The 209,766-nt window shown below is 66.1% G+C and carries 186 protein-coding genes, 1 tRNA gene and 2 pseudogenes; 99 read left to right on the forward strand and 90 right to left on the reverse strand.

Features of this window, described 5'->3' with window-relative positions:
- From AC3FKG_RS16030 to AC3FKG_RS16040, 3 genes are all read right to left on the reverse strand, one after another.
- The coding region (locus tag AC3FKG_RS16030; RefSeq protein WP_488743530.1) for a transposase at nucleotides 1-389 on the reverse strand (389 nt) is incomplete at its 3' end.
- 115 nt (nucleotides 390-504) lie between these two features.
- Nucleotides 505-3,291, reverse strand: a complete 2,787-nt coding sequence (locus AC3FKG_RS16035; RefSeq protein WP_488743531.1) for a UvrD-helicase domain-containing protein — start codon at nucleotides 3,289-3,291, stop codon at nucleotides 505-507.
- A gap of 336 nt (nucleotides 3,292-3,627) precedes the next feature.
- On the reverse strand, nucleotides 3,628-8,076 hold the full coding sequence (locus AC3FKG_RS16040) for an H-NS family nucleoid-associated regulatory protein (RefSeq protein WP_488743532.1): 4,449 nt from the start codon (nucleotides 8,074-8,076) through the stop codon (nucleotides 3,628-3,630).
- A 443-nt stretch (nucleotides 8,077-8,519) separates the two neighbouring features.
- Between AC3FKG_RS16040 and AC3FKG_RS16045 the strand changes: the two genes are divergently transcribed.
- The gene (locus AC3FKG_RS16045) at nucleotides 8,520-9,014 is read left to right on the forward strand and encodes a hypothetical protein (RefSeq protein WP_488743533.1); all 495 of its coding nucleotides are present in this window, start codon (nucleotides 8,520-8,522) and stop codon (nucleotides 9,012-9,014) included.
- Nucleotides 9,015-9,061: 47 nt separating this feature from the next.
- Here the strand turns inward: AC3FKG_RS16045 and AC3FKG_RS16050 are convergent, their stop codons facing one another.
- The 3 genes from AC3FKG_RS16050 to AC3FKG_RS16060 form a co-directional block, all read right to left on the reverse strand.
- Complete coding sequence (locus tag AC3FKG_RS16050) at nucleotides 9,062-9,556, reverse strand: hypothetical protein (protein WP_488743534.1); 495 nt, start codon at nucleotides 9,554-9,556, stop codon at nucleotides 9,062-9,064.
- Nucleotides 9,557-9,668: 112 nt separating this feature from the next.
- Nucleotides 9,669-10,100 (reverse strand): hypothetical protein, encoded by a 432-nt coding sequence (locus AC3FKG_RS16055; protein WP_488743535.1) that lies wholly within the window; start codon nucleotides 10,098-10,100, stop codon nucleotides 9,669-9,671.
- A gap of 463 nt (nucleotides 10,101-10,563) precedes the next feature.
- Nucleotides 10,564-10,776, reverse strand: coding sequence for a hypothetical protein (locus AC3FKG_RS16060; RefSeq protein WP_488743536.1), 213 nt, complete (start codon nucleotides 10,774-10,776; stop codon nucleotides 10,564-10,566).
- Between the two features lie 853 nt (nucleotides 10,777-11,629).
- Between AC3FKG_RS16060 and AC3FKG_RS16065 the strand changes: the two genes are divergently transcribed.
- Nucleotides 11,630-12,031 carry a hypothetical protein gene (locus AC3FKG_RS16065; protein ID WP_483710722.1) on the forward strand — a complete coding sequence of 134 codons (402 nt, stop codon included), beginning with the start codon at nucleotides 11,630-11,632 and terminating at the stop codon, nucleotides 12,029-12,031.
- 32 nt (nucleotides 12,032-12,063) lie between these two features.
- Here AC3FKG_RS16065 and AC3FKG_RS16070 read toward each other — a convergent pair whose 3' ends face one another.
- The gene (locus AC3FKG_RS16070; RefSeq protein ID WP_488743537.1) at nucleotides 12,064-12,579 is read right to left on the reverse strand and encodes a cyanophycin metabolism-associated DUF1854 family protein; all 516 of its coding nucleotides are present in this window, start codon (nucleotides 12,577-12,579) and stop codon (nucleotides 12,064-12,066) included.
- Nucleotides 12,572-14,866, reverse strand: coding sequence for a cyanophycin metabolism-associated ABC transporter (locus tag AC3FKG_RS16075; RefSeq protein WP_488743538.1), 2,295 nt, complete (start codon nucleotides 14,864-14,866; stop codon nucleotides 12,572-12,574). Before AC3FKG_RS16075 ends, AC3FKG_RS16070 begins: the two co-directional genes overlap by 8 nt.
- A 241-nt stretch (nucleotides 14,867-15,107) precedes the next feature.
- Here AC3FKG_RS16075 and cphA (AC3FKG_RS16080) point away from each other — a divergent pair, with 241 nt between their 5' ends.
- Together cphA (AC3FKG_RS16080) and cphA (AC3FKG_RS16085) are read left to right on the forward strand one after the other, a co-directional pair.
- The gene (gene cphA, locus AC3FKG_RS16080) at nucleotides 15,108-17,744 is read left to right on the forward strand and encodes a cyanophycin synthetase (RefSeq protein ID WP_483710719.1); all 2,637 of its coding nucleotides are present in this window, start codon (nucleotides 15,108-15,110) and stop codon (nucleotides 17,742-17,744) included.
- 30 nt (nucleotides 17,745-17,774) lie between these two features.
- Complete coding sequence (gene cphA / locus AC3FKG_RS16085) at nucleotides 17,775-20,345, forward strand: cyanophycin synthetase (RefSeq protein WP_483710718.1); 2,571 nt, start codon at nucleotides 17,775-17,777, stop codon at nucleotides 20,343-20,345.
- Between the two features lie 66 nt (nucleotides 20,346-20,411).
- Here cphA (AC3FKG_RS16085) and AC3FKG_RS16090 read toward each other — a convergent pair whose 3' ends face one another.
- The 4 genes from AC3FKG_RS16090 to AC3FKG_RS16105 form a co-directional block, all read right to left on the reverse strand.
- The gene (locus AC3FKG_RS16090; RefSeq protein WP_483710717.1) at nucleotides 20,412-21,071 is read right to left on the reverse strand and encodes an amino acid ABC transporter permease; all 660 of its coding nucleotides are present in this window, start codon (nucleotides 21,069-21,071) and stop codon (nucleotides 20,412-20,414) included.
- 106 nt (nucleotides 21,072-21,177) lie between these two features.
- Nucleotides 21,178-21,990, reverse strand: a complete 813-nt coding sequence (locus AC3FKG_RS16095) for a transporter substrate-binding domain-containing protein (protein WP_483710716.1) — start codon at nucleotides 21,988-21,990, stop codon at nucleotides 21,178-21,180.
- Between the two features lie 172 nt (nucleotides 21,991-22,162).
- Nucleotides 22,163-23,089 (reverse strand): glutamate/aspartate ABC transporter substrate-binding protein, encoded by a 927-nt coding sequence (locus tag AC3FKG_RS16100; protein WP_483710715.1) that lies wholly within the window; start codon nucleotides 23,087-23,089, stop codon nucleotides 22,163-22,165.
- A gap of 88 nt (nucleotides 23,090-23,177) precedes the next feature.
- Nucleotides 23,178-24,461, reverse strand: a complete 1,284-nt coding sequence (locus tag AC3FKG_RS16105; protein ID WP_483710714.1) for a D-amino acid dehydrogenase — start codon at nucleotides 24,459-24,461, stop codon at nucleotides 23,178-23,180.
- 142 nt (nucleotides 24,462-24,603) lie between these two features.
- Here AC3FKG_RS16105 and AC3FKG_RS16110 point away from each other — a divergent pair, with 142 nt between their 5' ends.
- Together AC3FKG_RS16110 and paeA are read left to right on the forward strand one after the other, a co-directional pair.
- Nucleotides 24,604-25,578 (forward strand): LysR family transcriptional regulator, encoded by a 975-nt coding sequence (locus tag AC3FKG_RS16110; protein ID WP_488743539.1) that lies wholly within the window; start codon nucleotides 24,604-24,606, stop codon nucleotides 25,576-25,578.
- A gap of 61 nt (nucleotides 25,579-25,639) precedes the next feature.
- Entirely contained in the window at nucleotides 25,640-26,977 is a 1,338-nt protein-coding gene (gene paeA, locus AC3FKG_RS16115) for a polyamine export protein PaeA (protein ID WP_483710712.1), read from the forward strand.
- Between the two features lie 163 nt (nucleotides 26,978-27,140).
- On the opposite strand, the pseudogene AC3FKG_RS16120 reads toward paeA, so the two are convergent.
- The 6 genes and pseudogenes from AC3FKG_RS16120 to AC3FKG_RS16145 form a co-directional block, all read right to left on the reverse strand.
- Nucleotides 27,141-27,980: pseudogene (locus tag AC3FKG_RS16120) on the reverse strand (phosphatase PAP2 family protein); the annotation flags it as partial.
- 27 nt (nucleotides 27,981-28,007) lie between these two features.
- A complete protein-coding gene (locus tag AC3FKG_RS16125; protein WP_488743540.1) occupies nucleotides 28,008-28,880 on the reverse strand; it encodes a DUF1653 domain-containing protein in 873 nt (290 codons plus the stop codon).
- A gap of 207 nt (nucleotides 28,881-29,087) precedes the next feature.
- Nucleotides 29,088-29,177 (reverse strand) — tRNA-Ser (locus AC3FKG_RS16130).
- An 81-nt stretch (nucleotides 29,178-29,258) separates the two neighbouring features.
- Nucleotides 29,259-30,563, reverse strand: coding sequence for a serine--tRNA ligase (gene serS / locus AC3FKG_RS16135; protein ID WP_488743541.1), 1,305 nt, complete (start codon nucleotides 30,561-30,563; stop codon nucleotides 29,259-29,261).
- Between the two features lie 99 nt (nucleotides 30,564-30,662).
- A complete protein-coding gene (locus tag AC3FKG_RS16140; protein ID WP_483710709.1) occupies nucleotides 30,663-32,003 on the reverse strand; it encodes a replication-associated recombination protein A in 1,341 nt (446 codons plus the stop codon).
- Nucleotides 32,004-32,108: 105 nt separating this feature from the next.
- Nucleotides 32,109-33,209: an ABC transporter ATP-binding protein gene (locus AC3FKG_RS16145; protein ID WP_488743542.1), complete on the reverse strand. Its 1,101-nt coding sequence runs from the start codon at nucleotides 33,207-33,209 to the stop codon at nucleotides 32,109-32,111.
- A gap of 92 nt (nucleotides 33,210-33,301) precedes the next feature.
- On the opposite strand from AC3FKG_RS16145, the gene AC3FKG_RS16150 reads away from it, so the two are divergent.
- Both AC3FKG_RS16150 and AC3FKG_RS16155 read left to right on the forward strand, forming a co-directional pair.
- Complete coding sequence (locus AC3FKG_RS16150; protein WP_488743543.1) at nucleotides 33,302-34,945, forward strand: ABC transporter permease; 1,644 nt, start codon at nucleotides 33,302-33,304, stop codon at nucleotides 34,943-34,945.
- Nucleotides 34,946-35,131: 186 nt separating this feature from the next.
- On the forward strand, nucleotides 35,132-35,806 hold the full coding sequence (locus AC3FKG_RS16155) for a hypothetical protein (protein WP_488743544.1): 675 nt from the start codon (nucleotides 35,132-35,134) through the stop codon (nucleotides 35,804-35,806).
- 16 nt (nucleotides 35,807-35,822) lie between these two features.
- Here AC3FKG_RS16155 and AC3FKG_RS16160 read toward each other — a convergent pair whose 3' ends face one another.
- Both AC3FKG_RS16160 and AC3FKG_RS16165 read right to left on the reverse strand, forming a co-directional pair.
- A complete protein-coding gene (locus AC3FKG_RS16160) occupies nucleotides 35,823-36,866 on the reverse strand; it encodes a Fe(3+) ABC transporter substrate-binding protein (RefSeq protein ID WP_483710705.1) in 1,044 nt (347 codons plus the stop codon).
- A gap of 142 nt (nucleotides 36,867-37,008) precedes the next feature.
- The gene (locus AC3FKG_RS16165; protein ID WP_483710704.1) at nucleotides 37,009-37,422 is read right to left on the reverse strand and encodes a hypothetical protein; all 414 of its coding nucleotides are present in this window, start codon (nucleotides 37,420-37,422) and stop codon (nucleotides 37,009-37,011) included.
- Nucleotides 37,423-37,645: 223 nt separating this feature from the next.
- Here AC3FKG_RS16165 and AC3FKG_RS16170 point away from each other — a divergent pair, with 223 nt between their 5' ends.
- A complete protein-coding gene (locus tag AC3FKG_RS16170) occupies nucleotides 37,646-37,819 on the forward strand; it encodes a hypothetical protein (RefSeq protein WP_483710703.1) in 174 nt (57 codons plus the stop codon).
- On the opposite strand, the gene AC3FKG_RS16175 is transcribed toward AC3FKG_RS16170, so the two are convergent.
- From AC3FKG_RS16175 to AC3FKG_RS16185, 3 genes are all read right to left on the reverse strand, one after another.
- Entirely contained in the window at nucleotides 37,820-38,209 is a 390-nt protein-coding gene (locus AC3FKG_RS16175) for a hypothetical protein (RefSeq protein ID WP_488743545.1), read from the reverse strand.
- A gap of 8 nt (nucleotides 38,210-38,217) precedes the next feature.
- Nucleotides 38,218-38,856: an outer membrane lipoprotein chaperone LolA gene (lolA, locus tag AC3FKG_RS16180; protein ID WP_483710701.1), complete on the reverse strand. Its 639-nt coding sequence runs from the start codon at nucleotides 38,854-38,856 to the stop codon at nucleotides 38,218-38,220.
- A gap of 145 nt (nucleotides 38,857-39,001) precedes the next feature.
- Nucleotides 39,002-41,326, reverse strand: a complete 2,325-nt coding sequence (locus tag AC3FKG_RS16185) for a DNA translocase FtsK (RefSeq protein ID WP_483710700.1) — start codon at nucleotides 41,324-41,326, stop codon at nucleotides 39,002-39,004.
- 166 nt (nucleotides 41,327-41,492) lie between these two features.
- Between AC3FKG_RS16185 and trxB the strand changes: the two genes are divergently transcribed.
- From trxB to AC3FKG_RS16200, 3 genes are all read left to right on the forward strand, one after another.
- Complete coding sequence (gene trxB / locus AC3FKG_RS16190) at nucleotides 41,493-42,458, forward strand: thioredoxin-disulfide reductase (RefSeq protein ID WP_483710699.1); 966 nt, start codon at nucleotides 41,493-41,495, stop codon at nucleotides 42,456-42,458.
- A 74-nt stretch (nucleotides 42,459-42,532) separates the two neighbouring features.
- Nucleotides 42,533-43,207 carry a Smr/MutS family protein gene (locus AC3FKG_RS16195; protein WP_488743546.1) on the forward strand — a complete coding sequence of 225 codons (675 nt, stop codon included), beginning with the start codon at nucleotides 42,533-42,535 and terminating at the stop codon, nucleotides 43,205-43,207.
- Nucleotides 43,207-43,848 (forward strand): trimeric intracellular cation channel family protein, encoded by a 642-nt coding sequence (locus AC3FKG_RS16200; RefSeq protein ID WP_483710697.1) that lies wholly within the window; start codon nucleotides 43,207-43,209, stop codon nucleotides 43,846-43,848. The genes AC3FKG_RS16195 and AC3FKG_RS16200 overlap by 1 nt, the downstream gene beginning before the upstream one ends.
- Nucleotides 43,849-43,876: 28 nt before the next feature.
- Here the strand turns inward: AC3FKG_RS16200 and glnK are convergent, their stop codons facing one another.
- The 3 genes from glnK to AC3FKG_RS16215 all read right to left on the reverse strand — a co-directional run bounded on the left by glnK (nucleotide 43,877) and on the right by AC3FKG_RS16215 (nucleotide 45,938).
- A complete protein-coding gene (gene glnK / locus AC3FKG_RS16205; protein ID WP_039011353.1) occupies nucleotides 43,877-44,215 on the reverse strand; it encodes a P-II family nitrogen regulator in 339 nt (112 codons plus the stop codon).
- Nucleotides 44,216-44,493: 278 nt separating this feature from the next.
- A complete protein-coding gene (locus AC3FKG_RS16210) occupies nucleotides 44,494-45,453 on the reverse strand; it encodes a GlxA family transcriptional regulator (RefSeq protein ID WP_488743547.1) in 960 nt (319 codons plus the stop codon).
- Nucleotides 45,454-45,458: 5 nt separating this feature from the next.
- Entirely contained in the window at nucleotides 45,459-45,938 is a 480-nt protein-coding gene (locus AC3FKG_RS16215; protein ID WP_488743548.1) for a hypothetical protein, read from the reverse strand.
- 246 nt (nucleotides 45,939-46,184) lie between these two features.
- On the opposite strand from AC3FKG_RS16215, the gene AC3FKG_RS16220 reads away from it, so the two are divergent.
- The 3 genes from AC3FKG_RS16220 to AC3FKG_RS16230 are packed head-to-tail and all read left to right on the forward strand — an operon-like array spanning nucleotide 46,185 to nucleotide 47,806.
- On the forward strand, nucleotides 46,185-47,174 hold the full coding sequence (locus AC3FKG_RS16220; RefSeq protein WP_488743549.1) for an SLAC1 anion channel family protein: 990 nt from the start codon (nucleotides 46,185-46,187) through the stop codon (nucleotides 47,172-47,174).
- A 40-nt stretch (nucleotides 47,175-47,214) separates the two neighbouring features.
- Complete coding sequence (locus AC3FKG_RS16225) at nucleotides 47,215-47,529, forward strand: DMT family transporter (protein WP_488743618.1); 315 nt, start codon at nucleotides 47,215-47,217, stop codon at nucleotides 47,527-47,529.
- Between the two features lie 19 nt (nucleotides 47,530-47,548).
- A complete protein-coding gene (locus tag AC3FKG_RS16230; protein ID WP_488743550.1) occupies nucleotides 47,549-47,806 on the forward strand; it encodes a hypothetical protein in 258 nt (85 codons plus the stop codon).
- Nucleotides 47,807-47,818: 12 nt separating this feature from the next.
- Here the strand turns inward: AC3FKG_RS16230 and AC3FKG_RS16235 are convergent, their stop codons facing one another.
- The gene (locus AC3FKG_RS16235) at nucleotides 47,819-49,867 is read right to left on the reverse strand and encodes an NAD(+) synthase (RefSeq protein ID WP_488743551.1); all 2,049 of its coding nucleotides are present in this window, start codon (nucleotides 49,865-49,867) and stop codon (nucleotides 47,819-47,821) included.
- A 205-nt stretch (nucleotides 49,868-50,072) separates the two neighbouring features.
- On the opposite strand from AC3FKG_RS16235, the gene AC3FKG_RS16240 reads away from it, so the two are divergent.
- The gene (locus AC3FKG_RS16240; protein ID WP_488743552.1) at nucleotides 50,073-51,320 is read left to right on the forward strand and encodes a GNAT family N-acetyltransferase; all 1,248 of its coding nucleotides are present in this window, start codon (nucleotides 50,073-50,075) and stop codon (nucleotides 51,318-51,320) included.
- 4 nt (nucleotides 51,321-51,324) lie between these two features.
- Here the strand turns inward: AC3FKG_RS16240 and AC3FKG_RS16245 are convergent, their stop codons facing one another.
- The gene (locus AC3FKG_RS16245; protein ID WP_483710689.1) at nucleotides 51,325-51,900 is read right to left on the reverse strand and encodes a cytochrome b; all 576 of its coding nucleotides are present in this window, start codon (nucleotides 51,898-51,900) and stop codon (nucleotides 51,325-51,327) included.
- Nucleotides 51,901-52,073: 173 nt separating this feature from the next.
- Nucleotides 52,074-52,601: an inorganic diphosphatase gene (gene ppa / locus AC3FKG_RS16250; RefSeq protein ID WP_483710688.1), complete on the reverse strand. Its 528-nt coding sequence runs from the start codon at nucleotides 52,599-52,601 to the stop codon at nucleotides 52,074-52,076.
- Between the two features lie 227 nt (nucleotides 52,602-52,828).
- Between ppa and AC3FKG_RS16255 the strand changes: the two genes are divergently transcribed.
- From AC3FKG_RS16255 to AC3FKG_RS16275, 5 genes are all read left to right on the forward strand, one after another.
- On the forward strand, nucleotides 52,829-54,265 hold the full coding sequence (locus AC3FKG_RS16255) for an aldehyde dehydrogenase family protein (protein WP_483710687.1): 1,437 nt from the start codon (nucleotides 52,829-52,831) through the stop codon (nucleotides 54,263-54,265).
- Nucleotides 54,258-54,500, forward strand: a complete 243-nt coding sequence (locus tag AC3FKG_RS16260) for a hypothetical protein (RefSeq protein WP_276099722.1) — start codon at nucleotides 54,258-54,260, stop codon at nucleotides 54,498-54,500. The genes AC3FKG_RS16255 and AC3FKG_RS16260 overlap by 8 nt, the downstream gene beginning before the upstream one ends.
- A gap of 46 nt (nucleotides 54,501-54,546) precedes the next feature.
- A complete protein-coding gene (locus AC3FKG_RS16265) occupies nucleotides 54,547-55,305 on the forward strand; it encodes an SDR family oxidoreductase (RefSeq protein WP_483710686.1) in 759 nt (252 codons plus the stop codon).
- 90 nt (nucleotides 55,306-55,395) lie between these two features.
- On the forward strand, nucleotides 55,396-56,706 hold the full coding sequence (locus AC3FKG_RS16270; RefSeq protein ID WP_483710685.1) for an MFS transporter: 1,311 nt from the start codon (nucleotides 55,396-55,398) through the stop codon (nucleotides 56,704-56,706).
- Nucleotides 56,707-57,121: 415 nt separating this feature from the next.
- Nucleotides 57,122-57,637, forward strand: coding sequence for a hypothetical protein (locus AC3FKG_RS16275; RefSeq protein WP_483710684.1), 516 nt, complete (start codon nucleotides 57,122-57,124; stop codon nucleotides 57,635-57,637).
- A 139-nt stretch (nucleotides 57,638-57,776) separates the two neighbouring features.
- Here the strand turns inward: AC3FKG_RS16275 and AC3FKG_RS16280 are convergent, their stop codons facing one another.
- From AC3FKG_RS16280 to AC3FKG_RS16305, 6 genes are all read right to left on the reverse strand, one after another.
- Entirely contained in the window at nucleotides 57,777-63,686 is a 5,910-nt protein-coding gene (locus AC3FKG_RS16280) for an Hpt domain-containing protein (protein ID WP_488743553.1), read from the reverse strand.
- A gap of 69 nt (nucleotides 63,687-63,755) precedes the next feature.
- Complete coding sequence (locus tag AC3FKG_RS16285) at nucleotides 63,756-65,948, reverse strand: methyl-accepting chemotaxis protein (protein WP_488743554.1); 2,193 nt, start codon at nucleotides 65,946-65,948, stop codon at nucleotides 63,756-63,758.
- Nucleotides 65,949-66,068: 120 nt separating this feature from the next.
- Complete coding sequence (locus AC3FKG_RS16290) at nucleotides 66,069-66,617, reverse strand: chemotaxis protein CheW (protein WP_483710681.1); 549 nt, start codon at nucleotides 66,615-66,617, stop codon at nucleotides 66,069-66,071.
- Nucleotides 66,618-66,653: 36 nt separating this feature from the next.
- On the reverse strand, nucleotides 66,654-67,025 hold the full coding sequence (locus AC3FKG_RS16295) for a response regulator (RefSeq protein ID WP_483710680.1): 372 nt from the start codon (nucleotides 67,023-67,025) through the stop codon (nucleotides 66,654-66,656).
- Nucleotides 67,026-67,047: 22 nt separating this feature from the next.
- A complete protein-coding gene (locus AC3FKG_RS16300; RefSeq protein ID WP_483710679.1) occupies nucleotides 67,048-67,530 on the reverse strand; it encodes a response regulator in 483 nt (160 codons plus the stop codon).
- 340 nt (nucleotides 67,531-67,870) lie between these two features.
- Complete coding sequence (locus tag AC3FKG_RS16305) at nucleotides 67,871-68,041, reverse strand: rubredoxin (RefSeq protein WP_008644874.1); 171 nt, start codon at nucleotides 68,039-68,041, stop codon at nucleotides 67,871-67,873.
- Between the two features lie 233 nt (nucleotides 68,042-68,274).
- On the opposite strand from AC3FKG_RS16305, the gene hemL reads away from it, so the two are divergent.
- The 5 genes from hemL to AC3FKG_RS16330 all read left to right on the forward strand — a co-directional run bounded on the left by hemL (nucleotide 68,275) and on the right by AC3FKG_RS16330 (nucleotide 72,580).
- A complete protein-coding gene (gene hemL / locus AC3FKG_RS16310) occupies nucleotides 68,275-69,564 on the forward strand; it encodes a glutamate-1-semialdehyde 2,1-aminomutase (RefSeq protein WP_488743555.1) in 1,290 nt (429 codons plus the stop codon).
- Nucleotides 69,565-69,646: 82 nt separating this feature from the next.
- A complete protein-coding gene (locus AC3FKG_RS16315; RefSeq protein WP_488743556.1) occupies nucleotides 69,647-70,273 on the forward strand; it encodes a LemA family protein in 627 nt (208 codons plus the stop codon).
- Between the two features lie 13 nt (nucleotides 70,274-70,286).
- Nucleotides 70,287-71,156, forward strand: coding sequence for a TPM domain-containing protein (locus AC3FKG_RS16320; protein ID WP_483710676.1), 870 nt, complete (start codon nucleotides 70,287-70,289; stop codon nucleotides 71,154-71,156).
- A 12-nt stretch (nucleotides 71,157-71,168) separates the two neighbouring features.
- Entirely contained in the window at nucleotides 71,169-71,672 is a 504-nt protein-coding gene (locus AC3FKG_RS16325; protein WP_483710675.1) for a TPM domain-containing protein, read from the forward strand.
- A 233-nt stretch (nucleotides 71,673-71,905) separates the two neighbouring features.
- Nucleotides 71,906-72,580 (forward strand): methyltransferase family protein, encoded by a 675-nt coding sequence (locus AC3FKG_RS16330; protein ID WP_488743557.1) that lies wholly within the window; start codon nucleotides 71,906-71,908, stop codon nucleotides 72,578-72,580.
- A 6-nt stretch (nucleotides 72,581-72,586) separates the two neighbouring features.
- Here the strand turns inward: AC3FKG_RS16330 and AC3FKG_RS16335 are convergent, their stop codons facing one another.
- On the reverse strand, nucleotides 72,587-73,840 hold the full coding sequence (locus tag AC3FKG_RS16335; protein WP_488743558.1) for an MFS transporter: 1,254 nt from the start codon (nucleotides 73,838-73,840) through the stop codon (nucleotides 72,587-72,589).
- A 1,278-nt stretch (nucleotides 73,841-75,118) separates the two neighbouring features.
- Between AC3FKG_RS16335 and AC3FKG_RS16340 the strand changes: the two genes are divergently transcribed.
- Together AC3FKG_RS16340 and AC3FKG_RS16345 are read left to right on the forward strand one after the other, a co-directional pair.
- Nucleotides 75,119-76,495 carry a sigma-54 dependent transcriptional regulator gene (locus AC3FKG_RS16340; protein WP_483710672.1) on the forward strand — a complete coding sequence of 459 codons (1,377 nt, stop codon included), beginning with the start codon at nucleotides 75,119-75,121 and terminating at the stop codon, nucleotides 76,493-76,495.
- Between the two features lie 28 nt (nucleotides 76,496-76,523).
- Nucleotides 76,524-76,925, forward strand: coding sequence for a GtrA family protein (locus AC3FKG_RS16345; RefSeq protein WP_488743559.1), 402 nt, complete (start codon nucleotides 76,524-76,526; stop codon nucleotides 76,923-76,925).
- A 176-nt stretch (nucleotides 76,926-77,101) separates the two neighbouring features.
- Here AC3FKG_RS16345 and AC3FKG_RS16350 read toward each other — a convergent pair whose 3' ends face one another.
- On the reverse strand, nucleotides 77,102-78,115 hold the full coding sequence (locus tag AC3FKG_RS16350) for a glycosyltransferase family 2 protein (RefSeq protein WP_488743560.1): 1,014 nt from the start codon (nucleotides 78,113-78,115) through the stop codon (nucleotides 77,102-77,104).
- Between the two features lie 207 nt (nucleotides 78,116-78,322).
- Entirely contained in the window at nucleotides 78,323-79,558 is a 1,236-nt protein-coding gene (locus AC3FKG_RS16355) for a glycosyltransferase family 87 protein (protein WP_483710669.1), read from the reverse strand.
- A 1,175-nt stretch (nucleotides 79,559-80,733) separates the two neighbouring features.
- Between AC3FKG_RS16355 and AC3FKG_RS16360 the strand changes: the two genes are divergently transcribed.
- From AC3FKG_RS16360 to AC3FKG_RS16415, 12 genes are all read left to right on the forward strand, one after another.
- A complete protein-coding gene (locus AC3FKG_RS16360; RefSeq protein ID WP_483710668.1) occupies nucleotides 80,734-80,919 on the forward strand; it encodes a Flp family type IVb pilin in 186 nt (61 codons plus the stop codon).
- 91 nt (nucleotides 80,920-81,010) lie between these two features.
- Complete coding sequence (locus tag AC3FKG_RS16365) at nucleotides 81,011-81,184, forward strand: Flp family type IVb pilin (protein ID WP_483710667.1); 174 nt, start codon at nucleotides 81,011-81,013, stop codon at nucleotides 81,182-81,184.
- Nucleotides 81,185-81,236: 52 nt separating this feature from the next.
- Entirely contained in the window at nucleotides 81,237-81,770 is a 534-nt protein-coding gene (locus AC3FKG_RS16370) for an A24 family peptidase (RefSeq protein WP_483710666.1), read from the forward strand.
- A gap of 75 nt (nucleotides 81,771-81,845) precedes the next feature.
- On the forward strand, nucleotides 81,846-83,264 hold the full coding sequence (locus AC3FKG_RS16375; protein WP_483710665.1) for a DUF8689 domain-containing protein: 1,419 nt from the start codon (nucleotides 81,846-81,848) through the stop codon (nucleotides 83,262-83,264).
- Nucleotides 83,265-83,303: 39 nt separating this feature from the next.
- Nucleotides 83,304-84,146, forward strand: coding sequence for a Flp pilus assembly protein CpaB (gene cpaB, locus AC3FKG_RS16380; RefSeq protein ID WP_483710664.1), 843 nt, complete (start codon nucleotides 83,304-83,306; stop codon nucleotides 84,144-84,146).
- A 65-nt stretch (nucleotides 84,147-84,211) separates the two neighbouring features.
- On the forward strand, nucleotides 84,212-86,107 hold the full coding sequence (locus tag AC3FKG_RS16385; protein WP_488743561.1) for a type II and III secretion system protein family protein: 1,896 nt from the start codon (nucleotides 84,212-84,214) through the stop codon (nucleotides 86,105-86,107).
- A gap of 32 nt (nucleotides 86,108-86,139) precedes the next feature.
- The gene (locus tag AC3FKG_RS16390; RefSeq protein WP_483710662.1) at nucleotides 86,140-86,487 is read left to right on the forward strand and encodes a hypothetical protein; all 348 of its coding nucleotides are present in this window, start codon (nucleotides 86,140-86,142) and stop codon (nucleotides 86,485-86,487) included.
- Nucleotides 86,488-86,550: 63 nt separating this feature from the next.
- Nucleotides 86,551-87,744 carry a CpaE/TadZ family protein gene (locus AC3FKG_RS16395; RefSeq protein WP_483710661.1) on the forward strand — a complete coding sequence of 398 codons (1,194 nt, stop codon included), beginning with the start codon at nucleotides 86,551-86,553 and terminating at the stop codon, nucleotides 87,742-87,744.
- A gap of 49 nt (nucleotides 87,745-87,793) precedes the next feature.
- Nucleotides 87,794-89,173, forward strand: coding sequence for a TadA family conjugal transfer-associated ATPase (locus AC3FKG_RS16400; RefSeq protein ID WP_483710660.1), 1,380 nt, complete (start codon nucleotides 87,794-87,796; stop codon nucleotides 89,171-89,173).
- Between the two features lie 45 nt (nucleotides 89,174-89,218).
- On the forward strand, nucleotides 89,219-90,196 hold the full coding sequence (locus AC3FKG_RS16405) for a type II secretion system F family protein (RefSeq protein WP_488743562.1): 978 nt from the start codon (nucleotides 89,219-89,221) through the stop codon (nucleotides 90,194-90,196).
- An 83-nt stretch (nucleotides 90,197-90,279) separates the two neighbouring features.
- A complete protein-coding gene (locus tag AC3FKG_RS16410; protein WP_488743563.1) occupies nucleotides 90,280-91,251 on the forward strand; it encodes a type II secretion system F family protein in 972 nt (323 codons plus the stop codon).
- Nucleotides 91,252-91,470: 219 nt separating this feature from the next.
- Nucleotides 91,471-92,256, forward strand: coding sequence for a metallophosphoesterase family protein (locus tag AC3FKG_RS16415; protein WP_483710657.1), 786 nt, complete (start codon nucleotides 91,471-91,473; stop codon nucleotides 92,254-92,256).
- A gap of 101 nt (nucleotides 92,257-92,357) precedes the next feature.
- Here the strand turns inward: AC3FKG_RS16415 and AC3FKG_RS16420 are convergent, their stop codons facing one another.
- The 7 genes from AC3FKG_RS16420 to groES form a co-directional block, all read right to left on the reverse strand.
- Nucleotides 92,358-94,658: a spermine/spermidine synthase domain-containing protein gene (locus tag AC3FKG_RS16420; RefSeq protein ID WP_483710656.1), complete on the reverse strand. Its 2,301-nt coding sequence runs from the start codon at nucleotides 94,656-94,658 to the stop codon at nucleotides 92,358-92,360.
- 102 nt (nucleotides 94,659-94,760) lie between these two features.
- Nucleotides 94,761-95,720, reverse strand: coding sequence for a phosphatase PAP2 family protein (locus AC3FKG_RS16425; protein ID WP_488743564.1), 960 nt, complete (start codon nucleotides 95,718-95,720; stop codon nucleotides 94,761-94,763).
- A 129-nt stretch (nucleotides 95,721-95,849) separates the two neighbouring features.
- The gene (locus AC3FKG_RS16430) at nucleotides 95,850-96,296 is read right to left on the reverse strand and encodes a TadE/TadG family type IV pilus assembly protein (protein ID WP_483710654.1); all 447 of its coding nucleotides are present in this window, start codon (nucleotides 96,294-96,296) and stop codon (nucleotides 95,850-95,852) included.
- On the reverse strand, nucleotides 96,289-96,780 hold the full coding sequence (locus AC3FKG_RS16435) for a TadE/TadG family type IV pilus assembly protein (protein ID WP_483710653.1): 492 nt from the start codon (nucleotides 96,778-96,780) through the stop codon (nucleotides 96,289-96,291). The genes AC3FKG_RS16430 and AC3FKG_RS16435 overlap by 8 nt, the downstream gene beginning before the upstream one ends.
- 9 nt (nucleotides 96,781-96,789) lie before the next feature.
- Nucleotides 96,790-98,025: a TadE/TadG family type IV pilus assembly protein gene (locus AC3FKG_RS16440; protein ID WP_483710652.1), complete on the reverse strand. Its 1,236-nt coding sequence runs from the start codon at nucleotides 98,023-98,025 to the stop codon at nucleotides 96,790-96,792.
- Nucleotides 98,026-98,539: 514 nt separating this feature from the next.
- Nucleotides 98,540-100,183: a chaperonin GroEL gene (groL, locus tag AC3FKG_RS16445; RefSeq protein WP_483710651.1), complete on the reverse strand. Its 1,644-nt coding sequence runs from the start codon at nucleotides 100,181-100,183 to the stop codon at nucleotides 98,540-98,542.
- Between the two features lie 46 nt (nucleotides 100,184-100,229).
- On the reverse strand, nucleotides 100,230-100,520 hold the full coding sequence (gene groES, locus AC3FKG_RS16450) for a co-chaperone GroES (protein ID WP_008644494.1): 291 nt from the start codon (nucleotides 100,518-100,520) through the stop codon (nucleotides 100,230-100,232).
- A gap of 405 nt (nucleotides 100,521-100,925) precedes the next feature.
- Between groES and AC3FKG_RS16455 the strand changes: the two genes are divergently transcribed.
- The 6 genes from AC3FKG_RS16455 to AC3FKG_RS16480 all read left to right on the forward strand — a co-directional run bounded on the left by AC3FKG_RS16455 (nucleotide 100,926) and on the right by AC3FKG_RS16480 (nucleotide 107,377).
- Nucleotides 100,926-101,903, forward strand: a complete 978-nt coding sequence (locus AC3FKG_RS16455) for an NAD-dependent epimerase/dehydratase family protein (RefSeq protein WP_488743565.1) — start codon at nucleotides 100,926-100,928, stop codon at nucleotides 101,901-101,903.
- 239 nt (nucleotides 101,904-102,142) lie between these two features.
- On the forward strand, nucleotides 102,143-103,120 hold the full coding sequence (locus tag AC3FKG_RS16460) for a Bug family tripartite tricarboxylate transporter substrate binding protein (protein WP_483710649.1): 978 nt from the start codon (nucleotides 102,143-102,145) through the stop codon (nucleotides 103,118-103,120).
- A 313-nt stretch (nucleotides 103,121-103,433) separates the two neighbouring features.
- Entirely contained in the window at nucleotides 103,434-104,684 is a 1,251-nt protein-coding gene (locus tag AC3FKG_RS16465; protein ID WP_488743566.1) for a serine hydrolase domain-containing protein, read from the forward strand.
- A 75-nt stretch (nucleotides 104,685-104,759) separates the two neighbouring features.
- Nucleotides 104,760-105,779, forward strand: a complete 1,020-nt coding sequence (locus AC3FKG_RS16470; protein ID WP_483710647.1) for an NADP-dependent oxidoreductase — start codon at nucleotides 104,760-104,762, stop codon at nucleotides 105,777-105,779.
- A gap of 36 nt (nucleotides 105,780-105,815) precedes the next feature.
- On the forward strand, nucleotides 105,816-106,676 hold the full coding sequence (locus AC3FKG_RS16475) for an SDR family NAD(P)-dependent oxidoreductase (protein WP_488743567.1): 861 nt from the start codon (nucleotides 105,816-105,818) through the stop codon (nucleotides 106,674-106,676).
- A complete protein-coding gene (locus AC3FKG_RS16480) occupies nucleotides 106,673-107,377 on the forward strand; it encodes an EthD family reductase (protein ID WP_488743568.1) in 705 nt (234 codons plus the stop codon). The genes AC3FKG_RS16475 and AC3FKG_RS16480 overlap by 4 nt, the downstream gene beginning before the upstream one ends.
- Nucleotides 107,378-107,388: 11 nt before the next feature.
- Here AC3FKG_RS16480 and AC3FKG_RS16485 read toward each other — a convergent pair whose 3' ends face one another.
- From AC3FKG_RS16485 to AC3FKG_RS16495, 3 genes are all read right to left on the reverse strand, one after another.
- A complete protein-coding gene (locus tag AC3FKG_RS16485; protein WP_483710644.1) occupies nucleotides 107,389-108,447 on the reverse strand; it encodes an AraC family transcriptional regulator in 1,059 nt (352 codons plus the stop codon).
- Nucleotides 108,448-108,539: 92 nt separating this feature from the next.
- Complete coding sequence (locus tag AC3FKG_RS16490; RefSeq protein ID WP_483710643.1) at nucleotides 108,540-109,268, reverse strand: SDR family NAD(P)-dependent oxidoreductase; 729 nt, start codon at nucleotides 109,266-109,268, stop codon at nucleotides 108,540-108,542.
- Nucleotides 109,269-109,317: 49 nt separating this feature from the next.
- On the reverse strand, nucleotides 109,318-110,166 hold the full coding sequence (locus tag AC3FKG_RS16495; protein ID WP_488743569.1) for a TauD/TfdA dioxygenase family protein: 849 nt from the start codon (nucleotides 110,164-110,166) through the stop codon (nucleotides 109,318-109,320).
- Between the two features lie 130 nt (nucleotides 110,167-110,296).
- Here AC3FKG_RS16495 and AC3FKG_RS16500 point away from each other — a divergent pair, with 130 nt between their 5' ends.
- The gene (locus tag AC3FKG_RS16500; RefSeq protein ID WP_488743570.1) at nucleotides 110,297-111,376 is read left to right on the forward strand and encodes an AraC family transcriptional regulator; all 1,080 of its coding nucleotides are present in this window, start codon (nucleotides 110,297-110,299) and stop codon (nucleotides 111,374-111,376) included.
- A 6-nt stretch (nucleotides 111,377-111,382) separates the two neighbouring features.
- Here AC3FKG_RS16500 and AC3FKG_RS16505 read toward each other — a convergent pair whose 3' ends face one another.
- Entirely contained in the window at nucleotides 111,383-114,082 is a 2,700-nt protein-coding gene (locus tag AC3FKG_RS16505; RefSeq protein WP_488743571.1) for a helix-turn-helix transcriptional regulator, read from the reverse strand.
- A gap of 307 nt (nucleotides 114,083-114,389) precedes the next feature.
- Between AC3FKG_RS16505 and AC3FKG_RS16510 the strand changes: the two genes are divergently transcribed.
- From AC3FKG_RS16510 to AC3FKG_RS16525, 4 genes are all read left to right on the forward strand, one after another.
- The gene (locus tag AC3FKG_RS16510; protein ID WP_488743572.1) at nucleotides 114,390-115,436 is read left to right on the forward strand and encodes a universal stress protein; all 1,047 of its coding nucleotides are present in this window, start codon (nucleotides 114,390-114,392) and stop codon (nucleotides 115,434-115,436) included.
- 90 nt (nucleotides 115,437-115,526) lie between these two features.
- Complete coding sequence (locus AC3FKG_RS16515) at nucleotides 115,527-116,582, forward strand: beta-keto acid cleavage family enzyme (protein ID WP_483710638.1); 1,056 nt, start codon at nucleotides 115,527-115,529, stop codon at nucleotides 116,580-116,582.
- A 46-nt stretch (nucleotides 116,583-116,628) separates the two neighbouring features.
- Nucleotides 116,629-117,600, forward strand: coding sequence for a quinone oxidoreductase family protein (locus AC3FKG_RS16520; protein ID WP_488743573.1), 972 nt, complete (start codon nucleotides 116,629-116,631; stop codon nucleotides 117,598-117,600).
- Nucleotides 117,601-117,726: 126 nt separating this feature from the next.
- Nucleotides 117,727-118,485 (forward strand): SDR family NAD(P)-dependent oxidoreductase, encoded by a 759-nt coding sequence (locus AC3FKG_RS16525; RefSeq protein ID WP_483710636.1) that lies wholly within the window; start codon nucleotides 117,727-117,729, stop codon nucleotides 118,483-118,485.
- Between the two features lie 86 nt (nucleotides 118,486-118,571).
- On the opposite strand, the gene AC3FKG_RS16530 is transcribed toward AC3FKG_RS16525, so the two are convergent.
- Entirely contained in the window at nucleotides 118,572-119,384 is an 813-nt protein-coding gene (locus AC3FKG_RS16530) for an SDR family NAD(P)-dependent oxidoreductase (protein WP_483710635.1), read from the reverse strand.
- 643 nt (nucleotides 119,385-120,027) lie between these two features.
- On the opposite strand from AC3FKG_RS16530, the gene AC3FKG_RS16535 reads away from it, so the two are divergent.
- A complete protein-coding gene (locus AC3FKG_RS16535) occupies nucleotides 120,028-120,231 on the forward strand; it encodes a hypothetical protein (RefSeq protein ID WP_483710634.1) in 204 nt (67 codons plus the stop codon).
- Nucleotides 120,232-120,380: 149 nt separating this feature from the next.
- The gene (locus tag AC3FKG_RS16540; protein ID WP_483710633.1) at nucleotides 120,381-121,910 is read left to right on the forward strand and encodes an MltF family protein; all 1,530 of its coding nucleotides are present in this window, start codon (nucleotides 120,381-120,383) and stop codon (nucleotides 121,908-121,910) included.
- A gap of 53 nt (nucleotides 121,911-121,963) precedes the next feature.
- Here AC3FKG_RS16540 and AC3FKG_RS16545 read toward each other — a convergent pair whose 3' ends face one another.
- The 4 genes from AC3FKG_RS16545 to AC3FKG_RS16560 all read right to left on the reverse strand — a co-directional run bounded on the left by AC3FKG_RS16545 (nucleotide 121,964) and on the right by AC3FKG_RS16560 (nucleotide 125,856).
- Nucleotides 121,964-122,251 carry an ArsR family transcriptional regulator gene (locus tag AC3FKG_RS16545; protein ID WP_483710632.1) on the reverse strand — a complete coding sequence of 96 codons (288 nt, stop codon included), beginning with the start codon at nucleotides 122,249-122,251 and terminating at the stop codon, nucleotides 121,964-121,966.
- 104 nt (nucleotides 122,252-122,355) lie between these two features.
- Entirely contained in the window at nucleotides 122,356-123,069 is a 714-nt protein-coding gene (locus AC3FKG_RS16550; RefSeq protein ID WP_488743574.1) for a DsbA family protein, read from the reverse strand.
- 52 nt (nucleotides 123,070-123,121) lie between these two features.
- Nucleotides 123,122-125,383: a xanthine dehydrogenase family protein molybdopterin-binding subunit gene (locus AC3FKG_RS16555; RefSeq protein ID WP_488743575.1), complete on the reverse strand. Its 2,262-nt coding sequence runs from the start codon at nucleotides 125,381-125,383 to the stop codon at nucleotides 123,122-123,124.
- A 14-nt stretch (nucleotides 125,384-125,397) separates the two neighbouring features.
- A complete protein-coding gene (locus AC3FKG_RS16560) occupies nucleotides 125,398-125,856 on the reverse strand; it encodes a (2Fe-2S)-binding protein (RefSeq protein ID WP_483710629.1) in 459 nt (152 codons plus the stop codon).
- Nucleotides 125,857-126,078: 222 nt separating this feature from the next.
- Between AC3FKG_RS16560 and AC3FKG_RS16565 the strand changes: the two genes are divergently transcribed.
- Entirely contained in the window at nucleotides 126,079-127,185 is a 1,107-nt protein-coding gene (locus tag AC3FKG_RS16565; RefSeq protein WP_488743576.1) for an acyltransferase family protein, read from the forward strand.
- Between the two features lie 4 nt (nucleotides 127,186-127,189).
- On the opposite strand, the gene AC3FKG_RS16570 is transcribed toward AC3FKG_RS16565, so the two are convergent.
- Nucleotides 127,190-128,074 (reverse strand): c-type cytochrome, encoded by an 885-nt coding sequence (locus AC3FKG_RS16570; RefSeq protein WP_483710627.1) that lies wholly within the window; start codon nucleotides 128,072-128,074, stop codon nucleotides 127,190-127,192.
- 281 nt (nucleotides 128,075-128,355) lie between these two features.
- On the opposite strand from AC3FKG_RS16570, the gene AC3FKG_RS16575 reads away from it, so the two are divergent.
- Nucleotides 128,356-131,739 (forward strand): diguanylate cyclase, encoded by a 3,384-nt coding sequence (locus AC3FKG_RS16575; protein WP_488743577.1) that lies wholly within the window; start codon nucleotides 128,356-128,358, stop codon nucleotides 131,737-131,739.
- A gap of 460 nt (nucleotides 131,740-132,199) precedes the next feature.
- Nucleotides 132,200-133,510 (forward strand): dicarboxylate/amino acid:cation symporter, encoded by a 1,311-nt coding sequence (locus AC3FKG_RS16580; protein WP_483710625.1) that lies wholly within the window; start codon nucleotides 132,200-132,202, stop codon nucleotides 133,508-133,510.
- A 71-nt stretch (nucleotides 133,511-133,581) separates the two neighbouring features.
- Here AC3FKG_RS16580 and AC3FKG_RS16585 read toward each other — a convergent pair whose 3' ends face one another.
- The 4 genes from AC3FKG_RS16585 to AC3FKG_RS16600 form a co-directional block, all read right to left on the reverse strand.
- Complete coding sequence (locus AC3FKG_RS16585) at nucleotides 133,582-134,565, reverse strand: Bug family tripartite tricarboxylate transporter substrate binding protein (RefSeq protein ID WP_483710624.1); 984 nt, start codon at nucleotides 134,563-134,565, stop codon at nucleotides 133,582-133,584.
- Between the two features lie 75 nt (nucleotides 134,566-134,640).
- On the reverse strand, nucleotides 134,641-135,807 hold the full coding sequence (locus tag AC3FKG_RS16590; protein ID WP_488743578.1) for an acyl-CoA dehydrogenase family protein: 1,167 nt from the start codon (nucleotides 135,805-135,807) through the stop codon (nucleotides 134,641-134,643).
- A 32-nt stretch (nucleotides 135,808-135,839) separates the two neighbouring features.
- Entirely contained in the window at nucleotides 135,840-137,048 is a 1,209-nt protein-coding gene (locus tag AC3FKG_RS16595) for a CaiB/BaiF CoA transferase family protein (protein ID WP_488743579.1), read from the reverse strand.
- 11 nt (nucleotides 137,049-137,059) lie between these two features.
- Entirely contained in the window at nucleotides 137,060-137,827 is a 768-nt protein-coding gene (locus AC3FKG_RS16600) for an enoyl-CoA hydratase/isomerase family protein (RefSeq protein ID WP_488743580.1), read from the reverse strand.
- Between the two features lie 135 nt (nucleotides 137,828-137,962).
- Here AC3FKG_RS16600 and AC3FKG_RS16605 point away from each other — a divergent pair, with 135 nt between their 5' ends.
- A complete protein-coding gene (locus AC3FKG_RS16605) occupies nucleotides 137,963-138,847 on the forward strand; it encodes an IclR family transcriptional regulator (protein ID WP_488743581.1) in 885 nt (294 codons plus the stop codon).
- Between the two features lie 17 nt (nucleotides 138,848-138,864).
- Here AC3FKG_RS16605 and AC3FKG_RS16610 read toward each other — a convergent pair whose 3' ends face one another.
- On the reverse strand, nucleotides 138,865-139,446 hold the full coding sequence (locus AC3FKG_RS16610) for a cupin domain-containing protein (protein ID WP_488743582.1): 582 nt from the start codon (nucleotides 139,444-139,446) through the stop codon (nucleotides 138,865-138,867).
- Between the two features lie 150 nt (nucleotides 139,447-139,596).
- Here AC3FKG_RS16610 and AC3FKG_RS16615 point away from each other — a divergent pair, with 150 nt between their 5' ends.
- The 3 genes from AC3FKG_RS16615 to AC3FKG_RS16625 all read left to right on the forward strand — a co-directional run bounded on the left by AC3FKG_RS16615 (nucleotide 139,597) and on the right by AC3FKG_RS16625 (nucleotide 143,768).
- Entirely contained in the window at nucleotides 139,597-141,474 is a 1,878-nt protein-coding gene (locus AC3FKG_RS16615; protein WP_488743583.1) for a sensor histidine kinase, read from the forward strand.
- The gene (locus tag AC3FKG_RS16620) at nucleotides 141,464-142,783 is read left to right on the forward strand and encodes a sigma-54-dependent transcriptional regulator (protein WP_483710617.1); all 1,320 of its coding nucleotides are present in this window, start codon (nucleotides 141,464-141,466) and stop codon (nucleotides 142,781-142,783) included. The genes AC3FKG_RS16615 and AC3FKG_RS16620 overlap by 11 nt, the downstream gene beginning before the upstream one ends.
- A 385-nt stretch (nucleotides 142,784-143,168) precedes the next feature.
- Nucleotides 143,169-143,768 carry a helix-turn-helix domain-containing protein gene (locus AC3FKG_RS16625; protein WP_483710616.1) on the forward strand — a complete coding sequence of 200 codons (600 nt, stop codon included), beginning with the start codon at nucleotides 143,169-143,171 and terminating at the stop codon, nucleotides 143,766-143,768.
- 34 nt (nucleotides 143,769-143,802) lie between these two features.
- On the opposite strand, the gene ocd is transcribed toward AC3FKG_RS16625, so the two are convergent.
- A complete protein-coding gene (gene ocd / locus AC3FKG_RS16630; protein ID WP_488743584.1) occupies nucleotides 143,803-144,891 on the reverse strand; it encodes an ornithine cyclodeaminase in 1,089 nt (362 codons plus the stop codon).
- A gap of 31 nt (nucleotides 144,892-144,922) precedes the next feature.
- Nucleotides 144,923-145,804, reverse strand: coding sequence for a dimethylarginine dimethylaminohydrolase family protein (locus tag AC3FKG_RS16635; protein ID WP_488743585.1), 882 nt, complete (start codon nucleotides 145,802-145,804; stop codon nucleotides 144,923-144,925).
- Nucleotides 145,805-145,961: 157 nt separating this feature from the next.
- On the opposite strand from AC3FKG_RS16635, the gene AC3FKG_RS16640 reads away from it, so the two are divergent.
- Nucleotides 145,962-146,384, forward strand: coding sequence for an Lrp/AsnC family transcriptional regulator (locus AC3FKG_RS16640; protein ID WP_483710613.1), 423 nt, complete (start codon nucleotides 145,962-145,964; stop codon nucleotides 146,382-146,384).
- Here AC3FKG_RS16640 and AC3FKG_RS16645 read toward each other — a convergent pair.
- Nucleotides 146,381-148,144, reverse strand: a complete 1,764-nt coding sequence (locus tag AC3FKG_RS16645) for a chloride channel protein (protein ID WP_488743586.1) — start codon at nucleotides 148,142-148,144, stop codon at nucleotides 146,381-146,383. The genes AC3FKG_RS16640 and AC3FKG_RS16645 overlap by 4 nt on opposite strands.
- A 136-nt stretch (nucleotides 148,145-148,280) precedes the next feature.
- Between AC3FKG_RS16645 and AC3FKG_RS16650 the strand changes: the two genes are divergently transcribed.
- The 6 genes from AC3FKG_RS16650 to AC3FKG_RS16675 all read left to right on the forward strand — a co-directional run bounded on the left by AC3FKG_RS16650 (nucleotide 148,281) and on the right by AC3FKG_RS16675 (nucleotide 154,479).
- The gene (locus AC3FKG_RS16650; protein ID WP_488743587.1) at nucleotides 148,281-149,420 is read left to right on the forward strand and encodes an HPP family protein; all 1,140 of its coding nucleotides are present in this window, start codon (nucleotides 148,281-148,283) and stop codon (nucleotides 149,418-149,420) included.
- 221 nt (nucleotides 149,421-149,641) lie between these two features.
- A complete protein-coding gene (locus AC3FKG_RS16655) occupies nucleotides 149,642-150,799 on the forward strand; it encodes an AI-2E family transporter (RefSeq protein WP_488743588.1) in 1,158 nt (385 codons plus the stop codon).
- Nucleotides 150,800-150,808: 9 nt separating this feature from the next.
- Nucleotides 150,809-151,486 carry a paraquat-inducible protein A gene (locus AC3FKG_RS16660; protein ID WP_488743589.1) on the forward strand — a complete coding sequence of 226 codons (678 nt, stop codon included), beginning with the start codon at nucleotides 150,809-150,811 and terminating at the stop codon, nucleotides 151,484-151,486.
- Nucleotides 151,483-152,235: a paraquat-inducible protein A gene (locus AC3FKG_RS16665; RefSeq protein ID WP_488743590.1), complete on the forward strand. Its 753-nt coding sequence runs from the start codon at nucleotides 151,483-151,485 to the stop codon at nucleotides 152,233-152,235. Before AC3FKG_RS16660 ends, AC3FKG_RS16665 begins: the two co-directional genes overlap by 4 nt.
- Nucleotides 152,228-153,859, forward strand: coding sequence for a PqiB family protein (locus AC3FKG_RS16670; protein ID WP_483710607.1), 1,632 nt, complete (start codon nucleotides 152,228-152,230; stop codon nucleotides 153,857-153,859). Before AC3FKG_RS16665 ends, AC3FKG_RS16670 begins: the two co-directional genes overlap by 8 nt.
- Nucleotides 153,856-154,479, forward strand: coding sequence for a PqiC family protein (locus AC3FKG_RS16675; protein WP_488743591.1), 624 nt, complete (start codon nucleotides 153,856-153,858; stop codon nucleotides 154,477-154,479). The genes AC3FKG_RS16670 and AC3FKG_RS16675 overlap by 4 nt, the downstream gene beginning before the upstream one ends.
- A 44-nt stretch (nucleotides 154,480-154,523) precedes the next feature.
- Here AC3FKG_RS16675 and AC3FKG_RS16680 read toward each other — a convergent pair.
- Together AC3FKG_RS16680 and AC3FKG_RS16685 are read right to left on the reverse strand one after the other, a co-directional pair.
- A pseudogene (locus AC3FKG_RS16680) lies at nucleotides 154,524-154,736 on the reverse strand (PIN domain-containing protein); the annotation flags it as partial.
- A gap of 74 nt (nucleotides 154,737-154,810) precedes the next feature.
- Nucleotides 154,811-155,362 carry a nucleoside 2-deoxyribosyltransferase gene (locus AC3FKG_RS16685; RefSeq protein WP_488743592.1) on the reverse strand — a complete coding sequence of 184 codons (552 nt, stop codon included), beginning with the start codon at nucleotides 155,360-155,362 and terminating at the stop codon, nucleotides 154,811-154,813.
- Between the two features lie 134 nt (nucleotides 155,363-155,496).
- On the opposite strand from AC3FKG_RS16685, the gene AC3FKG_RS16690 reads away from it, so the two are divergent.
- The 5 genes from AC3FKG_RS16690 (at nucleotide 155,497) to AC3FKG_RS16710 (ending at nucleotide 159,168) form a co-directional block, all read left to right on the forward strand.
- A complete protein-coding gene (locus AC3FKG_RS16690) occupies nucleotides 155,497-156,438 on the forward strand; it encodes a 2-hydroxyacid dehydrogenase (protein ID WP_488743593.1) in 942 nt (313 codons plus the stop codon).
- Between the two features lie 63 nt (nucleotides 156,439-156,501).
- Nucleotides 156,502-156,696: a DUF1059 domain-containing protein gene (locus AC3FKG_RS16695; RefSeq protein WP_483710603.1), complete on the forward strand. Its 195-nt coding sequence runs from the start codon at nucleotides 156,502-156,504 to the stop codon at nucleotides 156,694-156,696.
- A gap of 206 nt (nucleotides 156,697-156,902) precedes the next feature.
- Nucleotides 156,903-157,703, forward strand: a complete 801-nt coding sequence (modA, locus tag AC3FKG_RS16700; RefSeq protein WP_488743594.1) for a molybdate ABC transporter substrate-binding protein — start codon at nucleotides 156,903-156,905, stop codon at nucleotides 157,701-157,703.
- 18 nt (nucleotides 157,704-157,721) lie between these two features.
- Nucleotides 157,722-158,438: a molybdate ABC transporter permease subunit gene (gene modB / locus AC3FKG_RS16705; protein WP_483710601.1), complete on the forward strand. Its 717-nt coding sequence runs from the start codon at nucleotides 157,722-157,724 to the stop codon at nucleotides 158,436-158,438.
- A 7-nt stretch (nucleotides 158,439-158,445) separates the two neighbouring features.
- Nucleotides 158,446-159,168 carry an ATP-binding cassette domain-containing protein gene (locus tag AC3FKG_RS16710; protein WP_488743595.1) on the forward strand — a complete coding sequence of 241 codons (723 nt, stop codon included), beginning with the start codon at nucleotides 158,446-158,448 and terminating at the stop codon, nucleotides 159,166-159,168.
- On the opposite strand, the gene AC3FKG_RS16715 is transcribed toward AC3FKG_RS16710, so the two are convergent.
- From AC3FKG_RS16715 to AC3FKG_RS16735, 5 genes are all read right to left on the reverse strand, one after another.
- On the reverse strand, nucleotides 159,138-159,677 hold the full coding sequence (locus tag AC3FKG_RS16715; RefSeq protein WP_488743596.1) for a class IV adenylate cyclase: 540 nt from the start codon (nucleotides 159,675-159,677) through the stop codon (nucleotides 159,138-159,140). The two genes, AC3FKG_RS16710 and AC3FKG_RS16715, sit on opposite strands and share 31 nt — an antisense overlap.
- Before the next feature lie 26 nt (nucleotides 159,678-159,703).
- A complete protein-coding gene (locus AC3FKG_RS16720) occupies nucleotides 159,704-160,303 on the reverse strand; it encodes a LysE/ArgO family amino acid transporter (protein ID WP_488743597.1) in 600 nt (199 codons plus the stop codon).
- Nucleotides 160,304-160,378: 75 nt separating this feature from the next.
- Nucleotides 160,379-161,173, reverse strand: coding sequence for a TOBE domain-containing protein (locus tag AC3FKG_RS16725; protein ID WP_483710597.1), 795 nt, complete (start codon nucleotides 161,171-161,173; stop codon nucleotides 160,379-160,381).
- A gap of 50 nt (nucleotides 161,174-161,223) precedes the next feature.
- Nucleotides 161,224-161,502, reverse strand: a complete 279-nt coding sequence (locus AC3FKG_RS16730) for an RNA-binding protein (RefSeq protein WP_488743598.1) — start codon at nucleotides 161,500-161,502, stop codon at nucleotides 161,224-161,226.
- Between the two features lie 38 nt (nucleotides 161,503-161,540).
- Nucleotides 161,541-163,907 carry a DUF3141 domain-containing protein gene (locus tag AC3FKG_RS16735; RefSeq protein ID WP_488743599.1) on the reverse strand — a complete coding sequence of 789 codons (2,367 nt, stop codon included), beginning with the start codon at nucleotides 163,905-163,907 and terminating at the stop codon, nucleotides 161,541-161,543.
- Nucleotides 163,908-164,375: 468 nt separating this feature from the next.
- Between AC3FKG_RS16735 and AC3FKG_RS16740 the strand changes: the two genes are divergently transcribed.
- Nucleotides 164,376-165,596 (forward strand): acetate/propionate family kinase, encoded by a 1,221-nt coding sequence (locus AC3FKG_RS16740; protein ID WP_488743600.1) that lies wholly within the window; start codon nucleotides 164,376-164,378, stop codon nucleotides 165,594-165,596.
- A gap of 82 nt (nucleotides 165,597-165,678) precedes the next feature.
- On the opposite strand, the gene AC3FKG_RS16745 is transcribed toward AC3FKG_RS16740, so the two are convergent.
- Nucleotides 165,679-166,428: a tyrosine-protein phosphatase gene (locus tag AC3FKG_RS16745; RefSeq protein ID WP_488743601.1), complete on the reverse strand. Its 750-nt coding sequence runs from the start codon at nucleotides 166,426-166,428 to the stop codon at nucleotides 165,679-165,681.
- A 201-nt stretch (nucleotides 166,429-166,629) separates the two neighbouring features.
- Between AC3FKG_RS16745 and AC3FKG_RS16750 the strand changes: the two genes are divergently transcribed.
- Nucleotides 166,630-167,325 carry a transglycosylase domain-containing protein gene (locus AC3FKG_RS16750; RefSeq protein WP_483710592.1) on the forward strand — a complete coding sequence of 232 codons (696 nt, stop codon included), beginning with the start codon at nucleotides 166,630-166,632 and terminating at the stop codon, nucleotides 167,323-167,325.
- A gap of 73 nt (nucleotides 167,326-167,398) precedes the next feature.
- On the opposite strand, the gene AC3FKG_RS16755 is transcribed toward AC3FKG_RS16750, so the two are convergent.
- The 5 genes from AC3FKG_RS16755 to AC3FKG_RS16775 are packed head-to-tail and all read right to left on the reverse strand — an operon-like array spanning nucleotide 167,399 to nucleotide 173,500.
- Nucleotides 167,399-167,623, reverse strand: coding sequence for a formate dehydrogenase subunit delta (locus AC3FKG_RS16755; protein WP_483710591.1), 225 nt, complete (start codon nucleotides 167,621-167,623; stop codon nucleotides 167,399-167,401).
- Nucleotides 167,620-168,486, reverse strand: a complete 867-nt coding sequence (fdhD, locus tag AC3FKG_RS16760) for a formate dehydrogenase accessory sulfurtransferase FdhD (RefSeq protein WP_488743602.1) — start codon at nucleotides 168,484-168,486, stop codon at nucleotides 167,620-167,622. The genes AC3FKG_RS16755 and fdhD overlap by 4 nt, the downstream gene beginning before the upstream one ends.
- A gap of 15 nt (nucleotides 168,487-168,501) precedes the next feature.
- Complete coding sequence (fdhF, locus tag AC3FKG_RS16765; RefSeq protein WP_488743603.1) at nucleotides 168,502-171,366, reverse strand: formate dehydrogenase subunit alpha; 2,865 nt, start codon at nucleotides 171,364-171,366, stop codon at nucleotides 168,502-168,504.
- 44 nt (nucleotides 171,367-171,410) lie between these two features.
- A complete protein-coding gene (locus AC3FKG_RS16770) occupies nucleotides 171,411-172,976 on the reverse strand; it encodes a formate dehydrogenase beta subunit (RefSeq protein ID WP_483710588.1) in 1,566 nt (521 codons plus the stop codon).
- The gene (locus AC3FKG_RS16775) at nucleotides 172,973-173,500 is read right to left on the reverse strand and encodes a formate dehydrogenase subunit gamma (protein ID WP_488743604.1); all 528 of its coding nucleotides are present in this window, start codon (nucleotides 173,498-173,500) and stop codon (nucleotides 172,973-172,975) included. The genes AC3FKG_RS16770 and AC3FKG_RS16775 overlap by 4 nt, the downstream gene beginning before the upstream one ends.
- 147 nt (nucleotides 173,501-173,647) lie before the next feature.
- On the opposite strand from AC3FKG_RS16775, the gene AC3FKG_RS16780 reads away from it, so the two are divergent.
- Nucleotides 173,648-174,745, forward strand: coding sequence for a substrate-binding domain-containing protein (locus tag AC3FKG_RS16780; protein ID WP_483710586.1), 1,098 nt, complete (start codon nucleotides 173,648-173,650; stop codon nucleotides 174,743-174,745).
- A 17-nt stretch (nucleotides 174,746-174,762) separates the two neighbouring features.
- On the opposite strand, the gene fdxA is transcribed toward AC3FKG_RS16780, so the two are convergent.
- The 3 genes from fdxA to AC3FKG_RS16795 form a co-directional block, all read right to left on the reverse strand.
- Nucleotides 174,763-175,092, reverse strand: coding sequence for a ferredoxin FdxA (gene fdxA / locus AC3FKG_RS16785; protein ID WP_488743605.1), 330 nt, complete (start codon nucleotides 175,090-175,092; stop codon nucleotides 174,763-174,765).
- A 113-nt stretch (nucleotides 175,093-175,205) separates the two neighbouring features.
- Entirely contained in the window at nucleotides 175,206-176,129 is a 924-nt protein-coding gene (gene ppk2, locus AC3FKG_RS16790; protein WP_488743606.1) for a polyphosphate kinase 2, read from the reverse strand.
- Between the two features lie 254 nt (nucleotides 176,130-176,383).
- The gene (locus AC3FKG_RS16795; RefSeq protein ID WP_488743619.1) at nucleotides 176,384-177,700 is read right to left on the reverse strand and encodes a sigma-54 interaction domain-containing protein; all 1,317 of its coding nucleotides are present in this window, start codon (nucleotides 177,698-177,700) and stop codon (nucleotides 176,384-176,386) included.
- A gap of 273 nt (nucleotides 177,701-177,973) precedes the next feature.
- On the opposite strand from AC3FKG_RS16795, the gene AC3FKG_RS16800 reads away from it, so the two are divergent.
- The 11 genes from AC3FKG_RS16800 to AC3FKG_RS16850 all read left to right on the forward strand — a co-directional run bounded on the left by AC3FKG_RS16800 (nucleotide 177,974) and on the right by AC3FKG_RS16850 (nucleotide 186,697).
- Complete coding sequence (locus tag AC3FKG_RS16800) at nucleotides 177,974-178,867, forward strand: MBL fold metallo-hydrolase (protein ID WP_488743607.1); 894 nt, start codon at nucleotides 177,974-177,976, stop codon at nucleotides 178,865-178,867.
- On the forward strand, nucleotides 178,864-180,243 hold the full coding sequence (locus AC3FKG_RS16805) for an NAD(P)/FAD-dependent oxidoreductase (protein WP_488743608.1): 1,380 nt from the start codon (nucleotides 178,864-178,866) through the stop codon (nucleotides 180,241-180,243). The genes AC3FKG_RS16800 and AC3FKG_RS16805 overlap by 4 nt, the downstream gene beginning before the upstream one ends.
- Before the next feature lie 6 nt (nucleotides 180,244-180,249).
- On the forward strand, nucleotides 180,250-181,065 hold the full coding sequence (locus AC3FKG_RS16810; protein ID WP_488743609.1) for a sulfite exporter TauE/SafE family protein: 816 nt from the start codon (nucleotides 180,250-180,252) through the stop codon (nucleotides 181,063-181,065).
- 112 nt (nucleotides 181,066-181,177) lie between these two features.
- Entirely contained in the window at nucleotides 181,178-181,864 is a 687-nt protein-coding gene (locus tag AC3FKG_RS16815) for a DUF2076 domain-containing protein (protein ID WP_488743610.1), read from the forward strand.
- 156 nt (nucleotides 181,865-182,020) lie between these two features.
- Nucleotides 182,021-182,302 carry a hypothetical protein gene (locus tag AC3FKG_RS16820; protein ID WP_483710579.1) on the forward strand — a complete coding sequence of 94 codons (282 nt, stop codon included), beginning with the start codon at nucleotides 182,021-182,023 and terminating at the stop codon, nucleotides 182,300-182,302.
- A gap of 141 nt (nucleotides 182,303-182,443) precedes the next feature.
- Nucleotides 182,444-183,457 carry an FUSC family protein gene (locus AC3FKG_RS16825; RefSeq protein WP_483710578.1) on the forward strand — a complete coding sequence of 338 codons (1,014 nt, stop codon included), beginning with the start codon at nucleotides 182,444-182,446 and terminating at the stop codon, nucleotides 183,455-183,457.
- 161 nt (nucleotides 183,458-183,618) lie between these two features.
- On the forward strand, nucleotides 183,619-183,843 hold the full coding sequence (locus tag AC3FKG_RS16830) for a DUF2188 domain-containing protein (protein ID WP_483710577.1): 225 nt from the start codon (nucleotides 183,619-183,621) through the stop codon (nucleotides 183,841-183,843).
- A gap of 81 nt (nucleotides 183,844-183,924) precedes the next feature.
- Nucleotides 183,925-184,437 carry a CinA family protein gene (locus tag AC3FKG_RS16835; protein ID WP_488743611.1) on the forward strand — a complete coding sequence of 171 codons (513 nt, stop codon included), beginning with the start codon at nucleotides 183,925-183,927 and terminating at the stop codon, nucleotides 184,435-184,437.
- A gap of 36 nt (nucleotides 184,438-184,473) precedes the next feature.
- Entirely contained in the window at nucleotides 184,474-184,707 is a 234-nt protein-coding gene (locus tag AC3FKG_RS16840) for a hypothetical protein (protein ID WP_483710575.1), read from the forward strand.
- A 99-nt stretch (nucleotides 184,708-184,806) separates the two neighbouring features.
- Nucleotides 184,807-185,790, forward strand: coding sequence for a chemotaxis protein CheB (locus tag AC3FKG_RS16845; RefSeq protein WP_483710574.1), 984 nt, complete (start codon nucleotides 184,807-184,809; stop codon nucleotides 185,788-185,790).
- A gap of 31 nt (nucleotides 185,791-185,821) precedes the next feature.
- Nucleotides 185,822-186,697, forward strand: coding sequence for a DUF72 domain-containing protein (locus AC3FKG_RS16850; RefSeq protein WP_488743612.1), 876 nt, complete (start codon nucleotides 185,822-185,824; stop codon nucleotides 186,695-186,697).
- A 43-nt stretch (nucleotides 186,698-186,740) separates the two neighbouring features.
- Here AC3FKG_RS16850 and AC3FKG_RS16855 read toward each other — a convergent pair whose 3' ends face one another.
- The 3 genes from AC3FKG_RS16855 to AC3FKG_RS16865 all read right to left on the reverse strand — a co-directional run bounded on the left by AC3FKG_RS16855 (nucleotide 186,741) and on the right by AC3FKG_RS16865 (nucleotide 188,155).
- Complete coding sequence (locus AC3FKG_RS16855) at nucleotides 186,741-186,890, reverse strand: hypothetical protein (protein ID WP_488743613.1); 150 nt, start codon at nucleotides 186,888-186,890, stop codon at nucleotides 186,741-186,743.
- Nucleotides 186,891-186,915: 25 nt separating this feature from the next.
- Nucleotides 186,916-187,434, reverse strand: coding sequence for a hypothetical protein (locus AC3FKG_RS16860; protein ID WP_488743614.1), 519 nt, complete (start codon nucleotides 187,432-187,434; stop codon nucleotides 186,916-186,918).
- 256 nt (nucleotides 187,435-187,690) lie between these two features.
- Nucleotides 187,691-188,155 carry a hemerythrin domain-containing protein gene (locus AC3FKG_RS16865; RefSeq protein WP_483710570.1) on the reverse strand — a complete coding sequence of 155 codons (465 nt, stop codon included), beginning with the start codon at nucleotides 188,153-188,155 and terminating at the stop codon, nucleotides 187,691-187,693.
- A 194-nt stretch (nucleotides 188,156-188,349) separates the two neighbouring features.
- On the opposite strand from AC3FKG_RS16865, the gene AC3FKG_RS16870 reads away from it, so the two are divergent.
- Nucleotides 188,350-189,564, forward strand: coding sequence for a zinc-dependent alcohol dehydrogenase (locus tag AC3FKG_RS16870; RefSeq protein ID WP_488743615.1), 1,215 nt, complete (start codon nucleotides 188,350-188,352; stop codon nucleotides 189,562-189,564).
- A 136-nt stretch (nucleotides 189,565-189,700) separates the two neighbouring features.
- Here the strand turns inward: AC3FKG_RS16870 and sodB are convergent, their stop codons facing one another.
- Together sodB and xseA are read right to left on the reverse strand one after the other, a co-directional pair.
- Nucleotides 189,701-190,282: a superoxide dismutase [Fe] gene (gene sodB, locus AC3FKG_RS16875; RefSeq protein WP_483710568.1), complete on the reverse strand. Its 582-nt coding sequence runs from the start codon at nucleotides 190,280-190,282 to the stop codon at nucleotides 189,701-189,703.
- 143 nt (nucleotides 190,283-190,425) lie between these two features.
- On the reverse strand, nucleotides 190,426-191,811 hold the full coding sequence (gene xseA, locus AC3FKG_RS16880; protein ID WP_488743616.1) for an exodeoxyribonuclease VII large subunit: 1,386 nt from the start codon (nucleotides 191,809-191,811) through the stop codon (nucleotides 190,426-190,428).
- A 1,053-nt stretch (nucleotides 191,812-192,864) separates the two neighbouring features.
- Between xseA and AC3FKG_RS16885 the strand changes: the two genes are divergently transcribed.
- The 7 genes from AC3FKG_RS16885 to AC3FKG_RS16915 all read left to right on the forward strand — a co-directional run bounded on the left by AC3FKG_RS16885 (nucleotide 192,865) and on the right by AC3FKG_RS16915 (nucleotide 198,099).
- Nucleotides 192,865-193,485, forward strand: a complete 621-nt coding sequence (locus tag AC3FKG_RS16885; protein WP_483710566.1) for a MotA/TolQ/ExbB proton channel family protein — start codon at nucleotides 192,865-192,867, stop codon at nucleotides 193,483-193,485.
- A gap of 24 nt (nucleotides 193,486-193,509) precedes the next feature.
- Nucleotides 193,510-193,941 carry an ExbD/TolR family protein gene (locus tag AC3FKG_RS16890; protein ID WP_483710565.1) on the forward strand — a complete coding sequence of 144 codons (432 nt, stop codon included), beginning with the start codon at nucleotides 193,510-193,512 and terminating at the stop codon, nucleotides 193,939-193,941.
- Between the two features lie 125 nt (nucleotides 193,942-194,066).
- The gene (lpxK, locus tag AC3FKG_RS16895) at nucleotides 194,067-195,164 is read left to right on the forward strand and encodes a tetraacyldisaccharide 4'-kinase (RefSeq protein WP_483710564.1); all 1,098 of its coding nucleotides are present in this window, start codon (nucleotides 194,067-194,069) and stop codon (nucleotides 195,162-195,164) included.
- The gene (locus tag AC3FKG_RS16900; RefSeq protein ID WP_483710563.1) at nucleotides 195,145-195,348 is read left to right on the forward strand and encodes a Trm112 family protein; all 204 of its coding nucleotides are present in this window, start codon (nucleotides 195,145-195,147) and stop codon (nucleotides 195,346-195,348) included. The genes lpxK and AC3FKG_RS16900 overlap by 20 nt, the downstream gene beginning before the upstream one ends.
- Before the next feature lie 10 nt (nucleotides 195,349-195,358).
- The gene (kdsB, locus tag AC3FKG_RS16905) at nucleotides 195,359-196,168 is read left to right on the forward strand and encodes a 3-deoxy-manno-octulosonate cytidylyltransferase (protein WP_488743617.1); all 810 of its coding nucleotides are present in this window, start codon (nucleotides 195,359-195,361) and stop codon (nucleotides 196,166-196,168) included.
- A gap of 335 nt (nucleotides 196,169-196,503) precedes the next feature.
- On the forward strand, nucleotides 196,504-197,169 hold the full coding sequence (gene adk, locus AC3FKG_RS16910; protein WP_483710561.1) for an adenylate kinase: 666 nt from the start codon (nucleotides 196,504-196,506) through the stop codon (nucleotides 197,167-197,169).
- A gap of 171 nt (nucleotides 197,170-197,340) precedes the next feature.
- Complete coding sequence (locus AC3FKG_RS16915) at nucleotides 197,341-198,099, forward strand: 3-hydroxyacyl-CoA dehydrogenase (protein ID WP_483710560.1); 759 nt, start codon at nucleotides 197,341-197,343, stop codon at nucleotides 198,097-198,099.
- Between the two features lie 27 nt (nucleotides 198,100-198,126).
- Here AC3FKG_RS16915 and AC3FKG_RS16920 read toward each other — a convergent pair whose 3' ends face one another.
- Nucleotides 198,127-198,963, reverse strand: a complete 837-nt coding sequence (locus tag AC3FKG_RS16920) for a helix-turn-helix transcriptional regulator (protein WP_483710559.1) — start codon at nucleotides 198,961-198,963, stop codon at nucleotides 198,127-198,129.
- 138 nt (nucleotides 198,964-199,101) lie between these two features.
- On the opposite strand from AC3FKG_RS16920, the gene AC3FKG_RS16925 reads away from it, so the two are divergent.
- Nucleotides 199,102-199,887 carry a class I SAM-dependent methyltransferase gene (locus tag AC3FKG_RS16925; RefSeq protein ID WP_483710558.1) on the forward strand — a complete coding sequence of 262 codons (786 nt, stop codon included), beginning with the start codon at nucleotides 199,102-199,104 and terminating at the stop codon, nucleotides 199,885-199,887.
- A gap of 15 nt (nucleotides 199,888-199,902) precedes the next feature.
- On the opposite strand, the gene AC3FKG_RS16930 is transcribed toward AC3FKG_RS16925, so the two are convergent.
- Nucleotides 199,903-200,817 carry a LysR family transcriptional regulator gene (locus AC3FKG_RS16930; protein ID WP_483710557.1) on the reverse strand — a complete coding sequence of 305 codons (915 nt, stop codon included), beginning with the start codon at nucleotides 200,815-200,817 and terminating at the stop codon, nucleotides 199,903-199,905.
- Nucleotides 200,818-200,916: 99 nt separating this feature from the next.
- Between AC3FKG_RS16930 and AC3FKG_RS16935 the strand changes: the two genes are divergently transcribed.
- A complete protein-coding gene (locus AC3FKG_RS16935) occupies nucleotides 200,917-201,933 on the forward strand; it encodes a bile acid:sodium symporter family protein (RefSeq protein ID WP_483710556.1) in 1,017 nt (338 codons plus the stop codon).
- Between the two features lie 75 nt (nucleotides 201,934-202,008).
- Here the strand turns inward: AC3FKG_RS16935 and AC3FKG_RS16940 are convergent, their stop codons facing one another.
- Complete coding sequence (locus AC3FKG_RS16940; protein WP_483710555.1) at nucleotides 202,009-203,508, reverse strand: N-acetylmuramoyl-L-alanine amidase; 1,500 nt, start codon at nucleotides 203,506-203,508, stop codon at nucleotides 202,009-202,011.
- Nucleotides 203,502-204,023, reverse strand: a complete 522-nt coding sequence (gene tsaE / locus AC3FKG_RS16945) for a tRNA (adenosine(37)-N6)-threonylcarbamoyltransferase complex ATPase subunit type 1 TsaE (protein ID WP_483710554.1) — start codon at nucleotides 204,021-204,023, stop codon at nucleotides 203,502-203,504. Before tsaE ends, AC3FKG_RS16940 begins: the two co-directional genes overlap by 7 nt.
- A 16-nt stretch (nucleotides 204,024-204,039) precedes the next feature.
- Between tsaE and queG the strand changes: the two genes are divergently transcribed.
- Nucleotides 204,040-205,221, forward strand: a complete 1,182-nt coding sequence (gene queG, locus AC3FKG_RS16950) for a tRNA epoxyqueuosine(34) reductase QueG (protein WP_483710553.1) — start codon at nucleotides 204,040-204,042, stop codon at nucleotides 205,219-205,221.
- Here queG and AC3FKG_RS16955 read toward each other — a convergent pair.
- Nucleotides 205,214-206,107: an AEC family transporter gene (locus AC3FKG_RS16955; RefSeq protein ID WP_483710552.1), complete on the reverse strand. Its 894-nt coding sequence runs from the start codon at nucleotides 206,105-206,107 to the stop codon at nucleotides 205,214-205,216. The two genes, queG and AC3FKG_RS16955, sit on opposite strands and share 8 nt — an antisense overlap.
- 228 nt (nucleotides 206,108-206,335) lie before the next feature.
- On the opposite strand from AC3FKG_RS16955, the gene AC3FKG_RS16960 reads away from it, so the two are divergent.
- The gene (locus AC3FKG_RS16960; RefSeq protein WP_483710551.1) at nucleotides 206,336-206,905 is read left to right on the forward strand and encodes a chalcone isomerase family protein; all 570 of its coding nucleotides are present in this window, start codon (nucleotides 206,336-206,338) and stop codon (nucleotides 206,903-206,905) included.
- Nucleotides 206,906-207,017: 112 nt separating this feature from the next.
- Entirely contained in the window at nucleotides 207,018-207,986 is a 969-nt protein-coding gene (locus AC3FKG_RS16965) for a tripartite tricarboxylate transporter substrate binding protein BugE (protein WP_483710550.1), read from the forward strand.
- A 157-nt stretch (nucleotides 207,987-208,143) separates the two neighbouring features.
- On the opposite strand, the gene AC3FKG_RS16970 is transcribed toward AC3FKG_RS16965, so the two are convergent.
- A protein-coding gene (locus AC3FKG_RS16970; RefSeq protein ID WP_488742417.1) for an IS3 family transposase occupies nucleotides 208,144-209,693 on the reverse strand; the annotation gives its coding sequence in 2 pieces (ribosomal slippage) (nucleotides 208,144-209,207 and nucleotides 209,207-209,693; 1,551 coding nt in all).
- Nucleotides 209,694-209,766: the final 73 nt, after the last annotated feature.

A 209,766-nucleotide genomic window follows, 5' to 3' on the forward strand; every position in this document is an offset into this window, starting at 1 on the left:
CGGCACAACACAACGAAACGACGGCAGACATTGCGAATGCCTGTGCTGTTATCCCTGCGGAAGTCTGCAATCGTCTTGAAGTCCGGCGCCAGTCGACCGGTCAGCCACATCAGCTCTATATTGCGTTGGCATTCGCGCTCCAGACGGCGGCTGGACTGGACCCGGTTGAGGTAGCCATAGATGTATATCTTCAGCAGGACGGCAGGATGATATGAGGGGCGACCTGTAGTTGAGGGATTGGCACCTTCGAACCCGAGCGACTCGAGATCCAACTCTTCAACAAACGCGTCGATGATCCTGGCGGGGTTATCCTCGGCGATGAAATCATCGAGGCATTCTGGAAGCAGCGTAGCCTGCTTGCGGTCTTCTCCCTCTATGAATCGCTTCATCCGATCCCCCAGTCTGAATGCGTTGACTCAGTCTAGGCGATCGGGACGTTTTCACACAGCCTCGGTCGGCCATGGACAATCGGAGCTTCGTTACAATTCCGCCCAAGACTGTCGACTAGCTTTCGTTGCCTGAAGAGATCGGTGCGCTCCCTCGCCTCTTGGGCTTGTAACGGCAAGCGGGGAAATTAGAGCAGGAACGGAACTCACCGTAGTCACCAGTCCGCAAGACGAGAACCCCTTGCTTGCACGCGGGGCAGCTTTCCTCTTGGATGGATTCGCCTTCGGTGTCGGTGATTGACACCGTGCCGTCCTCAACTAGCTCTCGGAGGAAATCGGAGCATTGCCCACGGGCGGTAAACATTGCGACGCTGCGCCGTGCCCGGGTAAGAGCCACATAGAACAGGCGGCGTTCTTCCCCTTGGGGATAGTCGTCCCCCGCGGGCATGGCCAACGCCAGCACCGGGTCGTCGGCGCGGTCATTGGGGAAGCTGCGCCCCCTCAACACGCTTAGCATCTCCGGCAAGATAACGTAGTCGGCTTCGCTGCCCTTGGAGCGGTGGATGGTGAGGAACGATACGTCCACCCAACGTTCGAAGCGGGCTTTGCCTGCCGGCATGTATTGCCTATCGGCGTTGTAGCGGCCTAGAACGTAGACCGAGATTTTTCCGTTGCGCCCTGGCTGGATGGTGCCGTCCTTAACCCCTTCGGCGAGCCTCACCACGAACTGGTCGATGGCGTCGGCCAGCTTGTCCTTTTTGTCCACCTGGAAGGCCTGGAGCACCGGGCCCATCGCAGGAGTGACCGATCGCACTCGCTTGCTGATCTGGGCTGGGTTCTTGGACACGAATTGGCTGGACACATCGCACAGTGCCTGAGGGCAGCGAAATGTCTGTTCCAGCTTAAGGAGCTGCCCGTGGCCGAACCATTCCCTGAAACCGGTCATGACCGAGACGTCCGCGCCGGCGAATCGATTGATAGACTGCCAGTCGTCACCTACAGCGAACAGGTACCGCCCTGGCTTCTGAACCAAGGCGCGGCATAGGCGAGCCCGTGCCCGGGAGGCATCCTGAAATTCATCCGCCATGACCAGCTCGTAGGGCGCCTCGTACCGGCCGCTCTCCAGATGCTCGGCCGCTTGGTTAAGCATGTCCTCAAAATCGAGACCGCCCTCGGCCGCTAGGGCAGCATCCCACGCTTCCAGGACGGGCGCGGCGATGTCGAGGAACATCCGATGCCGGTACTTGAATGAGTTCTCCGGCATGGCATCCAGCCGCTGGCGAAGCGCCGCCATCGTCAAGCAGTTGCTCTTTGCATGGCTGATGAATGTCCGCATCAAGCCCGTCAGTTCCATCGGCTCCATGGGCTTCTGACCTCCGATGGGAATCTCGCGATCGGGATTGGGGTCGAGTTTGATGCCGCGGCTGGTTAGCTCGGCGGTCAAGTGGTCGAACACCTCGCCAGTGCGGCGGATCTGGTCTGAGGTCGTTTCGATCAGTGCCGTCCCGCGCTCCTTATGCAGTTGTCGCTTCCATTCGACCCCGGCGAGGTAGCCTTCAAAGTGAGGCGGCGCTTTGCCCTTGGCATCCAGCGCGAAGTGCTCGTGATAAAGATCTATGCCCGGATAATAGAAGTCCGGGCGGTATTGGCGGTGGTCTTCGTCGGCGGTCTTAAACTTGTAAGGCTCCTCGTAGAGGTAATCTACGCCGTTGTAGAAGAGCCAGTTACAAAGCGTCGCTTCTTCTAGGCTGCGCACGCGCTTCCCATCAATGGTGAGCGTGCGCCCATTGCCTTCTTTGTCCCAAACGTCTGGTGAACCATTCGACCCAAACGCCGGTAGATCCCGACTGACGACGAGCCGGAAGAGATCCCACTGGGTTCGAAAGGTGGGGGAGCGGTCCTTAAGCTGGTCGATAATCTCGGTGAGCTTGCGAACCCCGCCGGCAGCGTCGGTAGCCCAATCCGGGACGTCCGGCTTCTCCCCGGTGGCCTTGCCAATGATGCGAAGACCCAGCGCGTGGAAGGTGGAGGCTTCCACCGAAATGTCTTCCATACCCAACCGCTCAAGCGATTTGGCTGCGCGCTCCTTGAGTTCATCTGCTGCCTGCTTGTTAAAGGCCAGTAAAACAATGCGTTCCGGGGCTACGAAGCCGCGGTGGATGGCGTAGACAGCCTTTGCAACCATGGTGGACGTCTTGCCAGAGCCGGCCGAGGCCACGACCTGCACCCTGTTGTCGAAGCAAACCACCGCCCGTGCTTGCTCCTCGGTCAAAGGCTTGCTCTCCACCCGGTCGAACAGGTCCTTGCAGGCCTGTAACTCACGCCCGGTGTGAGCGGTGTTGAGGGAGGTCCAGAAGGAGCGATGGTCGGTTTCCCAATTGATGAGGGAACGCTCCACGGCGGCGGCCTCTTGTCCCAGCCTGGCTCGCACACCGGGCTTTCGCATGCGCGCGCGGACGGCCTTCATGTCTATCGACGGCCGGGCCGCTTCCAAGGCCGCCTGCATCTCATGCGTGAACCATCGCCGATCGGCCTCCGCTGCCTGCTCCTGCTTGGTCTTGAGTCCAAGCCAATGAAGGACGGATCGGTGAGCGCCTTGCACAAACGCCATGTCCTCGCGGATTCGCTTGTCGACTAGCGCGGCTTCCAGCGCTTGAATCAAAGCGGCCCCTTGGACGTTGGGCAGACCGTCGGCCCTCACTTCCCGGGCCAGGCCAGAATGGACTGTGACATCCGTCCAGAGGACACCCCGATTCACCCGATAAGTGACCTCTTCCTCGACGTTGACCCGGTGAGTCTGGCCATTCACCGTCAGCGACAGTTCTAAGCCATGCAGGCGCAGGCGCCAGTCTGGCGATCTCGTCAGAATTCGGCCCCAGGTGGACGGGGTCCATTCTTTTATCATCCCTTCCCCTACGAACCCCAAAAACCAAAAACCTAGAACCGTTCCCGGCTATGCCGAGAGCCGATCGCGTCATGATAGCGCGACGTAGCTGTGCAGGTAGGCCAGCAGCTCGGCGCCGGAAGTGACATGACGGATATGCAAGCGGTCGTGCTGCTATCGGTTCATCGCCGACTTCCCGGGAGGGCTGGTGGTCCGACGGTCGAGTTCGGCCAGGACTGGTCAGTCGCGACCAGCTCTTTTCCGGTGGGCTAGCCGGGTCGGCCCCAAGTGCTTTCGCCTTCTAAATCCTCACGCACGGGGAGCAGAAGCCTACCGCGCGCAGATTGCCGAATCGGTTCAAGCTGTAGGCTGGGCAATCTCAAAGTCGGCGAGTGTCTTTCCCGTATCGAGGGCATCCTTCAGCCACTTCGGTCGACGACCTTTTCCAGACCAGGTGTTGCCGCGCTCGTCTGCATACTTGGCTGGCCCATTGATGGCGGCCTTCGTTGCTGCCATCGACTCTCGGAAGTCGGCCTGAGGCGCGGCGTCGATACCTACGATACGCAAGAAGAGCGCTGGGTCCGCGGCTTGAAGCTCCAAGGCCTTCGCTTCGAGGAGGCCAATCAATCCTGCAAAGTCGACTTCCCCTCCCGCAGGGTTATCCCACTTCCGATGTCGCTGAAGCACAACGACGAAAAAGCCAATCTTCGAGTCCGAGGCCTGCATGTACTGTCCCTTCAACTGCTCCGCCAAGGACACGAGGTAGTCGGCCACAGTCCAACGCTCGGACATCTTGAGTTCAACTGTGGCTCGAATTTCACCGACCTGACACAGTACATCGCGCCGGGTTGCCGACGGAAGAATTGGCTCGAGCGTGACTCCATAGCGGCCGCCGCTGGCATGGTTCAGCTCGCTCCCGAGTAGCGCCTGGAAGTCTTCCTCGAGTGCCAAGCCTTCAGTATCGGTCTTGATGTGCTCCATGACCACCCGGTTGAAAAATCGCCGGAGACTGAACTCGCCATGCTCGATGTCGCGTTTCACCCCAAGCAAATCGTTGTACACGGCTTGAGCGAACTGCGTGAAGCCTGTCACCGGCGGCGCGAAGTCACGCTCGAACTTAGAGTAGTTCTGCTGTGCGACCGGAGCGACATACGCTTCCTCCTCGCGCATCTGGAATTGCAAGTGTCGGATGTACTTCGCACGCGCGCCTGTAGACTTCTTTCGAAGCTCATCCAGCACCTCGTAGGCTGCTTGAGACTTGGCACTCGAAATCGCTGGTATTAGCGAATCGCGGAGACGCTGAGCGTGGTCGCGGGCGCCAACGTGATACACCCGTCCATCTTCGTGAGCAATGTCTTCGGATTCGCGGACGACGGTCACTACCCACTCATAGAGGGCTGAGAGTGCTTTCAGGCCGCCCATGCCTCTCTCCGCTGCAGCTCTCAAACGGTTCTGTCGGTCCTCGCCGATGTACGCGGCCAGATCGAACATGAACTCCTCCGCGGCGCGCTCTTCGGATGTACGCCAGCGTTCCCAGCGCGCGCCGAAGGCTGACGGGTAGTACAACAGCCAGAACAGGCCCCAGACGACCGCATTTGACCTTAGGCGCCTCATCTGTTGGATGCGGGCCTCAAGCTCACTACGCGCCTTCTGCTCCTCGGCATTCTCCGGCGAGGCGAGGGCCCCCAGGATAGGCAGGGGGTCTCGGAACGCTGCTGACATGCGCGACCAAGCTTCGCCTTCGAAAGCGCCTTGGTCGACACTTCCCCCGTCGCCCACCGCACAGGTCAGAGCAGATTCAAGGGCATAGGAGTCAACGCTAGCTGAACCTGTCGCAAACGTCCATGCCGCGCCGCCCAGACCGCGCTGAACGGCTGGAGGCGCATCCGGAAGGTGTCGAACGAGCGCGTCGGCCTTGTCGGCCGACACCGCGCCGGCGCCTGCTGCAGCCAGGACTTCGCGGAATTCCTCAAGGGCCACCGCCTCATGCGCGCGCACGACCGACCAGAACCACTTCGGGTAGCCGTTGATCTCAAATCGACCGTAGGAGAGAGCTTGCTTAACTTCGGTGTCGGACAACGCCGGGAGCTTGGCTCCGTCCCCAAGATCAAGATGAAGCCCCTGGAGGCCTGCGACTGTCACGTAGTACGTGGTATTACGCTCGGCCTCAACAAATTCGGGGGCGCGGTTGCGCCAGATGGCGCTCAGCCCGGCGCGGGCAGCGATCGCAAGCGCAGGGCCCGCCGCCTTCTCGAACGCCGAGAAGTCGCACTCGCCGAAGCGTGAGTTGTGATTTGTTTGGCTTAACCACCCGGCAATCCAGGCAAGCGCTTTCGTGTTCGAGCCGTCTTTCACGCTATCAACTTCAGTCAACAGCGTGTCCTTGGAAGGTTCGTCTAGCTCCAGCTTGTCTCGCTTCGCTTTTTGGGATTGCGCAGCCGGCTTCTGCGCAGCAGCGTTGTTCTTGAGCGTGGTCACCAGTTCGGTAAATCCAGGCTCGGCAAGCGCCTCAACATCACCGTCTTGCCAGGGCGAGTACATCCCGTACGAGACAAATGTCTTCCAGATTCCGTCAGGCGTTCGGTCACTTTGAGCGATGACCGCTCGAAGTAGGTTCTGGCGAACGGCGTCGGATAGCTTCAGCGCTGTGCGGAGTTCAGACTGGTCGACGCTTCCGAAGTGAAGCTTACCGTTCGCCTTGTAGTACGTCAGGCACAGCTGGGTGATGCGTTCTACAGGGACGCTCTCGGCTCGAACAACGAGCGCAATCAACTCTTGAACAGCCTCCGCGAAATTGTCGTACCGCTCACTGTGCTCGTCACGCTTCGCCTCAAAGTGCTTCACCATGTGGGACAACAACTCCTCGGTCAGCGCCGCGAGTTGCTCAGGGCTTGCTGAGTCGGCGACATCGTGCGTGAGAGCCCAGCTGAGGTTGAAGCCGCCGCCCTTGCGCATGTACTGCTTGCTTGCCAGTTCGGCAATCGTCGTGGCATCGAATGTCCTCCACGCGAGCTCGCAAAGAAGTAGCCGAAGCGTCCGTTCTTCAAGGCGCGGGCTCGCCTTCGCTGCGTCGGCTAGTGCTTGAGCATCGTCATCTCGTTCGAGAGACATTAGATACACGAGCTCAGCTGAATTCCCTAGCAGCTTCGCGTAGTCGTTGCCATGCTCGGACAAAACCTTGTCGCGGAAGACGTCGAGACGAGCGTAGGTGGCGATATCGAGAAGCGCGATGCGTGCGTGCCAGTCAGAGCCAACGTTGTCGTAGGCCTCCAGAAGCGTCGGTTCAATTCCGAGCTTCGCAGCTTGCCAGTAGTTCTCCGCCGTCAGGGTGAACTGGTTTCGTCCGAGCGTGTCGCCGAAAGTGTCCAGCCGCCCCAAGCTACGCTTCAGCGCTGCGCTCGCGTCGGCCAACGAAACCTGTGTACTCCGCAGGTCCCCGAAGAATGCAACGGCCTGCGGCTCAACCTCCAGCAACTCCAACCTGCAGTGGACGTTGAATGTGGCCAGCCAGCCGGCGACAGTTAGGTAAGCCCGATGTACTCCACACTCACCTGTCGCCGCCCGCCACGACAGCGCAGCAATAAGCCTGCGCGCGTCTTCGGGAGATTGAACTAGGGACGAGAGGCGCTTTGCGGCAAGGTAGGGGAGCAGTTGCTCGGGATAAAGCTTGACCTGATGCTGCCCCGAATCGATGAACAGCGTCGAGCCAAGCAGATACGTCAATGACTTCTCAGAGAGCAAGGAGCCCACGAGCGGCCGGCACGACAACACCCCATCTCGCACCTTGAGAACATCCGCGGCCAACTCCATGTTTGGCAACTGACAAACCGCCGAAGCTGCCGCGAGCTTCGCCACGGCCTCATCCAAGCTCTCCGGGGAAGGGCGTCCCACCAGCGATTCGCGGTGGTCTGAGCGCTGATAAGCCTGGACACCTGAAACCATCCGCTCAAAGACGGAGGTTAGGTCGCTAGGCGGATTGGTCACCGGGTCGACGTAAGCCAGTACGTCGAGACTTCCAGGGCCATCGGCGAGGTCATTCAGCCCGAAACGCCGCGCTGCGTCCAGCAATGCCTTGCCGTCATCGACACCATGGCGACTCTCTAGGTACAGCCTGGCCGCTCTCCCTGACAGAGGAAGCAACCCGAAGACCTTCAGGTGCTCCTTCGGGACGGACTTTGCCTTAACCGTGCTGCCGGCGTCGATCGCGGAGAGTCCCACGCTCGGAGCATCAGTGGCATCCACTTCTTCTGACGTGTCGTCGGGCGACGCTTCCTTCGCGTCGCCCACATAGAGCGTTGTACAAAGCTCTGCTTGAACAACGTCAAGAACAGACGGCGTGAGAGTGGCGGGGCGCGAAGAGAGAATCCAACTGACCTCTGCACCCGAACGCCTAACTGCCCTGGACACCCTACGAAGTGCAGACTGGAGCCCCGATTCCCGACCCAGCACCGCCTCGTCCAGCGAATCAACGAACAGGTGCAATCGCTCGGTGGGCGCAGCCTCCCATGCTCCGAACGCTTCGGCCTCGGTCGCTTCAAGAGCGATTTGAAAATCGGGCTCTTCGAGAAGCCGGTGAAGGGCAACAAACACAGCATGCCGCCCTTCGTCTCGGAGGCGCTGCGCGCAAGCTCGCAGTTCCGTTGTTTTGCCGTAGTTCGCACGAGCGGTGATGAGCGAGAAGCGTCCGGCGAGGAGCTGCTCCCAGCCTAGGCGCTTGCGGCCCATGATGTCCGGGGCCAGAAGTTCCTTGACCGAGTACTCGGTCAAGAGTCCAAAACGTCGTTCTAGGTCGAGGTAGTCAGTCATCGTGAGGCGGAAAATACATAGTGAATCCTTTTTTGGCTTGCCTATGAACCTATTCTGGGATTAAGTGACGGTCCCCACAAGCCCCTTGCACAGCCGTGGCCGCGCAATTGCGATGGCATATTTTCTCCCTGCGGGGTGACACGACGGGACGCGCCCCGCCCCTACGGCGAAGGGTTGGAGCGCTTTCTTGGACCCGGCAAAACTGGACTATCGCGTCGGGATTCAATTGCGTCACCCGATTGAGGCTTGGTTTAAGGCAGTCTCTTTGAATACTCTCTCCATGAGAGGCGTCTCTTCCTTCGGTCCTTTCTGCCCAGTCACCCGTGCGGGCTACTTCATTCAGTCTTAAAAATCCTTCAATACGCGCCAGATGGTGCGGGGGCTACGCTTCTTGGGGAATCACAATGAGTCGCCCTGCTGCTTGGGTGCATAGGAGGTGAAGAATGAAATCACTACTGATACCTATCTTGGCGACCGTAGTTGTTGGCAGTGCCAACGCAGCACAGCCGATAGAGGGATTTCGCGGAATCAAATGGGGTGACCCGCCAAGTAGCCTTGGTACGGCCAATGAGGCAATGCGCCCGAAGCCTGATGTCGTCTGCTATAGGCGACCCGAAGAGCAGAAAACAATTGGGGATGCCACACTCAGCGACATCATATTTTGCTTCTACGGAGATCGGCTCTTTCATGTGATGATGCAATTCACCACTACCAAAGACGGTCCGGCATTGAAGGCTGTTCTCACGGAAGCGTATGGTGCTCCGCAACAGCGCAACAGATACGTAGACGACTATATCTGGCGTCAATCCACTGGCACGGCGATGCTTGACTATCGCGGCAGCAGCGGTGGATCGCTTTCGCTCATTGGCAACAAGCTTTTTGAAGAGGCGCGCGATGCCGAAAAGCAGAGGGCAAAAAAGGGGACTGGCGACCTATAACTAGGGGCAACGCTGGCGACGGGGCGCCAGCTGTCGTCGCGGTGGCATCAGCTAAATGACATGAAGAAGGATTTGTAGCCAACGTGCGGGGCAACGGCTAGATGTAGGCGAACGGTGAACGGTTTAACAATGCCCCAAGAGGGAAAGCGCTTGTAGCCGGTCTGTATGTACCGCAGCCCTTGCCCTTCGTTCAAGCTGATTAGCCCGTCAAGGGCTTCATCGTCTTCAGACTGCATCTCAAATATCTGACCTAGGCCTAGTTCCTTGGCTTTGCGAAGGCAGGCGCGCAGGTCGTGCCCAAACTCCCGTGGGCTTCGAAGGGACCGAACGCTAACGCCGCAATGTCGCAGGTACGCTTTCAGCGTAAGTTCAATCCCATGCATTGCAAGGAAGTAGGCAGGAATCGGGGATACAAATTCATAGCCCTTCTGTGCGCCAATTTCCTTGTCCACCAGCAAAGCCGCTTCGATGTATTCATACGCGTAGCGGGCAAGTCCGACCGCTGTAGTTCGTTCGTCGTCTGTCAGCTTGGGTGCATTCATGCGCGGTTTGGGTCTGAAGGACACGTCATGATACCTCTGCTCCATGACCTGCCTTGGGCACAGAAAGCCCGTACCCGCCGGCAATCGGGGCGGGTTTCAACTGCTCGATGCGTCACCCTTGCCGCTCAAAGCGAATGCAAAACGCTTCGCCATCGAACGCCGTCACGCGTCCGACCATGTCGGGACGGGGGTCGAAGACCTTTCGTGCCGCGCTGGCGTTCTGACCGGCATCGACCGTCGCCTGATCCTTCGTCGGGTTCAGCAGGCTCACAACGATGACCCGCACCGGCATCCGCCCTTCGAAGGCCCGCTGCAAGTGCCTGCGCACTTCCGCGATTGCGGGTGACTGACCCCACCCGCGCAGGTCGTCGCAATACTCCCGCACGTTCGGGGGCAGGTCGGCGCAGGGCTGTGTCCACTCTTTCCAATGCCCGAACAAAGCACAGACCAGTTCAGGCGGGTCCGTGTCGCTGATCGCGGTTACGTCGTATCGGATGTTCCGTGGCTTCGCCCGGAACTGGCGGAAGGCTTCGGTCAGGTTCATGGTCAGGCCCTGGCAAGAGGGGGCTTACTTTGCCGCCTTCCGCGCTTTGCGCTCCTTTGCCCTATGCGCCGCACTTGTATGCCTTGCCTGCTACCTGAGTGGATCCGTGCACGGGTGACACCACCAGCCAGACGATGCGATTGGCCCCAATGGCCTTGGCCTGCTGCAATGCCTCCCGGCGCGCGTTGTCCGTCCCCAGCCCAGCGTTGACGCCATACCAGCCAGAGCTGCCGGTTACTGTGTCCAGATACCTGCAACCGGCAACGCCAGCATCATCGGCAGGCTCAATGCCTTCCACAGTCACGGGTACCGATCCACCCGCACAGGCTGCGAGTAGTACGAGACTTGTCGCGGTAGCTAGCGACGCGAGCAAAGACGGACGTGTTTGAATGGGCATCCTTGTTCTTCCTTTTTAGGGCGTGCACGGAAAGGCCGGCATCGTGGGATGCCGGAATGACGAGCTTCATTCCGGTTGTGGCCCCATGCCGGGCCGCCACGGCGGATTCATTCCGTTCCATCCGGGATGCAAGGCCCACGGCTTTTCGGGCGGTGGCTCCCGGTACGCCTCCTGCACGAGCTGCAGCACCCTGTCTTCCGAGTAGCCACGCTGGCGCAGCGCCTTCACGCCACGGGCGAGTTGTTCCTTGGGGTCTGGATATTTGCGGGCTTTCGGCATGGTGCGGCGTACCCTCCTTTCTTTTGTCGCAGTCAGACCCGCCAAAGCGTTTCTGCCCGGCCGTGCCACGTCGATTCGCAGCACACTGGCCTATTACTCTCTGCTGGTGCCATCGCACGCTGCCGACAGACGCGCGCAGGCTAGCTGACGGCGAGAGATGAGCCCGGCCTACCGCGGCAGCAGTTCGCTGTCCGTCTCGCCAGATTTCGGCATCAGCGGGTTCCGGGGCTCCTTCGGCGCCTTCTGCGCTCGGCATCTGGGCGATCCGATACTACACCACTGGCCACGCACCAATTGGGCAAAGCGCTGCCCAAAAGGGCCCGGCGGCACTCTCGCGTGCTCACGAACGGCGTGTGCGGCTGGCTGGCCCCCCCCTAGGCACCGGAATTATTTTTGCGATCCGATAAAAAATCAGCGCGCCGCGTCGGGCCACCCCCGGGGGGCGGGAGTGCGGCGTAGGGGTGTGGACGGCGCTGGTGGGTGCTGGCTGGCCAACCATTGGCAGTGGTCGTGCTGGTAGGGTGGGCGTTCGGCCGACGCGCCAGTTGGATTCCCGTTGGGACGGCGGTTATGTTCCCGAGCGCGGGGCAGCGTTGTCGGCAGGCAACAAAACCGATCATGCGTATATCTGTGCGTATAAATTTTGTTTCGGCACGCGATATTCCATCATAAGCCTTATCTGACAAGGCCTCCAAGGAATCAGTGCGGTTGACGCCGGCTCCACCAGTATTTCCGAAACCCAGCCTTTGCCAGGCTGGGTTTTTTCTTGGCCGGATGGCCGCAAGACAAGCTGTCCGCCCACGCCGCATTGGCGTCTACAATACCGTCCTGCAGTCTGCCCTGTAGCGTTGCCATGTCCGACTATCCCCGCTTCACCATCAACCGCGCGCTGGTCGCGATCGTTCCGGAGCAGCCGTTCCTGGACTGGATCCGGGCTGTCGACCCGGAGCCCGTGCCCAACCTGACGCTCGAACACGTGCGGGAAGACCAGAGCGTTTTCCTCCTGCCGGAGGAACTCGCGGACACCGCCGACAGTGCCCGGCATTGGGTGGAAAAACGCTGGCGCAGTTTCTTCGAGTTCATGCTCGCCGAGTGGTTCGACGAGTCACTGTGGCCAGAAAAGTTGTCGCTGGCCATGTTCCGCGACTGGTTCAGCCTTCACTACCACTCGACGGTATTCGACATGGTCGCGGACACCCCGCTGATGCACGACGACCTGTACGACGACGAAGACGGCGAGGAACTGCTGCACTGATGCGGCACCCCGCGCCGCCATCAGCGCAAAGTTCAGAGGAAGCGGTCGAGTATCTTGCGGCTGTGGCGATCCAGCGCCATCAGGTCGCGGATCAGGTAATGGATGCCGTGGCTGTCCGAAATCAGCAGCGTGCTGCCGGCCAGGCGGCGGATGTCTTCCTCGCCGCGCAACACCAGCGTGGTCCGTCCCCGGTCGGTCTGCACGGTCCACTCGCTCGGCGTAGCGAACGTAGAGACGCTGACGATGTGCTGGATCTCGGGCATGAATTCGCGCGCGGCCAGTTCTTCTTCCACCAGCGCACGCTGCTGTCCCGAAAGCCCGTCGAGCCGCGGCACCCAGGCCAGCTCGCGGCCATCCGTGCTCATCATGCCGATGCCATCATCGGGCGCGCCGATCGGGAAGGCGCGCACCGGCACCACGCCCTCGTGCGCCGTGCCGTCGCCAAGCGACAGCACCAGCTTGCCGAGTGCGTTGCGGCTCAGCGTGAATTCGGTATCGGGAATTTCGTCGGCGTCGAGATTGGCGTCGAGATTGGCGTCATTAAGCATTGGCGGTCTCCGTGCCCAGCAGGGATTCCTCATCGGCCGGCTGGTCCTCGGTATCGACGTTGCGGGCTTGCGCCTGGTAGAGCTTGTAGTAGGCACCTTCGCGTGCGAGCAACTCATCGTGACCGCCCACTTCGACGATCTGGCCGCGGTCCATCACCACCAGGCGGTCGGCCTTGCGCAGCGTGGACAGACGATGCGCGATGGCGATCGTGGTCCGCCCCTGCACCAGGTTATCCAGTGCCTTCTGGATTTCCTTCTCGGTCTGCGTATCGACCGACGAAGTTGCCTCGTCCATGATCAGGATGCGCGGGTTGATCAGCAGCGCGCGCGCAATCGAAATGCGCTGGCGCTCGCCACCCGACAGCGCCTGGCCGCGTTCGCCGACCAGCGAATCGTAGCCGTGCGGCAGCCGCAGGATGAATTCATGCGCATGCGCGGCGCGTGCGGCCGCAACGATCTCCTCGCGCGTGGCGTCAGGCCTGCCGTAGGCGATATTCTCCGCGATCGTGCCGAAGAACAGGAACGGCTCCTGCAGGACCAGGCCGATATGGCGGCGGTACTCCGAAACCGGCAGCGAACGGATGTCGATGCCGTCGACGCGGATCGCACCTTCGGACACGTCATAGAAGCGGCAGATCAGGTTGACCAGCGTGCTCTTGCCCGAGCCGCTGTGCCCGACCAGTCCGATCATCTCTCCTGGCGCTATCGACAGGTCCAGGCCGCGGATCACCGCGCGGTTGCCGTAGCGGAAGCCGAGGTCGCGCATTTCGATGGCGCCCTCCACCTTCTCCAGCTTTGCCGGACGCACGGGCTCCGGCACGCTCGACACGTGGTCGAGAATGTCGAAGATGCGCTTGGCGCCGGCCGCCGCCTTCTGCGTGACCGAGACGATGCGGCTCATCGAATCGAGCCGCGTATAGAAGCGGCTGATATAGGTCAGGAAAGCCACCAGCACACCCACCGTGATGGCGCTGTGCGAAACCTGCCAGATACCGAACACCCACACCACCAGCAGCCCGATTTCAGTGAGCAGCGTCACGGTCGGCGTGAACAGCGACCACACCGCATTCACGCGGTCGTTGATGGCCAGGTTGTGCTTGTTGGCCTCGCGGAAGCGGGCCACTTCACGCTTCTCCTGCGCGAAGGCCTTGACCACGCGAATGCCCGGAATGGTGTCGGCCAGCACGTTGGTGATCTCCGACCAGATCCGGTCGATCTTCTCGAAGCCATGGCGCAGCCGGTCGCGCACCAGGTGGATCATCCACGCGATGAACGGCAGCGGCACCAGCGTCACCAGCGCGAGCCACGGATTGATCGAGATGAGGATGGCCGCTGTCATCACGATCATCAGCACGTCGGTCGCGAAGTCGAGCAGGTGCAGCGACAGGAAAACGCAGATGCGATCGCTTTCCGAGCCGATGCGCGCCATCAGGTCGCCCGTGCGCTTGCCGCCGAAGTATTCGAGCGACAGCTTCAGCAGGTGCTCGTAGGTGGTGGTGCGCAGGTCCGCGCCGATACGCTCGGACACGCGCGCCAGCAGGTAGGTGCGCGCCCAGCCCAGGCTCCAGGCCACCAGTGCCGCGCCCAGCAGGCCTGCCAGGTACAGGCGCACCAGGTCATAGTTGATCGGCACGCCGTTCTGGAACGGGATCAGCACCTTGTCCATCAGCGGCATGGTCAGGTACGGCGGCACCAGCGTGGCCGCCGTGGACAGCAGCGTCAGGAAGAAACCCGTCAGCAGCTCCCAGCGGTACGGGCGCGCAAAGCGCCACAGGCGCAGCAGCGCCCAGGTCGATGGCGGTGTTTCCTGTTCACGGCTGCACTGCGGGCATTGCTCCTCGCCGGGCGGCAGCGGGGCTTTGCAGGTGGGGCACAGCACTTCGCCGGCATCCTGCGGCACCGCGGCTACAGCGGCGTCGCGGCGCGCCTCGAACTGGTCGACCAGCCGCAGCGCGGCGGGATTGTAACCAAGCGTGTAGCGCCAGCAGGCGAAGCGAGCCGTGCCATTGCCCAGTTCGAGGGTGCCAACGCCCGCGTGGTCGGTATGCGAGAGGTGCAGGCCGGGCTCGATGGCCCATTCCCGCACACTTTTTTCACCTGGAGCACGCGCTATAAGGCGCCGGTCCGTCACAACCAGCCACCCTTGGGTAAAATGCAGCCTCGCGTCGAGGTCGAGTTCCAGCCCGGCCAGGACGGTCTCGCCGGGGCGAAGCGCGGCGCCGGCTTCGGGCCGCCAGGGCTCGTCCGGGGCGTTGCTTTGTGAGACAGGCAGGGAGGATTGGGTCATTGTCGGCGCGCCTTGCAGCGTCCAGCTGAAACGGACATAACTTGAAACAATTTAGAATGGCCGCACACTGGCGGCCCGCGATTTTGCCCGCAAGTATACATAACGCAAACCAGCGGGGCTCCTGATGCATTGCACAATCGGATGTCAGCTAAAGAAGTCAACCTGACGTATGCTGTAACGTTACTGAAAGGTTAGGCTTCCATTTCTCGGGTGTTTCCGCCCATTGCCTCAAGCTAAATCAATGAAAAAGAAGGACATTGAGATTTTCGATGTCATGTCGCTGCGCGGCCCGAATATGTGGACATATCGGCCCGTGCTGGAGGCGTGGGTCGATATCGGGGAGCTGGAGGATTTTCCCTCCAACACGATTCCGGGGTTCTACGAACGGCTGTCGACGTGGTTGCCGACGCTGGTCGAGCATCGCTGCAGCATTGGCGAGCGCGGCGGCTTCCTGCAGCGCCTCAAGGAAGGCACATGGCCGGGCCACATCCTGGAACACGTGACGCTTGAGCTGCAGAACCTGGCCGGCATGCCCGGCGGGTTCGGCAAGGCCCGCGAGACCCCGGTCCGCGGCGTCTACAAGGTGATCGTGCGCGCCTGGCACGAGGAAGTCACGCGCGCCGCGTTGTTCGCGGCACGCGACCTGGTGATGGCCGCGATCGAGGACCGCCCGTTCGACGTCCCCGCCGTCGTCGACAACCTGCGCCGCCTGGTCGATGAGCACTGCCTCGGCCCGAGCACGGCCTGCATCGCCGATGCCGCCGATGACCGCGACATCCCGTCCATCCGCCTGTCCGACGGCAACCTGGTGCAACTCGGCTACGGCGCGCGCCAGCGCCGCATCTGGACGGCCGAGACCGACCGCACCAGCGCCATCGCCGAGAGCATTTCGCGCGACAAGGACCTCACCAAGAGCCTGCTCGAATCGTGCGGCGTGCCGGTGCCCGAAGGCCGCATGGTCGAGTCGCCCGAAGACGCCTGGGAAGCCGCCGAGGACATCGGCGTGCCCGTGGTGGTCAAGCCGTACGACGGCAACCATGGCCGCGGCGTCTTTACCAACCTGGTGACGCGCGAAGAAGTCGCGACTGCCTACGCGGTGGCAATCGAGGAAGGCAACGGCGTGATCGTCGAGCGCTTCATCCCCGGCAACGAGCACCGCCTGCTGGTCGTGGGCGGGCGCATGGTCGCCGCCGCGATGGGCGAGACCGCCAGCGTGGTGGGCGACGGCAAGTCGACCATCGAAGAACTGATCGAACTGCAGATCAATTCGGACCCGCGCCGCGGCAGCACCGAAGATCATCCGCTGAACCGCGTCCGGCTGGACTCGGCGGCGCGCCTGGAGCTCAAGCGCCAGGGCATGGATGGCACCTCGGTCCCGCCCGAAGGCAGGACGGTGCTGATCCAGCGCACCGGCAACGTGGCCTTCGACGTCACCGACCGCGTGCACCCGAGCGTGGCCGCGCATGCGGCGCTGGCCGCGCGCGTGGTCGGCCTGGATATCGCGGGCGTGGACCTGGTGGCCGAGGACATCTCGCGCCCGCTGGCCGAGCAACGCGGTGCCATCGTGGAAGTCAACGCCGGCCCGGGCCTGCTCATGCACCTCAAGCCGGCGGAAGGCACGCCGCGCCCCGTGGGCCGCGCCATCGTCGACCACCTCTTCCCCGAGGGCGACGACACCAACCCCGGCCGCATCCCGGTGGTCGGCATTACCGGCACCAACGGCAAGACCGTGGTGGCCAAGCTGGTCGCCCGCCTGCTGCAGCTGTCGGGCAAGCACACCGGCCTGGCGTGCAGCGACGGCCTGTTCCTGGACCGCCGCCTGGTGCAGGGCGGCGACCGCGCCAACTGGGACGCCGGCCACCGCATCCTGATGAACCGCGCGGTGGAAGCCGCCGTGTTCGAGAACGACAGCGGTGCCATCCTTTCCGAAGGCCTGGTCTATGACCGCTGCCAGGTCGGCGTGGTCACCAACTTCGATGCGCCCGACCACATGGGCGACTACTACGTCGAAGATGAAGACCGCATGTTCAACGTACTGCGCACGCAGGTTGACGTGGTGCTCAAGAACGGTGCCGCCGTGCTCAACGCGCGCGACGAACGCGTGGTGGAAATGGCCGAGCTGTCGGACGGCGACGTGATCTTCTTCGGCCTGTCCGCCGAACTGCCGGCCATCGTCGCGCATCGTGCGAACGGCAAGCGTGCCGTGTTCGTGCGCGACGGCAAGGTCGTGCTGGCCACCGGCCACAGCGAAACGCCGCTGACCGATGTCGCCGCCATTCCGGTGACCTACGCCGGCCGCGTCTCGTTCCAGGTGGAGAACGTGCTGGCGGCCGTCGCCACCGGCTGGGCGCTGGGTATCTCCAACGACCTGATCCGCGCGGGCATCGTGACCTTCGACGTGGGCCAGGTCGACGTGCCGGGCCGCTTCACGCTGTTCGAGCGCAACGGCGCCATCGTCGTGGTGGATGACGCGCACAACGCCCCTGCGCTGGAGGCCCTGGCCGCCGCGCTGGACCGTTTCCCGGCCGAACGCCGCATGATCGTCTACGGTGCCGGCGTGCAGCGCCGCGACGAAGACATGGTCCGCCAGGGCAAGGTCCTGGGCGCCAGCTTCGACCGCGTGTTCCTGTGCGAAGACCAGAGCGTCAAGCGCGCGCTGCCTGACACCGAGGCTCGCGCCCTGCTCAAGCAAGGTCTCTACGAGGGGCGCCGCGTCACCAAGATCATCGACGAAGGCACGCGCCGCGACGCCATCGAGACCGCGCTTGGCCAGTTGGTGGCCGGCGACCTGCTGGTCCTGCAGTGCGACGAAGGCGCCCCCGGCGCCACCGTCGACCGCGTGCACCAGTGGATGGGCCAGCCCCCGCGCCGCGCCTGACGGCCCGAAGAAGAACGGAACCCAGAATCTATGGAAGTCTCTCGCATCCGGGCCCTGCGCGGCCCGAACCTGTGGTGCCGCCACACCGCCATCGAGGCGATCGTGGCCTGTCCGGAACCCTCGGACATGGTTGCCGCCCTGCCCGGCTTTGAAGACCGCTTGCGCGCGCGCTTTCCCGACATCGGGCCGCTGCATCCGGATGAAGACGCCGGCGAGCTGTCGCTCGCGCACGTGCTGGAAGGCGCCACGCTGCGCCTGCAGGCCGCGGCCGGCTGTCCCGTGACGTTCAGCCGCACGGCGCAGACCGTCGAGCCCGGCACCTACCAGGTGATCGTGCAGTACAGCGAGGAAGAAGTCGGCCGCCTGGCGTTCGACCTGGCCCAGGCGCTGTGCCTGGCCGCGCGCGACGACGCGCCGTTCGACCTGGACGACGCGCTGCACCGCCTGCGCGAACTCGACGAGGACGTGCGCCTCGGGCCCAGCACGGGCTCCATCGTCTACGCCGCCGTGGCGCGCGGCATTCCGTATCGCCGCCTGACGCAGGGTTCGATGGTGCAGTTTGGCTGGGGCAGCAAGCAGCGCCGCATCCAGGCCGCCGAAACCAGCGCGACCAGCGCCGTGGCCGAATCCATCGCGCAGGACAAGGAGTTGACCAAGAGCCTGCTCCACGCGGCCGGCGTGCCGGTGCCGCTGGGCCGCTCGGTGCGCAGCGCGGAGCAAGCCTGGGAAGCCGCGCAGGAAATCGACGCGCCCGTGGTGGTGAAGCCGCGCGACGGCAACCAGGGCAAGGGCGTGGCCGTGCGCATCCGCACGCGCGAAGAAGTGATGACGGCCTATGAGGTCGCTTCGGACATCAGTTCCGACGTGATCGTCGAGCGCTACATCCCGGGCCATGATTTCCGCCTGCTGGTGGTCGGCAAGCACCTCGTCGCCGCCGCGCGCCGCGATCCGCCGCAGGTGATCGGCGATGGCTCGCATACCGTGCGCCAGCTGGTCGAGGAAGTGAACCGCGACCCGCGCCGCGGCGAGGGCCATGCGACTTCGCTCACCAAGATCCGCTTTGACGATATCGCCCTGGCGACGCTGGCCAAGCAGGGCCTGACTGCGGAATCCGTGCCGCCGAAGGGCACGCGCGTGGTGCTGCGCAACAACGCCAACCTGTCGACCGGCGGCAGCGCCACCGACGTGACCGACGACGTCCACCCGGACATCGCTGCGCGCGCCGTGGCAGCCGCGCAGATGGTCGGCCTCGACATCGCCGGCGTGGACGCCGTGTGCGAGACCATGCTCAAGCCGTTCGAGGAACAGGCCGGCGGCGTGGTCGAAGTCAACGCCGCGCCGGGCCTGCGCATGCACCTGCAGCCTTCATACGGCAAGGGCCGCGCGGTGGGCGAAGCCATCGTGTCGACCATGTTCGCCGACGGCGACGATGGCCGCATCCCGGTGGTGGCGGTATCGGGCACCAACGGCAAGACCACCACGGTCCGCCTGATCACTCATCTGATGGCCACCAGCGGCCTGCGCATGGGCATGACCGGCACCGACGGCGTCTATATCCGCGGCGAGCGCATCGACACCGGCGACTGCAGCGGCCCGCGCAGCGCGCGCAACGTGCTGCTGCATCCGGACGTCGATGCCGCCGTGTTCGAGACCGCGCGCGGCGGCCTGCTGCGCGAAGGCCTGGCCTTCGATCGCTGCGACGTGGCCGTGGTGACCAACGTCGGCGAAGGCGATCATCTGGGCCTGTCGTTCATCAGCACGGTGGAAGACCTGGCCGTGCTCAAGAGCGTGATCGTGCAGAACGTGGCGCCGCACGGCATGGCCGTGCTCAACGCCGCGGACCCGATGGTGGTGCGCATGGCCGATGCGTGCCCGGGATCGGTGACGTTCTTCGCGCATGACCCGGGCCAGCCGGCCATGGCCACGCACCGCGCGCAGGGCAAGCGCGTGGTGTTTGTCGACGGCGACCATATTGTGGCCTCCGAAGGCGACAACGAAGTGCGCTTTGCGCTGGCCGAGATCCCGCTCACGCGCAACGGCACGATCGGCTTCCAGGTGGAAAACGCCATGTCGTCGATCGCCGCGGCCTGGGCGCTCGGCATCGACTGGACCATCATCCGCCGCGGCCTGGCGACCTTCGTCAACGACGCGCAGACGGCCCCGGGCCGCTTCAACGTGTTCGACTACCGCGGCGCCACGCTGATTGCCGACTACGGCCACAACCCGGACGCCATCCAGGCGCTGTGCAATGCCGTGCAGACCATGCCCGCCAAGCGCCGCATGGTGGTGATCAGCGGTGCCGGCGACCGCCGCGACGAAGACATCCGCAAGCAGACCCAGATCCTGGGCGGCGTATTCGACGAGGTCATCCTGTACCAGGACCAGTGCCAGCGCGGCCGCGAGGACGGCGAAGTGCTCGCCCTGCTGCGCGAGGGCCTGCAGGGCGCCACGCGCGCCAGCACGATCGACGAGATCCGTGGCGAGTTTGTGGCCATCGACACGTCGCTGTCACGGGTGCAGGCCGGTGACCTGTGCCTGATCCTGGTGGACCAGGTCGATGAGGCGCTGGCGCACATCGCCAGCCGCGTCGCGCAGGGATAAGCCAGCAGCCTGGATGGACAAAGGGCCAGCCCCGACGGGCTGGCCCTCTTTATTTGCCTGGCGTTTTTAGTGCCTGCCCGGCAATGAAAGGCGGCGCTCCAGCACATGCTGCAGTCCCGAAAGCCCGGTGCTCAGCACCCAGTAGATGACCGCCACCGCAAGATAAAGCGGCAACGGCTGGTAGGTCGCCGCAATGACTTCCTGCGCCGTGCGCAGCAATTCCGTCACCGTGATCACCGATACCAGCGAGGTGTCCTTGATCAGGCTGATCAAGCTGTTGGAAAGGCTCGGCACCGCCAGGCGCAAAGCCTGCGGTCCGACCACATAGCGCAGCGTCTGCCCGGGCGTCAGGCCCAGGCTGTACGCGGCCAGCCACTGGCCGCGCGCGATGCCGAGGATCGCGCCCCGCATGCTCTCGGACAGGTAAGCACCCACATTGAGGCTCAGCGTCAGCACACCGGCCGGTGTCGGTTCCAGTGCGATGCCGATGCCCGGCAAGCCGTAGTAGACGACAAAGATCTGCACCAGCAAGGGCGTGCCGCGCATGATGCTGACGTACCCGCGCGCGATGCCCTTCAGGATGGCGTTGTGGCTGATGCCCATCAGCGCCACCACCGTGCCCAGCACCAGCCCGAAGGCCATCGACCAAAGTGCGAACTTGATGGTCAGCAGCGTGCCCTGCAGCAGCACGGGCATGGAATCGGAGACGATCTGGAGAGTGGACATGTGGAGGAGGCGGAAAGAGACGCGCCAATCGTAACGGCCTGCCGGAATGCGCGCAAACCCCGCGCGGCCTCCGGCCGGGCGGGGTACTGGTACTAGCAGGGATTACTTACTTGCCCGGCTTGGTCACGTCCGAACCGAACCACTTCACCGACAGCTTGGTCAGGGTGCCGTCCTTGCGCAGGTCATCCAGCGCATGGTCGATGGCCTGGGCGAACTTCGGGTTGTCCTTGCGGAACGGAATGGCCACCTCGGCACTGGCGCCCGGCACCACCGCGCCAGGGCGCAGCGGCAGGTTGGCGGTCTTGATCAGGTAGTTGACCATCAGCCGGTCGTTGAGCGCGGCATCCACGCGCTGCGCGGCCAGGTCGCGCAGGTATTCGGGCGCGCCGGGATAGGTCTTGACGTCGATGCCCGGCACCGACTTGGCCAGGTCGTTGTAGTTGCTGCCCAGGCTCACGCCAAGCTTGTGGCCCTTCAGTTCTTCCAGCGACTTGAATTCGCGCTTGTCATCCTTACGCTGGATGAGCTGCGCGGCGGAATAGACATAGGGGGTGGAGAAGTCCAGCACCTGCTTGCGCTGCGGCGTCACCGAAACCTGGTTGACGATGACGTCGAACTTGCCCGCCTGCAGGCCGGCAATGATGCCGCTCCACTCCGTGGTAACGAATTCCGGCTTCACGCCGAGCTTGGCGGCGACGGCACGTGCCACATCCACGTCGAAGCCGCCCAGCTCGTTGTTGGGAGCGCGGAACCCGAACGGCGGATAGGTACCTTCCAGGCCAATCTTCAGCACGCCGGCCTGCTTGACGGTATCGAGCAGGTCCGCGGCCCTGGCCGCGGTGGCGGTCAGGCCGGCGGCGCCGGCGATCAGCGAGGCAGCCAGCAGGGATTTAAGCCAGCCATGACGAGTCGATCGCATATGTTCTCCAGTGGGATGCGGAATGGCCGGCGGCCTCTTGTATAGGGCCGCCGGCCGGTTGTGCTGCTATGAGCCTATATCGGCGTCAACGCTACCGCAACCGCTATCGATACGGAAATAACGATTCATCATGGCTATATAACTGCCAGCCAGCCCTGCCGGTGTTACGTCCCTACTGGAACGCCTTGTCGTTCGGCGCGGCGAACAGCGCCTTCATGTCGGCGGACAGCGGATAGTTCATGTTGATGCCGCGCGGCGGGATCGGCGACATGAACCACTTGTTGTACAGCTTCTCGGCGCGGCCGCTGGTCATCAGGTCGGCCACCACGCCATCGGCCAGCTTCTTGAACGACGGGTCGTCCTTGCGGAACATGCAGGCGTAGTTCTCGGTCTGCAGCGGCGCGCCCACCACCACCCAGTCGCCCGCGTTCTTGGCCTTGGTGCGCTCACCGTACAGCAGCGGCTCGTCCATGACAAAGGCCGCGGCACGGCCGCTTTCCAGGATCAGGAACGACTGGCCATGATCCTTGGTGCTGATCAGGTTCATGTTCATGGCCTTCTCGCCGTTCATCTTGACCAGCAGGCGCTCGCCCGTGGTGCCGGCGGTGGTGACCACGTTGCGATCCTTCAGGTCGGTGAATTCCTTCACGCCCGAGTCCTTCTTGGTCAGCATCTTGATGCCGTACACGAACAGGCTGTTCGAGAACGCCACCTGCTTCTGCCGCTCGAGGTTGTTGGTGGTGCTGCCGCACTCGATGTCGATGGTGCCGTTCTGCACCAGCGGAATCCGGTTCTGCGAAGTGATCGGCGTGAGCCTGACCTGCAGGTTCGACAGCTTGAGGTCGCTCTTCACCTTGTCGACGATCTGCAGCAGGATCTCGTGCGAGTAGCCCATCACCTCCTTGCCGTCCGTGTACGAGAACGGAATCGACGACTCGCGGTAGCCGAGCGAGATCACCCCGCTCTCCTTGATCTTGCGCAGCGTGTCGCCATCCGCGGCGCTGGCCGCGGTGGCGGCGAATGTGCTGACCAGGCTGAGGGCGGTGGCTGCCAGCAGGCGCAGGGGGACCCGCTTGCGGCTAGTGTGCAGTTGCTTCATTTTGGCGCTCCTTCTGTTGAGGGTGCTTGTTGATCGAGGCATTCCATCGAAACCACGTACTGCAATACTGGAAACCGCTGCCGCGCGGCTAGGCGCGCGCGGCGGAAAACTCCTCTGCATTGACCGCGGGCTTGCGGCCGGCGAGCTGGTCGGCCAGCAGTCCCGCACTGCCCATGGCGAGCGTAAAGCCCAGCGCACCATGCCCGAGATTGAGCCACAGGCCGCGAAGCCGTGACGGCCCGACCATCGGCAGGCCGTCCGGCGTGGCAGGTCGCAGCCCGGCCCACGGCTGCAGCTGCGCCAGCGGGATATCGGGCACGATACCGTCAAACAGCGCGCGCGTCTGCGTCACCAGCGCGCCGACGCGCTCCGGATCGATGCGCGCGCCGCCGCGCACCAGGTCGGCCATGCCCGCCACGCGCAGTGTGTTGCCGATGCGCGCATAGACGATCTTGTTGGCGAAATCCGTGATGCTGATATGCGGCGCACGCGCGCCTTCCGCCAGCGGCACGGTGATGCTGTAGCCCTTGAGCGGCCACAACGGCGGCCGCACGCCGAGCGGACGCAGCAGCGGCACGCTGCCGATGCCGCCTGCAACCACCACGGCATCGGCCGGCACCACGCCGGACGCCGTCCGCACACCGCTGATGCGACCCCCTTCCTGTACCAGCCCCTGCACGATGGTGCCGAAGCGCATCGACACGCCGCCGGGCTGTTGTTGCAGCAAGCGTGCCAGCGACAGGCAGAAGCGGTGGCAGTCGCCGACTTCCTCGCTCGGCGTATAGATCGCGCCCGCGATCTCGTCGCGGATGCCCAGCAGCGCGGGTTCCAGCGCCACGCAGGCGTCGCGGTCCAGCGCCTGCTGTTCGCACCCCAGGCTGGCCTGGTAGTCAAGCAGGCGGCGCGCCGTCTCGAACGCGGCGCCATCGCGGTGCACAATCAGTTTGCCGCGCCGCGCAAAATCGAAATCCGTACCCGCCCCCGCCTTGCTGCCTTCGCTGGCCACGAACGCCTGCATCAGGTCGCGCGAGTAGAACGCCAGGCGCAGCAGCTTGCGCGTGGTGGCCTCGCTGGTGGCGGCGTTGCACGCGCGCATGAACGCGGCCAGCCAGCGCCACTGCGCGGGGTCCGCCACGGGCCGGAAGCGCATGGGCGAGTCGCGCCGCAACAGCCAGCCCGGCACCTTGCCCATCACGCCCGGGCCGGCCAGCGGCGCCACATAGCTGTAGCTAAGCTGGCCGCCGTTGGCGAAGCTGGTTTCCTCGCCGGGGCCGTCATGCCGTTCGAGCACGGTCACTTCGTGGCCGTCCTGTGCCAGCCGCCAGGCGCTGGTCATGCCGACCACGCCGGCGCCCACGATCACTACCCGCATTGCCATTCTTCTCGCGTTCGATCCGATGGCAGCAGCGTAGACGAGCGCACGCGGCTTGCCCAATGCCAATACGTGCCAGAATATGTCCTCAGGCTATGGGCCGCCAACGTACCCCCCGCACCACCGCACCAGCTTCTCCATCATGCGATTGCGACAGATCGAAGTCTTCCGCGCCATCATGCTGACCGGCACGGTCAGCGAGGCCGCGCGCCTGCTCCACGTCTCGCAGCCCGTGGTCACGCGCGTGCTGCAGCATGCCGAGGCATCGCTCGGCTTCCGCCTGTTCGAGCGCGTGCGCGGCCGCCTCCAGGCGACACCCGAAGCCACCGCGCTATATGGCGATGTCGAAAGGCTATATGGCGAGATCGAGCGCGTACGGCGCGTGTCGGAAAGCCTGCGCCACAAGGGTGTCGGCCGCCTGCGCGTGGCGGCCACGCCGAGCCTGGCGAGCCCGCTGCTGGTGCCGGCGGTGCGCGGTTTTTGCGCGCGCTACCCCGATACCCAGGTACAGGTGCTGACCCACCATACCGACGAGATCGTCGGCGCGCTGCTCGCCAACCAGATCGACCTGGGCTTCGCCTTCTCGCCGCCGCGCCATGAAGCCATCACCTGCGAGCCGGTGGCCGTCGGGCATATGCTGCTTGCGGTACCACGCGACCAGCCGCTGCCGGCCGGCGGCCGGCGCCATGTGGTGCCGATGCGCAAGCTGATGGAGCGTCCCTTTGTCGGCTACGACGACAACAGCTCGCTCGGGCTGCTGGTGCGGCAGACACTCGCACGGCATGCGCTGGAGCCGCGCTCCACGCTGGAAGTCCAGACGTATTCGCTGGCGCTGGCGCTGGTGGAAGCCGGCCTGGGCATGGCGCTGCTTGACCAGTACACCGCGCTGAGCGCCAACCCCGGCAAGGTTTCGCTTCATGCGGTGCAGCCCGCGCTGCCGTTTGAAATACAGATGCTGCGCGCGAGCCACCGCGCGGCATCAAGCCTGGTCGACGACATGCGAGCGCAGTTCGCGCAGGCCGCCTCGGCCCTGGCCGCCACCCTGCCCGAGCGGCTCGAAGCGCCCGCCGCCAGCTTCGACGCCACCACGGCTGCCGCATCGCGAGGGCGCGATTGATTGACAGCCGCGCGCGCCCTGCACCATCATCAAGGCGCCCGAACGGTGCCCGTATCCAGCCATGTTCGTACTGATTCTGCTCCTCCTCGTCCTGATCAGCGCCTTCTTCTCGATTTCCGAGATTGCGTTGACGGCCGCCCGCCGCACCAAGCTCCAGATCTTGTCCGAACGCGGCGATCGCCGCGCCACCAAGGTGCTGCTGCTCAAGGAAGAGCCCGGAAACTTCTTCACCATCGTCCAGATCGGCGTGAACAGCGTTGCGATCCTGGCCGGTATCCTCGGTGAAAAGCATGTGTCGGACCTGGTGCTCGCGGGACTGTCGCCCTATATGGAGGTCGGCATTGCGCAGCGCATCGCGAATATCGGCTCGTTCCTGATCGTGACGCTGCTGTTCATCCAGTTTGCCGACCTGATTCCCAAGCGCATCGCCATGAGCTTTCCCGAGGCGTGCGCGCTTGCGGTGATCGATCCCATGCTGATGCTGCTGCGCGTGCTCAAGCCGCTGGTGTTCGTATTCAACGCCGCGGCCGATGCCACGCTGCGGCTGTTCGGCCTCCCGACCAAGACCGTCGAGCAGATCACCACCGAGGACATCGCCGCCATGGTCGATGCCGGCGCCGAGGCCGGCGTGCTGCTCAAGCACGAGATTCGCCTGATCGAGAACGTGTTCGAGCTCGATTCCAAGAGCGTCACGGCGATCATGACGCCGCGCGACGACGTGGTCTACCTGAGCCTGGACGAGACCGCCGACAGCGTGCGGCGCAAGCTTGTCAGCCAGCCGCACGCGCAGTATCCGGTATGCGGGCACGATCTCGACAACGTGCAGGGCTACATCGACTCCAAGGACATCCTGCAATTGCTGCTGGCCGACGAAACCGCGACCGTGATAGGCAATATCGGCAGGCACCATGACAAGAACGTGCTGGTGATCCCCGACACGCTGACCTTGTCCGAAGCCCTGACCCGCTTTCGCGAGATGCACCAGAGCTTTGCCGTGGTGATGAACGAGTACGGCCTGGTGGTCGGCATCGTCACGCTCGACGACATCGTCGGCGCGCTGATGGGGGACATCCTTTATTCAAGCGAAGACGAGCAGATCGTGCGGCGCGACGACAGCTCGTGGCTGGTGGACGGCCTGACGCCGCTGATCGACCTGAAAAAAGCGCTTGAACTCGATTCGCTGCCCGGCGAGGACTACGTCGATACCGTGGCGGGACTGGTGATCTACGCGCTCAAGCGCATCCCGAAGAAATCCGAATCGATCACCGTGGCCGGCTTTCGCTTTGAAGTGCTGGACATCGACCATCACAAGATCGATCAGCTGCTGGTGTCGCGTCTGCCGGCCGGGACGACGACAGCCCAGGCGACGCCGCGGCCGCAGCCGGAACCTGGACACTGAGCGCACCCGCCTGGCGATACTGCGCGATCCGTCCGGGCAGGCGGAATGCCACCAGATAAGCGGCGGCCGTCATGACCGTGACCGCCGCGACAGTGCCAAGCTGCCATGCCGGCAAGCGCGCCGGCACATGCAGCGTGATGTAGGCGGTGCCGAGCAGTGCAATCCACGCAAGCCCGAGCACAAACCCGGCCGCTACATCCGACAGCCAGTGCATGCCCAGGTACAGCCGCGACAGGCCGATCGCCGTCACGGCCACGGTGGTCAGTGACAACACCGGGACGCGCACGCGCCACGGCTGGCGCAGGCAGATCAGGAACGCCAGGAAGCCATAGGTCACCATGCTGCTGGTGGCATGGCCGCTGGGGAACGAGTAGGACTCCAGCCCGCTGTAGATGCTGGCCGGACGATGGCGCTGCAGGCCGAACTTGAGCGCCACCACGCACGCGCGCGCACCAAGCAGGGCAACTGCCCAGTACGCCGCGGTGGCCCATGCTCGCCGCCACGCCAGCCACGCAAACACAGCGACGCCTACCGCCACCGAGACCCGTGCGCCGCCAAGCTCGGTGACGGCGATCATGGCGACGTCGAGCCAGCCTTGCCGCGACGCGCGCAGTTGCGCGAATACCGCTTGGTCCAGGACGAACAGCCCCCGCTCCTCGGCAATCCCGTCGACCAGCCAGAGCAGCGCGCCGCCGCATGCCAACAGGACCGCGCCCGCGGCCGCGACGAGCAGCAACTCGGCGGCGTCGCGCTCCAGCACCCGCAGCGTCACCACACGAAACCGCGAAGCGCGTCCGCCCTCGTCGGCAGTACGCCTGGCCAATGCCGACGCGCCCTCGGCGCGCCAGGCATCCAGCCGGCTCACCAGCGGCCGCAGGAGAATGAGCAACAGCGGGACCAGCCAGAACAGCAGCAAGACAGCCAGCGCGAACAGCGCCAGCACGCCGAGCACATTGGCGGGGATCAGCCAGTGTCCGTCACTTTGGAATCCCCGCGCGTCCATGATTGCTCTCGTGTCTCGTGCCGGTATTCAGCCGCCCGCAACGCGCGCAATGTTGGCGCGGGCCAGTGCCTCGCAATCGACGAAGGCGTCCGTCACGAACAACCGCGGACGCTGTGCCAGCGTGGACAGGAAAGCGGCCCGGCGCTCGCGAAAGGCCTGCATCAGCGCATCGCCCGACAGCCCCGTGCGCGCCGCCAGCAAGGCGCGGTTCTCTTCAAAGACGGCAAGGCTGTATCCGTCGAAATCTTCCGCGGACACGGCGAGTCGGTACAGATCGAGATCGAGCACCGCCGCCGACTCCGCGACGGTGGCCTCATGCGTGCGCGTATCCAGCACGATCTGCGCGGCAAGCGAGACCGTAGCCGCATCGACGCCGGGTGCCATGGTCGGGATCAGCGAGGCCGACGCAGCCTCGTTGTGTTCGCAGCCGGGGACATAGACGGCATCATGGAACAGCGCCGCCAGCGCCTGGGCCGGGTTCAGCATCACGCCGCGGACCCGGGCCTGTTCGAACATTTCCAGCACATGGCGCCGGTCGTGATAGCGACGATAGGGGGCGTCATACAAGGCCAGCACATCGAGTACTGCCCTGCGCGGCAGGAAATCGAGGCAGGCCAATGCAGCGGGCCAGTCCGGCGCAAAGCGCGGCACCGTGCCTTGCGGCGTCGCCACGGGCTCGCTGAAGACGTCCGCGGTACGCACCCACAGCAGCGAACGATCGCGCATCGCTTCATAGACCACCACGGGGGACAGGTCGGCCTCGAAGCGGCCCACGCCGATCACGGCATAGGCACCGCCCTTGTAGTGCCGGTACGGCATGCCGGGCACCAGGTCGGCATCGCGCGGCAGTTCATCGGGATCGCCCTGGAAACGCGGACGATCTGCGGGGGTGGATGTCATCGGCTGCCCTCGGAAATACGGCCCGCTCGGAGCCGGTGAACGCGTACGCATGGGTAGCACTATCGGCTCATATCGATGCCCGGCATAGGGCTTGCGAAAAACCGGCGCACAAAAAACAAAACCGACGCCTGCTTGCGCAAGAGTCGGTCTGAGTTTTACTACAGTTTTCTTGTCTGCCGGTGGTCGAACAATCGGCAGCTTTTTGTTTGGCGGAGAGGGTGGGATTCGAACCCACGGTACCGTCGCCGGTACGCCTGATTTCGAGTCAGGTACATTCGACCACTCTGCCACCTCTCCGGTAACTTGGTCGCCGTGCAGCGAAACCAAGATTATAGACAGATTGAGCCAGCCAGCGCAATAGGCTGGCGTGCAATTTTTTTACAGTTCCGGTTCCAGTCGCGTGGAGCCGCCCATGTAAGGCTGCAGCGCGGCCGGGACGGTGACGGACCCGTCGGCGTTCTGGTAGTTCTCGAGGATGGCGACCAGCGTCCGGCCAACGGCCAGGCCGGAGCCGTTCAGCGTATGGACCAGCTCCGGCTTGCCCTGCCCCACGCGGTAGCGGGCCTGCATCCGGCGCGCCTGGAAATCGCCCATGTTCGAGCACGAGCTGATTTCGCGGTACGTGTTCTGCGCCGGGATCCAGACTTCGAGGTCATAGGTCTTGGTGGCGCCGAAGCCCATGTCGCCCGTGCACAGCACGATGGTGCGGAACGGCAGGCCGAGCTTCTTCAGGATCGCCTCGGCATGGCCGGTCAGCTGCTCCAGCGCGTCGAACGACTGCTCGGCCGGCACCACCTGCACGAGTTCGACCTTGTCGAACTGATGCTGGCGGATCATGCCGCGCGTGTCCTTGCCGTACGAGCCCGCTTCCGAGCGGAAGCACGGCGTATGCGCGACGAAACGCAGCGGCAGCTTGTCGCCCGCGACGATGGCATCGCGCACGATGTTGGTCAGCGGCACCTCGGCGGTCGGGATCAGGTAGAAATTCTCGGTACGCTCGCCATCCTCGCCACCGACCTTGCGCGGCACCTTGAACAGGTCTTCCTCGAACTTGGGCAGCTGGCCGGTGCCACGCATCGACGCGGCGTTGACGATGTACGGCACGTACATCTCAGTGTAGCCATGCTCCTGCGTGTGCGTGTCCAGCATCAGCTGCACCAGCGCGCGATGCATGCGCGCCATGCCGCCGCGCAGCATGGAGAAGCGCGAGCCGGTCACCTTGGCGGCGGTATCGAAGTCGAGGCCGAGCTTGTCGCCCACGTCGACGTGGTCGCGCACCGCGAAATCGAACTGGCGCGGCTCGCCGGCGCGGCGCACTTCGACGTTCTGGGCTTCGTCCTTGCCAACCGGCACGCTTTCGTGCGGCAGGTTCGGGATCGACAGCATCAGTTCCGACAGATTGGCCTGGATTTCCTCCAGGCGCGCGGCGGAGGCCTTGAGCGTATCGCCGATGCCGCCGACTTCCGCCATCACGGCCGAGGCGTCTTCGCCCTTGCCCTTGAGCATGCCGATCTGCTTGGACAGGCTGTTGCGGCGCGACTGCAGTTCCTCGGTCTGGGTCTGCAGTTGCTTGCGCTCGCTTTCAAGCGCCTGGAAGGCCGCTACGTCGAGTTGGAAGCCGCGCGTGGCAAGGCGTTGCGCCACGGCGTCGATGTCTTTGCGGAACAGCTGGATGTCGAGCATGTTGCGGTGTGAAGTGCGGGGCCGGCGACATGCCGGCGGACCCGCCATTTTACTTCACCCGCGCGCCCTGACGCCTCGGAACTGTGCGGGCTTGCCGCCTTATTCGCCGGTTTTTCCCTTGCCGCGGTGCTCGCGGTGCCAGGCGTCGTCCAGTTCGCGCAGATGGCGGAGCTTCTCGGCGATCTTGCCCTCCAGGCCGCGCGGCACCGGCTGGTACCAGCCTTGTGCCTTCAGGTCGTCGGGGAAGTAGTGTTCGCCGGCGGCATAAGCCTCGGGCTCGTCGTGCGCGTAGCGGTAGGCGTGGCCATAGCCGAGTTCCTTCATCAGCCGCGTCGGCGCATTGCGCAGGTGCACGGGCACCTGGCGCGACTTGTCCTTGGACACGAACGCGCGTGCCGCGTTGTACGCGTTGTAGCCGGCGTTGGACTTGGGCGCAACGGCGAGGTAGATCAGCGCCTGGCCGAGCGCGAGTTCGCCTTCGGGCGAGCCCAGGCGCTCATAGGTCTCGGCAGCATCCAGGGTGATGCGCGCGGCGCGTGGATCGGCCAGGCCGATGTCCTCCCACGCCATGCGCACGATACGCCGCGCCAGGTAGCGCGGATCGGCGCCGCCGTCGATCATGCGGCAGAACCAGTACAGCGCGGCATCGGGATCGGAGCCGCGCACCGACTTGTGCAGCGCGCTGATCTGGTCATAGAACGCATCGCCCCCCTTGTCGAAGCGGCGCAGGTTCTCGGACAGCGCGCTGCCGAGCAGGGCGGTGTCGATCTCGCTCTTGCCGGCGTTGCGCGCGGCGCGCACCACGATCTCGATATTGTTCAGCAGCTTGCGGCCATCGCCGTCGGCGGAGGCCACGATGAGCTTCAATGCCTCGTCCTGCCAGGTGATGCCGCCCAGTTCCTGGCTGGCGCGCTGCGCGAGCTGCGTCTGCTCGGCATCGTCCAGGCTCTTGAGCACATACACCGCGGCGCGCGACAGCAACGCGCCGTTGACCTCGAACGACGGGTTCTCGGTGGTCGCGCCGATAAAGGTGAACAGTCCGCTCTCCACGTGCGGCAGGAACGCATCCTGCTGGCTCTTGTTGAAGCGGTGGACCTCGTCGACGAACACCAGCGTGCTGCGGCCGTGCGCGCGGAACTGCTCGGCGCGCTCCACGGCCTCGCGGATGTCCTTCACGCCCGACAGCACGGCCGACAGCGCAATGAATTCCGCGTCGAAGGCATCGGCCATCAGCCGCGCCAGGGTGGTCTTGCCCACGCCGGGCGGCCCCCACAGGATCATCGAATGCGGCTCGCCGGACTCGAACGCCACGCGCAGCGGCTTGCCCGCGCCGAGCAAGTGCTGCTGGCCGATCACCTCGTCGATATTGCGTGGACGCAGGCGCTCGGCGAGCGGTTGCCGGGAACGGTCGGAAGAATCGGAAAACAGCGTGTCCGCCACGGTATTCAGGCCTCGTAAATCGCAAGACCACGCGCCCGCTGCAAGGCATCGGCGTGGTGGGCGCCAGCGGCGCCGGGGAACGTGACAGTGTAGACCATTGTCCCGTCAGGCCTGCGCGGCGGCCGGAAACGCCACCACGTCCTCGATCTCCACGCGGATGCCGATCGGCTGGCCGATTACGTGGTCGTGGTGCGACGGCACCAGAGCGAGCACCTTTCCGCCGCCGGCCAGGCGCAGCGTATAGAGGATCTCGGCACCGCGAAACGCCTTGTGCACAACGTCGGCGCGCAGCGGGCTGGCATCGTCGTGCACGATGTCATCGGGGCGAACCAGCACATCGACCGGCGCGCCATCGGGCAAGCCAAGAGGCACCGCGGGGCGCAGCGTGCCCAGTTCCAGCCCGATCTCGCCATTGGCCAGCATGCGGCCCGGCATCAGCACGCCCTGCCCCACAAAGTCCGCCACGAAACGCGTGGCCGGGCGGTGATAGAGTGCATGCGCGCTCGCCCATTGCTCGATTGCGCCGCCATGCATCACGCCGATCTCGTCGGCCATGGCAAAGGCCTCGTACTGGTCGTGCGTGACCAGGATCGCGGTGGTGCCCTGCGCCTTCAGGATGTCGCGCACCTCCAGGCTCAGCCGCTCGCGCAGGTCGACGTCGAGATTCGAGAACGGCTCGTCCAGCAGCAGTAGTTCCGGCCTTGGCGCAAGTGCGCGCGCCAGCGCCACGCGCTGCTGCTGACCGCCCGACAGCTCATGCGGATACTTGGCGCCGGTGCCGGACAAGCCGACCAGTGCGAGCACTTCCGCCACGCGGGCCGCGCGTTCTGCACGCCCCACGCCTTTCAGCCCGAAGGCAACGTTGTCGGCCACGTTCAGGTGCGGGAACAGTGCGTAGTCCTGGAACACCATGCCAATGCGCCGCTGCTCGGGCGGGACGGCGTAGCCCGCGGAGGACACCAGCGTGCCGTCCAGCGCGATGCGCCCGTCCTGCAACGGTTCGAAGCCGGCAATGGCGCGCAGCACAGTGGTCTTGCCGCAGCCGCTCGGGCCCAGCAGGCAGGCAATGCTGCCACGGGCCAGCCGGAACGACAGGCCATCGACCACGACCTGCCGGCCGAAGGCATGCCGGATGTTGTCGACGTCAAGGACCGGAGCAATGACGGGCGCGCTGGCGCCCGATGGGGTGAAGGAATCGGCTCGCATCCGCGAATTATAGGGACTGGCGCGATGTGGCCCGCACGACGCCCACGTTGCTAGAATGGCCGGCTGTTCCAGTCGCCCAGCGCGCCGTCCGCATGCTACTGCTCCGTCATCGCCGCCTGCATCCGCTGACCCTTGCCGCGCTCGCCATGGCGTTGCTCGTGGCCGTGCCCATCGTGTTCGTGGCCGCCAGCGTGCTGGCTCCGGCCAGCGAGACCTGGCGCCACCTCGTCGACACGGTGCTGGCCGAGTATGTCGCCAACACGCTGTGGCTGCTGCTCGGCGTGGCCTGCGGCGTGCTGGGGCTTGGCGTGACATCGGCCTGGCTGGTGACGACCTACCGTTTTCCCGGACGCGGTCTGATGGAGTGGGCGCTGGTGCTGCCGCTGGCCATGCCGGCCTACGTGGTCGCCTACGCCTACACCGACGCGCTGCAGTTCGCCGGCCCGGTGCAAGCCTGGGTGCGCGCGCTCACGGGCTGGAAGGCGCGCGAGTACTGGTTCCCCGAGATCCGCTCGCTGGGCGGCGCCATCGCGCTGTTCTCGCTGGTGCTTTATCCCTATGTCTACCTGACCGCGCGCGCGGCTTTCCTCCAGCAGACGCAAAACACGCTCGAAGCCGCCCGGCTGCTCGGCCATGGCACGTGCAGCCGCCTGTGGCGCGTGATGCTGCCGCTGGCGCGGCCCGGCATCGTGGCCGGCACCGCGCCGGCGATGATGGAAACACTCGCGGATTTCGGCACGGTCGCCTACTTTGCCATCCCGACGTTCTCGACCGGAATCTACCGCGCGTGGTTCTCGCTCGGCGACAAGACCGCCGCCGCACAGTTGTCGGCCTGCATGCTGGCCTTTGTCATGGCGATCCTGCTGGCAGAGCGCGCCAGCCGTGGGCGCGCACAGGTCTACGGCAACCAGCGCAGGGCGCCGGCTGACCCGCTCCCCGGCGTGCGTGGCTGGCTGGCGTTGCTCGCCTGCGCGGCGCCGATGCTGCTGGGTTTCCTGATGCCGGCGCTGATGCTGTGCCGCATGGCGCTGACCGATGGCGATGCGCAGCTCGGCCCGCGCTTTTTCGGCCTGATCCGCAACAGCGTGCTGCTGGCCGGCACCACGGCGCTGGTCGCCGTCGTCATCGCGCTGGCGATCGGTTATGCGGGACGCGCCGCCAACGCCCGTCGCGGCTGGCTGGTGCGCGGACTGACGCGACTCTGCGGCATGGGCTATGCGCTGCCAGGCTCCGTGATCGCGGTCGGCGTGCTGGTGCCGGTGGCGTGGCTCGACAACGCCTTGTCGGGCTGGCTGCAGCAGCAGTTCGGCATTGCGGCCGGCCTGCTGCTGACCGGTGGCATTGCCGCGCTGGTCTATGCGCTGCTCGTGCGTTTCCTGGGCGTCGCGCTGCAGACCGTCAATGCGGGGCTGGGCAAGATCACGCCCAGCATGGACGCCGCGGCCCGCAGCCTTGGCCACGGCCCGGCCGCCACCTTGCGCCGCGTCCATTTGCCGATGCTGCGCGGCAGCCTGCTGACTGCTGCGCTGATCGTGTTTGTCGACGTAATGAAGGAGCTGCCGGCCACGTTCGTCATGCGCCCGTTCAATTTCGATACGCTCGCGGTCCAGGCCTACAACCTGGCCTCCGACGAACGCCTGAGCGAGGCCGCAACGGCGTCGCTGGTCATCGTCGCCGTGGGGCTGTTGCCGGTGGTGCTGCTGTCGCGAACGATTCGCCGGGGCGCGGATTCCTGATTTCCCTCAAGTCCGGAACGCAGGCTGCCGATATCCGGGCTTGGCCCGGATCCGGATTCCCTTGATGGCGAACGCGCCTTCTCGCCACGTGAAATTTCCATCGTCCGGGGACAACAGACAAGGCTAAGGGCTGGGCCGGCCAGACGTCGCCACCCACCACGCGGCCACAGATCGCCTTGGGGAATTATGCTGAAGTATCACTTTCTGGTCTTCAAGATGAACCGGCTGGTTGGCAAGGGCAGGCTCAGCAGCGTGGAGGAAGTTTCCCTGGCCGGCCAGCTGGCCGAAATGATCGACTCGCCAGGCACCGCACAGCGCGTGCTCGCCGACCTGGCCGATCATGCCAACCCGCAGATCCGGCGCATCACGATCAACGCCATCCGCCGCTCGCGCCAGTTGAGCGCACCCGGCCTGCCGGCCGTGCTGCTGCGCAGGATGGCCGATGCCGAACCGCTGCTCCGTCATGACGCGGTCGGGATTGTCATGGACAACAAGATGGATGGCGCCGAGCTGCGCGCGGCGCTGCGACGGCTGGCCGGCAAGGTGCAGTTGCCGCGGGATGCCGACCGCGCCCGCGCCAATCCATCCGATGCCGGACTGGCGGCGCAGGTGCGCGCGCGGCTGGCACTCGACAAGCTGCTGGAAAAGAGCGCGGCCGAGCGCAATGCCGCACTGGCCGCCGGGGCGCTGGAAATCGGCAGCGGCCAGCCCTACGCAGAGGGGACCGTGGGGCACAAGGGCCTGATCCAACGCGCGTTGCGGCGCAAACAGGCCGGCCGGCGCCTCGACAGCAGCGTGAAGCTCACCTTCCGCAAGGTCGAGCCGACCGAGGTGACCGGCAACAAGCGCTTCCTGCTCTGAGAGCCGATCCGAGCGATTACTTGAAGCCCGCGCGGTCCAGCAGTTTCTGGGCCTGCGGCTGGTACTTGCCGAGTTCGCCCACGTTGATGGCATCCGCCTTGAACGGGCCCATGGCCTCGAGCGCGGGATTGGCGGCCTTCAGGCCCGGCACCACCGGCCACTCATTGTTGCCGTCGGCAAAGTAGCGCTGCGCGTCGTCGCTGGCCAGGTATTCCAGGAATTTGACGGCCGCCTCCTTGTTGGGCGCGTGCTTGAGCATGCCGCCGCCGGAGATGTTCATATGCGCGCCCTGGCTGCCCTGGTTCGGCCAGACCACGCCAAGCTTGTCGGCCACGGCCTTGTCCTCGGGCCTGGTCGATTTCATGATGCGGGCGATGTAGTAAGTATTGGCGATGGCCACATCGCATTCGCCGGCGGCCACGGCCTTGAGCTGGTCGGTGTCGCCGCCCTTGGGCGCGCGCGCCAGGTTGCCCACGACGCCGCGGGCCCATTGCTCGGTCCTGGCCTCGCCATCGTGCGCGATCAGGCTCGAGACCAGCGACAGGTTATAGACATGCCCGCCGGAGCGCGTGCACACCTTGCCCTTCCACTTCGGGTCGGCCAGGTCCTCATAGCGGCCGATATCGCCAGGCTTCACGGCCGTCTTGTTGTAGGCAATCACGCGCGCCCGCGCGGAAAAGCCGAACCACTCGCCCGAAGGATCGCGGTAGTTCGCAGGAATGCGAGACGCCAGCACCGTTGACTTCACCGGCGCGAACACGCCCGCCTGCTGCGCGCGCCACAGGCGGCCGATGTCCACCGTGATGAACACGTCCGCCGGGCTGTTGGCGCCCTCGCTTCGGATGCGCTCCAGCAGCGGATCCTCCTGTCCTTCGATGCGGTTGATCTTGATGCCGGTCTGCCTGGTGAAATTGGCGTAAAGCGCCTCGTCGGTCTGATAGTGGCGCGCCGTGTAGAGGTTGAGGACCTTTTCCTGCGCGGTCGCGGCAAGCGGCTGCATCAGGACGGCAAGCGCTGCGGACCAGGGCAGCAGACGACAAATAGTGGCGGTGACACGCATGGCTCTTCCCCAGTGATGGCGGCGAACCAGCCCTGGCTCGCCTTGCTTATTCGGATAGAGCCGAAAAAATAATCATTCCCGTTTAGGCGGTCAAATTACATTTGTGTCATGTTTGACGCTGCTCAGGAGCAGCGGTGGGCAACTAGCCGCGACGGACCCACGCCACCTTGCCTGACGTGATGCCGAGCGTGCGGCGCTGCGGGTTGTAGTCCATGGTGCCGGGATACTGCTGGCCATCGCGCTCGCCCAGTCGCCATGCGCAGCCTTGCAGCATTGCGATGGCCTCGGCCTCGGTCTTGCCGACCAGGCTGTCGTCGCCAAGCTTGTCGGCCTGGCAGCCTTCCGGCGAACCCAGCGCGCCCTGCGGGCCTGTCGGGCTGCGCGTGGGGCCTTGGGAGGGTCCCTGGGCCGGGCTGGTAGCCCCTGCGGTCGTGACAGGGCTGGCGCTCCCCGAGGAGGATGCTGATGGCGCCGCCGCGCAACCGGCGCCCAGTGCGCCAAGCGCCGCTGCGAAGGCTAGCGTGTGTAGTGCACGCCGACGAAGGACGGAGAGCATATTCTTTTCCTTGGTCCGATAACTTCAGTCTGTCGCGACCCTTTGTTTCCGCGACCTCTATGGTGGGACAGGGTCGACCGGCATTCAGTTTCCTGGCAAGCCGATCTGAATCTTTTGGGCAGCGACCGCCCGCATGAATCGCCGGCAGTACCATGGCACGTACGGTCGTGCCGGCTGCCCCGGCCGTCCCACTGCTTTTCTCACCAGACGGAGACTGCCTGCCATGGCCATCACCACCAGGGTTCGAAAGAAGAAGCAATATCGCAAAGCCGTACTCAAGCTTCGCACCGCCATCAAGCGCGGCGACGCCGAAGCGATCCGCATCCGGCGCGAGCAACTCAAGGCGCTGCCGGTGCCGCGCCAGCGCTACGCGCACATGGGCAGCACGGCTAGCTGATCAGCCCTTGGCCCGGTCGACCAGGGCCTTCATTGCATCGGCGGGCAGCGGGCCGTGACAGGTCCGCTCGCCGCCGGCTTCACTGGTGACGAGCCAGACCTTGCCGGGCGCACCAGCGGGATGCAGCACCCAGGCCGGGCCGCTTGCACTGCTGCTGGGCGGCAGGTCTTCCAGCACGCCGGTGCTGGCCGATTGCAGCATGGTCGCGCACTCGTTCGCGGGCACGCGCGTCGCGGACAGGAAGGTCTGGTTGCCGAGCACTTCCGGCAGCGCCGTGTCGGAAGCCCGCAGGAAGGAATCGACATCGAACTTGCCGCCTCCCGTCGTCGCGCAGGCGGACAGCCCGGATACGACAACCAGGGCGGAAAACACCGGTTTCAGTGCAGACATGGCGCGCCTCATTGCTTCATCACGTCGGCGCCCTTGGGCACCGTGAACCGGAACGCATCCGCCGGCAATGGCGGGTTCTTCTGCATCGCAGAGAATGTGAGCAGCGTCGTGTTGCCGAAGGCGTCGCGCAACTCCATCGCCTCAAGGTTGCCGCCCTTGAAGCCGATGCCGATGCGTTCGAACTGCGTGTCCTTCGACTTGGGCGTCATTTCCAGCCACTCCACGCCGTCGCGCGTGGGGCCGTTCTTCACGGTGAAGTTCTTCTCGAAGTCGTTGCTGCCGAACAGGATGGCCGCCGGGCTGGAGCCCAGCGCGCCGTCAAGCTTGCGCTCGGTGACCTGGTTCAGGTCCTTGTCGTAGATGTAGAGCGTCTGGCCGTCAGCCTGCAGCAATTGCTCGTAGGGCTTGGCGTAATGCCAGGTGAACTTGCCCGGGCGCGAGAACACAAAGCTGCCGCTCGATGTGCCGGTAACTTTGAGCGTGTCGCCCTGTCCCTTGACCTGGCGCTGCGTGAATTCGCCCTTCGCGCTTTTGACGCCGGAAACGAAGCTGTGGAGCTGGTCGGTGGCGGCGGCCAGGGCCGTGGGCATGTGCAGGGCAAATACGGCCAGCGCTGCGCAGGCCGACACGAGAATGCGATTTCGCATGTATCAGATCCTTGCTGATGGAAGAGGCGCCGCACCGCCTGCGTATCTGCCGCGGCGGTGCAACCTGTCTGGTTAGAGCGCTGGAGCGGCGCTGGATTCCGCCCGGCGCCACTTGCCGGGTAACTGCATGTTACCGATGCGGCGCTCAGTCATCTTCCCTTGCGGCGCCCGGCGCTGCAAGGATGTCCCGGTTGCCGTTGCCCGACATGGCCGAAACCAGCCCGGCTTTCTCCATATCCTCCAGCAGGCGAGCCGCGCGGTTGTAGCCGATGCGCAGGTGGCGCTGCACCAGCGAGATCGACGCGCGGCGGTTCTTCAGCACGACTTCCACGGCCTGGTCGTAGAGCGGATCGGCTTCGCCACCGCCGCCACCGATGCCCGCGCCGCCGCCAAAGCCGTCCGTACCGCTGTCGCCTTCGGTGAGGCCGCCTTCCAGGATGCCTTCGATGTAATTGGCTTCGCCGCCTTCCTTGAGCTTTTCCACCACGCGGTGCACTTCGTCGTCAGAGACAAAGGCACCGTGGACGCGCACCGGCATGCCGGTGCCCGGGGCCAGGTAGAGCATGTCACCCATGCCAAGCAGCGCTTCCGCGCCCTGCTGGTCGAGGATGGTGCGCGAGTCGATCTTGCTGCTGACCTGGAACGCGATGCGCGTCGGCACGTTGGCCTTGATCAGGCCGGTAATCACGTCGACCGACGGGCGCTGCGTGGCCAGCACCAGGTGCAGTCCCGCGGCACGCGCCTTCTGCGCGATCCGTGCGATCAATTCCTCGACCTTCTTGCCCACGACCATCATCAGGTCGGCCAGTTCGTCGATGACGATGACGATGGTCGGCAGCTTGTCGAGCGGCTCTGGTGCGTCCGGCGTCAAGCTGAACGGGTTCGGAATCTTTTCTTCCTTGGCCGCAGCCTCGTCGATCTTCTTGTTGTAGCCGGCCAGGTTGCGCACGCCGAGCTTGCTCATCAGCTTGTAGCGCCGCTCCATTTCCCCGACGGCCCAGTTCAGCGCGTTGCCGGCCTGGCGCATATCGGTCACGACCGGGCACAGCAGATGCGGAATGCCTTCGTAGACGCTCATTTCCAGCATCTTCGGGTCGATCAGGATCAGGCGAACGCTTTCGGGCTTGGCCTTGTAGAGCAGGGACAGGATCATGGCGTTGATCCCGACCGACTTGCCCGAGCCCGTGGTGCCGGCCACCATGCAATGCGGCATCTTGGCCAGGTCGGCCACCATCGGCTTGCCGGCGATATCCTTGCCCAGCGCCATGGTCAGGCTCGAGGCGCTTTCGTTGTAGACCTGCGAGCCGAGAATTTCCGACAGGCGCACGGTCTGGCGCTTCGGATTTGGCAGCTCCAGCCCCATGTAGTTCTTGCCCGGAATGGTCTCGACCACGCGGATCGACACGAGCGACAGCGAACGCGCCAGGTCGCGCGCCAGGTTCACCACCTGGCTGCCCTTCACGCCGGTAGCGGGTTCGATTTCATAGCGCGTGATCACCGGGCCCGGATAGGCGGCCACCACCTTAACCTCGACGCCGAAGTCCTTGAGCTTCTTCTCGATCAGGCGCGAGGTGAATTCCAGCGTTTCGGCACTGACGGTTTCCTGGTGCGGCGGGATCGGGTCGAGCAGCGCCAGCGGCGGCAGGTCCGAATCCTGGATATCGGCGAACAGCGGCTGCTGCTTCTCGCGCTCGACGCGCTCGTGCTTGGGCACCGCCTGCGGGCGCACGATCTGTACCGGCTGCGCTTCCTCGATGCGCACGCGCTGCACCTCCACGGTCTCGGTGCGTTCCACCTTGGCGGCTTCGCCGATGATGCGGTCCTGCTTGCTTTCACGCCGGGCCTTGAAGCCCAGGAACAGGGACTCGACAAAGCCACCGATCTGTTCGGCCACCGTCAGCCAGGAGAAATGGAAGAACAGCGACAGGCCGATGGCCAGCATCAGCAGCAACAGCAGCGTGGCGCCGGTAAAGCCCAGCGCGGTCTGCAGCCAGCCGCCGAGCAGGTCGCCCAGCACGCCGCCAGGCGCGCGCGGCAGCGCGGCCCGCAGCGGATACATGCGGATGGCTTCCAGGCCCATGCTGGAAAACAGCGTCAGCGCGAAGCCGATCCAGCTCACCGTCACGCCCTGGCGATGCTCCTCGCGCTCGGGCAGTTCCGCGGTCAGCGTGCGCCAGCCGCGCCAGCAGCGGCGCACCAGCAACACGGCCAGCCAGTAGGCCGAGAAACCGAAGATGAAGAACAGCACATCCGATACCCAGGCGCCCACGCGGCCACCGAGGTTGTGGATATCTGCCACCTGGTTGGCGTGCGACCAGCCGGGGTCGGTCTTGCTGTAGCTGGCCAGCACGCAAAGGAAGCCCAGCGTGACGGCCAGCAGCAGGAACCAGCGCACTTCGCCAAGCAGTTTGCCGATGCGCGAAGGCAGCGCCGACGGGTCCGTCCGGGTGGTGGTGGTTGCTCTGGCCATGCCTTGGTCTGGTTCGCTTGCAGGTGATGGTGGCGGCCATTTTAACGTGGCGCGGCCCTATCGCCGCCATTGGAATTTGCAACAGTGGGCAAATGCGGCTCCTCTTATAATGACGGTTTCGAGCAATGCCGGTGCGCAGCATGGCGCACCGCCACAGGAACGCATCATGGCAAAACACGCAAAAGTGCTGATTCTCGGATCCGGTCCCGCCGGCTACACCGCCGCTGTCTACGCAGCCCGCGCCAACCTGGAGCCGGTGCTGATCACCGGTCTGGCGCAAGGCGGCCAGCTGATGACCACCACGGATGTCGAGAACTGGCCCGGCGACGCCAAGGGCGTGCAAGGCCCCGAACTGATGCAGCGCCTGCTGGCCCACGCGGAAGAATTCAAGACCGACATCATCTTCGATCACATCCACACGGCGAAGCTGACGGATGAAAGCGGCAACCCGGCCCGCCCGTTCCGCCTGATCGGCGACGCCGGCGAGTACACCTGCGACGCGCTGATCATCGCCACTGGCGCCTCGGCGCAGTACCTGGGCCTGCCGTCCGAGGAATCGTTCATGGGCCGCGGCGTGTCCGCCTGCGCCACCTGCGACGGCTTCTTCTACAAGAACCAGGAAGTGGCCGTGGTCGGCGGCGGCAATACCGCCGTGGAAGAAGCGTTGTATCTGTCCCACATCGCCAGCAAGGTCACCGTGGTTCACCGCCGCGACAGCTTCCGGGCCGAGCCGATCCTGGTTGACCGCCTGCTGCAGCGCGTGAAGGAAGGCCGCGTCGAGATCCGTTACGACAGCGTGCTGGACGAAGTGCTGGGCGACGAATCCGGCGTGACCGGCATGCGCATCCGCGGCGCAAAGTCGGGCGAGGCCGAAGAGATCAAGCTTGCCGGCGTGTTCATCGCCATCGGCCACAAGCCCAATACCGACCTCTTCGTCGGCCAGCTGGCGATGGAGAACGGCTACCTGATCACCAAGTCGGGCCTCACCGGCGATGCCACCGCCACCAGCGTGCCGGGCGTGTTCGCGGCCGGCGACGTGCAGGACCACGTCTACCGCCAGGCCATCACCAGCGCCGGCACGGGCTGCATGGCCGCGCTGGACGCCCAGCGCTTTATCGAAGCCCTCAAGTAAGCCCCTGCGGCCCGGCCGACCGGCCGGGCCCTCCCCCTGCCGATATAATTGGCGCCGAGCCCCCGGAGAATTCCATGACGCACGGCGCCAGCAAACCCGACCGTCCGACCAAGCGCTTTGGCCTGAATGACCTGGCCGGGCTGCGCAAAACCCTCAAGGCCGATACCGAGCGCCGCGAAGCCGAACGGCTCGCCGCCGAACAGGCCGCGGAACGCGCGCGCGCGGAAGCCGATGTCTTTCGCAGTAGCGTGGGCCACGTCAGCCAGTTGCGCGAGCGCAATCACGCCACTCTTCCGAGTCCCCGCCCCGCCCCGATTCCGGTGCAAACCCAGCGCAACGACAAGGCCGTGCTGGAAGCGTCCCTGTCCGATGAATACGATGTCGACATGCTGCTGGAAACCGACGAGTCCCTGTCTTTCCGCCGCCCCGGCATCGGCATGGATGTCGTGCGCAAGCTGCGCCGTGGCGAGTGGGTGCCGCAGGACAAGGTCGACCTGCACGGCCTGCGCAGCGACGAAGCGCGCGAAGCGCTGTCGGAATTCCTGCGCCGCTCGGTACGCAACGGCGTGCGCTGCGTGCGCGTGATCCACGGCAAGGGCATCGGCTCGCCCGACAAGCTGCCCGTCCTGAAAGGCAAGGTCCGCAGCTGGCTGGTGCAGAAAGAGGAAGTGATCGCTTTCGTGCAGGCTCGCGAGTCCCTGGGCGGCGCCGGCGCGCTGATGGTCCTGTTGCGCCAGCCGCGCGCCTGATGCACCTTCCGCTCGAATTGCTGATGGGGCGCCTGCCCCTGATCCTCCATGTGATGGAGGTGATCGGCATGCTTTCGTTTGCCGTATCGGGCGTGGTCGACGCGCGCAAGCAGCGCCTGGACGTGGTCGGCACCTTCGTCGTAGCGTTCGCCACCGCCTTTGGCGGCGGCACGGTGCGCGACGTCCTGCTTGATCGCCGCCCGTTCTACTGGGTCGAGCACGAAGGCTATGTACTGCTGATCTTCGCGATGTCGGTCGGCGCGTCGCTGGTGTTGCGCGTGGTCAGCCGCGTGGCGTCGGAGCGCGCCATGATCGTGGCGGATGCGATCGGCCTGGGCCTGTTCTCGGTGACGGGCGCCTCGCTGGCGCTGGTGGCGCAGATGACGCCGACCGTGGCGGTCATGATGGGCATCATCTCGGCCGTGTTCGGCGGGGTGGTGCGGGACGTGCTGTGCAATGAAGTCCCGATGATCCTGCGCGACCGCTCGCCCTACGCGACATGCTCGTTCGTGGGCTGCTGGGCCTATATGGGGCTGACCTGGCTGCAGGTGCAGCAGGAAGCCGCGCTGCTTACCGGCGCACTGAGCATCATCGCGATGCGGCTGGTGTCAGTGCGCTACGGCTGGAAACTGCCGAGCTGACGCCTGGCGGCGGCGCCCGGCGCATGCATCAGACCGCCGCTTCGTCCTGCTCGCCGGTACGGATACGGATGACGCGCTCGATCTCCGTCACGAAGATCTTGCCGTCGCCGATCTTGCCGGTATGCGCGGCCTTGACGATCGCGTCCAGCACGGTGTCGAGCTGGTTTTCGGCGACCACGACCTCGATCTTGATCTTCGGCAGGAAGTCGACCACATACTCGGCGCCGCGATACAGCTCGGTATGCCCCTTCTGGCGGCCAAATCCTTTCACTTCGGTCACCGTCAGCCCCGTCACGCCAACATCCGCGAGCGATTCGCGCACTTCGTCGAGTTTGAACGGTTTGATGATGGCGGTAATCTGCTTCATGACTGGCCCCTGGTTATAGTCGTTGGGTAACGCGCCGCCGGCGCGCAACGGGCGCGCACAGGGCGTGGTTCGCTTGGCATTTTACCAGCCATTGACGCGGCCTATCGATGGCGTGCGCCGTTCAATGCATGCGCAAGGTGCGCTGGCACGCGCGTGACTCGGCAGCCTCGCGCGCCACATGGCTGTGGATAACCTTGTGGGCAACCTTGTGATGAACCGGTGGCACAAGTTGTGGATCCCCTGTGGATCCCCTGTGGACGGTATGTGGATAGTTTCGGCTATGCCGTCGCGCGAAAGCGCCTGCGGTAGTCGGCTGGTGACACGCCCAGCCGCCGGATAAACGCGCGGCGCAGGCTGTTCGGGTCGTTGAAGCCTGTCAGAGCCGCGACGCGCTTGAGCGGATTGCGCGTTTCCTCGAGCAGGCGTCTGGCCGCGTCGATGCGCGCGCTCTCGACGAAATCCGCCGGCGTGACCTGGCATTCCTGCTTGAAGATCCGCGCGAAGTTGCGCGTGCTCATGCCGGCTCGCTCGGCCAGGCTCTCCACCGACAGCCGCTCCGCGAGGTTCTCGACCACCCAGTTCTGCACATCCCGGATCGCGCTCTTTTCCGCGCTCTGCGCGGCAAGGTGCGCACTGAACTGGGACTGGCCACCAGGCCGCTTCAGGAACATCACGAACTCGCGCGCGACCTTCAGCGCCACGGTGCGCCCGAAATCCTCCTCGACCATGGCCAGCGCCAGGTCCAGCCCGGCCGTGACGCCCGCGGAGGTGTACAGGTTGCCGTCCTTCACATAGATCCGGTCCGGCTGCACCCGGACCTGAGGAAACTGCCGGGACAGGCGTTCCGTGGAATTCCAGTGCGTGGTCGCGCTGCGCCCGTCCAGCAGGCCGGCGTGGGCCAGCAGCATGGCCCCGGAGCATACGGAGCCGAGCCTCCGCACCGTATGGGCATAGCGGTTCAGCCAGGCTCCGATTGCGCTGTCGTTCTCGAACAGGCTGACGTGCGGGCTGCCGGCGATCAGCAGGGTGTCGATATCCGGGCTGCTGGTTTCCAGCGTGGTGTCGGGCGTGATGGTCATGCCGTTCGACGCACGCAGCACGCCGGGCACCGGCGACACGATCTCGAATGCATAGGCCCCGGGCTCGCCCGCCTGGCGCGCCGCTTCGTGGAAGACATCGATGGGGCCGGCCAGGTCCAGCATCTGGACGCCGGGAAACGCAAGGACAGCGATCTTCATGACGGTCAGGCGGCGAATTCCGGTTTTGAAAGCTTAGTCAATTTCGGCCATCCCGCCCGTTCCGTGCCTTCGGCACGGGTCCGATAACGCACGATCGTAATCTCCACGACACGCCGCCCCTCCAGCAAAGTCCGGCCCCGATCCAGCGGCGTGCTGTCCACGCGGCCGCGCTCTGCGCCCAGGCCGGCGGCATCGCCGCCGGCCGCTCGCACGCGTTCCGCCACCCGTGAAAGCAGGATACGGCCCCCGATCCAGCCGTCGGGACTCTCCACCGTCGTGTAAGCCAGCACTTCGTACGGACCCGACGGTTCACCGCGCGTCCAGATATCAATGCCGCCCACGCTTTCCCGCGCTCCGCCCCGGCCTTCACGCAGCGCGTGGCTGCCTTCATAGCGCTGGATCGGTGCCTGGATACAAGCGGCAAGTCCCAGACAGCACAACACCACCCAGGTGAACCTGGCACCTCTCGACTTCCTGATTTTCATATCGCTTCCCGAGCCCTTTCAACGGAGACGAAGCGCAGTCTAGAGGGCCCGCCGGCAGCGAAAACGCGGTTGGCCGAGAGCATTCACGGATTGGCAGGAATTGCCGTAACTAGCCGCTTTAAGTCAGCTCATGCTTTTTCCATAATGCATTGCACCAGGGGCACCTCTCCATTCCGGAAATTTGCCCAGGGTCGTTCCACCGCCGATGCGACGCGCTCGGCAACCCAAAGAGGCAGACGAAGCACCATGACTATTGCAGCCAATCCCGCCGCCGCGGCGCCCCTCCAGCGCAGTTCGGTCCAGTATCTCCCGGTCAACCTGTTCGGCGCCGTCATGGGCCTGTCAGGCCTGTCGCTGGCATGGCGCGGCGCGAGCAAGGTATTTGGCACGAGCCCCGCCATTGCCGATGTCATCGGCGTGGTGGCCGTGATCACGTTCGTGGCGCTGGCGATCGGCTACCTGGCCAAGTGGCGCCTGTACCCGGCCGCCGTCAAGGCCGAGTTCAACCATCCGGTCGCCGGCAACTTCTTCGGCACCATCACCATTGCCATCCTGTTGCTGTCGTCGGTGGTCGGCGTCTACAGCGAGACGCTTGGCCAGGTCGTGTGGACCATCGGTTCGGTGCTTACCATCGCGCTGACCTATGTGATCGCGAGCCGCCTGTTCCGCGGCAAGGGCGACCCCGCGCATGTCGGGCCGGCCTGGCTCATTCCCGGGGTGGCGACGCTCGATATCGCGGTGGCCGGAGGCACCATGCCGATGGCCTGGGCGCCGGAGGTGAACCTGTTCGCGGTGTCGGTCGGTGCCGTGATGGCGCTGGTGTTCTTCGCGATGATCTTCTCGCGCCTGGTCCACCATGACCCCCTCCCCGCCGGCATGGTGCCTTCGCTGATCATCCTGATCGCGCCGTTCGAGGTCGGCTTCCTGGCCTACGTCAACGTCACGCAGCATGTCGACATGTTCGCCGCCCTGCTGTTCTACTTCGGCCTGTTCCTGTTCGTGGTGCTCGCGGCCAAGGTGTTCCGCCGCTCGGTGCCGTTTGCCGCGTCGTGGTGGGCCATCAGCTTCCCGATGGCCGCACTGTCCAACGCCGCGCTGAAGTACGCGCATCATGCGGATACCGGCATGCTGCATATCGTGGCCGCGGTCATCCTGGCGCTGCTGACCCTTGCTATCGCCGTGCTGTTTGTCCGCACGCTGCACCGCCTGTTCACGCACCGCCTGCTGGTCGGCTGATGTTCGATCCGTGTCAAACCCGAGCTTTTGCCAAGATGTCCTGGATCTTGCTGGCGGCGTGCTGGAAATCGCCTTCGCCTTTGGCATGAAATGGTCCGCCGGCTTCAGCCGGCCGTGGCCAAGCCTGTTTGCCGTGCTCACCGGACTCAGCAGCATCATGCTGCTAACGCTCGCCTTGCGGGCCTTGCCGGTGGGGACGGCCTACGCGGTCTGGACCGGCATCGGCGCAGCGGGCACGGCCGTACTGGGGATGGCATGGCTGGGCGAGCCGGTATCGCCGGCTCGCATCGGCTGCGTCGCGCTCATCCTCTGCGGCGTGATCGGGCTGAAGCTGCTCTCGGCCGACGTATCGTGACCCGACCGACAACAACCCCATGCCACTGATCGAAACCGCCGAACGGGTGCTGTTCCAGGCCCTGGTGCACAGCCATGAGGGGACCAACGCGGCGTTCCGCCTGACTGGCCGCGAACGGCAGCAGGCCGACCCGGCCGGCATCTACGGATATGCCGTGGTCAACTGCCTCGCCAGCGGCAGGCAGCAGGCCTACCCGCTCGATGAAACCGCCGACTGGCTCATGGCTTTCCGCCAGGACCTGCTGGCCGGCAGCTTCGAAACTCCGCCGGCCGCCTAACCGGCTAGCGCCTCAGTCGGGCACCTTCTCCAGGTCCTTGAGCCACACCACCGATTCCGAGTCGCTCGGGGCACGCCAGTCGCCCCGCGGAGAAAGCGAACCGCCCGAGCCCACCTTGGGCGCGTTCGGGATACACGAGCGCTTGAACTGGCTGGTGCGGAAGAAGCGGTCCAGGAAGATCGCCAGGTTGCGCTTGATATCGGGCAGGCCGTACTGGTTGCGCGCCACATGCGGGCCATTGGGCCAGATGCCGCGCTCGCGGTCGCCCCAGGCATGCAGCGACAGGAAGGCGATCTTCGACGGCGCAAAGCCGAAACGCAGCGTGTAGTAGAGATTGAAGTCCTGCAGCTCATACGGACCGATGGTGCTTTCGGTCTTCTGCTCCGGGCCGTGGTTCGAATCGCCGGGCACCAGTTCCGGGCTGATATCCGTATCCAGCACGTTGATCAGCACATCCGAACCGCCTTCCCCGACCTGCCCGGTTTCCGCCACCCAGCGCACCAGGTGCGAGATCAGCGTCTTGGGCACGCTGGCATTCACGTTGTAGTGCGACATATGGTCGCCCACGCCGTAGGTGCACCAGCCCAGCGCCAGTTCGCTGAGGTCGCCGGTGCCGATCACGATCGCGCCGTTGTGGTTGGCCAGCCGGAACAGGTGGTTGGTGCGCTCGCCGGCCTGCACGTTCTCGAAGGTCACGTCATAGACCTTCTCGCCGCGTGCGTAGGGATGGTCCAGGTCCTTCAGCATCGCCTGGCAGCTCGGGCGGATATCGATCTCGCGCGCCGTGCAGCCGACCAGTTCCATCAGCTGGCGCGCCTGGCTCAGCGTGCGCTCGCTGGTGGCAAAGCCCGGCATGGTGTAGGCCAGGATGTTCGAGCGCGGCAGCCCCAGGCGGTCCATCGCCTTGGCGCACACCAGCAGCGCGTGCGTGGAATCCAACCCGCCGGACACGCCGATCACCACCTTTGAAATCTTGCTCGCAGACAGCCGCTGCACCAGCGCCTGCACCTGGATGTTGTAGACCTCGTGGCAGCGCTCGTCGCGCTGGCGCGGGTCGGCCGGCACGTAAGGGAAGCGCGCGACCTTGCGGTCCAGCGGCAGCGCCTTGTCCAGCGACACATCCAGCGCAAAATGGACCACGCGGAACTTGTCCACCTCGGCCTTGTGCCGGCGCACCGAGTGCCCGAAGGTGACCTGGTGCATGCGCTCGCGCGACAGGCGTTCGACGTCCACGTCGGCGAACAGCAGGTGGGAGGTATCGGCAAAGCGCTCGGATTCGGCCAGCAGTTCGCCGTTCTCGCAGATCAGCGCCTGGCCGTCCCACGCCAGGTCGGTGGAAGACTCGCCCTTGCCGGCGGAGGTATAGAGGTAAGCCGCCAGGCAACGCGCCGATTGCTGCGACACGAGCTGGTGCCGGTAGCCCGCCTTGCCGATCACGATATTCGACGCCGACAGGTTGACCAGCACCGTGGCACCCGCCAGCGCGGCGAACGACGACGGCGGGACCGGCACCCACACGTCTTCGCAGATCTCGGCATGGAAGCGGAAGAACGGAATGTCTTCGATCTCGAACAGCAATCCGGCGCCGAATGGCACGTCCTGGCCGAGCAGGCGGACGGAATCGGTGGCCGCATTGTCGGCTTCGCTGAACTGGCGTGCCTCGTAGAATTCCCAGTAGTTCGGCAGGTAGGACTTCGGCACCACGCCCAGCACGCGGCCCCGCGCCACCACCACGGCGCAGTTGAACAACTGGTGTTCGACGCGCAGCGGCATGCCCACGATCAGCGCCGCCGACAGCTTGCGCGAGGCGTCGACGATCGTGCCGAGCGCCGCTTCGCAGGCATCCAGCAGCGCACGCTGGTGGAACAGGTCGTCGCAGGTATAGGCCGGGAGTCCGAGTTCCGGGAACGCGACCAGCACGGCGCCCTGCTTTGCCGCCTGCGTCGCCAGCGCGATGGTTTCGGCCGCATTGAAGGCCGGGTCGGCCACGCGGCAGACCGGCACGCCCACCGCCACGCGCGCAAAGCCGTGGGAATACAGGTTGAAAAACGGATTCTTCATATCGGGCCTTTGCCGGCGTCTGCAGCGCGCCGGCGTGGGCCGGCGTGGGCCGGCGGCATCGGGGAATCTGGGGGCCGCACTGTGACGGCCATGCGCCATTTTACGACGCAGCGCACGTCGACGCTGCGGCAGGAGCGGCGTGCGGCGGTATCGGGCGGTTTCCGGTAGACTCGGCCCGATCGTTGGAGACAGGGAATCAGGCGCAATGCAGTCGGAATCTTGCAACCAGGGCGACGCACTCGACACGCGGCAAGCCGCGGGACCGCCTGAGCCTGGCAGCATGCGGGACTACCGGACCGAGATCGTCTCGGATCTCGCCGAAATCGCTGCGGATACCTGGGATGCCCTGGTCGCCACCGATCCTGACGCCACCCCTTTCCTGCGCCACGCCTTCCTGCACGCGCTGCATGCCAGCGGCAGCGCCTGCGCAGACACGGGCTGGAATCCGCGCTATCTCACCCTGTGGGCACCCGCTGCCAACGGCCAGCCGGAAAGGCTCGCGGGCGCCATGCCGCTGTACGCGAAGGCGCATTCGTATGGCGAGTACGTGTTTGACTGGGCCTGGGCCGATGCCTACGCGCGCAATGGCCTGGAGTACTACCCGAAGTGGTTGTCGGCCATCCCGTTTTCGCCCGTGCGCGGCGCGCGGCTGCTCGCCGGGAACACCGACGCGCGACGGATGCTGCTGCAGCTCGCGCTGGCACTGGCGGCGGACAGCGGGATGTCATCGCTGCACGTCCTGTTCCCCAACGATGCCGAGGCCGACCTGATGGAACAGGCCGGCATGATGATGCGGCATGGAGTGCAGTTTCACTGGACCAATACGGGATATGCGAGCTTCGACGATTTCCTCGCCACGCTGTCGCAAAAGAAGCGCAAGAACATCCGCGCCGAGCGCCGCCATGTAGCCGAAGCCGGCATCACCTTCCGCCACCTGCGCGGCACGCAGATCGACGACGAGGCCTGGCGCTTCTTCAACCGCTGCTACCGCCAGACCTACCGCGAGCACCACTCGACGCCGTACCTGAACCTGGATTTCTTCCGGCGCATCGGTGCGGCCATGCCCCAGCACCTGCTGCTGGTGATCGCCGAGCGCGCGGGGCAGCCGATCGCCAGCTCACTGCTCGTCTATGACGATACGCCGGGCATCAGCACGCTGTACGGACGCTACTGGGGCGCGCTGGAGTATCACCCGTGCCTGCACTTCGAGACCGCTTACTACCAGCCGCTGGAGTTCTGCATCCGCCACGGCATCGGCACCTTTGAAGGCGGCGCGCAGGGCGAGCACAAGATGGCCCGGGGCTTCCTGCCCGTGCCCACGCGCTCGGCGCACTGGCTCGCGCATCCGGCCTTTGCCGACGCCGTGGAGCGCTTCCTGGTACGCGAACGCGAAGGCATCGATGCCTACCTGGACGAACTGAACGAGCGCACGCCGTTCGCCCAGCGGGACTGACGGCTCAGCGCCGCCACATGCGGCGCAGGGTGTTGTCCCCCAGCATGTAGTGGTGGAACAGCGCCGCCATGGCGTGCAAGCCGATCACGAGATAGAACGCCGTTCCCAGCGTTTCGTGAATCTCCTTGACCTGGTTCTTCAGCGCCTGGTCAGGTCCCACGAGCGCCGGAATCTCGATGCCGAGCGCGGGCAGCGCCAGCAGGTGGCCGCCGGCATTGAGGGCGAGCAGGCCAAGGATCGGCTGGGCCACGATATACAGGTACAGCACCCAGTGCATCGCCTCCCCTGCCCAGTGCATCCAGCGCGGCCCCGGTTCCGCCGTCGGCGCACCATGCACAAGACGCCACAGCAGGCGCGGCACGGCCAGCACAAGAACCAGCACGCCAGCCCACTCATGCGTTGCCATGGCCAGCGACCGGGCCGGCGTGCCCTTGCCGGCGAAGCCTTTCAGCTCGATTGCCGCATAGGCGACGGCGACCAGCAGGAACACCGTCCAGTGGAAGAAAATGGCCAGTCCATCGTAGCGGCGCGCGGTTCCGGAAAAATCGATGGCACCAGGCACGCTCTGCAGGCGGTTCATAGGGACTCCTGTGATTTTAGGGATACCGATAGCGTACTCCCACGTCCGGTTGCACGGCTTGCCGACGGTCAGCTTTCTCGCAATAAAAAACCCCGCCGTGGCGGGGTTCGTTCAGCAGCTGTTCAGGTTTGCGCGAGAACGACGCATAAATTGCCAGGCTGGCGGCAATTACATTACTTCTTGAAGTTCGCGACGCCGTCGGTAATTTCCTTGTGCGCTTCCTCGATGCCGGCCCAGCCTTCCACCTTGACCCACTTGCCGGCCTCCAGTGCCTTGTAGTTCTCGAAGAAGTGCTTGATCTGGTCGAGCAGGTTCTGCGGCACGTCCGACAGGCCCTTCATGAAGGCGGTGGCCGGCGACAGCTTGTCCAGGGGCACGGCGACCAGCTTGGCGTCCACGCCCGACTCGTCGGTCATCTTGAGCATGCCGAGTGCACGGCAGCGCACCACGGCGCCTGCCAGGATCGGGAACGGGCTCAGCACCAGCACATCCACCGGGTCGCCGTCGCCCGACAGCGTCTGCGGAATGAAGCCGTAGTTGGCCGGATAGCGCATGCCGGTGCCGATAAAGCGGTCCACGAACAGCAGGCCGGTTTCCTTGTCGGCCTCGTACTTCACCGGATCGCTCTGGGCGGAAATCTCGATGATGACGTTGAAATCGTTGGGGATGTCCTTGCCCGGGGAGACGAGATTGAAGCTCATGCGATTCTCCAGATGCCTGCGGTGTGTTTATGGATGGCGGGCATTATAGCGGCTCGCCCCTGACCCGAGGCTGACAAAGACCGTGCCTTGCGCGCCGCCCGGGCTGCGCGATAATGGCGAATTCTTCAGCCAGCGCTGAATTCCGAGCCACGCCGATTTGTCCCGATCGGTCCCGATTCGTCCATATTCGCACCGGAAACCCCGCGCAAGCCTCCCGGAGACCCCGCATGCATGCCCAGCATTTCGTTGCCAACCGCCTGATCGCGCCCGACAACGGCCTGCGCATCAAGGTGTTCGACCCGTCCAGCGGCGAACCCTTTGCCGAGATCGCCCGCGGCAACGCCACTGACATCAACGTCGCGGTGCACGCCGCGCGGCAAGCGGCCGATGGCGCCTGGGGCGCCATGGCGCCGGCCGAGCGCGTGCGCCTGCTCAACCGCGTGGCGCTGTCGCTGATCGCCCACGAAGAAGAGCTGACCGCGCTCGAAGCCCGCGACACCGGCAAGCCGTTACGACAGGCCCGCGCCGATGCGCGCGCCGTGGCCCGCTACTTCGAGTTCTACGCCGGTGCGGTCGACAAGCTGCACGGCCAGACCATTCCGTACAACCCGGGCTACACGGTGCTCACGCTGCGCGAGCCACATGGCGTGACGGGCCACATCATCCCGTGGAACTACCCGCTGCAAATCTTTGGCCGCAGCGTCGGCGCGGCGCTGGCCACCGGCAACGCCTGCGTGGTCAAACCGGCCGAGGACGCCTGCCTGTCGTTGCTGCGCGTGGCCGAAATTGCCGCCGAGGCCGGCCTGCCCGAAGGCGCGCTCAATATCGTCACCGGCTACGGCCATGAGGCTGGCGCCGCGCTGGCGCGCCACCCGGGCATCAACCACATCTCGTTCACCGGCTCGCCGCAGACCGGCAAGCAGGTGGCCCAGCTTGCCGCCGAGAACCATGTGCCGGTCACGCTGGAACTGGGCGGCAAGTCGCCGCAGATCATCTTTGCCGATGCCGATGTGGATGCGCTGGTGCCGGTGATCGTCAACGGCATCATCCAGAACGCCGGCCAGACCTGCTCGGCGGGCAGCCGCGTGCTGGTGGAGCGCCCGCTTTACAATGCGCTGCTGGACCGGCTCGCATCGGTGTTCGAATCGCTGCGGGTCGGCCCTTCGGAGCTGGACCTGGAATGCGGCCCGCTGATCAGCCGCAAGCAGCAGCAGCGCGTGTGGGACTTCGTCTCCGATGCGCAGCACGCCGGCATCGCCGTGATGGCGCAGGGCCAGATCGTCGGAGAAGCGCCGGAGTCCGGCTACTACCAGGTGCCGATGCTGTTCCGCGATGTCCCGCCCGCGCACCGGCTGGCGCAGGAGGAAGTGTTCGGCCCGCTGCTGGCTGCGATGCCGTTCGACTCAGAAGCCGAAGCCATCGCCCTGGCCAACGGTACGCCGTACGGCCTGGTGGCGGGATTGTGGACACGTGACGGCGGGCGGCAGCTTCGCCTGGCGCGCAAGCTGCGCGCGGGCCAGGTCTTTATCAACAACTACGGTGCCGGCGGCGGCGTGGAGTTGCCCTTCGGCGGCACCGGCCAGTCCGGCTACGGCCGCGAAAAGGGCTTCGAAGCCCTCTACGCCTTTACCACCCTGAAAACCATTGCCATTCAACATGGGTAACATCAATTTCCTGTCGATCGCCTTTGCCATCTTCTTTTTCTGGATGGCCTGGCATGTGAAGAACAAGCGCGCCACCAACCCATCCGGCATGCCGCGCCTGCAGGTCTTCAAGCGCAAGTGGGGCGATACCGTGGGCGATCGCGTGCACTGGTGCCTGTATGTGGCGCTTCCGTTCCTGCTGGCGGTGATGATGGTGGCGAATGCCTTGCGCGGGCGCGGGCCGTTCGCGCATTGAGCACCCTGAAGCGCCGCACGACATAACAAACCCAAGGAGACGAGCGATGAGACTGGCAGACAAGGTGGCCGTAGTAACCGGCGGCGGGTCCGGCTTTGGCGAAGGCATCGCGCACACATTCGCCCGCGAAGGCGCACGCGTCATGGTGGCCGACCTGCGCGAAGACGCCGCCGAGCGTGTCGCCGCAGCGATTCGCGAGGCCGGCGGCCAGGCCGGCGCGGTGCGCGCCGACGTCGCGCGCGAAGCCGACACCGAAGCCATGCGCGATGCCGCGCTGGCCGCCTTCGGCGACGTGCATATCGTCGTCAACAACGCCGGCACCACGCACCGCAACAAGCCGATCATGGAAGTGACCGAGGACGAGTTCGATCGCGTCTACGCGGTCAACGTCAAGAGCATCTTCTGGTCGGCGCGCGCTTTCATTCCGCATTTCCGCCAGCGTGGCGGCGGCGTGTTCGTCAATATCGCCTCGACCGCCGGCATCCGGCCGCGCCCGGGCCTGGTCTGGTACAACGGCAGCAAGGGCGCCGTCATCACCGCCAGCAAGGCCATGGCGGCCGAGCTTGGCAAGGACAACATCCGCGTCAACTGCGTCAATCCCGTGATCGGCGCGACCGGGCTGCTCGAAGAATTCATGGGCATGCCTGATACGCCGGAGAACCGCGCCAAATTCCTTGCCACCATCCCGATGGGACGCATGTCGACCCCGTCGGATGTCGCCAACGCCTGCCTGTACCTGGCCAGCGACGAAGCCGCGTTCATCACCGGCACCTGCATTGAAGTGGACGGCGGCCGCTGCGTATAGGTGTAGCGTCGTCCGTGCCATGGCTGTAGCTGTAGCTGCATCACCGATCGTAGAAGCGTCGTAGAAGCGCAATCATCCCGAGGAGACAGCATGACAACGACTGCAGTGAATCCCGGCGTCGGCGACGCCGCGTTTGAAGACGCCACGTACCGCAAGGTGAGCTGGCGGCTGGTGCCTTTCCTGCTGCTGTGCTACGTGGTGGCCTACCTGGACCGCGTCAACGTGGGCTTTGCCAAGCTGCAGATGCTCAGCGACCTGAAGTTCAGCGAGACCATCTACGGTCTCGGCGCGGGCATCTTCTTTATCGGCTACTTCCTGTTCGAAGTGCCGAGCAACGTGATCCTGCACAAGGTCGGCGCGCGCATCTGGATCGCGCGCATCATGATCACGTGGGGCGTGATTTCCGCGGCGATGATGTTCGTCACCACGCCGACCATGTTCTACGTGCTGCGCTTCCTGCTTGGCATCGCGGAAGCCGGCTTCTTCCCCGGCATCATCCTGTACCTGACCTACTGGTACCCGGCCAACCGGCGCGGGCGCACCACCACGTTCTTCATGACCGCCATCGCGCTGTCGGGCGTGATCGGCGGCCCGCTGTCGGGCTGGGCGATGCAGGCCTTCGACGGCCACAACGGCTGGGCCGGCTGGCAATGGATGTTCCTGCTCGAAGGCATCCCGTCGATCCTGGTCGGCCTGGTGGTGCTGGCCTACCTCGATGACCGCATCGCGCACGCCAGCTGGCTCAGCGCCGACGAGAAAGCGCTGCTCCAGCGCAATATCGCGAGCGAAGACGCGCACAAGGAAGACCCGCCCATCGGCACCGTGCTGTCGAGCCCGCGCGTGTGGCTGATGAGTGCGATCTACTTCTGCTTCGTGATGGGCCTGTATGGCGTGAGCTTCTGGCTGCCGACCATCATCAAGCAGACCGGCGTCAAGGGCGCGTTGGACATCGGCCTGCTGACCGCCATTCCCTATGGCTGCGCCGTGGTCGGCATGGTGGTGGTCGCGTTCAGCGCGGACCGTTCGGGCGAGCGCCGCTGGCACATTGCGATCCCGGCCGTGCTGGGCGCGCTGGGCCTGGTGCTCTCGGTGCAATGGCATGACAGCACCGCCCTGGCCATGGTGGCGCTCACGCTGGCCACCATCGGCATCCTGACCACGCTGCCACTGTTCTGGAGCCTGCCCACGGCGTTCCTGGCCGGGACCGGCGCTGCCGCCGGCATCGCCCTGATCAATTCGCTCGGCAACCTCGCCGGCTTCCTGAGCCCGTATGCGGTGGGCTGGCTCAAGGACCTGACCCACAGCACGGATTCCGGCATGTACCTGCTCGCCGCCTGCCTGGTGGTGGGTGCCGCACTGACGTTGTCGGTCCCGGCGAGGCTGGTCGGCCGCAAATCGTAATCCTTCCTCCGCCTCCCACACTGGCTGGATCGCCGCGGATTGCCGCGGCGTGCACATCGCGGGTGGCCTGCGCGCCGCCCGCCTCCCGCGAAACGCCCTCCGCCGACATGCATGTAGGAGCCTGACGGGCAGTGCGGGCCAGCATCTCTCCTTAGCATGGAATAGACAACTGCCTGCCCCCGCAAGGGGCGCTGGCGGCACTGTCCTTTCCTCTTTCGTCAAGGAGGCCAAGATGCGGCAACACTCGCTACAAATACCCCGCCCCAGCCACCTGCAAGGCACGCCGGAATGGCGCGCAAAGGCACGGCGGCTGGCGCTTCTCACGGGCGCCTGCGCATTGGCAATGTTTGCATTCGTGCCGGCTGCGGGACAAGCCCAGACTTACACGGCACCGGCGGATGCGGCGGCGTCGCCCATGACGCCCGCTCCGCCGGCACTGGACACGCCATCGATGCCGCCCACGACGGCAACACCGCCGGCAGCGGCACCTGCGCAGACTCCCGCGCCGATCAACACGGCTCCGGCAGCACCGTCGCCGCCGCTGGCAGCGCCCTCCCCGCCAGCGCCCTCCCCGCCATTGGCTACGCCTGCGCCGCCACCGCCGCGCGATGCGATGGTGCCGCGCAAGGCCGGCTCCGTGACCTACATCTGCGGCGGTGTGGCCACGGATGAACAGCGCGCGCTGGACGCGAAATCCGGCAACTACAATATGGGACTGCTCTTCACGCAGGGCCCGCGCGGCGAATACCTGTCGGACGTCACCGTGAGCCTGACACGCAACGGGCGCGAAGTCGCGAACTTCGTGGCGGACGGCCCGAAGTGCCTGCTGCGCGCACCGACGGGCAGCTACAACGTGCGGGCGACGTATGAGGGCCGGACCAAGACGCAAGTCGTGAGCACGGGCACGCACAATGCGCAGATGCGCTGGTGACTGACTGCGTAGCCGCGCGCATAGAGCGCCGGCTCGCTTGATCGAACTCGCTTGATCGAACTCGCTTAGCGAAGTCCGCAAGGCAAGCGGGCCGCCTCGGGGCGGCCCACTCTGTCATGCCTGCGCCCCGCAAGCCGCTTCAGGCTTCCGGCTGATCCCCAAGCATCTGCGCGACCGAACCTGCCATATTGGCGGCACGTGCGCCGATCAGCCGCTGCAGCGTGCCGAGCAACTCGTCCTCGTTGTAGGGCTTGCCGAGATACACGTCCACGCCGATTTCCTGCGCATAGCGCCGGTGCTTCTCGGCCGTGCGCGAGGTGATCATCACCAGCGGCATGTGGGCGGTGCGGCTGTCGGCGCGCACGTTGCGGGTCAGGTCGAAGCCGTCCATGTGCGGCATCTCGATGTCCACCAGCATGGCGTCCGGCATCACGTCCTGGAGCTGCTTGAGCGCATCGACGCCATCGCGGGCCAGCAGTACCTCGTAGCCGGCGCGCGACAGCAGGCGATGCGCCGCCTTGCGTACGGTCAGCGAATCGTCCACCACCATCACGGTAGGCTGCATCACCAGTCCAGGAACCGGTGTCGCGGCGCCATCGCCGTCCAGTTCGGCCACCGCGCCCAGCGACTGCGCAGCGGGCAACTGCATGGCCGCGGGCGCTGCTTCGCCGCGCACGCGCGCGAAGCGCTGGGCCAGCACCACCGGGTTGTAGATCAGCACGATTTCGCCGTCGCCCATGGTGGTGGCGCCAGCAATGCCTTCCAGGCGCGCCAGGTGCGGACCGATGTGCTTGACCACCACTTCGCGGTTGCCCACCACTTCATCCACATGGACCGCCACGCGCTCGGTGCCGCTGCGCACGACCACCACCGGCGAATACTTGCGGCCGGACGGCGTCGCCGCGCTTTCCTCGAGCAACGCGCCAAAGTAATGGAACGGCACGGCGTTGCCGGCCACGGTGATCTGGCGCTGGTTATAGGCATCAAGCAGGGCCTGCGTGCGCAGCTGCTGGACCTGGTCGATCATGCCGCTCGGCAGCGCATACATGCGCCCGCCCAGCCCCACCACCAGCACTTGCGTGATCGCCGTGGTCAGCGGCAGGTGCACCGTGAACGTGGTGCCGCGGCCGGCCGCGGTCGACAGCGTGATGCGTCCGCCCAGTGCCACGGTTTCCGCGCGCACGACATCCATGCCCACGCCGCGCCCGGCAAGCTCCGAGACCGAATCGGCCGTCGAGAACCCGGGCGCAAAGATCATCTCCGTCAGCCGCGCGTCGCTGGCGTCATCGTCAGGCGCCAGCAGGTCGCGCTCCACGGCGCGTGCGCGAATCCGCGCGAGGTCCAGCCCCGCGCCATCGTCGACGAAATGCAGCACGACCTCGTTGCCTTCCTGCTGCACTTCCAGCGTCAGCGAGCCGGCCGCCGATTTGCCAGCGGCGCGCCGGACTTCCGCTGTTTCGATGCCATGCGCCACGGCATTGCGGATCAGGTGCTCGATCGGGCCGGCCATGCGGTCCAGCACGGACCTGTCGACCTCCACCGTACCGCCTTTGATCAGCAGCCTGACTTCCTTGCCGGTCTCCGCGGCGGACTGGCGTGCAACGCGATAGAGGCGCTCGGCCAGCGCGTCGAACTGCACCATGCGGGCCTGCATCAGCCCGCGCTGCAGGCCGCGCGTGAGCCGCGCCTGTGCGGCCAGGTCGCCGGCGGTGCGATCGAAACCGCGGTGCAGGTTCTGCTCCACGGTAGCCACGTCGTTGACCGACTCGGCCATCATCCGCGTCAGTTCCTGGAAGCGCGTGAAGCGGTCGAATTCGAGCGGATCGAAGTCCTGCTTGTGCTGGGCGTCGGCAATGCGCGAGGCCATCTGCGATTCCGCCTGGATTTCGATCTCGCGCAACTGGCCGCGCAGGCGCGCCACGTTGTCGTTCAGTTCGCCCAGGTAGGCGCGCATGGAATCGAGTTCGCTTTCCAGCCGCGCACGCGTGGCGCCGACTTCGCCGGACTCGTTGATCAGCGTATCGAGCGCGCGGGCCTGCACGCGCACCAATGCGCGCTGGCGCTCGGACGCGTCCGGCACCGGTACCTGCGCCGGCGCGCCAGCCGTGGCCGTGCCGAGCGGCACCGGCAACGCCGCGCCCGCGCTTTCCGTGCTTTCCGCGCTTTCCGTCTTGGGGGCGGCGACGCTGGCCATCACCGGCGTAGCGGGCGGTTCCGGCGCGGCCAGCCCGTTGATGACGTCAGGATCGTCCGGCACGAGCAGGCGGCCAGCCTGCAGGGCCTCAACATGCATCAGGATCCGGTCGTACCACGCATACAGGCGACTGAACAGCTGCGGACCGACGCGCTGCGCGCGCAGGCTCGCGTCGAGCAGCGTTTCCATCTCGTGCGCGGCCTGCCCCAGCGCCATGGCGCCGGCCATGCGCGCACTGCCCTTGAGCGTATGCAGTGCGCGCAGCACCAGGCCACCTTGCCTGGCGTCTTCGGGCGCCGCTTCCCACGTGCGCACCAGCCGGCCGAGTTCGGGCAGGCTGCCGTGCGCTTCCTCCAGGAAGATCTCGACGAGGGTAGCGTCCAGTTCGGTGGTATCGGCCTGCACGACCGCCACCGGCAGCGGACGGGGGGGCGTCGGCAACGGAATCACCACCGCGTCATGCGTCACCGCCGCCGGTGCCTGCGGTGCCTGCGATGCCGGGGATGCCGGCTGGGCTGGCTTTTCCGCTGCGGGGGGTTCTGCGTTCGCTTCCGGCTCCGGAACGTGCGCGGGCAATTGACCGAACAGGCTGGCCACGGAGCCATCCGGCTCGGCCGGCGCCTGCGGAGCCGGCACCTGGACCCGCGGGCGCAGCAGTGCGCGCTCGCCGAACTCGGTCAGGCTGCGGTGCAGGCTGGCATCCGCCTCGGGCCAGATCCCCGCGGCGAACTGATGCAGCATGCCGCGCAACCGTTCGACCGCCTGCTCCAGCAGGCGGAAATCACCGGGGTGAATGGCGACCGGGTGCGCGCCGAGCTGCAGCAGCAATTGTTCGAGCGCCTCGGCAATCTCGCGCACGGGTTCCAGCCCCACCGTCGAGGCGCTGCCCTGCAGCGTGTGAGCGACGCGCAGCGCCAGCTCGCTCGGGCACGGGTGGTTCTCATGGCGCCACTCGGAAATGTCGGTGGCGAACTGGCGCAGGAGATCGTCGGCCTCCTGCAGGTAGACGTTGTAGAGCGGCAGGCCGATGCGGATCGGGCCGATGACCTTGAAGTTGTCGTCCTCGCCGGACAGCGCGCCAGACAGGCGGAACGGGATGACGTTGTCGTCGTCGGGAGCGGCGGCGGGCGCCTCGCTCCCGGCCTCGGGCGCAGCTTCGGATGCCTCCGCAACCATGGTGCCCGGTACCGGCGCGCCGTCGATGAAGACCTGTTCCGGCTCCGCCGTGTCGGAAACTGCGGGCGCTTCCGGCTGCGGATCGCGCACCGCCTCGGCCGCGGCGACAAGCGGCGCGATGTCATGGACCGCGCCGGCATCGCGATGCAGCAGCGCCACCCACGCGGACAACTCCGCGTGCGCGCGGCGCAGCAGGCTGAGCAGGGCCGCCACGGGCTCGCGTGCCTCGGCGATCCACAGGTTCATCACCTGCTCCACGGCCCAGGCCGCTTCGCCGTAGCGATGCAGGCCGACCATGCGGCTCGAGCCCTTGAGCGTATGGAAAGCGCGCCGGATGCGGCTAAGCGTATCGGCATCGCCGAGCGCGTCCAGGCCCGAACCCAGGTCGCCTGCAATGCCACCGAGAACTTCGTCGGCCTCGTGCAGGAAGATCCCGAACAGTTCGGCATCGAGCGCGGCGCCATCGTCGGGCGCCATCGTCGGTCCGGCCCCCTGCGGGACGACCGGCATCGGCTCGGCCAGTGCCGCCACCAGCCGTTCACCCGATGTGTCGCTGCCGGCCAGCCACGCATTGAGCTGCGTGCTGGCTTCGGTGGCCTGGCGGCGCAGCGCGGCATTGTCGTCGATGGCAGCCTGGTCCATCAGCGTCTGCAGCGCGGTGCGCAGTCGCTGGACCGGTGGCGTGTCGGCAGTGGCGCCGGTGCGGATGGCTTCGCTGGCCGCGGCACGTGCCACCGACAGCGGATCGTTGCCGACCGCGCCCGTCTGGCGCAGCGCCAGCGCTTCGTCGAGTTCCTCGTCCTCGGCTTCGTGGCGGCTGCGGCCCAGCTCCAGCGCATCGATAAACGCATGGACGGTGCCCAGCGTCTCGGCGATGGCGGACAGGGTCTCGCCGCGCAAGGTCTCGTCGACGCCGGCGCCGAGCCTGCCGGCTTGACGCACCGCCTCCTGCACGGCCTCACCGGCCTGTTGCGCGTCGTCGTTCAGCCCGTGCGGCAGGCCATCGGTGTCCAGCAACGCATCCAGCGTGGCGCGCAACGCCTCGAAGGCCTGCACGGCTTCCGCCAGGCTGGTCCCGGCATCGGGCCGGGCCGCGTTGCGGTCATAGGTATCGAGCCACGATTCGCCGCCGTCCAGCTGCGCGCGCAACTGCGCGACGGCCTGCACGCGCGCCGCCTGGGCGCGGGCTTCGTCGGCCATGCGCGCCAGCCACGCCGGCGCCACGGCGGCCGGGTCGGCCAGGCATTGCGCGAGTTCCTCGCAGCGCGCGGCGAAGACCGCTGCCGTGGGATTCGGGCTCATGCCATGCACGCGCCAGGGCAATGCCAGCGCCCGCGACAGGAACACGGCGATGCCGGTGGCGCCGAGCGCCTCGTGGCGGTCGGGTGCCGCGCCGGGCCGGAGCGCGGCCTGCGACAGGCACAGCTGCAGGGCCGGCTGCGCGAGCGGCTGCGCGGCCTCGGCCAGCGCCGCGAGCGCGATCTCCCAGCCCGCGGGATCGCCTTCGGCGGCACGCTCCAGCCCCGCAGCGGCCTGCTGCAGGTTGCGGGTGTCGATCGGATCGAGCCAGCCGTAGTAGCGCAAACGGTGGTCGGCGCCGGGCGTCGCGTGCGCGCGGTCGAGGCGGAACGCCTGCACGGTGCGCGCGATATCGGCGCGCACCGTCGTCAGGGCGATCTCGTCCACGCCGTGCAGAGGGGGGTCCTCCTGCGCGGACAAGGTGCAGACCAGCAGGAAGATGGCATCGTTGAGCAAGGCCTGCGGCACGCGCACCTGCCCCTGCTGGTATTGCCGCAGCAACAGGTGGGCACGGCCGGCAAAACGCTTCGATAGCAGGTCGGACGGCAGCAAGCCGTGGGCCAGGGCGCGGAACACCAGCGCCAGCACATGCCAGACGCCACGGTCCGGGTGGTCGGTGGCGCGGCGCGCCTCCTGCTCGCCGGCGCGGACGTCGTCCAGCGCTTCCTGCAACGGCAGGTACGCTTCGCGCAGCCGCTCTGACTCGGTGCACTGCAGGGGCAGCCGCAGCGCCTTGAGCAGCGCGGCTTCATAGCGCTGGCGCGCGCGCGTGACGGCCGTTGCGTTGCGCGTGGGCAGCAGGATGCCGGGCAGCATCTGCAGCTCGTCGAGCCACAGGTCGGCCGGATGCACGCGCTCGTCGCCGAGCAGCGACAGGATCTCGGCATACGGACGGAACAGCCGCAGCGGGTCCTGCTCGTCGCCTGCCATCAGGTCGTCGACGTATTCGGCAAGCGCCTGCACGCCGGTCCGGAACACGGCGAGCGTGCCGGCATTGGCCGCCACGCCGCCGCCGTCAAGGCCCTCGAGCAGGCGTCGCAACGCCTGGCAGTACGGGTCGACCCCGCGCAGGCCCACGATATGCACGGCGCCCGCTGCCTGGTGAAGTTGTTGACCGGCCAGGCGCAGCGACGTGGTATCGCGCGCGCCCAGCGCCTCGGGCGCCTGCTGGACTTCGTCGACGTAGTGGGACAGCTCGGTCGCGGCATCGTCCAGCGCGGCGCGCAGGCTCGGTGCCACCCACGCCAGCACGGACAGGTCGCGCGAGGCCGGCATGGCCGGCTCAGGCGCATCCGCCAGCGGCGCGTGGGTCAGGTCCGCTGACAGCATCTGCGGCAGCGGCTCGGCGGGGTCACGCGGTAAGGGAGAATTCAAGGACATCACGGCTTCCATTGCGGCCTTTGCGCGCGAGGCGGGGCAGTCCAGACGCGACAGCGGGCGTCATCAAGGTCAGGCAATCTTGAACCGCGATACGGAATTGCGGAGCTCTTCGGTCAGCTGCGTCAGCTCGCGCACCGAATTCGCGGTCTGGCGGGTACCGGCGGTGGTGTGCTCGGTCGCCTGCAGAATGCGTTCGATGTGACGGGCGACGCCGCCGGCCAGGTCCGCCTCGTGCGAGGTGGAGCGGGAAATCTGCTCGATCAGCTCGGCCAGCTGGCGCGACACGCGGCCAATTTCCTGCAGTGCGGCGCCGGCATTGTCCGACAGGCGCGCACCTTCCACCACGCCCTGCGTGCTGCGCTCCATGGCGTGCACCGCATCCTGGGTATCGGTCTGGATGGTGCGGATCAGCGCGCCGATCTGCTTGGTGGCCTCGCCGGAGCGTTCGGCCAGGCGCTGCACTTCTTCGGCCACCACCGTGAAGCCGCGGCCGGCTTCGCCGGCGGACGCCGCCTGGATGGCGGCGTTGAGTGCCAGCACGTTGGTCTGCTCGGTAATGTCCGAGATCAGCTCGACGATTTCACCGATCTCCTGCGACGACTCGCCCAGGCGCTTGATGCGCTTGGACGTTTCCTGGATCTGCTCGCGGATGTCGTTCATGCCCGCGATGGCGTTCTGCACGGCGTGCTGCCCCTGCTCCGCGGCAGTCAGCGAGGCGCGCGCCACATTGGCCGACTCGGCCGCGCCGCGCGACACCTGCGTGATGCGGTCGGCCATGTCCACCACCGATTCACCGGTCTGGCGGATCTGGCGCGACTGCTCTTCCGTCGTCGTGGCAAGCTGGTTGGAGGTCGCCTGCACCTGGCCCGAGGCCAGCGTCACTTCCCCGGCCGTCTGCTGCACGCGGCCCACCAGTTCGCGCAGTTCTTCCACCGTGTAGTTCACCGAGTCGGCGATGGCGCCGGTGATGTCCTCGGTCACGGTGGCCTGGCGCGTGAGGTCGCCGTCGGCGATGTCCTGCAGCTCGTTCATCAGCTGCAGAATGGCCTTCTGCGTGGTGTCGTTGTTACGCTTTTCCTCCAGGCGGCGCGTTTCGGCTTCACGCTCGCGCGCCTCGGCTTCCACGGCGCGCAGGCGCGAATCGCGCAGGTACAGCGCGGCCAGGCCGGCCAGGCACAACAGCGTCATCAGCGCCGAAATCAAGGTGGCGCCCAGCGTCACGGGACGGAAGCGCGCCGCCTCGGCGTAGGACTTCTGCAGCGCGGAAAGTTCGCCGCGCAGGGCTTCGTTGTCGTTGAAGATCTGCTGCTGCGCGCGCTTGGCGGCGATCAGGCCGGGCAGGTTCTGCAGGATCGTCTGGGTGGTCTTCTGCACCGCGTCGAAGCGTTGCGAAAGCTGCTGCAGGTAGCCGCGCGTCTCGGCATCGGTCGCAGCGTTGAGCCGCAGCGCCTCGCTGCCGTTGAGCAGGCCGTCGAGCGTCTCGCGGAAGGTGTTGGTGTCCTTGCCGAGCAGGAACGCCGTCTCGGGGTTCACGCCTTCGCCCGACAGGAACTCGTTCAGGTTCTTGCCCAGGCGCTGCGTCAGCATCACCAGCTGCGCCGAGGCGGCGACCTCGCGCGTGTTGGAGCCGGACTGCAGCTTGAGCGCGGCAACCTGTTCCGCGGCCTCGAGCAGTTCGGGGTTCGAGGCGTTGAAGACCTGCAGCGTCTGGCCGATCGTGGTCAGCACCGGCTGCTGCGCGAGCACGTCGGCGGCACTCTTCTCGCTGCGCTTCCACGAACTGATCGCGGTTTCCAGCAGGGCCTGCGCCGCACCCGTGGTGGCGCGCACCTGCTTCTCGACGCTGCCCGCGAGCAGGGCCTGCAAGTCTTCGGCCAGCGCTTCCTTGGACTGGCGCAGCTGCGTGAAGGCCTGCACGTTGCCCAGCAGCGCCACCGGCGCGGCCTTGCCCAGGCGCTGCGAGTGCATCAGCATGTCGCCGGAGATCTCGATCTGCGCGGCGGCGTTGTTGGCGATGCGGTTGTCCATGTACACCGAGCCGAGCAGCGCCACCAGCGACACCACCACGCCGATGGTGAGCCCACGCTGCTGCGACGAGAACGGCATGCGTTCCAGCCATGACGACGCGGCATCGACAGGGGAACGGCCCAGCCCGCCGGCACGCATGCCGGCCGATGCCGCGCCGGCGCGGTCCTCCACCAGGCCCGCAGCCGCGTCGGCGGCCGGCTTCCGGCTTCCCAGGCTGATTTTCTTGAACCCCATAGCACCCTCTGTCCGTTGAATCGTTGTCTGGGGCGGCCTCGACCCGCGCCGCCGCGTTATTTATTCTTAATTCTGCTGCCCCCGACACCGCGACCCACGGCGCCGGAACTCCGCACGCGGCTATGCAGCGACCCGGCCTGCCTGGAGGAACGCCGGCGCATCGAGCAGCGCGCGCACGTCCAGCACCTGCCAGGCCCGGCCATCGCCATCATGGAGATGCCGGCCTTCCCATGCGGCATCGGCCGCCGGGTCCTGCGCGGGCGCACGCAGGTCCGCAGCGTGGCGCAGGCCGACCACGCGCGTGGCCAGGATGCCGCAGGCCCGCTCGACCTGGCGCGACAGCACCACGATCTTGCTGCCCGGCTGCAGCGGGGTTGGTCCCTCGCCGCAGAACAGGCCGAAATCCACCACGCCCAGCAGGTTGCCGCGCGCATTGACCAGGCCGGCATACCACGGCTGCGTCAGCGGCACGCGGCTCGGCTGCCGCATGTCGAGCACCTCGCCGGTCTGCGCCAGCGGCAGCAGCCAGCCGCGCTGGCCCACCTGCAGCGCCAGGTAGCTGTCCGCCGCGGGCACGTTGCGGGCTTCGCGCAGGCGCCTGGCCAGCATGGCCTGGTAATCCTGCAGGCGGGTCTGGCGGGTGCGTAGGTCTTGGCGTGGCGCGTTCATGTGCGTCTCCAGCTTACTGGCTGATGACGGGTGCCGTCAGTGGGACAGCGCCGCGATCTTGGTGAGCAATTCCTTGCTGTCGACCGGCTTGACGATGTAGTCCGAAGCCCCCTGTCGCATGCCCCAGATGCGATCGGTGTCCAGGCCCTTGCTGGTGCACATGATCACGGGGATATCCTTGAAGCGGTCGTCGCGCTTGATGGCGCGCGTGGCCTGGTAGCCGTTCTGGCCGGGCATCACCACATCCATGAGGATCAGGTCGAAGGCCTCGGCCTCCAGGCGCGTGAATGCCTGTTCGCTGTTGCCGGCGACGGAGACCTTGAAGCCCTGCTTGCCGAGCAGGTCGGACATGAACAGGGCTTCGGTGGGCGAATCATCGACGATGAGGATCTTGTTGATGGTTGTCATGAGTCAGTTCCTTGAATCCGGGTCATGCCGGCAGCGCGTTGCCGGCCGCCTGGGCAGGCATGCACGCCTGGACGGCTTGCAAGAGCGTGTCACGCGTAAAGGGCTTGGCAAGGTGATCGCGCGCGCCGACCAGGCGCCCGCGCGAGCGGTCGAACACGCCGTCGCGCGAGGACAGCATGACCACGGGAATGGCGTGGAAACGCGGACTTTTCTTGATCAGCGAGCAGGTCTGGTAGCCGTCGAGACGCGGCATCAGGATGTCGCAGAAGATGAGATCGGGACGCATGTCGCCGACCTTGGCAAGCGCTTCGAAACCATCCTCGGCAAGCACGACCTGATAGCCCGCCTGCGACAGGAAGATCTCCGCCGTACGGCGGATGGTGCTGGAATCATCGATCACCAGCACTTTGCGCGACGATGCCGGCGCGGACGCCGGCTCCGGTTCCGGCTGCGCGCTGGCGCCGGCATTGACCCAATGGTTTTCTGTTGGTTGTGCGACCCGCATGTTGTTCCCGCGACCAGCGTCTCCCTGCGGAGCACCGGCAATCTCTTGAGAACACCCGCGCGGGACGGCCTGGCCTGGCCAGCCGCCCCGACGGAACCCCGAATAATCTTCCCTGCAAAAGGCCGGTCATAAGACCGGCCTGTGGCGGCACGTGGAACCCGCACCTGCCTTTCCGTCCTTTGCCACCCCCAAATGGCGGGATGGACGAAGGATCATTTTGCGACAGAGTGTGACAAGACGCCGGAGGGCCGTCAATCCGGAGCGACCGGCACGGTCCGGCGAATTGTCGCGTCGGCGCGACGCGGCGATGCCGCGCGCCCGACGCCCGCGAGCCGTGGCCTCAGATGGCCACCATCTCGAAATCTTCCTTGCGGGCCCCGCACTCCGGGCAGGTCCAGTTGATGGGCACATCTTCCCATTTGGTGCCCGGGGCAATACCGTCTTCCGGCGCGCCGGCAGCCTCATCGTAGATCCAGCCACAGATCAGGCACATCCAAGTCTTGTATTCCATAACAGGCTCTGGCCGCTCTCCATTAAAATTCAGCGCAGATGGTACCGAATCGGCGCCGACGGCGCCAGCCGCGTTAGCCAGAATCGTGCCAAATCCGCCGTGTTCGCGCACGTTAGCGTACAAATACGGGATAAAAGCCGCGCTATTCCCGCGCATTGCACCGCTTTGCCCATCCTTTGGCGCCAGTTCGCGTCCGCTTGAACGCGTTTCCCGAGTTTTAGACCAGGCAGACCATGTCCCGTAACCAGCAGCTCTTCGACCGTGCCCAGCAAACCATTCCCGGCGGCGTCAATTCGCCCGTGCGCGCCTTCCGCTCGGTGGGCGGCACGCCGCGCTTCATCACGCGCGCCGAAGGGGCCTATATGTGGGATGCCGAGGGCCAGCGCTACATTGACTACATCGGCTCCTGGGGCCCGATGATCGTGGGCCACGCCCACCCGGAGGTGGTGCGCGCCGTGCAGGAGACCGCCACGCACAGCTTCTCGTTCGGCGCGCCGACCGAAGGCGAGATCGAGATGGCCGAGGAAATCTGCAAGCTGGTGCCGTCCATCGAACAGGTGCGGCTGGTTTCCTCCGGCACCGAGGCGACCATGAGCGCGCTGCGCCTTGCGCGCGGCTTCACCGGCCGCGACCTGATCATCAAGTTCGAAGGCTGCTACCACGGCCATGCCGACAGCCTGCTGGTCAAGGCCGGCTCGGGCCTGCTGACCTTTGCCGACACCACGCAGAACGCGCCGTCCTCGGCAGGCGTGCCCGCCGACGTGACGCGCCACACCATGGTGCTCGAGTACAACAACGTCGAGCAGCTGGAGCAGGCGTTCGCCAAGCACGCGGGCGAGATCGCCGCCGTGATCGTCGAGCCGGTCGCCGGCAACATGAACCTGGTGCGTGCGAGCGACGCCTTCCTGAAGGCCATGCGCGAACTATGCACGCGCGACGGTGCCGTGCTGATCTTCGACGAAGTCATGACCGGCTTCCGCGTGGCGCTGGGCGGCGCCCAGGCGCACTACGGCATGACGCCGGACCTGACCTGCCTGGGCAAGGTCATCGGCGGCGGCATGCCCGCGGCGGCCTTTGGCGGCCGGCGCGACATCATGGCCAGGCTGGCGCCGCTGGGCGGCGTGTACCAGGCCGGCACGCTGTCTGGCAACCCGCTGGCGGTGGCCGCTGGCCTGACCACGCTGCGGCTGATCCAGGCGCCCGGCTTCTATGACAAGCTTGCCGCACAAACCCGCAAGCTGGCCGATGGCCTGGGCGAAGCCGCCCGCGCCGCCGGCGTGCCCTTTGCCGCCGACGCGATCGGCGGCATGTTCGGCCTCTACTTCCGCGAAGGCGTGCCGGGCAGCTTTGCGGAAGTCACGAAAAGCGATACCGCGCGCTTCAACCGCTTCTTCCACGCCATGCTCGATAACGGCGTGTACCTGGCACCGTCGGCCTTCGAGGCGGGCTTTGTCTCGGCCTGCCACGACGACGCCATCCTGCAGGCCACGCTGGACGCCGCGCGCAAGGCCTTCGCGGCCTGACGCGGACCGCTCCCCCGGGTCGCCGCCGGCGGTAACGCGCCGTGCGCTACACTTGAGATTCGCCTCAACCCGGGAGCCCCCGATGCGCGCCTCTCTGCCCCTGCCCTCCTCCTCGAACCGGGCTGCCGGCTGGTTCCGCTGGCTGCTGCTGGCCTGCCTGGCCAGCCTGCTGTCGGCCTGCGGCTATAACGACTTCCAGACCAAGGACGAGGCGGTCAAGGCGGCCTGGGGCGAGGTCGTCAACCAGTACCAGCGGCGCGCCGACCTGATCCCCAACCTGGTCAACACGGTCAAGGGCTACGCCACGCACGAGCGCGAAACGCTCGAGGCCGTAACCAAGGCACGCGCCGCCGCCACCAGAATCCAGGTATCGCCCGAGACCCTGAACGATCCTGAAGCGTTCAAGCGCTTCCAGCAGGCCCAGGGCGAGTTGTCCGGCGCCCTGTCGCGCCTGCTGGCGGTGTCCGAGAACTACCCGCAGCTGAAGGCCGATGCCTCGTTCCGCGACTTGCAATCGCAGCTCGAAGGCACCGAGAACCGCATCACCGTGGCCCGCCAGCGCTACATTGTTGCCGTGCGCGACTACAACGTGCTCGCGCGCAGTTTCCCCACCAATCTCACGGCCATGGTGTTCAAGTACGAGGTCAAGCCTTCGTTCGCGGTGGAAAACGAGAAGGCCATCTCCACACCGCCGGCCGTCAAGTTCTGACAGCAAGGCAATCATGGGCACCCTGATGGATTTGCCCGCCTTCCGATCCTGGCGCCACTGGCTGGCCGCGCTGCTCTGGCTGGCCAGCGCGCTGGCTATGCCGGCCCTGGCGGCCAATGACGGTTTCGTACCGGTGCCGCCACTGACGCAGCGCGTCACGGACCTGACCAACACCCTATCCGCCCCCCAGCGCACCGCGCTGGAAAACGTGCTGGCCGAGTACGAGCAGCAGCGCGGCAGCCAGATCTTCGTCCTGATGCTGCCGACCACCGAGCCCGAGACCATCGACGCCTACAGCATCCGCGTGGCCGACGCCTGGCGCGCCGGGCGCAAGGGCATCGATGACGGCGTGATCGTCCTGATTGCCAAGGACAACCCGCCGGGCTTGCGCAAGATGCGGCTGGAGGTTGGCCGCGGCGTGCAGGGCTCGCTCACGGACGCCATGTCCAAGCGCATCCTGCAGGACATCATGGCCCCGCACTTCCGCCAGAACGACTTCTATGGCGGGCTGTCGGCCGGCATTTCCGCGATCCAGGCCACCATCGACAAGGAAGGCCTGGCCGGCCCGCAGCCGCGCAAGCAGGAATCGTCATTCTGGTCGGACTGGCTGCCGGTGCTGTTTCCGCTGGCCATCATCGTGTTCTTCTTCCTGACGGCCGCCACGCGGCGGCGCGGTCCGCAGATCATCACCACGCCGCGCGGCCGCGACGTGATCGCGGGCGGACTCGGCGGACTGGGCGGCTACGGCATGGGCAGCGACTGGGGACGTCGCGGCGGCTTCGGCGGCGGCGGTGACTTCGGTGGCGGCTCGGGCGGCGGGGGTGGCTTCAGCGGCGGAGGCGGCGGCGGCTTCGACGGCGGCGGCGCCTCCGGCAACTGGTAAGGAGAGCGGACCATGGCATCGCTGCGACGCGCGCTGCGCCACCTCGGCACCACCGCCGGCACCGCCCGCCGTTATTTCCCGGCACCGGCGCAGCAGCAACTGCACGACGCCGTGCACGCCGGCGAAGCGCGCCACCGCGGAGAGATCCGCGTGGTCATCGAATCCAGCCTGCCACTGGGCCATGCCTGGGGCGGCACCACGGCGCGAGCGCGGGCGCGTGCCCTGTTCGGTGCGCTGGAGGTGTGGAATACGGAAGAGCACACGGGGGTGCTGCTCTACATCAACCTGGCGGATCATGCGGTGGAGTTGCTGGCCGACCGGGGCATCGATGCCAGCGTGGGTGCCGACACGTGGCGCGCGCTTTGCGATGAACTGGCGCAGGGGCTGGCCCGGGACCTGTCCGTGCGTCCGGTGCTGGCAGCCGTGGCGAGCATTCATGACCTGCTGGCGGCGCACTTCCCCTCCGATGGTGGCCGCAACCCGAACGAGCTGGACGACCGGCCGCTTGTTCTCTAGACCGGCCCGAACGCAGAGGCCGGCATCTCGCGCATGCCATTCCTGGCCGCGACGTTCCAAGACGGATTCGGCACGCCTGCGCTCGCGAGTCAATCGTGTAACGCGGCACCTGTTCACGCGCGAAACATCCCTATGCCCGATATGGCGCCAGGCGTGCGCCAACTAAGCTGATTGCACAACGGGATTGCAGTGAAAAAGGCGGAGCGCCTGACTTCCGCGCGAACGGGGGAAACATGTCGGAAAGCCTGGTACAAGCGGGTCAAGCGGGTCAAGCGTGCGTCGCGCCAAAGATCAACTTCCGCGAGCTGGTATTGGAGTGCGCGCTGAGGACCACTACGGCGCTGCTCCTTGGCGGCTTCGCGTATGGCGCCATTCGGCACTGGCTCACAGCGCCATCGCGCATCACCCTGCTTTTGCTCGTGCTGGCGAACTGCCTGACGCTCGGCCTGAGCCTGTTTGCGCGCGTTCCGAAGAAGCGCGACTGGAATCCGGTCACCGTGCTCTGCTCGCTGGGCGGCACCTACTATTTCCTTGCCATCGAACTGGCGCCCGGCGCGCACCTTGTGCCGGAAGCATTTGGCGCGGCCCTGCTGGCCGCGGGGATTGCCTGGCAGATCTACGCAAAGCTTTCGCTGCGTTTGTCGTTCGGCATCCTGCCAGCGAATCGGGGAATCGTGTCGAACGGCGCTTACCGCTTCATGCGCCATCCGATTTACCTGAGCTATTTCGTCGCCGACATGGGTTTTCTGTTCACCAACTTCGGGCTGCAGAACTTGCTGGTCTATGCGGGCCTGTACACGCTGCAGGTCATGCGGATCAGCCGCGAGGAAGCGCTGTTGTCGGACGACCCCGAATACCGCCTGTATCGCGAGAAAGTGCGGTTCCGGGTCATCCCGGGAATCTACTGAGCTGGATCAACGGGAACGCCGCGCCCCCATGGCGTACCACGCCGCCGCAAGTGCCTGCAGCACCACCAGCCCGCTCCACGCCACCCTATGCGCCTGCATGGGATAGCAGCCGCCGACCGCCGGCCACAGATCGAGCACGAAGCCCACGCCCACCTGGCAGGCAAAGGTGGCGAGGAACACCGTCAACGTGAGCGCCGTGGTGGCGCGGCCGATCAGCGCATCGGGAAAGCTGCGCGCCAGCACGGCGTAGGTCAGGATACCGCTCGAGCCGAACACCCCGTAAGCCGCCCACAGCAGCGCCGGTGGCAGTGGCACCTGCGCCAGCAGCAGCACCTGGACCACGATAAACGCCGTCATGCCCGCCCCGGCAAAGGCATACAGGCTGATGCCCGCCCGCTCGAGGTGTCGCGCGGCCCACCCCGAGCCGACGCAGCCCACCATCATGGCAATGCCGATCACCGACACCAGCCGCGCGCTGGCGGCCGGCCCGAAGCCCCCGACGTCCCGCAGGAAAGCGCCCACCCACAAGGTCTGTACCGCCAGGAATACGCCCTGGTTCAGCAACGTCAGCGGCACCACGCGCCAGAAACGCTCGCTGGCCAGGATCTGGCGCGTACCGCGCAACTGCTCGCGCAGGCTTTCCTTGCCGGCGCGCGGCGTGTCCGGAACGCCGAACCACAGCAGCCCCGCCATCGCGAGCGTCACGCCCGCCAGCCCGGCACTGACCATGCGCCAGTCCGCCACCGAAAGCAGCCACGCCAGCGGCGTGCCCACCAGCACGGCACCGAGGCCGCCGATGGCCATCACCACGCCATTGAGCAGCGGCATGCGCGACAAGGGAAACCACATCGACAGCGCCTGGATTGCCGCGCCCAGACAAACCGACACGCCGACGCCGATCAGCATCCGGCCGGCAGCGAGGCCCGCCATGCCAGGCGCCAGCGCGAACACCAGCGAGCCGGCAACCGCCACGAGCAACATCGCAGCCTCGGTGCGGCGCGGGCCATAACGGTCCAGCAGGATGCCCGCCGGCAGTTGCGCACAGGCGAAGCCAAGGAAATAGAAACTCGTCAGCAGTCCCAGGTCGCCGGCACTGAGGCCCAACTCGCGTGTCAGGTGCGGCGCAAACCCAAGGTTGACGCCACGGAACACATAGGACACCAGGAAGCCCAGCGAAAACACGGCCAGCACGCGCCAGCGGGGATCGGAAGCACGCTTTGCGTGCGGGGACGCAGAGGAGAGGTTGGGAGGAGCGGTCATCGTCATGGGCTGGATTGTGCAACAGGTGCGCCAGGAGTGGCGGCGGACTCCGCTACGCCTGCCAAAGCCACGACGTATCACTCTTGAAATTGTTTTGATGCCCAATGTTGGCAATACAAATCAATTTCGTTTGATGCAACGAACCACAGCGGATCAGCGTTCGGTCAAAAGGCACCATTACCGTGGCAAGCCCCGGCGCCGACACTCTTCGGCGGTCAGAGTTTCACGGATGCAACCGATTTGCGCGGTCATGCCAACTACCGTGCAATTTCTACCCATCCCATCCATAGAGATGAGATGTGGTGGATGGCAGTTGGTGGCCTCATCCGCCGACTCGTGCAAAGGCGTGTCATCGCGCCGCCACGCGCACGGCGACAAGATCAAAAGAAGCCACAACGCCGATTGCGCCTGGGGATAACCCGGTCAGTGAAGTGCGCTTACGTGTAATCGCCTCGGTTACCTGTTACACACGCGCAACCATTCGGAGGTCTCTTTCGCGTGCCGACTCAGTGTCGTGGCCCTCAGGCGTTTCCAACAGCGCTCCCCACGTCCGGAGGGACCGACCGACTGGAAATGCCCCTTCATCCACAAGTGGATGAGTATGAGTGTCGTTTGCACCGTTTGTGCGCCACGCCCAGCCGCACGCGACGACCCGAGCAGTAACAAAAATGGAACATTTTGACTTTCCCACGCCCGGGCAATTTTCGGAGAACCAGAATTTCCCCTTTGATTTCATGCGTTTAACCGGCTCTGGCACATTCGTCGCGAATATGTCCTCGCGAACATGAAGCCTGGAATTGGGGAAGTCTGAAACCGAAGCGCCAACACACTGGCAAACGTTCGACGGAGATCAGTTTCAGAACGACCCCGCTTCCCAGGGCGGGATTCGGGCTGGTGCTGTAAGCGCAGGGCCGCGCGGAAGGGAACGGCTCGCACCGACGCATACCGTTGTGGTCTGAGCCGGGAAGTACAGGTGAGGTCTTTCAGGAAACCACGGGTCGCGCCAGCGCGGGCGGCCCGTGCAACCTGGACAGTCAAAGCCAGTCATGGATGACCATGGCGGCGATGGGGACCGCGAACAGAGCGGGATGCCGGTGCGCCGGCATCACAAGGGGTGTAGCCAGGCCTGCATGGCAGGCCTGGCAAAAAACAGAATTCGGGAAAGACGCCTGGCCGACGCGGCATCGACGCGGCCGGAGCGGGCCTGAGGGCCACCGAATCCGGTGTCCGGCAATTGCTGGCAGCGGTTTCGTCAATAAAAAGATCCGGGGAAATCGTATGAGCGCTTACGCCAACCGTCCGCTGCTCTACTTGTCGCAGCATCACGACGCCACACTGTGCCGGGCTCTGTCGCAACGCGGCTGGAAGATCAGCTTTGCGTCGAGCCTGCATGATCTCGACGCGCTTTCGCACAATCCACAGGCCTGTGCCGCGCTGCTCGATCTCCACAGCGGGTTCAGCGACGCCGAGCTGGAGTCCTTCGAGCCCTGGCTATCGCATCCGCTGCTGAGCTGGATTGGCATCGTCGCGAGCCGCGACGCGCTGAGCGATGCGGCGCGCCGCCTGCTTGGGCTTTACTTTGTCGACTACTACACCGCCCCGTTCGAGCTGGCGCATCTGGCGCATTCGCTCGGCCACGCGCAAGGCATCGCGCAGATGCGCCCCGCCGCGCAGCGCGCGGGTGCAAGCAGCGCGCGGCCGGACGGCATGATCGGTAATTGCCAGGCCATGCAGGCACTGTTCCGCGGCATCGAGAAAGTGTCGCTCTGGGACACGCCAGTACTGATCTCGGGCGAATCGGGCACCGGCAAGGAACTCGCCGCGCAGGCGATCCACCGTGCCAGCGACCGCGCGCAAAAGCCCTTTGTCGCCGTCAACTGCGCCGCCATCCCGCCCACGCTGCTCATGTCGGAACTGTTCGGCTACGAGCGCGGCGCGTTCACGGGCGCGGCCAGGCGCAAGTTCGGCCGCATCGAGATGGCCCAGGGCGGCACGCTGTTCCTGGACGAAATCGGCGACATGCCCCTGGAAAGCCAGACCAGCCTGCTGCGCTTCCTGGAAACCGGCAAGATCGAGCGCCTGGGCGGCACCGAATCCATCGAGGTGGACGTACGCATCATCTCAGCGACACACGTCGACCTGGAAGCGGCGATCGCGGCCGAACGGTTCCGCGGCGACCTGTACCACCGCCTGTGCGTGCTGCGCGTACGCCAGCCACCGTTGCGCGAGCGTGGCAGCGACCTCATGCTGCTTGCCGAACATATGCTCGCCGGCGTGCGCAAGCAGTCGCCGAACCACATCAGGGGCTTCTCGCCGACGGCGCTTCGCGCGATCCAGCTGCACAACTGGCCTGGCAATGTGCGCGAGTTGATCAACCGGATTCGGCATGCGGCGGCGATGTGCGAGGACGGAGTGATACAGCCGGAAGACCTGGAGCTGGCGGCGCCCGCCGAAGAACGGCCGCTGACGCTGGCAGCGATCCGCGAGGCCGCCGAGCAGAGCGCGATCGTGGAGGCGCTGCAGCGCAACCATGAGCGGCTGATCGATGTCGCGGCAGAGCTGGGGATTTCGCGGGTGACGTTGTTCAGGCTGATGCGGGATTACAAGCTGCAGGTGAGGAAGGGGGATCTGGGGCTGGTTTGCGTGCAGGGGTAGGGTCCTGCCAACACTCCAGGGTACAGCCATGCTGCCTGCTATCCGAGAACGCCTGCCTGGCAGCCACACGCTTGTCAGGCTGTTCCGGTTTGGCGTGTCCGGCATCATCGCAACAGGCATCCACGTGGCCGTGGCCACGTTCCTGATCTATCTGTTCGATGCGTCGCAGGTCGGCGCCAACGGCATAGCGTTCATCATCGCCAATGTCGGCTCGTATCTGCTCAACACGCTATGGAGCTTTGGCAGTACACCAGGGCGCGACAGCTATCTGCGATTTCTCCTGGTATCTTTGCTCGGACTTCTGCTGACACTGGGCATCTCGAAGGCCGCCGACATCCTCGGTGTGGACTACTGGGTAGGCCTTGCCTGCATCCTGTCCGTCGTGCCACCGGTCACGTATGTGCTGCACCGGTCGTGGACGTATCGCTGAAACACGCCGCTCCAGTCCTTCCTTGCAGTGAAACTCCCGGGCGCTGGGCCAGCGGACGCCAGTGGTCCTTCTACTTCTGCTGGCAGCCAGCTGGTGTCGGCATCAGCCTGCAGCCGCATATGAGCGCTTCCAAGTCCTCCGCGGCCATCTCGCCCATCTCTTGAAACGCCAGGGCACTATCCCCCCTTCGCCGATGTCAGCCGAATTACGCGGCTATCGCCCTGCGCCCAGCGTTTCGGACGAGTCTCCTGATACCGACGCCTCACCAGGTAGATTGGCCGCCCCTTGGCTTCATCGTAGATGCGGCCGATATACTCGCCGACCACGCCAAGTCCGATCAGCTGGATGCCGCCGAGAAACAGCACCACGGAAAGCAGGGACGCATAGCCGGGAACAACGACCCCGAAGATCAGTGTCCGCGCCACGATGAAGGTGCCGTAGACAAAGGCGCTGAGGGCGATCAGCAGGCCGATATACGTCCAGCTGCGCAGCGGCAGCGTGCTGAAGCTGGTAATGCCCTCGAGCGCGAGGTTCCACAAGCGCCAGCCGGAGAACTTCGAGCGGCCCGCGCTGCGCGGCTCACGCTCGTAGCTCACGATCGCTGTCTTATAGCCCACCCACGCAAACAAGCCCTTCATAAAGCGATGCCGCTCCGGCAGCTGCTTGAGCGCGTTGATCACCACACGGTCCATTAAGCGGAAGTCCCCAACGTTCACGGGCAGCTTCAGGTCGGACAACCGGTTATGGATGCGGTAATAGCTGGCCGCCGTCACGCGCTTGAGCCAGGAATCACACTCGCGGCTGCTCCGCTGCGCCAGCACGACTTCCGCGCCCTCGCGCCAGCGCGCGACAAGCTCCGGGATCAGCGAGGGTGGATCCTGCAGGTCCACGTCCATGGGGATCACGGCATCGCCCAGGGCTTCATCGAGCCCCGCAGTCAATGCGGCTTCCTTACCGAAATTGCGCGTCAGGTCGACTACGCGCACCCGTTCGTCGCAATGCGCGTAGGCCAGCATCTGGTCCAGTGTGTCGTCCGAACTGCCATCGTTCACGAGTACGATCTCGAAGCGGATGCGGTCGATGGATTCGAGGATCGGGATGACGCAATCGAAGAACCCCGCGATGCTTGACGACTCGTTGTAGCAAGGGACAACGAGTGAAAGCAATCTGAAATCGTATGGACCCGACATGATTCTCTCCCCGAGGCGGCGTGAGTGTTACCACGCCGTAGCCAATTCATCTTATGCACTTCCGTATTAAGCAATTCAGGCCTGATAGCGAAGCCTATGAATGGTGACCATCACAAGGCCAGACAGCCTCCGTGCACCGATGGCACAGCCGCCGAATTCCCAGGGCCGCTGATCAATCTTCAGCGCACTGGCGCGCATCGCCCCACATCAGTCAGCCGATGTCCGGCCCATGCGCTCCAGCCGGATGCGCCAAACGCCCAGCGCCAGCGTTACGATCAGCCCGATCGGCATCAACTGGATGCCGATCCAATCGCCCACCAGCAGCCCGTACAAGGGCAGTAGCCACAGCACTACCAGCAGTTCACGTTGGCCAGTCAGCCATCCGCAACGATTGGCATGAATACCCGACCACGCCATGGCAATTCCCAGGAAAGCCAGGTCGTAGTCGTACAGGTAGGGGGGGACCAGCAGCATTGCAGTCGACAGCACCGCGGCGCGAAGCGCGAAGCTGCATGGACGCGACCATGCGTAGATCACGGCGGCCACGGCTGCGCAGGCGCATATCGCATGCACGACATAAGGCAACAGGATGCCTCCGAACAGCAACTTGGCGGCTGCAAACATCGTCGGCATCCGGATGAGCGGTGCGGTACCGTTCTCGACTGCCGCGCGCGCAACCCCTGTTGCGCTCAGGAATGCCAGGAACGGCTCGACACCGAAGCAGGCCAGCGACAGCACCGCCAGTGCCGTTGCGCTTGCTGCCATCCCCAGCAACGCGCGCCACTGACCGGCACAGAGCAATGCAAGCGGAAACATGATTGCAATGTGCGGCTTGACCGTAACAAGCCCGAGCAACACACCGGCCACCACCGGGCGTTGGCGCAGGAGTGTCAGCGCCAGGCCAGCGGTGCCGGCAAGCCAGAGCGCGTTCTGCCCTGTCGCAATGCCTACGGCAACCCCCGGGAAGCCAAGTGCCGCAATCCACGCGCCGCGCCACGGCAGTGTCCGGGACATTGCCCACCCATACCAGCTCGCACCACCCAACAGGAACAGAAAGGCAGCGGCCCCGTAAGGCAGCAAACCGAGTGGCAGGAGGGGCAGCAGGAATGTAGGCGGATACAGCCACGGCAGTGCGCCGCCGCCCGCCAGCACCTCAGGCACAGTTGCAATCTCTTTAGCCTGGAGCAGGTCAAGGCTGTACGGAGCGGCCGCACCATGCTCGAGCGCAACGCTCGCCGCACTCCAGAAGACGACGAAATCTGCGCCCGGCGGGAAAAGTCCAGCGATGTTCAGTATCCAGGCACGATACATCCAGATGCCAAAAAACACTGCGTAACAGATCAGCGCCGCGCACGAATACAACCGCATGCGCTCCGCATCGAGCCAGTGCTCGTCGGCCGCGGGGAACCATGGCTTGCTGCCTGCTAAGTGTTCAAAGGCCATTTCGTTGGCTCCCACGACTCTCATTCACGACCGACGCGACCGGCCAGCCCCAGCCTAACCCGCACCAGCCGCCGTGTGCCCTGCACCTGCCGACAAGCTTCGTCGACGCTTGGCTGACCTCATTCGACACCCCTGCCCTCGGCCCGCTCCTGATGGCTCAGTGTTGTCGCGCGTTCGCGGAAGTGCAAGCCAACCGATGCGTCTAGAAGGCGCGCGCGCTCATTGTTCGAAGCGCTTCCGCCAGCAACGTTTCTTTGTTGAATCATGCGGCCCCGGTTGCCGAAAGCCCCAGTACTCACAATAGGTTGACGACGACTCTGACTACGCGTTTGCCACAGCGCGGACGCTGCTGCGCGGGCATGTTGTTTCTATCGAGAAACGCGGGCCCTGGCGCACTGGCGCCTCATCCATTAGGCGGCCCCATGCGGCAGTGCCGCGTCGTGAAGGCAGATATTGTCCTCCCCCTGCCGGATGCGTTTTGCCCGGCTCACTGGCTTCCTCATGCTTTTGGCTGAATGCAACGCGCCGCCCCCCCCACGGTTGCGGGCAGCGACCCATGCCACGCCCTAATCCATCGGTTCCCTCATCCAAATTAGCCTGTGCGGCGCGCGTTTCCAGCCGGCAACGAAGTACGGCCCGGAATCCGTCCTCCACGCCGACGAGGCCGGTCGGATGACACCTGGGTCTCCGCAAACCCTTGTGGGACAACAGTTTCGTACCGCCTGGCCCGCCATTTGCCTATGCCAAGCCGTGCGGCACTTGCAGTCAGCAGGATTGCCGCAATGTCGGCGCAGCTGGCCGGCACCAAAAAACACACGGGGAATATCTGCCATGCCTGTCACCCGCCGACCCGGTTTGCGACATCGGAACGCCAGCCACGCTGACGGCTCCCTCAGCGGCGGCGGTGTGCCGTTCCGCTGCATGGCACTGGTCTGCCCGAGCCATGCGCAGCACTCGGCGCGTTGCATGCATGCCTCGGCACAACGCCGGCTGCAGGCGCGCACCCCGCAGGGTATGCAAAGCGGCGCCGGCCGCTGGCCATTTCATGCGTGCGCCATCTGCGCGCCGCCGTGCTACCACACCGCCAGGGATTGATCCACGTTGCGAGCGTTCCCTGACCTTAGTTCTGCGGTCCTGCAGTACCGAGTTCTTGTTCCTGAAAAAAGGAGATTGTCATGCAAACCCTGACCACCATGTTCAAGCAATTCATCCGCGACGAAGAGGGCGTGACTGCCATCGAATATGGCCTGATTGCTGCCCTGATTGCCGTCGTCATCATCGCGTCGGTCGCTATCGTCGGCACGCAGTTGAACAGCACGTTCTCCAAGATCGGCAGCAGTCTCACTAGCGCTAACGGCTAATACCTGGGGAGCCCGCATGGCTGGCCAACACCGATCAGCCATGCGGCCAGCACAACGCTCAGCACAACAGCTCCATCACCGGGAACGCGAAATGCAAAAGCTCCTCAACCTGACCGCGGATCTCTTGCACGATGACGCGGGTGTCACGTCCATTGAGTACGCGTTGCTCGGCATGCTTATCGCGGTCGCCATTGTCGCCTCCGTCTCCTCGGTCGGGGATGCCGTCAAGACTTTGTATGAATCCATCGCCGCCAAGATGCCGTGATGCATCCTGGTCAATGAATCTACTGCCGCCCAAACTACCAGTCCCTAGCGCCATGCCAACCGCCACCGTCGCCGCCTCCATTGGCCCCGCCACCATCGTCATCGTGTCGATCGCAGCGGCCATTGACCTGGACCGGCGTCGCATTCCGAACTGGCTGACCCTCGGGTCATGGATTGCGGCCTTGCCAATGCAGGTTGCCATCCACGGAATCACCGCGGGCTCGCTGGCGTGGCTGTGGGGGTGGATCGCTGGCCTGATCATCTTCCTGCCTTTTTACCTGCTGCGAGGCATGGCTGCTGGCGACGTCAAGCTGATGGCAGCCGTCGGTGCCTGGCTCGGTGCAAGCATGGTGCCGTCGATCGCCATTGCAACCTGGCTGATCGGCGGAGTCTGGGCACTGGCAGTGCTTCTCGTCACCGGACAAACGCGCGCGACGTTCTCGAACGTCGGCAACATGCTGCTGAATGCGGCCATTCAACGCCGCGTCGGGCTGGCTAACGCCGAGGGCAAATCATCCGCTGCTTCCATACCTTATGGTGTCGCCATCGCCGGTGGCACCCTGGCCATTCTTTTTTTCGGTACGTGAAACAGCCAACACAACCGCGCCTGCAGTGTCGGGTGCCTCGATGAGAACACGCAGATCCGCAAACAGGGGGCGGCAATGAACGAGCATCACGACGTGGGACACGCACCTCGACACCTGGAGCCCGTCCCGGCTGGAAAGAGCACCGGCGGCGACCACAGCTCGGTACCGCTGCCTCCCTGGCATGTGCTGCCGCGCACCATCGCGGATACCGGCCTTGAGATCGCCCAGCTGCTCGGCCTGTTAATGAAAGCGGCGTACCTGCACCGTACGGTTACCTTGGCAGTTTTGACGGATTCACTGAAGCTTCCTGCAGCGGTGGTCAACGAAATCGCCACTGTCGCGGTACGCGAGCGCTTGCTGGAAATTGCGCACCGCGGCGCCAGCGACCTCGACGTTCGCTTCCGCCTTACCGATGCCGGCTACACGCGCGCCGCCGAGGCGTCCGCGCGCTGCAGCTACAACGGTCCGGCACCGGTCAGCCTGGATGCTTACATCGAAGCCGTAAAGCACCACTCGGTCAGCCATGGCTCCGTCACCAAGGCCGACGTCACGGCGGCATTTCATGATCTCGTGATCCCGGTCCACTTGCTCGACGCGATCGGCATGGCGCTGAATACCTGCCGGGCGCTGATGATCTACGGCCCAGCTGGCAGCGGCAAGACCTACCTGGCGCAGCGCCTGGGCATGCTGCTGCCGGGAGCGGTGCCGGTGCCGCACGCGATCACCGTGGCCGGGGAAATCATTCAGGTGTTCGACCCCCTGGTGCATGTGCCATTCATTGACAGCGAGGCATCGATGGCACGCCGCTCGCTGGACCGCCGCTGGGTCCTGTGCCACCGCCCGGTAGTGTTGTCCGGCGGCGAACTCACGCTGGCCATGCTGGACCTGCGCTACGACCGCACCGCCGGCTTCTACCAGGCGCCGCCTCACATGAAGGCCAACAACGGTATCTACATTGTCGATGACCTGGGCCGGCAGCTGGTTGGAGTCGATGACCTGCTCAACCGCTGGATTGTGCCGCTGGACCGCTCGGTCGACATGTTCACGCTTCAGACCGGCGTGCGCTTCTCGGTGCCCTTCGACGTCTGGCCGGTGTTCTCGACCAACCTCGAGCCCTCGGCGCTCGGCGACGAGGCCTTCCTGCGCCGCCTCGGCAGCAAGCTCTACGTCGGGCCGCTGTCGCTCGATGACTACCGCGAGGTGTACCAGCGTACGGCCGCGGACTTCGGACTGACCAGCGCCGAAGCCGTCTTTGAATTCCTGGTCGACAGCCTGCACTACGAAAGCGACACGCCGCTGATGGCCTGCCTGCCGCGCGATCTGCTGCGGCTGGTGGCTTCGGGGGTGCGCTATCACGGCCATGCGCCACAGGTAACCCAGGAGGGACTGCTCGCCGCATGGCAAGCCTATTACGGATTGCGGAGCTCGGCCGAAGGCATGCCATCGGCCAGTACGCATCATCACTGGTCCATCGACCAGCGCGCGGCAAGCTGAACGTACCAGCTCACACGGAACTTCCAGGGGAGAGTCATCATGAAAAACACACGCGCAATCCTGATGCTGCTGATTGCCCTGCTCGCCGGCGTGGCGGCTGTGGTGTCGGCGTCGCGATGGCTGATGGAGCAATCGTCCAGTTCGGTCAAACAAGTGGTAGTGGCCGCCAATGACCTGAACCTGGGGCAGCCACTGAACGGCAGCCAGTTGCGCCTGGTCAGCTGGCCCACCGCCAGCGTGCCGCCAGGCGCGTTTGAAGACCTGAAGTTGCTCGAAGGCCGCGTGGTGCGGACCAGCCTGCAGCGCGGCGAACCTGTTCTCGATGCCAAGCTGGCACCCGTAGGCACCAAGGGCGGCCTGTCCGCCGTGATCAACGACGGCAAGCGTGCCATCACGGTGCGCGTCAACGACGTGGTCGGCGTGGCGGGCTTCGCGCTGCCAGGCAACTACGTCGACGTGATCGTCAATACCAACGAGGAAGCCAAGACCACGCAGAACAGCAGCATCTCGAAGATCGTGCTCGAGAAGATCCTGGTGCTGGCCGTGGCACAGCAGGTCAGCCGCGACGATACCCAGCCGAAGGTGGTCAATGCGGTGACGCTGGAAGTCACTCCCGACCAGGCCGAGAAGCTGGACGTGGCGCGCAGCGTGGGCACCCTGTCGCTGGTGCTGCGCAACCAGATGGACGTCGCCGACATCAATACCGGTGGCGCGACCAAGGGCACGCTGCTGGGCAAGGCGCCTGAAGCGCCGCAGGTCAAGGTGGTCACGCAGACGCAAACGCGCACCGTGGTCAAGACCCGCACGGTGGCGGCACAGCCGCACACAGGCAACTGTGTTGGCGTGCTCTCAGGCATCCAGGGCGGCGTCGAGTGCTTCTGAACTCGTACCGCACGGCATCGATGAATTTTGTGCTGTCACACAGCCTCTCCGGGGGGAGATTCAAAATGAACCAGAAACGATCCGAAGCCGCCGGCGGCACCCGCATCCTGGTGCTGGCTGCCATCCTCAGCACACCGCTGGCCGCGGCGGCGCAAACCGCCGTCGAGGCCGGCAACCTGACCCGTGCCACCGCGCCTTCGGCGTCGAAGGGGGTCCAGGCGCCGATGCAGATGACCATCAGCATGGCGCCTGCCGGCGCTGCGACCGCCGGCGCCGCTGCGCCGGTGCCGGCCGCGGACGCGCGTGGCCCGAATTGCACCGGCTCGGTCCGGGCTGAGTCGAGCGTGATCGTTCCGGTCGGCAAGTCGCAGCTGATCACGCTGCAGGAACCGGTAAAAAATCGCACGCTGGGCAACCCGAACGTAGTGCAGGCCACGATGGTATCGGCACAAACGCTCTATGTACTGGGGCGCGCGGTTGGAACCACCAACATGATCGTGCAGGGCCGTAGCGGCGGCTGCAGCATCATCAACGTCGTGGTCAACGCCGATGCCGGCGGTTTGCAGACATCGCTCGGCCAGCTCCTGCCCGGCGAACCCGGCATCAAGGTCATGACGGCTGCAGATAACCTGGTGCTGACCGGCAGCGTCACCAATTCGCAGGCCGCACTGCAGGCCATGGACATCGCACAGGCCTATGCCAACGCCGCGCAGGCTGGCGGTGGTGGCGACGCCAGCAAGAAGGGCGGCGTGCTGAACATGCTGTCCGTCGATACGCCGCAACAGGTGATGCTCGAAGTGAAGGTGGCGGAGGTCTCGAAGACGCTGCTGAACCAGCTCGGCTCATCGGTGAACCTGCAAGGCGGCTTCGGCTCCTGGACCGGCGGCCTGGTGACGTCGCTGCTGACCGGCGCCTCGGCGGCGATCTTCGGCAGCAAGGCCAACAACAAGCCTTTCCAGTTTGCCATTGACGCGCAGAAGAACGACAGCCTGGTGAAGATCTTGGCAGAGCCGAACCTGGTCACCATCAGCGGCCAGGAAGCCAGCTTCCTCGCCGGCGGGAAGATCTACATCCCGGTGGCGCAGGCCAACGTGCTGAACGGTGCCGGCACCGTCACGCTGCAGGAAGAAGAGTTCGGCGTGGGCCTGAAATTCACCCCCACGGTGCTCGCCAATGGCCGCATCCACCTGAAGGTGGCACCGGAAGTGTCCGAGCTGTCACCGACCGGCGCCACCGTCAGTGGCAGCAGCCTGGCGGGTCAGACTGTCTTGCCGCTCATCACGACCCGCCGTGCCTCCACCACCGTGCAGATGCGTGATGGCGAAAGCTTCGCCATCGGCGGCCTGCTGCAGGACAGCGCGCGCGGCTCGCTCAAGGCGCTGCCGGGTGCCGGCGAAGTGCCGGTGCTGGGCACGCTGTTCCGCAGCACGCAGTACCAGCAGGATCTGACCGAGCTGGTGTTCATCATCACGCCGCGCCTGGTCAAGCCGATGGCGACCAACAACTACCCGCTGCCGACCGACAGCTTCACCACGCCTGACCCGTTCTCGCTGTACTTCATGGGCAATATGGAAGGCCACCGCAATGCGCCGCCGGCGCCGGCCCCGTCGCAACCAGCCGCTCCGGCTCCGGCAGCAGCGCCCGCCACCGCGCCGTCGGCGCCGCGCAGCGAAGCCAATCCGGCCACGTCGATCTCGGCCACGCCGAATGGCCGGCCGCTGGAACAGCCCTCCACGGCGTCAGCTCCGTCCCCGGCGACGCCGCCCGCACCGGCCCCAACGGCCCCGCAGCCGGTGGCCGCCGCGCCCAAGGCGCCCGCTGCAACAGCGCGCAGCGTGGCGGCGATAGCGCCGCCGGAGGACTCGGCCTCGCGTATCGCCCGCATCGAAGCCACCGCCGCGCGCCTGGCGCAGGCCCGGACCACGGGCACGGCCAACGGCACCACGTCGGGCAGCAACTGAGCCGCCGCGCCACAGCAAACAGGAGAGCAAACATGAGCAAGATCTCGAAGCTTCCGCGCAGCGCCGCCCTGGTGGCGGGCGCCCTGTCCTGCCTCGGACTGTCGGCCTGCATGACAACCACGCCGGTGTGGGATGGCCAGCGGGGCGTGGCACTCGCCACGGTCAACCAGATGCAGATCATCAACCCCGACGCGCCGGCCGGCCTGCCGACTGTCACCGGCACCGACGGCAAAACCGCCGTGGCTGCGATGCGCAACTTTGACCGCTCGCTGATCCGCATGCAGCCGACCGGCGGCAGCACCGGAGGCTTCGGCATCGACTTCGGCTCCGGCGGCTACGGCGGCATAGGCATGGGCGGCGGCGGCAGCAGCTCGCGCTGAGCATGCCCAGGCACACCATCACGCCGGATCCGGGAAACCAAAAGAGAGACTTGCGAGGACACCATGCTGAAGATCCTGATCGCCTCCGAGAACGCCGAACGGCTGGCCGAGATCAGCCGGCTCTGTGCCGCCGTCGGGAACTTCCGGGCCATGTCGCTTCAGGAAGGCCTGGCCCGCTTCCCGCTCCATGCCAGTCGGCTGCGCATGGCGGACATGCTGATCGTCGAGGTGCCGGAGCTGGGCCCGGCGCAAATGCTGTCGATCGAAGCGCTGCGCCAGCAACACGCCGATCTGCCCTGCATCCTGGTAACGCAGGCGCCCAGCCCCGACGTATTGATCAAGGCGATGCGCGCCGGCATCCGCGATGTGCTGTCGTGGCCGTTGGACAAGGCGCAACTGGCCGAGGCCTTGAGGCGGGTTGAAGCTACCCATGTACCGCGCGCGCAGGAAGCCGCCCAGGTCATCTCGCTGATCGCCTGCAAGGGCGGCGTGGGCACAAGCTTCGTCACTACCAACCTTGGCGATACGATTGCCAGGCAACATGGCAAGCGCGTACTGGTGGTCGACCTCAACCGGCACTTCGGGGACCTGACCCACATCGTCACTGACAAGACACCGCCGTCTACGCTCCCGGACGTCTGCGACCAGGTCGACCGCCTGGATGCAGCCTTCCTCGACGCCTGCGTGGTGCACGTGGAAAGTGGCTTCGACCTGCTCGCGGGAGCCACGGACCCGGTCAAGGCCACGAAGATCCAGAAGGACAAGCTGGAGTGGATCCTGTCCGTCGCGCAGCCGAACTATGACTTCATCATCTTCGATATGGGCCAGAGCATCGATCCGTTGTCGATCAGCATGCTGGACCTGAGCGAACGCATCTACGTGGTGACGGAGCCGGCAGTCGCGTGCGGCCGGCCAAGCCGCCGACTGCTCGACATCCTGCACGCGCTGCACTACCCGGCGGGGAAGATCCAGGTTGTACTTAACCGCACGGGCCGCAAGAACGAGGTGCCGCGCACAACCATGGAAGAGATCCTGGGGATGAAGGTGACGGTGACCCTGCCCGATGATCCGTCAGCCGTGGATGAAGCCGTGAGCCACGGCGAACCGGTTGGCAAGCTGAGCCGGCGCAGTGCAATCGCCCGGGCGTTACAGGCCATGGCCGCACAACTTGCCGCCCCGCCCGAGAACGGCCGCCATAGCAAAGCCGAATCCATTTCGCCACTGCGTCGCCTGATGTTGCGCACCAAGAGTACCTGACGATTGCCGCCTGGCCGCGCCAAACCCAATTCCAATGAAGGAGCCCATCATGTCGATCCGCGAACAGCTTGCCGGTGCCGGCCCCGCATTCACGACCAATGGCCACGCCGCGATCCAGTTCGCGACGGCCACGCCTGCCGGCATGGCTACGTCTCCGGGATACCACGCCCTCAAGCGCGAAGTGCACGAAACCGTGCTGGACCGCATCGAACTCGAGCGCCTGGCGCGCTATCCGCAGGAACAGGTGAGACAGGAAGTCGCCACACTAGTGAACCTGATCATCGACGAGCAACGGGTCCTGCTCAATGACAACGAACGACGTCAACTGACGGTCGAGATCTACGACGAGATGTTTGGCTTCGGTCCGCTTGAGCCCCTGCTAAAGGATCCCACGGTGTCCGACATCCTGGTCAACACTGGACGCCAGACCTATGTGGAACGACGCGGCAAGCTCGAACTGACCGACGTCGTCTTCTATGACGATGCGCACCTGATGAAGGTCATCGAGAAGATCGTCTCGCGCGTGGGCCGCCGCATCGACGAAACCAGCCCGATGGTGGATGCACGCCTGCCGGACGGTTCGCGCGTCAACGCCATCATTCCGCCGTCCGCCATCGACGGCCCCCTGCTGTCGATTCGCCGCTTCTCCGTCAACCCGCTCCAGGTTTCGGACCTCGTGGAACTGCGCAGCCTGACGCCGCCGATGGCGCAGCTGCTGCAGGCGCTGTCCAAGGCCAAGATCAACGTGCTGGTATCGGGCGGCACCGGCAGCGGCAAGACCACGCTGCTGAATATCCTGTCCGGCTTTATCCCCGAGGACGAACGCGTGATCACCATCGAGGACGCGGCCGAACTGCAGCTGCGCCAGCCCCACGTCCTGCGGTTGGAAACGCGCCCGCCCAACATCGAGGGCAAGGGCGAGATCACGCAACGTGCGCTGGTGCGCAACGCGCTGCGGATGCGCCCGGACCGCATCATCCTGGGCGAAGTGCGCGGCGGCGAGGCACTGGACATGCTCAACGCCATGAACACCGGCCACGAGGGATCGCTGACCACCATCCACGCCAACACGCCGCGCGATGCCCTGACCCGCCTGGAGAACATGGTCAGCATGGCCGGCCTGACCATGCCGGCCAAGGCCATGCGGCAGCAGATCGCCTCGGCGATCACGGTCATCGTCCAGGCCGCGCGCATGACCGATGGCCGGCGCAAGATCATCAGCATCTCCGAAATCACCGGCATGGAAGGCGACATCATCAACATGCAGGAGATCTTCACATTCCAGCGTACCGGCGTCGACAAGGACGGCACCGTGCGCGGTCATTTCCGCGCGACGGGGGTGTACCCGAAGTTCGCCGAACGCCTGCGTGTGTTCGGCGTCGGATTGCCCGACGAAACCTACGATCCGGCCAAGCGCCATGAGGTCTGAGGCAGACACCGACTATCGCAACGATAACGCTACGCGGAGACACTCATGAGCATGATCTTCTATGCCTTTGGCATTTTGCTGTTCGTGGCCGTGGTGCTCTGCGTCGAGGGCGTCTTCATCTGGTGGAACAGCACGCATGGTGCGGCGGCCAAGCGCATCGAGGCACGGCTGCGGGCGCTGTCCGCCGGGGGCCAGGTCGGCTCCGAGCAGCTGTCGATCCTCAAGAAGCGGCTGCTCGCCGGGTCGCCGCGCATGCAGAAACTGTTGATGAGCATGCCCCGTGTTGGCGCGCTCGACCGCTGGCTCGAGCAGTCGGGCAGCTCCTGGTCAGTGGCCCAGTTGATGGGCTACTGCGCGACGGTGGCTCTGTGCACCGTCGCGCTGATTCCGGTATCGCCGGTGCCCACACCGCTGATGCTGGTCGCCGCCGCGATCGCCGCGGTCCTTCCGGTCCTCCACGTGTCGCGCCAGCGGGCCAAGCGGATCATCCAGATGGAAGCGCAGTTGCCCGATGCCGTCGACATGATCGCCCGTGCATTGCGCGCCGGGCACGCGTTCAGTGGCGCGCTCGGCATGGTCGGCCAGGAAATGAAGGCGCCAATCGGCCCGGAGTTCCGCACCACTTTCGAGGAAATCAACTACGGTGTTGCGCTTGACGAAGCCATGACCAACTTGGCAATACGGGTACCCGTAGCCGACTTGCGCTACTTCGTCATTGCGGTCCTGATCCAGCGCGAAAGCGGGGGCAACCTGGCCGAGATCCTCGACACCATCGGCAACATGGTGCGCGAACGCCTGAAGCTGTTCGCGAAGATCCGGGTGCTGTCTGCGGAAGGGCGCATGTCTGCCTGGGTGCTGGGTCTGCTGCCCTTTGCCACCGGTGGGATGGTCATGGTGGTCAACCCCGACTTCATGAAAGTGCTGTGGGAAGATCCGATTGGCCTGAAGATGGTCGGCGGCGCACTGGTAATGATGGTGCTCGGCGTCTTGTGGATGCGCAAGATCATCCGCATCCGGGTATGACATCACCAAGATCGCAACGCAGGCAGCGCTCGAACAACATAGTGCTCGCGATTACGGGCAGGTAGCCTGACGGGGAGTCCATCATGCAAGGCATCATTCAGGGGTTTCAGTCCGATCAGCTGGTCGTGCTTGGGTTGATCTTCGTGGCGGCATTTGGCACGGTGTTTGGCGTGCTCTATGCGTTCTCGCCCAACCGCATGCGCGGCCGCGCCGAGCAACTCGCGGGCCAGGCAGGGCAGGTATCCACTGGTGCCGGAAGGCAGCAGGCCCTGATCGACAAGCTCGTGCAATGGGCGCAGCCGGTCTCGCGACTGTCGCTGCCCAAGGAAGGATGGGAAGGTTCGCAATTGAGGGTGCGTTTCATGAACGCCGGGTGGCGTGGCGCAAGCGCCGCGCCGCTGTACTTCACCGCCAAGACAGTACTGGCAATCGCCCTGCCCATGGTCGGCCTGATCGCAGTCAGCAATCATCCGGCGCTACAGCAGCAACACACCATGCTCGCGTTGCTGACGCTGCTTGCCACCATCGGCTATTACCTGCCGAACACCGTGCTGTCGCACAAAGTGTCCGAACGCCAACGAGCGGTTTTCGAAGAATTCCCCGACGTCATCGACCTTCTGACGGTATGCGTGGAAGCGGGCCTCGGCCTCGACGCGGCGCTGATGCGCGTGGCCGATGAACTGGCCCTGCGCTGCCCGGTCCTTGCCGACGAACTGCAACTGATGCTGCTGGAGCTGCGCTCCGGCTTCTCCAAGGAGAAGGCGCTTTCCAACCTTTCGTTACGCACCGGTGTGGAAGATGTTGACAAGTTTGCATCCATGCTGATTCAGGCCGACCGCTTCGGTACCAGCCTGGGCGACTCGCTGCGCGTGCTGTCCGACATGTTGCGCACCAAGCGCCGCTTGCGGGCAGAAGAACAGGCAGCCAAGATTGCGCTGAAGCTGTTGTTCCCGCTGATTTTTACGATCTTCCCGTCACTGCTGCTGGTACTGCTGGGCCCGGCATTCATCCAGATCTATCGCGTCCTGTTGCCGACCATGGCCGGCCAGGGATAGCGTATCCGGATAGCCGGAAACGGTTCCCCCGGCTGTCTCCCGGTGCAACGCCGGCAAGACGGTCTTTGCCCGGGCCTGGCTCCGGGCTTTTTCGCCTTCTGCGAGAGCTCTCTGCGGCACCGCTCCGATCCACGGGACTTGACCGGATCGCCAGCCTTCTGAAGAATTCAACCGTCCGTTGCACGACGCACCATCCGAATGAATTCGCCCGGAGTTCCCATGAAACTACGTATCCTGAGCGACCTGCATATCGAGCACTCCATGCCGCAATCCGTGCCGGACTGCGAAGCAGATATCGTGATACTGGCCGGCGATATCGCCAATGGCCGCGAAGGCATCGATTGGGCAACTCGAACCTTCGGTCAGCCGGTGATCTACGTGCCGGGGAACCATGAGTATTACGAAGGCAACGTCGACGCGGTGGACCGGATCATGGCGGACGCGGCTGCCGCGCATCCCGGTGTGCACCTCCTCAACGGCGCGGTGGCGGAGTTCAGCAGCGCCAGTGGACGCGTACGCGTCCTGGGCACGACCTGGTGGACAGACTATTGCCTGTTCGGCGCCGACAGGCGCGAGGCATCGATGCAGGCCTGTTCTGCCGTGATGCTGGACCACCGTCTGATCGAGCTAAATGGTGACGACGGCCACCTTCGTCACTTCTCGCCGGAAGACGCGCTGGCGCGCCACGAGGTCGCCTCTGTGTGGCTCGCCAGGGAACTGGCGTTGCCCTTCGATGGCAAGACCGTGGTGGTCACACACCACGGCCCCGACCTCGGCAGCCTCGATCCGCGCTACTCGCACGACCTGGTATCCAGTGGCTTCCTGTCGCGACGGCCTGATCTGGTAGCGCAGGCCGATCTCTGGATCCACGGCCATACGCATACCAGCTTCGACTATTGGATCGACTCGTCGCGCGTGGTATGCAACCCTCGCGGCTATGTCAGCCGCCGCACTGGCGAGCTCGAAAACGCCCAGTTTGACTGGTGCTGCGTGGTCGAGATTTAATGCAAGCGCGGATTGCCTTGCGCCCGTACCAAGGGAAGCGGGGTCCGCCGCGCTTATCCTTCCTTTCGTCGGCCGATGACGCATCGCCGCCGATGCACCGCTCATTCGAGACGCATCAGGTGGCGCCATTCCGTACCCATATTGTCGTCGGTAACCTGGCTCATACCGACAGTGCGAGCCAGGATGCGCGGACAGGATTCCATGGCATCCTCGCGACGAGAGCTGGCACGGTGCAGCGAGGATTCCCACTCGGCCATCAAGGCATCTGCGACGAGGCGGTCCTGGGCCCTACCCGCATCGAGGACCGGCCGGCCATTGACGCGATAGGCTTCCAGAGTCCGGCGGAAGTGTTCGAAGTCCCAGGCCAGAGGTGCACGCGACACAACCATATGATTGCTGAAACGCGCCCCGTAGGGGAATGACAGGCAAGCCGTGCGCTGAACCCGCTCCGAATCGGTCGTGTTGTAGTAAAGGATCCCCCCTGGATTTAAATGGGCATCGGCCAGTTGAAGGAACTCGGCAGACAGAAGATTGGTGGCATTGGCCCGGAAATGCCAAGTTGTATTAGAGACGATGGCGTCAAAACGCCGGTCGCGGTTCATGCGCAACCAGCGGCGTCCGTCATCAGTAACGAGTGTCACCTTGGGATTGCTCAGTACAGACGCAACTTCCGCCGCCCCCGCCACCAATTCCACGTAGCCGGGGTTGATCTCCACGATCGTGAGCGATCGGACTTCCGGATTGTTGGCAATCACCTGTGCCCACGAACCCGATGACAGTCCGATCATCAGCACGTCGCGCGGGTGGCGATGGAACAGGTTCAGCGCATAGGGACGCAGAATGCCATTTGTGTCATGCCGCAGATCGACGTTGAAACGGCCGTCATACATACCGCCGCCATACACAGTACCCTCCCGATCAACCGTGATGATGCCACTGCGGTTTTCGATCACATGAGCGAAGGGCCCCTTGGCTTCGGGTGAACCTTTCCATAACAGCGATTCCAGTACGCCGATACTGAGCGCCGGGAGTGCCACTACGGTCAACACGCCCATGGCGCCGGCACAGCCGGCATGCCAGCGCTTCACCTGCGGTGGTAGTGGCAGCCACGCGTGCAACAACAACAAGCATGCGACACCAGCCCCAACCAACACCATGGAAATGCTGACTAGTCCGAGATGCTCCATCAGGACAAAGCCGGTAAGGACGCTGCCCGTGGCCGAGCCGGCGATGTTGGCAAGATAGAGTAGAGCAATGCGCATACCGGCATGGCCGTCGGGGGACACGCCCCAATGGGCCAGGCAAGGTAGCAGCGCCCCCCAATTGCGAGCCACCACGAACACCACCAGCAGCGAGACGCCAAGCTCCGCGCCACCGGGCAGGGGGAAATGCGCCAGCAATGGCAGAAACAGCAAGCCCACCAGATTGGCCTTTAGCAGCGAACCTGACAACTGCCGCATTCCGTGTTCCAGCGCCCCGGCGCACCACTCCCCCGCCTGGCGCGATCCCGAGGCGATGCCGATCAAGAATGCTGCCAAAGTAGCCGAGAAAGCCGAGGCCCCGCTCCCGGAAGCATAAGACACTGTGCGGAAGAAAAAGATCTCATACGAGAGCGAGATTGCCCCGCCAGCACAAGCCAGGGCCACCACCGCGCCAAAGCGCAGTGCTGGTGTCGTGGTCGACGAAAACACCTGCGATGGTGCCGCGCCTGTATCGCCCCTACCACGGTCGCGCCAATGCGCGACCAACGCCACCACTGCTACGGCTGCGTTGATCGCAACCGCCACGTACACCGCGGCCTGCATGCCGAGAAAGGGGAACAGCAACACGGTACAGATCAGGCAAGCAACACCAGCCCCCAATGTATTGACGTAGTACAGCAAACCAACGGAGCCGCCCACGTTCCCTGAGCGTCGAGCCAGGTGTCCAACCAGCACCGGCAGCGTTGCGCCCATGAGCAACGTCGGCGCCAGCACCAGCGCCAGCGCCACTGCCGCTGTCGCGCTTAAGGGCAGACCCAGCGCTAGTGTGCCAACCCGATCAAATACATCAAGCGAAACGAGGCCGAAGGTTCCGGTAAGAAGTTCGATCGCAGCCAGCAACGGAAGCAGGGCAAGGCCGCGTCGCTTCGACAGCAACCCTCCCGCGAGACTGCCCAGGCCAAGTCCCAGCATGAAGGCGGTGACGACGATGGTCACCGACTCGATATTGACGCCGAGAATCCGAAACAGCGCCCGTTGCCATATCAGCTGGTAAATGAGCGCCGGGAATCCGGAAAAGAAAAACAGAACGCAGATGGTGTGCTTCCAACGCAGCGCAGTGGCATCCGTCGGGATTCTTCCGTCATCTCGAACCCGTATTTCCGTCGGCAATGCGTTTGCGATCGGGTTTCTCGTTTCCATGGATTCCCCTCTGGCCCATCATTCCTCTTCTCTGTAGCGCGTTAGCGATTCGAATACAACGGGCCAGCCAAAGTGCGAAGCGGGCACGCGATGCGCCCCGGCTCAGACCGGCTGAGGCGCTGCAGCGGGCTCCGCCCTTGCCGGCGTGCTCCTGTGGGCAAGCAAGTGCAGCGCGCCAGCAGTCAGCGCCCACAATCCCACGCCAGCCACGACATCGACAAGATAGTGACCACCTTCGGTGGGGGTCGACATGATCATCAACAGGTTAAGCAGGCCGATGATCACCACGCCCACGCGCGTCCAGCGCATCGCTTGCACAAAGAACAGCGCCATGGCCGTGTGATACGACGGAAGCGATATCAGGCCTTGCATTTGCGCAAGGTCGAACACCCGCATCGATCCTTCTCGCAGCACGCTGAAGTGAGAAACGGTAGCCATCTCTGCAGGGCTCGCCACGCCGAAAAAAACAAAGGCTCCGGCCGCCGGCCATGGAGCCGCGATCAGCAGCAGCAGCACACATGAGAGCATCAGGTTGGAAAGAAACTCCCGCAAGTAGGCAGCCCGCCCAAGCAGACCGATCAGCATTGGCACCAGCACCAGTTGAGGCAAACCGCTGGCATAGGCCAGCTGCAGGACGAAGCTAAGTGTCCAATGCGACCGCACCCAGGCATAGGCCCGCGGCCAGTCAAAGCCCAGCATCGTATCCAATGCCGCCAGTTTGGTGTCCACCAATGGAGGAGCGAGCGTGACAAGCAAGTAGGACAAGACACTCATGACACTGGTGAAGGCAACCATCAACGCGCCACACTGCGCTACCAGCGCCAGCCGTCGGTAGTGAAGTCCGCGCGTTGTAGTCGTTACGCGTGGGAGGCCTGCAATCAAATTCAGCACGAAGGCGATGCCCCCCAGGATGGCCACGGCCACGCATTGCGCGACCAGACTGCCATGCGTGACCGAATGCCCGCTGACAATCAGCCAGACGAAATCCAGCGCAAGAATCACGAGCACAAACGCCCATCGGATAGCATCGCCCCGGGTAAACACCTGAGTATCAGTTGTCATTTTGCAGTCCCCCGGAACCGTTCGGACGGAAATCTAGGCCCTGCCGAGGAGGCATGGTGCATCCACTCGCAAACTTTCGGCTAGCCGACCCGCCCTTCTTGCCGCGTTGCGGTTTGGGACGCTGGGATCCTAGCTGCATACAGTGCCGCTTCCAGGATCCTGCCCCATGATTTCCCGTGGAAGATAGGTCACGAATCCGGGTACTGTCAGGCCGGAAGAGAACCCGATCCATGCCGCCGGTGATACCGGGGAAGCGCTCATCCCTGTCACGCTGACGGAAACCCCGGTACAGGATGTGCTGTCGCAACTTGCGCTGATGCCGTTCGCGTCGTACCAGGTAACAGCGACATTGCTGGACGAGAGACTCGGAACGATCTGTTGCATCCGGCTGAGCACTGATCCCGATCCTCGCCCGCACACCACGGCCTGCCTTGCGCCCCACCGCGTGGCTTCCGCCACGGAGTTCCAGGTGAACAGAACGCGCCCGAACTCCAGTATTCCAAGAAGCACCGCAAAGAAGAGCACTGCGACGAGCGCAAACTCCACGGCCGTCGCACCCCGCTGATGCCTATTCATATGCCTGCCTCATCGTGGCTGAGATGTCGCTGAAGGAAATCGACGTCAGGGAATTGCTGCCGCCGGTGTAGAACCGCGTGAAGCCAAACAGGTCCAGCAGCGGTGTAAACGTATAGCCGGAGATCCGTACCGTAACCGTGTTGATGGCAGGATTGCTGCCCTGACCCATATTGGAAGTACAGGTCGGATCCGCCGCGTCGCAAATGCTGACCATGCCGATGGTCAGGCCCGGCACCAGCGTCGCCTGGTTATTGGTCACCACCGGAGTACCGTAGACCACCAGCTGCTGTGCCATGGCATGTGCCGCCGCGTTGCCCGCTGCCTGCGTACTCAGATAGCGGGCTGCATCACGGACCGACTTGGCCAGCGTGTTGTACGTATAGATGGCGCGGCCAAACTCGGTGACTGCAAAGCAGATCGCCAGCAGCAGTGAGATGGTGATGGCGAACTCGACGAGCGCTACGCCTTTTTGTCGCTGTTTCATCGATTCCCCCTACTGTACGAGCGCCGGAATCATGGGGCCGAAATTGCCGCCGGCCAGGCCGTTGGTCGTGCAAGGACTGCTGATGCTCGCGGCGTTGCCGAGGTATTCGAACTGCACGGTATCTGTCGGACCGCTGATCGGCTGCAACATGAGCATGCAGGCAAAATCAGCCACTTTCGATGACGAAACCACCGGCACGATGACAAGGCGACGGCTCATCCCCAGCTTGGCGATGTCCCCCGTGCTGCCTGGTGAGGCCAGGTTCTTGTAGCCTCCCATCATGTTGAGGCCAGTAATGTTGTCGCCGGCTTTTACATCCGTGCCTGTATCGGCATAGCTGGCGAAGGTGAGCCGCTTGGCTTTGAAGTTGACCGCAGTCGGGTCGGCTCCGCCGGATGTGCCGGTATACGCGTTCCTGCCATTGGGCCAGTTCTTGATCGTGTAGGCATAGCCTGTGAAATCAGGCCGCAACGTCTGCATGTCTCCATTGTTCTTGTAGATGCCGAAGCGGCCGTTCCACTGATCGTCGACCGCGACTTTTGCGCCCGGGGTCCGCAGCGTATCGTTGACCTTGGAATTGCAATACCCGACCGACATCTCGTTCTTTGTCTCATTGGCATTGGTCGAGCCGTCCAGGTTGTACCACCCCATTTCCCCGGGACCAGCCGTCTTCGTCCCGTCGTAGAGTACCGGCACCCATTCGCCAACCGCGAAGCCATAGTCGGGCGAAGTCCCGCCGGATTTCGGGAGCAGGCCAACAGGGATCGGACAGGTGCTCTGAGCGTGGGTACGCGTGGCAACGCCTACGGCGGCCACGGCATTGCTGGTTGGCCCACCAACCATCTGGATCAGGAAAGCCACGATCCCGCTGGTCAGGTGGTTGCACTTGGCGTAGCGCGCATTGGCCACCGGCGTGAACGTCGAACTGAATGCGCCGGTGAGCGAGTCGCTGAACGTGACATCCGTGTCAATGAGCGATGCAGATGCCTTCTGGTATTGAACCTTGTTGGCGTTCCCGGCGGTCAGGCCGGCGCTGGTCGCCCGTGTCAGGGCATCCGCGGCGCCATCCAGTTCCTGCGCCGCCGCCAGCGCGCAGCTGTCGACGGCCGACTGCAGCTCGGTCTTGGCAACGAACATGGCCCCAAGGTCGATGACCAGCCCGGCCATGCCGAGCAGCACGGCGAGGGTCAGGCCCACAATCGGAAGAATGACCCCTCTTTCCTTCTTGTTGTCGTACCTGGACATATGGCTTCGCCCTTGGATATTCATGTGAGCACGATGGGGCGAATTGCGGGAACGGGTCCGAATAGCCATTACCCCGGCGAAACTTCCCAAGCCCTACCGACGTACATGCATTCTTGGCGATGCGTACGGCAATTGGTATCGATCCAATGGGGGAACGGGCCGCCCGGCTGTCAGCCGGGAAGCGATCAAGAAATGAAACGCGGGAACGAGAACACAGGACGCCGTGAGGGCTGGCGTAGGTTCTGCGACCAGACAGGGTCTGGCGTAGCCGGCTCAATAGTGCCAGTGGATGCACTTACTGCAACGCTTAGCCGTATTGAGGCACCTGTGCTGCCCCGGCTAAGTCCGCAGCGTGTTGCAGAGTTGATTCATACCTCTGGCGAAAAGGCGTCACCGCATCGAGGCAAACAGCGCGCGCCAACATGACTTCGACACAAGCAAAAACCCCCGCAAGCTTTCGCTTGCGGGGGTTTTTTCAGACAGCCTGCCCGTTAAGGCAGTCGGTCGGCACAAATTACATCATGCCTTCCATGCCGCCCATGCCGCCCATGCCGCCCGGCATTGCCGGAGCCGACTCTTCCTTCGGCGTTTCAGCAACGGCGCAATCCGTGGTCAGCATCAGCGAAGCCACCGAAGCAGCGTTCTGCAGTGCGGTGCGGGTGACCTTGGTCGGGTCCAGCACGCCCATTTCCACCAGGTCGCCGTACTCGCCCGAAGCCGCGTTGTAGCCGTAGTTGCCCTTGCCTTCGATAACCTTGGCAACGACGACCGAAGCTTCTTCACCAGCGTTCAGCACGATCTGGCGCAGCGGCTCTTCCATGGCGCGCAGCACGATCTTGATACCGGCGTTCTGGTCCGGGTTTTCACCGGTCAGTGCCGAGATCGCAGCGCGGGCACGCAGCAGGGCCACACCGCCGCCGGGGACGATGCCTTCTTCCACTGCAGCGCGGGTAGCGTGCAGGGCGTCTTCGACGCGGGCCTTCTTTTCCTTCATTTCGACTTCGGTGGCAGCGCCAACCTTGATCACGGCAACACCGCCGGCCAGCTTGGCCACGCGCTCTTGCAGCTTTTCACGGTCGTAATCCGAAGTCGCTTCTTCGATCTGGGCGCGGATCTGCTTGACACGGCCTTCGATCGCACCAGCGTCGCCGGCACCGTCGATGATGATGGTGTTTTCCTTGCCGATCTCGATGCGCTTGGCCTGGCCGAGGTCGTTCAGGGTCGCCTTTTCCAGCGTCAGGCCGATTTCTTCGGCGATGACGGTGCCGCCGGTCAGGATGGCGATGTCTTCCAGCATGGCCTTGCGGCGGTCGCCGAAGCCCGGAGCCTTGACGGCGGCGGTCTTCAGGATGCCACGGATGTTGTTGACCACCAGGGTCGCCAGGGCTTCGCCTTCGACGTCTTCAGCGATGATCAGCAGCGGGCGGCCGGCCTTGGCCACTTGCTCCAGCACCGGCAGCAGGTCGCGGATGTTCGACACCTTCTTGTCGAACAGCAGCACGAACGGGTTGTCCAGCTGGACAACCTGCTTTTCCGGGTTGTTGATGAAGTACGGCGACAGGTAGCCGCGGTCGAACTGCATGCCTTCCACGACTTCCAGCTCGTCGGCCAGCGACTTGCCGTCTTCGACGGTGATCACGCCTTCCTTGCCGACCTTGTCCATGGCTTCGGCAATGCGCTCGCCGATCGAGGCGTCGCTGTTGGCCGAGATCGCGCCAACCTGGGCGATTTCCTTGCTGGTGGTGGTGGGCTTGCTGATCTTCTTCAGCTCTTCCACGGCGGCGCCGACAGCCTTGTCGATACCGCGCTTCAGGTCCATCGGGTTCATGCCGGCGGCGACGAACTTCATGCCTTCGCGCACGATCGACTGGGCCAGAACGGTAGCGGTGGTGGTACCGTCACCGGCGTTGTCGCTGGTCTTGGAAGCCACTTCCTTGACCATCTGGGCGCCCATGTTCTGCAGCTTGTCCTTCAGCTCGATTTCCTTGGCCACGGACACGCCGTCCTTGGTCACGGTCGGGCCGCCGAAGCTGCGCTCCAGCACCACGTTGCGGCCCTTCGGACCCAGCGTAACCTTCACTGCGTTGGCGAGGATGTTCACGCCTTCGACCATCTTGGCACGGGCGGCGTCGCCAAATACTACGTCTTTTGCTGCCATGTTCTGATTCTCCTAATTCGGTACGGTGCTAGTCGTCAACAAGTAATTACTTGTTCACCACGGCCATGATGTCTTCTTCGCGCATGACCAGCAGTTCCTGGCCATCGACCTTCACGCCCTGGCCGGCATACTTGCCGAACAGCACACGGTCACCCACCTTGACGTCGAGGGCAATGTTGTTGCCCTTGTCATCCTTCTTGCCCGGGCCGATGGCCAGCACTTCGCCTTGATCCGGCTTCTCGGCGGCGTTGTCGGGAATCACGATACCGGACGCGGTCTTGGTTTCGTTGTCCAGACGCTTCACGATCACACGGTCGTGCAAAGGACGCAGATTCATACGGGACTCCTAGATACAAAAGTGAGTTTTGATTCACAAGCGAGCCGCGATCAGGGTCGGCGGCCGCGGAATTTCGGGTACCGCAGGGGGCTGTTAGCACTCACCCCCAGCGAGTGCTAATTATAGGGACGCGGTATGGCCATTTCAAGACAGCGACTTGATGGGGGTTTTCCCTTGGTGGGTGTCGGGGGCCTTTAGTGACGCGGAGGCGAAGGTGGCGAGGTGGCGAGATTCGTTCAACCCTGGCCTCTTACGGCTTCCCGCGCCAGCCTGAACTCCTCGCGCAATGTCCCCGGCTGTCACGCCGGCGCCCCGCCACGTCAATCCCGATGGCGATGGCCTTCCTAGAATGCTGACAGTTCATTCCGGGCACGTGGCGGTGCCCGCAACCGGTGACAGGCAACGATGGCGAACTCTGAGCGATTTCTGGTAACCGGGGCACTGGGATGTATCGGCGCATGGACGGTGCGCCGGCTCGTACAGGAAGGCGTGCCGGTCGTTGCCTTTGACGCGGACAACGATGTCCGGCGCCTGCGCCTGTTGATGGACGACGCACATCTGTCGCGCGTCGAGATGGTTCGCGGCGACATCACGGACCTGGGCCTGCTCGAGGCAACACTGGACAGGTATCGCATCACGCATGTCATTCACCTGGCGGCGCTGATTCACCCAAGGTTCAAGGCCGATCCCCTGCTGGGGGCCCGCGTCAACGTGCTGGGCGGCGTGAATCTGTTCGAGGCAGTGGCGCGGCGCGCCCAGCGGATCGCCGGCATCGTGTACGCGTCATCGATCGCGGTGTACGACAGTTGCGGCGCGGCGAGCGATGCAACCGTCCTGCACCACACCCGCGGGCATCCGACGACCCTCTATGGTGTGTTCAAGCAGGCAGAAGAGGGCATGGCGCGCGTGTATTACCAGGACAGAGGCGTCTCCAGCATCGGCCTTCGCCCGGCAACAGTATTCGGCGCCGGAAGAGACTATGGCCTGACCGCGGCGCCCACCCAGGCGGTCCTGGCGGCAGCGCTCGCGCGTCGTTTCCATATTCGATACAGCGGCCGCAGCCAGATTCACTATGCCGACGACCTTGCGCGCATGTTCATCGCGTGCGCACGTTCCGGCTATCGCGGCGCTGACGTCTTCAATATCCACGGCAGCGTCGCAGACATGGGCGAAGTCGTCGAGACGATCGAGTCGGTCATACCGGAAGCGCGCGGAACGATCACGTTCGCCGGGCCATCGCTCGGACTGCCCGAAGACTACGACGCGACCGCGCTGGAGAATGTGATTGGTCCCCTGCCCCGCACGCCGCTGCGCGAAGCAGTAAGCGAGACCTTCAGACTCTTCCGCAGCGGGATCGCCAGCGGCGCAATCCGCGACATCTGATTCCGTTTGCCGCGGCGGTGCCGTCGCGCCACGATCTGCGCATTCCCCGACGCATTTCCCCGTTTTCCCACATTGCCTCCGAGGGCATCCCCGGATTGGGCTTTCCCTAACTGTCCCGAAATGTCAAATATTTGCCCCTGAATGTTAAGACGCTTTGCGCCGCCCACCCATACTTCTCGCACGACTGCCGTCGTCCATGGCACCCATTTCGAGACCACACCCATAACGGGGAGACATCTATGCCAATCCGCCCTACCCTGAACTGCGTGCGCCGCGCCGCCGTCTGCGCTGTCCTGGCCCTGTCCATGCCCGTCGCCATGGCATGGACCAACAAGCCCGTCCGGGTGCTGGTCCCCGCGCCTGCCGGCGGCACCATGGATGTGCTGGCACGCGTGCTGTCCGAAGCGATCACAGCCGAACTGGGCCAGTCCGTGGTGGTCGACAACAAGCCGGGGGCCGGCGGCGGCATTGCGATGAACACGTTGCTGGCGGCGCCGGCCGATGGGCAGACCATCCTGGTGTCGACCACCAATGTGCTCACGGAGATCCCGCATGTGATGAAGGTCTCTTACGATCCGATGAAGGACGTGAAGCCGGTGGCCGCGGTGGCCAGGTCGACTCTCCTGCTGGTCGGCTCGACGACCTTGCCGCCCAAGGACCTGCCGAGCCTGATCAGCTATGTAAAGGCCCATTCGGGCCAGCTCAGTTTTGCTTCCTACAGCGCGGGCACCGTCGCCCACTATGCTGGCCTGATCATGAACCAGAAAGCTGGCATGGATCTGCAGCACGTGCCCTTCGCCGGCTCTCCGCCGGCGCTGACACAGGTCATGGGCGGACAGATCGCGGTGATGTACGACGGCATGGTGACCTCGCTGCCGATGATCAAGGCCGGCAAGCTGCAGGGCTATGCCCTGGCCGCGAAACAGCGTTCGCCGCTGCTGCCGCAAGTCCCGACCTTTGCCGAGCTGGGCTATCCGGACATTGACTTCAACAACTGGGCGGGCGTGTTCGTATCGTCCAAGGTGCCGGCGGACGTGGTCCAGAAAATCCAGGCTGCCGTCTACAGGGCGGCCTCGACGCCCAAGGTGCAGGAGCGGATTCTCGGGCTCGGCTTCGAGACCGTACCGGCGCAAACCCCGGCTCAGCTTGGCCAGGCCTTGCGCGCCGAATACGATCGCAATGCCGCCATCGTGAAGACCTATAACATCCAGCCCTGACGGACCGCGGCTCCGGCGGCGTTGGCTGCCGCCTTCCTGCCGGAGCTCGCGCTCAGTCACCGACGATCATCGCGGCGATCTGCCGCAATCATTCAAGCTTCGCCGGTTGCGCTCCGTCTTCCCCGGCGCCCGTCGCCCGCGTGTCCCCCGGATACGCAATGTCCCCAACGGTCACGTCGAAGACCCGCACCATCATCCGCCCGGCCGCCTGCTTCCCTAGACTCGGTACACATGCCTTACGGCGCAGCGCAGGGCGCTGATGCCGCGATACCTGCCACCCGGACGCGCGCCGGGAAACATGAAGGAGCCAGCATTGCCATTCGAGACCTGTGCCCTCGACCAGGCTGATACCCCTGAAGAGGTAGGGCTGTCCGCGCGGCGGCTGCAGTCGATTTCATCGGTGCTCAATGCCGATGTCGACCGTGGCAAGATCCCGGGCGCCGTCGTGCTGGTTGCGCGCAAGGGCCGGATCGCCTGGTTCGAGGCGTTCGGCTTCGAGCATGCGGATACACCGCGCCGTCCGATGCAGCGCCACTCCGTCTTTCGCCTTGCTGCGATGACCCGGCCCGTCACTGGCGTGGCGGCGCTGATACTGATGGAAGAAGGCCGACTGGCCCTGAACGATCCGGTCGAACGCTACCTCCCGGAATTCGCGCACCTCCAGGTAGGCGTCGAGACGGCCGACGGGAAACCCGGCGGGCGCCGCCTTGTGCTCGAACCGGTGCGCCGCGCCATGACCGTCCACGACCTGTTCCGGCACACGTCCGGCCTGACATACGGGCAGTTTGGCGATTCGCTGGTGCAGCGGCAGTATCGCGAAAGCGGCACGATGGACCCCGGGCAGACCAATGCCGAGATGGTCGCAAAGCTGGCGGCCATCCCGTTGCAATGCCAGCCAGGCGAGGTGTTCGAATATGGCATGTCCACCGACGTGCTCGGCCGCGTCATCGAGATTGTCTCGGGCATGGACCTGGCCCGCTTCGTCGCGGAGCGCGTGACCCAGCCGCTGCGCATGCATGCAACGGCCTTCGGGCTGAAGCGCCGGGACGGCGCCGGCCTGGCACTGCCATCCGGCGCATCCGGCAAATCGACCGCCCTGTTCGACTACGACGAGCACGACCCGCCTCGCTGGCATTCCGGTGGCGCCGGCCTGCTGTCCACGGCCGGCGACTACGCGCGCTTCTGCCAGATGCTCCTCAACGGCGGTGTGCTCGATGGCGTGCGCCTGCTCTCCAGGAAGACCGTCGCCTTGATGCTCGGCAACCATCTGCCCCCGACCACGCGCTATGGCAGCTCGACCACCGGGCTCGGCATCAACGCGCCATTGCCCGATCTCGGCCAGGGCCACGGCCTGGCAGTGGGCGTACGCACCGCGCAGGGCCTGAGCCCGGTGCCGGGATCCGACGGCGATTTCTACTGGGGCGGCGCCCTCGGGACCTATTTCTGGGCGGATCCGCACGAGCAACTGGTCGCCATCCTGATGCTTCAGGAAAACGACCTGGCGACGCGCGTCGGATACCGGTCCCTGTTGCGCAACATCGTATATGGCGCGTTGGAAGACTGAGCAGCGAGCGCGTTACGGCGACCGGCAGTGCGGCCCGCGCACACCGCACCAGGCACAAATTATGGAGGAGCAAGCATGAAGACAATGAACCGGCGCTGGATCCTCAGGCAGCGCCCCGTCGGCGATATCGGCGACAACGACCTGCAGCTCGTTGAAACACCGCTGCCACAACCGCGCGACGGCGAGATCCTGGTGCGCAACATCTATCTCATGGTAGCGCCGACCAACCGCGTCTGGATGAGCGAGATCGACCAGTACATGGCCCCGGTGGCGCTGGGCGAGGTGATGCGCGGCGTCACCATGGGCGTCGTCATCGAATCCCGCCACCCGGAGTTCAGGCCTGGCGACATCGTCGAAGGTGGCATGGCGTGGGAAGAGTACTCGGTAACGCGGACCGCGCGGCGCGTCCCGGTGGAGTACGGCCTGCCCCTGCCTGCGTATGCGAGCGTGCTTGGCAGCTCCGGCATGACCGCCTATTTCGGCATGCTCGACATTGCCAGACCCAAGGCTGGCGAGACCATCGTAGTGTCGGCCGCCGCGGGCGGCGTCGGCTCGATCGCCGGCCAGATCGGCAAGATACTCGGCTGCCGGGTGGTGGGCGTCGCCGGTGGCCGGGCCAAATGCCAACTCGTCAGGGATGAGTTCGGCCTCGATGCCTGTGTCGACTACAAGGGCGGCAACCTGCTTGCCGATCTTCGCGACGCCTGCCCGGACGGCATCGACGTCGATTTCGAGAACGTGGGCGGGGACACCATGGATGCCGTGCTGGCCCTGATCAATCCGGGCGCCCGCATCGCCCTGTGCGGGATGATCTCGACTTACAACGCAAGCGGCGACTGGTGGAGCCCGAAGCTGTTCCGCAACGTCATCATGAAACGCGCCCGCATCGAAGGCTTCCTTATTGCCGACTACCGTTCGCGGTTCCACGAAGCCGCGGAAGCCCTGGCGAAATGGGTCAGGGACGGCCGGCTCAAGTACCGCGTCGACATCGTTGACGGCATCGAGCAGGCGCCCGCCGCCCTGAACCGCCTGTTTACCGGCAAGAACACCGGCAAGCAGCTTGTCCGCCTCGCGCCAGAATCCGTAATCGGCTGAATACCGCGGCCGCGCAGCCCTTAACCACCAATATCCATGATTCATACAGACATCGGCGGCAACGAGTCCCGGCCGGACGCCCGCCCCCGCCTTCAGGACTTTCAGGGCAAGACGGCAATCATCACAGGCGCCGCGTCGGGCATCGGCCTGGCACTGGCCGAGGCACTGGCGGCGCGCGGCGCCGACCTTGCGCTGGCCGACATCGACGCGCACGGGCTTGACGCTGCACGCGAACGGCTCGCATCGACCGGCAGGCGCATCTGCACGCGCGTACTGGATGTTTCCTCCGATGCGGACGTGCGCGATGCGGCGGCGGAGTTCGCGGCGAAACTGGGGCGCATCCACCTGGTCTTCAACAACGCCGGCATCGATATGAGCGGCGAACTGGCTTCGCTATCGGAGCAGGACTGGACCCGCGCGTTCGGCATCAACGTGTTTGGCGTGATTCACGGTATCCGTCATTTCCTGCCGCTGCTGCGCCGGCACGGCGAGCCGGCGCATTTTGTCAACACGGCGTCAGGCGCGGGCTTCTGGGTAAATGGCGACTTTCCCATGGGCGCCTACGCGGCCACGAAATACAGCGTGGTGGCCCTCTCCGAGGCACTCGAGCAGGAACTCCGCGGCACCGGCATTGGCGTCTCGGTGCTTTGTCCTGGCCCGGTGAAGACCCCCATCGCCGAACGCTCAAGCCATACGAGCGAATCGTTCCGTGCCAGCGTTGCCGCTGGCACGGCGCCGGAACTGGTGGCCAGCCAGACACTGGAGGCGATTCGGGCAGGCGAGTTCTACATCTTCACGCCGACACGCATGAAGCCGCGCCTGGAAGCACGATTCGCGCGGATTCTCGGCGCGCTGGAGCGCGCGCCCGCCATCACCACCGGAGCGCCCACGACATGATTCATCTCATCTTCCTCTGCACGCGGCGCCCCGATGTGGACCGCCACGATTTCCTGCGCTACTGGCGAGAAGCGCATGCGCCGCTGGCGGCGGACTTGCCCGGTGTGCGGCGCTACGTCCAGAACACCGTCCGTGCGGTCCCCGGTCAGGCTGCGCACTACGATACCGTGGACGAGATCTGGGTCGACGATAGTGCGGCTCTCGATGCGCTCCTGCACAGCGCGGAGTATGCCGGGTCGGCGCTGGCGGGCGCTGGCAAACTGGTCGACCCCGGGCTCTGCGTGCGTCTGCACACAACGGATCACGTCGTACATGCCGGCGCATCGATCGCCAGGGACGAATCGTTGCCAAAGCGAATGACCTTCTTCAAGCGCAAGGCGAATCTTGGCCGCGCGGACATGCTGCGCTACTGGCGCGGCACGCATGGGCCATTGGCCGCGTCGGTGCCGGGTCTGCGCCGCTATGTCCAGAGTGCCACGCTGCCGGCCGCCTGTGCCGATGCCTGTGAGCAAGGCGAGCCGCGGTTCGACGGCGCGGCGCAGATCTGGTTCGAGGACGATGCCGCGCTGCAGGAAGCGGTGTGCTCCCCGCTCTTCCGGGAATCAGTCAAGCCGGACGAAGCGAACTTTATCGATACCAACGCCGCCGTGACGCTGTCGATTGAAGCTGAGCACCGCATTGTCTGGCCGCAAGCGGCCTGAACAAGACCGCACTACACCCGCTGCTCAGGGCTCGCCACCAGTAGCTGTTGCAGCGGAAGCGGTCCCACCGGCTGCATGCCATCGGTGCGCCATGCACTGGGGCTGCAGCCAAAATGGCCACGGAACCAACGCGAGAACGCGCTCTGCATTGAAAACCCGAGCAACACGGCCACGTAGCTGACCGCGCGGTCCGGATCCCGGAGATACTGCACCGCCTGCAAGGCACGGACCTCATCGAGAATGGTGCTAAAGGTCGAGCCTTCCTGCAGCAGCTTGCGGTGGACCGTGCGCCGGTCGACGCCGAGCTGGCTGGCGACGCGCTCCACACTGCAGTTGCCCGACGAGAGCAAGGACAGCACCATGCGCCGGACTTTTTCTGTCATGGACAGCGTCGCACGCGCACTCAGTGAGTCCAGATAGGCATGGGCGTACTGCGCCAGCTCCGGGCGCGCGGAGCGCGGCACTGCCTCCATGTCCTTCAGCTCGCAGACAATGCCGTTGAAGTCGCAACCGAAATCCACGGCCTGGCCGAACACGCGCGCGTGCGCCGCCGGATTTCTCGGGGCGCCATGCGCAAGGCAGATACGCCGCGCGCGCCACCGTTGACCGATCAGCTCCTGAAGCATCCGGTAAAGCGACACGACTACCATTTCGTCGGCCTGGCGTGTCGACCCGGAATGCTCGACCATCAGCGACACGCGGATGACAAGAGCGCCCTCCCGTTCTTCCACGCCGAGGAATAGAGCCTCGCTGTGCAACGTGATGTAGCGCACCATCGCGCCTAGCGCATCGCGCAGCGTCCGCGAATCTCGCACGGCCATGCCGAGCGGCCCCAGTACCGACAATTGACGGCCCTCTCCCATGCGCAGGCCGAAGTCTTCGGCATCGGACGCTGCCGCGGACATTTCGAGAAGGCGGCAGACTGCGCTCGCGGAAACCAGGTTGTCGCCGTCGTCCAGGCAGCTTGGCGGCAGTCCCACTTCTGCCAGGCTCCGCAGTGGATCCAGGCCAACCGAGCGCGCCACCTCGGTATAACGCGACAGCGTGGCAATGCGGACTAAACGGCTCATGGGCCTCCTTGCACGGGCGGCGGCTGCAACGCCATTGCAGCCTTCGATTGTCGCGGCGACCGTGTCCGCGTCCGTCGGTCGCCTGTCCGGCGTCAGGCGCGGCGCATCAGGCTGTAGCTCTGCGCGCTGGGGCCGAAATCGGGCATGCCGGCCAGGAACAGGGCAAGCGGGACAACATCGGCGGGATCCTTGAACCATTCGCCCGGCGGTATGGCAACGTCACGCGTCATGTCCGTCCTGACCGGCCCCGGTATCAGCTCATTGACGCTGATGTTGTCCTCCTGGAGTTCCATCGCCAGCGACTGGGTAAGCATCCACAGGCCGCTCTTGGAGCACGAGTAGGCCGACAAGCCCGCATTGGGCCGATTGCGCTGGCCGGAGCCGACCATGATGATCTTGCCCGCACCGCGGCGGCGCAGGTGGGGAATGGCGGCATGGGCGGTGTGGTAGGCGCCCGTCAGGTTGATATCGATGGTCTTGCGCCAGAGCACCGGATCGCTGTCGGCAATCCTGCGCTGCTCGAGCGCGACACCGGCATTGGCCATGACGATATCGACACCGCCAAAGGCGTCGCTGGCGCGCTGGAACAGGGTCGCGACGGTCTCGTAGTCCGCCACGTCAACGGTCTGCGCGATGGCCCGGCCACCCGCTTCGCGGATCAGCGCGGCGGTCTGCGCGATGTCGGCCTCGCTGCGGGCGCTGCATACCACCGCGGCACCGGCGCTGGCATAGGCCAGTGCAATGGTGCGTCCGATGCCGCGGCCCGCGCCGGTGATCACGGCAACCTTGTCCTTGAGCATGTTGGGGTCGATCTGGCTCATTGTCGGTCTCTCAGTCTCGCTTTGCGTTGCAATGGTGTGTCTGTCTCTTTCAGAACGGGCGATCCCCGATCACCGTGGCCCGGTCCATCCTGCGATGGCACGGCGGGTAGTCCATGACCGCGTAATGCTGGGTCGAGCGGTTGTCCCAGAGCGCCACGCTGTTCGGAGTCCAGCGCCAGCGCACCTGATACTCGGGAATGTAGGCTTGCGTGATCAGGTAGCGCAGCAAGTCGGCCGCGCCGGGGTTGAAGTCCTGCCCGAAGCGCACGCGTTCAGGCGTATGGAAGTTCGTAAAGTGGGTGGTAAAGCCGTTCACGAACAGCACCTTCTCGCCGGTCTCGGGATGCGTCCTGACAACAGGGTGCTCGGCGTCCGGATACTGGGCCTTCAGCGCGAGGCGCTTTTCGATCGGCATGGCCGCGCCGAAACTTGCCTCGATGCTGTGGCGCGCGCGCAGGTCGGCGATGTGGTCCTTGATATGTTGCGGCAGGTTCTCATAGGCCAGCACCATGTTGACCCACATGGTGTCGCCGCCGACAGGCGGGCATTCACGGCAGCGCAGGATGCTGGCAAGCGGCGGAGCTTCGCGCCAGGTCGCATCCGTGTGCCAGGAATTCTCATAGCGCGGCGTGGGCTCGTTGGGACTCTTGTAGATGCGGACCAGTCCGGGATGCTCGGGGTCGCTGCCCGCCACCGGATGGTCTTCGAGTTCGCCGAAGCGGCGGGCAAAGGCGACATGCTCGCCGGCCGTGATGTCCTGGTCGCGCAGGAACAGCACACGATGCCTGAGCAGCGCTTCCCGAATACCGGCAAACACGCCGTCATCGTGGATCGCGTCGGCGAGGCTGACGCCGGACAGTTCGGCGCCGATGGAACAGGTAAGTGGCTCGATTCGCATTGCGACTCCGAAAGGTTGAAGGCAGAGATCGATGCTGATGGGTCGAAGCAAAGTATTGAAGAACCCGCGCGCGATGCGTTGACATTCCGGGGCAGCCACTTTACATTTTGGGGCGCCTGGGGGAACACCTATGTCGACGCTGCTGCAACACGTGAACCTGACGGAGTTTGTCGACGTGGCCCGCCAACTCGGCCTGGATCCGTACCGCCAACTGCGGCAGGCGGGTATCAGCCCGACTGCCCTGGTGGACCCGGAAATGCGGGTGCCGGCGAAGTCGGTCATGCGCTTGCTGGAGGATTCGGCACAGCTTGCCGGCCTGGAAGACCTTGGGCTACGCGTGGCTGAGGCCCGTCAACTGACAACGCTGGGACCTCTGTGGACGGTGATGCGCGAGGGCGCCACCCTGCGCGACGCGCTGGACGCGATGGCGCGCTATCTGCATTTGCTCAACGAAAGTCTCGATTTGCGCATCGAGACCGTCGGGGACGCCGCGCTTGTCAGGCTTGAACTCCTTGTATCCGTGGAAGGTTCCATGCGGCAATCGACGGAGTTCGTCATCTGCCTCTGGTTCCGCTTGTTCAAGCTGCTTGCCGGCACGGCATGGAAGCCGCGCAGCGTCTGCTTCAGCCATTCCGCGCCGGCCAGCCTGGCCACGCATCGGCGCGTGTTCGGTGTACCGGTGCGCTTCCGCCAGGATTTCGACGGCATCCTGCTGGCCGCCTCCGATCTCGACGTGGCCAACGCAGCCCCGGATTCGGCACTGGGCCGTCATGCGCGCGAGTTCCTGGATACCAAGCTCGCGCAATCCGGCCCCACCATGCCGGACAAGGTTCGCAAGCTGGTATTCGCGCTGCTGCCAACTGGCCAGTGTGGGGCCGAACAGGTAGCCCTGCAACTTGGCATCGACCGCAAGACGATGCATCGCCACCTGGCTGCCTATGGGCAGAACTACCTGTCCGTCGTCGACGCAGTCAGGTTCGACCTCGTCACGAGATACCTGAAAAACAGCGAGCGACCGCTGTCGGACGTTGCGATCCTGATGGGTTTTTCCTCGCTCAGCGCCTTCTCCAGGTGGTTCTCCATGCGCTTCGGCTGCAGCGTGTCGGCTTGGCGCCGTCAACCACCGGCACCGGAAAGCAAGCGCCAGGCGCCGCGTATCGCGGCCAGCTGCGCCCCTGCGCGAAGGAGGGGCGAATCGGACACGAAATGACGGGAACTACTCGAGACCTTCCAGCAGCCCCAGCAGCTTGGCGCGCCGTACGGCGTGTTTGCGCGTGCCGGCGTTCAGCTTGCCGAACAGGTTCTTCACATGCCACTTGGCCGTGACCTCGCCCACGCCGATGGCCTGCGCGATTTCCTTGTTGGAGAGATTGCGCGCGAGCAGTTCGAGGACTTCGCGCTCCTTGGGGGTCAGCACCGTGCTGGCAACTGCGCGCGGCTCCGCCGCCGGGCGCCCGGTGCGGCGCGGCATGCGCGCCAACGGCAGCTGCTGGCCGGTGCCCGGTTCTGCGGCTCCCTCTTCTACCAGGCGACTGGCCCAGTCGGCCAGCGCCGGATGCGCGTCGGCGAAGGTGCGGGCCAGGCCATAGGTCTGCGCAAGGTTCATGGCTTCCTGCATCAGCGGGCGGCTGTCCTCGCCCCCGCGATGGCGCACGAACGCCTCCAGCGCCATGATCTCGATGCGCTTGCGCCCGAGCTTCATGGCCTCCGCGGCAGGCGCCGCACGGCGCAGCGCATCCAGCGCGGATGGCCAGTCCTGGGCGGCGATCGCCGCGTTGGCGTGTGCCATGGCCTGCATCAGCGCCACGTCGCGGCGCCACAGCGGGCCATGGTCCGCGTCAGCCCCCGCGGCCAGTTCGTCAAGGCGGACGATCAGGGCCCGGCAGGTCTCGGCACGGAAGCGCCCCGCGTGCATGCGCACCTGGTCCGCCAGGCTCGCAATGCAAAGCCGCGGCGTCCGGCGCGCGACGCCTGCCGCGTACAACGCTTCCAGCAGGTCGAGTGCGCGATGCTCGACGCCTTGCACAGCTGCCACGCGCGCAGCGCTCAGATATGCCAGCAACGACGTCTCGGCCGTGCCCGACCGCTCCAGCACGTCCAGCCGGTTGGCGAGCAGCGCAGCCGCTTCGTCGACCAGGCCGCACTCGTAGACCGCCGCGGCCAGCAGCGACGCGAGCATGCAGGCGAGCGGGTGGCGGCGGCCAAGATCGGCTTCCGCGCTTGCCAGCGCGGGCCGCAGGATCGCTTCGCTCAACATTACCTGCCCCTCGCGCAGGTAGCTCAGCCCGACCACGAATTCGCCCCAGCGCGCTGCGTAGCGATGTCCCTCGCCCAGGTCGCCGTGGGGCGCGAGCTGCAGATAGCGCCGCGCGTTCCCGGGCTGCCCGTGCAGGATCGCGGCCATTGCCAGGCGGTTGGCATGCATCTGGGCGAGGCGCGGGTCCTGCGCCGCAGGCTGCTGCTGCCATGGCTCCAGCAGCGCCAGGCAACGGTCCGGCTGGTCCGCGTAGTAGGCCGCGATGCTCAGAATCAGCGCGCATTCATAGCGCAGGGCGGTATCGTCGCCTGCGCCCTCCAGCATGCGTTCGACCAGCGCCTCGGCCTCCGCGTGGCGCTCGCCCAGCGCGAGCACCCAGGCAGCGGCAAGGCGCAGGCCCGGGTAGCGGTCCAGTTCCGCGTCAGGCAGGCGCTCCAGCCATTCGAGCACGGTACCCAGCCGCCCCTGCATCGCGGCGTCGTATAGCGAGCGCCCTGCCAGCTCGTAGGCAAGCGCATGCTGGCCCGCCGCGTGAGCGTGACGCGCGGCTTCCTCGGTGATGCCGCGCGTGGCGAGCCAGCGCAACGCCCGCGTATGCAGTTCGGCCTGCTCCATGGGGGGCAGCTCGGCCACGCGCGCCTGCAAGGCGCCGCGCGCGAGCGCGTGCAGCCGGCACCAGTCGCTGTTGTCGCTGGAGACAAAGATCGGTGTCTCGCGGACCAGCCTTGCCAGTTGCTCCGGCGCGTGCTCGACGCCCGTCAGCGCGCGGCACAGGTCCGGATGAACGTGGTCGACGACGGCGATGCGAGTCAGGAAAGCGACGTCGTCGGGCGAGAGCTTGGCAATCAGGCCACCAACCAGGTGCTCGCCTTCATCACCGGGGCGGGCCGCCATGGCATCCACGACGCTGCGCGGATCCGCGCCGCGCTCCATGGCGGCCAGCAGCAGTTGCAGGCCGAGCGGCCATCCGTCGGTCAATTCATGCAGCCGCGCGCAGTTATCGGGGTCGATCCGGTCGCCGAAGCGGCTGCGCACGAGGGTCATGGTTTCATCGAAGCGCAAACGCAGCGCTTGCGCGCCGATGCCGGTGCATTGGCCGTATGCCGTCAGGTCGCTGAGCGCGGTGTCGAACCCGCCGCGCGCGGCGACCACGATGCGCAGATTGGGAGGCGCGTTGTGCAGCAGGTAAAGCAGAGCCGCAATACCGTCCTGCGAGAGACGTTCGGCTTCGTCGACGATCAGTACAAGGTCCAGCGAGGTCTGGGCCACCTCGGCAAGCCAGGCCGTGAGCCCTTCCGTGCTGCCGAGCGCCGCGGCCGCGCCTTCGAGAAGGGTGAGGCCAAAGCCGGGCCGTGCGCAGCCTGTGCGGACGGCGAGCACAAGGCATTGCAGGAAATGGAGCGGATCGTCGTGAGTATCCGCGGAAACCCAGGCGACGGCCGCGCCGCGTGCCAGGTACTCGCGGCGCCATTGCGCCAGCAACAGCGTCTTGCCGAAGCCCGGCGGCGCCTGCACGATTACCGCGGGGCGGTCGCGCAGCGCTTCGCTGTCGAGACCAAGGCGCGCACGCGCAAGCAAATGCCGCGGCACGCGCGGCGGCATGGTCTTGAGCGCAAGCTCGGAAAACGCGGCGCCCGCGCCGCGGTTCACGGAGGTCATCTGGCAAGTACTGGTTGGCGTGGATGCGGCGCTCGCCGGGACGTGCATGCCGGGCTGCGCGCGCGGCAATGCAGCTTCGTGGCTTCGCCCTGCCGTTGGGCGCGGCGTGCCTGGCTCGAAATCTGGTGTCTCATTATAGGCACACCGCGGACCTGGCGGGCAATCGCCCCCTCCTTCGCGGAGGGGGCGTACAAGGTGTGCCGCGGCTAGCATGCGTGCAGGTCGAAACGGAACGCGAGGTGCGGTCGATGCAATTCTTGGACGTGTGTGCGCTGGAGCAAGTGCGCGTGCTGGTCGGGGTGCCGACATGAGCCGCCTTTGTGCCGATGCCGACGCCTTCACTTGCCGGCACCTGCTGGTCCCGCTCGATGAAACGGATGAAGGCATGGCCACCGTCGTCGGGGCCATCGAGCTGGCACGCATCGCGGCCGCACGGCTCACGTTCGTCCATGTGCCGCTCACGGCCACAGCGCCGCGCGGCCATATGAGCCGCGGCCGCGAACTGCTCGGCAAGGCCGAGTCGGTGGCGCGCGCGCAAGGGATGCCATGCGCGTCGGCTGGGTCAACCGGCGGCGACGCACAGGCGACCATCCCCGCCGTCGCGCGCGAGGCCGGCTGTGACCTGGTCTTCATCGGCGCCCACGGACACGGCGTGATGACGGGGCCGCTGGTCCAGGCTGTGCTCGCGGCGGGCCTGCCGGTGTTCGCCATGCCGAATCCCGCGCCGGCGACACCAGTGCCGGCGATCCGCTGCATCCTCGACGAACACCGGGCCCTCAGTGCCGTATTGCGCGCCTGGCTGGACATGCTCATGGCCGCGAAGGACCACGGCGCCAGCGTGGACGTGTCCGTGATGCGGGGCATGACGCGATTCATCGAGACCTTCGCGGTCGCCCGCGACCATCCCCGCAAGCGGGCCTGCCTCTACGGCAGGCTGCGCCGACGCACGGCCCGGGCCGACGCCGAACTCGACGAACTGGAGCGCCAGCATGAACGCGATGCGCAATGGGTCGGCGCACTCGCCGAAGCCGTGGAACGGTTTGCGGCGGGCGGCCCGCTGGCCGAGTTGCTGAGCCAGGTCGATCGCTACGCGCAGTTTGCCTGGGCGCTCATGGGGCGCGAGGAAGGCGTCATCCTGCCGGCGGCGCAGCGCTACCTGACCGATGCGGACTGGGACAGGGTGAACGCCGCCTATGGTTCGGCGAATCCGGGCACCGTGCCCGGCGCGCGTACCGGCGGGCATGAGCACCCCCTGTTCGGCACGCTGCTTGCCTACCTCGCCGACCTTGCGGATGCCGATTGCGTGGCCCGCATTTGCTCGCGACCCGAAAGCGTATCGATGCAGTGCAACTGAGCGCACGGCCACACGCGTCGAATCGTGGCCATTGGATCAAGACTGTCAAACCGGCGCCTGGACGCGCCACTCACCATCAGGATGGAGACCATGCAATTTCTCGACGATTCCCTGCACCCGGAAAACCAGGACAAGGTGGTCATCACCGTGGCCCCGTATGGCCCCGAGTGGATGCCGCAGGACTTCCCGGAAGACATCCCGGTGACCATGGAAGAGCAGGTGCAAAAGGCCGTGGATTGCTACAACGCTGGCGCCACCGTGCTGCACCTGCATGTGCGCGAACTCGACGGCAAGGGCTCCAAGCGCCTGTCCAAGTTCAACGAGCTGATCGCCGGCGTGCGCGCCGCGGTGCCGGACATGATCATCCAGGTCGGCGGCTCGATCTCGTTCGCGCCCGAAGATGAAGGCGAAGCCGCCAAATGGCTGTCGGACGACACCCGCCACATGCTGGCCGAACTCACTCCCAAGCCCGACCAGGTGACGGTGGCGATCAATACCACGCAGATGAATATCATGGAACTGCTCTATCCCGAGTACCTGAAGGGTACCTCGCTGGAGCAGCCCGCCTACCAGGCCGCCTACCGCGAAATGACGGTGCCGGCCGGCCCGGGCTGGGTGGAAGAACACCTGCGCCGCCTGAGCAACGCCGGCATCCAGCCGCACTTCCAGCTGACCGGCATCCATGCGATGGAAACGTTGGAACGCCTGGTGCGCGCCGGCCACTACAAGGGCCCGCTGAACCTGACGTGGATCGGCATCGGCGGCGGCTTTGACGGCCCCAACCCGTTCAACTTCTTCAACTTCGTGCATCGCGCGCCGGACGGCTGCACGCTGACTGCCGAGTCGCTGCTGAAGAACGTGCTGCCGTTCAATATGATGGCGATGTCCATGGGCCTGCACCCGCGCTGCGGCATCGAGGACACCATCATCGACCAGCACGGCAACCGCATGACCTCGGTGCAGCAGATCGAGCAGTGCGTGCGCGTGGCCAAGGAACTTGGCCGCGAGATCGCCTCGGGCAAGGAAGCGCGCGAAATCTACCGCATCGGCACGTGGTACGACAGCGCGGAAGAAACGCTGGCCGCCCACGGCATGGCGCCCAACCGCCAGGCCGGCATCAGGAACCTGCCGCTACGCGCCGCCTGATGCGCAAGGCCGCCCGGCCGGCATGAACTTTCCCCAGGAGACCTGAATGGCAAAAGCAATCCGCTTCTATGAAACCGGCAGCGCCGACGTCCTCAAGCTTGAGGCCGTGGAAGTCGGTGATCCCGGTCCGGGCCAGGCCCGCGTCCGCCATACCTATATTGCCGTCAACTTCATCGATATCTACTTCCGCACCGGCCACTATCCGCTTCAGCTGCCCAACGGCCTGGGCTCCGATGCCGTTGGCGTGGTCGAGGCCGTCGGCCCGGGCGTCACCGACATCCGCGTCGGCGACCGCGTCGGCTATCTGCTCGGGCCCCAGGGCGCTTACTCGGACGTGCGCGTGATGCCGGCGGAAGTCCTGATCCCGCTGCCCGATGGCGTCTCCGACCGGACCGCCTCGACGCTCATCATGAAGGGCATGACGGCCCAGTACCTGTTCCGCCAGGTCTACCCGCTCAAGGGTGGCGAGACCATCCTCTATCACGCCGCCGCGGGCGGCGTCGGCCTGATCGCGTGCCAGTGGGCACGCGCGCTTGGCGTGACCATGATCGGCACGGTCAGCTCCGACGAAAAGGCGGAGATCGCCAGGGCCAATGGCTGCACGCACACCATCGTCACGTCGCGAGAGGATATTGTCGAACGTGTGATGGAGATCACCGACGGCAAGAAGGTCCCGGTCGTCTTCGACTCGATCGGCAAGTCGACGCTGGATGCATCGCTGTCCTGCCTGCAGGTGCGCGGCACCCTCGTCAGCAACGGCACGACTTCCGGGCCGGTGGAAATCGACAGCCGCACGCTCGCCGCCAAGGGTTCGCTGTGGGTCACGCGTCCGGCCATGGTGCACTACGCTACGCCGCGTTCGCACATGCTCGACATGGCCCGGGAGGTGTTCGACATGGTGCTGGCCGGCAAGATCACGAGCGAGCCCAGGCAAAGCTTTGCGCTGGCAGACGCCGCCGAGGCCCATCGCGCGCTCGAATCGAGGAAGACCAGCGGGGCCACCGTACTGGTACCGTAACCGTTGCGTCCCGGCGCGCGGGCAACACCGCCCGTACGCCAGGACGCATGCGCATCACGGGGCGACGTGCTCACGGCACGATCGCCCCGAACCCGTTGCTGGAACATTGCAGAAATCGGAGGAATCATGGACTTGAGGCTGGAAGGCAAGCGCGCGATCGTGACAGGTGGCAGCCGCGGCATTGGCAAGACGATTGCCCTGCAGCTCGCGCAGGAAGGCGTTGATGTCGTGCTCGCTGCGCGCGGGAAAGAGGCGCTGGATGCAACAGCCGCCGAGCTTGCGGCGCTGACCGGCCGCCGCATTGTGCCGCTGACGGTCGATACCGCCGACAAGGCTTCCGTCGACGCCATGGTGGAGCAGGCGATCGAAGCCCTGGGGGGCATCGATATCCTGGTCAATGCCGCAGCCCTGCCAGGTGGCATCTCGCCGGCCACGCAGCTGGACCAGATCGTCGATGCGCAAGCACTCGAAGATATCGACATCAAGGTCATCGGCTATCTTCGCACCGCACGGGCGCTGGCGCCGCATCTGGCCGCAAATGGCTGGGGACGAATCATCAATATCGGCGGCCTGGCGATCTACCATACAGGCCGGCCCATCGCCACGCTTCGCAACGTCGGCGTGGCCGCAATCACCAAGAACCTCGCGGATGAACTTGGCCCGAAGGGCATCAATGTCACGGCGGTCCATCCCGGACCCACGCGCACCGAGAAGACCGATGCGGCAACCGAGGCGTGGGCGGCGACCAAGAGCAGCCTCGGCCGCATGATCGATGCCAGCGAGGTCGCCTGCGTGGTCACCTTCCTCGCTTCACCGCTGAGCGTGGCAATCAATGGCGAAGCCATCGCGGTCGGCGGCGGAACACCCGGCAGCATCCATTATTGAACTCACTCTGCGCTGCCGGCGGCAGCCTCGCCTTGCTGGCCCGCTTCGGCGTGGGCCAGCAAGGCGGGTTGCCAGTCACGAAGAAATCAATGGCCCTGCTCTTCCTGCAGCCGCTGGCGCAGCACCGCGCGCAGATCCTCGCCATATCCGGTAAGGGTGCCGCCATCCACGGCCAGCATCTGGCCCGTGATCATGTCGGCACGGTCGCTGGCAAGGAACGATACCGCTTCGCCGATCTCCTCGGGCTTGCAGAACCTGCCCAGCGGCACCGTCCGCCTGATCAGCGCATCGCGCTTTTCCGGACTTGCATAGGCTTCAATGGCGGGCGTCAGGATGCCGCCGGGGCACACGGCATTGACATTGATGCGCTGGTCCGCCAGCTCCCATGCGAGGTGTTGCGTCAGTCCCGTGACCGCATGCTTTGACGCGGTGTAATCCACACTGCTGAAGTAAGCCATGCGAATGCCGGCGATCGAGTCGATATTGACGATCTTGCCCTTGCCCTGCGCCTTCATGGCAGGGATGACCGCCTGGCAGCAGAACAGGATGCCCTTGGCGTTCACCCCCATCACGCGGTCCCAGTTTTCTTCCGTGACGTCGCACACCAATGCGGAGGCGCCGCCGACGCCGGCGTTGTTGACCAGGATGTCGATGGCGGCAAACGCCTCCAGCGTCTGGCGGGCCATGGCCTCCGTGTCTGCCTTCTTGCTGATGTCGGCGCGGATGGCGATTGCACGCTTGCCGTCCGGATCAATGCTGGAAGCGACGCGTCTGGCGGCGTCAAGGTTCAGGTCTACCACGGCAATCCTGGCGCCCTCACGCGCCAGCACGCGGGCTATGCCTTCGCCCCCGCCCTGCCCGCCGCCCGTAATGATTGCTACCTTGTCCTTAAGCTCCATGCTGATCTCCTTGCGATCTTGTCAGAGGTCGATACCGTGGGCCTTTTAGTATCCAGGAACAAGGCGAAGCATTTTGACAATCCGGGGCATCCACTTGACATTTCGGGGAAACTGGGGAAACCACGAAGGCGGCCTCATCCACATGAGCACCCAGGCCAGCGCCGCGCGCTATGCCCTATGCCGACACGAGCGCCCTGTACCCGCCTTCGCCCCACCCGGCGAAAGCGCCTTTTGCTGACTTTTGCCGCCCGCAAGTGACCCGTCGGCCAAGCCGCGAACTGCCGCGCCCGCCAGGCACGACACCGCTGTCAGACATCCTCCCCCCAACCATTCGGCCCAACCCCGACATCCCCAACCCGGCGCGCTCGCTAGAGTGAAGCTTGCGGCTGACGCCCCGCTGGATCACGGGTGGCGCTACCTGCTCCCGTGCAACAGCCTGCCGGCCGCATCCGACAACAACCTGATGAGGTTCCAAATGGATCTGAAAAAGCCCGTCCGTCCGACCCATCTGGCCGGCGCACTCGCCGCGGTCCTGACCGGTCTGAGTTGTGCCGCCGCTCTTGCCCAGACTCCCGCCCCGACAGCCCCGACAGCCCCGTCCGCCCCGACCGCCCCCGCCGGTGCGCAAGGCGTGCCGCCTGGCATGACGCAAATCGAACCACCTAAGGACCCGCTGGTGGAGCGCCGCGAGGCGCGCAAGAAGGCGGCCGATGACTACAAGGCCACCAAGAAGACTGCCAAGGGCGAGTACAAGCAGGACGTCAACGCCGCCAAGCAGGAACGCAAGGCAGAGAACCAGGCCGCGGATGCCGCCGCGCGCCAGGAACTCACCGCGCCGAAGCAGTAGCGATCTGCAGCCACCAGCGTTGGCTGTGGACTGGCAAGCCACTGCCAACGCTGCCGTCGCCCGCCGGTTCGGCTTGTACCCATCCGTTTCCGGCCTAGACTCTAGTAGCGCGCACCGCAGGCATTCGCGCAGCGGCGGCGCTGCCGAACATGCCCGCTTCCCGCTTGCTTCCATCGTTGGCTGGCCTTCTCTTGCAAGGCCTGGTCGGGGCGGCCTGCTGCTTCGGCCCGCTTGCCGCCGCGCAGCAAAAATCTCCGCCGGCCTCCGCGCCGGCAGCGGTGGCGCCCGCCGCCGCAACGGATGACGCCTCCGCCCGCCGCCTCAATCTCGCCAACAAACCCTGGACGGGCGACTTCGATGCGATGGTCGATCGCCACCTCATCCGCGTGCTGGTGCCCTACAGCCGCACGCTGTACTTCAGCGACAAGGGCCACGAAGCCGGCCTGACTGCCGGACTGGTGCGGGACTTCGAGCGCTATCTGAACAAGACCTACGCGAGCCGGCTCGGCAAGCGCCCGCTGACGGTCATCATCATCCCCACGACCCGTGACCGCCTGCTGCCCGACCTGGCCGCCGGGCTGGGCGACATTGCCGCCGGCAATTTGACCGTGACCGATGCGCGGCTCAAGCTGGTCGACTTCTCCGCGCCACGTGACCGCAAGCCGGTGCGCGAACTGGTCGTCACCGGGCCCAAGGCGCCGCTGCTGTCCAGCGTGGCCGATTTGTCCGGCAAGACCGTGCATGTGCGACGCGCCAGCAGCTACTTCGATAGCCTCACGGTCCTGAATGACAGCCTGCGCAAGAGCGGCAAGCCCGCGATCCGTCTGGTGATGCTGCCTGACGCGCTCGAAGACGAAGATGCCATGGAGATGGCCAATGCCGGCCTGTTGCAGATCCTCGTGGTGGATGACTGGAAAGCGGCAATGTGGGCGCAGATCCTGCCCAATATCAAGGTACGCGATGACCTCGTGGTCCGGGCCGAAGGCTATGTCGGCTGGGCCTACCGCAAGAACAGCCCGCAGTTGCGCGCGGCGGTCGATGAGTTCTATCTCAACTATGTGAAGAAGCAAGGTGTCGCGGAATACCGGCTCAAGCAGATGATGAAGAGCATCAAGCAAATCCGCAATAACACCAATGACGAGGAATACAAGCGCTTCGAGCAGACCGTCGCCTTCTTCGAGAAGTACGGCAAGGACTATAGCTTCGACCCGCTGATGCTGGCCGCGCAGGGCTTCCAGGAGTCGCAGCTGAACCAGAAGGCCCGCAGCCATGTGGGCGCGATCGGCGTCATGCAGGTCATGCCCGCCACCGGCAAGGAACTCAACGTGGGCGATATCAGGCAGACCGAGTCCAACATCCACGCGGGCACCAAGTACCTCGACAAGCTGATGACCCGGTATTTCCCCGATGCGCATTTCTCCGAAGCGAACCGTCCGCTCTTTGCCTTCGCCAGCTACAACGCCGGGCCCGGCAATATCGCCAAGATGCGCAAGGAGGCCGCGGCGCGGGGCCTGGACCCGGACAAGTGGTTCAACAATGTGGAGATCGTCGTGGCCGAGAAGATCGGCATTGAAACCACGACTTATGTGCGGAACATCTACAAGTACTACGCCGCCTACCGCCTGTTGCAGGACATGCAGGCCACGCGAGACCGCGCGCTGAAGGAAGTCGTCAAATAGGCCTTGCCCCGGATCGCGGTCGGCGCCGTGCGAGCCGTACCGTTGCGAAGCGTTCAGTCGGCCAGCCCGCTGGCGTCGATATAGCCGAGCGCTTCGGTCACGGCCAGCCGCGCCTTGAGGACGTAGCAGACGCGGCGGTCGCGGATGGCCAGCGTGACCACGTTGGCCTGCAGCATTTCCTCGAACAGGTGGCCGGCGCGCTTGATGGGCAGCCCGGCCAGTTGCGCGAGGTCGGCCGCGGGCAGCCCTTCCTCACCGGCCTGCAGCAGCGCCCGGCAGATCTTCACGCGCGCGGGTTCGGTCATCAGCGCCATGGTCAGCGCGCTTTCCTGGGTCTCCATCGACACACCTCGATCGTCCGGAGGGCGCCGCCGCCCTCGCTTTTTTTCACGTTCTACGCGGACCGGGCGGCAAAGGCAATAGGACCGCGCACGGGCTGCGTGGATTACAACACGCACCCGTCTGGCCCGCAGACGGGTGATGCGCCGCCGCCATCGTCGAGGCTGGCCTGCTGCGCGATCGCTGCCTGCCATTCGGCCGGCCTGCCGAGGTAGGGACCGAAGTCGAGCACGTGGAAGCCATCGTCCGTCTGGAGCGCAAAAGTCGGGAAGCCCCGGCCGCCAAGCGCGCCCAGCATGCGCCGGCTGGCGTCGATATGACGGGCGACCAGTGCGCCCGCCGCCGCGCCATAGGCCGCGTCGAATGCCTGAGGCGCCATGCCGACTTCCACTGCCAGCGCGGCCAGCACCTCGGGCCGGGCGATCTGCCGCCCTTCCACGTAGTGCGCGTGCTGGATGCGCTTGAGCATGGCGGGCGCCAGGCTCCGCGGCAGGCCGGCCGAGAGCGCCTCGGCAGCCAGGATGGCGGTGGTGGGCGGCTCGGAATCGAACACGGCCTGCGCGTCGCACAGCAGGCCGTTGAAATAGGCGTCGCCGAACGGCTGGCCCGTGAGCGCGTGGATGCGCCGGTCATGCGGCATCACATAGTTGCGCAGCGCGGGCGTCACCGGCTGGCGTTGCGCGCCGGCCATCATGCCGCCGGCATGCAGCGCCAGCGCCAGGCCGGGCACGGCCTGGGCGGCCTGCACCAGCGGCGCGGCGGCATAGCACCAGCCGCACAGGGGATCGTAAAGGTAATGGAGGGTGGCGGTCGTCGTCATGCCGCCATGATAGCGCCGGAGGCGGCGTGCGCCTCCGGCGCCGCGTGGCCGCTCAGGCCAGCACGAACGGCAACTGGCGCTGCCGCTTGCCCGTCAGCACGAACAGCGCGTTGGCGACGGCCGGGGCAATCGGCGGCACACCCGGTTCGCCAAGGCCCGTGGGCGGATCCTGCGACGGCACGAAGAACACGTCGACCACGGGCGCGTCGGTGATGCGCGGTGGCGGGTAGTCGGGGAAGTTGCCGTTCTTCACCACGCCGTTCTCCATCTCGATGGCAAACCCGGGCCGCGTCATCGCCAGCCCGAAGATGCAGGCGCCCTGGATCTGCGCCTCGGCCGACAGCGGGTTTACCACGCGGTTGGCATGCACGCCGGCGGTCACGCGGTGCACGCGCGGCTGGCCCTTGACCAGCGAGACCTCGGCCACATGGGCCACCACCGAGTTGAACGACTCATGCACCGCCACGCCCCAGGCATGCCCCTTGGGCAGCTTGCGCTTGCCGTAGCCGGACTTCTCCACCGCGAGCTGCAGCGCGGCGCGATGGCGCGCGTGCCTGCTCTCGTCGAGCCGCGCCAGCCGGTAGGCCACCGGGTCTTGCTTCGCCGCCGCGGCCATTTCGTCGACCAGCGTTTCCTTGACGTAGGCGGTGTGCGTGTTGCCGACCGAGCGCCACCACAGCACCGGCACGTCGACCTGCGGATGATGCACCGCGAGCTGCAACGGCAGGTTGTAGTCGTTCTCCAGCAGGCCCTCGGTCATGGTCGCGTCCACGCCGTTCTTGACCATGAACGGCTCGAACGGCGTGCCCTTCAGGATCGACTGGCCGACGATGGTGTGCTGCCAGCCCACCACCTTGCCCTGCGCATCCAGGCCGATGCGGGCGCGGTGCACATGCAGCGGGCGGTAGTAGCCGCCACGGATATCGTCCTCGCGGCTCCAGATCACCTTGACCGGTTCGGTGTGGCCGTTGGCGACCCAGGCACGCACCACATTGGCGGCTTCGACCAGGTAGTCCGACGTGGGCACCGCGCGGCGGCCAAAGCCGCCGCCCGCCATCATGGTGTTGAGCGCGACCTTGTCGGGACCCAGTTCGAACACGCGCGCCACGGCAGCCTGGTCGACGGTCTGGAACTGCGACCCGACCCACACCTTGACGGACCGCACCTTGCTGCCAACCACCTCGGGCTGCAGCGTGCAGTTCAGCGGCTCCATCGGCGCATGGGCCAGGTAGGGGAACCGGTATTCGGCGTCGATCTTGCGCGGGGCGCCGTTCACGGCCGCGGCGATATCGCCCTCGCCCGCGCGCGCCACGGTGCCGGGCTGCATGGCGAGCTTCGCGTACTCGTCGAACAGCGCCTGCGACGACACCTTGGAGCCGGTGTCCTCCCACTCGATCTGCAGCGCGTCGCGCGCCTGCTTCGCGGGCCAGTAGCCATCGGCCACCACGGCCACGCCGGTGCCGCCGCGATCCACGGGCACCAGCATCACGTCGCCCACGCCCTTGATCGCGCGGGCCTTGTCGGCATTGAACGACTTGACCTTGCCGCCAAAGCGCGGCGGGCGGGCCACCACGGCCACCATCATGTCCTTCACGTCGGTATCGATACCGAACACGGGCTGGCCTTCCAGCTTGCCGCGCGCATCGAGCCGCGGCGTGGGCTTGCCCACCAGCCGGAACTGCGACGGGTCCTTCAGGCGCACCTGCTGCGGCACCGGCAGCTTCATGGCCACGGGCGCCAGTTCGCCAAACGTGGCACGCCGGCTGCCCGAGCTCACCACGCCCTGATCGACCTTGCAGCTGGCGGGATCGACCTGCCATTGCTGCGCCGCCGCGGCGACCAGCATGGCGCGGGCGCGCGCACCGAGTTCGCGGTACTGCTGGAACGAATGATTGATGGCGGTGGAGCCGCCGGTCATCTGCATGCCGAAGCCGGGGTCCTTGTACGGGTCGCCGGCGGGGGCCAGCGCGGCGCGCACATTGCGCCAGTCCACGTCCAGTTCCTCGGCCAGCGCCATGGGGAGCGCGGTGTGCACGCCCTGGCCGAATTCCAGCCGGTTCACCGCGATCGTCACCGTGTTGTCCGGCGCGATCACCAGGAACGCCTGCGGCGCCGAGGGCTGGCCCTTCGATGCGCCCTCTTCCTGCGCCTGCGCCACGGGCACCATGCCCAGCGCCAGGCCGCCGCCGGCGAGGCCGGTCAGCTTGAGGAAGCTGCGGCGGTCCAGCGTCGCCACGCCGGTATCGCCAATGCTGTCGGTATTGCCACCCCGCGCCTTTGCGCCGGCCAGGGCTTCGAGTCCACGAATACGCATGTCAGTCGCTCCGCTCAGGCCAGCGCGCGGGCCGCATCCTTGATCGCGGCCCGGATGCGCTGGTAAGTGCCGCAGCGGCACAGGTTGCCGGCCATGGCCTGGTCGATGTCGGCATCGGTGGGCCGGGGCTTGGTGCGCAGCAGCCCCACCGCGCTCATCACCTGCCCGTTCTGGCAATAGCCGCACTGGGCCACGTCATGCTTGATCCACGCGTCGAGCACCGCGCGTCCGACCTTGTCGGCCTTCACGCCCTCGATGGTGGTGATGCGCGCACCGGCCGCCGCCGAAATCGGCGTCACGCAGCTGCGCGTGGCCGTGCCATTGATATGGACCGTGCAGGCGCCGCATGCGGCCATGCCGCAGCCGAACTTGGTCCCGGTCAGGTCGAGGTTGTCGCGCAAGGCCCACAGCAGCGGCGTGGACGGATCCACGTCGACTTCCTGCGCCTTGCCGTTGATGTTGAGGGTGGTCATGCGGGGACACTCCTTGGGTACGTTGCCCGTCATTCTTGTTCACACGCCGCAAGCCACCGCCATTGACCGGCCGCCGCGGACAAATGAGCATAGTGCAATTCCAGTCACCTTGCCGACGGGGTGTGCCGCGCCGGCGTGATGTGGGATTTTGTGCACGAACTTTGTGCAAGCTGGCGCAGTCAGTCAGAAGACCAGCACACATTCACGGCCACCGCCGCAACAGTGACACCGACTATTCCAGAATCCCGCGAACGCGCCATCGCGACACTCGACAGCATCCAGGCCCTGCGCGGGCTGGCGGCCGCGTATGTCGTGCTGTACCACTCCGGCCTGGCACTGGGCACGGCGCAGACGCCCGTGCTCGCGTGGATTACCGCCAACGTGATCAAGCGCGGCCATGTCGGCGTGGATGTGTTTTTTGTCATCAGCGGCTTCATCATCGCGTGGGTTGCGGTGCTGGCAAGGCCGCGGCCCGAAACGCCGCTGAGCTTCATGATCCGGCGCTGCTGCCGGCTGGCACCGCCGTACTGGACCATGTCGGCGATCCACGCGCTGCTGCTGAACCCGGTCACGCCAGCGGTGTTCGCGGCGTCGCTCGCCTTCGTGCCGACCAGCACGGACCACGCGCCCTACTACGGTTATCCCGCGTTGTACGTGGGCTGGTCGCTCAACTACGAGATGGCGTTCTACGGCGCCTTTGCGCTCGGGCTGTGGCTCGCGGGCCGGCGCGCGCTGTGGGTGGTGCTGGCGCTGTTCACCGTGTTCACGCTGGTGCTGCCGTGGTGGCGCTTTGGCGCGCCGGTCGTGGACCCCGCGCAGGGCTATCCGTTCGCTTCGCCGTGGATGGCGATGGCGAGCAATCCGCTGGTGCTGGAGTTCCTGCTCGGCTGCCTGCTGGCGTGGGCCTATGCGCGCTGGCGCCACGTGCTGACGCCCGGCGCGGCGTGGGCGATGCTGGCCCTCGGCACCGGCTGGTTCCTGGCATCGCTGCCGCTGGCCGGTCCCGATTTCAGCCTGGCGGGGCGCGGCCTGCCCGCCGCCGCGTTGCTGGCGGGCGCGGTCGCGGCCGAGCACACCGGCCTTTTGCGCGTGCCGCGCGCGCTGGTATGGCTGGGCGAGTTGTCGTACGCCCTCTACCTGGTCCACCCGACCGTGATCGAAGGCGTCAAGCGGCTGATGCCCGAACTGGCGCCGGACCAGTACGTCCTGCAACTGACGCGATTCGCCATCGATGCCGCGCTGGCCCTGTTGCTCGCCATGCTGCTGCACCGCTGGGTCGAACTGCCCGGCATCGCGGCCGGCCGGCGCCTGGCGCGACGGCCAGGCTGACGGCTCAGCTGCGCAGGCTGGCCAGGTACAGGTAGAGCGCGGTCAGGTCGGTGTCGTTCATGCGGCCGAAGGAGTCGAACGGCATCACGCTGCTGATGGCCGATCCGTCGGGGCGCTTGCCGCTGCGCATCATGGCGATAAAGGCGGCGGCCTTGTCGTAGCGCGCCATGGCGCCACCGGAAACGGGGCGCAGGTCCGCCGCGGGCGGCCAGTCCGGCGGGGCACCGGGGATCTTGCCGCCGCGCAGGTCCGCCCGGTGGCAACCCTGGCAGGCATTGGCCACGTATCCGCCATACTGCGCCGTCACCGACGGCACGATGGCCGGCGACGGCGGCAGCTTGTGGTCGATCTTCGAAGCCGCGTCGCGGATCAGGCCCGCGCCATACATGGCGCGCACGAACCACGGCATGCGGATGTCGGCGGGCGCGCCAAGCCCCGGCGGCAGGCTGCGCAGGTACGCCACCAGCGCGGCCAGGTCATCGTCGCTGAGCCGGTTGTAGTCTTCGCTGGGCATGACTAGCAGCGGCCGGCCCGATGGCCCGACGCCGTGGCGGATGCTGCGGACCCAGTCGATGGGCTGGTAGCGGGCGATCTCGGCATTGCCGCGCGTCAGGTCCGGCGCGCGCACCTGCAGGCCGGCCGGGTCATCGAATACCTGGCGCCCGCCCCCGGCGGCGCCATGGCATTCCATGCAGCCGCGCGATTCGAACAGGTACTTGCCAAGCGTAATGCTGGCGGCATCGTCGCGATACGCGACCGGCGCGACCTTGAGGTCGATGGTGCGCCCGGCCTTCTGGTCGCCGATCAGCATGGCGCCATAGACCACCGCGGCAGCGGTCACGGCCGCACCGGCCAGCGACCAGGCCGCCACACGCAGATAACGCGCCATGCTGCTTCCTCCCTGCGGAGATCGCGCCGCCCATGCGGCGCCGGCGTTTCAGATTGCGGGGGTGGCATCGCCGTGTCTGTGGGGAAAGACACACTTGCCGGGGGGCCGCGCGACCGCAGCGCCATACCAAAAAAAACCCGCCAGCACCAGTGGCAACAGGGGCGGGACCTGCCTGCTGTCTCCCGCCTGCCGGCGTACCCGAACCGATAGAGTGGCGCTACGCTGGGGCACGGTCCGCCCTGGCGACGTTGAACCCGAATTCCTGCCTGCCAGAACCGTCCATGACGTCCGACACGGTCGATACGGCCGCTCCTTCCATTGGCGCCCCGCTGCGCCGCTGGCTGCCCATGCTGATCTGCGGCATGGGCTACTTCGCCCTTGCCGCGCTGGGCATCTGGCTGGCGCGCCTGCCTGGCAGCGTGGCCACGCTGTGGCTGCCCAATGCCTTCTGCCTGGGCCTGCTGCGGCTGCGCCCGCGCGCCGAGGCACCGTGGCTCCTTGCGAGCATGGCCGGCGCCAACCTGGCAGCCAACTTCCTGTTCCTGGACGGCGCCGACACCGCCGTGCTGCTGGCCGGCGCGAACCTGTTCGAAGTCGCCTGGTCCGCACGGCTGCTGCGCTTTGTCTGCGCGCATGCCGGCGCGGAGCGCCTGGGCCCGCTCGGCAATTTCGCGCTCACGCTCGGCGTGGCCTGCGTGCTGGGCCCGGCGCTGGGCGCCACGGCCGGCGCTGCGGCCCTGACCTGGCTGGCCGGCAACCGCTTTGCCAGCATCTGGTGGCTCTGGTGGCAGGCAGGTGCGCTTGGCATGGTGGTGCTGCTGCCGCTGGCACTGACCATCAACGCGGCGCGCGAGCGCGCGACGTTCGCGCGCAAGATGCTGCTGCCGCAGGCGGGGCTGCTGGCGCTGTGCCTGGCCATCGGCGCCTTCGCGCTCTGGCAGGGCCATGACCCGTTCGTCGCCATGTCGCTGCCGCTGGTGCTCGCGGCCATGTTCGCCAACCCGTTCGGCACGGCGCTGCTGACGCTGCTGGCCACGCTGACCATGGAACTGGCCGCGGTGGCGGCGCAGGTGCAGCAGTCGGTGCCGCTGTCGGCGGCGCTGATCATGGTGTTCCCGGTCTGCATCGCCTACCTGGCCGAGCAGAACCGCCACGGCCGCGCCAGCCTGCACAGCAGCGACCAGCGCTTCCGCCTGGCCATGGAACACTCGGCCATCGGCATGGCGCTGACCGGGCTGGACGGCCGCTGGCAGACCGTCAACCGCGCGCTGACGGACCTGCTCGGCTACAGCCCCGCGGCGCTGCAGCAGCAGCGCTTCCAGGACATCACGCATCCCGACGACCTCGATGCCGACCTGCGCCAGGTGCAACGGCTGCTGGCCGGAGAGATCGAGTCGTACCGCATGGAAAAGCGCTTCCTCCACCAGGACGGCGTTTACCGCTGGGCCCTGCTGGCGGTGTCGCTGGTGCGCGACCAGCAAAGCCGCAGCCCGCTGCATTTCATCGCGCAGATCGAGGATATCCACACGCGCAAGCTTGCGCAGGAGCAGTTCGAACAGCTCTCGCGCCGCACCCAGCTCGCGGTCGAAGCCGGCGGCGTGGGCATCTGGGAATGGGATTTCACCAGCTCCGGCATCACCTGGGATGCGCGCATGCACGCGCTGCACGGCACCGAAGCGGCGCGCGGCGCGCCGGTGATCGCTCAATGGATTGCCATGCTCCACCCCGAGGACGTGGCGCGCGTGAACGGCGAGATGCGCAAGGCCATCCGCGGCGAAACGCCGTTCGACACCGAATACCGCGTGGTGCGGCCCGATGGCGACGTGCGCCACGTGCGCGCCATGGCCAATGTCACGCGCCGTGACGACGGCACCGCGCTGGCGCTAGTGGGCACCAACTGGGATATCACCGAGCAGCGCCGCCTGACCGAGGCGCTGTTCGAGGAAAAGGAGCGCCTGCACATCACGCTGCAGTCGATCGGCGACGCGGTGATCTGCACCGACGCCGCGGTCCGCGTGACCTTCATGAACCCGATCGCCGAACAGCTCACGGGCTGGACCATGGCCAGCGCCAGCGGCCTGCCGCTGGAGCGCGTGTTCCGCATCGTCGATGAAATCACCGGGCTGCCCATTCCCAGCCCCGTCGAAGCCTGCCTGCAGACGCTCACGCCCGCCTACCTGCAGGAGGGCGCGGTGCTGCAGAGCCTGACCGGCGAGCGCCACGACGTGCAGGACTCCGCCGCCCCGGTGCTCACCGCCTCGGGCAACGTGCTCGGCGCGGTGCTGGTGTTCCAGGACATCACCACGGCGCGGGCGATGCAGCGCGAGCTGGCCCATTCGGCCATGCACGACGCGCTCACCGGCCTGCCCAACCGCACCTGGTTCGAAAAGCGGCTGCGCGAGGCCTGCGACGCCGCGCGCACGCAGGGCCATCACGGCGCGCTGTGCTTTATCGACCTGGACCGCTTCAAGATCGTCAATGACACGGCCGGCCACGGCGCCGGCGACATCCTGCTGCGCGAACTGGGCTACCTGATCCGCAACCATGTGCGCGCCGACGACCTGCTGGCGCGGCTCGGCGGCGACGAGTTCGGGCTGCTGCTCAAGGACTGCACGGTCGACCAGGCCGAGGCCATCGCCCAGGGCGTGATCGACGCCATCCGCAGCCGGCGCTTCCCGTGGGACGGCCGCGTGTACGACGTGGGCGCCAGCATCGGCATTGCCGCCATCGACCAGGACGTGCCGCCGGTGGGCGAGCTGATGAGCCGCGCCGACGTGGCCTGCTACGCCGCCAAGGCGGCCGGGCGCAGCCGCCTGTCGGTCTATCGCCGCGACGAAAGCGACGCGCGGCGCCACCATCGCGAGCTGGAGGTGGCCGCGGGCATCCACTCGGCGCTGGAGGGCAACCGCTTCCGGCTGTTCGCGCAGGAAATCCGCGCGCTGCAGCAACAGCCCGCCGACGGCCGCGAGGAACGCCATATCGAGATCCTGGTCCGCATGGTCGACGAGGATGGCGAGATGATCATGCCCGGCGCCTTCATCCCGGCCGCCGAGCGCTATGACCTGATGGGACACGTCGACCGCTGGGTCATCCGCAACGTGCTGCGCGAATACGGGGCGCGCCTGTGCGCGGTGCCGGGCCTGTCGGTGTCGGTCAACCTGTCGGCCAATTCGCTGGACGAGCCTTTCCTGCTGCCGTTCCTGCATACCGAGCTGGAGCAGTCAGCCCTGCCCGCCAGCCGGATCCGGATGGAGATCACGGAAACCGCGCTGATCAACAACATGGCCGCCGCCAACCGTGTGGTGACCGAAATGCGGCGCGCCGGCTGCACGGTGGCGCTGGATGATTTCGGCTCCGGCCTGTCGTCGTTTTCGTATCTCAAGCAGTTCCCGGTGGACTATCTCAAGATCGACGGCAGCTTTATCCGCAACCTGGCCGACAATATGGTCGACCGCGAGATCGTCAGCTCGATCAACGATATCGGCCACCGGCTCGGCGTGCGGACCGTGGCCGAATGGGTGGAAGACGAGCGCACGCTGAACGTGCTGCGCGCGATCGGCGTGGACTACGCGCAGGGCTATGCCATAGGGCGCCCCGTGCCGCTCGATGCCTATCTCGCTGACTGCGAGAACGTTATCGCGCGGAAAGTGACCCAAGGCCCATAACACGGGCTTTCAGCTCTTCGAAGGCCAACGCAGTCATTCGGTAATCCGAACGACTGCCGCTCCCGGTATCCGGATAGCCGAACACGGGCGCCGGCATCACATTTTTTCTCCTTTATTTTCAGTGGCTTAGCCTGCCTTCGAGGGCATGCGGCCCTGGCACGCCTTGTGCAATGTATGGCGCCACCGACAGGGCCAACAGGCAGTCAGGCCGTCCCAGCGACGCGCCGACAAATGCCAACACCAAGGAGGAGACATATGACGGAACCCGACCATCAACCAGTCCGCGCCGCCCCGGCGCGATTGCGGCGCCTGTTGCCCCGCTGACGTCCCCGGCCTGCGCCGGCGCGACGCACCGCCCTTGCCGGCGGCACAGCGTTCCGGCCTTGCCGATCCCGCAATACAGCCGTCCGGCTCCTTTCCCGTCCGCGGGCGAGGCACCGGGCGCACGGCCTGACCCACGATGAAACTGAACCGACTGCCCACCCTGATCTTCATTGCGATGCTGCTTGGCGTGCTGGTCGGCACCGCCGCGCACAATCTGTCGCCGGACGCCGCCACCGCCAAATCGATTGCGGACCACCTGTCCATCCTCACCGACGTGTTCCTGCGGATGATCAAGATGATCATCGGCCCGCTGGTGTTCGCCACGCTGGTGGCCGGCATCGCCAGCATGGGCGACGGCCGCGCCGTCGGCCGCATCGGCATGAAGGCGATGGCGTGGTTTATCGGCGCGTCCATCACCTCGCTGCTGCTCGGCCTGCTGATGGCCAACCTGCTGACCCCTGGCCACGGCATGAACCTGCCGCTGCCGGCCGCCGACGCCGCCTCGACGCTCAAGACCGGTTCGCTGAACCTGCGTGACTTCGTCGCGCACATGTTCCCGAAGAGCTTCGTCGAAGCCATGGCCACCAACGAGATCCTGCAGATCGTCGTGTTCTCGCTGTTCTTCGGCTTTGCGCTGGGCACGGTCAAGGACGGCGTGGGCAAGCCGGTGCTGCAAGGCATCGAAGGCCTGGGCCACGTCATGCTGAAGGTGACCAACTACGTCATGGCGTTCGCGCCGGTGGGCGTGTTCGGTGCCATCTCGGCCGTCATTACCGCGCAGGGCCTGGGCGTGCTGGCGGTCTACGCCAAGCTGCTGGGCAGCATGTACCTGGCGCTGGCGCTGCTGTGGGTGGCGCTGATCGGCGGCGGCTACTTCTTCCTGGGCCGCGACGTGTTCCGCCTGCTCAAGGGCATGCGTACGCCGCTGATGATCGGCTTCGCCACGGCCAGCAGCGAATCGGCCTACCCGAAGGTGATCGACCAGCTGACCCACTTCGGCGTCAAGGAGCGCATCACCAACTTCGTGCTGCCGCTGGGCTACTCGTTCAACCTGGACGGCTCGATCATGTACACCTCGTTCGCCGCGCTGTTCGTGGCCCAGGTGTATGGCATCCAGCTGTCGCTGACCCAGCAGATCACCATGCTGCTGGTGCTGCTGGTCACCAGCAAGGGCATCGCCGGCGTGCCGCGCGCCTCGCTGGTGGTGGTGGCTGCCGTGCTGCCGATGTTCGGGTTACCGGAAGCCGGCATCCTGCTGGTGCTCGGCATCGACCACGTACTGGACATGGGTCGCACTGTGACCAATGTGCTTGGCAATGCCATTGCCACGGCTGTCGTCGCCAAAAGCGAAGGCGCCATCGGCGCGCCCGTGCCGTCCGACGAGGATGAACCCGTCGCGGACAGCGCCCCTGCCCTGGCACCCGGCCAGGTGATGGCGGGCAAGTAAGCCGTCCTGTTCCCGCAGGACACGCGCCGGAGCCCGGCTGCCGATCAGGCAGCCGGGCTTTTTTCTGCGCTCTACTGCAACTCGATCTTTGCAATCGCAGCCAGCCGCTTCCACCTGGCGATTTCTTCCTTCTGATAGCTGTGCAGTTCCGCAGGCGTGGAAACAATCAGCGTTGTGGACTGGCGCTGGTAGTAGTCCCTGACCTCGGCGGACGCCGCAGCCTGGTTGAACAGCTCGCCCAGGCGTTGCGCGACCGGCTCGGGCGTCCTGGCGGACACCGCCGCCGCCACCCAGTTGTAGGCCAGGAAGTCCGGCACGCCCGCCTCGCTTGCGCTCGGCACGTTGGGCAACAACGGCGAGCGCTGGGGGGCCGTGTAGGCCAGTGCGCGCAGTTTGCCCGACTTCACCAGCTCGATGGCGCCGCTGGCGTCCACCACCGCGAAATCGACATTGGCGGCCAGCACGCCGTTGATGGCATCGCCCGCGCCCTTGTAGGGCACGCCGGTCGTCTTCATGCGGCTCTGCTCGTTCAGCCACTCGCTGTACAAGGTGTACGAGACGGAGCCAGTGCCGTAGTTGAGTGCTCCGGGGCGCTTGCGCGCGTCCTCCACCAACTCGCCGAGGGTTCGATACGGTGAGTTCTGCGGCACGATGATCAGGCACGGTCCGCGCGACAGCAGCGTGATCGGCCTGAAATCGGTCAGCGGGTCGTAGGGCAGCTTGCGGAAGGTTGCGGCGTTGGTGGAGAGCGTGGAATTGCTGCCAATGAATACCGTGTAGCCATCGGCCGGCGCACCAAGCAGCGTCTGCACGCCGATGAAGCCGTTGCCACCGGGCTTGTTCTCGACCACCACGCCCTGCCCTGTCAGGTCGCCGATCTTCTTGGCAAAGACGCGCGCGGTCATGTCAGTGCCACTGCCCGACGGAAACGGCACGATGAAACGGATCGGCCGGTTGGGGAAGCCTTGCGCCCATGCGGGCGGCAGGCCGGCCGCGCACGCCACGCCTGCCATCAAGGTGAAACGTCGCCGCGAAGCGCTGAAAGTGGTGGTCATGTGGTCTCCTGTCATGCGTCCGGCGGCATCTCGCGCCGGTATCGGTACTTCAGTGAATGCCCGGCCCGGCGCACGCTAGCGCTTGAGCCCCAGCAGATCGCGGGCGATCACCCAGCGGTGCACTTCGGACGGGCCTTCGTAGATGCGCATCAGCCGGGTTTCGTTGGCCATCTGCTGCAGTGGCATTTCCTTGGTCATGCCCATGGCGCCGAATGCCTGCATCGCGTGGTCAATGACGTCCCATGCCATTTCCGTGGCGAATACCTTGATCATCGAGACCTGGGTGCGGGCCTCGTCGCCGTTGTCGATGCGGGCCGCGGCCTCGTAGGTCATCAGGCGGCACGCGTGGATGCGCGTGGCGGCGTCCGCAACCCACCACTGGATGGCTTGCCGGTCCGCCAGCGCGGCGCCGAAGGTACGGCGTTGCGGCGCGTACTCGCACAGCATGTCGAGCGCGCGCTGCGCCCGGCCGATGCACCAGGCCGCCATCTGCACGCGGCGGCTGGACAGCCGCGCCTGCATCGGCGCGAAGCCCTGCCCTTCCACGCCCAACAGTTGGGAATGGGGAATGCGGCAGTCTTCCAGCACCAACTCGTAGGTGCTGGCGCCGCCGATCATCGCGATGCGCCGCTCGACCTTGAAGCCGGCCGTGCCGCGATCAACGAGGAAGGCGGAGATCCCGCCGCGCGCGCCGCGCGTCTTGTCGGTGACGGCCATCACGATGGTCCAGTCGGCGCGCGCGGCGCGGCTGATCCAGATCTTGCGTCCGTTGAGCACCCAGTCATCCCCGTCGCGCTCGGCACGCGTGGTCATCATGGCGGGATCGCCGCCAGCGCCAGGCTCGGAAATGGCAATCGCGGAAATCGTCTCGCCCCGTGCGTACGGCTCCAGATAGCGCGCGCGTTGCGCCGCGTCGGCGGTCTTCAGCAGCATGCGCAGGTTTGGAGAATCGGGCGGCAGGTCGTATGGCGTGACGGTCTTGCCCAGCTCTTCGTTGACGCCGACCATCGCCACCACGGGCAAGTCCGCGCCGCCCATCTCGGCGGGGGCGTCCAGTCCCCACAGGCCCAGTTCGCGCGACATCCCGTCGAGCCGGTCCTGCTCCTGCGGGGTCAGCATGAATTGCCCGCCCTCGGCCTCGCGCGCCAGCGCGGCCGGCTCGAGCGGAATCAGCTGTTCGCGGACGAAGCGCGCCACCAGGTCCTTGAGCATCTGGTGTTCTTCATCGAGTTCGAAATGCATGCGTGGTCTCCTGAAAAAAAAATCTCGTGGCGTCAGGCCGCGACCGCGGTACCGGCGATCGCGTCGATATCGCACGGCGCCAGGCCGGCCTCGCGCAGCACTTCCGCGGTGTGCTCGCCCAGCAACGGCGCGTGGCGGCGCAGGGCCAGCGGCGTGGCCGAAAACCGGGCCGTCGGACGCATTTCGCGCAAGGGCCCTTCAGTGGGATGCACGGTGGGCTGGAACAATCCGACCGCTTCCAGATGTGGATGCGATGGCAGTTCGTCGGGCGCATAGATCGGCGTGGCGGGGATATCGAGCGCGTCGAACAGCGCCATCCACTGCGCCGTGGTGCGATCCGGCGTGATCTCGCCGAAATGCTGGTACAGCGCCCGGATGTGGGTATTGCGCTCGGCACGGCTGGCAATGTTGTACTTCGCGGCCAGGTCCTCGCGGTCCACGGCGCGGAAGAACGCCTTCCAATGCCGGTCCGTATAAGGCAGTGCACAGATCCAGCCATCGGCGGTCCGCGCCGGCCGTCTGCCGCCGCCCAGCAGCCGCACATAGCCGGCCCCTCCCGTGGCGGGATCGAAGGTCAGCCCGGCAAGATGCTCGGCCATCACGAAGCTCGCCATGGTCTCCAGCATCGGCACTTCAACGGCCTGCCCCTCGCCATGGCGCTCACGGTGCAGCAGCGCGGCCAGTACCGCGTTGGCCAGCGCAAGGCCCGTGGTCTTGTCGGCGATGAGGCTCGGCACGTACTCTGGACGGCTGCCGGCGGCGGCACCCAGCGATACGAGACCGCACGCGGCCTGGATGATGTCGTCGAAGGCAGGCTTGTCGCGGTGCGGGCCGTCCTGGCCGAAGCCGGTCGCCACACAGTAGACGATGCGCGGATTCATGGCGGCCACGGCGTCATAGCCGAAGCCCAGTCGCTCGATGGCGGCCACGCGCATGTTGTGGATGAAGACATCGGCGCCGGCGATCAATTGCCGCAGGGCCGCCGCCCCCGCTTCGGTCTTCAGGTCCAGCACCACCGAACGCTTGTTGCGGTTCAGCGCCAGATAGATCGAACTCATGCCCGGATGGCGCGAGACGCCGTTGGCACGCATCAGGTCCCCTTCGGGTCCCTCGATCTTGATGACGTCCGCGCCCAGGTCGGCCAGCGATTGCGTGGCGAGCGGCCCGAGTACGACCGATGTCAGGTCCAGCACGCGGATGCCGTCGAGCGGGCCGTCGCAAGCGGATTGCCTTGATTGCATCGTTTCTCTCCTCAGCTACGCTGAAACACGGGCGTGCGGCGTTCCGCCATGGCGGCAACCCCCTCCCGAAAATCCGCGGTGGCAAACTGCGCACGCTGAATGGACAGCTCGCGCTGGTTGGCCTCGTCAATGCGGTCCGCCAGGCCCAGCCGCAGGGTTTCGCGCGTGCTTTCCACGGCCAGCGGCGCAGAAGCTGCAATCTCATGCGCCAGTGCCATGGCATGAGCGCGCACGACTTCCTTCGCGACCAGTTCGTCGGCCAGGCCGATCCGTACGGCTTCCTCGCCGTCGATGCGCCGGCCCGTGTAGAACAGGCGTGCTGCCTGTTGTTCGCCCACCAGCCGCGGCAGCGTCACGCTCATGCCAAAGCCGGGATGAAAACCGAGCCGGTTGAAATTGGCGCTGAAACGCGCTTCGGGGCAGGTCACGCGGAAATCGGCAACCAGCGCCAGGCCCATCCCGGCGCCGATTGCCGGCCCCTCCACCGCCGCGACGATCGGCTTGCGGTTGCGATAGAGCTTCATCGCCTGCGCATAGAACGCCGCTGGATCGCGCGACACAGTACCCGCGCCACTGAAATCGGCCCCGGCGCAGAAGGTGCCGACGCCGGAGGCCAGCACCACGGCGCGGCAGCCGTCGTCTTCATCGAGCCCAAGCAATATCTCGGCGAGCTGCCGCATGACGTCGACGTCGACGAAGTTGTGAGGGGGCCGGGATATCTCGATCTGCGCGACGTGCGCGTCGCGGCTCAGCGTGATGACAGCAGAAGCGGAGGTCATGGCGAAGCATTCCAGGGGTGAAGAATGCAACCAGTATTCGCTGGCCAGCGCGGCTGCGCTACACTGCAATTTCGGATTCTGAAATTGCTGCGGGTGCCGCAGGACGTGTACGTCGCGGCGCCGCGCTTCCCTGCCATGCCCACTTCCCGATCCGCCTCACCGCCGCGCACGAGTTCGCGCACGTCCGCCCACGCGGCCGAGCCGTCGAGCCGAGAGCTGACGCACAGCACGGGCTGCTTCACGCGGCAGACCGAAGGCAGCCAGTCGCTGGAGCGCGGCCTGATGCTGCTGCGCGCGTTTCGCATCGGGTCTTCGAGCCTGACCAATGCGGAACTTGCCGCGCGCACCGGCCTGCCCCGGCCAACGGTGAGCCGGCTCACGCGCTCATTGGTGGACAGCGGGTTCCTGCGCTATGACACCACCGAACGCGCTTACCGCCTGGCCGCCGTGGTGGTCAGCCTGGCGGACGCCTTCTACCATGCAGTCGAAGTGCCGGAGATCGCCTTGCCGCTGATGCGCGCGATTGCCGAAACGGAAATGGTCAATGTCGGCCTTGCCGTGCCGGACCAGACCGCGATGGTCTACCTGGCCTCCGTGCGCTGCAGTAGCGACAGCGTGTCGCGTACGCGGCGCGTGGCGCGCGGCACAAGGATCCCGATGGAACAGGCCTCGATCGGCATGGCCTGGCTTGCCTGCGAAACGCCGGCGGTACGCGCCGAATTCCTGGCGCGGATCGAACGGAAGGCAGGTGACGACTGGCCGGCCGTGAGCAAGGCGCTATCGCGCGGCATCGGCCAGGCACAGAGACTGGGCTACTGCACTGCCAACTACCAGCCGGGGCACCTGACCGCAGTCGGCGCTGCGTTTCGCGGCCCGGACCATCAGTGGTACGGCCTCAATATCAGCTTCCCGCACAAGCCCAGCGAGAAGAGGCGGGACGTGGCCCGGTACGCGCCGCTGCTGCTCGACCTGGTCGGGAAGATCCGGGCGGCGTGCGGCATCGTCGACGATGCAACGTAGGACCACCTGTTTCACCATCAAGCCTTGGCGTAGGTGTCGGCCGACAACACCTCAAGCGCAACGAAGGGCTGGTCGCCTTCAACCCAGGCTTCGTGTCCTGGCGGGATCGTGTACGAATCGCCAGCGCTTATTGTCTTCTCGGTTCCGTCTTTCATTCGAACGGTAAGACGTCCGGATACTGCATAGCCCACATGGGAGGCCTGACAGTGGTCGGTCTTCGCGACCGGCTTGATGCACTCCGACCACCGCCATCCGGGTTCGAAATTGAAGCGCCCGATGGTGAAGCCTTCAAGCTGGACGACCTCGATCCGCGTCTTCGCCGGGGCGCGAACTTCGTCGGGCGACGCGTGGGATTTCACCTCAAATCTGGTTACGGCAACTGGGGCTCCCATGTCTTCACCTCCGTCTATCCAAAAAAGAACGGTTGCCACCGACCGGAACAACAACGCACCGGAAGACGGATTGGCGCTGCCCGGCGGGGACAATCCAAATCTAGTACAGACGGACGGAAAACAGGTGCGGTTCCAGCGTGTCGCTCGTGCCTGGACGGCTGCCGTTGCGAATGTCTGGCGCTTCATGACGACGAATCGGCTGGCCACGAACGTCGCCTTCCCCAAGGCTCGCTAATCCCCGAGCGCCCGCCAGGGAATCCGTCCCCTGCGCAAGATGCCACCCATCCCGGTGTGGTAAAAATAGGCCCCGCCGAAGCCCCCGGCCCTCGCCCCAAAACCAGCCTTACCCAGCACTTCATGACCGGTTCGCCAGACCCACACCACCCCGCCCCCCGCCCCGCCGCACTGCGTGGCGCCGCGCCGTTGCTAGCGCTGCTGGCGCTGGCCGTGCTGGTGGGCCTGGCCGGATGGCTTGCCTACCGCTTCAGTTACGACACCGCCCTGGCCCGGCAGGCCGAGCGCGGCCAGGTGCAACTGCGCCTGTATGCGCAGGCGCTGGAAAGCGAACTGGCGCATTACGACTACGTGCCCGGCCTGCTGACACTGGACGAGCGCATCGGCACGCTGCTGCGCCAGCCCAACGACGTCGCCGCGTCGGCGCGCGCCAGTGACTACCTGTCCGCCCTTAACACGCGCGCCGGCACCCGCGTGGTCTACGTGCTCGACGCGCGCGGCAAGGTGCTGGCGACGAGCAACTGGCAGCGGCCCGACAGCTACCTGGGCGAGGACCTGAGCTTTCGCCCATACTTCCGCGCCGCCATGGAAGGCCAGCTCGGCCGCTTCTACGGCGTCGGCACCACGCGCGGCGAGTCCGGCTATTACCTGTCCGCACCGCTGGGCGAGCGCGACAACCCCGACGGCGTGGCAGTGGTCAAGATCGGCCTGGAGCCGCTGGAAAACCGCTGGCAGGGCGCCGACAGCCAGATGCTGCTGGCGGACGAGAACGGCGTGGTGATCCTGGCGTCCGACCCGTCCTGGAAACTCGCGGCCCTGCGCCCGCTGTCGGCGGACGCACGCGCCCGCTTCGCTAGGAGCCTGCAATACAACCGCGCGCCGCTGCCGCAGCTGCCGCTGTCGGAAGTGCGCGTGCTCGGCAATGGCAGCGACCGCCTGGTGCGGTTGCGCCAGGGCCCACCGATGCTGGCGCAACAGTCCGCGCTGCCGGGCACCGACTGGCAGCTCACGCTGCTGTCCAATACGTCGCAGGCACGGCTGGCGGCGCTGAACAGCGCCGCGCTGGCCGGCGTGCTGACGGCCTTTATCCTGCTGCTGGGCGCGGCGTGGAACGTGCGCCGGCGCATCATCGGCGAGCGGCTGGCCGCGCGCGCCGCGCTCGAAGCCGCCAACAGCGAGCTGGAGCGCAAGGTGGCCGAACGAACCGCCGACCTGTCGTCGGCCAACCAGCGCCTGCAGGCCGAGGTGGCCGAACGCATCCGCACCGAAGCCGTGCTGCGCCAGGCCCAGGACGGCCTGCTGCAGGCCGGCAAGCTGGCCGCGGTCGGACAGATGTCGACCGGCATCGCGCATGAACTCAACCAGCCGCTCGCGGCGCTGCGCACCATTTCCGGCAATACCGGCAAGTTCCTGGAACGCGGCGACTACGACACGGCCCGCGCCAACCTGCGCACGATCATCGGCCTGGTGGAGCGCATGGGCCGCATTACGGGTGCGCTCAAGTCATTCGCGCGCAAATCCAACGGCGCGCGCCAGGCAGAACTGGCCCAGGCCGTGGACAACGCGCTGTTCCTGCTCGACACCCGCATCGCGGCCGTGCATCCGAGACTGCATCGCGAGGTGGAACCCGGGCTGCTGGTCGCGTGCGACCCGAACCGGCTCGAGCAGGTGCTGGTGAACCTGGTCGGCAATGCGCTGGACGCCGTGACGGGGCGCGAGCAACCCATGATCTCCCTGCATGCCCACGTCACCGGCGGCATGGCGCACCTGACCGTGCGCGACAACGGCCCGGGGCTGTCGGAAGAAGCCTTCTCGCGCCTGTTCGAGCCGTTCTTCACGACCAAGCCCGCCGGCGAAGGGCTGGGCCTGGGCCTGACGTTGTCGGCCGGCATCCTCAACGAAAACGGCGGCAGCCTGTCCGCCTCCAATCATCCGGACGGTGGCGCGTGCTTCACGCTGGTCCTGCCGCTGGTCCGCCAGGAAGCGTCCCATGCCGGCTGAACTGACCGTACTGATCGTCGAGGACGATGCCGACGTGCGCCTGGGCTGCGAGCAGGCACTGCGGCTCGAAGGCATCGCCACGCGCGGCGTGGCCAGCGCCGAGGCCGCGCTGCGCGAGACCGCGGCCGGCTGGCCCGGCATCGTGGTCAGCGACATCCGCCTGCCGGGCATCGACGGCATGGCCCTGCTCGCGCAACTGCGCGCGCGCGACGCGTCGCTGCCCGTGATCATGATCACCGGGCATGGCGACGTGGCGCTCGCCGTGCAGGCCATGAAGCAAGGCGCCTATGACTTCCTGGAAAAGCCGTTCTCGCCCGAGGCACTGGTGGAAGCCACGCGCCGCGCGCTGGAACAGCGCCGCCTGACGCTCGAAGTGGCGCAGCTGCGCGAACGCCTGGCCGGCCGCGACAAGCTCGAGGCCACGCTGATCGGCCGCTCGCCCGCCATCGAACGGCTGCGCGGCCTGATCGCCAACCTGGCCGACACCGCCGCCAATGTGCTGATCCACGGCGAGACCGGCACCGGCAAGGAACTGGTGGCGCGCTGCCTGCATGAAGCCAGCCGTCGCCATGCGCGCCACTTTGTCGCCATCAACTGTGGCGGCCTGCCCGAGCAGCTGTTCGAAAGCGAGATCTTCGGCCACGAGGCCGGCTCGTTCACGGGCGCGGCGCGCCGCCGCATCGGCAAGGTGGAGCATGCCGAAGGCGGCACGCTGTTCCTCGACGAGATCGAGAGCATGCCGATGCCGCTGCAGATCAAGCTGCTGCGCGTGCTGCAGGAACGCGTGGTGGAGCGCCTGGGCTCCAACGAGCAGGTGGCCGTGGACACGCGCGTGGTCGCGGCCACCAAGGCCGACCTGCGCGCGCTGGCCGACGCCGGCCAGTTTCGCTCCGACCTGTACTACCGCCTCAACGTGATCACGCTGGAGCTGCCCGCGCTGCGCGAACGGCGCGAAGACGTGCCGCTGCTGTTCGAGCATTTCGTGGCGCAGGCCGCGCTGCGCTTCGGGCGCGACCCCGTGCCGGCCACGCCCGCCGAACTGGCGACGCTGGTGGCGTACCCGTGGCCCGGCAACGTGCGCGAACTGCGCAACCTGGCCGAGCGCCACGTACTCGGGCTCGGCTGCGATCCGGGCCACGGCACTACCGCACCGGAGGCCCTGCCGCTCGCCCAGGCCGTCGAGCAATTCGAACGCGCGCTGATCGCCGATGCCCTGCGCCGGCACGACGGCAACCTCACGCGCACCAGCGAGGCGCTGGGGGTGGCGAAGACTACGTTGTTCGACAAGACCCGCAAATACGGCCTGTAGTCCACCAGCGGCAAGGCGTCGGGAACTGCAGCCCTTTGCAAGGGTCCCTTCTGGCAGGACGCCGCATTGCCGGTGGATTGCGGAATGTGTGGCAAAGAACAAAAATGTCAGTTGATTATTGATTCGAGCCAGTGATGTTCTGCTCTTTCCGGCATATTATTGGGTTCCGGCGCAGCGACGCGTGTGAACCCAAACGCATCGGCGTCGCGAACCGGCAAGCCAAGAACAACCGTCCAAGAACAACCATAGCAGCAAGACAGCTGCATGCCGGCCAGGGAGCGCGCCGGCGAACAGGGTCAGCTAACCAGGATGACGGCAGCAAGCCGTGCGGCGCAGGTGCCTGGCGCAGCGCGGGATCGTCATCGGGATTACTTCGGGTGATGGGATGAAACTGGATCCGGCACTTGCTGAAAAGCCTTACTACAGCACGCGTACAGCGGCGAAACTGCTCAATGTCTCATTGGGCACCGTGCAAAAGATGGTCGAGCGCGGCGAGCTCGGCGCCTGGAAGACCAATGGCGGCCACCGCCGCATCCACAAGGAAACCGTGCACCGCCTGCTTGCGACCCGCGTCGGGCATGACGCGCCGTCCGGCAGCAATGCGCTGGATCTCGTGGTGTTCCATCCCAATCACCAGGAAGCGCAGCGCATCCACGGCCAGCTCGGCAAATGGGGACTACCGCTGCGCACGGCGGTGGTGGACGACCTGCTCGACACCGTCATCGCCTCCGTCAGCGCGCATCCGCGCGTGGTGCTGTACTACGTGGACGAACTGAACGACGCCGAGTCCGCCACCATCGAAAAACTCCAGAATTTCTTCTCCAGCCTGCACGTGATCTTTGCGGTGATCACCAACCGCCAGGCCTACGACGGCGTGGCCGATGCGCTGCAGCACTGGGGCATCATGGTGTTCCTGAAAACGCCCTCGCTCGAAGAGGTCAAGGGCTTCCTGCGCGCGCAATTGATGATGGGCCGCGGGGGCTGAAGCCCCCGCCATGGTTGCCCGCGGCGCAGGCCGATCAGGCCGGAACCGTTTCTCGCGATGCCGCCGGGTGCGGCGCCTGCGCTTCCATCATCCAGCCAAACAGGTTGCGCGGGTCCCGCGGCATGGCCACCAGCTCGATGTGCCGTCCGGCATGGCGCGCACGCGCGGTGGCATACAGCCAGCGCAGGGCCGAATAGTCTTCCAGTGCAAACCCGACCGAATCGAAGATCGTCACTTCGTCCGCGGCATCGGGCCCCACCGCGCGCCCCGGTGCGCGCCCTGACAGCACCTGCCAGAGTTCGGTGACCGGCGCATCGGGCGCGAGTTGCTGGATCTCGCCTTCGAGCCGCGTCTGCGGTTCGTACTCCACCACGATGCGCGCCCGGCGCAGGATGTCCGCGTGCAGTTCCGTCTTGCCCGGGCAGTCGCCGCCGATGGCGTTCAGGTGCATGCCCGGGCGCACCATGTCGGGCGTCAGGATCGTCGCGCGCGTCTTGTCGGCGGTGACGGTGGTGACGATGTCCGCCCCGTCCAGCGCGTCCTGCACGTTATCAACAGGAACGATGGTCAGGCTCGGAACGCCGGCGAGATTGCGTGCCAGCCGCGCGGTGGCGTCGCGGTCGATGTCATAGGCACGGACTTCGCGCACGTTCAGCATGGCGTGGAAGGCCAGCGCCTGGAACTCGGCCTGCGCGCCGTTGCCGATCAGGGCCATCACCGTGCTGTCGGGCCGTGCCATGGCGCGCGCGGCCAGCGCCGCGGTGGCGGCCGTGCGCAGCGCCGTGGCCAGCGTCAGGTCGGCCAGCATCAGCGGGAAGCCGGTCTCGACCTCGGCCAGCATGCCGCAAGCCATCACGGTCGGCATGGCGAAGCGCGCGTTGCGCGGATGGCCGTTCACATACTTGAACGCATACTGCACGCCGTCGCTCACGGGCATCAGCTCGATCACGCCTAGCGGCGAATGGCTTGCCAGCCTTGCCGATTTCTCGAACTCTTCCCAGCGCAGGAAATCCTGGCGCACGTGCTCGGCCAGCTGCGCAAGGGCCGCCGGCACGCCGATGGCGCCAACCATTCTGGCGACGTCCGTGGCGTCCAGGAAGCGGGTCATGGCGGTGTCTTTCATGGTGGACTCCCAGATTCTCCGTAGTGCCCGTTCACGCTGCCGCGCGGGTGGTGCTGACCGCCCCGCTGCTGCGGTCCAGCCGCAAGGTCATGCAATAGGCGCCGCCGCCGGACAGCATGAACGGCGACAGGTCGACTTCGCGCAGGTGGTAGCCGCGCCCGCCAAGTTCGGCGCGCAGGTGCGGCGTGGTGCGGGTCATCACCACCTGGTCGTGCAGGTTGACGGCATTCACGCTGAAGTGGCGCAGGTCATCCTCGGCCGCCTCGATGCGCAGGCTGGCCGGCACGCGCGCGCGCAACTCGCGCAGCGACGCTTCGGTGAAGGCCGGCGGGTAGTACAGCACATCCCCGCCCGACAGCGGGCAGAAGCAGACGTCGAGGTGGTAGCTGTGCTGGGTGGCCAGTTCCAGCGCCACCACTTCGCGGGCGAAGCGGGCCGACATGGCATCGGCCGCCTCGCGCGAGGAACGCGGGCCGAAGCCGGCCCAGAAGTGGCCACGGCTCGCGTCCCAGATGCAGTCGCCCGCGCCCTCCTGGTAGCAGCCGGCCGGCAGTTGCATGACTTCATCGACCAACCCGCGCTGCCGCAGGCTTTCGAAGATGCTGGCGAACGGCGCTTCTTCGCCGCGCCGCTGCGGGTAGCGGAAGCGCGCCAGCACGGCGCGGCCATCGAGCACCACCGCGGCGTTGGCCGGGAAGACCATGTCCGGCACGCCCGGGAAGCCCGGCGCCAGTTCCACCGTGAAGCCGGACAGGCGCAGCGCATCGTGCAACGCGTCAAAGGCGCGGCTGGCGTTGCGGTGCATGCCGCGCGGATCGCGCGCCCAGGCTTGCGGATCCATCCACGGGTTGATGCTGTAGGACACATCGTAGAACGTGGGTTCGACAAGCAGGATGGTAGGGGTGGTGATCACGGCGGCTCCTTGGGGTCGTCGGTGGCGGGCTGCTGGGCAGTGGTTGTTCGATTGCATTCTGGTGCCGGCCGGTGTTAACTAATAGCCAGCAACTTGCGCAAATTGCCGCATCGAATGCGCAAAACGCTAACCCTCACCAGCGAAACGCCAAGCCCCCATGGATGCCATCGATCACCAATTGCTGTCCCTGCTGCGCGACAACGCGCGCATGCCTGTCACGGCGCTCGCGCAGGCGCTGCGCGTGTCGCGCGCGACCGTGCAGAACCGCATCGACAAACTGGAGAAGGAAGGCCTGATCGTCGGCTATACGGTGCGGCTGCGGCCGGACGCCGAGCCGCACCGCATCCGCGCGTGGATGACGGTGGCAGTGGAAGGCAACAAGGCCCGCAGCGTGCTGCAGGCCTTGCGCGGCGAGCCGAATGTGCAGGCGCTGCACACCACCAATGGCCGCTGGGACATCATCGCGGAATTGCGCGCCGATACGCTCGAAGCATTCGACCGCACGCTGGACCGCATCCGGCTGATCGATGGCATCGGCGCCACCGAGACCAGCATCCTGCTGTCGACCTACAAGCTTTAGCGCGTAGCGCTCAGCTTGGCCGTCGCGGCGCCGCGCAGGCGTTCGCGGCTGAATTCCTCATGGAACACCTGGCCGCTTGGCCGCAGCAGGTCGCGCAGCGAGACAATGCCGATCAGACGCATGGTGTCGGTGCTTTCCACCACGGGCAGCCGCGCCACGCTCGACGCGGCCATGCTGCCGGCCGCCGCGCGCGCGGTCTGGGACGGCACCAGCACCTGGGCCTGCGCGACCAGCAGGTCGCGGCAGCGCAGGTCTGACGGCGCCGATCCCGCGGAGGCGCCGCGCACTGTGGCGCGATCCAGCATGCCCAGCACGCGGCCATCCGACACCACCGGATAGGCGCGGTGCGCCGCATGTTCGCCGAAATAGCGCGCTGTCGCGTCGGCCACCGGCAGGTCTGCCTCGATAGCGATGACCTCGCGCGTCATCAGCTCGGCCACATGGGCGCGCTCGAGCGGGTCCACGCCGTACTCGCGATAGATATGCAGGCCGCGCCGCGCAATCTTCTCGGTCATGATCGAGCGCTTCATGGTCAGCACCGAAAAGCCGTACGCGACCGCGGTGGTCAGCAGCAGCGGCAGCAGCGCCTCGGTGTTGTGCGTCAGCCCGAACGCGAACACGATGGCGGTGAGCGGCGCGCCCAGCACGCTGCCCAGCACGCCGGCCATGCAGACCAGCGCCCACATCTGCGGCGAGCCGCCCGGCAGCCACGGCGCCAGCACCGTGCCCAGGCCCGCGCCGAGCATCAGCAACGGGGCAAGCACGCCGCCAGAGGTCCCCGAACCGAGTGCCGCGATCCAGATCAGCGCCTTCACCACCAGCAAACCCACTGCCACACTGAGGGCCAAGTGGTTGTTGAGCAGGTCGCCGATCACGTCGTAGCCGACGCCGAGCGCGCGCGGTTCGAAGTAGCCGCCGATGCCGACCAGCAGGCCGCCGATCGCGGGCCACCACATCCAGTGCACCGGCAGGCGCGAGAACGCGTCTTCAGTCCGGTACAGCGCCAGCGTGAGCGCCGCGCCGACGATCCCGCACAACAGCCCGGCCACCAGGCACGAAGCCAGCGCCACCGCGCCCACCGGCGCGGTCTGCAGCGGGAACAGCGGGCCGGCCTCGAACAAGAACGGCCGCATGAAGCCGGCCACCGCGCAGGCCAGTGCCACCGGCAGCAGGCTGCGCGGGCGCAGTTCGAACAACAGCAGTTCGATCGCCAGCAGCAACGCCGCCACCGGCGTGCCGAAGATCGCGGTCATGCCGGCACAGGCGCCCGCCACCAGCAGCGACTTGCGCTCGCCGGCGGTCAGGTGCAGGTATTGCGCCAGCAGCGACGCCAGCGAGCCGCCCGTCATGATGATCGGCCCTTCCGCGCCGAACGGGCCGCCGCTGCCGATCACGATGCCCGACGACAGCGGCTTGAGCACCGCCACGCGCGGCGACATCTTGCTCTTGCCGAACAGAACGGCCTCGATCGCTTCCGGAATGCCGTGGCCGCGGATCTTGTCGCTGCCGTAGCGCGCCATCAGGCCGACGATCAGCCCGCCTACCGCGGGCACGAGGATGACCCAAGCGCCCAGCGTATGGTGCGCGGGCGAACGTTCGGCCAGCGACAGCGTCTGGTAGAAGAACCGGTTGGTGAAGAAGCGGATCAGCTTCAGCAGGACATCGGCGGCCAGCGTGCTGACCACGCCGATCAGCAACGCGATGCCGCACAGCAGCAACAGGCGCTGGCTGACGGCATAGTCGCTCTTTTCGGTATGCATGGGGGCTCCTTGGATTCTTGTGCGATGCGGCAAGAATCAACGCGGACATCCGCCAGACATGGATCTTGCCAAAGGCCGCCAAATATATCACTCCGTGATATATTACGACGACCATTCCAACGCGCCCCCGTCCCGAATGCCTTCCGCCCCCGCCGTCGCTGCACTGGCACAAAGCGCCCGTGCCTGGCTCCGCACTTTTGTTCCCCTGCCGGTATCGGCCAATCGCATCGAGCGCATCAAGAGTTGCTTCGGTGCCTTGCTGGGCCTGTTCCTGACCGAGTGGATCAGCCACCAGACACTGGGCGGCTTCAACCCCTGGTTTGTCGCGCCGATGGGCGCTTCTGCGGTGCTGCTGTTCGCAGTGCCTTCGAGTCCGCTTGCGCAGCCGTGGTCGATCATCGGCGGCAATCTGTTTGCCGCGCTGGTCGGCGTGGCCTGCGCGCGCTGGATTCCCTACCAGGGCCTGGCTGCGGCCACCGCAGTGGCCGTCGCCATCGCCGTCATGTTCCAGTTCCGCTGCGTGCACCCGCCCAGCGGCGCGGTGGCGATCACCGCCGTCTTTGGCGGCCCCGCGGTCAGTGCGCTGGGCTTCGGCTTCGTGGTCGTGCCGGTGCTGTTCAATTCCATGCTGCTGTTGCTGATGGCGCTGGCCTTCAACAACCTATCGCGGCGGCGCTATCCGCACCGGCCGCCCGAGCCGCCGGTGCAGCACCTGACCAGCGACGTGCCGCCCGGACAGCGCGTGGGCTTTACGCGCGCCGACCTGCACGACGCCCTGCAGGCACGCGGCGAATTCCTCGACATTGAAGAAGACGACCTGGAAGCGATCCTGGTGGCAGCGCAATTGCGCGCCTACCGCCGCCGCTTCGGCAACGTGCTGATCTCGGACATCATGTCGCGCGACGTGGTGACGGTGCGCCCCGAGCAAGCGGCTACCGAGGCATCGCAACTGCTTTCGCGGCACCGCATCAAGGCGCTCCCGGTGGTCGACGATCATCGCAAGCTCCTGGGCATCATTACCCAGAGCGACTTCTTCGCGGCGCAGCGCGACACCGGTGCCCGCCGCCTGGCCGGCACCGTGCGCGACCTGATGACCCGCGCCGTGGTCACCGCGCGCGCGGACCAGCCCATGGTCGAGCTGGCGCAGGCCTTCAGCGACGGCGGCCTGCACCACGCGCCGGTCATCGACGATCACCACCACCTGGTCGGCATGGTGACGCAGTCGGACCTGGTTGCCGCGCTGCTCAAGGACGGCGTGATGAGCGCTACGGCCTGACCTGTCGCGCTTTCCTGAACCGCAAACGGGCGCTAAGGCGCCCGTTTGCGTTAGGAGGCCGTGCTGGCGCATGTCCTACAGCTGTGGCACTGTGGGCTGTACCCCGGCCATCTCCGTGCGAGTGCCTGCCCCCGCACCTGAAATGCCCCGCTCGCCGCCGTCGGGACTGACGTAAGCTATATTTACGCCGTTTCCGTCACTCCGGCGGAGTTGGAGAAGTCATGAATTCCGGCCAACTGATTGAAAAGATCGCCGCCGTGTTCGCGCTGGTCGTGCTGATCGGCGGCTCGTTGCTGGTGCTGGCACCGTTCACCACGGCGCTGCTGTGGGGTGCAATCCTGGCATTCAGCTCGTGGTACCCCTATACCGTGCTGTCGCGCTGGCTGGGCAACCGGCGCAGTCTGGCGGCGCTGATCTGCGTGGTGCTTGCCGCAGTGATCGTGCTTGGCCCGTTTGTCTATGCGGGCGCGAGCTTTTCCGCACATATCGATGAACTGACCGGCCTGGTGGACCGCTACACGGACCAGGGCATCCCGCAGCTTCCCGACTGGCTCAGCAGCCTGCCTTATGTGGGTGGCTACCTGCACACGACCTGGGAGTCGGTGATCCATGCCGACTCTGACATGGTCGCCAACCTGCGCAAGCTGATCGCGCCGGTGGGTCATGTGCTGCTTGGTGCCGGCCTGTCGATCGGCGCAGGGCTGGGCCAGCTGGCGCTGTCGATCATCCTGGCTTTCTTCTTCTACACCGGCGGCGAATACGCAGTCGCCTGGCTGCGCGCCGGCATGCGCCGCATTGCCGGCGAACGTGCCGACCACCTGCTCGAACTGGCCGGCAGCACGGTCAAGGGCGTGGTCTACGGCGTGCTCGGCACGGCGTTCATCCAGGCGGTACTGCAAGGCATCGGCCTGTGGATCGCGGGAGTGCCGGCGGCTGCCATCCTCGGCTTCGTGACGTTCTTCCTGTCGGTGATCCCGGTGGGGCCGCCGCTGATCTGGCTGCCGGCCGCGCTGTGGCTCTACCACGCCGGCGACACGGGCTGGGCCATCTTCCTGGTGGTGTGGGGCGTGGGCGTGGTCAGCATGGCCGACAACGTCGTCAAGCCGCTGCTGATCAGCAAGGGCACGGGCATGCCGCTCGTCTGGATCATGATGGGCGTGCTGGGCGGCGCGCTGGCGTTCGGCTTCCTCGGCGTCTTCATCGGCCCGACCTTGCTCGCCGTGGCCTACGCGCTGCTGCGCGACTGGACCGTCGGTTCGCAGATCGAAGCCGTGCGGCGCGCGGAAGCCGCTGGGGCAGCGCCGGCGGAGAGCCCGCCGCCAGCCCTGGTCGACAACCCCGACGCACCGGCGGTCGCGCCGGGCAAGCGTCCCGGCTGAGTGCGACGCATGGCACACGGCGACACCGGCACCCCGCTGGACGCAAGCACGCTGCACGGACTGGTCGCCTGCGAGTACTGCGACGCGGTGTACCAGCGCGCTCCGCTGGCGCGGGGCGAACGCGCGCTATGCCTGCGCTGCGGCGGCCAGCTGTACCGCGAAAGCGCGCGCACCTACCGGCACCTGCTGCCGCTGGTCATCACCGCGCTGATCCTGTTCCTGATCTCCAACGCTTTTCCGATTGTCGAGATGGACCTGAAAGGCGTGCGCACGCAGACCACGCTGCTGGGCGCCGTGCAGGCGCTCTATGCCGACCATATGTCGCTGGTGGCAGCGCTGGTGTTCGCCACCACCATCCTGTTCCCGCTTTCGGAAATGCTGATGATGGTCTACCTGCTGGTGCCCATGTCGGGCCACCGCATGCCCGCGGGCTTTGACCGCATCGTGCGCGGCATCCGGCAGACCCGGCCGTGGGGCATGATCGAAGTGTTCATGATTGGCGTGCTGGTCACGCTGGTGAAGCTGTCGAGCATGGCGCAGGTGCTGCCCGGCATCGCGCTGTGGTCGTTCGGCGCGCTGGTGGTGGTGCTGGCGGCCATGCTGTCGTTCGATCCGCGCGACCTGTGGCATTACCTGGAATCGCCGCAAGCGGCCGAGGACACGGACGCGGACGGAGCCGTCCGATGAGCGATACTCAGCCACCGCGCCGCAAGCTGCCGCGCCTGACCGGCGCGCGCGAGCATCTCCAACGCTCGCGCCAGTTCGCCAGCAGCGTGGTGCAGGAGATCACCGACGACGACGAGCGCACGCCGCTGCCGCAGGTGCCCACGGCCGCGCGACTGGGCCTGGTGTCGTGCCACGCCTGCGACCTGATCAGCCCGCGCGCGCTCGAAGGCCAGCCCTGCCCGCGCTGCGGCGCCACGCTGCACCACCGCAAGCCCGACAGCCTGGCCCGCACGTGGGCGTTCCTGCTGTCGGCCTACATGCTCTATATTCCCGCCAACCTGCTGCCGGTGATGGTGACCCAGTCCATCCTGGGCACGCAGCAGGACACCATCCTGTCCGGCGTGATCTACCTGTGGCTGTCGGGCTCGCACCTGCTCGCGGGGATCGTGCTGATCGCCAGCATCATCGTGCCGCTGCTGAAGATGGCGATCCTGACGCTGCTGCTGGTGTCCGTGCACATGCGCTCGACCTGGCGCCTGCGGCAGCGGACCAGGCTGTATGGACTGGTCGAAGTCATCGGCCGATGGTCCATGCTGGACATATTCGTGGTGGCGTTGCTGGCCTCGCTGGTGCGGGCCGGGGCGCTGGCCACCATCATCCCCGGCGGCGGCGCGCTGGCCTTTGCCTCGGTCGTGGTGCTCACCATGCTCGCGTCGCTGAGCTTCGACCCCCGCCTGCTGTGGGACTCGCTGGAACAACAAGATGCCTGACACTGACAACCTTCCGCCCGCGCCGCCGGGGCTGCCGCAACCCGAACGCCGCCGCCGGGCGCGCTGGCTGCCTTCGCTGGTCTGGCTGATCCCGATCATCGCCGCCGTGGTCGGCATTTCGCTGCTGGTCCACACGCTTTCCTCGCGCGGGCCCGAGATCACCGTGAGCTTCCGCTCGGCCGAAGGCCTGACGCCGGGCAAGACGGCCGTGCGCTACAAGGACGTGGATATCGGCCTGGTCAAGTCGGTGCGGCTCGCGCACGACCGCTCGCACGTGCTGGCCGTGATCGACCTGACCAAGGATGCGGAAAACTTCGCCGTGGCCGACACGCGCTTCTGGGTGGTGCGGCCACGCTTTGCCGCGAGCGGCGTATCGGGCCTGGAAACGCTGCTGTCCGGTGCATACATCGGCGTGGACGCGGGCAAGTCCACCGAGACCACGCGCGATTTCAAGGGACTCGAAGCGCCGCCCGTGGTGACATCGGACTCGTCGGGCAAGCAGTTCGTGCTGCGCGCCTCGGACCTGGGCTCGCTCGATATCGGCTCGCCGGTCTATTACCGGCGCGTGCAGGTGGGCCAGGTGGTGGCTTTCCAGCTCGATCCGAACGGGCGCGACATCACCCTGCGCGTATTCGTCAACAAGCCCTATGACAAGCTGGTGAACGCCGATACGCGCTTCTGGCACGCCAGCGGGGTCGACCTCAAGCTGGATGCGTCGGGCCTGAAGCTGTCCACGCAATCTCTGGTGACCGTGCTGCTCGGCGGCGTCGCCTTCCAGGCGCCCGAAGGCACCAGCGCGACGGACGGGGCTGCGGAGAACACGCAGTTCCTGCTGGCAAGCGACCAGACCGAAGCCATGAAGGAGCCCGAGGAGCTGGCGCCTACGCTGGCGGTGCTCAACTTTGACCAGTCTGTGCGCGGCCTCTCGCCGGGTGCACCGGTGGACTTCCGCGGTGTCATCGTGGGCCAGGTGCGTTCCATCGGCATCGAGTTCCAGCGCGACAAGAAAGCGTTCCGCATGCCGGTGGTGGTGGAACTGTATCCGTCGCGCATGGGCTTCCGCGAACGCGACGTGCAGGACCCGACCCGCCGCCACGAGATCATCGCGGGCCTGCTCAAGCGCGGCATGCGCGCGCAGTTGCGCACCGGCAACCTGCTGACCGGGCAGCTCTACGTGGCGCTGGATTTCTTCCCGAAGGCACCGCCGGCCAACGTCGACCTGAACGCGCCGATTCCTGAATTCGCCACCACGCCGGGTACGTTCGACCAGTTGCAGGCGCAGGTCGGCGATATCGTCAACCGGATCGACAAGGTGCCGTTCGACCAGATCGGACAGGACCTGCGCCAATCGGTGGTGGCGCTAAATGCCACGCTTGCGAGCGCCGACGCGCTGGTGAAGCAACTCAACGGCGATGTCGCGCCGCAGGTGCTGGCCGCGTTGCAGGACGCGCGCAAGACGCTGTCGACCGCCAACGGCACGCTGTCCTCCGACGCGCCGCTGCAGCAGGATGCGCGCCGCATGGTGCAGGAACTGACCCGCACCGCGACGTCGCTGCGCATACTGACCGACTATCTCGAACGGCATCCTGAAGCGCTGCTGCGCGGCAAGACGGAGAAAGAATGATCAATCGTACCGATGCCACGCGCGCATGTGCCCTGGCCGCCCTGCTCGTCGCCACGCTGGTGGCGGGCTGCGCCTCGCCGGAACCGCGCTATTACACGCTTGCGCAAGGGCCCGCCGCCGCTGCAAGCGCTGCAATGCCGGCTGTGACCAACATCGAACCGCTCTGGATCGAAGTCGCCCCGGTGCGCGTGCCCGAACGCCTGAACCGGCCGCAGCTCGTGGTGCGCGACACCCGCAATGGCAATGAGGCCGGGCTCAAGCTGCTGGACCTGTCGCGATGGTCATCGCCGCTGCCCGACGAGATGCGCGACGCGCTGTCGCAACGGCTGCAGGCGAGTTTGGGGGCGGTGGATACCTACCAGCAAGGGCTGTCTGATGTGACGCCGGTCTACCGGATCACCACCGATGTGGTGCGGCTCGATGCCGATATCGGCCAGCGCGCCGGGGCGACGATCAACTGGACCGTGCGGCGGTTGCCGGATGGGAAGGTGGTGAGCGGGCGGACGGAATCGGACCTGGCTGCGCCCGGAGAGGTCGAAGGCGTGGTGGCGGCTTATCGGGAGATCCTGGGGGCGGCGGCGGGGGATATTGCGCGCGGGGTGATGGGGTTGAGGCGGTGAGAGGCAAACAAAAGGGGCCGGTCCGGATACCACTGGCACCGGATCTATGGTTCCCACGTCCACGGGTTAAGCAGATCGACGCCTGACGCGACGAAATCAGAAACATTGCGTGTTGCGACGGTCATTCCGTGCACAAGGGCCGTCGCGGCAATAAGGCAATCTCTGAGCGGCTTCGGGTCAGGAACATGCGGTCTAGCGCCTCGATGCGCCACGGCGGTATCGACCGGCAAAATGCGCCCCGCAAAGGCGGGCAGGACGTGGTTAGGACTGGCTGCTCATTGGCTCCGGGAAAGTTGCTCCCCTGGCCACGCAAGAAGCCTGCCTGCCGGATTCAGTCTTCCGCGTCCCACTGGGTTGCGCTAATCTCCCGCCGCTGCGCCCGTCGACGCTCAGCCTCCGCCATCGCCTGCAGGCATTGCGCCGGACCGCCGCGCACAAGCCTGGCCGGGCAGGCCAGCATCAGATTCTTCGGCAATCCGAAGTCCTCGACCAGATACCCCCGCTCATCCCGCGCACGTCCGAGTTCATCGACCGAGGAAGTCACGCGTTCGCGCAGCGATCCATCCTCCCCGTAGTAGCCCCACACCGGCTTGTTCAGCGCCACGGCGAAACCGACCTCGAAGGCCGTGCCGGAGTCCGGTTCCCCGGGGCCACGAAAATCCCCCAGGTTGGCCATCACCATATCGGCGTGCCGGATCAGCGCGATATTGGCGTCATAGATCCAGCGCGCCGTGTCCGGCCCGGACATCCCCACAGGCGCCGCCTTGTCGAGCGGATACAGACCTTCAAACCCGTACTCCGCGCAGAGCGCCTTGAGCTGTTGGCCCCACTCGACAGCATCCACACGGAACACATCGAAACCGGCCAGATAGAGGGTCTTCATCGCATGGGCGCGTATGCGCAACGTTGATGGCAAGGTTGCCAGCATAGCTCAGCAGGTTCCCCCGCGGACGGCAAGGCTGGCAGCCCTGCGCTACCATTGCCAGTTCCGTTTTCCCGCGATTACCCTCCCCTCCCATGTCCGCATTCCACATCCTCCAGGTCGGCCCGCTCGCGCCGCGAACCAACCTCACCCTGCAGGAGCGCTTCAGCGCCGCTGCGCTGTGGCAGCAGGCCGATCCGCTTGACTGGGCGCGCGAGCATGGCGGTGCGGTACGTGTCGTGGTGACCTCGGCCCGGCACGGTTGCACTGCCGCGCTGATCGACGCGCTGCCCCGCCTTGAGGCCATCGTCAGCTTCGGCGTTGGCTACGACTCGATCGCGCTCGACGCCGCCCGCGCCCGTGGCATCCAGGTCAGCAACACGCCTGACGTGCTCAACGACTGCGTGGCCGACCTGGCTTTCGGCCTGCTCATCGATGCGGCGCGCGGCATTGCCCATGGCGACCGCTTCGTGCGCGCGCAGCGCTGGCCGCAGGGCGGCTTTCCGCTGACCACGCGGGTATCCGGCAAGAAGCTCGGCATCCTGGGCCTGGGCCGCATCGGCGAGATCGTCGCGCGCCGCGCGGGCGGCTTCGACATGGAGATCGCCTATCACAACCGCCGCCAGCGCGAAGGCGCACCGTGGCGCTTCGAACCGGACCTGAAAGCGCTCGCCGCATGGTCCGATTTCCTTGTGGTCGCCTGCGTGGGCGGCCCGGAAACCGAGGGCCTGGTCTCGCGCGAGATCATCGAGGCGCTGGGGCCCAAGGGAATCCTCGTCAATGTCTCGCGCGGCAGCGTGATCGACGAAGACGCCATGGTGGCGGCGTTGGCCGACGGCAGGCTCGGCGGCGCGGGCCTCGATGTGTTCCGCGACGAACCCAATGTCCCGCAGGCGCTGCTGGCACTGGACAACGTCGTGCTCGCCCCGCACATGGCCAGCGGCACGCATGAAACCCGCGCCGCCATGACCGCGCTGACGCTGGAAAACCTGGAAGCGTTCCTGGCCACCGGCAAGGTGCTCAATCCCATCCTGTAAAACCTGCCAACCCGCGCCCTATACTGGAAAACGCCGGCCACCAGGCCGGCGTCAGGAGGCAATATGGGACGAAAGTATGTCGATTGCCGCGAGTACCCGAGCGACATCGGCTGCACGGTTGCACTCAGCGCCGACAGCGAAGATGAACTGCTCGAAGCCGCGGTCCAGCATGCCGTGGCGGTGCACCAGCATCAGGACACTCCTGAGCTGCGCACGCAGCTGAAATCCATGTTCAAGGACGGCTCACCACCGGCCTGAACCCTGTTGGCGCGCCGGGCCCGGCGCGCCGTCTCCCGTCCGGCCGGTGCGGCCATCGCCGCGCCTGCTGTTGCCCTTGTGCCGCAAACAATACCCATGCGCGTAACCCTGCGGCAAGATTGACGTCTCGCTATATACAGACGTATATTGCGCCTGACAGTACACAGAAGCCATCCGCGCGTCCCAGCGCTTCCAGGAACCTTCCGATGCACACTTCCCGCTCCGTCCGCACGCCGGGCACGGCGTGGCGCCGCCGTGCCGTTCATTTCGCCAGCGCCACGCTGGCCGCCCTGGCGCTGGCCGCGCCGCCGGCATTCGGCGCCGATCTGGTGGTATCGGCGGCGGCGAGCCTGACCAATGCCTTCAAGACCCTGGCCGAATCTTTCGAGAAGGCTCACCCTGACACCAAGGTCGTGCTCAACTTTGGCGCGTCCGACGTGCTGATGCAGCAGATCATCAAGGGCGCGCCGGCCGACGTGTTCGCCTCCGCCGACCAGCAAGCGATGAACAAGGCCGAGGCCGAGAAAGTCGTGGCCCACGCCACGCGCCGCGACTTCGCCGCCAACCAGGTCGTGCTGATCGTGCCGAACGACAGCAAGCTTCAGATCCACGCGCTGCAGGACCTGAACAAACCGGAAGTGAAGCGCATCGCCTTCGGCAACCCGGCCTCGGTGCCGGTCGGCCGCTACACCAAGGGCGCGCTGGAAGCCGCGGGCCTGTGGGACGCCGTCTCTGCCAAGGGCGTGCTCGCGCAGAACGTGCGCCAGAGCCTGGACTATGTCGCGCGTGGCGAGGTCGAAGCGGGCTTTGTCTTCGCCACCGACGCGGCGCTCATGCCCGACAAGGTCAAGGTAGCCGTGCGCGTGCCCAGCCGCACGCCGGTGACCTACCCCATCGCCGTGACCAGCCTGACGAAGCAGAACACGCAGGCCACCGCCTTCGTGAACTACGTGCTGTCGGCCGAAGGCCAGGCGATCCTGGCGCGCTATGGCTTCCAGAAACCCTGATCGGGATCGATGCCTGCCATGGATGCTGTCTGGGTGCCGTTGCTGCTGTCGCTGAAGGTTGCGGGCTGGGCCACCGCGCTCAATGCCGTGCTCGGCGTGGCCGCCGCCTATGCGCTGGCGCGCTGGCGCTCCCCCGCGCGCGACGTGGTTGACGCGGTACTGACCCTGCCGCTGGTGCTGCCGCCGACGGTGCTCGGCTACTACCTGCTGGTGCTGGTGGGCCGGCGCGGCGTGTTTGGGGAATGGCTAGGCAAGCTCGGCATCGAACTGGTATTCACCTGGCAGGGCGCGGTGCTGGCGTCGACCATCGTCGCCTTTCCGCTGGTGCTGAAATCGGCGCGCGCGGCGTTTGAAGGCGTCGACCACCAGCTCGAAAACGCCGCACGCGTGCTCGGCGTGCCGGAAGCGGCCATCTTCTTCCGCGTGACGCTGCCACTTGCCGCGCGCGGCATCATTGCCGGCGTGCTGCTGGCGTTTGCGCGTGCGCTGGGCGAGTTCGGCGCCACGCTGATGGTCGCCGGCAACCTGCCGGGCCGCACGCAGACGCTCTCGGTCGCGATCTACGAAGCGGTACAGGCCGGGGATGACAACACCGCCAACCTGCTGGTGCTGGTTACCTCGGTCACCTGCATCCTGATCCTGGTCGTGGCGGGACGGCTGGTGCCGGCCGCGGCGCGCAATCCGGCCGAAATCTATGAACGCGGACGCGTGCGGCGCGCGCGTTCGGCACAGTGAGGCTGCCATGGGCATGCAAGTCAGTATCCGCAAGCGCATGGTGTCGGCCGACCGGCATTTCGCGCTCGACATCGCCTTCGATTCGGCCAGCCGCCGCATCGCGCTGTTCGGCCCGTCCGGCGCCGGAAAGAGCCTGACACTGCGCGCCATTGCCGGACTGCTGATGCCGGATTCCGGCCGCATCGTCCTGAATGGCCGCACGCTGTTCGACGCCGAGGCCGGCATCAACGTGCGCCCGCAAGAGCGCCGCGTCGCCTACCTGTTCCAGGAATATGCGCTGTTCCCGCACCTGACCGTGGGGCAGAACATCGCGTTCGGCCTGTCGAAGAGCTGGCGCAATCCGCGCCGCGGCGCCACGCATCCGGAGAGCGATCGCTGGATCGAGGCCTTCGGCCTGCGCGAGATCGTCGGCAACTATCCCGCCGAGATCTCCGGCGGGCAGAAGCAGCGCGTGGCACTGGCGCGCGCGCTGGTGGCCAAGCCCGATATCGTGCTGCTCGACGAACCGTTCTCGGCACTCGACCCCGCGCTGCGCCAGCGCATGCGCCAGGAACTGCGCGCCTTGCAGGCCAGTCTCGACGTGCCGATGGTGGTCATCTCGCACGACCCGGCCGACGTTGAAGCGCTCGGCGAACACGTGCTGGAGATCCGCGAAGGCCGCATCTACGGCAGCGGCACCGCGCGCCAGCATCCGCCCGTCTACGCCCCGCTGCGCGCCGGCGTGGTCTGAGCCGCGCGCAGCAGATCGACATAGGCGCCCTCCAGCAGGGCGCCTGCTCCCACTCCCAACTGGTCCAGCAAGCCGTGCGCCTCCGCTACGCCAGCGGCGACGCTCTCGTCATCGGCCAGCACCACCTCCAGCTCTAGGAACTCGCCGAGTCCTTCCACGCGGTCCAGGTGGACACGCGTGCGGCCCACCAGGTACAGCGTGCGCATCTTGCGCACGCGCCCCGCTTCGCCGTGTGCGGCAGCCAGTGCCGCACGCAGCGTATCGGGCGATGCCGTGGGCGACAGGATGTAGAAGCTTTCCTTGGGGCCGGGCTGGTCCGGGCGCGCATAGAAGATCAGCTCGCCGCGATCGGCACTGAACGCCCTGAGCTTGAGCCGGCCGTTGGGGCACGGGAAGAAGGTGTCGTCCTGCTCAATCTGCTCCGGGCCGCTGCTTGCCAGCGCCGCAACACGCGATTCGATGGCGCCGATGCTTTCCAGACGCGCCTTGATTTCGACATTCCTTGCCATGGGTACCTCTGCCTTGATGTGCGTGTTCAGCCCAGCAGCAGCTTCGCTGCGATGACCCACATGGTGACGCCGATCACCGCGTCCAGCACCTGCCAGGCGCGCGGCCGCGCAAATACCGGCCGCAGCAGCGCGGCGCCATAGCCCAGCGCGAAGAAGAACAGGAACGAGGCCGACATCGCGCCTGCGGCGAACTGCGTCTCGCGGCCATGGAACTGCGTGGAGACCGATCCGATCAGCATCACCGTGTCGAGGTACACATGCGGATTGAGCCAGGTGAACGCCAGGCAGACGCCGAGCGTTCCCAGCAGCGGCCGGGGCTCGGCATGGCTCGGATCGAGCACCGCCGACGAGCGCAGCGCGGCCAGGAAGCTGCGCGCGCCATACCAGATGAGGAACGCTGCGCCGCCATAGCGCATGGCCGCCGCAAGCCACGGAAGCTGGCGGATCATGACCGCAAAGCCCGACACGCCCGCCAGGATCAACAGCGCATCGGACAATGCGCAGACCAGGCAGACCCAGAACACATGCTCGCGGCGCAGTCCCTGCCGCAGCACGAAGGCATTCTGGGAACCGATCGCAAGGATCAGCGACAAGCTAAGGGAAAAACCGGCCAGCGTGGCGTCCATGTCCGGGGATGTCGGGGCTTGCGTCGAAGCCCGACATTATGGACGACGCGCCGCGCGCAGCGCACGCGTGCCTGTCTATCCAACCACGCCAAGGATCACGGCCGATGCCTTGAAGATCGCCAGTGCGCGAACGCCTTCGGCCAGGCCGAGCGCCTGCACGCTTTCATTGGTGACGATGGCCGCCACGCTGCCGCCGCCATCGAGATCCAGCACGATCTCCGCATTGACGGCGCCGGGCACGACCCGCGACACCACGCCCGGAAGCTGGTTGCGCGCGGACAGGCGCAGGCCCGGTTCCGCCAGGCCGACGATCACCGACGATGCCTTGATCAGCGCAAACGCCTCGACGCCTGGTTTCAGATCAAGCGTCTCGACGCTTTCATGCGTGATGGTCGACACGATGGTCTGGCCGCCCGGCAAGGCCAGCACCACCTCGTCGTTGACTGCGCCGCCACGGACGCTGTCGACCTTGCCAAAAAGCTTGTTGCGCGCACTGGTACGGATCATGAAACGCCTCATTACATTAAGGTCTTCGGCCGCGCTGTCGCCCAGGCGGCCCAGGTGGGCGACGAAGCGCCGGTGTTCTTCCTCAAGCGCCCGATAAGTGCGGATCAGCTGCTCGGCGCGTTCGGTGAGGCGCGTGCCGCCGCCGCCCTTGCCGCCCGCGGCGCGCACGACAAGCGGTTCGCCGGCGCTGTTGTTCATGGCGTCGATGGCGTCCCACGCAGCCTTGTAGCTGATGCCCACGGCACGGGCCGCTGCCGTGATCGATCCGTGCTCGCCGATGGCGGCCAGCAGCGCGATGCGGTCCTTGCCGCCCCAGTCGTGTGAGCCGGAGCGGAACCAGATGGCTCCCTGGAGTTCAAGCATGGCGGAGTTGCGCCACCGTGCAAAGGCGGCGCTTCAGAGTCGGAATGCGGCTATGGTAATCGCTTTGCAGCGTCAGCCGGCGCATCGTGTTCCTGATGCACGGGGATGTACCAGTGCATGCGCCCGCCGGCAAAGACGTGCCGGTCCAACTGCCGCAGCAGGCTCCACGCCGTGAACCGGTCGACCGCGAGATCGACCCAGGCCCACGGGCGCTCGGGATCGCCCTCGCGGATGATCTCCACGGAGTTGACCGCCACATGCTGCGCGAGCAGGTCGCGCAGCATCGCTTCGGTGGCGTTGCGGCGCAGGCCGCGAATCAGTATCTGCATGGCACAGGCATCGCCTTGATGCTCGGTGACGTGCCGCGCTACGCGCTGTGGCCACCGCCGCTGCGCTTGCCGCGTACCGGTTTGCTTGCCTGTGGACGCGCGGCCCGCGAGCGTTCGCTGCCAGTCTTGGCCGCCGGAGCCACCGGCAACACGGCAGGCTGCGCCCCGCCGTGCGCGTGGTCGGTGCCGAGCACGTCGGCCACCTCGCGGTAGTGCACCAGGCGCTCGCCCTCCAGCGGCGCGCTGACGGTCAGCACACGATGCGCGGCCATCATCAGCCTGCGGCGCTCTTCCTGTTCCGGCACCATCCGCGGCAGCGCATGCAGCGCGCGCTGGCGGTCAAGCTGCACGATGAAGGTCTGCTGCCGCACGAGCGACTTGAACTCGGCCAGTGTCAGGCCGCCACGCCCCTCGGGCTGCTCGCGCGCTATCTCGCGCAGCAGGTTGAACGGGCGTTCCTCGATCGCCGCATGGGCGTCAGCCACATAGGCCAGGACGCGCACGAAGGCTTCGCGCATGCCGCCCTGCGCGATGGCCGCCTCGGCATCGCGCAGGCGCAGCTGCGCCAGCTCCTTGCGCAGTTGCACCGTCACAGGCGACTCCAGATTGACCGGCGCCTGCGCCGTCAAGCCCACCAGCGCCGCCATCATCGGCGACTGGTACATCGCTTCGAATACCTGCTCGTACCAGGCATCGCGCATATCGCGGTACTGGTCCAGCGCAGCGGTGATCTGCGCCGAGACCGCACGCTCCATCATCAGCAACGGATTGTCCTGCGCGACGGGATGGCGGTGCTCGCGCACCATCGGCGCCAGCGCGCCGATCCACGCCATCCACGGATTGGCGTCGGTGGTCACCGAGCGCTCCAGCCGCGACGGATGGAGCGCGCGCGCGGCCTCCGCGGTGAATTCGTTCGATGTCGCGCGCACCATCGGCGACGCGAAGGCGTCATAGAGGTGCTGGTTGACTTCGGAGATGCGGCGCACCACCTCGAACGCGCGCTCGTCCTCGCGGCCATCGTCGAGCGCGAGGATGTCGGCGATCTTGCGGCGCTCGAAGCGCACCAGGTAGCGCCCTTCGATCAGGTTGCGGTGCGGCGTGCCGGGCGCGATGTCCTCGATCTTGGCCTCGTACAGTCCCGGCGGCAGCACGTCGATCAGGTCCAGCGCGCAGAACAGTTCGCTATGCTCGCGGTTGGCCACGCCCGCCGACACGAAGATGCCCAGGTGCCCCACGGTCGGATGCAGGCAGTAGACGATGACCTGGTCATTGGCGACCAGCTCTTCGTCCGTCGCGTACAAGTCCGGAATCCAGTTCAGTGCCTGTTGCGGCGGCGTGATGTTGTCCCCCCACGACGCGAACACGATCACCGGCGAGCGGATATTGCGCAGGTCCACCACGGTCTTGCCATCGGCGCTGCGCACCTGCCCGGCGGTCAGGCGGTTGCCGACGAACAGGTTCTGCACGATCCAGTCGATCTCTTCCCGGTTCATCAGGAAGTGGCCGCCCCACCAGCGCTCGAATTCCAGGAAGCGCGGACCTTCGGTATCGGCCTTGGCGTAGACGTTGTAGAGCTTGCTCCAGAGCGTGTTGGAAGGATTGAGCTGCTCGAAATTCTGCACGAGCCAGGCGCCGTCGAAGCGGCCATTGCCCATGTCCGCCGTCAGCGAGGCCAGCCACGACCCGCCCAGCAGGCCGCCGCTGTAGCGCATCGGGTTGGTCCCCCGCACGCCGGACCAGTACGCCAGCGGCGCCCCCGCCACCAGCAGCGGGCCGACCGCATCCGGCGCCACGGCCGCGAGGATCATCAGCGCCCAGCCAGCCTGGCAATTGCCGATGATGAAGGGCTTGCCCGGTGTATCGGGATGGTGTTCGTTGATGATCTGGAGGAAGCCCGCTTCGGCGCGGGCGACGGCCTCGATGGTCTGGCCCGGGCACGGATCGCGGAAGAACGTGATGAAGTAGCACGGATGCCCGGTGCGCAGCGCGATGCCGATTTCGCTGTCGGCCTTGAAGCCGCCGATGCCGGGGCCGTGTCCGGCGCGCGGGTCGATCACGACGAAGGGGCGCTTGGTCGGGTCGGTCGGCATGCTGGCCGGCGGGATGATGCGCAGCAGCGCGTAGTTGACCGGCTGGGGCAGCGTGCGCGCGTCGGCGAGCATCTCATGCTCGAACACGAGCACCGGCGGCATGCCTTCGCGTTCGTGCTCGCAAGACTCATTGCCGCGCTGGCGCAGGATGTCCATGAGCAGGACCGAGCGCTGCCAGGCATCCACGCCGTATTCGAGCGCGGCCCAGGGCCACGCGGCGAATGGAGCGAAGGCGCCGAACTGCGCCAGTGCGCCGGTGGTTTCAGGCTGGCCGGGCTTGTCGTTGGACAGGCTGACGGATTCGCTAGCTGACATTCCACTTCCCTCTGTTGGCATCGGGTCAGGCGCGTCATTGTGTGCCGAAGCCGCCCCTTGAACGAAGCGGAAGTGACGCGTTGTGCTTTGCAGCAAAAACAAGCGTACCAGTGGGCTGTTCCAATGGCAACCGCGCCATGTGGGCGAGCGCCTGGCATCTGCGGCGCACGCAAAGCGCAGTTTTCGCGTCATTGGGACGCGTGAATCGTGGTCTATACTGGGCCCGATGCGCCTTGCGCAGCGCAACATGTTGCGCCGAACGAGCCAAGCCAAACGGAACTGCTATGTCTCGCCACACAGTCATGCATCGGCCCGGCTCGCGGTCGGGGCCGTGCGCAACGGCGATGCCGAGCTACCGATGAAGGGCAGCCTGCACACCACCGACGAGGCTTGCGCATGCGCGCCGCAGCGCCGAGGCTGCCGTCAGCGTCTGAGCCGCCCCCGAACCCTTTGCGGAGTGCATCGAGCGTGAGTACCCATCATCCTGTCATCCTCGTCGTCAATGCCGGCTCGTCGAGCGTCAAGGTATCGGTCTATACCGTGCCCGAAGCCGCGCACGAAAATGCCGATATCAACCCTGTGCCGAGCGCGCACGGACAGATCGAGGGCATCGGCGTCGCGCCGCGTTTGCACGCCAGCATGGCCGATGGCCATGTCGTCGCCGACGAGTCCTTTCCGGTGTCGCAGGTTGCCGATCATGATGCTGCGTTCCGCCTGGTGCGGTTGGTGCTGAGCATCGGCCTGCGCGATAACCCGCCGGTGGCCGTCGGCCATCGCGTGGTGCACGGCGGCAGCGACTTCTCGCAGGCGGTGTGCATTGACGATGATGTGATTGCGCGGCTTGAAGCGTTGATCCCGCTGGCGCCGCTGCACCAGCCGCACAACCTCACCGCCGTCCGCGCCGTGCGCAAGGCCGCGCCGGACCTGCTGCAGGTAGCGTGCTTCGACACGGCCTTCCATGCCGGCCATGACATGCTTGCGCAGGTGATGGCGCTGCCTTACTCCTACTACGAACGCGGCATCCGGCGTTATGGTTTTCACGGCTTGTCCTATGAATACATCGCACGGCGCCTGACCCAGGTGGCGCCGGACCTGGCCGAGGCACGCGTGATCGTTGCGCACCTCGGCAATGGCGCGAGCCTGTGCGCCATGCGTCGCGGGCGCAGTGTGGACAGCACGATGGGACTGACCGCGCTGGATGGCATGCCGATGGGCACGCGCTGCGGCTCGATCGATCCGGGTGTGGTGCTGTGGCTTGCGCAGCAGGGCATGACCGCCGATGCGATCCAGTCGATGCTGTATGGGGAATCGGGGCTCAAAGGGTTGTCTGGCGTCAGCAGCGACATGCGCGTCCTGCTGACCAGCGACGAGCCGCGCGCGCGGATGGCGGTGGACTTTTACGCGCTGCGCGCCGCGCAGGAAATCGGCAAGCTCGCGGTTACGCTGGGAGGGATGGATGCGCTGGTGTTCACGGCTGGGATTGGCGCCAATTCTCCTGCGGTGCGGGCGCGCATCTGCGCGCATCTGGAAACGCTGTTCGGCGTAAGTCTAGATTCGACGGCCAATGAGGAGAACGGGCAGCGGATCAGCAGCAATGGCAGCCGGGTGCCGGTATTGGTGCTGCCGACCGATGAAGAAGGAATTGTCGCGTTGAGTACGGCGAGGATGATGAGGAAGTGTCAGCGGTGACTCGGCTGCGCTGCGCGCGGCTCAGTAGCAACCTATGAGGCGGGGTTGCGCGCACGGCGGTGCATGCAAGCCCGACTCCCGCTCACGCAAGGTAATACCGCCTGAGGCCTTCTACATCGACCTCCAGGCCGTCGGAGAGATATCTCGCCATGTTGCCGTAGGCGCCTTCAATCGCCTGCATGGAGGCATCCAGGTAACTGGCACGTACCTCCAGCAGCGGCATCATGACCTCCGGCCGGATGCCAAGACCCGTCATGCGTTCGAGCGCCTGCGTATTGAACGCGGCATTCCGCTGGTTGGATTCAAGGTAGTTGGCAAGAATGTCGTCCTGCCCAACGCCAAGCGCCGAAAGCAACAGCAGCGAAGCAAACCCCGTGCGGTCCTTGCCCGCGGTGCAGTGATACAGCAGCGTCTTGCCGGCCTGCGCGTTGCGCATGAATTCGCGGAAGACATCGCGGTACAGCACCGGGAAATCACGATAGACCCCCAGCATGAATGCATCCACGTCCTCCGGCGTGCTGTCACGCAGGCGCGGCATCAGCACATCCATCGCCATGCTGCCTTCAAGCACCGGCATCGCGATCCAGTTGAAGCGCTGGCCGAACGAGGCTTCGTCCGCCGACTTCTCGCCCGGCGAGCGGAAGTCCACCACCATGTCGAGTCCCAATCCCTGCAGCCGCTCGATATCGGCACCGCAGGCAAGCGCCGGGTTGCCGCTGCGGTACAAGCGGCCATGCCGTACACGGCGCCCGCCAGCGCCGGCAAGACCGCCCAGGTCGCGCGCATTGCTGACGGTCTCAAGTTGCAGTCCGCTTTCCCATTGGTTGATCATCCGTTGTCCTTATTCTGTCTTCCATGGCGCAACCTGTTCGCGCCGGGCGCCGGGCGCCGGGCGATACGATCACGTCAGGCCACCGCCGATAGGCCCAATTATTTCAGATCACTCCGGCGCATGCATCACCTGCCGCCTTCCCGCATTGCGCCGAACCGCTGGCCATGCCGCTTTCGGCGCCGGGCTGGCACAATACGCGCCATGAAAAGTCTCTGGTCCGCCTTTGTCAAACTGCTGGTGCTAGCCATCGTCGGCGGCGCGCTGCTCGCCACCGTTGCCGTGCTGGTGGCCAACCGGCAGCTACCGTCGCTCGATGCGCTGACCGCGTTCCGCAGCACGTCCGACTACGTTCCGCTGCGCGAATTTCCGCGCGACCTGACGGTCGCGGTCGTCGCCATCGAGGACGAGCGCTTCTACCTGCATGACGGCATCGACTACGTGGGCGTGATCCGCGCCGGCGTGGCCAATCTCTCTGACGAACTGTCGCAGGGCGCGTCGACCATCACCATGCAGGTGGCGCGCAACTTCTTCCTGTCGCGCCAGAAGACCTATACGCGCAAGCTCTACGAGGTGCTGCTGTCGTACCGGATCGAGCATGCGATGAGCAAGGACGAGATTCTTGAGCTGTACATGAACAAGATCTACCTCGGGCAGGGTGCGTATGGATTTGCCGATGCGGCGCGGACCTACTTCGGCAAGCCGATCGGAAAGCTGACGCTGGCGGAATGCGCGATGCTCGCCGGCCTGCCCAAAGCACCGTCTGCCAACAATCCGGTGGTCAATCCGCGGCGCGCACGGCAGCGGCAGGCGTATATCCTGCATCGGATGCTGGAGCTGGGGAAGATTTCGCGCGGCGAATATGACGGCGCGCTGCTGGAGCCGATGCGCTTGAAATAGCGCTTCGCCTCAGGGATGTCGTAGTGCAATGGCGGGCGTGGGCGCGCGATGCCGCGGCGCCCGCCAGAAGACCTTATTCGACCATCGCGCGATGCCGCCCCATCGCCTCCCGCACAATCTCAAGCAGGCCGGCGCCGGCATCGGCATCGACATGCCCCAGCAAAGCCCTGCGCATCCGCGGCTCCCAGAACCGCTTGATGTGACCGGCGATATCCGCAAGCGCCTCTTCACGATCGGGCATCGCTTCGAAAAAGCTGCCAATCTGGTTGGCCATCGTAATCAGGTTATCGATCTTCATGCCAGGCTCGCTTCGTGTTGCAGGCGTTGGGGATGGGTGTAGACCACGTGGCCGCTGGCGCGGACAAAGCCGGCCAGCGTGACGTTGGCCTGTTCGGCCAGCCGCACGGCCAGCGCGGTCGGCGCGGATACGGCGGCCAGTACGCCGGCGCCAAGTGACGCAGCCTTGAGCACCATTTCATAGCTCGCGCGACTGGTCACGAGCACCGCACCCGTGGCGATCTCTTCGCCACTGCGCGCCAGCGCGCCGGCGAGTTTATCCAGCGCGTTGTGGCGGCCCACGTCCTCCCGCACCATCGCGACATGGCCATCGGCGCGCAGCCACGCCGCCGCATGCGTCGCGCCGGTTTCGCGCTGCAGCGCCTGCCTCAACTGAAGCTGCACGAACGCGGCCTGGATCACCTCGGTATGGAAGCTCGCATCGCTCTTCACGGGAGCCGGCATGCGCATCACCTGCTCCAGCGATTCGGTTCCGCACAGGCCGCAGCCCGTGCGGCCCGCGAGCGAGCGGCGCCGTTCCTTCAAACCCATGAACGCTTCCGATGCAATCTCCAGCCGGACCGCAATGCCATGCTCGCGCGTTTCGACCTCGATGTCGTACACGTCGCGCGGACTGGAGACAATGCCTTCGCTCAGGCTGAAGCCGAGCGCAAAGTCTTCCAGGTCCGCCGGCGTGGCAAGCATCACCGCATGCGAGATGCCGTTGTACTCCAGCGCAACGGGCACCTCTTCGGCCAGCTCGTCCGGGCTCAGCGCGTGTTCACCGTTGCGCCAGCGGCTTACGGCAAAGGTGCTGTGCGTGGCCGGCTCACCGTCGGTTTGCTGCGCCGGTTCGAGTTCCGGCGCGTTCAGGCAGCGCATCATGGTGCGGTCCTCCTGTCAGCCTACCGCGGCCGGATCGGCACTGGCGGCTTCAAGCAGCTGCAATTGCTGCGCGTTGAACGCGTGGTACTCCTTCTGCCACGCGGACGGCTGCGCCACGGGCATTACCTGTACCGCCGTCACCTTGTACTCGGGGCAGTTGGTGGCCCAGTCGGAGTTGTCGGTGGTGATGACGTTGGCACCGGATTCCGGGAAGTGGAAGGTCGTGTAGACCACGCCCGGCTGCATGCGCTCGCTGACAATCGCGCGCAGCACGGTCTCCCCTGCCCGGCTTTGCACGCCGACCCAGTCGCCGTCCTTGACGCCGCGTTCCTCGGCATCGTGCGGATGGATCTCGAGGCGGTCCTCGTCATGCCAGTGGACGTTCTCGGTGCGCCGCGTCTGCGCGCCCACGTTGTACTGCGACAGGATGCGGCCCGTGGTCAGGATCAGCGGGAATGCGCGCGTGATCTTCTCCGTGGTCGGCACGTACTTGGTGATGATGAACTTGCCCTTGCCGCGCACGAACTGGTCGATGTGCATGGTCGGCGTGCCTTCCGGCGCGTCCGCGTTGCACGGCCACTGGATGCTGCCGAGCTCGTCCAGCCGCTTGTAGCTGACGCCGGAGAACGTCGGCGTCAGGCGCGCGATCTCGTCCATGATTTCCGACGGATTCTTGTAGTCCATCGGATAGCCGAGCGCGTTGGCCAGCAGGATGGTCGCTTCCCAGTCGGCATAGCCGGCCTTCGGCGGCATCACCTTGCGCACGCGCGAGATGCGGCGTTCCGCGTTGGTGAAGGTGCCATCCTTCTCCAGGAACGACGAGCCCGGCAGGAACACGTGCGCGTACTTGGCGGTCTCGTTCAGGAAGATGTCCTGCACCACGATGCATTCCATCGCCGACAGTGCTGCCGCGACGTGCTGCGTGTTCGGGTCGGACTGCACGATGTCCTCGCCCTGGCAGTACATGCCCATGAAGCTGCCGCCGAGCGCGGCTTCGAACATGTTCGGGATGCGCAGGCCCGGCTCGGGGCTGATCTGGACATTCCACGCCGATTCGAACAGGCCGCGCACGGTCGAGTCCGACACGTGGCGATAGCCCGGCAGTTCATGCGGGAACGAGCCCATGTCGCACGAGCCCTGCACGTTGTTCTGGCCGCGCAGCGGATTCACGCCCACGCCTTCGCGGCCGACGTTGCCGGTGGCCATGGCGAGGTTGGCGATGCCCATCACCGTGGTGGAGCCCTGCGCATGTTCGGTAACGCCCAGGCCGTAGAAGATGGCCGCATTGCCGCCCGTTGCATACAGACGCGCGGCGCCGCGCAGCATGTCGGCCGGGACGCCGGTCACGCCCTCCATGGCTTCGGGCGAGTTCTCGGGCAGCGAGACGAAATCGCGCCATTGCTGGAACGCACGGTCCTCGCAACGCTCGGCGATATAGGCGTCAGCCAGCAGGCCTTCGGTCACGATCACGTGCGCCAGCGACGTCACCAGCGCGACGTTCGTACCCGGACGCAGTTGCAGGTGGTAATCGGCGCGGATATGCGGCGAATCGACCAGGTCGATCTTGCGCGGATCGACCACGATCAGCTTGGCGCCGGCACGCAGGCGCTTCTTCATGCGCGACGCGAACACCGGGTGGCCATCGGTCGGGTTGGCGCCGATCACCATGATCACGTCGGACTTCTCGACCGACTTGAAGGTCTGCGTGCCGGCCGACTCGCCCAGCGTCTGCTTCAGGCCATAGCCGGTCGGCGAGTGGCAGACCCGGGCGCAGGTATCGACGTTGTTGTTGCCGAACGCGGCGCGCACCAGCTTCTGAACCAGATAGCCCTCTTCGTTGGTGCAGCGCGACGAGACGATGCCGCCGATCGAATCCTTGCCGTGCTTGGCCTGGATGCGCTTGAACTCGGAAGCCGCGTAGCCGATGGCCTCTTCCCACGACACTTCGCGCCACGGATCGGTGATCTTCGCGCGGATCATCGGCTTGAGGATGCGGTCCTGGTGCGTGGCGTAGCCCCAGGCAAAGCGGCCCTTGACACAGGCGTGGCCTTCATTGGCCTTGCCGTCCTTGTACGGCACCATGCGCACCACCTCGTTGCCCTTCATCTCGGCCTTGAACGAGCAGCCCACGCCGCAGTAGGCGCAGGTGGTGACGACGCTGCGCGGCGCCTGGCCCAGCTTGATGACGGAGGTCTCGGTCAGCGTCGCGGTCGGGCAGGCCTGCACGCAGGCGCCGCACGACACGCAGTCCGATTCCATGAACGACTGGCTGGTGCCCGGCGACACGCGGGATTCGAACCCGCGGCCCGAGATCGTCAGCGCGAACGTGCCCTGCGTTTCTTCGCAGGCGCGCACGCAGCGGTTGCAGACGATGCACTTGGACGGATCGTAGGTGAAGTAAGGATTGGATTCGTCCTTCTTCATCTCGGTGTGCGTGGCGATGGGGCCGCCGTCGTTGTAGCGCACCTCGCGCAGGCCCACTTCGCCGGCCATGTCCTGCAGTTCGCAGTTGCCGTTGGTCGGGCAGGTCAGGCAGTCCAGCGGGTGATCGGAGATATACAGCTCCATCACGCCGCGGCGCAGGTCGGACAGCTTGTCGCTCTGCGTCTTCACCTTCATGCCGGCTTCCACCGGGGTGGTGCACGAGGCCGGATAGCCGCGGCGCCCTTCGATCTCCACCAGGCACAGGCGGCACGAGCCAAAGGACTTCAGGCTGTCGGTGGCGCACAGCTTGGGCACGCTGACCTGCGCCTCCATCGCGGCGCGCATCACCGACGTGCCGGCCGGCACGGTGACGCTGACGCCGTCGACCTCGAGGGTGACCATCTCGGTCGATTCGCTGGCGGGGGTGCCGAAGTCGATCACATCGCGGCAATCCATGGTTGTCTCCCGTTGTTCTGTTCGTGAAGTCGGCTTGCGTCGACCTATGCCGCCTGGGCAGCGTTGGGGGCGAGGCCGAAGTCCTCGGGGAATTCATTGAGCGCGGACAGCACCGGGTACGGCGTCATGCCGCCCATGGCGCAGAGCGAGCCGTTGAGCATGGTGTCGCACAGGTCGCGCACCAGCTTGATGTGCTTGACAGGTTCGTTGCCCGCGATGATCCGGTCCATGACCTCGACGCCGCGCGTCGAGCCGATCCGGCACGGCGTGCATTTGCCGCACGATTCGACCGCGCAGAACTCCATCGCGTAGCGGGCCTGCTTCGCCATGTCGACGGTCTCGTCGAACACCACGATGCCGCCGTGGCCCACCACGCCGCCGAACGCGGCATAGGCCTCGTAGTCCATCGGCACGTCGAAGCGCGATTCCGGCAGGTACGCGCCCAGAGGGCCGCCGACCTGCACCGCGCGCACGGCGCGGCCGCTGCGCGTGCCGCCGCCATAGTCATGGAGCAGTTCGCGCAGCGTCACGCCGAAGGCTTTTTCCACGAGGCCGCCCTGGCGGATATTGCCGGCGAGCTGGAACGGCAGCGTGCCGCGCGAACGGCCCATGCCGAAGTCGCGGTAGTGCTGCGCGCCGCGCGCCAGGATGACGGGCACGGTCGCCAGCGAGATCACGTTATTGATCACCGTGGGCTTGCCAAACAGGCCTTCGAGCGCGGGCAGGGGTGGCTTGGCGCGCACCACGCCGCGCTTGCCTTCCAGGCTTTCGAGCAGCGCGGTTTCCTCGCCGCACACATAGGCGCCTGCGCCCTTGCGCACTTCAAGCTGGAAGCGCTTGCCGCTGCCGCGCAGATCGTCGCCAAGCCAGCCTTCCGCGGTTGCAATGGCGATGGCGGCGTCCAGCACGGCAATCGCATGCGGGTATTCGGAACGGCAGTAGATATAGCCCTGCTCCGCACCCACGGCGAGGCCGGCAATGGTCATGCCTTCGATCAGCATGAACGGATCGTCTTCCATCACCATGCGGTCGGAGAACGTGCCCGAGTCGCCCTCGTCCGCGTTGCAGACGATGTACTTGATGGCGGACTTCGCGCCCAGCACGGTCTTCCATTTGATGCCGGTCGGGAACGCCGCGCCGCCACGGCCGCGCAGGCCGGAGTCGGTGACTTCCTGCACGATCGCCGCAGGCTCCATCGACAGCGCGCGCTCCAGGCCGGCGAAGCCTTCATGCGCGCGGTAGTCTTCAAGCGACAGCGGATCGGTGATGCCGACACGTGCGAAGGTCAGGCGCTCCTGGCGCTTGAGGAACGGGATCTCGTCGGTCAGGCCGTGTGCCAGCGCATGCGCGCTGCCTTGCAGCAGACCGGCGTCGAACAGTCCCGGCACATCGCCCACGCCGACCGGACCGTACGCCACGCGGCCCGCATCGGTCTGCACCTCGACCAGCGGCTCGAGCCAGAACATGCCGCGCGAACCGTTGCGCACGATGCGCACGGACTCGCCACGCGCCGCGGCTTCGCGTGCGATGGCACGCGCCACGTCGTCGGCGCCCAGGGCCAGCGCGGTGGAGTCGCGCGGGACGAAGATGGTGGTGACAGCGGCGTTCATGCCTGGGCCTCCTCGTTGGCGGGCTGGACGTCGCGCAGCTGGCGCACCAGCACGTCGAAGCGCTTCGCGTCGACGTAGCCGTGCAGTTGCTCGCCCATCATCACGGCCGGGCCGCAGGCGCACTGCCCCAGGCAGTAGACCGGCTCCAGCGTGACCGCGCCGTCGGCGGTGGTTTCATGGAAATCGCAGCCCAGCGCGCGCTTGGCATGTTCGACCAGCGCATCGGCGCCGACCGACTGGCAGGCCTCGGCGCGGCAGACCTGCACCACGTGGCGGCCGGCGGGCAGCTGGCGGAAATGGTGGTAGAACGTGATCACGCCGTGCACCTCGGCCCGGGACAGGTTCAGCGCCTTGGCGATGACGGGCACGGCCGTGTCGGGGATGTAGCCCTGGGTGTCCTGGATCTCGTGCAGGATCGGCAGCAGGGCGCCGGGCATGTCCTGGCGCGCCGCCACGATCGCGGCGATGGCCGCTGAGCGGGCCGCGTCGGCCGGCGCCGTAGCGGGGGTGGCGGTATCTGGCATGGCGTCTCCTGTGGGGGCCGCATCCTCGGCGGGGCGACCGTTATATGCTATTTTTGACCTATTTACCGGGCTATAACCACGGCTTTATGGCCGTTGGAGCGACTATAAGTAGTTGTTTGCCGAGGTTCAATAAGCTATTTTTTTCATATGATCCGCATCTCGATTTCGCCACACCTGCAGATCCGGGACGATGACAGCCCGGCCGCCGAACCGCTGGACGTATCGCGCCTGGTCGCGCTGCTGGGACACATCGAGACCTCGGGCAGCATCAGCCAGTCGGCCGAGGCGGTGGCGCTGTCGTACCGCTATGCCTGGGGCATCCTGCGCGATGCGGAATCCCTGTTCGGCGGCCCGCTGATCGCCAAGACCCGTGGTCGCGGCAGCGCGCTGACGCCGCTGGCGCAGCAGCTGGTCTGGGCCAGCAAGCGCATCGGCGCGCGGCTGTCGCCGACGCTGGACAGCCTGGCGTCGGAGCTGGAGATCGAGCTGAAGAAGCTGATGGAAAGGACCGACCCGGTCGTGCGGCTGCATGCGAGCCACGGTTTCGCGGTGGCGGCGCTGCGCGATTTCCTCGATGAGCAGCAGGTGCGGCACGACCTGAAATACTGCGGCAGCGTCGAGGCAGTGGCCGCGCTCGCGGAAGGCGCCTGCGATATTGCCGGCTTCCATGTGCCAGTCGGCGAGTTCGAGGAGGGCATGGTTCGCCACTTCACGACGTGGCTGAAACCCGACACGCACTGCCTGATCCACCTGGCCGTGCGCAGCCAGGGGCTCTTCACGCGCATGGGCAATCCGCTTGGTCTGCACACGCTGGAGGACCTGACGCGCAGCGACGTACGTTTCGTCAACCGGCAGGTCGGCTCCGGCACGCGGCTGCTGCTGGACCTGATCCTGGCCGCGCGCGGCATCGACCCGGCACGGATCGAGGGCTACAACAACGGCGAATTCACGCACGCGGCGGTCGCTGCGTATATCGGCAGCGGCATGGCCGATGTGGGCTTTGGCGTGGAGACGGCCGCGCGGCGCTTCGGGCTGGAATTCGTGCCGGTGCTCAAGGAGCGCTATTTCTTCGCGATCGAAAAGAAGAAGCTGACCAGCCCCGCACTGGCTGACGCCGTGGGCGCGCTGACGAGCGAGAGCTTCCGCCAGCGCGTCAATGAACTGCCCGGCTATGACGGCAGCCTGACCGGCACGGTGCTGACGCTGGCCGAGGCCTTTCCGGAATACCGCGCGGAAAGGCGCTGAACGGGAAACCGGGCGGCTTACCTGACCAGCAGCGACAGTCGGTCCGGATGGTCGGCCCAGTCCGCATGACCGGGCAGCGGCCCCTTTGCCTTCAGCAGCGGCGGCCAGTCCGCGCGGCGCGCCAGTTCGGCGTTGAGGGCCACGAAATGGCGCTGGTCCTCGGGCAGGTCATGCTCCGAATAGATCGCGCCGACCGGGCACAGCGGCACGCACATCGAGCAATCGATGCACTGGTCAGGATCGATGGCCAGGAAGTTGGGCCCTTCGTGGAAGCACGACATGGGGCAGACTTCCACGCAATCGGTGTGGCGGCACTGGATGCAGGCATCCGTCACGACAAAGGTCATCTTTGGGGGCAAACAGCGGACAGCAAACCCTTTGATGCTAGCGCGCCACCGCCGCCGGCGGGCCGGCAAGCGCTGTCGGACTCGTTCAAAATGCCTGAACCGCAGCAGCCGGATCAGTAGATCTCCGGAACGATCATGTCCTGCGGCACCGGCATGCGCACATAATCGGCATGCCGCTCGCGCTTGGGCAGCACCACGGGTTCCTGGTCGACGTCCGTATAAGGCACCTGCTGCAGCAGGTGATGGATGCAGTTGAGCCGCGCGCGCTTCTTGTCCACCGCCTGCACCACCCACCAGGGCGCTTCCGCGATATGCGTGCGCTCCAGCATGATTTCCTTGGCGCGCGTGTAGTCTTCCCAGCGGCGGCGCGACTCCAGGTCCATCGGGCTGAGCTTCCACTGCTTGAGCGGATCGTGGATGCGGCTCAGGAAGCGCAGGTGCTGCTCGTCGTCGGAGATCGAGAACCAGTACTTGATGACCTGGATGCCCGAGCGCACCAGCATGCGCTCGAACTCCGGCACGGAGCGGAAAAACTCTTCGTACTGGTCGTCGGAGCAGAAACCCATGACGCGTTCGACGCCGGCGCGGTTGTACCAGCTGCGGTCGAACAGGACGATCTCGCCAGCCGCGGGCAGGTGCGACACATAGCGCTGGAAATACCACTGCGTGCGCTCGCGGTCATTGGGCGCGGGCAGCGCGGCCACGCGGCACACGCGCGGGTTCAGGCGCTGTGAAATGCGCTTGATCACGCCGCCCTTGCCGGCCGCATCGCGGCCTTCGAACAGCACCACTATCTTGTGGCCGCTGTTGACTACCCAGCTCTGCAGCTTGACCAGTTCGCCCTGCAGGCGGAACAGTTCGTGAAAGTAGCGCTGGCGGTGCGCCCGTTCATCGGGTCCATCCTCGGCCAGCATGGCCTGGCCGTCGGGGCCCGTCACGAATTCACGATCCTCCAGTTCGAGTTCCAGCTCTTCGTCGTACTGATCCGCCACCTCGCGGTGGATGCGCCGGATCAGCGCCTCTTCATGGTTGGTCATGTCATGCTCCCCATGCTTGTTCCGGTTTCGGCCAGGGCCTGGCACAGGCCCTCAGGGGGGCAATGCTAGTGCCCAAGTATGGCAATGGAGTGAAGGACTGCGCTGCGACTACAAGTGGTTGCTCCCCGCTCCCATCGGCTGCGGGTGTTTTCTCCCCTCTCCCATAAACGGGAGCGGGGAGAAAACACGGGGCACGCCACCGTTGCCAGCATCCTCACGACGCTCCACGGTTCCTCGCTGCGAAAAGCCGCGGTTCACTCCAGCCCCAGCGCCCGCAGCCGCCGGTAAAGCGTGCGCTCGCTGCAGCCCAGGTGTGCCGCCAGCGCTTTGCGCGTGCCCGGGAATGCCAGCGCCAGCGTGCGCAGCGCCGCATCGTCGGGCGAGCGCGTGCGGCCGTGGCCTTGCCATGCGATCTCGCCCGGCGAATCCACGCGTACCGGCGTGGCCCGGCCCTGCAATAGTTCAGGCGGCAAATCGCGGGCGCGGATCACGCCGTCATCGGCGAACAGCATGGCGCGCTCCAGCACGTTGCGCAGTTCGCGGATATTGCCGGGCCACGCGTAGGCGCTCAGCCTTGCCGCAGCGTCGTCATCAATGCGCACGGTACGGTCCACCGGCAGCGCGCGCCGCAGCAGCGCCTGCGCCAGCAGCGGGATGTCCTGCCAACGCTCGCGCAAGGCAGGCAGGTGGATCGGAAACGCATTGATGCGATACAGCAGGTCCTGCCGGAATGTGCCCTGCGCCACCATCTCCTGCAGCGGCTTGTGCGTGGCCGCCACGAGGCGGAAGTCGGCGGCATGCGTTTCCAGCCCGCCCACGCGGCGGAACGTGCGCGACTCGATCAGCCGCAGCAGCTTGACCTGCATGGCCAGGGGCACGTCGCCGATCTCGTCCAGGAACAGCGTGCCGTGCTGCGCGGTTTCCACCAGCCCGGGCTTGCGCGACTGCGCGCCGGTGAACGCGCCTTTCTCATAGCCGAACAGCTCGCTCTCGAACAGCGTTTCAGACAGGCCCGAGCAGTCCACCACTACGAACGGTCCAGTGGCGCGATCGCTGGCGTCATGCAGTGCGCGCGCGAACATCTCCTTGCCGGTGCCGGACTCCCCTTGCAGCAGTACCGGCAACGCGGACGGCGCTACGCGATGCAATTGTTCGAGCACCGCGTTGAACGCGGGCGAGCGTCCGACCAGCCCGCCCTCGCTGACGCGTGCGGACGCGCTCCGGACGGTATCGAGCCGTTCGACAAAGGCGACGATGCTGCCGTCGGCGCCCACGATGGGCCGCAACTCGACATCGACATGCTCGGGACCGCGCGGCGTGTGGTGAACGTGCAGGACGCGGTCGCTGCCCAGCGTCTCGCGCGCCTTCTGCATCGGGCAATGCTCGCCGGCGCGGTCGCAGGGCTCGTCGTACTGGTGCGAGACCTGGTAGCACTTCCTGCCGACGGTCTGGGTCCCGTTGCGCGCGAACTGCCGCTGGTAGGCGGGATTGGCCGCGACGATGTTGTAGTCGGGATCGAGCACGATCATCGGCTGCGCCTCATGTTCGAGGAAGGCGATCAGCGGACGCATCGCGTCGGCCTGGACCGGCGCATTGCCGGTCTCGGAAGGGGAAGTTTTCGGGGGCGCCATCATTGTGGGCAATCCACTGCCACGGACTGCCAATCACTGCCATATGGCAGAGGAGTATGCCATAGGCGCACGCTGGAAGCGGCGCTCCCAAACGGCCCCAGCATCTCTTTCTCCTTGATTACCCTGGAAAAAACCGCCCTGATCGCCAGCATGCGGCGCAGCAGGCACGGAAATTGACTTACTACGGCCCATAACATCAACTGGCAGACAAAATTGGCAGCTACCCCCTCGGCCCCCAGCCTTGCCGTAGAAGGCTTTTTCGACCCTCGCACCAGTACCGTCAGCTACCTCGTGCTCGACGAGGCCTCGCGCCAGTGCGCCGTCATCGACAGCGTGCTGGACTATGACGCCAGCGCCGGCCGCACCAGCACCGCCAGCGCCGACCACCTGATCGCGCGGGTACAGGCGCTCGGCGCCACGGTCGCGTGGATTCTCGAAACCCATGTCCATGCCGACCATCTTTCCGCCGCGCCGTACCTGCAGGCGCAACTTGGCGGCATGACCGCCATCGGCAATCACATCACCACCGTGCAGGACGTGTTCGGCACCATGTTCAACGCCGGCACCGCGTTTGCGCGCGACGGCAGCCAGTTCAACCGCCTGCTGTCCGACGGCGACGTCCTCAACATCGGTGGGCTGGAGATCACGGTGCTGGCCACGCCGGGCCATACGCCCGCCTGCCTGACCTATCTCGTCAGCGACGGCAGCCGGCAGGCCGCCTTTGTCGGCGACACGCTGTTCATGCCCGACTACGGCACCGCCCGCTGCGACTTTCCGGGCGGCGATGCGCGCACGCTGTACCGCTCGATCCGGCGCATCCTGTCGCTGCCGCCGCAGACCGAGCTCTACCTGTGCCACGACTACCAGCCCGGCGGCCGCGAACTGTGCTTCCGCACCACCGTGGCCGAGCAGCGCCGCGCCAACCTGCATGTCCACGACGGCGTGACCGAAGACGATTTCGTCGCCATGCGCACGCAGCGCGATGCCACGCTCGGCATGCCCGCGCTGATGCTGCCGTCCGTGCAGGTCAACATGCGCGCCGGCCACCTGCCGGAGCCGGAGAACAACGGCGTGCGCTACCTGAAGATCCCGCTCAACGCGGTTTGAAGCCCTGCGGCCCGGCCGCCTCTCTTCCGCCGCCTGCCGGCCGCGGGCAGCATTTACCCTCAAGGAACGCCCCAAACATGGATCCTCGCCCCCAAGATCCCCGCCCTGCCGTACGTAGCGGCCATGCCCCGGCCGCCAAAGTCATCGACAGCACGCACCGCGTGGTCATCATCGGCGCCGGTGCCGCCGGCATCGCCGTGGCCGCCAGCCTGCTCGCGCGCGAGCCGGGGCTGGACATCGCACTGATCGACCCCGCGCAGCACCACTACTACCAGCCCGGCTGGACCATGGTGGGCGGCGGCGTCTTCAAGGCCGCCGCCACCGTGCGCGCGATGGCGGACTGCATTCCGCCGCAGGCGCGCTGGATACGCGCTGCGGTGGCCGCATTCGACCCCGAGCGCAACGAGGTGCGGCTCGACGATAGCCGCATCGTCCGCTATGAGCAGTTGATCGTCTGCCCGGGCTTGCAACTCGACTGGGACGGCATTGAAGGCCTCACGCACGCGCTGGGGCGCAACGGCGTGACGTCGAACTACCGCTTCGACCTGGCGCCCTACACGTGGCGGCTCGTCAGCGCGCTGCGCGGCGGCAAGGCGCTGTTCACGCAACCGCCGATGCCGATCAAATGCGCCGGCGCGCCGCAGAAGGCCATGTACCTGGCCTGCGACGCCTGGCGGCGAAAAGGCACGCTCGGCGCCACGCGTGTCAGCTTCCTCAACGCCGGCGCAGCGCTGTTCGGCGTGGCGGATTACGTGCCGGCGCTGATGTCGTACGTGCGGGCATACGGCATCGACCTGCGCCTGCAACACCGGCTGACCGCCATCGACGGTGCGCGCCGGCGTGCGCGCTTCGTGCGCACCCTGGCCGACGGCACCACGCAGGACGTCGAAGAAGACTTCGACATGATCCACGTCGTGCCGCCGCAAAGCGCGCCCGGCTTTATCAAGGCCAGCCCGCTCGCGGATGCCGCCGGCTGGGTCAGCGTCGACCCGGCCACGCTGCGCCACCCTGCGTTTGCCAACATTTGGGCGCTCGGCGATGTGACCAACACCGGCAACGCGAAGACCGCGGCCGCCGCGCGCAAGCAGGCGCCGATCGTCGCGCACAACGTGCTGGCCAGCCTGGGCCGCGCGCAGGGCCTGGCGCACTACGACGGCTATGGCTCGTGCCCGCTCACGGTCGAGCGCGGCAAGATCGTGCTGGCCGAGTTCGTCTATGGCGGCAAGGTCAAGCCGACGTTCCCGAACTGGTTCATCGATGGCACGCGCCCTTCGCGCGCGGCGTGGATGCTCAAGGCCAACGTCCTGCCGTCGCTCTACTGGGATGGCATGCTCAAGGGCCGCGAGTGGCTGGTGCGGCCGGCAGTGGTCGGATAGCCCGCGATGGAAGCCACTATCCTGACCGCCGCGCTCGGCGGCGTGATCGGCGCCATCCTGGCCGCCACGGGCGCGGGGGGCGGCATCCTTGCCGTGCCGATGCTGGTGTTCGGCCTGCATCTCGGCGTCGCGCAGGCCGCGCCCATGGGGCTGATCGCGGTGGGGATGTCGGCCGCGGTCGGCGCGGGACTCGGCTTGCGCGACGGCATCGTGCGCTATCGCGCCGCGGCGCTGATCGGCATGCTCGGCATGGCCGTGGCGCCGCTCGGCGTGGCGCTGGCCGGGTGGCTGCCGAATGCGCCGCTGATGGCGGCGTTCGCGCTGGTGCTCGGGCTCAATGCCTGGCGCACCCTGCGCAAGGCCGGCACGGTGGCAGCGCCCACGGAACCACCGCCGTGCGTGCTGCAGCCACAGCGTGGCCGGTTGCTATGGACGCGTCCGTGCGCCCGCGCGCTGGCCGCCATCGGCGCGCTGTCCGGCTTGCTGAGCGGGCTGCTCGGCGTGGGCGGCGGCTTTGTCATCGTGCCCGCTCTGCGCCGCTATACAGACCTGCCTGCGCGCAGCGTCCTGGCCACGTCGCTGGCGGTGATCGCGCTGGTGTCGGCAGGGGCCATCGCGGCGGCCACGGCGCGGGGCCGCGTGGACTGGGGCATGGCCCTGCCCTTCGCGCTCGGCGCGGTGGCGGCGATGCTGGCGGGCAGGCGTTTCGTCGCGGCGGCGCCGCCGGCACGGCTGCAGCGCCTGTTCGCGCTGGTGAGCATGGCCGCGGCCATGCTGATGCTGTGGCGCGTTGCCACGGGCGTGGCGTCAACGGCCGCCTGATCCAGTTGCAGCGAGAGCATGACGATCGCCCTCCGCTTTAAGTTTCGCTTAAGTCTCAGCCCATAGACTGCTCCCGTACCCAAGCACCGGATCGCCCGGACAGGAGAAACTCATGGCCCCCCAGGAACTGCAGGCACTCGAAACCTTTCTGACCCAGCTTGTGCAGGCCCGCGCCAGCGCCAGGGACCCGCAGGCCCAGCAGCTCATCGCCGAAGCCGTGGCCCGGCAGCCTGACGCGGCCTACCTGCTGGTCCAGCGCGCCATGCTGCTCGACCACGCGCTCGCCTCGGCGCAGGCGCAGGTCGCATCGCTGCAAGCGCAGCTCGCCGCCGCGCAGGCCAACGCAGGCAATGGTGGCTTCATCAGCGCGCAGAACGCATGGGGCAACACGCCCGTGCAGACGGCACCCGCGCCGCAAGTCATGCAACAGCCTGCGCCGCAAGCGATGCCACAAACGATGCCGCAAGCCGCGCCGGTGCAGGCATCGCGCCCGGGCTTGCTCGGCGGCGGCTTCGGCAGCACGCTGGGCAGCATCGCCACTACCGCGGCCGGTGTGGCTGGCGGCGCGTTCCTGTTCCAGGGCATCGAGAACCTGTTCCACCACAACAGCGGCAGCGGCTTCCTCGGGCAGTCGGGCTCGGGCCAGGCACCGTCCGAGACCATCGTCAACAACTACTACGGCAACGACGACGCGGGCAACAGCAATATGGCCACGGCAAACGGCTTCCTTGACGATGGCGGGCTGTCCGGCGGACTCGACGACGGTGGCTTCTTCGACGACGATTCGTCGCTGGCGTAAAGCGCACACGGCGCAACGCGCGCCGGCAGGAAGCTTCCCCTGGGCGAGGGCCAGATGCTATGTTGGCAGGACGGATTCGAGGCAGGCCGCGTCGCCCGCGCGAAGCGACCTGCCCGTACCGCACATTCGCGCCCGCCATCCAGGGGAGGACATTGCATGCGCGCACGCTTGCGCCCGCCCACCGAAGGATTCCGATGGCTGTGGCAGTTATCTGCGGCCGGCTGGGGATATTGCGGCCTGGCCTACGCAAGCGCCGGACGGCTGCCGCCGCACTGCTGGCCGGCCAGGTCCGGCATGCCGCTGCGCGACCGGTATTCGTCGCGCCGGACCTCGCTGGTGCTGTTCACGCTCGCCTACCGCAAGGGCGTTGCGCCCGGCGGTGCCGCGCCGCCCAGTGAAATCGTGTCGTGGCGCAACCAGGCGTGGATAACGGCCTAAGGGCCTAAGGGCCTAAGCAGCCCGCACTCGCCGCGGTAGCGAAGCGCCATCGCGCCATCTCTCGCGGGCAACGCCAACGTGCGGCTTGCGTCCACGCGGCGTGACGTACACTGGGCATTCGCCCCCTGCCGCCACGCGACCATGCTCGATCTCCTGCGCAAGACCACCGATGTGCTGTTCGATACGAACCGCCGTTTCCGCCAGGCCAGGCAGTTCCATGCAATTCGCGTCGCGCTCGCGCTGCTGGTTTCGATCGCGCTGACCACCGGCATCGACATCCCGCACGGCGAGTGGGCCACCATTACCGTGCTGGTGGTCATCGGCGGGCTGCAGCACCACGGCAATATCCGCCGCCGCGCGGCCGAGCGCGGCCTGGGCACGCTGATCGGCGCGCTGGCGGGCCTGGCGCTGATCGTGCAGCAATCGTATGTCGGCTTGCCGCTGCTCACCTATGCGCTGATGGCCGTGATCTGCGGCTATTGCGCGTACCACGCGATCGGCAAGGGCGGCTATATCGCGCTGCTCGCGGCGATCACCGTGGTGATCACAGCCGGCCATGGCAACCAGAATGTCTATGACGCGCTGTGGCGCACCGTCGATGTGTTCATCGGCACGGCGATCGCGCTGGTGTTTTCGTTCGCGCTGCCGGCCTATGCCTCCTATGCCTGGCGCATCCGGCTGGCGGCGCTGCTGCGTGCGAGCGCGGCGGTCCACCGCAGGATGCAGAGCGGCTTCACCGATGCCGCGGAACAGCGCACGGCAATGCTCGACCTCGGCACGCGGCTGATCCCGTTGCGTGGACTGATTCCGTCCGTGGCCAAGGAGACCGGCGTGCCGGCCGCGGAGTTCGAAGAGATCCAGCACGCCGCGCGCGTCTGCATCAGCGCGCTGGAACTCATGGCCGCGATCGAACAGGAGACCGGCCTGCGCGAGGGCGAAGACCCGGGCATCGAGCCCGCGCTGCTGTCGATGGCCGAGGCGCTCGAGACCGGGCAGGCGCCATCGCCGGCCTCGTCAGCAACCGCCGCCCAGGCCGACCCGCTGCCAGGCCCGCTCCCGTTCATGGCGCGCCAGCTCGCCGCCGACCTGGCCCGCATGCGCGCGCGCCTGGACCGGCTCGGCGCGCAGCACGGCTTTCCCTACGGAACGCGATAGCCCGCACAGGGGCACCGTCCGACGGCGCATCGATACCCGGACCTCCGTGCCCCATGCGCGTGTCCGCAAATCGCCTACGCCCTTGTCAGACGCGCGCCGATTGCCCCGGTGCCTCGTCCGGTGAATTAATCAAGGTGAACGGGACAACCGGAGGTACCGGAATGAAGTCCATGGACGTGCATGTCGTGCCGGCGCAGCAAGGCTGGGCCGTCGAGGAAGCCAGCAGCCCGGCCAGCCGGAAGCTGTTCGCGACGCAGGAAGATGCGATCGAGGTCGCCACCGAGATGGCCCGGGAGCGTCGCAGCGAGCTGTTCATCCATGGCAGGGATGGCCAGATCCGCAGCCGCAGCTCATTCGGCCATGATCCGCGCCATATACGGGGCTGATGGCCTCGGCACACGTAGTCGGCATGCAACTCTGGCGTGGAGCTTGCTGCGAGTATTGCGCACAACCCTGCGGAGCCAGCCATGGACCCGATCGAGGAAACCGCCCGCTTCCTGCAGCGGCGCGGACTGCGACTGGCCACGGCCGAGTCATGCACGGCCGGCCTTATCGCTTCGCACATCGCCGATGTGCCCGGCTGCGGCGGCACATTGCAATGCGCCATCGTGGCCTATTCGCCTGATGCCAAGACGCGGATCCTCGGCGTAACCGACACGCTCATTGAACGGCACGGGCTGACCAGCGAGGAAGTGTCGCTTGCCATGGCAAAGGGCGCGTTGGAGATCAGCCGGGCCAACGTCGCCGTGGCCAATACCGGCGTGGCCGATGATGGCGCGCCGGACGGCACGCCGCCGGGCACGCAGTGCTTTGCGTGGCTGATCCGCCTGCCGGCGCGCGCTGCCCTGCCCTATGCATTCACCGAGACCAGGCGCTTTCGCGGCAACCGCACCGAGATCCGCGAGGCGGCAGCCGTATGGGCACTGCAGCGCATTCCGCACTACTACGCGCTGGCAACTTCTACCGGCACGCCGCCCTAAGGGGCGCCCATCCTTACCGATATCGAGGCACCACTCATGACTTCCACCAGACAAGCACCTGAAAAGCATCCGTCGGACCACACGCCGCAGTCCCCGCAAGCCCCGGACACCGTCGAGGTGAAGGTCTCCGGTGAAGGCAACGGCCTGGTCGATGACGAGACCTCGGGCTCGATGCCCTTGCCGGACCCCGGCAAACCGGTCCTCGACTCCCGCAAGACGGCCAACCAGGCCAACGGTGGCGAAGGCGACGAAGACGCGACCAGCCAGTAAAGCGGGCGAGATCGCGCGCGGGCCGCCGCACGTTGACGGGCTCCCCGACAGCCCCCATGGCATGGCGAATGCGTGGAGGGTGGTATCACTGGAGCTGAGATGAACAAAAATGTCGTCACGATCGGGGGTTCACGCGGGGCGTTCGCCGTACTGCGGACCGTGGTGACGGCCCTGCCCGCGAAAATCGACGCCGCCATTTTCGTCGTGCTGCACGTGGGCAAGCACAAGTCGGAACTGCCATCGCTGCTGAGCCGCTGGGGCAAGTTGCCCGCATCGTATCCTGTCCATGGCGATCCCTGGCACCACGGGCATATCTATGTGGCACCGCCTGACCACCACATGATGATCACGGAGGATACGATCCAGCTTTCCCGCGGTGCCAAGGAGAACTTCAGCCGCCCCGCGATCGATCCGCTGTTTCGCTCCGCGGCCGTGGCGCTTGGCGCGCGCGTGCTCGGCGTGATTCTCAGTGGCGATCTCGACGACGGTGCCGCCGGGCTGGCCTTTGTTCGGGCGTTCGGCGGGCGCACGTTGATCCAGAACCCACACCAGTCCGAGGCGGCGTCCATGCCGCGATCGGCCATGGAGGCAGCCGGCGCCGACGCCACGGCGGGCCCCGAGGAGCTCGGTGAAGCGATCCTGGCCATGCTGAGCGCCGGCATCGAGGGCGAACGCAAGCCCATGCGGGAGAAAGACATGCAAGCACTGCGAACCGAGGCCGCTACCGCCGAAAGCGCAATCGGCGGCTATGAGGCGCTGGACAGCATTGCTTCCCGCGCGACGATCACGTGTCCCGACTGTGGCGGAGCGATGTGGCAGCTGCGCGACGGGCAGCCGCTGCGCTTCCGGTGTCATACCGGCCATGCCTTCAGCGGCCTGGCTTTGACCACTGCGGAGGACAAGGCCGCCGAGCAGGCGATGTGGACGGCGCTGCGCGCACAGAAGGAGGCGCTGGCGCTGGCGCGGATCCGCGCGACGCAGGCAAAGGCCGACGGCAACCATGACGCCTACCAGCTTGAGCAGTCGCGCATCCAGCAATGCGAACGGCTGCTGAAGGTCCTGCACACCGCGATGTCCACATGAGCGCGAGGTGCGCCGCGGTGCCGCTGCGGCCATGACGATACGCGTCGGCATCTCCGGCTGGCGCTACGCGGGGTGGCGCGGCGTGTTCTATCCACCGGGGCTCGCGCAGCGGCGCGAACTCGAGTACGCCTCGCGCCAGGTGGAGAGCATCGAGATCAACGGCTCGCACTATTCGCTGCAATCGATCGAAAGCTGGCAGGCATGGCACGACGCCGTGCCCGATGATTTCATGTTTGCGGTCAAGGGCCCGCGCTATCTCACGCACCGGCTGCGTTTTCGCGACGAGACGGCCGTGCCGGCATTGGCAAACTTCTTCGCCTCCGGCGTGCTTGCGCTGCGGCGCAAGCTGGGCCCGTTCCTGTGGCAGTTTCCACCAAACTTCCGGTTTGACCCCGAGCGCTTCGAACGCTTCTTGTCGCTGCTGCCACGCGACACCAGTGCGGCACTCGCGCTGGCCCGTGCGCATGACGGGCGCGTGAAGTCCCCCTGGCTGGCGGCAGAGGCCCACCAGCGGTTGCGCCACGCCGTCGAGATCCGGCACGAAAGCTTCCGTACCGCGGAATTTCCCGCGCTGCTGCGCCGCCACCGCGCTGCGCTGGTGATATCGCACGCGATCGCCGACTGGCCTTACTCCGAAGACGTGACCAGCGACTTCGTCTACATCCGACTGCACGGCGCCGAAGCGCTATACAGCGGTGCCTATGCCGACCAGGCGCTGGACCGCTGGACGCAACGCATCCGCGCCTGGGCCGCCGGTGGCGAGCCCGCCGATGCGGTGCGCATCGGCAAGGCTGCCGCGAAGCGCGCGCGGCGCGACGTGTACTGCTATTTCGACAACGACAAGAAGGTCAACGCACCGTTCGACGCGCGCAGGCTGCGCGAGCGGCTCGACCGGACCGGGCATTGAAGACTGGGGCTGCCGCAATGTATGGAAGCCAGCCGCGCCACCTCTACCATGCGAGCCGTGGCGACAGGACAAACAGCAGGTAGATGAACCCCACGACGCAGAGCAAGACCAGCAGCGAAAGATAGAAGCGGCTGCGCCCATGCGGATCGGTCTTGCGGTACAGACGGTGCGACTTCTCGAAATGCGGCCTCATGGCAGCGCTGCGCAAGGCGGTTTCATCACGCGCGTCCGGCCGCGGGCTCTGTGGCCACGCGCAGTTCGCTGCATAACACGCAATCCGGCAGGCATTCACTGGCCACCGCTTCGACGCGCAGCTTCGTGGCCCGGTCGCGCACCGTGCCGCGCAATGTCCATACGCCGTCGCGAAGCTCGGCCTCGACGATGCCGGGATCGACGATCCCGGCCAGCTCGATTTCCAGCCGTTCGCGCAGCCGCGCTTCGCTGGCCGGCACTGCCGTGCGCACGCCGTCCCCGTCGAAGCGCCCGGGCAGCGGCTCGGGCATTCCGCTGCGCCCGGCTGGTGTCGGCCCCGGCGCATTGGCTGGCGCGACACCATACATGCCGTAGCGCTCGACGCCCGCCGGCTCGTTGAGCCCCGACGGTACATAGGGCTGCACGGGCTCGTTGTCGTGACTGGCAGGCTTGACGTCGCCGGCCGCGGCGTGGCCGTGATCGTCACTCACCGCGCTGTGGCCACCATAGCGGTAGTCGGTCAATCTTGTTCTGTCTTCAGGCATGGTGCGGACTCCAGGAGATCCACCGTGATCCACACGGCTCTGATGTTCTGCGAGCAACGTTTGTACCAAGCCGGGCATGCATGACGTGACCGCATATCGTATTGGCCTTTTTTGGCCCGGCATGGCTTCATCGGCCGGAATCAGCCGGGCCACCTTCAAGCTGGCGGTAGTTCTTGCGCCGCCATTGAAGAAAAGGGGTACGGGAGTTGCTTGCAGCGTCGCCCCCGGCGCCTGTATCGGGCGTCCGGTTCCCGCGTCAGGCATGCTCGCCAAGCAACTCCGTTTTACGCGCTTCGAGCTGCTGCGCGACATCGGCGAGATCGACCTTGGCCTGGATGACGGCGGGGAACAGTTCGTTCTCCTCTTCCTCGACATGATGGCCGACATACTCGGACAGCACCGTGTATCGTGCCTCGAGCATTTCCGGCTCGCCGGACTCGATCTCCGCGACCAGGTCCTTGGCGACGCCGTGCTCGACCTTGGCCTCATCGAGCATGTCGTCCATCTTGTCGTTCACGCCGCGCAATGCGGGGTAGAAGATCTCTTCCTCGATCTGCGCATGGACCGTGAGCTGGCGGCAGGTCTCCGCCGCAATGGACTGTTTGTCGGCATCTTCCTTCGCGTCCTGGAACTGCTTGAACAGCTTCTTCACGGCACGATGATCGTCGGCCAGCAGGCCAAGGGCGGCACGTTGCCCGGTGGGGATTTTCGATTTGTCCATGATGTCGTCCCTGCAATGGAGATTGAGCCATTGGCGCGCCCGCTGCGCAGCACGCCTCGCCCGCCAGCAGCAAAATGCGTTCCATGCGGGGCGCCGTGGTCAGATTCGAGGATGCGCTGGAGCGGCAGTCCCGTGCATGTCACGCTTCTTGCGTCTGCGGGGGAGGCGTTTTCAACCCGTGCAGGAGACCGCAAATGAAAGCAGTGGTATTTCACGCGATTGGTGACATCAGGCTGGAGGACGTGCCCGATCCGCGCATCGAAGAGGAATCCGATGCCATCGTGCGGCTCACCGCCAGTGCCATTTGCGGCACGGATCTGCACTTCGTGCGCGGCACGATGGAAAGCCTGAAGCCGGGCACGGTGCTCGGCCATGAAGGCGTGGGCGTGATCGAGCAGCTCGGCAAGGCAGTGCGCAACCTGGCAATCGGCGATCGCGTGGTGATTCCGTCCACGATCGCATGCGGATACTGTTCCTATTGCCGCGCCGGCTACTACGCGCAGTGCGACAACGCCAACCCGCATGGCAAGCAGGCCGGCACGGCGTTCTACGGCGGCCCGGAGCAGACCGGGCCGTTCCAGGGCTTGCAGGCCGAGAAAGCGCGCGTGCCGATGGCATCGGTCAATCTCGTCAAGCTACCGGACACCGTGACGGACGAGCAGGCGATCATGCTGTCCGACATTTTTCCCACCGGCTATTTCGCCGCGGATATGGCGGGCATCCATCCCGGCCATAGCGTGGCCGTGTTTGGTTGCGGCCCGGTCGGGCAGTTCGCGATTGCGTCGGCAAAGCTGCTGAACGCCGGACGCGTGCTGGCGATCGATGCCGTGCCGGACCGGCTGGACATGGCGCGCGCACAGGGCGCGGAGACCATCAACTTCGACGAGGAAGATCCGGTGCAGGCCATCCTGGCGCTGACCGGCGGCATTGGCGTCGATCGCGCCATCGACGCGGTCGGTGTCGATGCCGTTCACGCGCATCATGGCCCGGCGTCGGGCGATCCCGCCAATGCCGAAGGAGAGAAACTGAAGGACAAGCTCGCGCCCCACGCACGCCCTGACGGCCGAAACTGGGTCCCCGGCGATGCGCCCGCACAAGCGCTGCAATGGGCAGTGAAGAGTCTGGCCAAGGCCGGGACACTGTCGATCATCGGCGTCTATCCGCCCACCGACAACACCTTCCCCATCGGCGCGGCCATGAACAAGAATCTGACGCTGCGCATGGGCAACTGCAACCACCGCGCGTATATCCCGAAGCTGGTTGAACTGGTGCGCACGGGTGCCATCGATCCGACCGCGATCCTCAGCAGGACGGAACCACTCGCCGATGCGATCGCGGCATACCGGCAGTTCGACACGCGCCAGCCGGGGTGGATCAAGATCATGCTGGAGCCGGCAAGTGCCGGTTAATGGCGGTAAGTGGCCGCGCAAAAAAACAAGCCCTCGCTGTGGAGGGCTTGTTTTCAATGCCGAGGCCCGAGCTGAACTGTCGGAGCCTCATGGGCTATCGCGCCGGCGTGCTGATCGCGTCAGCACGCAGCGGATCTCAGCCGGCGAAGTTCTTGCTGGCGAAGTCCCAGTTCACGACGTTCCAGAATGCCTCGACGTACTTGGGACGGGCATTGCGATAGTCGATGTAGTAGGCGTGTTCCCACACGTCGCAGGTCAGCAGCGGCTTGGCGTCGGTGGTCAGCGGGGTGGCGGCGTTCGAGGTGGACACCAGGTCGAGCGAACCGTCGGCCTTCTTGACCAGCCAGGCCCAGCCCGAACCGAACGTGCCGACGGCGGTCTTGGTGAACTCTTCCTTGAACTTGTCGAACGAGCCCCATTTGGCGTTTATGGCATCAGCCAGCGCGCCGGTCGGCTGGCCGCCGCCGTTGGGCTTCATCGATTCCCAGTAGAAGGTGTGGTTCCACACTTGGGCAGCGTTGTTGAAGATGCCGCCGGACGACTTCTTGGTGATCTCTTCCAGGGTCGCGTTCTCGAACTCGGTGCCCTTGATGAGGTTGTTCAGGTTGGTGACGTAGGTCTGGTGATGCTTGTCATGGTGGAACTCCAGCGTCTCCTTGGAGATGTGCGGAGCCAGGGCATCATGCGCGTACGGCAGCGGGGGGAGCTTGTGTTCCATTGTTCTGTCTCTGTGGGTTGGGGTTGTGGTCGGGAATGCGGCCGGGGAATTGCCGATTGTAGGAGACTTGCAAGACCCACGCAAACCGCGGCGCAAAGCCCCCTGAGGTCATGTTAGTTTGTCCGCGGCGGGTCGGTCTGGGTTCAGATTCCGCCCAGCTTGGCCTGTACGGCGGCAATCGCGACGTCGGCCACGCCTTCGGCCAGATGGGCCTCCACCACGCTGCCGGGACGCAGTTCCGCAGGCGAGCGCAAGGCGTGTCCGCGCGGGTCCAGCAGCACCGCGTAGCCGCGTTCCAGCGTGCGTTGCGGGGCCAGCAATTCCAGCGCGCCCGCCACGCGTGCCAGGCGCTGCGCCTGCCGCTCCTGCTGGCGGGCCGCCGCGGCCTGCATGCGCTGCGCCAGCCGCGCGACGCCGGCACCGGCCGCCGCCGTGTCGGGCCGGCAAGCCGTCCAACGCATGGCGAGCAGCTGCTGGCGATGGCGCTGCGCCACCACGGTCTCCCGCAACGCCGCACGCAAGTGTCGCGCCAGATTGTCGACACGCGCGCGCCGCTCCTGCAGTTGCGCTTGCGGGCTGCGCAGCCGCCGCGCGAGCCAGTCCAGGTGCTGTGCGCGCCGGTCCAGTTCGCGTCGCATCGACTGCACCAGGCCGTCGCCGGCGCGGCGCGTCAGCGCCAGCAGATGCCCGCGGTCCGGACTGACCAGTTCGGCCGCGCCGGTGGGCGTGGGCGCGCGCACGTCGGCCACGAAATCGGCAATGGTGAAATCGGTTTCATGGCCCACGCCGGAGATCACCGGCACCGCGCTGCGCGCAATGGCATGCGCTACTACTTCTTCGTTGAAGGACCACAGGTCTTCGATGCTGCCGCCGCCGCGGCACAGGATGATCACATCGCATTCGCGCCGCGCGCTGGCCTGGTCGAGCATGTCGGCAATTTTCTGTGCGGCGCCGGCGCCCTGCACCGGCACCGGATAGACCGCCACCGGCACATGCGGCGCACGCCGGCGCAGCGTGGTCAGGACATCGCGCAAGGCAGCCGCCTGCAGCGAAGTCACGATGCCGATCGCACGCGGATGCGTCGGCACGGGCCGCTTGCGCTCGGGAGCGAACAAGCCTGCCTGGGCGAGCTTTTCCTTCAGGCGCAGGAACGCCTCGTAGAGATTGCCAAGGCCCGCGCGGCGCATGGCCTCCACCCCGAGCTGCAGGTCCCCGCGCGCTTCGTACAGCGTGACCACGGCGCGTACTTCCACCGCTTCGCCTTCACGGGGCGTGAAATCGACATGCTGGTTGCGCCCGCGAAACATCACGCAGCGAATCTGCGCTCGCGCGTCCTTGAGCGAAAAGTACCAGTGGCCGCTGGAGGCCCGGGTGAAGTTCGAGATTTCGCCGCGCACCCACGTCAGCGGAAATCCGCGCTCGAGCATGGTCGCGATCGCGTGGTTCAACTCGCCGACGGGAATCGCTTCGCGCGGGTTGCGGGCAGGCATGGAGGACGATTCGCGCGAAAAGGTCTGCGGCTCTGGCATGGGGCGTCGCCGCGCGTGCGGCGTGGGTTGGACATGTCCACAGCATAACGGCTATGTCAAGAGGACAGTTATGTTGTCGCAGACCATTGGCGGAGTCCCCATGAGTAGGTACAACCCTTTGATTCTTATGAATTTTCAGACCGCAACAAAAATTAGGCAATGTAACCAATTTCCTTACGCGTCAACCACTTACGGGGCGCCTGCGGGGCTTGTTCACAAAGTTATCCACAGGATCTCTGGATAAAAGAGAACCATCCGGCGCAACTGGTGTAAAGGTGTAGCGCTCGCCGCCTGCATCCACCCACTGCCTTCCGCCATGTCGGAGGGATGGATCGCGGGGGCCACTCGCCTGTATTGAGCCCGTTGGCGCGTGTCATTGCCCATTTTTTTGGCAACAACAGCAAAACTCAGAAAAATCAATGACTTAATGCCGATCTCCAGAGCTTGTCCACAACCCGTCCACAATGCTCTCCTTGTGCTGTGTGGAAAAAGACCGACATGGATCAAGGCGACGGCCGCGGAGGTCGCGAGCCCGTTGCGCGCCACATTGCCTATTTTTTAGGCGACAGGATGACTTTTCATTAAAATCAATGACTTAGGCGTCTTCTCAGAACAATTTCCACAGGCCGTCCACAATCCTGTCCCGCAACCGTGTGGAAAGCAGCGGGTAAACCCCTCCCGAGGCTCGGAAAGGGCTATCCACAGCCGAATAAATGCCGTGAGACCCCATCTGCACAAAAAACAGGCAGGATCTCCTTTACCCTTATGGATCAACAGGTTAGCGTGCTTGTCAGGCTGGTTTCCACAATCCATCCACAATCCTGTCCCGCCTGGCTGTGGAAAGTGTGCGCCGCCGCACCGATGCGCGGCCGAGACACCCTTTGACAGCGTCTTGCCGCGCGCCATGGCGCGGGTTAGAGTGCTGCCTGATTTTCGGAGCAGTGCCGCTGCGTGCAAGCCTCGGTGTGCGCGTATCCAAGGCCTGCCATATAAAGCCGGTCATTGTCTTGTCGTGTCTGATTGTCGTTCCTGGTTGTCGATTCGGGGGTCCCATTGTTTTCGATCATTCAAGCGGCCGGCTGGCCGATCTGGCCGCTGCTGCTCGCTTCGGTAATTGCGCTGGCACTGGTCGTCGAGCGTTTTCTGACCCTCAAGCGCAGCAAGGTACTTCCCGCCCGCCTCTACGATGAGGCGCTGTCGGCCGCGCAGCAACGCCGCGCCACGCCGGAGGTGGTCAACACGCTCGAACAGAGTTCGCCGCTGGGCCGCGTGCTGGCGGCGGGCCTGCGCCACGTGGTGCTGCAGCCGCATACCTCGCGCGACGCCGCCAAGGAAGTCGTGGAAGAAGCCGGGCGCGTGGTCGCCCATGAGCTGGAGCGCTACCTCAACGCGCTCGGCACCATCGCTTCGGTCGCGCCGCTGATGGGGCTGCTGGGCACGGTGATCGGCATGATCGAGATCTTCGGCAGCCAGGGCGGCACGGGCGCCAATCCCGAGCAGCTGGCGCACGGTATCTCGGTGGCGCTGTACAACACCGCCTTCGGCCTGATCATCGCGATTCCCGCCCTGATCTTCTGGCGCTATTTCCGCCGCCGCGTGGACGACTACGTGGCCGAACTGGAATTCCGCGCCACGGCGTTCCTGGACGCCATCCTGCCGCAACGGCGCGGCTGAGCGCCGGAACAGCCAGGAAGCGCCATGCAATTCCGTTCCCGCCAGCGGCGTGAAGAGCCGGAAATCAACCTGATTCCGCTCATCGACGTACTGCTCGTGATCCTGATCTTCCTGATGATCACGACCACCTACTCGCGCTACACCGAGCTGCAGATCCAGCTTCCGACCGCCGATGCCGAGCGCGCGCAGCAGCGCCCGCAGGAGATCGTCGTGTCGGTGTCTTCGCGCGGCGTCTACTCCGTTAACAAGCAGGTGCTGGAGCAGAAGGATGTGACCAGCCTGGCGGACCAGCTGCGCGCCGCGGCCGGCCCCGCCACGAGCGGCCAGCCGCCGGTGGTCATCGTCAACGCCGATGCCCAGGCAACGCACCAGGCCGTCATCAACGTGATGGAAGCCGCGCGACTGGCCGGGCTGTCGCGGCTGACCTTCGCCACGCAGAGCGCCCAGCCGCGCTGACCGCTGCCAGCATCGGGCCCCGCCGGACAAGGGGCCCGGGGTTGCCGCATGCGCACGGCAATGCCCATAATGTGCGCGTCCGGCTGGCCACAGCGCCAGCCAACCAATCCTCCCCCTGCCCTCCCATGTCCGTTCCACGCCATGACTTTGCCGATTTCGTGACCGCCCAGTGGCAGCGCCGCGGCTGGTTCGCGTGGGTGATGCTGCCGTTCTCGCTGCTGTTCGGCCTGATCGCGCGAGTGCGCCGCCATGGCTACCTGCATGGCTGGTTCAAGTCCACGCGGCTGCCGATGCCCGTGATCGTGGTCGGCAACGTGACCGTGGGCGGCACCGGCAAGACGCCGGCCGTGATCGCGCTGGCGCAGGCACTGACCGAGGCCGGCCTGCGCCCCGGCGTGGTGTCGCGCGGCTATGGCGTCACGCTCAAGCATCCGCGCCGGGTCAAGCCGACGTCGAAGGCATCGGACGTCGGCGACGAGCCGTTGCTGATCGCGCGCGCGGCCGACGTGCCGGTCTGGGTGTTCCCCGACCGCGCGCTGTGCGCGCAGACCATGCTGGTGTCGCATCCCGGCGTCAACGTGCTGCTGCTCGATGACGGCCTGCAGCACTACCGCCTGCAGCGCGACTTCGAGATCGTGATGTTCGACGCCCGCATGGGCGGCAACGGCCTGCTGCTGCCGGCCGGCCCGCTGCGCGAGCCGCTTTCGCGTCCGCGCGACGCCACGCTGATCAACGACCCCAACTTCCGCGCCACGCCGGACCGGCCCGATGTCTATGGCATGCGGCTGGAACTCGACGATGCGTGGCAGCTCAACGACCCCGCCATGGCGCGCCCCGTCAGTGCCTTTGCCGGGCGCCGCGTGCTGGCCGCGGCCGGCATCGGCAACCCGGAGCGCTTCTTCGCCAGCCTGCGCGGCGCCGGCCTGAGCCCGAGGACGCTGCCGCTGCCGGACCACTACGATTTCGCCGACGATCCGTTCGCCGGCAACCCCGACGCGCTCGACGCCGACGTCATCCTGATCACCGAGAAGGATGCCGTAAAATGCGAGCGATTCGACGACCCGCGCATCTGGGTCGTTCCCACCACGCCCGTGATCGACGCGGGCCTGGTCGACAAGATCCGGCGTGCCGTGCAGGCGCGCATCCCGGCCGCGACGGCGCCTGCATCGGGCGGCGCCACCGGCCCCAACAAGGAACCCCGAGATGGACAACCGGCTGCTTGAAATCCTGGTCTGCCCGCTTTGCAAAGGCAAGCTGGAATACGACCGCGCCGCGCAGGAACTGATCTGCCACGCCGACAAGCTGGCCTACCCGATCCGCGACGGCATTCCCGTCATGCTGGCCGACGAGGCCCGCCAGTCGGTGCCGGGCCGCGTGATCGACCCGGATGCGCCCCGGGCTGGCTGAGACCCGCATCATGAGCATTCCCGCCTTCACCGTCGTCATTCCCGCGCGGCTAGCGTCCACGCGGCTGCCGGACAAGCCGCTGGCCGATATCGGCGGCAGGCCGATGGTCGTGCGCGTGGCCGAACGCGCGCATGCCTCGTCGGCGCGGCGCACGGTGGTGGCCACCGACGCCCCGGCCGTGGCGCAAGCCTGCGCCGCGCATGGGATCGAGGCCGTGCTGACGCGCGCCGACCATCCGTCGGGCACCGACCGCCTGGCCGAAGTCGTGGTCCGGCTTGGATTGCCCGACGACGCCATCGTCGTCAACGTGCAGGGCGACGAGCCGCTGATCGACCCGCAACTGATCGACGATGTCGCGCTGCACCTTGCGCACCATCCCGACTGCGCCATCGCGACCGCCGCCCATCCCCTGCACGAGGTGGCCGAGGTCTTCAACCCGAACGTGGTCAAGGTGGTCTGCGATGCCGCCGGCCGTGCCCTCTACTTCTCCCGCGCGCCGATTCCCTGGTCGCGCGACGACTGGGCCGGCGTGCCCGCGGTGCCCGCCTCGATGGCGCAGGTGCCGCTGCCGCCCATGCCAGTCCTGCGCCATATCGGCCTGTACGCCTACCGGGTCGGCTTCCTGCGCCGCTTCCCGACGCTGGCGGCGGCGCCGCTGGAGCAGACCGAGGCGCTGGAGCAACTGCGCGCCATGTGGCATGGAGAGCGCATCGCCGTGCTGGAAACAGCCGCCGCGCCGGCGCCCGGCGTCGACACGCCGGCCGACCTGGAGCGCGCGCGCGCGCTGTGGGCCCAGGGCATGGCGCAGGAAGGTCCCTGAGCCACTTTGTTGCGCGGTGACGGCTTTTGCGTTGGGGTTCATACACCTGCAACAGGAATCGGCCCGATTTCGGGCCGGATTCTCTGTGCCTCGTGGCATAATGCCTGGCGATACAGAGCCGTCGGACTAGCGCACCAGAATGCGCTGGCCGGCCAAGGCTCGGTGGGGAGATACAGATAGAGCCCGTCCGGTGACCCGCGCCGCGTTCCGCAGCGCCGCACCGGCCGACCACGTGACCTGATCCAAGCGCGCGCAGTAAGTCCTGCGTCAAGTTACGGCGTTACCCTCGTTCTCGTCTCCCGCCACACCAGATTCAAAACTCTGAGGACCCGTAAATGCGTTTGATCCTGTTGGGCGCGCCTGGCGCCGGCAAAGGCACGCAAGCCAAGTTCATCTGCGAGAAGTTCGGCATTCCGCAAATCTCCACGGGCGACATGCTGCGCGCCGCGGTGAAGGCCGGCACGCCGCTGGGCATTGAAGCCAAGAAGGTCATGGACGCAGGCGGACTGGTGTCGGATGACATCATCATCGGCCTGGTCAAGGACCGCCTGAAGGAAGCCGACTGCAAGAACGGCTACCTGTTCGACGGCTTCCCACGCACCATTCCGCAGGCCGAGGCCATGAAGGAAGCCGGCGTCGCGATCGACTACGTGCTGGAAATCGACGTGCCGTTCGACGCCATCATCGAACGCATGGGCGGCCGGCGCGTGCACGTGGCATCGGGCCGCACCTACCACGTCAAGTTCAACCCGCCCAAGGTCGAAGGCGTCGACGACGTGACCGGCGAAGCGCTGATCCAGCGCGACGACGACAAGGAAGACACCGTGCGCAAGCGCCTGGACGTCTACGCCCAGCAAACCCGCCCGCTGGTCGACTATTACTCGGACTGGGCCGCCAAGGGCGACAGCACCGCCAAGGTGGCACCGCCCAAGTACCGCAAGATCGAGGGCATGGGCGACGTCGAGAGCATCACCGCGCGCGCGTTCGAGGCACTGAAGTAAGCCCCGGCACTTGAGCCATCCCAAAAAAGCGACCTCCGGGTCGCTTTTTTGTTTCTGACGAGGCATGGCCTCCCCTCTTGCCAGCTGCGCATGGCTCCGTACAATAGCGCGGAAGTTGACGTTTACGTAAACGGCAGTTGCCACGGCGACTGATCACAGAGGAGACAGCAGATGGACATCCAGGGCAATGTATTCATCGTTACGGGCGGCGCGTCGGGCCTGGGCGCCGGCACCGCGCGCATGGTGGCCGAGGCGGGCGGCAAGGTCGTCATTGCCGACCTGAACGAGGCCGCGGGCAATGCGCTCGCGCAGGAGCTGGGCGGCACCTTCGTCAAGTGCGACGTGGCGTCCGAAGCCGATGGCCAGGCCGTCGTGGCCGCCGCGCAGGCGCTGGGCCGCGTGGCGGGGCTGGTGAACTGCGCCGGCATCGCCGTCGCCAGCAAGACCGTGGGCAAGAACGGCCCGCATCCGCTCGATGCCTTCGACAAGACCATCCGCGTCAACCTGATCGGCACCTTCAACATGATCCGGCTGGCGGCGGCAGCCATGGTGCAGAACGCGCCCGATGCCGAAGGCGAGCGCGGCGTGATCATCAACACCGCCTCGGTGGCGGCGTTCGACGGCCAGATCGGGCAAGCCGCCTATGCGGCCTCGAAGGGCGGCGTGGTCGGCATGACGCTGGCCATCGCGCGCGACCTGTCGCGCGACGGCGTGCGTTGCGTGACGATCGCCCCGGGCCTGTTCGAGACGCCGATGCTGCTGGGCATGCCGCAGGATGTCCAGGACGCGCTCGGCAAGATGGTGCCGTTCCCGTCGCGTCTCGGCCGCCCGGCCGAGTATGCCAAGCTCGCGCAGGCCATCATCGGCAACACCATGCTCAACGGCGAAGTGATCCGCCTTGACGGCGCGATCCGGATGCAGCCCAAGTAAGCGTCCGCTCTCCCCACTGCTGCGGGCTCAGGCCGGCAGCAGCATCACCAGCATCAATCCCGGCGCCGCCGCCGGCCATAGCGTTAGCTGCTCGAACTGCAGCGCGCCGAGGGCCGGGTGGTGGAAACCGCGGCGTCCGCCTTCCCGGTCTTCCACGTCCTGGGACTGCCAAGCGGCGCGAAAGGCCGGGCTTTCCATCATCAGGCCCTCGATCAGCGCACGCATGGGCGCATCGTCCGCGTGGCGGATGCTGTGCGCGCGGAATTCCGCCACCAGGCGGCCGGCGCGGTGCGGCCAGTCCTCGACCAGCGCCTGCAGCGGCGCGGACAGGAACATCGCGCGCAGCAGATTGCGCTCGGGGTTGTCGGCATCGAGCCAGCCGACGAACAGCCGCGCCGCGGCCTCGTTCCACGTCAGTGCGTTCCACTGGCGATCCAGCAGGTAGGCCGGGCCGTTGATGGCATGCACGCTGGCCATGACTGCCGGGGGAACCGCCTCGGTGCCGGCCTGCTGCGCATCGCGTCGCCCAGCCAATTCGAACAGGTAGGCACGCTCCGCCCGCGACAGGCGCAGCGCGGTGGCCAGGCTGGCCAGCGCCCGCGCCGACAACGCGACCGGGCGCCCCTGCTCCAGCCAGGTCACCCACGTGGCGCTCAGTCCGGCCAGCTGGGCCACTTCCTCGCGGCGCAGGCCCGGCGTACGGCGGCGTCGGCCGGGCGGCAGGCCCACATCGTCGGGCGCGAGCCGTTCACGGTGGGCGCGCAGGAATGCGCCGAGTACCGCCTCCCGCGTGACCAGCGCGGCCGCGCCCGGCTCTGATGGAGGATCCGGCGATGCAAAAGTATCTGAAAGAGATTCGACCATAGGCTGGTGCGTCTTATACCAGGATAAAACGGTAACTTGTACCGGGAAAACGATCGCCCTACAGTAGTCCGGAACCCGCACCGCGGGCAAGTCCCCGATCATCAGAAGACCGGCATGCAGCCGGTTCAGGAGCCAGTCATGCAACAACAGGAACTCGTCGCGGCCCAGTTCGGCGCCACCGCCAGCGCTTACCTCACCAGTGCCGTCCACGCGCAGGGCGCAGACCTGGAACAGCTCAGGCAGGAGCTCGCGGACCTGATCCCGGCCGACAAGCGGGCATCCAGCACGGTGCTGGACCTCGGCTGCGGCGCCGGGCACGCGAGCTTCGCCGCCGCGGCCGTGGCGGGCACGGTCACGGCGTATGACCTGTCGCAGGAAATGCTCGACGTGGTGGCAGGCGCCGCGCGCGAACGCGGGCTCGCCAACGTCGTGACGCGCCAGGGCGCCGCGGAAACGCTTCCGTTCGAAGACGGCAGCTTCTGCGCCGTGGTCTCGCGCATGAGCGCCCATCACTGGCGCAATGTGCCGGCGGCGCTGCGCGAGATGCGCCGCGTGCTCAAGCCGGGTGGCAAGGTCGTGCTGATCGATATCGTGGGCGCCGAGGATCCGCTGCGCGACACCTGGCTGCAATCGGTCGAATTGCTGCGCGATCCGTCGCACGTGCGCGACTACACCGGCCCGGCCTGGCGCGCGATGTTCGCGTCGGCGGGCTTCGCGGCAGACGAAATCGGCGTCTCGCCGGTCTGGCGCATCGGCATCGAGTTCCAGAGCTGGGTCACGCGCATGCGCACCGCGCCGGTGGCGGTCGAAGCCATCCGCCACCTGTGGCAGCTGGCGCCCGCCGAAGTCCGCGAGCACTATCGCGTGCAGGCGGACGGCAGCTTCGACCTGGAAGCGGTCATGGTCACCGCCCGGGCACGCTGAAGACACCTAGGCCGCTCAGGCGGCCTCCGGTTCCGGCCCCGCTGCCGTGATGCCGAGATTGCGGACCAGCGACCATACCGCCGCCGCGGCCGGCGACAGCGAGCGATCCGCGCGCCGCACCATGACAATGCGGCGCTCTTCGCGCGGCACCAGCGGTCGCCATACCAGGGGCGACGCCGCCGGCAGCGGCAGCGAGTAGGTCGGCAGCACCGACGCGCCGATGCCGGCCTCCACCATGCCGAACACGCTCGCCGAGTGTCCCATTTCCTGAATCACCCGCGGCACGATGCCGTGGCGCCCGAACACGCGATCGATCAGGGGCCGGCTGCCCGAGGCGAGGTCCAGCAGCACCAGCCGCATGCCGTCCAGCGCCGCCCACGGCACCGTCTTTTCCTGCGCGAGCGGATGATCGCGCAGGCACACGAAGCAGAACGGATCGGTCACCAGCGGCTCGATGGTCAGTCCCTCATGCACGAGCGGGTCGATCAGCACGCCGAAATCCACGCCGCCGACACGCACCTGCTCCAGGCCATCGGCCTGCACGTTGTCGCGCACGGTCAGGCGGATTTCCGGGTATTGCGCCGCGCATGCGGAGACAACCATCGGCATCAGCCGCGCCGAGATCGTCGGGGCGCCAGCGATCACCACACGACCACGATAGTGCTCACCAAGCTGGCGGGTGTCTTCGAGCGTGTCGTCCAGCTGGCCCAGCAGCCGCTCCAGGGCCGGCGCGAGAGCATGGCCCGCCGGGGTGAGTACGACTTCCCGGGTAGTGCGATCCAGCAGCCTCACGCCAAGTGCCGTTTCAAGCTCCGCGACGCCGCGGCTGATCGCGGATTGCGTCAGACCGATGGCATCGGCCGCCCGGCTGAAACCGCCCTTCTCCGCCACGGCGAGAAACACCCGTAGCTGCCGGATTGTGTAATTCATGCAACGACGAGATAAATGAATGCAATAAATGAATTTGCATTCTAGACCCGGGTGTCGTCCAATACTAGGCTAAACCCTTAGACGCCTTAGAAGTCCAGCATGCTTTCCAAGCTCAAGAAACTCTACGACCTGATCGACGGCTTCGTCCTGATCATGCTGACCGCCATTGGCATTGCCCTGCTCGCGCCCGAGTTCGGCAGCAGCCGCGGTCCGCTGCACCTTGGCACCGTCACCAGCCTGGGCGTGGCGCTCGTCTTCTTCCTGCATGGCGCGGCGTTGTCGCGTGACAAGCTCGTGGCAGGGGCCCGGCACTGGCGCCTGCACGTGTTCGTGCAGACCTTCACCTACGTCGTATTCCCGGTGGTCGGCCTGCTGCTGATGCTGTCGCTGCGCAATTCGCTGCCGCCGGACCTGCTGCTCGGCGTGTTCTATCTTTGCGCGCTGCCGTCCACGGTATCGTCGTCGGTGGCCATGACCTCGATGGCGCGCGGCAATGTGCCGGGCGCCATCTTCAACGCCACCATCTCGGGCCTGATCGGCATGGCCGTGACTCCGCTGCTGATGGGCCTGGTGATCAGTGCCAGCGGCGCGTCGATGCCGCTGGGCAAGGCGCTCACGGGCGTGGCGCTGCAGCTGCTGCTGCCGTTCGCGCTGGGCCAGTTGATGCGCCCGCTGATCGCTGGCTGGCTGGCGAAGAAAAAGCACATCACCAGCAAGGTCGACCGTGGCGTGATCGTGCTGATCGTCTATTCGTCGTTCTGCGACGCAACCGCCGAAGGCCTGTGGCACCACTACCACTGGCAGACCATCGCCGCCGTGATGGGGCTGGCCGCCGTGCTGCTGTTCGTCGTGCTGGGCACGACCACGTTCGTTGCGCGCCGCCTGCACTTCAGCGTCGAGGACGAGATCACCGCGGTGTTCTGCGGCTCCAAGAAGAGCCTGGCCAACGGCATTCCGATGGCCAATATCCTGTTCGCCGGCCACCCGGCGCTGGGGCTGCTGGTGCTGCCGCTGATGGTCTATCACCAGTTGCAGCTCATCGTTTGCTCGGTCATTGCCGCGCGCTATGCGAATCGCGATGCGCTCATCGAGGACGCGAGCACCGCACGCGCCTGAGCTTCGCCGCACGGAAAAGAAAAACGGGGGATGCAGTGCATGCATCCCCCGTTTTTCTTTTCCGCCCCGTGACCGCTACACCGAAGGATTCTTCGACAACGGCGGATTGCGCGCGAAGTAGCTGCGAATCCCGCGCAGGATCGCATTGGCCAGTTGTTCCTGGTGCGCGTCGTCATTGAGCTTGCGCTCTTCCTCGGGGTTGCTGATAAAGGCCGTCTCGACCAGGATCGACGGGATATCCGGCGCCTTCAGCACCGCAAACCCGGCCTGCTCCACGCTACCCTTGTGCAGTCGGTTGATGCCGCCGATTTCCTGCAGCACGGCCTTGCCGACCTGCAGGCTGTCGTTGATCTGCGCCGTGGTCGACAAGTCCAGCAGCACGCGCGCGACCTGCGCGTCCTTGTTCAGGTTGGCGCCGCCAATCAGGTCCGACGCGTTTTCTTTGTTGGCCAGCCAGCGCGCGGCCGTGCTGGAAGCGCCGCGCTCCGATAGCGCAAACACCGAGGCGCCCTTCGCTTCCGGCGACAGGAAGGCATCGGCGTGGATCGACACGAACAGGTCCGCCTGCACGCGGCGGGCCTTCTGCACGCGCACGTTCAGCGGCACGAAGAAATCGGCGTCGCGCGTCATCATCGCTCGCATATTGGGCTGCGCATCGATCTTGGCGCGCAGCCGGTGCGCGATCTGCAGCACCACGTCCTTCTCGCGCGAGCCCGAGGCACCGATGGCACCCGGATCTTCGCCGCCATGGCCGGGATCGATCGCCACCGTCAGCAGGCGGCGCATCTTGAACGGGCGCTCGGCAGTGGGATCGCCCTGCGCGACGGGCGGGACCACCGGCGCGTTCGGCCTGGGCACCACGGGCACCGCAGGCTTCGGCGGCCTGACCGCTGCAATGGGCGGCGGCGGCGCCGTGGTCGCGGGCACGTCGCCCTTTTCATCGAACTTGCGCACGAGCGCGCCGATGGCGTCTTCTTCCGCGCCTGCCGGGGCCCCGGCGATGCCGTCGGAACCCGGCGGCGGCGCGCTGTTGGCGAAGCGGCGCTGCTTTTCCTCGGTGTCGCGCACCAGCTTCCACAGCGGATCGGGCGGGTTCACCGGATACAGGTCGAACACCAGCCGGTTCTTGTAGCTGCCGATCGGCGCCAGCGTGAACACCTGCGGCGCGACGTTTTCCTTCAGGTCGAACACCATGCGCACCACGCGCGGCCGGTTCTGGCCGACGCGCACCGTCTGGATATAGGGATCGTTCGACGTGATCTTGGCCACCAGTTCGCGCAGCGTGGGCGAGAGGTCGAGGCCGTCAATGTCCACCACGAGCCGGTCCGGGTCGTGGAGCATCTGGTGCACGGCAGCCAGCGGCGTGTCGGATTCAATCGTGACGCGCGTGTAGTCCTCCGCTGGCCATACGCGCACGGCGACGATGCCGGCGCCAAAGGCCAGTTGCGGTCCGGCCAGTGTCAGCACGGCCGTGCCGGCACCCAGCTTCAGGCACTGCGCCATCCATTTGCGGCGGGCCTGCAGCAGTCCGTCGGGTCCATCGGGTCGGTCGGTGGCGAGTCGCTTGATCAGCATGCGTTAAGCAAGGTAATTCCAGTGGGAGTATAGGCGCGCAGCGTCGCAATCCGGCGCTGGCCGGCCACATCCGCCATATCGTCCGCGGAGATGTCCGATTGGAGCAACACGTGCAGGTCCGGTTCCCCAAGCAGGCGTCCGGCCTTCTCCGGCCACTCCACGAGATTGAAGGCGGGCTCGGCAAAGCAGTCGCGGAAACCTGCGTCGATCCATTCCTCCGGATCGGCGAAACGGTACAGGTCGAAGTGGTAGACCGTCAGCGGCGACCCGTCGGCGCGCGCCACGTCGTAGGGCTCGCACAGCGTGTAGGTCGGGCTGCGGACCTTGCCGGCATGCCCGAGCGCGCGCAGGATGGCGCGCGACAAGGTGGTCTTGCCCGCGCCAAGATCGCCCGAGAGCTGCACGTGCACGGTGGTGGGCGGCAAGGCGCTGACCACGCCGGCGAGCGCCGCACCGAAGCGCGCGGTGGCGGCTTCGTCGGGCAGCGTCAGGGAACGTTCTTCAAGCAGGGGCATTGCGTACAATTCAGGGATGACCGACCGAGCATCCGAAGCGCCAGGCGCCCCCACTCCGCGGCCCCAGGCCGCTGCCGATGCAGCAGGCAAGGGCGGCCTGGAGGCGCTCGTGCTGTCGATCCGGGAGTGGGGTGCCGAGCTGGGCTTTGCCTCGGTACGCATCGCGGATGTCGATCTCGGCCATGCCGAGCCAGGTCTGATGGCATGGCTGGCCAAGGGTTACCACGGCGACATGGATTATATGGCCAACCATGGCCCGCGGCGCGCCCGTCCCGCCGAACTGGTGCCCGGCACGGTACGCGCCATCGTGGCCCGCATGCCCTACCTGCCCGCCACCGCTGCACCGGACTGGCGCCGGCATGAACTGGCACGGCTCGACGACCCCGCCACCGCCGTGCTCTCGCTCTATGCGCGCGGCCGGGACTACCACAAGGTGCTGCGCAACCGGCTGCAGCAGCTCGCCAGCCGCATCGAAGCCGCCATCGGCCCGTTCGGCTACCGCGTGTTCACCGATTCGGCGCCCGTGATGGAAGTGGCGCTGGCCAGCCAGGGCGGCCTGGGCTGGCGCGGCAAGCACACGCTGCTGCTCGACCGCGACGGCGGCTCGATGTTCTTCCTCGGCGAGATCCTGGTCGACGTCCCGCTGCCGGCCGACCCGCCCGAGGCCTCGCACTGCGGCAACTGCCATCGCTGCATCGACATCTGTCCCACGCGCGCGATCCTCGGGCCCTACAAGCTCGACGCGCGCCGTTGTATTTCTTACCTGACCATCGAGCACAAGGGGCCGATCCCCGAGCAATTTCGCGCGCCCATGGGCAACCGCGTCTACGGCTGCGACGACTGCCAGCTGGCCTGCCCCTGGAACAAGTTCGCGCACCGGGCCACGCTGCCCGACTTCGAGGTACGCAACGGCTTCGACGCCGCGGACATGGTCGACCTGTTCCTGTGGACCGAGGCCGAGTTCAACCAGCGCCTGGAAGGCAGCCCGATCCGCCGCATCGGCCATGAACGCTGGCTGCGCAACCTGGCGGTGGGACTCGGCAACGGCCTGCGTGCCGCCGCCTCCGGCCAGAGCCCGCAAGACCACGCGCTGGCCGCGCGGATCCGCGTCGCCCTGGAAAGCCGCCGCGAAGTCGCCACGCCGCTCGTGCGCGAGCACATCGACTGGGCGCTTGCCCAAGACCAGGCGGTCAGCTGACCAGCGCGAGCCAGATCGGCGTGGTGAGGATCGCGGCCACCGTCATCACGGAGATGGTCGCTGCCACCATCGGCCCGTTGCCGCCCATGCGCGCCGCCAGGATATAGGCGCTCGACGCCGTCGGCAGCGAGGCATACAGCACCACGATCTGGTATTGCAGCTCCGTCAGCGGCAATAGCCGGCCCGCCAGCCAGGCCACACAGGGCATTGCCAGCAGCTTCACGCCGGACCACCACGCGACCGGGCCGACCGTGCCGGCCGCGCCGCTCATCTGCAGCCCCGCGCCCACCGTCATCAGGCCGAGGGCCGTCGATGCCGAGCCGAGCCGGTTCAGCGTCATGGCCAGGACCTCGGGCGCATGCAGGCCCAGCAGGTTGGTCAGCAGCCCGCCGGCCGTGGCCAGGATCAGCGGATTGCGCACCAGCTCGCGCCACAGCCGCGTCTCGCCATGCCGCGCCAGCGCCCATACCGCCGCCACGTTGCACAGCGGCACCGTGCAGCCCACGATCACCGCCATCATGGCCAGGCCCTCGCTGCCACCGATGCGCGAGGCCAGCGCCAGGCCGATATAGGAATTGAAGCGAAACGCCGTCTGCAGGCCCGAGGCAAAATCCACGGCACCGGGTCGCAGCACCCATTTGACGGCGTACCCGGCGACCATGCCGAATGCCATGACGCCCAGCGCGAGGCCGAGCATGGCCGAGGTCGAGGAGAAATCGAACACCGCGCTGTTGGTCGACTGCAGCAGCAGCGCCGGAAACAGCACGAAGTAGACCAGGCGTTCCACGCCGCTCCAGAAGGCACGGTCGAACGGTGAATAGCGAACCAGCAGCCAGCCGATCAGGATCAGGCTGAAGTCCGGGACCAGCAGGAGAGCGGAAGACATCTCGTGGGCGTTTTCGTTGTTATCGAGGCGCGGCGGCCGATGCAGGGGGGGAAATCGCGGAATGTGCAGACTAGGGCAGATCCGGATTGGTATTTTTCCAGAAATGGGCCAGCATGGCATACCAAGTTGTACGCCTGACCCCTTATGCTGCACCGTCGTCATCCGCCATCGCCGGGCCTATGGATTGCCCCGCGCCTGTGTTCACCCTCCCGCCCCACCGCGCGCCGCGTGCTGGCCTCGCTCGCCGCAAGCCTGGCGCTTGCCGTACTGCCGGCCGCCGCCGGGGCGACGGAATTCGAGGGTCTGCGCTTTGACGATGCCGCGCGCGTGGCCGGCAAGGAGCTGCAGCTCAACGGCACCGCGCTGCGCTCGGGCCTGCTGCTCAAGGGCTACGTGGCGGCGCTGTACCTGCCCGAGAAGGCGCGCAACGCCACCGTGGTGCTCGGCACGTCCGGCACGAAGCGGCTGCAGTTCCGCATGCTCCGCGAAGTCGATCCCAACGTATTCGCCAGGGCGATGCAGAAAGGCATGCGCGAAAACCACAGCGAGCTGCAGATGCAGATGCTGTCGGCCCGGATGGTCCAGTTCGAACGCACCATCGACCAGGTCGGAACCGCCCGCAAGGGCGACGTGATCAACCTCGATTTTTCGCCGGACGCCGGTACCGTGGTCGCCATCAACGGCACCCCGCGCGGCCGCCCGATCCCCGGCGAGGACTTCTACCAGGCCGTGCTGCGCGTCTTCCTTGGCGAACACCCCGTCGACCGGGACGTCAAGCGCGGCCTGCTGGGCGGCTGAGGCCGCCGGTCATGATGTTGCCGCCAGCCGTGCCGCCACCTGCGGCGCGGCGGCGGCGTTTTCTTCCGGGCATCACCCCCGCCCGGACTTTCCTGACGGGAGACCTGATCTCATGCAAGCTGGCAAAATCGCTTTGACCCTGGCCCTGGCCACCGCGGCATCGGTCGCGCAAGCACAGAGCTTTCCGACCAAGCCGATCCGCCTGATCATTCCGTTCGCGCCGGGCGGCACCACCGACATCGTCGGTCGCGGCGCCGCCGACCAGATGAGCCGCATCCTGGGCCAGCCGGTGGTGGTCGAGAACCGCGCCGGCGGCGGCGGCTCGATCGGCGCCGACGCCATCGCCAAGGCGGCGCCCGACGGCTACACCATCGGCATCTCCACGGTGTCGACCATGGCCGTGAACCCGGCCTGCAATCCCAAACTCTCGTACGACCCGATCAAGGACTTCAAGCCCATCACGAACCTGGCCAACGTGGCCAACGTGATTGCGGTGAACCCGAGCTTCCCGGCCAAGAATTACAAGGAATTCCTGGCCGTGCTGAAAGCCAACCCGGGCAAGTACTCGTTCGCGACGTCCGGCACCTGTGCGTTCGGCCATATGCTGGGCGAACAGTTCAAGGTCTCGACCAAGACCTTCATGGTGCATATCCCGTACCGCGGCGCGGGCCCGGCGCTTAATGACGTGCTGGCCGGCCAGGTGCCGATCATGGTGGACAACCTGCCGTCGTCGATGCCTTACATCAAGGCCGGCAAGCTGCGCCCGATCGTGGTGGCTTGGAACAAGCGGGTGGATTCGCTGCCGGACGTGCCGACCTTTGGGGAGATGGGACTGAAGGAGCCTAACGATCCGGCCTGGTACGGGCTGGTGGCTCCGGCCGGGACGCCTGACGACGTCATCAAGAAGCTGAACGAGGCCGCAGTCAAGGCATTGCAGGACAAGGGCTTCCAGGAGCGTTTGCGTGCCGCCGGTGCGGAGCCCTCTGGCAATTCGCCTGCGCAGCATGCGGCGGAGATCAGGAAGGAGTTCGACAAGATGAAGAATCTTGTTAAGGTGCAGAACATCAAGCTGGAGCAGTAAGACGCTCTTTCGCACATACCGGGCCGCCTGCGGGCGGCTTTTTCTTTTTGGCTGGCTGGGGATATCGTGCTTGGCAGGCGCCTGCGTTTCGCCGGCGTAGCCGGCGAGTCACTTTTTGTCCGAGCGGCGTGTGTCAAGGTAGTTGTCGCGTCCGCCGCTATGCTGCTTTCCGGTACTCCTTAGGCTCCAGCTCAGCCCGCTCGGGGTTCAGGTAGACCACTGGATCCAGCTTCCAATTCCGGATTCCCCGCGACCAGCGCTGCGGGTGCCGGGCGCGCGCAGCCTGATACACCACCATTCGTCGCGCCAGCAGGGGTATCGCTTCCCCGCGGTGCCGCTGGTTCGGCGTGACATACTTCAGCCCGCTGTGACGGTGCTCCTCGTTGTACCAACGCACGAACCGATGCACCCATTCACGCGCCTGTTCCAGCGTATCGAATGGCCTCTCGGGCCACAGCGGGCAGTACTTGGCCGTACGGAACAACGCTTCGGCATAGGCGTTGTCGTTGCTCACGCGTGGGCGGCTGTATGACGGCACCACGCCCAGATCCTGCATCGCAGCGCGCATGCTCAGCCCCTTCATGACGCTGCCATTATCAGAGTGCAGCACCAGCGGCCGCCCAGCCGTTTGCTCGCGCAGACAGCCCAGTTCGAGCAGCCGGCGGGCATGCTCCACCGACTCGCTCTCGTGCACTTCATTGACCACCAGCTTGCGGCTGTAGATGTCCTGCATCATGTACCAGTAGAAGAAGCGACCCTTCACCGTAGTGGGCATCCACGTGATGTCCCAGCACCACACCTGATTGGCACCGTCTGCACGATGCGTGGTCGGCGCGCGGGGCTTGGCATTGTGACTGCGTCCACGTCGCCGGCTCTGCCCTGCAGCCCGAAGCACACGGTAGAACGTCGATTCCGACGCCAGGTAGCGGCCCTCGTCGGCCAACTTCGGCACGATCTGGTGCGGCGTCAGGCTCTCGTAGCCAGGCTGGTTGGCCGCTGCCAGCACGGCCTGCCGTTCTGCCTCGCTGAGCTTGTTCGCCGGCACCGGGCGCTGCGCTCCCGGGCGGCCATCCTCTGGCGCATGGCGCCAGCGCTGCAAGGTGCGCTCACTCAAGTCCAGTTCCTCGCAGGCCCTGGACTGGCGTGCACCGCTCTTTACCGCTTCATCGATCAACGCAATGGCATCGCGGCGATCCGAGACGTTGATCAGTCTTCCTCGTCCCTTCCCCAGATCGCCTCGGCTTTTTTTCTCAGCACCAGCAGCGCTGCTGTCTCAGCCAGCGCCGCATCCTTGCGCTTGAGTTCGCGCTCAAGATCCCGGATCCGCTTCTGAGCCGCCTGTTCCTCGCGGCGCTGCGCCAGGTCAGGCTTGTCTGGTGTCTTGGCATTGGCCTGCTCGCACGCGGCCCGCCACGCCCGGATCTGTTCCGGCTGAATACCCTTCCTGCGGCAGTATTCGGACAGCTCCGCCTCACTCAGGGGCGCCGTCTCCAGCACCACTCGGAACTTGTCCGCACTGGACCACTTATCACTTTGTTTGCCGTTGCCTGGCACAACCTTTCCTTGCTCTCGGGCCGCGTTGCGCCAGTTGCGCAGGCACACCGTTGTAATGCCTGTCTCCCTGGCCAACTCCGCCACCGACCGGTTCAAGGGCGGCTTCATCTGCTCGACCACCCATTCTTTGTACTCCGCCGGATAAGGCTTCATCTTCCAACCGTTACCGCCCCCCATTGTCCTTCATCGAAAGGCAGCGAGGCGACAACTATCCTGACATGGAGGG

Source organism: Cupriavidus sp. 22TCCZM04-2, assembly GCF_057798895.1.

Coding starts and splice junctions, on each gene's coding strand:
- lolA (WP_483710701.1), bottom strand. CDS start 38,856: ATGCGAAATCGCATTCTCGTGTCGGCCTGCGCAGCGCTGGCCGTATTT.
- glnK (WP_039011353.1), bottom strand. CDS start 44,215: ATGAAGCAGATTACCGCCATCATCAAACCGTTCAAACTCGACGAAGTG.
- AC3FKG_RS16090 (WP_483710717.1), bottom strand. CDS start 21,071: ATGTCCACTCTCCAGATCGTCTCCGATTCCATGCCCGTGCTGCTGCAG.
- AC3FKG_RS16570 (WP_483710627.1), bottom strand. CDS start 128,074: ATGGCGCGTTATCTGCGTGTGGCGGCCTGGTCGCTGGCCGGTGCGGCC.
- AC3FKG_RS16650 (WP_488743587.1), top strand. CDS start 148,281: ATGCCTTCCGCCCCCGCCGTCGCTGCACTGGCACAAAGCGCCCGTGCC.
- AC3FKG_RS16375 (WP_483710665.1), top strand. CDS start 81,846: ATGAACGAGCATCACGACGTGGGACACGCACCTCGACACCTGGAGCCC.
- AC3FKG_RS16815 (WP_488743610.1), top strand. CDS start 181,178: ATGGCCCCCCAGGAACTGCAGGCACTCGAAACCTTTCTGACCCAGCTT.
- AC3FKG_RS16490 (WP_483710643.1), bottom strand. CDS start 109,268: ATGAGCCAGATCGACCCCAACATGCTCAAGGACAAGGTTGCCGTGATC.
- AC3FKG_RS16755 (WP_483710591.1), bottom strand. CDS start 167,623: ATGAAGATCGATAACCTGATTACGATGGCCAACCAGATTGGCAGCTTT.
- AC3FKG_RS16505 (WP_488743571.1), bottom strand. CDS start 114,082: ATGACCTCCGTGAACCGCGGCGCGGGCGCCGCGTTTTCCGAGCTTGCG.
- AC3FKG_RS16075 (WP_488743538.1), bottom strand. CDS start 14,866: ATGACCCAATCCTCCCTGCCTGTCTCACAAAGCAACGCCCCGGACGAG.
- AC3FKG_RS16585 (WP_483710624.1), bottom strand. CDS start 134,565: ATGACCACCACTTTCAGCGCTTCGCGGCGACGTTTCACCTTGATGGCA.
- sodB (WP_483710568.1), bottom strand. CDS start 190,282: ATGGAACACAAGCTCCCCCCGCTGCCGTACGCGCATGATGCCCTGGCT.
- AC3FKG_RS16360 (WP_483710668.1), top strand. CDS start 80,734: ATGCAAACCCTGACCACCATGTTCAAGCAATTCATCCGCGACGAAGAG.
- AC3FKG_RS16285 (WP_488743554.1), bottom strand. CDS start 65,948: ATGGGGTTCAAGAAAATCAGCCTGGGAAGCCGGAAGCCGGCCGCCGAC.
- AC3FKG_RS16500 (WP_488743570.1), top strand. CDS start 110,297: ATGTCGACGCTGCTGCAACACGTGAACCTGACGGAGTTTGTCGACGTG.
- AC3FKG_RS16695 (WP_483710603.1), top strand. CDS start 156,502: ATGGGACGAAAGTATGTCGATTGCCGCGAGTACCCGAGCGACATCGGC.
- AC3FKG_RS16355 (WP_483710669.1), bottom strand. CDS start 79,558: ATGGCCTTTGAACACTTAGCAGGCAGCAAGCCATGGTTCCCCGCGGCC.
- AC3FKG_RS16555 (WP_488743575.1), bottom strand. CDS start 125,383: ATGCGTATTCGTGGACTCGAAGCCCTGGCCGGCGCAAAGGCGCGGGGT.
- AC3FKG_RS16195 (WP_488743546.1), top strand. CDS start 42,533: ATGACGCACGGCGCCAGCAAACCCGACCGTCCGACCAAGCGCTTTGGC.
- AC3FKG_RS16670 (WP_483710607.1), top strand. CDS start 152,228: ATGCCTGACACTGACAACCTTCCGCCCGCGCCGCCGGGGCTGCCGCAA.
- AC3FKG_RS16660 (WP_488743589.1), top strand. CDS start 150,809: ATGGCACACGGCGACACCGGCACCCCGCTGGACGCAAGCACGCTGCAC.
- AC3FKG_RS16300 (WP_483710679.1), bottom strand. CDS start 67,530: ATGCGGGTCGCACAACCAACAGAAAACCATTGGGTCAATGCCGGCGCC.
- AC3FKG_RS16175 (WP_488743545.1), bottom strand. CDS start 38,209: ATGTCTGCACTGAAACCGGTGTTTTCCGCCCTGGTTGTCGTATCCGGG.
- groES (WP_008644494.1), bottom strand. CDS start 100,520: ATGAATCTGCGTCCTTTGCACGACCGTGTGATCGTGAAGCGTCTGGAC.
- AC3FKG_RS16345 (WP_488743559.1), top strand. CDS start 76,524: ATGCTGCCTGCTATCCGAGAACGCCTGCCTGGCAGCCACACGCTTGTC.
- AC3FKG_RS16860 (WP_488743614.1), bottom strand. CDS start 187,434: ATGCCTGAAGACAGAACAAGATTGACCGACTACCGCTATGGTGGCCAC.
- AC3FKG_RS16055 (WP_488743535.1), bottom strand. CDS start 10,100: ATGAACCTGACCGAAGCCTTCCGCCAGTTCCGGGCGAAGCCACGGAAC.
- AC3FKG_RS16410 (WP_488743563.1), top strand. CDS start 90,280: ATGCAAGGCATCATTCAGGGGTTTCAGTCCGATCAGCTGGTCGTGCTT.
- AC3FKG_RS16035 (WP_488743531.1), bottom strand. CDS start 3,291: ATGATAAAAGAATGGACCCCGTCCACCTGGGGCCGAATTCTGACGAGA.
- AC3FKG_RS16065 (WP_483710722.1), top strand. CDS start 11,630: ATGTCCGACTATCCCCGCTTCACCATCAACCGCGCGCTGGTCGCGATC.
- AC3FKG_RS16525 (WP_483710636.1), top strand. CDS start 117,727: ATGGACTTGAGGCTGGAAGGCAAGCGCGCGATCGTGACAGGTGGCAGC.
- modB (WP_483710601.1), top strand. CDS start 157,722: ATGGATGCTGTCTGGGTGCCGTTGCTGCTGTCGCTGAAGGTTGCGGGC.
- AC3FKG_RS16420 (WP_483710656.1), bottom strand. CDS start 94,658: ATGGAAACGAGAAACCCGATCGCAAACGCATTGCCGACGGAAATACGG.
- AC3FKG_RS16725 (WP_483710597.1), bottom strand. CDS start 161,173: ATGCTTGAACTCCAGGGAGCCATCTGGTTCCGCTCCGGCTCACACGAC.
- AC3FKG_RS16690 (WP_488743593.1), top strand. CDS start 155,497: ATGTCCGCATTCCACATCCTCCAGGTCGGCCCGCTCGCGCCGCGAACC.
- lpxK (WP_483710564.1), top strand. CDS start 194,067: ATGTCCGTTCCACGCCATGACTTTGCCGATTTCGTGACCGCCCAGTGG.
- hemL (WP_488743555.1), top strand. CDS start 68,275: ATGTCCCGTAACCAGCAGCTCTTCGACCGTGCCCAGCAAACCATTCCC.
- AC3FKG_RS16615 (WP_488743583.1), top strand. CDS start 139,597: ATGACCGGTTCGCCAGACCCACACCACCCCGCCCCCCGCCCCGCCGCA.
- AC3FKG_RS16185 (WP_483710700.1), bottom strand. CDS start 41,326: ATGGCCAGAGCAACCACCACCACCCGGACGGACCCGTCGGCGCTGCCT.
- cphA (WP_483710719.1), top strand. CDS start 15,108: ATGAAAAAGAAGGACATTGAGATTTTCGATGTCATGTCGCTGCGCGGC.
- AC3FKG_RS16330 (WP_488743557.1), top strand. CDS start 71,906: ATGTCGGAAAGCCTGGTACAAGCGGGTCAAGCGGGTCAAGCGTGCGTC.
- AC3FKG_RS16545 (WP_483710632.1), bottom strand. CDS start 122,251: ATGGAGACCCAGGAAAGCGCGCTGACCATGGCGCTGATGACCGAACCC.
- AC3FKG_RS16750 (WP_483710592.1), top strand. CDS start 166,630: ATGAAAAGTCTCTGGTCCGCCTTTGTCAAACTGCTGGTGCTAGCCATC.
- AC3FKG_RS16270 (WP_483710685.1), top strand. CDS start 55,396: ATGACAACGACTGCAGTGAATCCCGGCGTCGGCGACGCCGCGTTTGAA.
- AC3FKG_RS16455 (WP_488743565.1), top strand. CDS start 100,926: ATGGCGAACTCTGAGCGATTTCTGGTAACCGGGGCACTGGGATGTATC.
- cphA (WP_483710718.1), top strand. CDS start 17,775: ATGGAAGTCTCTCGCATCCGGGCCCTGCGCGGCCCGAACCTGTGGTGC.
- AC3FKG_RS16430 (WP_483710654.1), bottom strand. CDS start 96,296: ATGAATAGGCATCAGCGGGGTGCGACGGCCGTGGAGTTTGCGCTCGTC.
- tsaE (WP_483710554.1), bottom strand. CDS start 204,023: ATGCCCCTGCTTGAAGAACGTTCCCTGACGCTGCCCGACGAAGCCGCC.
- ppa (WP_483710688.1), bottom strand. CDS start 52,601: ATGAGCTTCAATCTCGTCTCCCCGGGCAAGGACATCCCCAACGATTTC.
- AC3FKG_RS16210 (WP_488743547.1), bottom strand. CDS start 45,453: ATGAAGATCGCTGTCCTTGCGTTTCCCGGCGTCCAGATGCTGGACCTG.
- serS (WP_488743541.1), bottom strand. CDS start 30,563: ATGCTCGACATCCAGCTGTTCCGCAAAGACATCGACGCCGTGGCGCAA.
- AC3FKG_RS16900 (WP_483710563.1), top strand. CDS start 195,145: ATGGACAACCGGCTGCTTGAAATCCTGGTCTGCCCGCTTTGCAAAGGC.
- AC3FKG_RS16275 (WP_483710684.1), top strand. CDS start 57,122: ATGACGCCCGCTCCGCCGGCACTGGACACGCCATCGATGCCGCCCACG.
- AC3FKG_RS16645 (WP_488743586.1), bottom strand. CDS start 148,144: ATGCATACCGAAAAGAGCGACTATGCCGTCAGCCAGCGCCTGTTGCTG.
- AC3FKG_RS16220 (WP_488743549.1), top strand. CDS start 46,185: ATGACTATTGCAGCCAATCCCGCCGCCGCGGCGCCCCTCCAGCGCAGT.
- AC3FKG_RS16920 (WP_483710559.1), bottom strand. CDS start 198,963: ATGGTCGAATCTCTTTCAGATACTTTTGCATCGCCGGATCCTCCATCA.
- AC3FKG_RS16235 (WP_488743551.1), bottom strand. CDS start 49,867: ATGAAGAATCCGTTTTTCAACCTGTATTCCCACGGCTTTGCGCGCGTG.
- AC3FKG_RS16850 (WP_488743612.1), top strand. CDS start 185,822: ATGACGATACGCGTCGGCATCTCCGGCTGGCGCTACGCGGGGTGGCGC.
- AC3FKG_RS16510 (WP_488743572.1), top strand. CDS start 114,390: ATGAGCCGCCTTTGTGCCGATGCCGACGCCTTCACTTGCCGGCACCTG.
- AC3FKG_RS16350 (WP_488743560.1), bottom strand. CDS start 78,115: ATGTCGGGTCCATACGATTTCAGATTGCTTTCACTCGTTGTCCCTTGC.
- AC3FKG_RS16770 (WP_483710588.1), bottom strand. CDS start 172,976: ATGAACGCCGCTGTCACCACCATCTTCGTCCCGCGCGACTCCACCGCG.
- AC3FKG_RS16830 (WP_483710577.1), top strand. CDS start 183,619: ATGAAGTCCATGGACGTGCATGTCGTGCCGGCGCAGCAAGGCTGGGCC.
- AC3FKG_RS16605 (WP_488743581.1), top strand. CDS start 137,963: ATGCCCACTTCCCGATCCGCCTCACCGCCGCGCACGAGTTCGCGCACG.
- AC3FKG_RS16370 (WP_483710666.1), top strand. CDS start 81,237: ATGCCAACCGCCACCGTCGCCGCCTCCATTGGCCCCGCCACCATCGTC.
- AC3FKG_RS16150 (WP_488743543.1), top strand. CDS start 33,302: ATGCTACTGCTCCGTCATCGCCGCCTGCATCCGCTGACCCTTGCCGCG.
- AC3FKG_RS16640 (WP_483710613.1), top strand. CDS start 145,962: ATGGATGCCATCGATCACCAATTGCTGTCCCTGCTGCGCGACAACGCG.
- AC3FKG_RS16550 (WP_488743574.1), bottom strand. CDS start 123,069: ATGACGACGACCGCCACCCTCCATTACCTTTACGATCCCCTGTGCGGC.
- AC3FKG_RS16060 (WP_488743536.1), bottom strand. CDS start 10,776: ATGCCGAAAGCCCGCAAATATCCAGACCCCAAGGAACAACTCGCCCGT.
- AC3FKG_RS16730 (WP_488743598.1), bottom strand. CDS start 161,502: ATGCAGATACTGATTCGCGGCCTGCGCCGCAACGCCACCGAAGCGATG.
- AC3FKG_RS16495 (WP_488743569.1), bottom strand. CDS start 110,166: ATGCGAATCGAGCCACTTACCTGTTCCATCGGCGCCGAACTGTCCGGC.
- AC3FKG_RS16315 (WP_488743556.1), top strand. CDS start 69,647: ATGCGCGCCTCTCTGCCCCTGCCCTCCTCCTCGAACCGGGCTGCCGGC.
- AC3FKG_RS16485 (WP_483710644.1), bottom strand. CDS start 108,447: ATGAGCCGTTTAGTCCGCATTGCCACGCTGTCGCGTTATACCGAGGTG.
- AC3FKG_RS16965 (WP_483710550.1), top strand. CDS start 207,018: ATGCAAGCTGGCAAAATCGCTTTGACCCTGGCCCTGGCCACCGCGGCA.
- AC3FKG_RS16600 (WP_488743580.1), bottom strand. CDS start 137,827: ATGACCTCCGCTTCTGCTGTCATCACGCTGAGCCGCGACGCGCACGTC.
- AC3FKG_RS16530 (WP_483710635.1), bottom strand. CDS start 119,384: ATGGAGCTTAAGGACAAGGTAGCAATCATTACGGGCGGCGGGCAGGGC.
- AC3FKG_RS16560 (WP_483710629.1), bottom strand. CDS start 125,856: ATGACCACCCTCAACATCAACGGCAAGGCGCAGGAAGTCGACGTGGAT.
- AC3FKG_RS16775 (WP_488743604.1), bottom strand. CDS start 173,500: ATGCCAGATACCGCCACCCCCGCTACGGCGCCGGCCGACGCGGCCCGC.
- AC3FKG_RS16720 (WP_488743597.1), bottom strand. CDS start 160,303: ATGGACGCCACGCTGGCCGGTTTTTCCCTTAGCTTGTCGCTGATCCTT.
- paeA (WP_483710712.1), top strand. CDS start 25,640: ATGTTCGTACTGATTCTGCTCCTCCTCGTCCTGATCAGCGCCTTCTTC.
- AC3FKG_RS16580 (WP_483710625.1), top strand. CDS start 132,200: ATGAAACTGAACCGACTGCCCACCCTGATCTTCATTGCGATGCTGCTT.
- AC3FKG_RS16110 (WP_488743539.1), top strand. CDS start 24,604: ATGCGATTGCGACAGATCGAAGTCTTCCGCGCCATCATGCTGACCGGC.
- AC3FKG_RS16230 (WP_488743550.1), top strand. CDS start 47,549: ATGCCACTGATCGAAACCGCCGAACGGGTGCTGTTCCAGGCCCTGGTG.
- ppk2 (WP_488743606.1), bottom strand. CDS start 176,129: ATGACCAACCATGAAGAGGCGCTGATCCGGCGCATCCACCGCGAGGTG.
- AC3FKG_RS16260 (WP_276099722.1), top strand. CDS start 54,258: ATGGGTAACATCAATTTCCTGTCGATCGCCTTTGCCATCTTCTTTTTC.
- AC3FKG_RS16290 (WP_483710681.1), bottom strand. CDS start 66,617: ATGAACGCGCCACGCCAAGACCTACGCACCCGCCAGACCCGCCTGCAG.
- AC3FKG_RS16935 (WP_483710556.1), top strand. CDS start 200,917: ATGCTTTCCAAGCTCAAGAAACTCTACGACCTGATCGACGGCTTCGTC.
- AC3FKG_RS16145 (WP_488743542.1), bottom strand. CDS start 33,209: ATGCGAGCCGATTCCTTCACCCCATCGGGCGCCAGCGCGCCCGTCATT.
- AC3FKG_RS16125 (WP_488743540.1), bottom strand. CDS start 28,880: ATGACATCCACCCCCGCAGATCGTCCGCGTTTCCAGGGCGATCCCGAT.
- AC3FKG_RS16795 (WP_488743619.1), bottom strand. CDS start 177,700: ATGCGTCCGCTGATCGCCTTCCTCGAACATGAGGCGCAGCCGATGATC.
- modA (WP_488743594.1), top strand. CDS start 156,903: ATGCACACTTCCCGCTCCGTCCGCACGCCGGGCACGGCGTGGCGCCGC.
- AC3FKG_RS16070 (WP_488743537.1), bottom strand. CDS start 12,579: ATGCTTAATGACGCCAATCTCGACGCCAATCTCGACGCCGACGAAATT.
- AC3FKG_RS16745 (WP_488743601.1), bottom strand. CDS start 166,428: ATGATCAACCAATGGGAAAGCGGACTGCAACTTGAGACCGTCAGCAAT.
- AC3FKG_RS16520 (WP_488743573.1), top strand. CDS start 116,629: ATGGCAAAAGCAATCCGCTTCTATGAAACCGGCAGCGCCGACGTCCTC.
- AC3FKG_RS16365 (WP_483710667.1), top strand. CDS start 81,011: ATGCAAAAGCTCCTCAACCTGACCGCGGATCTCTTGCACGATGACGCG.
- AC3FKG_RS16460 (WP_483710649.1), top strand. CDS start 102,143: ATGCCAATCCGCCCTACCCTGAACTGCGTGCGCCGCGCCGCCGTCTGC.
- groL (WP_483710651.1), bottom strand. CDS start 100,183: ATGGCAGCAAAAGACGTAGTATTTGGCGACGCCGCCCGTGCCAAGATG.
- AC3FKG_RS16265 (WP_483710686.1), top strand. CDS start 54,547: ATGAGACTGGCAGACAAGGTGGCCGTAGTAACCGGCGGCGGGTCCGGC.
- AC3FKG_RS16255 (WP_483710687.1), top strand. CDS start 52,829: ATGCATGCCCAGCATTTCGTTGCCAACCGCCTGATCGCGCCCGACAAC.
- xseA (WP_488743616.1), bottom strand. CDS start 191,811: ATGCCAGAGCCGCAGACCTTTTCGCGCGAATCGTCCTCCATGCCTGCC.
- AC3FKG_RS16835 (WP_488743611.1), top strand. CDS start 183,925: ATGGACCCGATCGAGGAAACCGCCCGCTTCCTGCAGCGGCGCGGACTG.
- AC3FKG_RS16810 (WP_488743609.1), top strand. CDS start 180,250: ATGGAAGCCACTATCCTGACCGCCGCGCTCGGCGGCGTGATCGGCGCC.
- AC3FKG_RS16820 (WP_483710579.1), top strand. CDS start 182,021: ATGCGCGCACGCTTGCGCCCGCCCACCGAAGGATTCCGATGGCTGTGG.
- AC3FKG_RS16160 (WP_483710705.1), bottom strand. CDS start 36,866: ATGCGTGTCACCGCCACTATTTGTCGTCTGCTGCCCTGGTCCGCAGCG.
- AC3FKG_RS16050 (WP_488743534.1), bottom strand. CDS start 9,556: ATGAATGCACCCAAGCTGACAGACGACGAACGAACTACAGCGGTCGGA.
- queG (WP_483710553.1), top strand. CDS start 204,040: ATGACCGACCGAGCATCCGAAGCGCCAGGCGCCCCCACTCCGCGGCCC.
- AC3FKG_RS16155 (WP_488743544.1), top strand. CDS start 35,132: ATGCTGAAGTATCACTTTCTGGTCTTCAAGATGAACCGGCTGGTTGGC.
- AC3FKG_RS16535 (WP_483710634.1), top strand. CDS start 120,028: ATGACGCAAATCGAACCACCTAAGGACCCGCTGGTGGAGCGCCGCGAG.
- AC3FKG_RS16425 (WP_488743564.1), bottom strand. CDS start 95,720: ATGACAACTGATACTCAGGTGTTTACCCGGGGCGATGCTATCCGATGG.
- AC3FKG_RS16305 (WP_008644874.1), bottom strand. CDS start 68,041: ATGGAATACAAGACTTGGATGTGCCTGATCTGTGGCTGGATCTACGAT.
- AC3FKG_RS16825 (WP_483710578.1), top strand. CDS start 182,444: ATGCTCGATCTCCTGCGCAAGACCACCGATGTGCTGTTCGATACGAAC.
- AC3FKG_RS16045 (WP_488743533.1), top strand. CDS start 8,520: ATGAAATCACTACTGATACCTATCTTGGCGACCGTAGTTGTTGGCAGT.
- AC3FKG_RS16295 (WP_483710680.1), bottom strand. CDS start 67,025: ATGACAACCATCAACAAGATCCTCATCGTCGATGATTCGCCCACCGAA.
- AC3FKG_RS16870 (WP_488743615.1), top strand. CDS start 188,350: ATGAAAGCAGTGGTATTTCACGCGATTGGTGACATCAGGCTGGAGGAC.
- AC3FKG_RS16335 (WP_488743558.1), bottom strand. CDS start 73,840: ATGACCGCTCCTCCCAACCTCTCCTCTGCGTCCCCGCACGCAAAGCGT.
- AC3FKG_RS16515 (WP_483710638.1), top strand. CDS start 115,527: ATGCAATTTCTCGACGATTCCCTGCACCCGGAAAACCAGGACAAGGTG.
- adk (WP_483710561.1), top strand. CDS start 196,504: ATGCGTTTGATCCTGTTGGGCGCGCCTGGCGCCGGCAAAGGCACGCAA.
- AC3FKG_RS16940 (WP_483710555.1), bottom strand. CDS start 203,508: ATGCTGATCAAGCGACTCGCCACCGACCGACCCGATGGACCCGACGGA.
- AC3FKG_RS16165 (WP_483710704.1), bottom strand. CDS start 37,422: ATGCTCTCCGTCCTTCGTCGGCGTGCACTACACACGCTAGCCTTCGCA.
- fdhD (WP_488743602.1), bottom strand. CDS start 168,486: ATGATGCGCTGCCTGAACGCGCCGGAACTCGAACCGGCGCAGCAAACC.
- AC3FKG_RS16665 (WP_488743590.1), top strand. CDS start 151,483: ATGAGCGATACTCAGCCACCGCGCCGCAAGCTGCCGCGCCTGACCGGC.
- AC3FKG_RS16675 (WP_488743591.1), top strand. CDS start 153,856: ATGATCAATCGTACCGATGCCACGCGCGCATGTGCCCTGGCCGCCCTG.
- AC3FKG_RS16440 (WP_483710652.1), bottom strand. CDS start 98,025: ATGTCCAGGTACGACAACAAGAAGGAAAGAGGGGTCATTCTTCCGATT.
- AC3FKG_RS16435 (WP_483710653.1), bottom strand. CDS start 96,780: ATGAAACAGCGACAAAAAGGCGTAGCGCTCGTCGAGTTCGCCATCACC.
- AC3FKG_RS16685 (WP_488743592.1), bottom strand. CDS start 155,362: ATGAAGACCCTCTATCTGGCCGGTTTCGATGTGTTCCGTGTGGATGCT.
- AC3FKG_RS16395 (WP_483710661.1), top strand. CDS start 86,551: ATGCTGAAGATCCTGATCGCCTCCGAGAACGCCGAACGGCTGGCCGAG.
- AC3FKG_RS16715 (WP_488743596.1), bottom strand. CDS start 159,677: ATGGCAAGGAATGTCGAAATCAAGGCGCGTCTGGAAAGCATCGGCGCC.
- AC3FKG_RS16710 (WP_488743595.1), top strand. CDS start 158,446: ATGGGCATGCAAGTCAGTATCCGCAAGCGCATGGTGTCGGCCGACCGG.
- kdsB (WP_488743617.1), top strand. CDS start 195,359: ATGAGCATTCCCGCCTTCACCGTCGTCATTCCCGCGCGGCTAGCGTCC.
- AC3FKG_RS16925 (WP_483710558.1), top strand. CDS start 199,102: ATGCAACAACAGGAACTCGTCGCGGCCCAGTTCGGCGCCACCGCCAGC.
- AC3FKG_RS16655 (WP_488743588.1), top strand. CDS start 149,642: ATGAATTCCGGCCAACTGATTGAAAAGATCGCCGCCGTGTTCGCGCTG.
- AC3FKG_RS16840 (WP_483710575.1), top strand. CDS start 184,474: ATGACTTCCACCAGACAAGCACCTGAAAAGCATCCGTCGGACCACACG.
- AC3FKG_RS16095 (WP_483710716.1), bottom strand. CDS start 21,990: ATGCGATCGACTCGTCATGGCTGGCTTAAATCCCTGCTGGCTGCCTCG.
- AC3FKG_RS16325 (WP_483710675.1), top strand. CDS start 71,169: ATGGCATCGCTGCGACGCGCGCTGCGCCACCTCGGCACCACCGCCGGC.
- AC3FKG_RS16320 (WP_483710676.1), top strand. CDS start 70,287: ATGGGCACCCTGATGGATTTGCCCGCCTTCCGATCCTGGCGCCACTGG.
- AC3FKG_RS16595 (WP_488743579.1), bottom strand. CDS start 137,048: ATGCAATCAAGGCAATCCGCTTGCGACGGCCCGCTCGACGGCATCCGC.
- AC3FKG_RS16735 (WP_488743599.1), bottom strand. CDS start 163,907: ATGTCAGCTAGCGAATCCGTCAGCCTGTCCAACGACAAGCCCGGCCAG.
- AC3FKG_RS16215 (WP_488743548.1), bottom strand. CDS start 45,938: ATGAAAATCAGGAAGTCGAGAGGTGCCAGGTTCACCTGGGTGGTGTTG.
- AC3FKG_RS16845 (WP_483710574.1), top strand. CDS start 184,807: ATGAACAAAAATGTCGTCACGATCGGGGGTTCACGCGGGGCGTTCGCC.
- ocd (WP_488743584.1), bottom strand. CDS start 144,891: ATGAAAGACACCGCCATGACCCGCTTCCTGGACGCCACGGACGTCGCC.
- AC3FKG_RS16930 (WP_483710557.1), bottom strand. CDS start 200,817: ATGAATTACACAATCCGGCAGCTACGGGTGTTTCTCGCCGTGGCGGAG.
- AC3FKG_RS16890 (WP_483710565.1), top strand. CDS start 193,510: ATGCAATTCCGTTCCCGCCAGCGGCGTGAAGAGCCGGAAATCAACCTG.
- AC3FKG_RS16340 (WP_483710672.1), top strand. CDS start 75,119: ATGAGCGCTTACGCCAACCGTCCGCTGCTCTACTTGTCGCAGCATCAC.
- AC3FKG_RS16590 (WP_488743578.1), bottom strand. CDS start 135,807: ATGCATTTCGAACTCGATGAAGAACACCAGATGCTCAAGGACCTGGTG.
- trxB (WP_483710699.1), top strand. CDS start 41,493: ATGGCAAAACACGCAAAAGTGCTGATTCTCGGATCCGGTCCCGCCGGC.
- AC3FKG_RS16170 (WP_483710703.1), top strand. CDS start 37,646: ATGGCCATCACCACCAGGGTTCGAAAGAAGAAGCAATATCGCAAAGCC.
- AC3FKG_RS16390 (WP_483710662.1), top strand. CDS start 86,140: ATGAGCAAGATCTCGAAGCTTCCGCGCAGCGCCGCCCTGGTGGCGGGC.
- AC3FKG_RS16040 (WP_488743532.1), bottom strand. CDS start 8,076: ATGACTGACTACCTCGACCTAGAACGACGTTTTGGACTCTTGACCGAG.
- AC3FKG_RS16200 (WP_483710697.1), top strand. CDS start 43,207: ATGCACCTTCCGCTCGAATTGCTGATGGGGCGCCTGCCCCTGATCCTC.
- AC3FKG_RS16280 (WP_488743553.1), bottom strand. CDS start 63,686: ATGTCCTTGAATTCTCCCTTACCGCGTGACCCCGCCGAGCCGCTGCCG.
- AC3FKG_RS16245 (WP_483710689.1), bottom strand. CDS start 51,900: ATGAACCGCCTGCAGAGCGTGCCTGGTGCCATCGATTTTTCCGGAACC.
- AC3FKG_RS16480 (WP_488743568.1), top strand. CDS start 106,673: ATGATTCATCTCATCTTCCTCTGCACGCGGCGCCCCGATGTGGACCGC.
- AC3FKG_RS16400 (WP_483710660.1), top strand. CDS start 87,794: ATGTCGATCCGCGAACAGCTTGCCGGTGCCGGCCCCGCATTCACGACC.
- AC3FKG_RS16240 (WP_488743552.1), top strand. CDS start 50,073: ATGCAGTCGGAATCTTGCAACCAGGGCGACGCACTCGACACGCGGCAA.
- AC3FKG_RS16865 (WP_483710570.1), bottom strand. CDS start 188,155: ATGGACAAATCGAAAATCCCCACCGGGCAACGTGCCGCCCTTGGCCTG.
- AC3FKG_RS16475 (WP_488743567.1), top strand. CDS start 105,816: ATGATTCATACAGACATCGGCGGCAACGAGTCCCGGCCGGACGCCCGC.
- AC3FKG_RS16415 (WP_483710657.1), top strand. CDS start 91,471: ATGAAACTACGTATCCTGAGCGACCTGCATATCGAGCACTCCATGCCG.
- AC3FKG_RS16620 (WP_483710617.1), top strand. CDS start 141,464: ATGCCGGCTGAACTGACCGTACTGATCGTCGAGGACGATGCCGACGTG.
- AC3FKG_RS16100 (WP_483710715.1), bottom strand. CDS start 23,089: ATGAAGCAACTGCACACTAGCCGCAAGCGGGTCCCCCTGCGCCTGCTG.
- AC3FKG_RS16855 (WP_488743613.1), bottom strand. CDS start 186,890: ATGAGGCCGCATTTCGAGAAGTCGCACCGTCTGTACCGCAAGACCGAT.
- AC3FKG_RS16780 (WP_483710586.1), top strand. CDS start 173,648: ATGATCCGCATCTCGATTTCGCCACACCTGCAGATCCGGGACGATGAC.
- AC3FKG_RS16915 (WP_483710560.1), top strand. CDS start 197,341: ATGGACATCCAGGGCAATGTATTCATCGTTACGGGCGGCGCGTCGGGC.
- AC3FKG_RS16540 (WP_483710633.1), top strand. CDS start 120,381: ATGCCCGCTTCCCGCTTGCTTCCATCGTTGGCTGGCCTTCTCTTGCAA.
- AC3FKG_RS16955 (WP_483710552.1), bottom strand. CDS start 206,107: ATGTCTTCCGCTCTCCTGCTGGTCCCGGACTTCAGCCTGATCCTGATC.
- fdxA (WP_488743605.1), bottom strand. CDS start 175,092: ATGACCTTTGTCGTGACGGATGCCTGCATCCAGTGCCGCCACACCGAT.
- AC3FKG_RS16105 (WP_483710714.1), bottom strand. CDS start 24,461: ATGCGGGTAGTGATCGTGGGCGCCGGCGTGGTCGGCATGACCAGCGCC.
- AC3FKG_RS16385 (WP_488743561.1), top strand. CDS start 84,212: ATGAACCAGAAACGATCCGAAGCCGCCGGCGGCACCCGCATCCTGGTG.
- AC3FKG_RS16625 (WP_483710616.1), top strand. CDS start 143,169: ATGAAACTGGATCCGGCACTTGCTGAAAAGCCTTACTACAGCACGCGT.
- cpaB (WP_483710664.1), top strand. CDS start 83,304: ATGAAAAACACACGCGCAATCCTGATGCTGCTGATTGCCCTGCTCGCC.
- AC3FKG_RS16405 (WP_488743562.1), top strand. CDS start 89,219: ATGAGCATGATCTTCTATGCCTTTGGCATTTTGCTGTTCGTGGCCGTG.
- AC3FKG_RS16575 (WP_488743577.1), top strand. CDS start 128,356: ATGACGTCCGACACGGTCGATACGGCCGCTCCTTCCATTGGCGCCCCG.
- AC3FKG_RS16470 (WP_483710647.1), top strand. CDS start 104,760: ATGAAGACAATGAACCGGCGCTGGATCCTCAGGCAGCGCCCCGTCGGC.
- fdhF (WP_488743603.1), bottom strand. CDS start 171,366: ATGGATTGCCGCGATGTGATCGACTTCGGCACCCCCGCCAGCGAATCG.